General features: G+C 62.9%; 199 protein-coding genes, 1 tRNA gene, 1 other RNA gene, 3 pseudogenes and 1 riboswitch (1 of these 205 only partly in view). Of the genes and pseudogenes, 95 read left to right on the plus strand and 109 right to left on the minus strand.

Features of this window, described 5'->3' with window-relative positions; translation table 11 throughout:
• Positions 1 to 2,236, plus strand: a 2,236-nt coding sequence (locus tag ASC48_RS00005; protein ID WP_208975471.1) for a putative Ig domain-containing protein, incomplete at its 5' end; no start/stop codon positions are given.
• A 76-nt stretch (positions 2,237 to 2,312) separates the two neighbouring features.
• On the opposite strand, the gene ASC48_RS00010 is transcribed toward ASC48_RS00005, so the two are convergent.
• Entirely contained in the window at positions 2,313 to 3,557 is a 1,245-nt protein-coding gene (locus ASC48_RS00010; protein WP_055454271.1) for an NAD(P)/FAD-dependent oxidoreductase, read from the minus strand.
• Between the two features lie 97 nt (positions 3,558 to 3,654).
• On the opposite strand from ASC48_RS00010, the gene ASC48_RS00015 reads away from it, so the two are divergent.
• From ASC48_RS00015 to ASC48_RS00025, 3 genes are all read left to right on the plus strand, one after another.
• On the plus strand, positions 3,655 to 4,620 hold the full coding sequence (locus ASC48_RS00015; RefSeq protein ID WP_055453813.1) for a sodium:proton symporter: 966 nt from the start codon (positions 3,655 to 3,657) through the stop codon (positions 4,618 to 4,620).
• Positions 4,621 to 4,697: 77 nt separating this feature from the next.
• Entirely contained in the window at positions 4,698 to 6,026 is a 1,329-nt protein-coding gene (gene purB, locus ASC48_RS00020) for an adenylosuccinate lyase (RefSeq protein ID WP_055453814.1), read from the plus strand.
• Between the two features lie 3 nt (positions 6,027 to 6,029).
• Positions 6,030 to 6,584: an RBBP9/YdeN family alpha/beta hydrolase gene (locus tag ASC48_RS00025; RefSeq protein ID WP_055453815.1), complete on the plus strand. Its 555-nt coding sequence runs from the start codon at positions 6,030 to 6,032 to the stop codon at positions 6,582 to 6,584.
• A gap of 97 nt (positions 6,585 to 6,681) precedes the next feature.
• Here ASC48_RS00025 and ASC48_RS00030 read toward each other — a convergent pair whose 3' ends face one another.
• From ASC48_RS00030 to ASC48_RS00040, 3 genes and pseudogenes are all read right to left on the minus strand, one after another.
• Entirely contained in the window at positions 6,682 to 6,897 is a 216-nt protein-coding gene (locus ASC48_RS00030) for a hypothetical protein (protein WP_055453816.1), read from the minus strand.
• A gap of 148 nt (positions 6,898 to 7,045) precedes the next feature.
• Positions 7,046 to 7,812, minus strand: a pseudogene (locus ASC48_RS00035) (HpcH/HpaI aldolase family protein).
• A 154-nt stretch (positions 7,813 to 7,966) separates the two neighbouring features.
• Complete coding sequence (locus ASC48_RS00040) at positions 7,967 to 8,290, minus strand: DUF1476 domain-containing protein (RefSeq protein WP_055453817.1); 324 nt, start codon at positions 8,288 to 8,290, stop codon at positions 7,967 to 7,969.
• Positions 8,291 to 8,582: 292 nt separating this feature from the next.
• On the opposite strand from ASC48_RS00040, the gene purC reads away from it, so the two are divergent.
• The 6 genes from purC to speB all read left to right on the plus strand — a co-directional run bounded on the left by purC (position 8,583) and on the right by speB (position 11,977).
• Complete coding sequence (gene purC, locus ASC48_RS00045) at positions 8,583 to 9,380, plus strand: phosphoribosylaminoimidazolesuccinocarboxamide synthase (protein WP_019964626.1); 798 nt, start codon at positions 8,583 to 8,585, stop codon at positions 9,378 to 9,380.
• Between the two features lie 185 nt (positions 9,381 to 9,565).
• Entirely contained in the window at positions 9,566 to 9,805 is a 240-nt protein-coding gene (gene purS / locus ASC48_RS00050; RefSeq protein ID WP_055453818.1) for a phosphoribosylformylglycinamidine synthase subunit PurS, read from the plus strand.
• Between the two features lie 20 nt (positions 9,806 to 9,825).
• Entirely contained in the window at positions 9,826 to 9,933 is a 108-nt protein-coding gene (locus ASC48_RS19860; protein WP_244269967.1) for a phosphoribosylformylglycinamidine synthase-associated small membrane protein, read from the plus strand.
• Positions 9,934 to 10,003: 70 nt separating this feature from the next.
• Positions 10,004 to 10,675, plus strand: coding sequence for a phosphoribosylformylglycinamidine synthase subunit PurQ (gene purQ / locus ASC48_RS00055; RefSeq protein WP_055453819.1), 672 nt, complete (start codon positions 10,004 to 10,006; stop codon positions 10,673 to 10,675).
• A 22-nt stretch (positions 10,676 to 10,697) separates the two neighbouring features.
• Positions 10,698 to 10,946, plus strand: a complete 249-nt coding sequence (locus tag ASC48_RS00060) for a DUF2164 domain-containing protein (RefSeq protein ID WP_055453820.1) — start codon at positions 10,698 to 10,700, stop codon at positions 10,944 to 10,946.
• Positions 10,947 to 11,008: 62 nt separating this feature from the next.
• Entirely contained in the window at positions 11,009 to 11,977 is a 969-nt protein-coding gene (gene speB / locus ASC48_RS00065; protein ID WP_055453821.1) for an agmatinase, read from the plus strand.
• 25 nt (positions 11,978 to 12,002) lie between these two features.
• Here the strand turns inward: speB and ASC48_RS00070 are convergent, their stop codons facing one another.
• Positions 12,003 to 12,251, minus strand: coding sequence for a DUF1127 domain-containing protein (locus ASC48_RS00070; RefSeq protein WP_082439922.1), 249 nt, complete (start codon positions 12,249 to 12,251; stop codon positions 12,003 to 12,005).
• A gap of 101 nt (positions 12,252 to 12,352) precedes the next feature.
• Between ASC48_RS00070 and ASC48_RS00075 the strand changes: the two genes are divergently transcribed.
• Complete coding sequence (locus ASC48_RS00075; protein WP_055453822.1) at positions 12,353 to 13,867, plus strand: aminotransferase-like domain-containing protein; 1,515 nt, start codon at positions 12,353 to 12,355, stop codon at positions 13,865 to 13,867.
• 55 nt (positions 13,868 to 13,922) lie between these two features.
• On the opposite strand, the gene ASC48_RS00080 is transcribed toward ASC48_RS00075, so the two are convergent.
• On the minus strand, positions 13,923 to 15,287 hold the full coding sequence (locus ASC48_RS00080; RefSeq protein ID WP_167345100.1) for a methyl-accepting chemotaxis protein: 1,365 nt from the start codon (positions 15,285 to 15,287) through the stop codon (positions 13,923 to 13,925).
• Positions 15,288 to 15,618: 331 nt separating this feature from the next.
• Here ASC48_RS00080 and purL point away from each other — a divergent pair, with 331 nt between their 5' ends.
• The 4 genes from purL (at position 15,619) to ASC48_RS00100 (ending at position 19,245) form a co-directional block, all read left to right on the plus strand.
• Entirely contained in the window at positions 15,619 to 17,817 is a 2,199-nt protein-coding gene (gene purL, locus ASC48_RS00085) for a phosphoribosylformylglycinamidine synthase subunit PurL (protein WP_055453824.1), read from the plus strand.
• A 57-nt stretch (positions 17,818 to 17,874) separates the two neighbouring features.
• Positions 17,875 to 18,108 carry a BolA family protein gene (locus ASC48_RS00090; protein ID WP_055453825.1) on the plus strand — a complete coding sequence of 78 codons (234 nt, stop codon included), beginning with the start codon at positions 17,875 to 17,877 and terminating at the stop codon, positions 18,106 to 18,108.
• A 131-nt stretch (positions 18,109 to 18,239) separates the two neighbouring features.
• Positions 18,240 to 18,569 (plus strand): Grx4 family monothiol glutaredoxin, encoded by a 330-nt coding sequence (gene grxD, locus ASC48_RS00095; RefSeq protein WP_019964614.1) that lies wholly within the window; start codon positions 18,240 to 18,242, stop codon positions 18,567 to 18,569.
• A 259-nt stretch (positions 18,570 to 18,828) separates the two neighbouring features.
• On the plus strand, positions 18,829 to 19,245 hold the full coding sequence (locus ASC48_RS00100) for a hypothetical protein (protein ID WP_055453826.1): 417 nt from the start codon (positions 18,829 to 18,831) through the stop codon (positions 19,243 to 19,245).
• A 39-nt stretch (positions 19,246 to 19,284) separates the two neighbouring features.
• On the opposite strand, the gene ttcA is transcribed toward ASC48_RS00100, so the two are convergent.
• Positions 19,285 to 20,214, minus strand: coding sequence for a tRNA 2-thiocytidine(32) synthetase TtcA (gene ttcA / locus ASC48_RS00105; RefSeq protein WP_141658854.1), 930 nt, complete (start codon positions 20,212 to 20,214; stop codon positions 19,285 to 19,287).
• Between the two features lie 297 nt (positions 20,215 to 20,511).
• On the opposite strand from ttcA, the gene ASC48_RS00110 reads away from it, so the two are divergent.
• A complete protein-coding gene (locus ASC48_RS00110) occupies positions 20,512 to 21,237 on the plus strand; it encodes a proteasome-type protease (protein WP_055453828.1) in 726 nt (241 codons plus the stop codon).
• A 173-nt stretch (positions 21,238 to 21,410) separates the two neighbouring features.
• On the opposite strand, the gene rpsD is transcribed toward ASC48_RS00110, so the two are convergent.
• The 3 genes from rpsD to ASC48_RS00125 form a co-directional block, all read right to left on the minus strand.
• Positions 21,411 to 22,028 (minus strand): 30S ribosomal protein S4, encoded by a 618-nt coding sequence (gene rpsD, locus ASC48_RS00115; RefSeq protein WP_055453829.1) that lies wholly within the window; start codon positions 22,026 to 22,028, stop codon positions 21,411 to 21,413.
• Between the two features lie 240 nt (positions 22,029 to 22,268).
• On the minus strand, positions 22,269 to 23,057 hold the full coding sequence (murI, locus tag ASC48_RS00120) for a glutamate racemase (RefSeq protein WP_055453830.1): 789 nt from the start codon (positions 23,055 to 23,057) through the stop codon (positions 22,269 to 22,271).
• Positions 23,054 to 23,914 carry an RNA methyltransferase gene (locus tag ASC48_RS00125; RefSeq protein ID WP_055453831.1) on the minus strand — a complete coding sequence of 287 codons (861 nt, stop codon included), beginning with the start codon at positions 23,912 to 23,914 and terminating at the stop codon, positions 23,054 to 23,056. Before ASC48_RS00125 ends, murI begins: the two co-directional genes overlap by 4 nt.
• A 215-nt stretch (positions 23,915 to 24,129) precedes the next feature.
• On the opposite strand from ASC48_RS00125, the gene pobA reads away from it, so the two are divergent.
• Complete coding sequence (gene pobA, locus ASC48_RS00130) at positions 24,130 to 25,299, plus strand: 4-hydroxybenzoate 3-monooxygenase (RefSeq protein ID WP_055453832.1); 1,170 nt, start codon at positions 24,130 to 24,132, stop codon at positions 25,297 to 25,299.
• Here pobA and ASC48_RS00135 read toward each other — a convergent pair.
• From ASC48_RS00135 to ASC48_RS00150, 3 genes are all read right to left on the minus strand, one after another.
• Complete coding sequence (locus ASC48_RS00135; RefSeq protein ID WP_208975472.1) at positions 25,293 to 26,213, minus strand: helix-turn-helix domain-containing protein; 921 nt, start codon at positions 26,211 to 26,213, stop codon at positions 25,293 to 25,295. The genes pobA and ASC48_RS00135 overlap by 7 nt on opposite strands.
• A 309-nt stretch (positions 26,214 to 26,522) precedes the next feature.
• Positions 26,523 to 27,434, minus strand: coding sequence for an allantoinase PuuE (gene puuE / locus ASC48_RS00145; protein ID WP_055453834.1), 912 nt, complete (start codon positions 27,432 to 27,434; stop codon positions 26,523 to 26,525).
• 108 nt (positions 27,435 to 27,542) lie between these two features.
• Entirely contained in the window at positions 27,543 to 27,938 is a 396-nt protein-coding gene (locus tag ASC48_RS00150; RefSeq protein ID WP_072242479.1) for a hypothetical protein, read from the minus strand.
• Positions 27,939 to 28,159: 221 nt separating this feature from the next.
• On the opposite strand from ASC48_RS00150, the gene ASC48_RS00155 reads away from it, so the two are divergent.
• Genes ASC48_RS00155 through ASC48_RS19865 form a run of 3 tightly spaced genes read left to right on the plus strand, consistent with a single transcriptional unit; the run spans position 28,160 to position 33,352 of the window.
• Entirely contained in the window at positions 28,160 to 28,747 is a 588-nt protein-coding gene (locus tag ASC48_RS00155) for a PadR family transcriptional regulator (RefSeq protein ID WP_055453835.1), read from the plus strand.
• 28 nt (positions 28,748 to 28,775) lie between these two features.
• Positions 28,776 to 29,876, plus strand: coding sequence for an efflux RND transporter periplasmic adaptor subunit (locus tag ASC48_RS00160; RefSeq protein ID WP_055453836.1), 1,101 nt, complete (start codon positions 28,776 to 28,778; stop codon positions 29,874 to 29,876).
• Positions 29,873 to 33,352, plus strand: coding sequence for an efflux RND transporter permease subunit (locus ASC48_RS19865; protein ID WP_055453837.1), 3,480 nt, complete (start codon positions 29,873 to 29,875; stop codon positions 33,350 to 33,352). The genes ASC48_RS00160 and ASC48_RS19865 overlap by 4 nt, the downstream gene beginning before the upstream one ends.
• Positions 33,353 to 33,427: 75 nt before the next feature.
• On the opposite strand, the gene ASC48_RS00170 is transcribed toward ASC48_RS19865, so the two are convergent.
• The 3 genes from ASC48_RS00170 to ASC48_RS00180 form a co-directional block, all read right to left on the minus strand.
• Positions 33,428 to 34,333 carry a CDP-alcohol phosphatidyltransferase family protein gene (locus ASC48_RS00170; RefSeq protein ID WP_055453838.1) on the minus strand — a complete coding sequence of 302 codons (906 nt, stop codon included), beginning with the start codon at positions 34,331 to 34,333 and terminating at the stop codon, positions 33,428 to 33,430.
• Between the two features lie 11 nt (positions 34,334 to 34,344).
• Complete coding sequence (locus ASC48_RS00175; protein ID WP_279626029.1) at positions 34,345 to 35,106, minus strand: phosphatidylserine decarboxylase; 762 nt, start codon at positions 35,104 to 35,106, stop codon at positions 34,345 to 34,347.
• Positions 35,107 to 35,235: 129 nt separating this feature from the next.
• Positions 35,236 to 35,676 carry an Lrp/AsnC family transcriptional regulator gene (locus ASC48_RS00180; protein ID WP_409843017.1) on the minus strand — a complete coding sequence of 147 codons (441 nt, stop codon included), beginning with the start codon at positions 35,674 to 35,676 and terminating at the stop codon, positions 35,236 to 35,238.
• 121 nt (positions 35,677 to 35,797) lie between these two features.
• On the opposite strand from ASC48_RS00180, the gene ASC48_RS00185 reads away from it, so the two are divergent.
• Positions 35,798 to 36,898: a saccharopine dehydrogenase family protein gene (locus tag ASC48_RS00185; RefSeq protein WP_055453839.1), complete on the plus strand. Its 1,101-nt coding sequence runs from the start codon at positions 35,798 to 35,800 to the stop codon at positions 36,896 to 36,898.
• Between the two features lie 162 nt (positions 36,899 to 37,060).
• Here the strand turns inward: ASC48_RS00185 and ASC48_RS00190 are convergent, their stop codons facing one another.
• Together ASC48_RS00190 and ASC48_RS00195 are read right to left on the minus strand one after the other, a co-directional pair.
• A complete protein-coding gene (locus tag ASC48_RS00190; protein ID WP_055453840.1) occupies positions 37,061 to 38,980 on the minus strand; it encodes an ABCB family ABC transporter ATP-binding protein/permease in 1,920 nt (639 codons plus the stop codon).
• Positions 38,977 to 39,405, minus strand: coding sequence for an ArsR/SmtB family transcription factor (locus ASC48_RS00195; RefSeq protein WP_055453841.1), 429 nt, complete (start codon positions 39,403 to 39,405; stop codon positions 38,977 to 38,979). Before ASC48_RS00195 ends, ASC48_RS00190 begins: the two co-directional genes overlap by 4 nt.
• A gap of 345 nt (positions 39,406 to 39,750) precedes the next feature.
• Between ASC48_RS00195 and ASC48_RS00200 the strand changes: the two genes are divergently transcribed.
• Positions 39,751 to 41,982, plus strand: coding sequence for an NADP-dependent isocitrate dehydrogenase (locus tag ASC48_RS00200; RefSeq protein WP_055453842.1), 2,232 nt, complete (start codon positions 39,751 to 39,753; stop codon positions 41,980 to 41,982).
• A gap of 221 nt (positions 41,983 to 42,203) precedes the next feature.
• Here ASC48_RS00200 and ASC48_RS00205 read toward each other — a convergent pair whose 3' ends face one another.
• From ASC48_RS00205 to cutA, 4 genes are all read right to left on the minus strand, one after another.
• Positions 42,204 to 43,076, minus strand: a complete 873-nt coding sequence (locus tag ASC48_RS00205) for a bifunctional helix-turn-helix transcriptional regulator/GNAT family N-acetyltransferase (protein ID WP_055453843.1) — start codon at positions 43,074 to 43,076, stop codon at positions 42,204 to 42,206.
• A gap of 125 nt (positions 43,077 to 43,201) precedes the next feature.
• Positions 43,202 to 43,471, minus strand: a complete 270-nt coding sequence (locus tag ASC48_RS00210; protein WP_019964589.1) for a Txe/YoeB family addiction module toxin — start codon at positions 43,469 to 43,471, stop codon at positions 43,202 to 43,204.
• Entirely contained in the window at positions 43,468 to 43,719 is a 252-nt protein-coding gene (locus ASC48_RS00215) for a type II toxin-antitoxin system Phd/YefM family antitoxin (protein ID WP_050472621.1), read from the minus strand. Before ASC48_RS00215 ends, ASC48_RS00210 begins: the two co-directional genes overlap by 4 nt.
• Positions 43,720 to 43,778: 59 nt before the next feature.
• Positions 43,779 to 44,096, minus strand: a complete 318-nt coding sequence (gene cutA / locus ASC48_RS00220) for a divalent-cation tolerance protein CutA (RefSeq protein ID WP_055453844.1) — start codon at positions 44,094 to 44,096, stop codon at positions 43,779 to 43,781.
• 133 nt (positions 44,097 to 44,229) lie between these two features.
• Between cutA and ASC48_RS00225 the strand changes: the two genes are divergently transcribed.
• From ASC48_RS00225 to ASC48_RS00235, 4 genes and pseudogenes are all read left to right on the plus strand, one after another.
• Positions 44,230 to 45,444, plus strand: a complete 1,215-nt coding sequence (locus tag ASC48_RS00225; protein ID WP_055453845.1) for an NADP-dependent isocitrate dehydrogenase — start codon at positions 44,230 to 44,232, stop codon at positions 45,442 to 45,444.
• 188 nt (positions 45,445 to 45,632) lie between these two features.
• Entirely contained in the window at positions 45,633 to 46,133 is a 501-nt protein-coding gene (locus tag ASC48_RS00230; protein ID WP_055453846.1) for a hypothetical protein, read from the plus strand.
• 393 nt (positions 46,134 to 46,526) lie between these two features.
• A pseudogene (locus ASC48_RS20220) lies at positions 46,527 to 46,796 on the plus strand (PAS domain-containing protein); the annotation flags it as partial.
• 36 nt (positions 46,797 to 46,832) lie between these two features.
• A complete protein-coding gene (locus tag ASC48_RS00235; protein WP_244269969.1) occupies positions 46,833 to 48,611 on the plus strand; it encodes a putative bifunctional diguanylate cyclase/phosphodiesterase in 1,779 nt (592 codons plus the stop codon).
• A 183-nt stretch (positions 48,612 to 48,794) separates the two neighbouring features.
• Here the strand turns inward: ASC48_RS00235 and ASC48_RS20065 are convergent.
• The 3 genes and pseudogenes from ASC48_RS20065 to recA all read right to left on the minus strand — a co-directional run.
• A pseudogene (locus ASC48_RS20065) lies at positions 48,795 to 49,618 on the minus strand (GGDEF domain-containing protein); the annotation flags it as partial.
• 517 nt (positions 49,619 to 50,135) lie between these two features.
• Complete coding sequence (gene alaS / locus ASC48_RS00250; protein ID WP_055453850.1) at positions 50,136 to 52,793, minus strand: alanine--tRNA ligase; 2,658 nt, start codon at positions 52,791 to 52,793, stop codon at positions 50,136 to 50,138.
• Positions 52,794 to 53,084: 291 nt separating this feature from the next.
• Positions 53,085 to 54,155 (minus strand): recombinase RecA, encoded by a 1,071-nt coding sequence (recA, locus tag ASC48_RS00255; protein ID WP_055453851.1) that lies wholly within the window; start codon positions 54,153 to 54,155, stop codon positions 53,085 to 53,087.
• 318 nt (positions 54,156 to 54,473) lie between these two features.
• Between recA and ASC48_RS00260 the strand changes: the two genes are divergently transcribed.
• From ASC48_RS00260 to ASC48_RS00285, 6 genes are all read left to right on the plus strand, one after another.
• Entirely contained in the window at positions 54,474 to 55,412 is a 939-nt protein-coding gene (locus ASC48_RS00260; RefSeq protein ID WP_072242481.1) for a PfkB family carbohydrate kinase, read from the plus strand.
• Positions 55,413 to 55,550: 138 nt separating this feature from the next.
• Positions 55,551 to 56,489 (plus strand): pseudouridine-5'-phosphate glycosidase, encoded by a 939-nt coding sequence (locus ASC48_RS00265; protein ID WP_055453852.1) that lies wholly within the window; start codon positions 55,551 to 55,553, stop codon positions 56,487 to 56,489.
• Positions 56,490 to 56,659: 170 nt separating this feature from the next.
• Positions 56,660 to 57,832, plus strand: a complete 1,173-nt coding sequence (locus ASC48_RS00270) for a hypothetical protein (protein WP_055453853.1) — start codon at positions 56,660 to 56,662, stop codon at positions 57,830 to 57,832.
• A gap of 76 nt (positions 57,833 to 57,908) precedes the next feature.
• Positions 57,909 to 58,847 (plus strand): DUF6384 family protein, encoded by a 939-nt coding sequence (locus ASC48_RS00275; protein ID WP_055453854.1) that lies wholly within the window; start codon positions 57,909 to 57,911, stop codon positions 58,845 to 58,847.
• A gap of 22 nt (positions 58,848 to 58,869) precedes the next feature.
• On the plus strand, positions 58,870 to 60,309 hold the full coding sequence (locus ASC48_RS00280) for a coiled-coil domain-containing protein (RefSeq protein WP_055453855.1): 1,440 nt from the start codon (positions 58,870 to 58,872) through the stop codon (positions 60,307 to 60,309).
• A 270-nt stretch (positions 60,310 to 60,579) separates the two neighbouring features.
• Positions 60,580 to 61,110: a hypothetical protein gene (locus ASC48_RS00285; RefSeq protein ID WP_208975473.1), complete on the plus strand. Its 531-nt coding sequence runs from the start codon at positions 60,580 to 60,582 to the stop codon at positions 61,108 to 61,110.
• Between the two features lie 153 nt (positions 61,111 to 61,263).
• On the opposite strand, the gene cckA is transcribed toward ASC48_RS00285, so the two are convergent.
• From cckA to flgB, 7 genes are all read right to left on the minus strand, one after another.
• Positions 61,264 to 63,813 carry a cell cycle histidine kinase CckA gene (gene cckA, locus ASC48_RS00290; protein ID WP_055453857.1) on the minus strand — a complete coding sequence of 850 codons (2,550 nt, stop codon included), beginning with the start codon at positions 63,811 to 63,813 and terminating at the stop codon, positions 61,264 to 61,266.
• A gap of 85 nt (positions 63,814 to 63,898) precedes the next feature.
• Complete coding sequence (gene flhB / locus ASC48_RS00295) at positions 63,899 to 64,978, minus strand: flagellar biosynthesis protein FlhB (RefSeq protein ID WP_055453858.1); 1,080 nt, start codon at positions 64,976 to 64,978, stop codon at positions 63,899 to 63,901.
• 110 nt (positions 64,979 to 65,088) lie between these two features.
• A complete protein-coding gene (gene fliR / locus ASC48_RS00300; protein WP_055453859.1) occupies positions 65,089 to 65,862 on the minus strand; it encodes a flagellar biosynthetic protein FliR in 774 nt (257 codons plus the stop codon).
• A 13-nt stretch (positions 65,863 to 65,875) separates the two neighbouring features.
• A complete protein-coding gene (fliQ, locus tag ASC48_RS00305) occupies positions 65,876 to 66,148 on the minus strand; it encodes a flagellar biosynthesis protein FliQ (RefSeq protein WP_055453860.1) in 273 nt (90 codons plus the stop codon).
• Positions 66,149 to 66,184: 36 nt separating this feature from the next.
• Positions 66,185 to 66,511, minus strand: coding sequence for a flagellar hook-basal body complex protein FliE (gene fliE / locus ASC48_RS00310; RefSeq protein ID WP_055453861.1), 327 nt, complete (start codon positions 66,509 to 66,511; stop codon positions 66,185 to 66,187).
• A 46-nt stretch (positions 66,512 to 66,557) separates the two neighbouring features.
• Positions 66,558 to 66,968 carry a flagellar basal body rod protein FlgC gene (gene flgC, locus ASC48_RS00315; RefSeq protein ID WP_055453862.1) on the minus strand — a complete coding sequence of 137 codons (411 nt, stop codon included), beginning with the start codon at positions 66,966 to 66,968 and terminating at the stop codon, positions 66,558 to 66,560.
• A gap of 33 nt (positions 66,969 to 67,001) precedes the next feature.
• Complete coding sequence (gene flgB / locus ASC48_RS00320; RefSeq protein ID WP_072242482.1) at positions 67,002 to 67,406, minus strand: flagellar basal body rod protein FlgB; 405 nt, start codon at positions 67,404 to 67,406, stop codon at positions 67,002 to 67,004.
• Between the two features lie 645 nt (positions 67,407 to 68,051).
• On the opposite strand from flgB, the gene ASC48_RS00330 reads away from it, so the two are divergent.
• On the plus strand, positions 68,052 to 70,151 hold the full coding sequence (locus ASC48_RS00330) for a flagellar biosynthetic protein FliO (RefSeq protein WP_055453864.1): 2,100 nt from the start codon (positions 68,052 to 68,054) through the stop codon (positions 70,149 to 70,151).
• Positions 70,148 to 70,924 (plus strand): flagellar type III secretion system pore protein FliP, encoded by a 777-nt coding sequence (gene fliP / locus ASC48_RS00335; protein WP_141658834.1) that lies wholly within the window; start codon positions 70,148 to 70,150, stop codon positions 70,922 to 70,924. The genes ASC48_RS00330 and fliP overlap by 4 nt, the downstream gene beginning before the upstream one ends.
• A 172-nt stretch (positions 70,925 to 71,096) precedes the next feature.
• Here fliP and ASC48_RS00340 read toward each other — a convergent pair whose 3' ends face one another.
• The 5 genes from ASC48_RS00340 to ASC48_RS00360 form a co-directional block, all read right to left on the minus strand.
• Positions 71,097 to 75,176, minus strand: coding sequence for a tetratricopeptide repeat protein (locus ASC48_RS00340; protein ID WP_208975474.1), 4,080 nt, complete (start codon positions 75,174 to 75,176; stop codon positions 71,097 to 71,099).
• 149 nt (positions 75,177 to 75,325) lie between these two features.
• Complete coding sequence (locus ASC48_RS00345) at positions 75,326 to 76,024, minus strand: MotE family protein (protein WP_055453865.1); 699 nt, start codon at positions 76,022 to 76,024, stop codon at positions 75,326 to 75,328.
• Positions 76,021 to 76,698: a DUF6468 domain-containing protein gene (locus tag ASC48_RS19875; protein WP_055453866.1), complete on the minus strand. Its 678-nt coding sequence runs from the start codon at positions 76,696 to 76,698 to the stop codon at positions 76,021 to 76,023. Before ASC48_RS19875 ends, ASC48_RS00345 begins: the two co-directional genes overlap by 4 nt.
• Positions 76,695 to 77,921 carry a flagellar motor switch protein FliM gene (gene fliM / locus ASC48_RS00355; RefSeq protein WP_055453867.1) on the minus strand — a complete coding sequence of 409 codons (1,227 nt, stop codon included), beginning with the start codon at positions 77,919 to 77,921 and terminating at the stop codon, positions 76,695 to 76,697. Before fliM ends, ASC48_RS19875 begins: the two co-directional genes overlap by 4 nt.
• A gap of 9 nt (positions 77,922 to 77,930) precedes the next feature.
• Positions 77,931 to 78,428 (minus strand): flagellar basal body-associated FliL family protein, encoded by a 498-nt coding sequence (locus ASC48_RS00360; protein WP_055453868.1) that lies wholly within the window; start codon positions 78,426 to 78,428, stop codon positions 77,931 to 77,933.
• Positions 78,429 to 78,705: 277 nt separating this feature from the next.
• Here ASC48_RS00360 and flgF point away from each other — a divergent pair, with 277 nt between their 5' ends.
• The 4 genes from flgF to flgH are packed head-to-tail and all read left to right on the plus strand — an operon-like array spanning position 78,706 to position 82,034.
• Positions 78,706 to 79,446 carry a flagellar basal-body rod protein FlgF gene (flgF, locus tag ASC48_RS00365; RefSeq protein ID WP_055453869.1) on the plus strand — a complete coding sequence of 247 codons (741 nt, stop codon included), beginning with the start codon at positions 78,706 to 78,708 and terminating at the stop codon, positions 79,444 to 79,446.
• A 20-nt stretch (positions 79,447 to 79,466) separates the two neighbouring features.
• Positions 79,467 to 80,246: a flagellar basal-body rod protein FlgG gene (gene flgG, locus ASC48_RS00370; RefSeq protein ID WP_055453870.1), complete on the plus strand. Its 780-nt coding sequence runs from the start codon at positions 79,467 to 79,469 to the stop codon at positions 80,244 to 80,246.
• A gap of 13 nt (positions 80,247 to 80,259) precedes the next feature.
• Positions 80,260 to 81,291, plus strand: coding sequence for a flagellar basal body P-ring formation chaperone FlgA (flgA, locus tag ASC48_RS00375; protein ID WP_208975475.1), 1,032 nt, complete (start codon positions 80,260 to 80,262; stop codon positions 81,289 to 81,291).
• Positions 81,288 to 82,034: a flagellar basal body L-ring protein FlgH gene (gene flgH / locus ASC48_RS00380; RefSeq protein WP_055453871.1), complete on the plus strand. Its 747-nt coding sequence runs from the start codon at positions 81,288 to 81,290 to the stop codon at positions 82,032 to 82,034. Before flgA ends, flgH begins: the two co-directional genes overlap by 4 nt.
• 315 nt (positions 82,035 to 82,349) lie before the next feature.
• Here the strand turns inward: flgH and dksA are convergent, their stop codons facing one another.
• Complete coding sequence (dksA, locus tag ASC48_RS00385; protein WP_026355707.1) at positions 82,350 to 82,766, minus strand: RNA polymerase-binding protein DksA; 417 nt, start codon at positions 82,764 to 82,766, stop codon at positions 82,350 to 82,352.
• A 160-nt stretch (positions 82,767 to 82,926) separates the two neighbouring features.
• Positions 82,927 to 83,343 carry a flagellar assembly protein FliX gene (locus ASC48_RS00390; RefSeq protein WP_055453872.1) on the minus strand — a complete coding sequence of 139 codons (417 nt, stop codon included), beginning with the start codon at positions 83,341 to 83,343 and terminating at the stop codon, positions 82,927 to 82,929.
• Positions 83,344 to 83,651: 308 nt separating this feature from the next.
• Between ASC48_RS00390 and ASC48_RS00395 the strand changes: the two genes are divergently transcribed.
• The 9 genes from ASC48_RS00395 to flaF all read left to right on the plus strand — a co-directional run bounded on the left by ASC48_RS00395 (position 83,652) and on the right by flaF (position 91,934).
• The gene (locus tag ASC48_RS00395; RefSeq protein ID WP_409843052.1) at positions 83,652 to 84,776 is read left to right on the plus strand and encodes a flagellar basal body P-ring protein FlgI; all 1,125 of its coding nucleotides are present in this window, start codon (positions 83,652 to 83,654) and stop codon (positions 84,774 to 84,776) included.
• A 3-nt stretch (positions 84,777 to 84,779) separates the two neighbouring features.
• Entirely contained in the window at positions 84,780 to 85,088 is a 309-nt protein-coding gene (locus ASC48_RS00400; RefSeq protein WP_050472589.1) for a rod-binding protein, read from the plus strand.
• Positions 85,085 to 85,576 (plus strand): hypothetical protein, encoded by a 492-nt coding sequence (locus tag ASC48_RS00405; RefSeq protein WP_208975477.1) that lies wholly within the window; start codon positions 85,085 to 85,087, stop codon positions 85,574 to 85,576. Before ASC48_RS00400 ends, ASC48_RS00405 begins: the two co-directional genes overlap by 4 nt.
• Positions 85,577 to 85,916: 340 nt before the next feature.
• A complete protein-coding gene (locus ASC48_RS00410; RefSeq protein WP_055453873.1) occupies positions 85,917 to 86,099 on the plus strand; it encodes a hypothetical protein in 183 nt (60 codons plus the stop codon).
• Positions 86,100 to 86,421: 322 nt separating this feature from the next.
• On the plus strand, positions 86,422 to 87,585 hold the full coding sequence (locus ASC48_RS00415) for a flagellin N-terminal helical domain-containing protein (RefSeq protein WP_055453874.1): 1,164 nt from the start codon (positions 86,422 to 86,424) through the stop codon (positions 87,583 to 87,585).
• A 225-nt stretch (positions 87,586 to 87,810) separates the two neighbouring features.
• Positions 87,811 to 89,328 carry a flagellin N-terminal helical domain-containing protein gene (locus ASC48_RS00420; RefSeq protein ID WP_055453875.1) on the plus strand — a complete coding sequence of 506 codons (1,518 nt, stop codon included), beginning with the start codon at positions 87,811 to 87,813 and terminating at the stop codon, positions 89,326 to 89,328.
• A 265-nt stretch (positions 89,329 to 89,593) separates the two neighbouring features.
• The gene (locus tag ASC48_RS00425) at positions 89,594 to 91,099 is read left to right on the plus strand and encodes a flagellin N-terminal helical domain-containing protein (protein WP_055453876.1); all 1,506 of its coding nucleotides are present in this window, start codon (positions 89,594 to 89,596) and stop codon (positions 91,097 to 91,099) included.
• Positions 91,100 to 91,183: 84 nt separating this feature from the next.
• Positions 91,184 to 91,618, plus strand: coding sequence for a flagellar biosynthesis repressor FlbT (flbT, locus tag ASC48_RS00430; protein WP_055453877.1), 435 nt, complete (start codon positions 91,184 to 91,186; stop codon positions 91,616 to 91,618).
• Positions 91,560 to 91,934: a flagellar biosynthesis regulator FlaF gene (gene flaF / locus ASC48_RS00435; protein ID WP_050472582.1), complete on the plus strand. Its 375-nt coding sequence runs from the start codon at positions 91,560 to 91,562 to the stop codon at positions 91,932 to 91,934. The genes flbT and flaF overlap by 59 nt, the downstream gene beginning before the upstream one ends.
• 280 nt (positions 91,935 to 92,214) lie before the next feature.
• Here the strand turns inward: flaF and ASC48_RS00440 are convergent, their stop codons facing one another.
• The 3 genes from ASC48_RS00440 to ASC48_RS00450 form a co-directional block, all read right to left on the minus strand.
• A complete protein-coding gene (locus ASC48_RS00440; protein WP_055453878.1) occupies positions 92,215 to 93,753 on the minus strand; it encodes a hypothetical protein in 1,539 nt (512 codons plus the stop codon).
• A gap of 10 nt (positions 93,754 to 93,763) precedes the next feature.
• Positions 93,764 to 95,617: a flagellar hook-associated protein FlgK gene (flgK, locus tag ASC48_RS00445; RefSeq protein WP_055453879.1), complete on the minus strand. Its 1,854-nt coding sequence runs from the start codon at positions 95,615 to 95,617 to the stop codon at positions 93,764 to 93,766.
• A gap of 73 nt (positions 95,618 to 95,690) precedes the next feature.
• The gene (locus ASC48_RS00450) at positions 95,691 to 97,076 is read right to left on the minus strand and encodes a flagellar hook protein FlgE (protein ID WP_055453880.1); all 1,386 of its coding nucleotides are present in this window, start codon (positions 97,074 to 97,076) and stop codon (positions 95,691 to 95,693) included.
• A gap of 270 nt (positions 97,077 to 97,346) precedes the next feature.
• Here ASC48_RS00450 and ASC48_RS00455 point away from each other — a divergent pair, with 270 nt between their 5' ends.
• The 7 genes from ASC48_RS00455 to ASC48_RS00485 all read left to right on the plus strand — a co-directional run bounded on the left by ASC48_RS00455 (position 97,347) and on the right by ASC48_RS00485 (position 104,508).
• On the plus strand, positions 97,347 to 98,192 hold the full coding sequence (locus ASC48_RS00455; protein WP_055453881.1) for an AAA family ATPase: 846 nt from the start codon (positions 97,347 to 97,349) through the stop codon (positions 98,190 to 98,192).
• A 37-nt stretch (positions 98,193 to 98,229) separates the two neighbouring features.
• On the plus strand, positions 98,230 to 98,769 hold the full coding sequence (locus tag ASC48_RS00460) for a hypothetical protein (RefSeq protein WP_167345101.1): 540 nt from the start codon (positions 98,230 to 98,232) through the stop codon (positions 98,767 to 98,769).
• Positions 98,770 to 98,857: 88 nt separating this feature from the next.
• Complete coding sequence (locus tag ASC48_RS00465) at positions 98,858 to 99,376, plus strand: SixA phosphatase family protein (RefSeq protein ID WP_055453883.1); 519 nt, start codon at positions 98,858 to 98,860, stop codon at positions 99,374 to 99,376.
• Positions 99,377 to 99,445: 69 nt separating this feature from the next.
• Positions 99,446 to 100,969: a YcjX family GTP-binding protein gene (locus ASC48_RS00470; protein WP_055453884.1), complete on the plus strand. Its 1,524-nt coding sequence runs from the start codon at positions 99,446 to 99,448 to the stop codon at positions 100,967 to 100,969.
• Entirely contained in the window at positions 100,966 to 102,003 is a 1,038-nt protein-coding gene (locus ASC48_RS00475) for a YcjF family protein (RefSeq protein WP_055453885.1), read from the plus strand. The genes ASC48_RS00470 and ASC48_RS00475 overlap by 4 nt, the downstream gene beginning before the upstream one ends.
• Positions 102,004 to 102,118: 115 nt before the next feature.
• The gene (gene ppk2 / locus ASC48_RS00480) at positions 102,119 to 103,222 is read left to right on the plus strand and encodes a polyphosphate kinase 2 (protein ID WP_055453886.1); all 1,104 of its coding nucleotides are present in this window, start codon (positions 102,119 to 102,121) and stop codon (positions 103,220 to 103,222) included.
• 110 nt (positions 103,223 to 103,332) lie between these two features.
• Positions 103,333 to 104,508 carry a vWA domain-containing protein gene (locus tag ASC48_RS00485; protein ID WP_055453887.1) on the plus strand — a complete coding sequence of 392 codons (1,176 nt, stop codon included), beginning with the start codon at positions 103,333 to 103,335 and terminating at the stop codon, positions 104,506 to 104,508.
• 47 nt (positions 104,509 to 104,555) lie between these two features.
• Here ASC48_RS00485 and ASC48_RS00490 read toward each other — a convergent pair whose 3' ends face one another.
• On the minus strand, positions 104,556 to 104,987 hold the full coding sequence (locus ASC48_RS00490; RefSeq protein WP_019964534.1) for a universal stress protein: 432 nt from the start codon (positions 104,985 to 104,987) through the stop codon (positions 104,556 to 104,558).
• Between the two features lie 302 nt (positions 104,988 to 105,289).
• Between ASC48_RS00490 and ASC48_RS00495 the strand changes: the two genes are divergently transcribed.
• On the plus strand, positions 105,290 to 106,486 hold the full coding sequence (locus ASC48_RS00495) for an MFS transporter (protein WP_055454282.1): 1,197 nt from the start codon (positions 105,290 to 105,292) through the stop codon (positions 106,484 to 106,486).
• A gap of 237 nt (positions 106,487 to 106,723) precedes the next feature.
• On the opposite strand, the gene ASC48_RS00500 is transcribed toward ASC48_RS00495, so the two are convergent.
• Both ASC48_RS00500 and ASC48_RS00505 read right to left on the minus strand, forming a co-directional pair.
• Positions 106,724 to 107,044 (minus strand): 2Fe-2S iron-sulfur cluster-binding protein, encoded by a 321-nt coding sequence (locus ASC48_RS00500; RefSeq protein WP_026355705.1) that lies wholly within the window; start codon positions 107,042 to 107,044, stop codon positions 106,724 to 106,726.
• A gap of 96 nt (positions 107,045 to 107,140) precedes the next feature.
• Positions 107,141 to 107,512, minus strand: a complete 372-nt coding sequence (locus tag ASC48_RS00505) for an Hpt domain-containing protein (protein ID WP_055453888.1) — start codon at positions 107,510 to 107,512, stop codon at positions 107,141 to 107,143.
• A gap of 850 nt (positions 107,513 to 108,362) precedes the next feature.
• On the opposite strand from ASC48_RS00505, the gene ASC48_RS00515 reads away from it, so the two are divergent.
• Positions 108,363 to 114,062, plus strand: coding sequence for an apolipoprotein A-IV repeat region-like domain-containing protein (locus ASC48_RS00515; RefSeq protein WP_055453890.1), 5,700 nt, complete (start codon positions 108,363 to 108,365; stop codon positions 114,060 to 114,062).
• Positions 114,063 to 114,421: 359 nt separating this feature from the next.
• Here ASC48_RS00515 and ASC48_RS00520 read toward each other — a convergent pair whose 3' ends face one another.
• The 4 genes from ASC48_RS00520 to ASC48_RS00535 all read right to left on the minus strand — a co-directional run bounded on the left by ASC48_RS00520 (position 114,422) and on the right by ASC48_RS00535 (position 118,712).
• Positions 114,422 to 115,036 (minus strand): ABC-type transport auxiliary lipoprotein family protein, encoded by a 615-nt coding sequence (locus ASC48_RS00520; RefSeq protein ID WP_055453891.1) that lies wholly within the window; start codon positions 115,034 to 115,036, stop codon positions 114,422 to 114,424.
• Between the two features lie 115 nt (positions 115,037 to 115,151).
• On the minus strand, positions 115,152 to 116,804 hold the full coding sequence (locus ASC48_RS00525) for an MlaD family protein (RefSeq protein ID WP_055453892.1): 1,653 nt from the start codon (positions 116,802 to 116,804) through the stop codon (positions 115,152 to 115,154).
• A 10-nt stretch (positions 116,805 to 116,814) separates the two neighbouring features.
• Complete coding sequence (locus tag ASC48_RS00530) at positions 116,815 to 117,615, minus strand: ABC transporter ATP-binding protein (protein ID WP_208975478.1); 801 nt, start codon at positions 117,613 to 117,615, stop codon at positions 116,815 to 116,817.
• Positions 117,616 to 117,623: 8 nt separating this feature from the next.
• A complete protein-coding gene (locus ASC48_RS00535; RefSeq protein ID WP_141658835.1) occupies positions 117,624 to 118,712 on the minus strand; it encodes an ABC transporter permease in 1,089 nt (362 codons plus the stop codon).
• A gap of 170 nt (positions 118,713 to 118,882) precedes the next feature.
• Here ASC48_RS00535 and dgcN point away from each other — a divergent pair, with 170 nt between their 5' ends.
• The gene (dgcN, locus tag ASC48_RS00540; RefSeq protein ID WP_055453895.1) at positions 118,883 to 119,896 is read left to right on the plus strand and encodes an N-acetyltransferase DgcN; all 1,014 of its coding nucleotides are present in this window, start codon (positions 118,883 to 118,885) and stop codon (positions 119,894 to 119,896) included.
• 3 nt (positions 119,897 to 119,899) lie between these two features.
• Entirely contained in the window at positions 119,900 to 120,889 is a 990-nt protein-coding gene (gene dgcA / locus ASC48_RS00545; RefSeq protein ID WP_055453896.1) for an N-acetyl-D-Glu racemase DgcA, read from the plus strand.
• Between the two features lie 19 nt (positions 120,890 to 120,908).
• Here the strand turns inward: dgcA and ASC48_RS00550 are convergent, their stop codons facing one another.
• Complete coding sequence (locus tag ASC48_RS00550; protein WP_072242484.1) at positions 120,909 to 122,096, minus strand: MFS transporter; 1,188 nt, start codon at positions 122,094 to 122,096, stop codon at positions 120,909 to 120,911.
• Positions 122,097 to 122,217: 121 nt separating this feature from the next.
• On the opposite strand from ASC48_RS00550, the gene ASC48_RS00555 reads away from it, so the two are divergent.
• Entirely contained in the window at positions 122,218 to 123,345 is a 1,128-nt protein-coding gene (locus tag ASC48_RS00555) for a protein phosphatase CheZ (protein ID WP_055453898.1), read from the plus strand.
• 79 nt (positions 123,346 to 123,424) lie between these two features.
• Here the strand turns inward: ASC48_RS00555 and ASC48_RS00560 are convergent, their stop codons facing one another.
• The 7 genes from ASC48_RS00560 to thiM all read right to left on the minus strand — a co-directional run bounded on the left by ASC48_RS00560 (position 123,425) and on the right by thiM (position 131,108).
• Positions 123,425 to 124,402 (minus strand): threonine ammonia-lyase, encoded by a 978-nt coding sequence (locus tag ASC48_RS00560; protein ID WP_055453899.1) that lies wholly within the window; start codon positions 124,400 to 124,402, stop codon positions 123,425 to 123,427.
• A 99-nt stretch (positions 124,403 to 124,501) separates the two neighbouring features.
• Positions 124,502 to 125,542 carry a glycosyltransferase family 4 protein gene (locus ASC48_RS00565; RefSeq protein ID WP_055453900.1) on the minus strand — a complete coding sequence of 347 codons (1,041 nt, stop codon included), beginning with the start codon at positions 125,540 to 125,542 and terminating at the stop codon, positions 124,502 to 124,504.
• A complete protein-coding gene (locus ASC48_RS00570; RefSeq protein ID WP_055453901.1) occupies positions 125,539 to 126,342 on the minus strand; it encodes a UDP-2,3-diacylglucosamine diphosphatase in 804 nt (267 codons plus the stop codon). The genes ASC48_RS00565 and ASC48_RS00570 overlap by 4 nt, the downstream gene beginning before the upstream one ends.
• Positions 126,343 to 126,579: 237 nt before the next feature.
• Entirely contained in the window at positions 126,580 to 127,824 is a 1,245-nt protein-coding gene (locus tag ASC48_RS00575; protein ID WP_055453902.1) for an OmpP1/FadL family transporter, read from the minus strand.
• 532 nt (positions 127,825 to 128,356) lie between these two features.
• Entirely contained in the window at positions 128,357 to 129,466 is a 1,110-nt protein-coding gene (locus ASC48_RS00580) for a TRAP transporter substrate-binding protein (protein ID WP_055453903.1), read from the minus strand.
• On the minus strand, positions 129,456 to 130,274 hold the full coding sequence (gene thiD / locus ASC48_RS00585) for a bifunctional hydroxymethylpyrimidine kinase/phosphomethylpyrimidine kinase (RefSeq protein ID WP_055453904.1): 819 nt from the start codon (positions 130,272 to 130,274) through the stop codon (positions 129,456 to 129,458). Before thiD ends, ASC48_RS00580 begins: the two co-directional genes overlap by 11 nt.
• A 30-nt stretch (positions 130,275 to 130,304) precedes the next feature.
• On the minus strand, positions 130,305 to 131,108 hold the full coding sequence (gene thiM, locus ASC48_RS00590) for a hydroxyethylthiazole kinase (RefSeq protein ID WP_082439952.1): 804 nt from the start codon (positions 131,106 to 131,108) through the stop codon (positions 130,305 to 130,307).
• Positions 131,100 to 131,209: riboswitch (TPP riboswitch) on the minus strand. (Overlaps the previous gene by 9 nt.)
• A 124-nt stretch (positions 131,210 to 131,333) precedes the next feature.
• Here thiM and ASC48_RS00595 point away from each other — a divergent pair.
• Positions 131,334 to 131,570 (plus strand): Lrp/AsnC ligand binding domain-containing protein, encoded by a 237-nt coding sequence (locus ASC48_RS00595; RefSeq protein ID WP_055453906.1) that lies wholly within the window; start codon positions 131,334 to 131,336, stop codon positions 131,568 to 131,570.
• Positions 131,571 to 131,621: 51 nt separating this feature from the next.
• On the opposite strand, the gene ASC48_RS00600 is transcribed toward ASC48_RS00595, so the two are convergent.
• From ASC48_RS00600 to ASC48_RS00610, 3 genes are all read right to left on the minus strand, one after another.
• Positions 131,622 to 132,662 carry a DMT family transporter gene (locus ASC48_RS00600; protein ID WP_208975479.1) on the minus strand — a complete coding sequence of 347 codons (1,041 nt, stop codon included), beginning with the start codon at positions 132,660 to 132,662 and terminating at the stop codon, positions 131,622 to 131,624.
• A gap of 276 nt (positions 132,663 to 132,938) precedes the next feature.
• A complete protein-coding gene (locus ASC48_RS00605; RefSeq protein ID WP_055453908.1) occupies positions 132,939 to 135,242 on the minus strand; it encodes a xanthine dehydrogenase family protein molybdopterin-binding subunit in 2,304 nt (767 codons plus the stop codon).
• Positions 135,243 to 135,465: 223 nt separating this feature from the next.
• Positions 135,466 to 137,139 carry a long-chain-fatty-acid--CoA ligase gene (locus ASC48_RS00610; RefSeq protein ID WP_055454283.1) on the minus strand — a complete coding sequence of 558 codons (1,674 nt, stop codon included), beginning with the start codon at positions 137,137 to 137,139 and terminating at the stop codon, positions 135,466 to 135,468.
• Between the two features lie 485 nt (positions 137,140 to 137,624).
• Here ASC48_RS00610 and ASC48_RS00615 point away from each other — a divergent pair, with 485 nt between their 5' ends.
• The 8 genes from ASC48_RS00615 (at position 137,625) to ASC48_RS00650 (ending at position 147,415) form a co-directional block, all read left to right on the plus strand.
• Complete coding sequence (locus tag ASC48_RS00615) at positions 137,625 to 138,896, plus strand: ROK family transcriptional regulator (protein ID WP_055453909.1); 1,272 nt, start codon at positions 137,625 to 137,627, stop codon at positions 138,894 to 138,896.
• Positions 138,897 to 138,969: 73 nt separating this feature from the next.
• A complete protein-coding gene (locus tag ASC48_RS00620) occupies positions 138,970 to 139,989 on the plus strand; it encodes a sugar ABC transporter substrate-binding protein (protein ID WP_055453910.1) in 1,020 nt (339 codons plus the stop codon).
• Between the two features lie 132 nt (positions 139,990 to 140,121).
• Entirely contained in the window at positions 140,122 to 141,192 is a 1,071-nt protein-coding gene (locus ASC48_RS00625) for an ABC transporter permease (protein WP_055454284.1), read from the plus strand.
• On the plus strand, positions 141,189 to 141,965 hold the full coding sequence (locus ASC48_RS00630; RefSeq protein WP_055453911.1) for an ATP-binding cassette domain-containing protein: 777 nt from the start codon (positions 141,189 to 141,191) through the stop codon (positions 141,963 to 141,965). The genes ASC48_RS00625 and ASC48_RS00630 overlap by 4 nt, the downstream gene beginning before the upstream one ends.
• 163 nt (positions 141,966 to 142,128) lie before the next feature.
• Positions 142,129 to 143,601 carry a glucose-6-phosphate dehydrogenase gene (gene zwf, locus ASC48_RS00635; RefSeq protein WP_055453912.1) on the plus strand — a complete coding sequence of 491 codons (1,473 nt, stop codon included), beginning with the start codon at positions 142,129 to 142,131 and terminating at the stop codon, positions 143,599 to 143,601.
• 191 nt (positions 143,602 to 143,792) lie between these two features.
• Entirely contained in the window at positions 143,793 to 145,613 is a 1,821-nt protein-coding gene (gene edd / locus ASC48_RS00640; protein ID WP_055453913.1) for a phosphogluconate dehydratase, read from the plus strand.
• A gap of 27 nt (positions 145,614 to 145,640) precedes the next feature.
• On the plus strand, positions 145,641 to 146,279 hold the full coding sequence (locus tag ASC48_RS00645; RefSeq protein ID WP_055453914.1) for a 2-dehydro-3-deoxy-phosphogluconate aldolase: 639 nt from the start codon (positions 145,641 to 145,643) through the stop codon (positions 146,277 to 146,279).
• A 188-nt stretch (positions 146,280 to 146,467) separates the two neighbouring features.
• Complete coding sequence (locus ASC48_RS00650; RefSeq protein WP_055453915.1) at positions 146,468 to 147,415, plus strand: calcium/sodium antiporter; 948 nt, start codon at positions 146,468 to 146,470, stop codon at positions 147,413 to 147,415.
• Positions 147,416 to 147,448: 33 nt separating this feature from the next.
• Here the strand turns inward: ASC48_RS00650 and ASC48_RS00655 are convergent, their stop codons facing one another.
• Complete coding sequence (locus ASC48_RS00655) at positions 147,449 to 147,856, minus strand: rhodanese-like domain-containing protein (RefSeq protein WP_055454285.1); 408 nt, start codon at positions 147,854 to 147,856, stop codon at positions 147,449 to 147,451.
• A gap of 206 nt (positions 147,857 to 148,062) precedes the next feature.
• Between ASC48_RS00655 and pgi the strand changes: the two genes are divergently transcribed.
• The 3 genes from pgi (at position 148,063) to ASC48_RS00670 (ending at position 150,491) form a co-directional block, all read left to right on the plus strand.
• Positions 148,063 to 149,688, plus strand: coding sequence for a glucose-6-phosphate isomerase (pgi, locus tag ASC48_RS00660; RefSeq protein ID WP_141658836.1), 1,626 nt, complete (start codon positions 148,063 to 148,065; stop codon positions 149,686 to 149,688).
• Positions 149,689 to 149,860: 172 nt separating this feature from the next.
• Positions 149,861 to 150,130 carry a glycine zipper domain-containing protein gene (locus ASC48_RS00665; RefSeq protein ID WP_019964496.1) on the plus strand — a complete coding sequence of 90 codons (270 nt, stop codon included), beginning with the start codon at positions 149,861 to 149,863 and terminating at the stop codon, positions 150,128 to 150,130.
• Positions 150,131 to 150,206: 76 nt separating this feature from the next.
• Positions 150,207 to 150,491 carry a hypothetical protein gene (locus ASC48_RS00670; RefSeq protein WP_055453916.1) on the plus strand — a complete coding sequence of 95 codons (285 nt, stop codon included), beginning with the start codon at positions 150,207 to 150,209 and terminating at the stop codon, positions 150,489 to 150,491.
• Between the two features lie 66 nt (positions 150,492 to 150,557).
• On the opposite strand, the gene ald is transcribed toward ASC48_RS00670, so the two are convergent.
• Positions 150,558 to 151,676: an alanine dehydrogenase gene (gene ald / locus ASC48_RS00675; RefSeq protein WP_055453917.1), complete on the minus strand. Its 1,119-nt coding sequence runs from the start codon at positions 151,674 to 151,676 to the stop codon at positions 150,558 to 150,560.
• A 144-nt stretch (positions 151,677 to 151,820) separates the two neighbouring features.
• On the opposite strand from ald, the gene ASC48_RS00680 reads away from it, so the two are divergent.
• Positions 151,821 to 152,303 carry an Lrp/AsnC family transcriptional regulator gene (locus ASC48_RS00680; protein ID WP_055453918.1) on the plus strand — a complete coding sequence of 161 codons (483 nt, stop codon included), beginning with the start codon at positions 151,821 to 151,823 and terminating at the stop codon, positions 152,301 to 152,303.
• Positions 152,304 to 152,381: 78 nt separating this feature from the next.
• Complete coding sequence (locus ASC48_RS00685) at positions 152,382 to 153,263, plus strand: SMP-30/gluconolactonase/LRE family protein (RefSeq protein WP_055454287.1); 882 nt, start codon at positions 152,382 to 152,384, stop codon at positions 153,261 to 153,263.
• Between the two features lie 3 nt (positions 153,264 to 153,266).
• Here the strand turns inward: ASC48_RS00685 and trhO are convergent, their stop codons facing one another.
• From trhO to ASC48_RS00745, 12 genes are all read right to left on the minus strand, one after another.
• Positions 153,267 to 154,055 carry an oxygen-dependent tRNA uridine(34) hydroxylase TrhO gene (gene trhO / locus ASC48_RS00690; RefSeq protein ID WP_055453919.1) on the minus strand — a complete coding sequence of 263 codons (789 nt, stop codon included), beginning with the start codon at positions 154,053 to 154,055 and terminating at the stop codon, positions 153,267 to 153,269.
• Positions 154,056 to 154,215: 160 nt separating this feature from the next.
• Positions 154,216 to 154,545 (minus strand): RebB family R body protein, encoded by a 330-nt coding sequence (locus ASC48_RS00695; protein ID WP_050474185.1) that lies wholly within the window; start codon positions 154,543 to 154,545, stop codon positions 154,216 to 154,218.
• A 96-nt stretch (positions 154,546 to 154,641) separates the two neighbouring features.
• Entirely contained in the window at positions 154,642 to 155,019 is a 378-nt protein-coding gene (locus ASC48_RS00700) for a hypothetical protein (protein ID WP_055453920.1), read from the minus strand.
• Positions 155,020 to 155,185: 166 nt separating this feature from the next.
• Positions 155,186 to 155,518 (minus strand): RebB family R body protein, encoded by a 333-nt coding sequence (locus ASC48_RS00705; protein ID WP_055453921.1) that lies wholly within the window; start codon positions 155,516 to 155,518, stop codon positions 155,186 to 155,188.
• A gap of 173 nt (positions 155,519 to 155,691) precedes the next feature.
• Positions 155,692 to 156,012, minus strand: coding sequence for a RebB family R body protein (locus ASC48_RS00710; protein ID WP_050474281.1), 321 nt, complete (start codon positions 156,010 to 156,012; stop codon positions 155,692 to 155,694).
• Between the two features lie 180 nt (positions 156,013 to 156,192).
• Positions 156,193 to 157,101: a hypothetical protein gene (locus ASC48_RS00715; RefSeq protein WP_055453922.1), complete on the minus strand. Its 909-nt coding sequence runs from the start codon at positions 157,099 to 157,101 to the stop codon at positions 156,193 to 156,195.
• Positions 157,070 to 157,498: a hypothetical protein gene (locus tag ASC48_RS00720; RefSeq protein ID WP_055453923.1), complete on the minus strand. Its 429-nt coding sequence runs from the start codon at positions 157,496 to 157,498 to the stop codon at positions 157,070 to 157,072. The genes ASC48_RS00715 and ASC48_RS00720 overlap by 32 nt, the downstream gene beginning before the upstream one ends.
• 89 nt (positions 157,499 to 157,587) lie before the next feature.
• The gene (locus ASC48_RS00725; RefSeq protein ID WP_055453924.1) at positions 157,588 to 157,992 is read right to left on the minus strand and encodes a hypothetical protein; all 405 of its coding nucleotides are present in this window, start codon (positions 157,990 to 157,992) and stop codon (positions 157,588 to 157,590) included.
• A 644-nt stretch (positions 157,993 to 158,636) separates the two neighbouring features.
• Positions 158,637 to 158,864, minus strand: a complete 228-nt coding sequence (locus ASC48_RS00730) for a RebB family R body protein (protein ID WP_019964483.1) — start codon at positions 158,862 to 158,864, stop codon at positions 158,637 to 158,639.
• Between the two features lie 48 nt (positions 158,865 to 158,912).
• Positions 158,913 to 159,524 carry an RNA polymerase sigma factor gene (locus ASC48_RS00735; protein ID WP_208975481.1) on the minus strand — a complete coding sequence of 204 codons (612 nt, stop codon included), beginning with the start codon at positions 159,522 to 159,524 and terminating at the stop codon, positions 158,913 to 158,915.
• A gap of 445 nt (positions 159,525 to 159,969) precedes the next feature.
• Positions 159,970 to 160,953, minus strand: a complete 984-nt coding sequence (locus tag ASC48_RS00740; RefSeq protein WP_055453925.1) for a hypothetical protein — start codon at positions 160,951 to 160,953, stop codon at positions 159,970 to 159,972.
• A gap of 189 nt (positions 160,954 to 161,142) precedes the next feature.
• Positions 161,143 to 161,218 (minus strand) — tRNA-Lys (locus ASC48_RS00745).
• A gap of 558 nt (positions 161,219 to 161,776) precedes the next feature.
• On the opposite strand from ASC48_RS00745, the gene ASC48_RS00750 reads away from it, so the two are divergent.
• The 4 genes from ASC48_RS00750 (at position 161,777) to ASC48_RS00765 (ending at position 166,480) form a co-directional block, all read left to right on the plus strand.
• Positions 161,777 to 163,552 (plus strand): acetolactate synthase 3 large subunit, encoded by a 1,776-nt coding sequence (locus tag ASC48_RS00750; RefSeq protein WP_055453926.1) that lies wholly within the window; start codon positions 161,777 to 161,779, stop codon positions 163,550 to 163,552.
• A gap of 14 nt (positions 163,553 to 163,566) precedes the next feature.
• Positions 163,567 to 164,139: an acetolactate synthase small subunit gene (gene ilvN / locus ASC48_RS00755; protein WP_055453927.1), complete on the plus strand. Its 573-nt coding sequence runs from the start codon at positions 163,567 to 163,569 to the stop codon at positions 164,137 to 164,139.
• Between the two features lie 157 nt (positions 164,140 to 164,296).
• Positions 164,297 to 165,541: a phosphoglycerate dehydrogenase gene (gene serA / locus ASC48_RS00760; RefSeq protein WP_055453928.1), complete on the plus strand. Its 1,245-nt coding sequence runs from the start codon at positions 164,297 to 164,299 to the stop codon at positions 165,539 to 165,541.
• A gap of 192 nt (positions 165,542 to 165,733) precedes the next feature.
• Positions 165,734 to 166,480, plus strand: coding sequence for a pyridoxine 5'-phosphate synthase (locus ASC48_RS00765; protein ID WP_055453929.1), 747 nt, complete (start codon positions 165,734 to 165,736; stop codon positions 166,478 to 166,480).
• Positions 166,481 to 166,538: 58 nt separating this feature from the next.
• On the opposite strand, the gene ASC48_RS00770 is transcribed toward ASC48_RS00765, so the two are convergent.
• From ASC48_RS00770 to ASC48_RS00780, 3 genes are all read right to left on the minus strand, one after another.
• Complete coding sequence (locus ASC48_RS00770) at positions 166,539 to 167,279, minus strand: carbonic anhydrase (protein WP_055453930.1); 741 nt, start codon at positions 167,277 to 167,279, stop codon at positions 166,539 to 166,541.
• A gap of 195 nt (positions 167,280 to 167,474) precedes the next feature.
• On the minus strand, positions 167,475 to 167,855 hold the full coding sequence (locus ASC48_RS00775; protein WP_055453931.1) for a DUF4087 domain-containing protein: 381 nt from the start codon (positions 167,853 to 167,855) through the stop codon (positions 167,475 to 167,477).
• A gap of 22 nt (positions 167,856 to 167,877) precedes the next feature.
• Entirely contained in the window at positions 167,878 to 168,327 is a 450-nt protein-coding gene (locus tag ASC48_RS00780) for a hypothetical protein (RefSeq protein ID WP_072242503.1), read from the minus strand.
• Positions 168,328 to 168,528: 201 nt separating this feature from the next.
• Here ASC48_RS00780 and ASC48_RS00785 point away from each other — a divergent pair, with 201 nt between their 5' ends.
• From ASC48_RS00785 to ilvC, 3 genes are all read left to right on the plus strand, one after another.
• Positions 168,529 to 170,448: a potassium transporter Kup gene (locus tag ASC48_RS00785; protein ID WP_055453933.1), complete on the plus strand. Its 1,920-nt coding sequence runs from the start codon at positions 168,529 to 168,531 to the stop codon at positions 170,446 to 170,448.
• Positions 170,449 to 170,585: 137 nt separating this feature from the next.
• Positions 170,586 to 171,227, plus strand: coding sequence for a TetR/AcrR family transcriptional regulator (locus ASC48_RS00790; protein WP_082439926.1), 642 nt, complete (start codon positions 170,586 to 170,588; stop codon positions 171,225 to 171,227).
• A gap of 77 nt (positions 171,228 to 171,304) precedes the next feature.
• Positions 171,305 to 172,324 (plus strand): ketol-acid reductoisomerase, encoded by a 1,020-nt coding sequence (ilvC, locus tag ASC48_RS00795; RefSeq protein WP_055453934.1) that lies wholly within the window; start codon positions 171,305 to 171,307, stop codon positions 172,322 to 172,324.
• Positions 172,325 to 172,599: 275 nt separating this feature from the next.
• On the opposite strand, the gene ASC48_RS00800 is transcribed toward ilvC, so the two are convergent.
• The 3 genes from ASC48_RS00800 to ASC48_RS00810 are packed head-to-tail and all read right to left on the minus strand — an operon-like array spanning position 172,600 to position 175,271.
• Positions 172,600 to 173,556, minus strand: a complete 957-nt coding sequence (locus ASC48_RS00800; protein WP_244269970.1) for a D-alanyl-D-alanine carboxypeptidase family protein — start codon at positions 173,554 to 173,556, stop codon at positions 172,600 to 172,602.
• A gap of 30 nt (positions 173,557 to 173,586) precedes the next feature.
• Entirely contained in the window at positions 173,587 to 174,348 is a 762-nt protein-coding gene (locus ASC48_RS00805) for an ABC transporter permease (RefSeq protein WP_055453935.1), read from the minus strand.
• The gene (locus tag ASC48_RS00810) at positions 174,345 to 175,271 is read right to left on the minus strand and encodes an ABC transporter ATP-binding protein (RefSeq protein WP_055453936.1); all 927 of its coding nucleotides are present in this window, start codon (positions 175,269 to 175,271) and stop codon (positions 174,345 to 174,347) included. Before ASC48_RS00810 ends, ASC48_RS00805 begins: the two co-directional genes overlap by 4 nt.
• 218 nt (positions 175,272 to 175,489) lie before the next feature.
• Here ASC48_RS00810 and ASC48_RS00815 point away from each other — a divergent pair, with 218 nt between their 5' ends.
• The 5 genes from ASC48_RS00815 (at position 175,490) to ASC48_RS00835 (ending at position 181,136) form a co-directional block, all read left to right on the plus strand.
• Positions 175,490 to 176,395 carry a pirin family protein gene (locus ASC48_RS00815; RefSeq protein WP_055453937.1) on the plus strand — a complete coding sequence of 302 codons (906 nt, stop codon included), beginning with the start codon at positions 175,490 to 175,492 and terminating at the stop codon, positions 176,393 to 176,395.
• Between the two features lie 127 nt (positions 176,396 to 176,522).
• Positions 176,523 to 177,686 (plus strand): GNAT family N-acetyltransferase, encoded by a 1,164-nt coding sequence (locus ASC48_RS00820; protein ID WP_055453938.1) that lies wholly within the window; start codon positions 176,523 to 176,525, stop codon positions 177,684 to 177,686.
• A gap of 120 nt (positions 177,687 to 177,806) precedes the next feature.
• Entirely contained in the window at positions 177,807 to 178,718 is a 912-nt protein-coding gene (locus tag ASC48_RS00825) for a PhzF family phenazine biosynthesis protein (protein WP_055453939.1), read from the plus strand.
• Between the two features lie 350 nt (positions 178,719 to 179,068).
• The gene (locus ASC48_RS00830; RefSeq protein WP_055453940.1) at positions 179,069 to 180,625 is read left to right on the plus strand and encodes a 2-isopropylmalate synthase; all 1,557 of its coding nucleotides are present in this window, start codon (positions 179,069 to 179,071) and stop codon (positions 180,623 to 180,625) included.
• Positions 180,626 to 180,791: 166 nt separating this feature from the next.
• The gene (locus tag ASC48_RS00835; protein WP_055453941.1) at positions 180,792 to 181,136 is read left to right on the plus strand and encodes an antibiotic biosynthesis monooxygenase family protein; all 345 of its coding nucleotides are present in this window, start codon (positions 180,792 to 180,794) and stop codon (positions 181,134 to 181,136) included.
• Positions 181,137 to 181,242: 106 nt separating this feature from the next.
• Here the strand turns inward: ASC48_RS00835 and ASC48_RS00840 are convergent, their stop codons facing one another.
• Both ASC48_RS00840 and miaA read right to left on the minus strand, forming a co-directional pair.
• Positions 181,243 to 181,791: a GNAT family N-acetyltransferase gene (locus tag ASC48_RS00840; RefSeq protein ID WP_050474209.1), complete on the minus strand. Its 549-nt coding sequence runs from the start codon at positions 181,789 to 181,791 to the stop codon at positions 181,243 to 181,245.
• A gap of 123 nt (positions 181,792 to 181,914) precedes the next feature.
• Entirely contained in the window at positions 181,915 to 182,844 is a 930-nt protein-coding gene (gene miaA, locus ASC48_RS00845; RefSeq protein WP_055453942.1) for a tRNA (adenosine(37)-N6)-dimethylallyltransferase MiaA, read from the minus strand.
• Between the two features lie 37 nt (positions 182,845 to 182,881).
• On the opposite strand from miaA, the gene serB reads away from it, so the two are divergent.
• A complete protein-coding gene (gene serB / locus ASC48_RS00850) occupies positions 182,882 to 183,775 on the plus strand; it encodes a phosphoserine phosphatase SerB (RefSeq protein WP_055453943.1) in 894 nt (297 codons plus the stop codon).
• A 27-nt stretch (positions 183,776 to 183,802) separates the two neighbouring features.
• On the opposite strand, the gene ASC48_RS00855 is transcribed toward serB, so the two are convergent.
• The 9 genes from ASC48_RS00855 to ASC48_RS00895 form a co-directional block, all read right to left on the minus strand.
• The gene (locus ASC48_RS00855) at positions 183,803 to 186,694 is read right to left on the minus strand and encodes an EAL domain-containing protein (RefSeq protein ID WP_167345102.1); all 2,892 of its coding nucleotides are present in this window, start codon (positions 186,692 to 186,694) and stop codon (positions 183,803 to 183,805) included.
• 437 nt (positions 186,695 to 187,131) lie between these two features.
• Entirely contained in the window at positions 187,132 to 188,634 is a 1,503-nt protein-coding gene (locus ASC48_RS00860; RefSeq protein WP_055453945.1) for a Do family serine endopeptidase, read from the minus strand.
• A gap of 135 nt (positions 188,635 to 188,769) precedes the next feature.
• Positions 188,770 to 188,955 (minus strand): DUF2065 domain-containing protein, encoded by a 186-nt coding sequence (locus ASC48_RS00865; RefSeq protein WP_055453946.1) that lies wholly within the window; start codon positions 188,953 to 188,955, stop codon positions 188,770 to 188,772.
• Positions 188,952 to 189,893, minus strand: coding sequence for a protease modulator HflC (gene hflC / locus ASC48_RS00870; protein ID WP_055453947.1), 942 nt, complete (start codon positions 189,891 to 189,893; stop codon positions 188,952 to 188,954). Before hflC ends, ASC48_RS00865 begins: the two co-directional genes overlap by 4 nt.
• Positions 189,893 to 191,089: an FtsH protease activity modulator HflK gene (gene hflK, locus ASC48_RS00875; RefSeq protein WP_055453948.1), complete on the minus strand. Its 1,197-nt coding sequence runs from the start codon at positions 191,087 to 191,089 to the stop codon at positions 189,893 to 189,895. Before hflK ends, hflC begins: the two co-directional genes overlap by 1 nt.
• A 201-nt stretch (positions 191,090 to 191,290) precedes the next feature.
• Positions 191,291 to 191,779, minus strand: coding sequence for a GNAT family N-acetyltransferase (locus tag ASC48_RS00880; RefSeq protein WP_082439928.1), 489 nt, complete (start codon positions 191,777 to 191,779; stop codon positions 191,291 to 191,293).
• Positions 191,776 to 192,312, minus strand: coding sequence for a dihydrofolate reductase (locus ASC48_RS00885; RefSeq protein ID WP_141658838.1), 537 nt, complete (start codon positions 192,310 to 192,312; stop codon positions 191,776 to 191,778). Before ASC48_RS00885 ends, ASC48_RS00880 begins: the two co-directional genes overlap by 4 nt.
• Before the next feature lie 4 nt (positions 192,313 to 192,316).
• Positions 192,317 to 193,327, minus strand: a complete 1,011-nt coding sequence (gene glpQ, locus ASC48_RS00890) for a glycerophosphodiester phosphodiesterase (RefSeq protein WP_055453949.1) — start codon at positions 193,325 to 193,327, stop codon at positions 192,317 to 192,319.
• Positions 193,328 to 193,376: 49 nt separating this feature from the next.
• A complete protein-coding gene (locus tag ASC48_RS00895) occupies positions 193,377 to 194,171 on the minus strand; it encodes a thymidylate synthase (protein ID WP_055453950.1) in 795 nt (264 codons plus the stop codon).
• 123 nt (positions 194,172 to 194,294) lie between these two features.
• Here ASC48_RS00895 and ssrA point away from each other — a divergent pair.
• The 4 genes from ssrA to ASC48_RS00910 all read left to right on the plus strand — a co-directional run bounded on the left by ssrA (position 194,295) and on the right by ASC48_RS00910 (position 196,063).
• Positions 194,295 to 194,651, plus strand: a transfer-messenger RNA (tmRNA) gene (gene ssrA, locus ASC48_RS19230).
• 277 nt (positions 194,652 to 194,928) lie between these two features.
• Positions 194,929 to 195,537, plus strand: a complete 609-nt coding sequence (locus ASC48_RS00900) for an SspB family protein (protein WP_055453951.1) — start codon at positions 194,929 to 194,931, stop codon at positions 195,535 to 195,537.
• Positions 195,538 to 195,614: 77 nt separating this feature from the next.
• Positions 195,615 to 195,842, plus strand: a complete 228-nt coding sequence (locus tag ASC48_RS00905; protein WP_055453952.1) for a DUF4169 family protein — start codon at positions 195,615 to 195,617, stop codon at positions 195,840 to 195,842.
• Positions 195,839 to 196,063, plus strand: a complete 225-nt coding sequence (locus tag ASC48_RS00910) for a ribbon-helix-helix domain-containing protein (RefSeq protein ID WP_055453953.1) — start codon at positions 195,839 to 195,841, stop codon at positions 196,061 to 196,063. The genes ASC48_RS00905 and ASC48_RS00910 overlap by 4 nt, the downstream gene beginning before the upstream one ends.
• Before the next feature lie 233 nt (positions 196,064 to 196,296).
• Here the strand turns inward: ASC48_RS00910 and ASC48_RS00915 are convergent, their stop codons facing one another.
• A complete protein-coding gene (locus ASC48_RS00915; RefSeq protein ID WP_055453954.1) occupies positions 196,297 to 200,265 on the minus strand; it encodes an AsmA family protein in 3,969 nt (1,322 codons plus the stop codon).
• 40 nt (positions 200,266 to 200,305) lie between these two features.
• Positions 200,306 to 201,718, minus strand: a complete 1,413-nt coding sequence (locus ASC48_RS00920) for an FAD-binding oxidoreductase (protein WP_055453955.1) — start codon at positions 201,716 to 201,718, stop codon at positions 200,306 to 200,308.
• 248 nt (positions 201,719 to 201,966) lie between these two features.
• On the opposite strand from ASC48_RS00920, the gene ASC48_RS00925 reads away from it, so the two are divergent.
• Positions 201,967 to 203,631 carry a chloride channel protein gene (locus ASC48_RS00925; protein WP_055453956.1) on the plus strand — a complete coding sequence of 555 codons (1,665 nt, stop codon included), beginning with the start codon at positions 201,967 to 201,969 and terminating at the stop codon, positions 203,629 to 203,631.
• Positions 203,632 to 203,927: 296 nt separating this feature from the next.
• On the opposite strand, the gene ASC48_RS00930 is transcribed toward ASC48_RS00925, so the two are convergent.
• Positions 203,928 to 205,742 (minus strand): aminopeptidase P family protein, encoded by a 1,815-nt coding sequence (locus ASC48_RS00930; RefSeq protein WP_055453957.1) that lies wholly within the window; start codon positions 205,740 to 205,742, stop codon positions 203,928 to 203,930.
• A gap of 234 nt (positions 205,743 to 205,976) precedes the next feature.
• Here ASC48_RS00930 and ASC48_RS00935 point away from each other — a divergent pair, with 234 nt between their 5' ends.
• Positions 205,977 to 206,198, plus strand: a complete 222-nt coding sequence (locus ASC48_RS00935) for a hypothetical protein (protein WP_244269971.1) — start codon at positions 205,977 to 205,979, stop codon at positions 206,196 to 206,198.
• Positions 206,199 to 206,659: 461 nt separating this feature from the next.
• Here the strand turns inward: ASC48_RS00935 and ASC48_RS00940 are convergent, their stop codons facing one another.
• The 3 genes from ASC48_RS00940 to ASC48_RS00950 form a co-directional block, all read right to left on the minus strand.
• Positions 206,660 to 207,544, minus strand: a complete 885-nt coding sequence (locus tag ASC48_RS00940; protein ID WP_055453958.1) for a 50S ribosomal protein L11 methyltransferase — start codon at positions 207,542 to 207,544, stop codon at positions 206,660 to 206,662.
• Between the two features lie 63 nt (positions 207,545 to 207,607).
• Positions 207,608 to 208,849, minus strand: coding sequence for an ATP-binding protein (locus tag ASC48_RS00945; protein ID WP_167345103.1), 1,242 nt, complete (start codon positions 208,847 to 208,849; stop codon positions 207,608 to 207,610).
• Between the two features lie 152 nt (positions 208,850 to 209,001).
• Complete coding sequence (locus ASC48_RS00950) at positions 209,002 to 209,718, minus strand: response regulator (RefSeq protein WP_055453960.1); 717 nt, start codon at positions 209,716 to 209,718, stop codon at positions 209,002 to 209,004.
• Positions 209,719 to 209,896: 178 nt separating this feature from the next.
• On the opposite strand from ASC48_RS00950, the gene ASC48_RS00955 reads away from it, so the two are divergent.
• Positions 209,897 to 210,370: a hypothetical protein gene (locus ASC48_RS00955; protein WP_055453961.1), complete on the plus strand. Its 474-nt coding sequence runs from the start codon at positions 209,897 to 209,899 to the stop codon at positions 210,368 to 210,370.
• Positions 210,371 to 210,507: 137 nt separating this feature from the next.
• Here the strand turns inward: ASC48_RS00955 and ASC48_RS00960 are convergent, their stop codons facing one another.
• A complete protein-coding gene (locus ASC48_RS00960) occupies positions 210,508 to 212,988 on the minus strand; it encodes an ATP-dependent helicase (protein WP_055453962.1) in 2,481 nt (826 codons plus the stop codon).
• A 196-nt stretch (positions 212,989 to 213,184) separates the two neighbouring features.
• On the opposite strand from ASC48_RS00960, the gene ASC48_RS00965 reads away from it, so the two are divergent.
• Positions 213,185 to 213,472, plus strand: a complete 288-nt coding sequence (locus tag ASC48_RS00965) for a GIY-YIG nuclease family protein (RefSeq protein ID WP_055453963.1) — start codon at positions 213,185 to 213,187, stop codon at positions 213,470 to 213,472.
• Positions 213,473 to 213,727: 255 nt separating this feature from the next.
• Here the strand turns inward: ASC48_RS00965 and ligA are convergent, their stop codons facing one another.
• On the minus strand, positions 213,728 to 215,887 hold the full coding sequence (gene ligA, locus ASC48_RS00970; protein WP_055453964.1) for an NAD-dependent DNA ligase LigA: 2,160 nt from the start codon (positions 215,885 to 215,887) through the stop codon (positions 213,728 to 213,730).
• 193 nt (positions 215,888 to 216,080) lie between these two features.
• On the opposite strand from ligA, the gene ASC48_RS00975 reads away from it, so the two are divergent.
• Positions 216,081 to 216,257, plus strand: a complete 177-nt coding sequence (locus ASC48_RS00975; RefSeq protein ID WP_244269972.1) for a hypothetical protein — start codon at positions 216,081 to 216,083, stop codon at positions 216,255 to 216,257.
• A 93-nt stretch (positions 216,258 to 216,350) separates the two neighbouring features.
• On the opposite strand, the gene recN is transcribed toward ASC48_RS00975, so the two are convergent.
• From recN to murG, 10 genes are all read right to left on the minus strand, one after another.
• Positions 216,351 to 218,021, minus strand: coding sequence for a DNA repair protein RecN (gene recN / locus ASC48_RS00980; RefSeq protein WP_055453966.1), 1,671 nt, complete (start codon positions 218,019 to 218,021; stop codon positions 216,351 to 216,353).
• Positions 218,022 to 218,057: 36 nt separating this feature from the next.
• Positions 218,058 to 218,909, minus strand: a complete 852-nt coding sequence (locus tag ASC48_RS00985) for an outer membrane protein assembly factor BamD (RefSeq protein WP_055453967.1) — start codon at positions 218,907 to 218,909, stop codon at positions 218,058 to 218,060.
• A gap of 219 nt (positions 218,910 to 219,128) precedes the next feature.
• Positions 219,129 to 220,082, minus strand: a complete 954-nt coding sequence (gene lpxC, locus ASC48_RS00990) for a UDP-3-O-acyl-N-acetylglucosamine deacetylase (protein WP_055453968.1) — start codon at positions 220,080 to 220,082, stop codon at positions 219,129 to 219,131.
• Between the two features lie 260 nt (positions 220,083 to 220,342).
• Positions 220,343 to 222,142, minus strand: a complete 1,800-nt coding sequence (gene ftsZ, locus ASC48_RS00995; protein ID WP_055453969.1) for a cell division protein FtsZ — start codon at positions 222,140 to 222,142, stop codon at positions 220,343 to 220,345.
• Between the two features lie 103 nt (positions 222,143 to 222,245).
• The gene (gene ftsA / locus ASC48_RS01000; RefSeq protein WP_055453970.1) at positions 222,246 to 223,562 is read right to left on the minus strand and encodes a cell division protein FtsA; all 1,317 of its coding nucleotides are present in this window, start codon (positions 223,560 to 223,562) and stop codon (positions 222,246 to 222,248) included.
• Positions 223,559 to 224,446 carry a cell division protein FtsQ/DivIB gene (locus tag ASC48_RS01005; RefSeq protein WP_208975483.1) on the minus strand — a complete coding sequence of 296 codons (888 nt, stop codon included), beginning with the start codon at positions 224,444 to 224,446 and terminating at the stop codon, positions 223,559 to 223,561. Before ASC48_RS01005 ends, ftsA begins: the two co-directional genes overlap by 4 nt.
• Before the next feature lie 14 nt (positions 224,447 to 224,460).
• On the minus strand, positions 224,461 to 225,387 hold the full coding sequence (locus tag ASC48_RS01010) for a D-alanine--D-alanine ligase (protein WP_055453971.1): 927 nt from the start codon (positions 225,385 to 225,387) through the stop codon (positions 224,461 to 224,463).
• 183 nt (positions 225,388 to 225,570) lie between these two features.
• Positions 225,571 to 226,524, minus strand: a complete 954-nt coding sequence (gene murB / locus ASC48_RS01015; RefSeq protein ID WP_055453972.1) for a UDP-N-acetylmuramate dehydrogenase — start codon at positions 226,522 to 226,524, stop codon at positions 225,571 to 225,573.
• The gene (murC, locus tag ASC48_RS01020; protein WP_055453973.1) at positions 226,521 to 227,939 is read right to left on the minus strand and encodes a UDP-N-acetylmuramate--L-alanine ligase; all 1,419 of its coding nucleotides are present in this window, start codon (positions 227,937 to 227,939) and stop codon (positions 226,521 to 226,523) included. Before murC ends, murB begins: the two co-directional genes overlap by 4 nt.
• Positions 227,936 to 228,660: the 3' portion of an undecaprenyldiphospho-muramoylpentapeptide beta-N-acetylglucosaminyltransferase gene (murG, locus tag ASC48_RS01025; protein WP_055453974.1), read on the minus strand. The gene runs 394 nt beyond the window's last position; 725 of the gene's 1,119 nt are visible here — the last part of the coding sequence; its start codon lies beyond the right edge, outside the window; the stop codon is at positions 227,936 to 227,938. The genes murC and murG overlap by 4 nt, the downstream gene beginning before the upstream one ends.

Below are 228,660 nucleotides of genomic sequence, written 5' to 3' on the forward strand. Positions count from 1 at the left end.
CAGCAACATCATCACCGTGGTGGTCACCGCCGAAGACGGCACCACGACCGAGACCTACACGGTCACCGTCACCCGCGCTGGCGCAACCGATGCCAGCCTATCGGACCTCGTCCTGTCCGAAGGCACGCTGTGGCCAGCCTTCGCCAGCGACACACCCAGCTACACCGCTTCTGTCGGTAATGCCGTCACGTCGCTGACCGTCACGCCTACCGTCGCAGACGCAAATGCCACCGTCACCGTGAACGGCACATCCGTCACGTCCGGCAATGCCTCGGGCGCCATCAACCTCAACGTCGGCAGCAACATCATCACCGTGGTGGTCACGGCCCAGGATGGCACGACGACCATAACCTACAGTGTCACCGTCAACCGTGCAGCCCCGGTAACCATCACCCTGTCGCCCGCAGCAGGCAGCCTCACGGCCGGACAGGCCGGCACCGCATACAGCCAGTCCGTCTCCGCATCCGGCGGCACCGGGCCTTACACCTATGCCGTCACCAGCGGCGCCCTGCCTGCTGGCCTCACGCTCAACACCAACACCGGTGACATCAGCGGCACGCCCACGGCGGCAGGCACTGCGAACTTCACAATCACAGCAACGGACGCCAACACCGATACGGGCAGCGCCGCCTATTCCCTGCAGATCAACGCCGCCCCCGCATCAATCAACTTCTCGCCCGCAGGCGGCGCTCTGCCCGAAGCCATGGCCGGAGAGGATTACACCACCACCATCACGGTGAGTGGCGGCACAAGCCCCTATCTCTTCAGCGTCAGCGCCGGGGCACTGCCTCCCGGCATGGTTCTGAACGTTTCGACCGGTGTGCTGAGCGGTCCGCTCGATCCGGACACGGAAGGCAGCTACAGTTTCACCATCCAGGTGAGCGATGCCAACAACGCGACCGCTTCGGCCGCCTATACGCTGGAAGTCCAGACGCGCGCCGTGACCGTGACGGACAAGGTGGTGACCGTTCCTGCCGGAGAAACGCCCGGCAACGTCAATCTCGCCGCAGGTGCCACCGGCGGCCCCTTCATTGAAGCAAACATTGTGTCCGTTGAGCCCTCCAATGCAGGCACCGCACGCATTGTGAACAGCCAGTTCGCCCAGGCTGGCGGCGGTGGTTCGGCAGGCTTTTATCTGAAGTTCACGCCGGACCCGGCCTATTCCGGCCAGGTTATCGTGCGCTTCTCGCTGACCAGTTCTCTCGGCATTTCAAACACCGGCAGCGTGATCTACAACCTCGGATACAATCCGCAAAAGGTCGCTGCGGAAATCGACAGCCTTGTGCGGGGGTTCGTACGGACCCGGCAAGGCCTCATTGCGAACGCAGTAAAGGTGCCGGACCTGCGCGACAGGCGGCGGATGCAGACGGCAAACGAGATCGTCAGCATGCGGTTCACGCCTTCGGAGCGCGGCATGTCCCTTGGATTTGCCACCAGCCTGGAGCAGATGAATGCGGCCAGCAATGCCCTGACGCCGGATCTCAAGGCGGAGGCAATGGCCTTCAACGTCTGGATCCAGGGCTCGGCGACCGCCCATACACGCAAGCAGAATGACGGCCGCTGGGGCAGCTTTGCCATGCTCTCCGCCGGTGCGGATTATCTGCTGGCGGATTGGGCGCTTGTTGGTGTGTCGTTCCATTATGACCATATGAGCGATCCCACCCCGGGCGGCGCAAGACTGAGCGGCAATGGCTGGCTGGCAGGCCCCTACGCCTCGATCGAGGTCTACCGGAATGTCTTCTGGGATACGCGCCTCTTCCTTGGCGGATCGACCAACGGTATCGACACCCAGTTCTGGGACGGCGGTTTCGACACCACCCGCTGGATGGCCGATACGGCCCTGTCCGGCGAATGGCAGCTGGATTCGGCCACCACCCTCTCCCCCACCCTGCGGGCGGTCTATCTGTCGGAGAAGATCAAGGACTATGGCGTCCGCAATGGAGCCGGGGACGAAATCCTCATGGATGGCTTCATCGAGGAGCAGTTCCGGGTCAGCGGTGCCCTTGAACTGGCACGGCTGTTCATTCTGGACAATGGCATGCTGCTGACGCCCGCCCTTGAACTCACGGGCGGCTATGCCGGGCTTGGCGGCCGGGGTGCCTTTGGCGCAGCCGAGGGCAGCCTGACCCTGACCGATGGCTCCAGATGGCGGCTCAACGCCGGTGTCAAAGTCAATGTGGAGGGAGACGGCAGCACGTCCCTCACCGCAAAGGCTGGCGCGGGTATCCGCTTCTGATACCAAGGCGCTGAGGTCCTCAAGCGGCTGCGGATCTGACCCTTTCCCGGTGTCTCAAGACCACCGGGAAAGGGTGTTACAGAAACCGGAGGGGGGACAGAGGCGCGGGGTCGATGACCGGCGGCACGCCGGTGATGAGATCGGCCAGAATATGGCCGGTGACCGGCCCCAGCGTGAAACCGCAATGGCCATGGCCGAAGTTGAGCCAGAGGCCGCTTTCGCCGGGGGCAGCGCCCAGCACCGGCAGACTGTCCGGGAAACAGGGGCGTGAGCCCATCCAGGCGCCGGGTTCGGCAGGAACCGTCAGCGGAAAGATCTCGCGGGCCTTGCGGAAAGCCCGCTCCACCTGCACAGGCGTCGGCGCCGCATCCCGTTCGGCCAGTTCAATGCCCGTCGTCAGGCGGATGCCCTTTTCCATCGGCGCCAGCACATAGCCCATTTCCGCATCCACCACGGGCCGCGACAGCCCCGCCCCCGCCCTCGCCTTGTAGTGCTGGTGGTAACCGCGCTTGACGGCGAGCGGGAAGCGGTAACCGAAGCCTTTCAGGAAATCCATGGACCATGGCCCCAGACACAGGGCAACGGCGCGTCCGCGCACCGGTCCCTTGTCCGTGGTAATGGCCCAGCCCCCGTGCGAGCGCGTCAAACGCCTTGCATCCCCGGTCAGGATCTCGCCGCCCTTCTCCGCCAGCGACCGGGCAAAGGCCTTGGTTACGGCGCCGGGATTGGACACCGATTCGCTCTCGGGCCAGAAGATGCCGCGGCAGCCTTCCGCCGTGAGACAGGGCTCCAGTTCATTGAGGTCGAGTTCGTCCAGCTCGTGATAATCGACGCCGAAGATCCGGGCATAATGACGCTCGGCCGCCGTCGCCTCAATGCCGGTCTCCGTGCGGTAGACGTAAATGGTGCCCGTCTGCCGGTAATATTTCAGCGCCTCTGCGGCTTCCGCCAGCACCCTGTGCTCGCCGATGGCATAGGCCTCCAGCGCATTCATCGCATGGGCAAGGCGCTGCACGCCCGTGCGGCTGCCATGGCGGCGGAAAGCCATCAGCCAGGGCAGCAGACGCAGCACCGTGCCAAGCCTGTAATTGGCACCCGGCCAGCGCCCCAGCGCGATGTTGAGCAGGAATTTCGCATCTCCGGGAAAACCGGGCGGCAGGAATCCGTTGCGCTCTATGATCCCGGCATTACCATGGGACGTCTCTTCGCCGGGCTGTCGGCGGTCGACAAGGGCAACGTCAAGCCCCCGTCGCTGCAACTGCAGGGCGGTCGAGGTTCCGACCATGCCGGCGCCGAGCACGATGACGTCAACTGTGCGCACCTGCCACCCTTCCAGCCCTGCCTTCACCCGCCCGAGTTGCTTAACATTCTGACGCTTATAGCCTCTTTCGCCAACACCTAAAGGAGAGAATTACCGTATGGCCCTTTCCCTCACAGGCGCGCTCGGCTGGCTGGGCCGCCGGGGCACGGGGGCGGTGGCCCTGAGCGCCTTCGCCGGCATGGTGCTGCCGGGCCTCTCCTCCCTGGCGCGGCCCTTTGTGTCCGAAGCCATTTTCGCGCTGCTGGTGCTGGCCTTCCTGAAAGTGGACCAGACCGCCGTTCTGGCCCGGCTGCGCCGCCCCGGGCTGGTGCTGGCGGCCAGCCTCTGGATGATGCTTCTGCTGCCCACGGGCGCCGCCCTCCTCGCCGCAGCGGCGGGCTTGCGGGAGGTAGCACCCGATCTTGCCATGGCGCTGTTCATCGTCACGGCAGCCCCGGCCATCATGTCCTCGCCTGCCTTCATGTATTTCCTGAAACTCGACGGCGCGCTCAGCCTCACGGTTCTGGCCCTGTCGATGCTGCTGGTGCCGCTCACGGCCCCTTTCACCGCCTATCTCATTCTGGGCGAGACGCTGCCGCTCGACAGCCTGACACTGGGCCTCAAGCTCTCCGGCCTGCTGGCAGGATCGATGGCCGTGGCCGCGCTGCTGCGGCGTCTGGCAGGCGAGGCAAGGATCGCCGCCGCACAGGATGTGATCAGCGGCGGCAACGTGCTTTTGCTGTTCTTCTTCGCCATCGCCGTCATGGATGGTGTGGCCGCAAGCTTTGCCAGCCGTCCGATGGTGTCGCTCGGCATCGTGTCCCTCACCTATGCGGTGTCGCTGACACAGGCCGGCCTGACGCTGCTGGTCTTTGCCCCGGCCCTGCGCAGCGATGCCTTCGTCATCGCCTATTCGGCCGGAAACCGGAACATGGGGCTGATGGTGGCCGCCCTCGGCGGCACTCTGCCGGACCTTGCCTGGCTCTATTTCGGCCTGGGCCAGCTGCCGATCTACACCCTGCCCTACCTGCTGCGCCCGCTGGCCCGCAGGCTGACGGCGGCAACGGATGCAAAACAAACCTAGCAACGCCCATCCCCGCATTGAGATACGCGCCCGTCTCTGATAGACCCCAGCCAGTTTTCCCAGAATGAGGACCCGCGATGATCCCGCGCTATTCCCGCCCTGACATGGTTGCCATCTGGTCTCCCGAGACGAAGTTCCGCATCTGGTTCGAGATCGAGGCCCATGCCTGCGACGCGCTGGCAGATCTTGGTGTGATCCCGAAGGAAGCGGCGCAGACCATCTGGGAAAAGGGCGGCGCAGCCACCTTCGACATTGAGCGCATCGACGAAATCGAGCGCGAGACGAAGCATGACGTCATCGCCTTCCTCACCCATCTGGCCGAGATCGTCGGTCCGGATGCCCGCTTCGTCCATCAGGGCATGACCTCCTCGGACGTGCTGGACACCTGCTTCAACGTGCAGCTTGTGCGTGCCACCGATCTTCTGCTGAAGGACATGGATGCGCTGCTGGCCGCCATCAAGCGCCGCGCCTTCGAACACAAGGACACGGTCTGCATCGGCCGTTCGCATGGCATCCATGCCGAGCCAGTCACCTTCGGCCTGAAGATGGCCGAGGCCTATGCCGAGTTCGACCGCTGCCGCAAGCGCCTGATGAATGCGCGCGAGGAAATCGCCACCTGCGCCATTTCCGGCGCCGTCGGCACCTTCGCCAACATTGATCCGCGCGTGGAAGAGCATGTGGCGCAGGCCATGGGCCTGAAGGCAGAGCCTGTGTCCACGCAGGTCATCCCGCGTGACCGCCATGCCATGTATTTTGCCACCCTCGGTGTCATCGCCTCGTCCATCGAGCGCGTGGCCACGGAAATCCGCCACCTGCAGCGCACGGAAGTTCTGGAAGCGGAGGAGTATTTCTCCCCCGGTCAGAAGGGCTCTTCCGCCATGCCGCACAAGCGCAACCCGGTGCTGACCGAAAACCTGACGGGTCTTGCCCGCCTCGTGCGCGGCTTCTCCATTCCGGCGATGGAAAACGTCGCCCTGTGGCACGAGCGGGATATCTCCCACTCCTCCGTCGAGCGCATGATCGGCCCGGACGCCACCGTCACCCTCGACTTTGCGCTGGCCCGCCTCACCGGCGTCATCGACAAGCTGCTGGTCTATCCGGAGCGCATGATGGGCAACATGGACCGTCTCGGTGGCCTCGTGCATTCCCAGCGCATCCTGCTCGCCCTCACCCAGGCCGGTTCCTCGCGTGAAGATGCCTACCGTCTGGTGCAGCGCAACGCCATGAAGGTCTGGGAAAGCTATCAGGTCTCCGGCTCGGCCGGTGTGGACTTCCTGAGCGAACTGCTCAACGATGCAGACGTGCGCCAGTATCTGTCGGAAGACCAGATCCGCGACCGGTTCGACCTCGGCTATCACACCAAGAACGTGGACGTGATCTTCCAGCGCGTCTTTGGGGAAAGCTGACCCATGAAGATCGCCGACGCCGACATCCTGCTCATTCCCGGCTATGCCAGCAGTGCTCCCGGTCACTGGATGCGCCGCTGGGAAGAGAAGATGGCCAACGCGCGGGTGGTGGAACAGGACAACTGGTTCACGCCCTCGAAGAAGGTCTGGATGGAGACGCTGCTGGCCGCCATCGAGGTGGCGGAGCGTCCGGTGGTGCTGGTCGCCCATTCCCTCGGCTGCATTCTGGTCGCCCATGGCGCCCATGTGCTGCCGAAGGACAAGGTGAAGGGCGCCTTCCTCGTCGCCCCGTCCGACTGGGACCGGCCCGGCCTCGTGCCCGCCTTTGACGGCGGCGACTTCGTGCCAGTGCCACGCATGCCCCTGCCCTTCCGCACTCATGTGGTGGCAAGCCAGAATGACGCTTACTGCGACTTCGAGGTGGCCAAGGGTTTTGCCCACAGCTGGGGCGCCACGTTCCAGGATGCCGGCCATGTCGGCCACATCAACCTTGAAAGCGGCCACGGCCCCTGGCCAGAAGGCATGATGTCCTTCGCCCATTTCATGGCGCGGATGTAAGTGTAACCCTCTCTCTATGAGCCAGCCTCATCGAGAGAGGGTAAACCCTTTTGCGGCGGGAAAGCCTTCCAAATTCCCTAGACAGCCTTCAGCCCCCTCACGCAACGCGGTTGCTGGGCTGGATCATGTCGCGGATGTGCTTGCCGGCCAGGACGCTGGCCGGAATGGCGAGAAGCAGGCCGCAGGCCGCCGCCCCTGCCAGCATCAGCGGATTGAAGTGGTCGGGACCATAGACCGACAGCGGCACAAGAGCGCCGATGCCGGCCATTGTCGGTCCGATGACGATGAAGAGAATCGCGGAAAGCTTCCACATGACACAGGCTCCGGTTAAAGATGACCGGCGCGCAGAAGCACGCCGCAACATCCCGATCACCGCGCCTGCCGTCCGGGCGCCACTGCCCCATGCCGGCGATCTTCCCCGTCAAGTTGCGCTGGCCGGAGCGGATGGTCCTTGATCCGGATCAAGCAAGCCGTGCCAGAACGTCGCGGAAGGCGCCCTGAATGACCGGCAGATCCATGCCATGGGCGAGCAGACGGTAGCCCATGGCCTGAGCCGCCTTCACATCCTCCGGCGTCATGCAGAAATAGCCCGCAAAGCGCCCGGCGGCGCGGGTCTTGCGGATGATCCGTTCTGCGGCCTCCCGCACGGACTCGCTGTGGGGGTTGAGCGCTGCGCCTTTGACAGCGTCAGCGACAGATCGCCCGGCCCGACAAACACCCCGTCAATGCCCGGCACAGCCAGAATCTCATCCAGCGCTGCAATGGCTTCGGGCGTTTCGATCATGGCAAAGGCCAGAACCTCGCTGTTGGCGCCAGCGAGATAGTCCGGCATGGTCTGCCCGGCCAGCATCGATGCGCGCACGGGCCCCCAGCTGCGGCTGCCCAGCGGCGGATATTTCATTGCGGCGGCAAAGGCTCTGGCTTCTTCCGCAGAATTGATCATTGGCGCGATCACCGCCTCGGCCCCCGCATCGGCGGCACGGCTGGCCATGGCATTGCCGCCGACGGGAATGCGGACGATCCGGTGCGCTCCGCCCAGCGCCACAGCGGCCAGACAATCGCGGATGCTGCCCGCATCATGAATGCCGTGCTGCATGTCCAGCGTCACCGCGCCAAAGCCCGCCCGCGCCATGGCCTCAGCCACCACGGGCGCCGGCAGCACGGACCAGGCCGTCACCACCGTTTCATCCGCCTTGAACCGCGCTGCGAGTGTCTTCCTGTCTGCCATCTGGACCTCCCTGTTCTGGCCCCATCAGACAGGATGTCAGACAACCCGGCAAGGCAGAATCAGGCTGCATCCGTTCGCCGTCCCCATACCCGGCAAAAAACCTCCGCACCGGTGGCACGGAGATTTTTCGTCATGCGCCGTATCGGATGAAAGGTCAGATCCCCTTCCGGATCTGGTCGATCGCGGTGTGCATCAGCTCGTCCATGGTGCGGCGAATCTGGTGGTCGGACTGTTCCACATGACCCTTGTCGAAATCGGCGCGGATCTTGCGGAATACGTCTTCATCGCCAGCTTCCTCGAAGTCGGCGCGCACCACTTCCTTTGCATATTCATCTGCCGCTGCAGCGGAAAGCCCAAGCTTTTCCGCAGCCCACAGGCCCAGAAGCTTGTTGCGCCGGGCGTTCGCCTTGAAGCGCAGTTCCTCGTCATGAGCGAACTTGTTCTCGAAACTCTCCCCACGACCTTCAAACGTGCTCATGAAATGCCTCCTCTTGTGCCGGCAGCAAACCTTCAACCACCTGCGTGGCCCCATTCATATGGTATCTGTTCCGCGCTCTGCATATCCCCCGCAATGATGCAAATCAACGCACTAGCGCAGAGATTGCCGCCACGTAAGCCGCATCCGCAAATGATTACCCCGGCTCCATTGTACTTTTGCAAAGGATCGTTTAAGTTCCGCGCCGCTAATGCGGGGCTAATTGTCGATGTTGAAGGAAATGGCCAGCACTTGCGCCACTTCAAAATCGCACGCACAGGAGTTTCCCGCATCGATGGATTTTCTCAAGCAAACACGGTACGTGCCCATGAATCGCCGCCGGCGTATCTATGAAGGCAAGGGCAAGATCCTCTATGAGGGCCCTGAGCCAGGAACCTTGATCCAGCATTTCAAGGACGATGCAACCGCCTTCAACGCCAAAAAGCACGAGATCGTGGACGGCAAGGGCGTGCTTAACAACCGCATCTCCGAATACATCTTCAATCAGCTGAATGGCATGGGCATCCCGACCCATTTCATCCGCCGGATGAACATGCGAGAGCAGCTGATCCGCGAAGTCGAGATCATCCCGCTCGAAGTCGTGGTGCGCAATGTTGCAGCCGGTTCGCTCGCCACCCGCCTCGGCATCGAGGAAGGTGTGCAGCTGCCGCGCTCCATCATCGAGTTCTATTACAAGAACGACGCCCTCAACGACCCGATGGTCGCTGAAGAGCACATCACCGCCTTTGGCTGGGCCACCCCGCAGGAACTCGACGACATCATGGCGCTCGCCATCCGCGTCAACGACTTCCTGTCCGGCCTGTTCCTCGGCGTCGGCATCCGCCTTGTCGATTTCAAGATCGAATGCGGCCGCCTGTTCGAAGGCGACATGATGCGCATCGTCGTCGCGGACGAAATCTCGCCGGACAGCTGCCGTCTGTGGGATATCGCCACCAACGACAAGATGGACAAGGACCGCTTCCGCCGCGACATGGGCGGGATGCTGGAAGCCTATCAGGAAGTCGCGCGCCGTCTCGGCATCCTGAACGACAACGAGCGCCCCAACGGCTCCGGCCCGACGCTCGTCCAGTAAGGCTCAACACCCTCAAGGCCCCGTCCGGCTTGTGCCGGACGGGGCCTTTTGTGTTTGCGGGCGGCAATCTGCAACTTCCTGCAGGGACTGGGGCGAAGCCCCTTCCGTCACGGGGCTGGTTGGTGTAAGCAGCGCGGCAGAAAAGGGCCGCATTGGCCATGGCGATTAACGGAAAGACGAGAGCGATGAAGGCACGTGTCACCGTCACCCTGAAGAACGGCGTTCTGGACCCCCAGGGCAAGGCCATCGAAGGGGCGCTCGGCGCTCTCGGTTTTGACGGCATCAATGGCGTGCGCCAGGGCAAGGTCTTCGACGTGGAGCTGAGCGACCGCGATGCGGTCAAGGCCCGCGAAGATCTGACCGCCATGTGCGAGAAGCTGCTCGCCAACACCGTCATCGAGAACTACGCCATCGAAATCCTCTGAGGCAGACTGAGGCTGCGGCCATGGATCCGGATACACAAAAGGCGATCCGCTTTCTCCTGATCAAGGCCGCCATCTTCATCCTGCTGCCGGCAGGGCTCAGTCTTCTGGCTGTGCTCCTGCTGCTCTAGAGTTTGCAAGGGCCGCCGAGGCCCATCCGATCCGCCGCAGTCCGCCAGGACGACACACGGGAAGCCTGCCATGAAGTCCGCCGTCATCCTCTGCCCCGGCCTCAACCGCGACCGCGACATGCTCTACGCACTGGAGCAGATCACCGGCCAGAAGCCTGCCACGGTCTGGCACACGGATACGGACATTCCGGATGTGGACCTGATCGTCATCCCCGGCGGCTTCTCCTATGGCGATTATCTGCGCGCCGGTGCCATTGCCGCCCGCTCGCCAGTGCTGCAGGAGGTGATCGCCCGTGCGGCCAGGGGCGTGCATGTGCTGGGCGTGTGCAACGGCTTCCAGATCCTCACCGAGGCTGGCCTGCTGCCGGGCGCGCTGATGCGCAATGCCGGGCTGAAGTTCATCTGCAAGGAAATCGAGCTGGAAACGGTCAATGCCAAGACAGCCTTCTCCAATGCATTCCGGCAGGGTGAAGTCTGGCGCTGCCCGATCGCCCATCACGACGGCAACTACTTCGCCGATGCCGAAACGCTGAAGGCCATTGAGGGTAACGGCCAGGTGGTGTTCCGCTACGCCAACGGCTGCAACCCGAACGGCTCGATCAACGATATCGCCGGTGTGATGAACAAGGCCGGCAACGTGCTCGGCATGATGCCGCATCCGGAGAACCTGATCGAAGACCTGCAGGGCGGCACCGATGGCCGCAAGATCTTCGAAAGCCTGCTCGGCCAGCTGGTGGCCTGAAACGGGCAAGGCGGGGAAATCCATGAAGAAGCTGGAACTTCCCCGTGACCTGCAGACCCGGATTGCCAGCCGTGTTTCGGATTTCTGCCGGGACGAGCTGGACGTGGATCTGGGCAACATGGACGCGCTGCGGCTGCTGGATTTTCTGGCTGAGGAAGCCGGCAGCGCCTTCTACACCCTCGGCGTCCGCGATGCTGCCGCACAGGCGGCAAAGCGCTTCGAAGATCTTTCCGACGATCTGGCAGGCCTTGAGCGTCAGGACTGGCGCTGAAACCCTCTTGTCCTTCCCTGCCCCCACCGGGCATGCTGGGAAAAACGGGCAAGGGGCACAGCATGGACGACACATTCTTTCAGCCGGTATCCGGGTTCGAGCTGCCGCGCTTTGCCGGCATTCCCACCTTCATGCGCCTGCCGCATGTGAACATTGCCTCGCCGGAGGCGGAGCGCGTGGATATCGGCCTCATCGGCGTGCCCTGGGATGGCGGCACCACCAACCGGGCGGGCGCCCGCCACGGGCCGCGCCAGCTGCGCGATCTCTCCACCATGATCCGGCAAGTGCATCCGCACACGAGGGTCAATCCCTTCGGTCTCGCCAATTGCGCCGATCTGGGTGATGCACCGGTCAATCCGGCCGATGTGCAGGATGCGCTGGCGCGGATTACCGGCTTCTATGACCAGATCGTCGATCTCGGCATCACGCCGCTCACCGCAGGCGGTGACCATCTTGTCTCGCTGCCGGTCCTCAGGGCACTGGCCCGCAACGGGCCGCTGGGCATGATCCATTTCGATGCCCACACCGACCTCTTCGACAGCTATTTCGGCGGCTTCCGCTACACCCACGGCACACCCTTCCGCCGTGCCATCGAAGAGGAACTGCTGGACCCGGAGCGCGTCGTGCAGATCGGCATTCGCGGCACGATGTATGACGGGGAGGATATCGAGTGGGGCGAGGCGCAGGGCGTGCGCATCATCATGATCGAGGAACTGATGGAGCGCGGGATCGATCACGTGATGGCTGAGGCCCGCGAACGGGTGGGGAGAACACCGGCCTATGTCAGCTTCGATATCGACGTGATCGACCCCGCCTTTGCCCCCGGCACCGGCACACCGGAAATCGGAGGCATAACCTCGTTTCAGGCGCAGCGGCTGATCCGGCGGCTGGCGGGCGTCAATGTGGCGGGCGCCGATCTTGTGGAGGTCTCGCCCCCCTTCGATCCGTCCGGCGGCACCGCATGGCTCGGCTCCTCGCTGATGTTCGAACTGCTGTGCATCCTCGCAAATTCACGAGCGCAGCAGGACTGACCGCAAGCACCGCACGAAACAGGCATCAGTCGCGCGGCCGCTCCCGGTAGATCCAGAAAGGCCGCGCGGCTTCCCTCGCTGCCTGCTCCCGGGTGATGCCGATATCGGCCAGCTCATCATCCGTCAGTTCAGACAATTGCGCCCGTGTCCGGCCAACAGTCAGCCACATGGCCAGCGTCGAGATCACAGCCTTGAGCAGCCCGGAAAAGCGGTGCGCCGGACGCGCTTCACGCAAGACAATTTCCGGCTCTTCGCACTGATGAACGTGGGACATGTCACTCTCCAAGCGGCACAATTGATACAATATCGTTTCATTGACCTCGTAATTCTGTATGAATTGACTCACTTTACAGTGCAAGCTATAGAATTGTCACCATGACAAATTGGCTCCCTGACTTCCTCCCGGGCAAAGGCCCGCTCTATGTCCGCCTTGCCCAACGCATCGCTGATGACATTATCTCCGGCGCCCTGCCTGCAGGAGCAAAGCTGCCGCCGCAGCGGGACCTCGCCTATGATCTGGGCGTCACCGTCGGCACGGTGGGCCGTGCCTATGGCATCCTGCGCGAGCGCGGTCTGGTCAGTGGCGAGGTGGGCCGCGGCACCTATGTGCTCGCAGGCGGCGCAGCACCGCAAGCCGCCAGCCCGGTGAACGGGGCCGCCTCCCCTGCCTTGTCTCATCCCCTTGAAGAAAAGCCGGTTGTCACGCCTGTCAGCGCGCCCGCCTGGACGCATCTGGCGATGGCCAGTCCTGACGCCAGCTTCGGCGGCACCCGTCACGCCGTTGCCCCAGCCGGTGCCTTGCGGCTGGACAGCACCTCCGCGCCGGAAGTCGGGCAGGCACAGGCGATCGAGCGGGTCATATCCGGAATAGCCCGCGAAATGCCGCATGAGATCGCCAGCTACACCCGGCTGGTTCCGGACAGCTGGCGGCTGGCCGGCCAGCAGTGGCTTGCCCGCTGCGGCTGGACGCCCGCATCAGAAACCATTGTTCCCACCACGGGCGCGCGTGGCGGACTGATGGCCATCATCAGCGCCACCACGATGCCCGGCGACCGGGTGGTCTTCGAGGAACTGACCTACAGTTCCATCGCAAGAGGCGTCACCCTGACCGGCCGGCAGCCGGTGGCCGTGGCGCGCGATGACGAAGGCCCAATTCCGGAGGATCTGGCCCGCCTTTGCGCCCAGCAGCATCCGCGTGCCATCTTCCTGATGCCGACCGTACACAATCCGACGCTGGGCCAGATGAGCCCGGCACGTCAGGCAGAGATCATCGCCATCGCCCGCGAGCACAATCTCTGGATCATCGAGGATGAGGTCTACGGCTCCCTGCATGCAGGCGGCATCCCGCCCTTCGCAGAGCTCGCCCCGGAGCGGACTTTCCATGTGGGCTCCCTGTCCAAGTCCGTCTCAGCCGGCATTCGCGGCGGCTGGATCGCCTCTCCGCCCAGTCACGCACAGCGGCTGTTCACGGCTCACAACATGCTGACCGGAGGCCTGTGCTTCCTGATGGCGGAACTCGCCGCCCGGCTCGTGCTCTCCGGCACTGCGGATGACTTACGGCAGCGAATCTTGCAGGAACTGGCCGCCCGGCATGAGATCACCCAGGGCCTTCTTGCCGGACAGACCTTCAACGCGTCTCCGCAAACACCCTTCATCTGGCTGAAGCTGCCGGAGCCCTGGATGTCCGGAACCTTCAAGACCGCCGCCGCCGCGCAAGGGGTGCTCGTGGATGACGAGGATGAGTTCAAGACAGGGCGCAGCGCCCGCGTCTATCACCGGGTCCGGCTCGGCACCAGCAACACCCACACGCGGGAAGAGCTGATCAAGGGCCTCGGCATCATCCGCGATCTTCTGCGCAATGCCAGCACCGGTTACGACAGCTTCGAATAAAATGAAGGCCCTCCCCTGAACGGGAGGGCCTTCCACAGAAGATCAGAGCAAAAGATCAGCGCGTGGCCCGCAACAGTGCGTCGATGCGGGACAGGACTTCGTCGGAGGCCCGCTCCATGGCAGCGATTTCAGCTTCGGCGCCCTTCATATCCCCCTTCGCATGCAGATCCGCAGCCTTCTTGCCGTGGGTATGCACAGCCTCATGCACCGGCAGAAGTTCCCTAAAGGCGGGATTGGCGCGAAGCGCCTTGTCGGACACCGCGTCATACCACTTGCCGAGACGGCACTGGTGATGATCCGAAAGCTCCGCACTCTTCAGGCTGTTGAGGCCAACGAGCATTTCCGAAAGCCGCTTCTTCCACAGCAGATGATCCGATTTGGCCCGGTGCAGCACGTAGTTGCGCACATTGCGCCCTTCGAGGCTCGCAAACTGGGTGTTGATCAGGGCTTCGGAACTGCCAACCGCCTTGATGACATCATCAGCAAAACGGCTTGCTGCCTGTGAATGGCTGGCAACGGCATGAATGCCTTCGGCAATCTCCCGCACCGCTTCGCTCTGCGCCTGCAACAGACCGGAGATGGCGTTCATGCGGGAACTGTTGGAGCCGACATGCCCCAGCACCGAGCCGATCTTCTCGGCGGCTTCTTCAGCCTGTTCCACGCTGGAGCCCACAAGGTCCTGCACCACCGAAACAGTGTCCAGAACCTCCGAGACATGCACTTGCAGCCGCTCGATACGGGCACGGATATCATCCGTGGCCTTCTGCGTCTGGCCGGAAAGCTGCTTCACTTCGCTGGCCACCACGGCAAAGCCCTTGCCGGCTTCACCCGCCCGCGCGGCTTCAATGGTGGCGTTCAGTGCCAGAAGGTTCGTCTGCTGGGCAAGGCCGTCAATGGTCGAGACAAACATGCCGATCTGCTCGGCGGCAGCGGCAAGCTGGCGGGCACACTCGCTCATGCGGTCAAAGGAATCGCCAATACGGCGGGATGACACGGCGGCGCTACGGGTGGCGGCTGCCCCGCCATCCAGCACGGAATGAGCCTCCTCCATCGAATAAGCCGCTTCGCTTGCCGTTGCTGCGATCTGCTCGATGGAGGCCGTCAGCTCATCAACGCCGCCGGAGATTGCCCGGGCGCGATTTTCCGTCTTCCTGATTTCGCCGGTGATACGTGCCGTCGCCGCCATTGCGCGGCTTGCCTGCAAGGAATAATCGACCGTCTGCTGCAGCTGCGTTTCATTCTCCCGGTCGAGAGCCATCTTCAACGAAGCGAGGGCGGAGACAACTTCAGCCGGCAAACTGCCGGTTCCCTGAAGCTCGAGGTGCCCTTCAACGGCACGCAATGCGCCCACAAGGGCTGCTACATCAAATTCTGGCTGCTTCACCGCAATGGCGGGCGCTGCAGACTTCAAGCCGAACATCATGCCCCTCCGAGGATATCTTCCTCGTAAGTATTGGCAAATGACTGAAGCAATCGTTAAATTTTACAGCTACTTGCATGCGTAAAAACCCAAGCGCGGCAGTCCCTGCCCGCCCGTGACGACGGCCGTTGCAGCGAAGGCAGAAGGGAGCCTGAGGATGGCCGCACGGCACGCATCAGCCTGCCCTGGGCGGCAAACAGATGCGGTTTCACGCTTCGGCCAAAATAGCCCCTGGAAACCGCGCAACAGTCTCCCATTCCTGCCGATGATCTGTTAAACCGGCCCCGAACATCATCCCCGGCACGACCCTGCCAGACGACTGCGGACGCCCATGATCCCCAACGACATCAAAATCACGCCAGATCTCGTCGCGGCCCACGGCCTGAAGCCCGACGAATACCAGCGCATTCTGGATCTGATCGGCCGCGAGCCGACCTTCACCGAACTCGGCATCTTCTCGGCCATGTGGAACGAGCATTGCTCCTACAAGTCCTCGAAGAAGTGGCTGAAGACCCTGCCCGTCACCGGCGAGCGCGTGGTGCAGGGCCCGGGCGAGAATGCCGGCGTCGTGGACATTGGCGATGACGACGTGATCGTCTTCAAGATGGAAAGCCACAACCACCCCTCCTACATCGAGCCCTACCAGGGTGCGGCGACGGGCGTGGGCGGCATCCTGCGTGACGTCTTCACCATGGGCGCACGCCCGGTGGCGGCCATGAATGCCTTGCGCTTCGGCGCGCCGGATCATCCGCGTACCCGCCACCTCGTCTCCGGCGTCGTTGCCGGCGTCGGCGGCTATGGCAATTCCTTCGGCGTGCCGACGGTGGGCGGCGAGGTGGAATTCCACCCGCGCTACAACGGCAACTGCCTCGTCAACGCCTTTGCCGCCGGCCTTGCCAAGAAGGACGGCATTTTCCTGTCCAAGGCCGAAGGTGTTGGCCTGCCCGTCGTCTATCTGGGTGCCAAGACCGGCCGCGATGGCGTCGGCGGCGCGACCATGGCCTCGGCCGAATTCGACGACACCATCGAGGAAAAGCGCCCGACCGTGCAGGTGGGTGACCCCTTCACCGAAAAGTGCCTTCTGGAAGCCTGCCTTGAGCTGATGGCCACCGGTGCCGTCATCGCCATCCAGGACATGGGCGCGGCCGGCCTCACCTGTTCCGCCGTCGAGATGGGCGCCAAGGGCGATCTCGGCATCGAGCTGGACCTCGACAAGGTGCCAGTGCGCGAAGAGCGCATGACCGCCTATGAGATGATGCTGTCGGAAAGCCAGGAGCGCATGCTCATGGTTCTGCGCCCCGAGAAGGAGCAGGAAGCCGCCGCCATCTTCCGCAAGTGGGGTCTGGACTTTGCCATCGTCGGCAAGACCACCGACACGCTGCGCTTCATCGTCAAGCATCAGGGCGAGGTCGTGGCCGACCTGCCGATCAAGGAGCTGGGTGACGAAGCCCCCGAATATGACCGCCCCTGGGTGGAGCCGGTAAAGCGCCCGCTGCTGGATGCAGCCAGCATTCCCGCCCCTGCCGATTACGCCGCTGCCCTGCTGCAGCTGGTGGGCGGACCCAATGGCTCGTCCCGCCGTTGGGTTTACGAGCAGTATGACACGCTGATTCAGGGCAACACTGCAGCCCGTCCGGGCGGCGATGCCGGTGTCATCCGCGTCAATGCCGCTGGCAAGGGCCTTGCCTTCTCCGCCGACGTGACGCCGCGCTACTGCGAGGCAGATCCCTTCGAGGGCGGCAAGCAGGCGGTAGCCGAAGTCTGGCGCAACCTGACAGCGACCGGCGCCGAGCCGCTGGCCGTGACTGACAACCTGAACTTCGGCAACCCCGAGAAGCCGGAAGTCATGGGCCAGTTTGTCTTCTGCATCAAAGGCATCGGCGAGGCCTGCCGCGCGCTGGACTTCCCGATCGTCTCAGGCAACGTCTCGCTCTACAACGAGACCCATGGCCAGGCGATCCTGCCGACCCCGGCCATTGCAGGCGTCGGCCTGCTGCCGGATGTGAATGTGCGCGCCTCTGCCGCCTTTGCAGAGGACGGTGACGTGATCTTCCTCATCGGCGGCACCGGCACGCATCTGGGCGCCTCGCAGTATCTCTACGAGGTGCTGGGCCGCGAGGAAGGCGCACCGCCGCCGGTGGATCTTGCTGCCGAGCGCCGCAACGGCGATCTGGTGCGCGGCTGGATCCGCGAGACCCGCGTTTCCGCCGTGCATGACATCTCCTCCGGCGGCCTTGCCGTGGCTCTCGCTGAAATGGCCATGTCCGGCAAGCGGGGCGCAAGGGTGAAGGTGGATGGCCCGGCGCATGCCGCCCTCTTCGGCGAGGATCAGGCCCGCTACGTGGTCACCGTCAAGGCCGATGAGGCCGATGGCCTCGAGGAAGATGCGCTGGACGCAGGCGTTGCCGTGGAGCGCCTTGGTGTGGTGGGCGGCAGTGAATTGACTGTCGAGGGTATCCTCACCATATCCGTTGCAAAGCTCAAGGAAGCACACGAGAATTGGTTCCCCAGCTTCATGGCGGCCGGCTGACCGCTGCCAGGAACCGCGACACGCGGATGGAACTTCAGAGGGAAGAGGACTGACCACATGCCGATGGACGCAAACGAGATCATCACCCTGATCAAGGCCGCCCTGCCCGACGCAACCGTCGAGGTGCGCGATCTGGCGGGCGACGGCGATCACTACGCCGCCAGCGTGGTCTCGGAATCCTTCCGCGGCAAGAGCCGCGTCCAGCAGCATCAGATGGTCTATCAGGCGCTGAAGGGCAACATGGGCGGCACGCTGCATGCCCTCGCCCTTCAAACAAGCGCCCCCGAGTGAGGAATGGATTGAGACTGAACCGGCGCGGACCAGCCGGTGCCGCAAGGCGCAGGCCCGCAGCTGAATTGTAAAACGCACAGGCCGGCCCAAGCCCGGCCCATCAGGGACAAGACTCCCGGAAGGACATGGCAATGAGCATCCAGGACTGGATCAAGAACGAAGTCGAGACGAACGATGTCGTGCTGTTCATGAAGGGCACGCCGAACTTCCCGCAGTGCGGCTTCTCCGGCCAGGTCGTTCAGATCCTCGACTACATCGGCGTGCCCTACAAGGGCATCAACGTGTTGGAAGATGCTGACCTGCGCCAGGGCATCAAGGACTTCACCAACTGGCCGACGATCCCGCAGCTCTACGTCAAGGGCGAATTCCTCGGCGGCTGCGACATCGTGCGCGAGATGTTCCAGAACCAGGAACTCCAGGCCGTCTTCACCGAAAAAGGCATCCCCACGACAGCCGCCTGATGCAATTGGCGTGAGTGCTTGAAAAGGCCGGAAGCGGTGGCGCTTCCGGCCTTTTTTGTTTGCGCATGTTCCCCGCCCCTCTTCCCTGAACCGCAGATGAACGGCGGGTTCCGGTGCGGTACAGGGGGGTTGGGGCAGTCTTCGGAACATGAGGCTGGCGAAGGGCCGGCCGGAGTGGAACGGGAATGGTACCATGGGGATGAAAGCGCTGAGACTGGCAGCACGGCAGGCACGGAGACAGATCGGCAGGACCGCCCGGATGCTGGCAAAGACATTGCCCCTGCCGCAGGCAGGCAAGGCAGCAAGGGGCGGCAAGGCGGTACAGGCGCTGCGTGCGGCGGCCGTGGTGCTGCCGCTGACGTTTGCGGCCGCTCTGGCGGCTGTGGTGCTGATGGGCAGCGGTTCCGGGCAGAAGGATGTGGAACTGGCCCGCATTGATTGCGCCCGGCTGGTCATCTTTGCCCCCGCAGGCAGGATCGATGCCCAGCAGGCCTGCAAGGCCCATGGCGGGCTCGCCGTGCAGGCCGGGGAACAGCCGGATGCCGGGCTCACCATCCTCATCCGCAACCAGCCGGCTGGCGGCTTTGAAGGGCGCGATGCTGTGCCCGGCCCGGACAGGAGCGAGTTTTCAGGCGCAGGTCAGACCCGTGCAGAGCTGTCAGCTTTCCGGGCCTGAGGCATACTGCCGGGCTGCACGTCTTGCCGGGAACTGCGGCTACTCAGCCGCGAAGAGATTGCGCGTCATGGCAAGGCCGGCGCCGCAGGGCTCTTCCGCGTCACGCGCTTCACCGCCGTTGTTCTCGCCGGGGCGCAGGGAGGCAAAGTCGAAGAGACTGCGGTCGAGGAGATGCGAAGGCCGGGTGTGGGCCAGCGCCCGCGCCATGACGCCGAGGCGGCCCGGAGAGGCGCGCTCCCAGTCCATCAGCATGCGCTTCACTTCCTCGCGCTGCAACCCATCCTGCGAGCCGCAGAGATTGCAGGGGATGATCGGGAACTGCATGCCGGCAGCAAACTTCGCCACATCGCTTTCGGCGCAATAGGCAAGCGGGCGCAGCACCATCAGGTCGCCCTCGTCATTGACCAGCTTCGGCGGCATGGAGGCAAGGCGCCCGCCGTGGAAGAGGTTCATGAAGAATGTTTCCAGAATGTCCTCACGGTGGTGGCCCAGCACGATGGCTTCGCAGCCCTGCTCCCGCGCGATACGGTAGAGAATGCCGCGGCGCAGGCGCGAGCACAGCGAGCAATAGGTCTTGTGCGCCGGGATCTTCGCCGTGACAATGGAGAAGGTGTCCTCGCGCACGATGATGTTCTCGATGCCGTTCTTTTCAAAGAAGGCGGGCAGGATCTCTGGCGGAAAGCCTGGCTGGGCCTGATCGAGATTGCAGGCCAGAAGATCCACCGGCAGCAGCCCGCGCCACTTCAGATCCATCAGCACGGCCAGCAGCGTGTAGCTGTCCTTGCCGCCGGAGAGGCACACCAGCCACTTCGGCCGCTTCACGGTGGCATCCGCAGGCACCATGCCGTAATCGTCAATGGCCTGGCGCACTTCGCGCAAGAGGCGCTTGCGCAGCTTCTTGAACTCCACCGTCGAAGGCGCGTTGCGCAGCATCACCGGGCAGCCGCTGTCATCCTCCGGCAGGTCCATCAGGGCTGCGGATGCAGCCGCATCGGCGGAGAGGCCCGCCTCGGGGCCGCTGGTCAGGTCGGTGGCACTCATCGTGGTGGTCCGGATTGCGAAAACTGGGCAAAAACTCGCGGGCCCTTGCGCATGCGGAACGCCGCCGCGCGCCCGGCCCTTCCCCTTAGACGGCAGAGCCGCCGCTTGTAAAGGGCTGCAAGGCCACAGGGCCAGCGAAACCCGTCCAGAAGCCGCATTTGGGCATGGGGCGCAAATGGGTTAGACAGGGAAAATGACAATCACTCGCGCGAGTCGGCTCCCCGCATGACCTATTGCCTCGGCATCCTGCTTCGCACCGGCCTGATCCTTGCGTCAGACTCCCGCACCAATGCGGGCGTCGACCAGATCGCCACCGTCTCCAAGATGTCCACCTTCGAGACACCGGGCGAGCGCATCATCACCGTGCTGTCGGCAGGCAATCTCGCCACCACGCAGGCAGTGATCTCGCAGCTGAAGCAGAGCTATGGCAGCGGCGACTTCCACCGGGACATGACCCAGTCGCTGACTCTGTTCGATGCGGCTCGGAAGGTAGGCGACACCCTGCGCGAGGTGCTGAACCGGGATGCCTCCTTCGTGAAGCCCTATGGCGATCCGGCCGCCTCCTTCCTTGTCGGCGGCCAGATCCGCGGCGAGGAGCCGCGCCTGTTCCAGGTCTATTCCGCCGGCAACTTCATGGAAGCCTCCGAGCGCACGCCCTTCCTGCAGATCGGTGAGACCAAATACGGCAAGCCGATCCTCGACCGGCTGCTGACGCTGGAAACGGACCCGGCAGAGGCCGCGAAGCTGGCCCTGCTCTCTTTCGACGCCACCATCCGCTCCAACCTGTCCGTCGGCCCGCCGATCGACCTGATGGTCTATGGCAAGGACAGCCTGACGGCAGAGCACCTGCACACCTTTGACGAGGATGACGCCTATCTCCTCACCCTGCGCCAGGCCTATGCCCAGGGCCTGCGCGACCTCGTGCGCGGATTGCCCGTACCAGAGGTGTGAGGCAAGAACGCCGCCTCACTCCCGGCGTAATGCACAGCCCGGCATCAAGCACTGGGGCGGCCCGGAATGCGCGGTAGACCTTGCGTAACGCCAGCATCGTGAGCGGCTATACCCCCAAGAATGCAAAAAGGCCGCCCCGGAGGGCGGCCTTTTCTCCAGCTGGGCTGGAAACCTTAGCGCGAATAGAATTCGACGATGAGGTTCGGTTCCATCTGCACCGGGTACGGCACTTCCGAGAAGGACGGCACGCGGGTGAAGGTGACGGTCATCTTGCTGTGATCAGCGGCCAGGTATTCCGGCACGTCACGCTCGCTCGACTGGGAAGCCTCGAGAACCATGGCGAGCTGCTTAGAGCGGTCACGGACCTCGATGACGTCGCCCGGGCGGCAACGGTAGCTGGCGATGGTGACGCGCTTGCCGTTGACCTTAACGTGGCCGTGATTGACGAACTGACGGGCAGCGAACACGGTCGGGACGAACTTGGCGCGGTAGACGATGGCGTCCAGGCGGCGCTCCAGCAGGCCGATCAGGTTCTCGGAGCTGTCGCCCTTCATGCGCGAAGCTTCGGTGTAAACCTTCTGGAACTGCTTTTCGGAGATGTTGCCGTAGTAGCCCTTGAGCTTCTGCTTGGCGCGCAGCTGCACGCCGAAGTCGGAGAGCTTGCCCTTGCGGCGCTGGCCGTGCTGGCCGGGGCCGTATTCACGCTTGTTGACCGGGCTCTTGGAGCGGCCCCAGATGTTCTCGCCCATGCGGCGATCAATCTTGTACTTTACGCTGTGGCGCTTCGACATCGCTGTTTCCTTGTGTCGGTTGGCTCATTTTATAAGGAAACGCGCCCTCCTTTACCCCGTTCGCAAGGAACAGGATCGACAGGGGTCCAGCTGAACGGCGCCGGCCGGAAAACCCCACGGGTGCGTGGACCGGCGAGGCAAAGCCCCGCACGGATCGCGGGTGCATAGACGAGGCAGGGGCGAATGTCAAATGCAGGCAGGCCATCTCAGCCGTTTTTGCGCGCAATCCTGCAGTTTTTCTTAAACCAGCAAGGATAGGCCAAAGCCCTGCATCAGGCGGCGGGTGGCAAAATCCGGCGTGTCTGACGTGAAAACCACCCGGTCTGGCCGGGAATCGGCGCGCAGCGCGTCTATCGCCGGCACAATGCGCCGCGCCTGCCGGGCAATCGCCTCCGCCGGATCAATCCAGTCCACCGGCCAGGGGGCAAGGCGGCGGAAGACATTGGCAAGGAAGGGGTAATGAGTACAGGCCAGCACGACGATATCCGTCCGCGCGCCTTCTCTTTCATAGAAGCAATCACGGATCTCGGCCGTCAGCGCCTCGTCATCAACGCCCTCGCCCCGGATATAGGCCTCCGCCATACTGGCAAGATTGACCGAGCCGACCAGCCGCACATGGCATTGGCTGGCAAAGGACTGGATGAGATCGCGCGTGTAGGCACGCTTCACCGTGCCGGGCGTGGCCAGCACGGAAACAAGACCCGAGCGGGTGCGTTCCGCCGCCGGTTTGATGGCAGGCACCGTGCCAACGAATTTCATGTGCGGGAAGGCGGCGCGCAGATCCGCCCCGGCAAGGGTGAAAGCCGTGTTGCAGGCCACAACCGCCACTTCCGGGTCGAACCGGTGCAGGAGATCGCGGAACAGGGAGATGAGCCGTGCCTTGAGCGCCTCCTCCTCCCAGCCGCCATAGGGAAAGCCTGCATCATCGGCCACATAGACAAAGCTGCGCTCGGGCATCAATACCCGCGCCTCGCGCAGCACCGTGAGCCCGCCTATGCCAGAGTCAAAGACGAGCACCGGTTTTGTCATTCGTGGTCATCCTCTCGCGCAGCCTCTTCGCCCGCACCGTCCTCACTGACACGGCGGGCGCCATCCGGCTGGTCCTTGCGCGGCCGTGTGGGCCGGCCTTCCAATGCCGCGATGATGCCGCGAAGCGTCTTCACTTCCTGGTCGGTCAGCGTGGCCTTCTGGAAGATATTGCGGATATTGCGGACAATGTGTGGCCGCCGCTCGACGGGACGGAAAAAGGACACCCGGTCCAGCGCCCCTTCCAGATGCTCGAACAGGCGCAGGATATCGTCCTTGGCCGCAGGCGGGTTGGCTTCCACATCAAGCCCGAAGGGCAGCGCACCGGCAGTCGCCGTCTTGCGCCACTCATAGGCGCAGACCAGCACCGCCTGGGCGATGTTGAGCGAGGCAAAATTGGGATCGACCGGCAGCGTCAGGATTTCGTCTGCCAGCGCCACTTCCTCGTTGTTGAGGCCCCAGCGCTCGCGCCCGAAGAGATAGCCCGTGGCCATGCCCTTGGCGCCCAGCGGCACGACCCGGGCTGCCGCTTCATCCGGCCCGCGCACGGGCTTGGCGACTTCGCGCGAGCGGGCGGTGGTGGCGTAAACAAAGGTGAGATCGGCAATCGCCGCCTCCACGCTGTCGAACACCTGCACCGTGTCGATGACATGGTCAGCGCGGGAGGCCGCGGCGCGGGCCTTCTCGCTCGGCCAGCCGTCACGCGGGTTGACGATGCGCAGGTCGGTCAGGCCGAAGTTGGCCATGGCACGGGCAGCCGTGCCGATGTTCTCGCCAAGCTGCGGCTCACACAGGATGACGGCCGGCGGGCGCACGTCCACGCTCAGGGCTTCATCGCGGATATTTGCGTTTCTGGTCATGGGCCGGGGATTTAGCGGAAAGCAGCGGCAAATTCCAGCGCCAGCAGCAGCCTGGACGCCCCTTGCTGCCAAATTGTCCAACTGATTGCGGCGGATCGTCCATTCAAGCGGGAGGGCAGCGCAGCCATCATGGTCCCAAGAGGACGGGCAAGGCCGTTTCCCTCACCGGGGAAGCGCGGGAGATCCCGTCCGCATGAGAAATGAGGAGGAACTCCATGCGCACCCAGGTCGTCATCATTGGCGCGGGCCCATCCGGCCTGCTGCTGTCCCAGCTTCTGCATCTGTCCGGCATCGATTGCCTCGTGCTGGAGCGCAAGAGCCCCGATTACGTGCTCTCGCGCATCCGCGCCGGGGTGCTGGAACAGGGCATGGTTCACATGCTGGAAAAGGCAGGCGTGGCAGCGCGCATGCACAAGGAAGGCCTGCCGCATGACGGCTTCACGCTCTCGGTCGGCGAGACGCGCCTGCGCATGGACCTCAAGGGTCTGACCGGCACGCCGGTGATGGTCTATGGCCAGACGGAAGTGACCCGCGACCTGATGGAGGCCCATTCGGCCCGGGGCGCGCAGGTGATCTATGACGCCGAAGACGTGACGCCGCTCGACTTCGATACGGATCATCCCCGCGTCACCTGGAAGAAGGACGGGGTGACACACGAGATCGCCTGCGACTTCATCTGCGGCTGCGATGGCTATCATGGTGTGGCGCGGGCGAGCGTGCCGGAAAAATCCATCACAACATATGAAAAGATCTACCCCTTTGGCTGGCTTGGCATTCTCTCGCATGTACCGCCCTGCGACCATGAGCTGATCTATTCCAACCACCCGCGTGGTTTCGCCCTCGCCTCCATGCGTTCGCACACCCTCAGCCGCTACTATGTGCAGGTGCCGCTGGATGCGCCGCTGGAGGAATGGCCGGACACGCGGATCTGGGACGAGCTGAAGCTGCGCCTCGGCGAGGAAGCCGCCGCCAACATGAAAACCGGCCCCTCGATCGAGAAGAGCATTGCCCCGCTGCGCAGCTTCGTCGCCGAGCCGCTGCGCTTCGGCCGGCTGTTCCTGGCCGGTGACGCAGGACACATCGTGCCGCCGACCGGCGCCAAGGGGCTGAACCTTGCCGCTTCGGACATCCACTACCTGTCCTCCGGCCTCATCGAATATTACGGCGAGAAGTCCAGCGCAGGCATCGATGCCTATTCGGCCAAGGCGCTGGCACGCATCTGGAAGGCGGAACGCTTCTCCTGGTGGATGACCACCCTGCTGCACCAGTTCCCGGAACTGGGCGCCTTCAACGCCCGCATCCAGCAGGCCGACATGGATTATCTGGCCAGCTCCAAAGCCGCCCAGACCAGCCTTGCTGAAAACTACGTGGGACTGCCTTACTGAGACGGCTCCTGCCGGGCAGCATCGGAAAGGGGGCTGTCCGGCGCGCCGCTGCTCATGTGGCGGGCGCGGAAGTCGGCGGGGGCTTCGCCGGTTTCCTTGCGAAACACGCGGGAGAAATAAGCCGGGTCTTCAAAGCCGAGGTCATAGGCCACCTGCGAGACGGAAAGCCCCGAGAAGGCCAGAAGACGCTTTGCCTCCAGAATGAGCCGGTCACGCACATTCTGCGCCACGGTGCGGCCCGTAAACAGGCGGCAATAGCGGTTGAGCCGCTGCACCGTCAGCCCCATCTCCGCCGCATAGGCCTCCGCCCCCTGCCCGCTGCGGAACATGTCTTCCACCAGTTGCCGGAAACGGAACAGGGAGAAGCCGGGCGGCCTGCCGGTAGAGCCTGCCATCTCTCCGGGAAAGACGATCAGCAGGCTGAGCGCCACCAGCGGCCGGAAGAAGGCCCGACGCCGCGCGCCTTCGTCAAACTCCCGCGCCATCTCGCCGAAATAGAAGGATAGCCGCGTCTCATGCCCTTGCGGATGCAGCAAGGTGTTGCCAGCCGAGGTCAGCGCCGCCCGCTCCGCATCGCTGCGGCTTTCGCCACCCGCCACCAGATAGTCGGGCGTGAAGGAAACCACATAGCCTTCCGTTTCCGGTGAAAAGCTCCAGCCATGCAGCACGCCCGGCGGGGTGAAGGCAATGCCGCCCGCCCGGATCTCCCGCTCCCCGTCCGCCTCGATCAGCCGCCCGCCGCCCTTCGAGATATGGAGGATCTGCGCCAGATGCTGATGGGCATGCAGTTCCAGTTGCCAGCCCAGCGCCAGCGACCGCGCCCGGATCGTTTCAATGTGAAAGAAATCAAATTCGGAAGCCCCTTCCGTCTCACCATACAGGTGATAACGCGGCAGGGATGCAGCGGCGCTCATGGGGCGAGGCCTGCGCTGCAAATGACCGCAGCGCCCCTCTCCCCCTTGCAGGCAGTGTCTGCAACGGACTGCCAGTCAGGCTCCAGCCCCTCTCCCCCCTTGAGGGGGAGATGCCCCCTCAAGGGGGGAGAGGGGCGCTGCGGCAAAGCGAAGGCCCAATCCTTCTCCGTGCGTCCAAAGTGAACAGTGCCCCGCTGGAGGGGAGCTGAAGCGCCGTACCATGCGAACGAGCCAGCATTCTCCCAACAGGTCAATCCGCCGCTCATCCTGTCCTGCCCGCTCCCCATCACACCCCTCCCCGGCTGCCATTCAGCCTGCCGCGTGGTGGGCGTGCCAGTGCCATGCGATGTCGATACGCCGGGCGAGCCAGACCTTTTCATGTGATGCGACATAATCGAGGAAGCGCGCCAGAGCCGCAGCGCGTCCGGGCCGCCCAACGAGACGGCAGTGCAGACCGATGTTCATCATCTTCGGGCTGCCCGCCTCGCCTTCGGCATAGAGTGTGTCGAAACTGTCCTTCAGATAGGCAAAGAACTGATCGCCCGAGTTGAAGCCCTGAGGCGTCGCAAAGCGCATGTCGTTGGCGTCCAGAGTATAGGGGATCACCAGATGCGGGCCGGAGGGACCTTCCACCCAATAGGGCAGATCGTCCGCGTAACTGTCGCTGTCATAGAGGAAACCGCCCTCCTCCATCACCAGCTTGCGGGTGTTCATGGAACAGCGGCCGGTGTACCAGCCGAGCGGACGGGAGCCGGTGACCTCTTCATGCAGGCGGATGGCCTCCTGCATGTGCGCCCGCTCTTCCTCTTCGGCCATGTCGGCATATTCGATCCACTTGAGCCCGTGTGAGGCGATTTCCCAGTCGGCCTCCTTCATGGCCGCCACCACATCCGGATTGCGGGCGAGCGCGGTGGCAACACCATAGACGGTGACGGGGATGTTGCGGCTGGTGAACATGCGCCACAGGCGCCAGAAGCCGGCACGCGAGCCGTATTCGTAGATGGATTCCATGTTCCAGTGGCGCTGGCCGGGCCAGGCCTGCGCGCCGACGATTTCCGACAGGAAGGCTTCGGACGCGGCATCCCCGTGCAGGATGTTGTTCTCCCCGCCCTCCTCGTAATTGATCACGAACTGAACCGCCACATTGGCCTCGCCGGGCCATTGCGGATCGGGAATCTGGCGGCCATAGCCAACGAGATCACGCGGGTAGGATGCGTCCATGCGCCTTCAAATCCTTTTGCAAATCAACTCGCAAACAGGATCCATGGAAGCCGGAACAGGCCGCTTTGGCAAGCCGTGTTCTGACGGCAGGCACTGCAAAGAGATTAATCAGCCGCGCCGCACCGTCCGCTGCGGGGTGGAGTGCACCGGGACAGGGATCAGCACCGGCTCGCCCGGCAGTCCCCGGCAGGCCCGTTCGCGGCGGCCACGGCCGCTGTCATTCCCGCCATCGCGCGGCAGCATCATGACGGCCGTTCCCATCGCGGCTGAGCCCAGCGTGATGATAAAGCCGAAGGCGAGCAGGATCACCGGCACCGCCGGATCACTGGCATTGGCGACCAGATCATAGAGCCCGCCCGCGTTGGAGGCAAAAAGACCACCCACCACCACAAGCGCCACAACAGAGCCGGACAGAGCATTCACCGCCAGAAGCCGCAGCAGCGGATTTTCGGGCAGAAACCTGGCTCTGCGAAGATTGAGGCGCAGACGGGACAGAATGGGCATGAACGGAGCCTCCTCACGCGGCGAAGCAGTTTCGCCATATTGAAACAATGCCCCTCCCAGCCCTGGCAATCAATCCTCCAAAAGGCGGCAAAACGTCTCTTTGAATTTTACCTTTCCGCCCTCTTAAAGTTCGTTTCGTGAACTCTATATACTCAATCGATATATATCGGTATGATACATCGAAAGCCCGTCTCAGGGCCTGATGTCAGGGACCCATCCAGATGAGTGTACGCCGCCTCTGCCTTGCCATGCTCTCGGCGGGAGATGCCACTGGATACGAGATCCGCAAGGAATCGACCTCCGGCTGTTTCAGCTATTTTGAAGATGCAAGCTACGGGTCGATCTATCCGGCCCTGGCCAAGCTGGAAGCGGACGGTCTCGTCACCATGCGGGAGGAAAAGCTGCCCGGCAAACCAGCCCGCAAGGTCTACAGCATCACGCAGGCCGGGCGTGCCGCCTTGCTGGACATGCTGCAGGAGGAGCTGCCGCCCGACATTTTCCGCTCTCCGTTCCTTCTGGTGGCCATGTGCGCAAAGCAGGCCGGCGGAGCCGCCATACGCAGGGCACTGGACCAGCAGATCGAGCAGACACGCCTCAAGCTCAATCAGCTGAGCGAGCTGAGGTCCCGGGTGCCGGATACAGCCGCAAACAAGGGCATGCTCTGGAGCATCGGCTACGGCATCGACTGCATGACCCGGAAAATTGAATATCTGGAGGCCAACCGCACAGAGCTGGAGACCATCGCTGATGGCGAGGCCGTGCAGGAAACAAGCCCTCCAGTCATCCAGACACCGCTGGCTGCCGAATAAGCAGGCCCTGACCAACGGAGCGAATTTCATGCGTGTTAATTTCTCTGTGCTGCTGGCCGCAGGCATTGCCGGTGGCGTTGGCCTGTGGATGTGGAGCGGCACTCTGGTGGTCGGTGGACTGGGGGACGAGGCCCATGCCGCCCCGCCCATTGCCGAACGGCAGAACGCTGCGGATGTGAAGCCCTTCCGTGTCCAGGTTTCCCGGCTTGTGGCCGAACCGCGCTCGGCCATGCTGGAGGTGCGCGGCAGCACCGAAGCCTTCGCCAAGGTTTCCGTGCGCGCCGAAACGGCGGGGCGGATTGTTGAACGCCCGGCCCGCGAAGGCGGCACGGTGAGCGCTGGCGATGTGCTTTGCGTGATCGACAAGGGCACCCGCGAGGCCCGCGTGCTGGAGGCAAAGGCCGTCCTCGCACAGGCCCGCGCCGATTATGACGCCGCAACGCAACTCAGCTCGAAAGGCTTTGCCACGGAAAACCGCGTGGCTGCACTGAAGGCATCCCTCGATGCCGCCGATGCGCGCCTGCAGGAAGCCGAGCTGGAGCTGGACCGCACCGTCATCCGCTCGCCCATTGCCGGCGTGGTGGAAAGCCCGATGGCGCGTGTCGGCGATCATCTTTCCGTGGGCGCGGCCTGCGGCACGGTGGTGAATTCCGATCCGATGATCGCCGTTGGCCAGGTGTCCGAGTTGAATATTTCAGGTCTCAGCCTCAACATGCCGGCCAGTGTCGAGCTGGTCGGCGGCGTGAAGATGGAAGGCCATGTGCGCTACATCGCGCCGGCCGCCAATCCCGACACCCGGACGTTCCGCATCGAGGTGGAATTGCCCAACCCGGACGGCCTTGCCCGTGATGGCATGACCGCCGTTACCCGGATGGAACTGTCTCAAGGTCAGGCCCACCGCGTCAGCCCGGCAATCCTGACGCTGGATGATGACGGGCGCGTCGGCGTGCGCAGCGTCGATGCGGACAACCGCGTACGCTTCCTGCCCGTGGTGATTGCAGGCAGCGAGAATGACGGCATCTGGATCACCGGATTGCCGGACACAGTTGACGTCATCACCGTCGGACAGGATTTCGTCGGTGAGGGCCAGCTGGTCGAACCGGTTATGAGCGCGGAGGCAAAAGGATGATCAACGCCCTCGAAGCCATCCTGCGCCGCCCCAAGACGGTGCTCATGCTCCTGCTGGCGCTCGTCTTTGGCGGGACGCTCAGCTACATAACCATCCCCAAGGAAGAGAACCCGGATATCGACGTTCCGGTCTTCTACGTCTCCATCTCCCAGCAGGGCATCTCGCCGGAAGACGCAGAGCGCCTGCTGGTGCGGCCCATGGAAACGGAGCTGCGCGGCCTTGATGGCCTGAAGGAACTGACGGCCATCGCCTCGGAAGGCCATGCCGGCATCGTGCTGGAATTCGACATCTCCTTTGACAAGGACAAGGCGATGTCGGATGTGCGCGACAAGGTGGATCAGGCCAAGTCCAAGCTGCCCGCCGATGCGGACGAGCCCACCATTTCCGAAACCAACTTCGCGCTCGCCCCGACCCTGACCGTTGCCCTGTCGGGCAGTGTCCCCGAGCGCACGCTCTACACCTATGCCCGGCGCCTGAAGGACCAGATCGAGGCCGTGGACACAGTCCGCTCTGCTGATCTGGCGGGTCACCGGGAAGAGCTGCTGGAAGTGCTGATCAACAGCCGCAAGCTGGAATCCTATGCGATCACCCAGCAGGAGCTGATCACTTCCCTGACGCAGAACAACCAGCTGGTGCCCGCCGGTTTCCTCGACAGCGGATCGGGACGCTTCAACGTCAAGGTTCCCGGCCTTCTCGAAACGGCGGAAGATGTCTATTCCCTGCCGCTGAAACAGGCGGGCGAAGGCGTCGTCACACTGGGCAACGTGGCTGAAATCCGCCGCACCTTCAAGGATGCCACCTCCTTCATCCGCGTCAATGGCGAACCGGCGATTGCGCTGAATGTGACCAAGCGCATCGGCACCAATGTGATCGAGAACAATGCCGCGGTCCGTGCCGTCATTGCCGAGGCAACGAAGGACTGGCCGCAGACGATCCGCGTCAGCGTCATGCTGGACATGTCGGAGAACATTTTCGAGGTTCTCGGCTCGCTGCAGTCCTCGATCCTGACGGCCATCTTTCTCGTCATGGTGCTGATCGTCGGCTCGCTGGGCCTGCGCTCCGCGCTGCTTGTGGGCCTTGCAATTCCAACATCCTTCATGGTCGGCTTCCTGATCCTGGCCGGGCTTGGCTACACCGTGAACATCATGGTCATGTTCGGCCTCGTGCTGACCGTGGGCATGCTGGTGGATGGCGCCATCGTCATGGTGGAATATGCCGACCGCAAGATCGCCGAGGGCATGGAGGACCGGGAGGCCTATATCCGCGCGGCCAAGCTGATGTTCTGGCCGATCTTCTCCTCCACGGCGACGACCCTTGCCGCCTTCCTGCCCATGTTGATGTGGCCGGGTGTGGCAGGCGAGTTCATGAGCTATCTGCCCATCATGGTGATCATCGTGCTGGCCGCCTCGCTGCTGACGGCAACGGTCTTCATCCCGGTCACCGGTGGCCTCTTCGCCACCGGGTTCCACTGGATGGCACACCATGCAGCGGTGGTTCTGGCCCTGGTCTTTGCGGCCCTGGCCGCGACGACGGTTCTCACGGCTCCGGCCCTTGCCGCGCTGCCCGCACTTGCCGTGAATGGCCTTGCCATCGCAGCCTTCATCCTGGCCGGTTTTGTCAGTCACCGGCTGCTCGTCCCCGCCGTTGCCATCCTGAAGCGGCGCGCGGCGCTGCGCGCCGAAGAGGCACGGCAGGAGGCGGAGGTCCTCTCCGGCAACCATGCTTTCGAGGTGCGCGAGGTTACCGGCCTCACCGGCTTCTATGTGCGCGGGCTGAAACTGCTTGCCGGGAACCCCATCGGCAATCTCGTAGCCCTTGCCGCCATGGCCGGGCTCTGCGCCTTCATCACCATCGGCTTCATGACCCACAGCACGGGCGTCGAATTCTTCGTCGATGAAGAGCCGAAGCAGGCGGTGGTGCTGGTCTCGGCCCGAGGCAACCTGTCCGCAGCCGAGGCCCGCGACATCGTCATGGGCGTTGAACGGGAAGTGCTGCAGACTGCCGGCGTGATGAACGTGGTCACCTCCGCCTTCCCCCCCGGCGGCAGCGGCGGCGGCGGCCCGTCGCTCGATGGCCCGCGTGACAAGCCTGCCGACGTGATCGGCGAACTGCAGCTGGAATTCGAGGATTATTGCTGCCGCCGCAAGGCCGTGGAAATCTTTCAGGAAATCCGGGAGCGTACGGCCCCCCTGCCCGGCATCAAGGTGGAAACCCGCAAGATCGAGGGCGGCCCGCCGACCGGCAAGGACATCCAGCTTGAGGTGAAATCCACCGACTACAAGACACTGACCGAAACCATTGCCCGCATCCGCGAGCATGTGAACACCATGCCCGGCCTGATCGATCAGGAGGATGACCGCCCCCTGCCCGGCATCGAATGGCACATCACCATCGACCGGGCTCATGCCGGGCGCTATCAGGCCAGCATCGTGCCGGTGGGCAGCATGGTGCAGCTTGTCACCAACGGCGTGCTGATCGGCAAGTACCGCCCGGCAGACAGCGAGGACGAGGTGGACATCCGCGTGCGCCTGCCGCGCGATGAACGCACGCTCGACCGGTTTGACGAGCTGCGCCTGCAGACGCCGCTTGGTCTGGTGCCGCTTGCCAACTTCATCAAGCGCGAGGCGGCACCGAAGGTCTCATCCATCACCCGGCGTGACGGCCTTTATTCGATGATGGTGAAGGCCACCGTCGATCCGGCCTCCGGTTTCACACCGGACGACAAGGTGAAGGAGCTGGACAGCTGGCTGAAGACGCAGGACTGGCCCTCGAATGTCCTTCTGGCCTTCCGCGGCGCCGACAAGGACCAGAAGGAGTCCGGCGAGTTCCTGATGAAGGCGATGATTGCATCGCTCTTTCTGATGTTCCTGATCCTGCTGACCCAGTACAACTCGTTCTATCAGACCTTCCTTACCCTCACGACCGTGGTTCTGTCGGTCTTTGGCGTGCTGCTGGGCATGTGGGTGACGGGGCAGAAGTTCTCGATCATCATGACCGGCACGGGCATTGTCGCGCTGGCGGGTATCGTGGTGAACAACGCCATCATCCTGCTGGACACGTTCAACCGCTTCCGGGAAGACGGCCTGCCCACGCTGGACGCCATCCTGAAAACCTCGGCCCAGCGCCTCAGACCGATCATGCTGACCACGATCACCACGATTGCCGGGCTCATTCCGATGGCCGCCCAGATCAATCTGGACTTCCTCAACCGGGAAATCGCCCTCGGCGGCGTCACCTCCGGCTGGTGGGTGCAATTGTCCACGGCGGTGATCTTCGGCCTCGGCTTCTCCACCCTGCTGACGCTGGTGCTGATCCCGGTGATGATCGCCATGCCCGGTGTCTGGGCTGGTTCTGCCAGACGGCTCTGGCAGCGGGTGACGGGCAGACAACCGGGCTCCGGCCCGGGTTCGCACGGCAATGCAGGCCGGCAGGCCGCCAACAGCCCGGGCTCCCCGATGACCAGCGCTGCGGAATAGACCCAAGGCCCCAAAAGCAAAAGCCCCCGTCCGGTGGATGGGGGCTTTGTTCATTGAGAAGTCCTTACCAGGCCGTCACGGCGTATCACTGCCCGTCTTTTCGCCGGGATGATCAAGGCCCGGCCCGCTGTCATCCACCCCGCTGTCATCCCCCTTGTCACCGGCCTTTGCCTGCGTCTTGTCCGCGCGCACATGCGCCCGGTAGCTGCGCAGGGCAAAGGGGATCGACGAGAGATAGGCCAGCGTGCCCACGGTTAGCATCTGGAACGGATAGCTGACGGTCAGCGCCACCACCAGCACGGCCAGCACGAAGAGCGGCAGCACCAGATCGCGCCGGACGCGCATGCCCACCTTCTTGCCGGAATAGGTCGGCAGGCGGCTGATCATCAGGAAGCCGATTGTGACCGTGTAAAGCGCAACGGCCGGAGCAAATGCGGGCCAGTGCGGCAGCACACCCAGAAACTCCAGATAGATGGGCAAAAGCACCGTCAGTGCGCCTGCAGGGGCCGGAACGCCTGTGAAGAAATTCACCGCCCAGGCAGGCTTGTCAGGATCATCCAGCGCCGCATTGAACCGCGCCAGGCGCAGGGCCGCACAGATGGCAAAGGCGAGCGCGGCAATCCAGCCCAGAGATTTCACTTCCTGGAGCAGCCAGATGTAGAGCATCAGCGCCGGAGTGACGCCGAAATTGACGAAATCGGCCAGCGAATCCAGCTCTGCCCCGAACCGCGACGTGCCCTTGAGCATCCGCGCCACACGCCCGTCCACCGCATCCAGCACGGCTGCTATCAGCACTGCACCCACCGCAAAATCCCACCGCCCCTCGAAGGCCATGCGGATGCCGGTCAGGCCGGAGCAGAGCGCCAGAAGCGTAACGAGATTCGGCAGGATGAGACGCATGGGCACCTGGCGGAAACGCCCTGACCGGCGCGGCTTGCCGTCTTCGTGGCCGGGTTCATAGCTGGCAAAAGGCGTCTCCAAAAGGCTTCTCCTCAGCTGACGCGGGTGATGTGCTGGACCGCCTGCGGGCCTTCGCGCAGATCCGCCAGCACGGTTTCGCCGGCAATCATGATCTGGCCCATGGCAACTTTCGGCACGGTGCCCGCCGGCATGTAGATATCAAGGCGCGAACCGAAGCGGATCAGGCCGAAACGCTCGCCGGCACCAATGCTCTCCCCTTCGCGCACGAAACAGACGATGCGGCGGGCCACAAGACCTGCGATCTGAACGACGCCGATCTTCGTGCCGCCATTCTCGATGACGAGGCCATTGCGCTCGTTGAACTCGCTTGCCTTGTCCAGTTCCGCATTGAGGAACTTGCCCGGCTTGTAGGCCACCCGCGCAATGCGGCCACCGACAGGGGCGCGGTTCACGTGGCAGTTGAACACGTTCATGAACACGGAAATCCGCATCATCGGCTCGGTGCCAAGATCTGCCGCCAGTTCGGCAGGCGGCACGCAAAGGCCGAGCTGGTTGACGACGCCGTCAGCGGGCGAAATCACCAGCCCGTCGGTTACCGGCGTGACGCGGGCAGGATCTCGGAAGAAGTAGCAGACCCAGCCCGTGAGAAAGAGCCCGATATAGAACAGCGGGGTCAGGAACCAGCCAAGGATCAGCGTTGCCACGAAGGCGATGGCAATGAAAGGCCAGCCCTCCCGGTGAATAGGCACGAAGGTCTTGGTGATGGTATCGGCAAGCGACATGGGTTTTCCGGTCCGGGTCAGTGTCTGTTCAGAATTTTGGGCAGAGGCCATGGCCAAGCGGGCCGCCATTCTGCGTTCACCCTGACTTCTAGTGCCTTTGTGCCCGCAATTGAACCTCAAAACCGCAAGCCTTCACCGGGAATGACATCGGCTCCGGCTGTAATCGCGCATTATCGCCTTTCAACGGCTGATGCGCGTCGACAGGATGATGGACGAAAGCGTGCGGTCCACGCCATCAAGTTCGCCGATCCGGTCGATCAGATGGTCGAGTTCGGCAACGGAGGCAGCCTCGATGATGGCGATGAGATCGTGGCTGCCGCTGACCGAATGCAGCTGGCGCACCTCGCGGATGCCGGACAGTTCCGCGCTCACCCGCGCCAGCGCCTTGGGCACCAGCGTGATCAGCACATGCGCCTTCACCTGCGCCGCCTCATAGGCTTGCGACAGGCGCAGGCCATAGCCGGTGATCACTCCCGCCTGCTCCAGCCGCTCGATGCGGGCCTGAACCGTGGTGCGCGACAGCCCAAGACGGCGCGCCAGCTCGGCAACCGGCATGCGGGCGTTCTCAGACAGAAGGCCGATCAGGGCCCGGTCAGCTTCAGTGATGGTCAGAGTGTTCATCAGTTTCGTCATTTTGATCAAATCAGCACTTTATTCTGCTATATCTGCAGCTGTGAATCGACATGTCCTTCAGTCATTCTGAACCTCATAATGCCCGGAAAGGGCCCGAGGGGTTCGACACATGAAGACGATTGCCATCATTGGTGCCGGCAAGATCGGCGCCACCATCGCCCGCCTCCTCACCGGCTCCGGTGATTACCGCGTCACCGTGATTGACCGTTCGCCCGCAGAACTGGCGGCCCTTGCAGGCGAACCAGGCATCGAAACGCTGGCGCTGGACATCAGCGGCAGCGCAGCACTGACGGCAGCCCTTTCCGGTAAATATGCCGTGCTGAGCGCCGCGCCCTTCCACCTGACGATCGCCATCGCGGAAGCCGCTGCCAAGGCCGGCGTGCATTATCTTGATCTGACGGAAGATGTGGCCGCCACCCGCCGGGTGAAGGAGATCGCTGAGACGGCGCATACCGCCTTCATTCCCCAGTGCGGCCTTGCACCGGGCTTCATCTCCATCGCCGCCAATGATCTCGCCCGCCGCTTCGACAGCCTCGACACCTTGCGCATGCGCGTCGGCGCGCTGCCGCAGTACCCGTCCAACGCGCTCAACTACAATCTCACCTGGAGCACGGACGGGGTGATCAACGAATATATCGAGCCCTGCGAGGCCATTGTGGATGGCCACATGGCCGAGGTGCCCGCACTGGAAGAGCGCGAGGAATTCGCCCTTGATGGCGTCACCTACGAGGCCTTCAACACCTCCGGCGGGCTCGGCACCCTGTGCGAGACGCTGAAGGGCAAGGTGCGGACGCTCAACTACAAGACCATCCGCTATCCCGGCCATGCCGCCATCATGAAGGCACTGCTGAACGACCTTGGCCTGCGCCACCGGCGCGAGGTGCTGAAGGACATTCTGGAAAACGCCCTGCCCTCCACCCTTCAGGATGTGGTGATCATCTTCGTCACCGCCAGCGGACGCCAGAACGGCCGCCTCGTACAGGAGACCTATGCCAGCAAGGTCTATAGCGGCGTCATCGGCGGGCGGCTCTACAGCGCCATCCAGATCACCACCGCAAGCGCCATCGCCGCCGTGCTGGACATGCTCGCGGCCGGCCAGCTGCCGCAGCAGGGCTTCCTCCGCCAGGAAGACATACCCCTCCCCGCCTTCCTCGCCAACCGCTTCGGCCACGCCTATGCACAGGACGCAGGGCACCGTATGGCGGGGTGAGACGCGCAAACACATCCCTGACGGGTCCCGGGACGGAGGCCGGGACGGAGGCCGGGACGGCGTAGTGGGAAGGCTTTGGGCAAACCGAACAAGATCCACCTTCCGCGACGCCCCGGCCTTGTGCCGGGGCCTGTGAGGAGAGCAACGTCCCGTCAGACAAGCTTACACTCGCTCAGGCTCCCCCGCCTTCTGACCACGCACGATGACCCCGAGTTCATCGGCTTCCCTTGCAGCGCGCAGGCGTTCTTCGGCTTCGTCGGCCTCGCGCTGGCGGCTCCACATGGAGGCGTAGAGGCCGCCGTTGGCGAGCAGCTCCGCATGGGTGCCGCGTTCGGCGATGACACCGGCCTGCAGCACGAGGATCTGGTCCGCATTGACCACGGTGGACAGGCGGTGGGCGATGACCACGGTCGTCCGGTTGCGGGAAACCTGATCCAGCGCGGACTGGATTTCCCGCTCCGTATGGGTGTCGAGGGCCGAAGTTGCCTCGTCCAGAATGAGGATGGGCGGAGCCTTCAGGATGGTGCGGGCGATGGCGACGCGCTGCTTCTCGCCGCCGGAGAGCTTCAGTCCGCGCTCGCCCACCTCGCTGGCATAGCCCTTGGGCAGTGTCTCGATGAAACTGTCGATCTGTGCCATCCGGGCGGCAGCGCGCACATCCTCTTCGGAAGCATCCGGGCGGCCATAGCGGATGTTGTAGGCGATAGTGTCGTTGAACAGCACCGTATCCTGCGGCACCATGCCGATGGCTTGGCGCAGGCTTTCCTGCGTCACGTCACGCACATCCTGCCCGTCGATGGTCACCCGCCCGCCAGTCACGTCATAGAAGCGGAACAGCAGCCGGGAAATGGTGGACTTGCCCGCCCCCGAAGGCCCGACGATGGCGACCGTGTTTCCGGCCGGCACCTCGAAGCTGACGCCCTTGAGGATCGGCCGGTCCGGGTCGTAGTGGAACACCACATCCTCGAAGCGGATGGCGCCGGAGCCGATGACAAGCGCCGGGGCGCCCGGCTTGTCCTCGATTTCCGCCGGAACGGCGAGGACGGCGAACATCGCCTCGATATCGGCGAGCCCCTGCCGGATCTCGCGGTAAATGAAGCCGACGAAATTGAGCGGAATAGCGATCTGCAGCAGCAGCGCGTTGATCAGCACGAAATCACCAATGGTCTGCTCTCCCGCCATCACCGAGCGGGCGGAGAGGACCATGCAAGCTGCCGTGCCGATGCCCAGAATGAAGGACTGGCCGAAGTTGAGCCAGGCAAGCGAGGTCCAGGTGCGGGTCGCGGCGCGCTCATAAACCGCCATGGAGGCATCAAAACGGGCGGCCTCCATCTTCTCGTTGCCGAAATATTTCACCGTCTCGAAGTTGAGCAGGCTGTCGATGGCCTTGGAATTGGCTTCCGTATCGCTCTCGTTCATCTCGCGGCGGATGGAAATGCGCCAGTTGGACGTCTGCACCGTGAACCAGACATAGGCAGCGATCATCAGCGCCACGATGATCACATAGGCAAAGCCGAACTGGTACCAGATGATGCCCGCCATGATGGCGAATTCCAGCAAGGTCGGAATGCCGTTGAGAATGGTGAAGCGGACGATCGCCTCGATGCCCTTGACGCCGCGTTCGATCACCCGGCTGAGCCCGCCCGTGCGGCGGGACAGATGAAAGCGCAGCGACAGGCGGTGCAGATGCGAGAAGGTGATGAGGGCAAGCTGGCGCACCGCGTGCTGGCCAACGCGGGCAAACAGCGCATCGCGGAACTGGTTGAAAGCCACTGCCAGAACGCGGGCAGCGTTGTAGGCGATCACCAGCATCATCGGTGCCACCAGAAAGCCCGGCAGGCCCATGGTTTCGCCGGTCAGCGCGTCGGAAGCCCAGGCAAAGAAATAGGGCGAGACGACCGTGACCAGCTTGGCCACCACCAGCGCCAGTACCGCCCAGACCACGCGCAGCTTCAGATCCGCCCGCCCTTCCGGCCAGATATAGGGCCACAGGTTGGCCAGCGTGGTCATGGTCGAACCATCGTCGGCACTCACCTTTGCCGAAGCAGAACCGGGGCCATGGGGATTTGCACGTCTTGTCATTCTTGTCTCTCCCGCGCCCTTGAAGAGGTTTGAGCGGCAGCTGTGATGTCATTGAAAAAGCTGGCAGCATTCGCCAGAAGCCGCAGACCGGCAGCGTTTCCGCCTGCCAGAAAGGCCTCGTTGATCCGGTAGGAACAGGTGCGCCCGCGGATGTCGCAGGTCAGAAGCCCGGCCTCCTTCAGCACCTGCAGGTGCTGGGACACGGTGGATTGGGCCAGCGGCAGGCAGCCGACAATCTCGCCGCAGCAGGCCTCCTGACGCTGGATGATTTCCTTGAGAATGCCGATACGGACCGGATGGCCCAGCGCCCGGAACAGGTCAGCCAGTGCCGCAGCATCCGCGTTCCGGCAGACTTTCTCCTTCGGGGCACAACAAGCCCCTCCGCCGCTGCCGTGATCCGGCCGCTCAGCGCCATGACTGGACATGATCTCTCCCTCTGTCTGCCAGACTCACCGCTGCCCGCAGGTCAATTCATCGTCTAAATACGATGAATTGACCGCCCCGCCAAGCCCGGAAAGGAATTTTATGCTGGAGAAGTCCCCGTTACCGGCGCCTGTCTGCCCGGTATCCCGCATCATGGCAGCGTCAAGCTGCCCTCAGGGTTTTCGCTTGATTGCCTTTTCCCCCGCGTTTGTTAGAACTCCTTGCGGATTTCCGGCCGGGCAGGCGTCCGGAAATTGCGCACAACTGTATACGTGTCTATGGTGGCCCTCCCCGGAGCTGCCCCGGCACCTCCGCCTGACCGTTTCAAACTGTGGGAATGATTGAACATGGCCGACACCGGACGTCCCGACATCATCTACACCAAGGTCGACGAAGCGCCTGAACTGGCGAGCGCGTCCTTCCTGCCGATCATCAAGGCTTTTGCCAAACCGGCCGGGATCTCCATCGGCACCAAGGACATTTCGCTGGCAGGCCGCATCCTCGCCGCCTTCCCCCAGTATCTGACGGATGCGCAGAAGCAGTCCGACGATCTGGCCGAGCTTGGCCGTCTGGTGAACGAGCCGGACGCAAACGTCATCAAGCTGCCGAACATCTCCGCCTCGCAGCCGCAGCTCAATGCCGCAATCAAGGAACTGCAGGCACAGGGCTATGCCATCCCCTCCTACCCGGACAATCCGGAAACTGACGAGGACAAGGCCGTCAAGGCCACCTATGACGCGATCAAGGGATCGGCCGTGAACCCGGTTCTGCGTGAGGGCAATTCCGACCGCCGCGCCCCGAATGCGGTGAAGGAATACGCCAAGAAGAACCCGCATTCGATGGGCGCCTGGCTGCCGACCTCCAAGACCCATGTCGCCACCATGGGCAAGGACGACTTTGCCGCCAACGAAAAGTCCGTGACGGTTGCCGCAGCTTCCGCCGGCACGGCACGCATCGAATTCGTGGCCAAGGACGGTGCCGTCACCGTTCTGAAGAACAACCTTAAGCTCACCGAAGGCGATGTGCTGGACGCCACCTTCATGAGCGCCAAGGCCCTGACCGCCTTCCTTGAGAAGGAAATTCAGGACGCCAAGGACAAGGGCGTGCTCTTCTCCGTGCACCTCAAGGCAACGATGATGAAGGTCTCCGACCCGATCATCTTCGGCCATGTGGTCAAAACCTTCCTGAAGGACCTCTTCGCCAAGCACGCGGCCACCTTCGCTGAAATCGGCGTCAACCCGGACCTCGGCATCGGCGATCTGGAAGCCAAGGTTGCGGCGCTGCCCGCTGACAAGGCCGCAGAAATCAAGGCCGACCTGAAAGCTGCGCTCGACAATGGCCCGGCCATATACATGGTGAACTCGGACAAGGGCATCACCAACCTGCATGTCTCGTCCGATGTCATCATCGACGCTTCGATGCCCGCCCTCATCCGCGCTGGCGGCAAGGGCTGGGGCCCGGATGGCAAGGAACATGACGCCAAGTGCGTGATCCCGGACTCGTCCTATGCCGGCGTCTATGATGCGGTGATCGAGTTCTGCAAGAAGAACGGCGCCCTGGACCCGTCCAAGATGGGCACAGTGCCGAACGTCGGCCTGATGGCCCAGAAGGCCGAGGAATACGGCTCGCACCCGCAGACCTTCAAGGCGCAGGCCGATGGCTCCATCCGCATCGTTGATGCCGCTGGCACCACGCTGCTGGAGCATGAGGTTGAAGGCGGCGACATCTGGCGCGCCTGCCTCACCAAGGACGCCCCGATCCGCGACTGGGTGAAGCTCGGCGTCAGCCGCGCCCGCCTCTCCGGCATGCCGGGCGTGTTCTGGCTGGACAAGAACCGCGCCCACGATGCCGAGCTGATCAAGAAGGTGGAAGCCTATCTGCCGCTGCATGACACGTCAGGCCTCGACCTTCAGATCATGTCGCCGAGCGATGCAGCCCGCTATTCCACGGAGCGGATTGCCAAGGGCCTCGACACCATCTCCATCACCGGCAACGTGCTGCGCGACTATCTGACGGACCTCTATCCGATCCTGGAAGTCGGCACCTCGGCCAAGATGCTGTCCATCGTGCCGCTGATGAACGGCGGCGGCCTGTTTGAAACGGGCGCCGGCGGCTCTGCCCCCAAGCATGTGCAGCAGCTGGTGGAAGAGAACTACCTGCGCTGGGATTCGCTGGGCGAATTCTGCGCCCTCGGCGCCTCGCTGGAGCATCTGGCCCAGGTCAAGTCCAACGCCAAGGCTCAGGTTCTGGCCGATGCACTGGACAAGGCCATCGAAAAGCTGCTGGACAACGACAAATCCCCGCAGCGCAAGGTCGGCCAGCTCGACAATCGCGGCAGCCACTTCTACATCGCCCTCTACTGGGCACAGGGCCTTGCCGCACAGGACAAGGACGCGGAGCTGAAGGCGTATTTCGCCCCGGTCGCCGAAGCCCTGACCGCCAATGAAGCGAAGATCGTGGCGGAACTCAACGCCGTGCAGGGCAATCCTGTCGACCTCGGCGGCTACTACCACGCCCCGGCCGACAAGGTTGCCGCCGTCATGCGCCCGAGCGCCACGCTGAACGCCATCATCGGCTAAGGCTTTGTGAGCTTTGACATCAGAAGGGGCGGTCCACCGGGCCGCCCTTTTTGCTTTCAATTTACGGCCACTCGGGTCACCCCGGTTTGCCGCGCAGCGGCAAGACCAGGAACCGTAGCCCCGGCTAAGCAGATGGCAAGTACCGGGGGTACTGGATCCTCGCCTGCGCGAGGATGACAACGGAGAGGGTGACTACAGGATCAAGCGGGCGCTTGATCCTCTCAAAGCCGCTTCTCGAAGAAGAAATCCGGATAGGGATCATCGTTGAAGCGGTCAATTTCGGTCCAGCCTTCCTTGCGGTAGAAGTTGACCGCTTCGGGCAAAGCCTTGTTCGTATCAAGGCGCAGCAGGCTGATGCCGAGTTCCCTTGCCGCCTCTTCGGTCTTCGCCATCAGTTTGCGGGCAAGGCCGAGGCCACGGGCAGCGGGGGACACCCAGAGGCGCTTGATTTCCGCATAGCCCTTGTCCGTGCCCTTGAGCCCGGCGCAGCCCAAAGGCATGCCGTCCGAAAGGGTGACAAAGAACGCCCCCTTGGGCCGCATCATGCTTTGCGCATCCGGATCGGCAGACAGCGACACCTGAAAGCCCCCCTCGAAGCGCCGGTCCAGCTCGGCATAATATTGCTCAAGGCAGTGGCGCGCGGTTTCAGATCGCGGGTCCACTTCCTCGAAGCTCCAACGCTCGCGCCCCAGAGCCGAGGCAATCAGATCCATCGCCTCCAGCAGCGCCTGAGGGTGAGCATGGCTTTGCAGCAGCCGCTCTGCCCGCTCATCGGACAGGTTCTCGTAGATCTCGAATTCCTCCTGCCCTGCGGCGGTCAGCTGCGCCCGGCGCTTGCGGGCATCCTCCGGATCGGGGGCCAGCTCGATCATGCCCTCCTCCTCCAGAGACCGGAGAAGACGGCTCATCAGGCCGGAGTCGAGCCCGAGATAGGAGCGGATGGCCGCCACATCCGTGCGGCCATGCCCGATGGCGTTGAGAACACGGGCAGCCCCCAGCGGGCGGCCACGGCCAAGAAACGACGTATCCAGCGCACCCACCTCGGAAGTGACGGCACGGCTGAAACGGCGGAAACGGGAGATATCGTTCAACATGATTTACCTGACTTAAGTCAGGTAAAATTCTTTGTCAAAAGGATTTGGCTCAAGACGTACCCGGCCTGGAGCCTGGCCCGGCGATATCTGCAGCGGTCAACTGAGCCTGCACCACACGGTGGGACCTAATAGTGATAGCGCAGCTGCGCGATCTCGAGGCTCTGCGCCCCGGCTTTGCCGGACACACGGTAGACGAAGCGATGGTCATCGGCGATCCGGCGGGACCACCATCCCGTCAGGTCGCCCTTCAGTGGCTCAGGCTTGCCTATTCCGCCAAAGGGCTGCCGTCTGGCTTCCTTGATCAGTGAATTGACGCGCTCAAGCCCCTTTTCCCGGCCCGGCTGCTGCCACCAGAGATAATCTTCCCAGGCGTGATCCGAGAAGACGAGCTTCACAGATCGACCTCACGCTCCTCGCCTTCACCCGCCGTCAGCTGCGCAATCGAGGCCTGCAGCCGGCGGGCATTTTCCGGGCTCTTCTGCAGATGCAGCGTCTCCTGAATGGAGTTGAACTCTTCCAGAGACATGATCACGACGGCCTCCCGCTTCTTGCGGGTGACGATCACCTCGACCCGGTCATGGATCACCCGGTCCATCACGTCCTTCAGGGACGAACGTGCATCGGTGTAGGTCATGACATCCATGGAAAGGCTCCTTGTTCACGCACTACATATGCACAGAATCCTGTACAATTCAATGAGTGTCACTCCCGAACTGCCACCTGCCCCCGCGCCCACTCCAGATACGCCGCGCTGCCCTTCACCACCTCGAAGGCATAGACCGCAGGCAGGTCGTAGGAATGGAGGCGCTGAATGAGGGCTTCCAGTTCGGGATAGGCCTCCGCTGCCGTTTTCATCGTCAGGCGTACCTCCCCGCCCTCATTGACCTTGCCGTCCCACATGTAAAGGCTGGTGATCTCCTCCATGTGCACACAGGCCGCAAGCCCGGCCTCTACCGCGGCACGGGCGATCGTCCTCGCTTCCTCTTTCGTCTCTGTTGTCGTGCAAACAGCAAGAAGCATGGCTATGGTTCCTTCAGATATCCGCCGGCAAGTGGCAGGAACAGCGGGAAATCGCCGCTTGCCTGACCGGCGTCAAAATCGTACACACGCGAACACAATCCAGTTTCCGCAACCCAGACGAGGCCCAGAACCCATGGCAAAGATCAAGGTAGCGAACCCGGTCGTCGATATCGATGGCGACGAGATGACCCGCATCATCTGGCAGTTCATCAAGGACAAGCTCATCTTCCCCTATCTGGAGATCGATCTCGACTATTACGACCTGTCGATCCAGAAGCGCGATGAAACCGGTGACCAGATCACCATCGATGCGGCCAATGCCATCAAGAAGCACGGCGTTGGCGTCAAATGTGCGACGATCACTCCCGATGAAGCCCGCGTTGAGGAATTCGGCCTGAAGAAGATGTGGAAGTCGCCGAACGGCACCATCCGCAACATTCTGGGCGGCGTCATCTTCCGCGAACCGATCATCATCCGCAACGTGCCGCGTCTGGTGCCGGGCTGGACCCAGCCGATCATCGTCGGCCGTCACGCCTTCGGCGACCAGTACCGCGCCACCGACTTCCGCTTTCCCGGCAAGGGCAAGCTGACGATTACCTTCAAGGGCGAGGACGGCAGCGTTATCGAGCACGAGGTCTATGACGCCCCCTCCGCCGGTGTCGCCATGGCCATGTACAATCTCGATGAAAGCATCATCGATTTTGCCCGCGCCTCTTTCAACTATGCCCTGCAGCGCGGGGTGCCCTGCTATCTCTCCACCAAGAACACGATCCTGAAGGCCTATGACGGCCGCTTCAAGGACCTGTTTCAGGAGATTTTCGACAAGGAGTTCAAGGACGCCTATGCCGAAAAGAAGATCTGGTACGAACACCGCCTGATCGACGACATGGTGGCTTCGGCGCTGAAGTGGTCGGGCGGCTATGTCTGGGCCTGCAAGAACTACGATGGCGACGTGCAGTCGGACATCGTGGCGCAGGGCTTCGGCTCGCTGGGCCTGATGACCTCCGTGCTGATGACGCCGGATGGCAAGACGGTGGAGGCGGAAGCCGCCCACGGCACCGTCACCCGCCATTTCCGCCAGCACCAGCGCGGCGAGCAGACCTCGACCAATCCGATCGCCTCGATCTTCGCCTGGACCCGTGGCCTCGCTCACCGGGCCAAGCTGGACGGCAATGCGGATCTGGCCAGGTTTGCGCAGACGCTGGAGAAGGTCTGCATCGAGACGGTGGAAGCAGGCTTCATGACCAAGGACCTCGCCCTGCTGGTCGGTCCGGACCAGAACTGGCTGACCACCACCGGCTTCCTCGACAAGATCGAGAGCAACCTGCAGAAGGCCATGGCTGCCTGAACGCTTCCCTGTCAGGACAAGATGAGGAACGGCCCGGAGCTTGATCCGGGCCGTTTGCGTTTGAGCAGAAGCAAAGGCAACACGGGCCTGCACCGGGCACTGGAAATTTCCGTGCCGACCGGGCACGGATACTGCCGGCCCTGCCAGAGTGGCGGGGTCATGCACTCCTTTTGCAGAGAGTTTTTTCGATGCGATCCTTTCAGAGCCCCGGCGCGAAGCTGCGGCGTCTTCTGGCAGCCACCCTGTTTCGGGCTGTCCTGCCCCTTTGCCTCGCGTCCAGCGCCCTTCTCCCAGCCCTGATGACGGCACCCGCCATGGCCGAGAAGGCCTATGAGCCCGGCCGGGGCAGCGAGGAGCGCACGGCCATTCTGGACCCGGCCCGCCCGGTCATGGAGGTGCGCGTTGGCGCACCGGTCGAGTTTTCCGTCCGCCACATGCGCGTTGCCGATGGCTGGGCCTTCGCCATCCTCGACCCGCAGCGCCCCGGTGGCAAGCCGATTGATCTCAGCAAGACGCTGATTGCCGAGGAGATGGAATACCGCGACGGCCCCGGGCTTTTCGTCCTGCAGCGCGAGGTCGACGGCTACTGGTACGTGGTCGACTTTGCCATCGGCCCGACGGATGTCTTCTGGCTGGGTCAGCCGCTCTACGAGCAACTGCCGAAGGGCCTTCTGCCTGTCATCAATTGAGAGGCCGCGCGAAACGCCAAGATCTCTCTCAGACTGAGCCAATCAGGCTCCGGCTGAGAGAGCAAGATCAGCTGCATGCCTGATCTGATAAGATATTCCTGACCTCTGTAATTTTTCCCAATTGCAGCTTCAGATAGCCCCATCATCCAGACAGGAAAAACAAACATCAGTCAACACCCCTGAAACCGGCACATATGCCGGGAATATAGATCATAAATAAGCATAGCCGATCCGGATATAGTCCGGAAAATTATAGATAACAAAGGATAATTACTCAGTTTTTCTGACAATTCATGAAATAGTTATTCATTGCTTTAACGAAACGTTTTCAAAGCGGACGCATGCTGTTTCCGGCACCTCACCAAGGTGGCGCGAGAGCAAGACATGCATGTCATGGATTTCGATACGGCTGGTATAGACCTGTGTGAGCTTCTCGAGGCTTTGCCGTATGGTGCCTGGATCCTGAATGCTAAGGGCGTCTATGTCTTTCAGAACAGCGTAGATATTGCGGCCTTCGGCGATCTGGCCGGCAAAAGTGCCGTGGAAACGTGGGTGCCCGAAGACCAGGCTGCCGAGTGGCATCAGCATCACGAGCGCGCGCTCAAGGGAGAGCGTGTCCGCTACAGCCGCCACGTCACGACGCGTGATGGAAGCCAGTACATTGAGACTGTTCTCGTCCCGCTGATGAAAGAGGGACAGGTGAGCGGAGCCGTTGGACTGGCGGTCAACAACACCCCCTGGATGACGGCTCAGAACGAGGCCGATCAGGCACGGGCACTTCTTGATGACGTGCTGGAAGCGATTCCGGACGCGCTTGCCGCCTATAACAGCGAAGACCGGCTCATCCTCTTCAACGCCGCCTACAAGGATCTCTACAGCTATTCGGCTCCGGCCATCCGGCTTGGCGAGAAATTCGAGACCATCCTGCGCTACGGGCTGGAGGCCGGACAGTATCTGGATGCCGGTACGGCGCCGGAGGAGAAGGAAAAGTGGCTGCGCACACGCCTTGCCAACCACCGCAATCCGCCCGGCAAGGCCCTGATCCAGAAGCTGCCGAACGGGCGCTGGCTGCACGTGCGCGAGCGCAAGTCCGCCTCCGGCAATATTGTCGGTGTCAGGACCGACGTGACCGCCCTGAAGGCCGCAGAGGTGGCCGTGCGCCAGACCGCCGAGACGGATTCCCTCACCGGCATTGCCAACCGCAGTGTCCTCATCACCGCCCTGCAGCGCACACTCAAGGGCTCCCGGTCCTCGGACCGCATGGGCGCTCTCATCCTGCTGGATGTCGACCACTTCAAGTCCATCAACGACACCCTTGGCCATGATGCCGGAGATCTGGTGCTCAAGACGGTGGCCAAGCGCCTGCGCCAGACCCTGCGCGGCGAAGATACCCTTGCCCGGCTTGGCGGGGATGAATTCGCGGTGCTTGTCACCGGTTTCGAGCGCGAAGAGGCCTGTGAGGTGGTCGCCAACACGCTGCACAAGGCCCTGACGAAGGAAATCACGGCTGGAAACCGGATGCTCCGGCCGGGTATCTCTATGGGCATTGCCCTCTTCCCCCGCGATGGCACTACGGTGGACGAGCTGTTCAAGAACGCCGACAGTGCCCTCTACAAGACCAAGGAAAACGGCCGCAACGGCTGGACCCTGTTCGATGAGCAGCTCGGCCGCAGGCTGCACCGGGTGGCCGGGGTCAAGACCGCCCTTTCCGAAGCCATTCTGGCCGGCAGCATCACCGTGGCCCTGCAGCCCATCGTCAACATTTCAACCGGCCGGCACCACGGCTTTGAAAGCCTTGCCCGCTGGAACCGGCAAGGCGAAGACATGCCGCCCTTTGAATTTGTCGCCATAGCGGAAGATGCCGGAATGGGACTGGCACTCGGGCAGGAGCTTTTCGAAAAAAGCTGCCAGAGCTTTGCCGCTCTCGAACGCGCCGGTCTTGGCGCGGGCACGCTGTCGGTCAATCTGGGTCCTGCCCAACTGAAATGCGACAACCTGCCTGCGATGCTGCGCGAGAGCCTTGTCCGGCATGGCCTGACGCCGGACCGGCTGGTGCTCGAAATCACGGAAACCGTGCTGATCGACCGCTCTGCCTGTCAGATCGGCAGGACCCTTGAGCGCCTGCATGACCTGGGCTTCCAGCTGTCACTTGACGATTTCGGCACCGGCTTTGCCTCACTGACGCATCTGCGTCAGTTTCCGGTCACCGGTGTCAAGATCGACCGGTCATTCACAACGCGAGTCACAACCTCCCGCCAGGATGCGGTGATTGTGGAAACCATGATTCACCTGGCGAAGGGCCTCGGCATCAGCATTGTCGCGGAAGGGGTTGAGGATGAGCGGCAGCTGGCCTTCCTGAAAGACGCCGGCTGCACCTATGCGCAGGGTTACTTTCTGGCCCCGCCCTTGCGCGATGCCGCCAGCCAGCGCGTCTGGCTCGGAGCCAGACCGGCAAAAGTGAAAGCTGCACGGAATTGACCGGCGCCCCGGCCTGAACGTCCCGGCCCGAATTCAGGCAAGCTGGCGCTTTCCATCGCCCTTCTCTCCGCCCTCCTCCGCACCGGCCTCATGCACCAGGCGGATCTGCGGCAGGCGGCGGAAGCAGTTCCGGCCTGAGCGTTTGGCGAGATAGAGCGCCCGGTCCGCCTCAGCAAACAGCTGTTCGAAGGACGCGTTGGGGCCAGAGGTATCGGCCACACCCGTGCTGATCGTGACCGGAATGGCCTTGCCATCATGCTCCATCTGCAACACGGCGGCTGCGCGGCAAAGCTGGGCAGCCAGCAAATCCAGATGCGGGCCGGTCAGACCGGGCAGAAAAATGCCGAACTCCTCACCGCCAATGCGGGCCGCAAACAGCCGCCTCCGGCAAGCTGTTCCAGCATGGCCGCAAAACTCTTCAGCACCGCATCGCCGCACTGATGGCCATACCGGTCATTGATCTGCTTGAAATGATCGACGTCAGCGATCAGCAGCGTGCCGCCGCTCCCCGTTGCCAGCGACTGCTCCACTTGGCGCAGGAAGGCGCGCCGGTTCGGCAGGCCTGTCAGTTCATCCGTGTCCGCCAGATGACGCAAAGCTTTCGCCATGCGCTCGTTCGACAGGACAATGCCCAGAAACACCGCCGCAACAGTGTGCATCAGTGACAGGAAGATCAGCCCGAACAGCCAGTCGGAATTGGGGATGAGGCCGTCAAACCGGACCGGGAAGAGGAAAGGCAGCGGCAGTGCAGCCAGGTGAACGAAGGAAAAGCTGGTGTAGATCCCAGCGGCCGCCCGCGCCGAAGGCAGCCCCTCGTCGCGGATGCTGCACCGCAGTTCAGATGCCGTCAGCAGGAAGAAGAAACCTGCGGATGCAAAGGCATAGACAAGGCGCCAGAGCGCTGCAAGCTCCTGACTTTCATCAAGGAAATGGCTGAGCGGAACAACACCGAGGGCAGCCATGACGGGAAGAAGATAGGGCACATGCCGGCCGAAGAAGGACCGCATGCCAAGCCAGACAAAGCCCAGAGCCGTGATGAAGAGGCCAAAGCCAACGTTATCGCTCAGGGCAAGGGGCACTGTGCCCCGCAATGCGATGCTGGTACTGCCGGCCGATGCCAGCAGGAAGACAGCAAACCAGAGGCGCAGATATGTGGAGCCCGGATAGCGCACGACAGCTGCCGCCAGCGTCAGCGTGAACACCGCATAGACGCCGGAAAGACCGAGCAGTATCGCAGGCACAGAGAAAAGCAGCTCCAACGGCACCTCCAGAAACGCAACCCGGCACGTCCAGCACGCAATGAACACGGCCCAATGCGCGTTGACCAAGCCCGCGTGGCGCCTGAGCAAATTCAAGGCATGATGCGCAGGCACCGAAAGCCATGGGACAGAAGCAAGCCAAAGCTACAGGCAAAAAATCAATTATTTCAAAACAAACGCACACCGGCAGTGCGGCTGGGGCCCCTGAAGAGGCACTTTGCCGCACTGCCGGGCTTCAATTCACTCCGGCGGAACGGACCGCCGGTCAGCCTGCGATGGCCGCTTCGATGGCCGCCAGGGCTTCCGCAGCCTTGCTCCCGTCCGGGCCACCGGCCTGCGCCATGTCCGGACGGCCGCCGCCGCCCTTGCCGCCAAGGGCCTCGGAGGCGACGCGCACCAGATCAACTGCGCTGAACCGGGAGGTCAGGTCTTCGCTGACGCCAACCACGGCACTGCCCTTGCCGTCTTCGGAAACCGAGATCAGCACAACGATGCCGGAGCCGAGCGCGGTGCGGCTTTCATCCACCATGCCCTTCAGGTCCTTGGCCGGAATGCCATCCAGCGCGCGGCCGAGGAACTTGACACCGTTGATTTCACGCGGCTGATCTGCACCACCGGAAGCGCCCCCGCCCATGGCGAGCTTCTTGCGTGCTTCAGAGAGTTCCTTCTCCATGCGCTTGCGCTCGTCCAGCAGCTGGGCAACGCGGGCCGTGATCTCGCCCGCGCCAACTTTCAGGATGGACGCGATCTCGCGGACGCGGGTGTCCTGCTCGTCGAGATAGGCACGGGCCGCTTCGCCGGTCAGCGCTTCCAGACGGCGCACGCCGGCAGCCACTGCACCTTCCGAGACAACGCGCACAAGGCCGATGTCACCGGTGCGCTTCACATGCGTGCCACCGCAAAGCTCGACCGAATAGGCCTTGCCCGCCTTCGGCCCATGCAGCGCCGTGCCCATGGACACCACACGCACTTCTTCGCCGTATTTTTCGCCGAAGAGCGCCATGGCGCCGCTTTCGATTGCCTCGTCCAGCGCCATCAGGCGTGTGTCGACCGGGGCGTTCTGCAGGATGATCTCGTTGGCAAGCGCCTCGACCTGCTTCAGCTCCGCATCGTCAATCGGCTTGGGATGGGAGAAGTCGAAGCGCAGGCGGTCCGGCGTGACCAGCGAGCCCTTCTGTGCCACATGCGAGCCCAGCACTTCGCGAAGGGCCTCGTGCAGCAGGTGGGTGGCCGAGTGATTGGCGCGGATGTGGCTGCGGCGGACATGGTCCACCACCAGCTCGACACCAAGGCCAACCGTCACCGTGCCCTCTTCCACCGTCACTGCATGGATGAAAAGGCCATCGGCCTTCTTCTGTGTTTCGGTGACCTTGAGACGCACGCCAGCGGCCTTCATGACGCCGGTGTCGCCAACCTGACCACCGGATTCGCCATAGAAGGGCGTCTGGTTGAGGATGACGAAGCCCGTCTGTCCGGCCGTCAGCTTGTCCGTTTCCTTGCCGCCGGCGACCAGCGCCAGAACGGCGCCTTCCGCCTGCTCCGTCTCGTAACCCAGGAACTCGGTCGCGCCGCACTTTTCCTTGAGAGCAAACCACACCGTGTCCGTGGCGCTTTCTCCGGAACCGGCCCAGGCTGCACGGGCCTCGGCCTTCTGCCGCTCCATGGCGGTTGCAAAACCCTCCGTGTCCACAGTGATGCCGCGGGCGCGCAGGGCGTCCTGTGTCAGGTCCAGCGGGAAGCCGTAGGTGTCGTAGAGCTTGAAGGCCGTCTCGCCATCGAGCTCACCCCCCTTGGAGAGATCGGCGGTTGCCGTGTCGAGGAGGACAAGGCCGCGCTCCAGCGTCTTGCGGAAGCGGGTTTCTTCGAGGCGCAGCGTCTCTGTGATCAGAGACTCGGCACGCACCAGCTCCGGATAGGCGCGGCCCATCTCGCGGATGAGCGCGGGCACCAGCTTCCACATCAGCGGCTCGCGCGCGCCAAGCAGATGCGCATGGCGCATACCACGGCGCATGATGCGGCGCAGAACATAGCCACGGCCTTCATTCGACGGCAGCACGCCATCGGCAATCAGGAAGCAGGAGGAGCGCAGGTGGTCGGCAATGACGCGGTGGCTCGACCGGGCAGCCCCATCCGCTTCAACGCCGGTCGCATTGACCGAGGCCGAAATCAGGGCGCGGAACAGGTCGATGTCGTAGTTGTCATGGACGCCCTGCAGCACGGCGGCCACGCGCTCCAGTCCCATGCCGGTGTCGATCGACGGACGCGGCAGATTGAAGCGGCCTTCCGGCGTCTGCTCATACTGCATGAACACCAGATTCCAGATCTCGATGAAGCGGTCGCCATCTTCCTCGGCCGAACCCGGAGGGCCGCCCCAGATATGGTCGCCATGATCGTAGAAGATTTCCGAGCACGGGCCGCAGGGGCCGGTGTCGCCCATGGTCCAGAAGTTGTCCGAGGTCGGGATGCGGATGATCTTGCTGTCGGAAAGACCGGCCACCTTCTTCCACAGGGCATGCGCCTCGTCGTCTTCCGAATAGACGGTGACGATCAGGCGCTCCTTCGGCAGGCCGTATTCCTTGGTGATCAGGTTCCAGGCCAGCTCGATGGCCCGCTCCTTGAAATAGTCACCGAAGGAGAAGTTGCCCAGCATCTCGAAGAAAGTGTGATGGCGGGCCGTGTAGCCCACATTGTCGAGATCGTTGTGCTTGCCGCCGGCACGCACCACCTTCTGCGCGGTCACAGCGCGGTCGTAGTCGCGCTTTTCCAGGCCGGTGAACACGTTCTTGAACTGGTTCATGCCCGCATTGGTGAACATGAGCGTCGGGTCGTTGCGCGGCACCAGGGGGCTCGATTCCACGACCTGATGGCCATTCTTGGCAAAGTATTCCAGAAACGCTGATCTGATCTCGTTTACGCCGCTCATCTAGGTCTCGCTCTCGATCCATCGGCAGCGCGGGATATCTCCGGCGGGGACACTCTCCTGCCCCCTGCCCCGGCCTTTCCCGCGCAAGCAGTTCAAAGCCTTTTATCTTTCACCCTTCGGCCTGTCCAGAAGCGAGGCAGCTGCCGCATCTGCATTTGACGCTTGCCGCAAGGGGCAGAAGTCCGGCCCGGAGGGTAATCGTGCCCCAGACAGCAGAAGACCCGCGAAACGCGGGTCCCAAATGATCTGGCGTAAGGGATATGTCACCGTCAGCCTGTACCGGCAGGGATATCAATCGTCAGCGTCTTCGCTGTCGCTGTCACCGGTGGTGATGGCTTCGGCCAGAAGACCGGCGTTCTGGCGGATGGCCAGCTCGATCTCATCGGCAATGGCCGGATTGTCGCGCAGGAACTGCTTGGCGTTCTCACGGCCCTGACCGAGGCGCTGGCTGTTGTAGGAGAACCAGGCACCGGACTTCTCGACGATATTCGCCTTGACGCCCAGATCGACCAGCTCACCCGACTTGGACACGCCTTCACCGTAGATGATGTCGAATTCGACCTGACGGAACGGAGGTGCCAGCTTGTTTTTCACCACCTTGACGCGGGTCTGGTTGCCGACAACCTCTTCCCTGTCCTTGATGGAGCCGATGCGGCGGATGTCGAGGCGGACGGAGGCATAGAACTTCAGCGCGTTGCCGCCCGTCGTGGTTTCGGGCGAACCGAACATGACGCCGATCTTCATGCGGATCTGGTTGATGAAGATCACCATGCAGTTCGACTTGGAGATGGAGGCCGTGAGCTTGCGCAGCGCCTGGCTCATCAGGCGGGCCTGCATGCCCGGCAGGCTGTCGCCCATCTCGCCTTCCAGTTCGGCCTTTGGCGTCAGGGCGGCCACCGAGTCCACCACCAGAACGTCGATGGCGCCGGAGCGCACCAGCGTGTCGGCGATTTCCAGCGCCTGCTCGCCGGCATCGGGCTGGGAGATCAGCAGATCGTCCAGATTGACGCCCAGTTTGCGTGCATAGATCGGATCGAGCGCGTGCTCAGCATCCACGAAGGCGCAGATGCCGCCGGACTTCTGAGCCTCGGCGATGGTGTGCAGGGCCAGCGTCGTCTTGCCCGAGGATTCCGGGCCGTAAATCTCGATGATACGGCCCTTCGGCAATCCGCCGATACCCAGCGCGATATCGAGGCCGAGGGAGCCGGTGGAGACCGTCTGGACCTCAACCACCTGCCCCTGGCCCATGCGCATGATGGAGCCCTTACCGAAGGCCCGTTCGATCTGCGAGAGCGCTGCATCCAGCGCTTTGGTCTTGTCCATCTGGCTGCTCTCTACAAGGCGAAGTGAACTCTGAGACATGTGCGAGGCTCCTTATTCCACGATGGACCCGCCGTTTCAAACCCAGCTTTTGTACCCTCTTTGTTCCAATTTGCCAAGATCTTTTACAAGATTGTTTTTTATCGTTTTTCATCAATAAGTTCCGTTTATGTTCACGCCTGCGCGCTCTTCCGCAGGCCCGGTCTTTTCACGTAGCTTCGCAAGCAGGCTGGCAGGTTTGCAGAATCGCTGGCATATGGTTCGCGCCCTGCACAGCCGCAGCGGCGCCCCTTTGAGGCGGCCGGCAGACGCGCGCCTTCCCTCATTCCACCGGAACGGGCCTGGCAAGGAGACACGGCAATGAACGGAACAGTCCAGACGGCGGCCCCGGCAGCCTGCTTCGGTGCCATTCATCTCGACCTGATCGCCCATGCGAAGGCGCCCATCCACCGCGAAACCTCCACCCCGTCCACCATGCGGGGCATGCCCGGCGGCGTTGCCACCAATGTGGCGCGGGGGCTGGCGAAGCTCGGCGTGCCGGTGGCCCTCAGCGGAGCGCTGGGAGATGACGGCGACGGCGCCGCATTGCGCAGCTTTCTGGGGCGCGAACAGCTGAACCTTCATGGCGTGCGCACCCTGGCGATGCCCACAGGCCGTTACGTGGCCCTGCATGACCCGGATGGCTCACTAGCCGCTGCCGTGGTCGATACGGAAATAACAGAGAGCCTTGATACGTCGCTCGCACGTGATCTGTCGCCGGCAGCACGTGCGGCCGGCCTCTGGTTCATCGAGGCAAACCTGTCCCAGACCGTGCTCGAAGCGCTGGCACAGGCCTCCGGCAGCAGGCTGCTGGCGGCCGATGCGGTGTCGAATGCCAAGGCGGCGCGCCTTCGCCCCATCCTGCCGCGGCTTGATATCCTCTTCGTCAACCGGGGCGAGGCCGCACACCTTGCCGGGCTCAGCTCCGATGCCCCGCAGGAAGAACTCGGCGCCGCCCTGCGGGCCCTTGGCCTGGGGGCCGTGGTGATAACTGCAGGCGCAAAGCCGCTCTTCTGGTCCAAAGGTGAGGCGCATGGCTTCCTGCCCCCGCCTCCCGCCATGGTCCATGACGTGACCGGTGCGGGCGATGCGCTGATGGCCGGAACGCTTGCAGGCATCGCCCGCAACCTGCCCCTCTCCGAGAGCCTCGAAAAAGGCCTTGCCGCAGCCGCCATGACGCTTGCCGTCAGCGGCGCAGTCGCGGCGGGCCTGAGCTGGGAGGCGCTTGAGGCACTGCCTTCAGCCTCTGCCTCACGTTGAACCTCCGGCATCCGCAGGTCTATAAGAACAGCAACCGGCCGGCACGCCCTTAAGGCGTGGCCCAAGCCATCCCACCCTTTCAGCGCCGTGCCGCCCTCCAATAGTCCGGCACCGGCCGCAAGCCTTGAGGAAAGAACCATGTCCACCTCCCTGCCCGCAAGCCTTGCGGATCTTCTCGTCTATTCGGCCGAGGTTCAGGCCGCCCGCGCTGCCGGCAAACCCATTGTGGCGCTGGAATCGACCATCATCACCCACGGCATGCCCTTCCCGCAGAATGTGGAGACGGCACGCCAGGTGGAAGCGGACATCCGCGCGGCGGGTGCCGTGCCGGCCACCATCGCCGTGCTCGACGGGCGCATCCGCATCGGGCTTGCTTCTGCTGACCTTGACCGGCTGGGGCAGGAAAAGAACGTGATGAAGTGCTCACGCGCCGATCTTGCCATTGCTGTGGCGGCGGGACGGCCGGGCTCCACCACAGTGGCGGCAACCATGATGGCGGCGGAAGCTGCCGGAATCAGCGTCTTTGCCACGGGCGGCATCGGCGGCGTGCACAAGGGGGCTGAGACGAGCTTCGACATCTCCGCCGATCTGGACGAACTCTCCCGCACGCCGGTCTGCGTTGTCTGCGCCGGGGCCAAGGCGCTGCTCGATATTCCGAAGACGCTGGAAGTGCTGGAAACGCGCGGCGTTCCGGTGATCGCTTATGGCACGGACGAAGTGCCCGCCTTCTGGTCGCGCGAGAGCGGCCTGCCCGCCCCGTACCGCATGGACAGCGCCGGGGAGATCGCCCGCCTGATCGAAGCGCGCAAGCTGTTCGGCGGCCATGGCGGCGTGCTGATCGCCAATCCGGTTCCGGCAGAGAGCGAGATCAGCCGCGGCGAGATGGGCCAGTATATTGACGCGGCCATTGCCGAGGCTGCCCGGCGCGACGTCAGGGGCAAGGCCGTCACGCCCTTCGTGCTGGGCCACATCTTCGAGCTGACGAAGGGCCGCAGCCTCGTCACCAACATCGCGCTGGTGCGCAACAATGCCCGCCTTGCAGCCGCCATCGCCGTGGCTCTGGCGGCGGCGAAGTAACGATGCGTCACATGCCCCCGCCCTGTCGCCTTCATGTGACAGGGCGGGCGGATTATCATGGCCCCGCAGGTCTTTGCGTTGACTTGCTGTCATCAGCCTGACCTATTTGGTTGCAACATGCGGAAGGCCTGCCGGATCCTCCGGCGGGGCGCAGATGCAGGAGGAAGACGATGACCGAGGCACAGAGCAAGAGCCCGCTGCAGTATCTCGACCGGGCCGTCGGCGCTCTCAGGGATCTGGGCCTCATGCCCGAAACGCAAGCCGATGCGCCGATCAACGCGCTTCTGGAGCAGATTTCCGATCTGTCGCCGGACAAGATTGCCGTCATCACCCGCACGCTGGGTCAGGCCTCCACCTTCAACGAGATCGTCCGCACCCAGATCGCCGCCATGACCATCGGCGAGCGCTACGAGGCGATCACGGATGCCTTCAACTCGATCCGCGACGACGCCAAGGCCATGGTCGACCAGCTGGCCGACGGCAAGATTTCCTTCATGGAAGGCCTGTCCAACCGCTGGCGTGACATGCGCCGCGGCACCATTTCCGACCGCTTCGACGATATCCGCAAGACCTATCTGGAGGTCGCAAAGGACACGAAGGAGCAGATCCAGCGTGAGCAGACCATCCTCAACGCCTACCGTGACTATCGCGGCGCGCTGAAACAGGCCGAGGTTCTGGCGCTGGAAGTGCTGAACACCGCCACCGCCAAGCTGAACGCCGCCAAGGCGTCGCTGGAAGCTGCAACTGCCGAAGTCACGGCCTTCAGCGGTGAGGATCTTGCGGCCAAGGCAAGGCTCGAACTCACCCGCGACGAGCGCATGCGCGAGATGCAGGACGAGGAAAAGCGCTATCAGGTCGCCAAGGATCTCTCCGACAACCTGACCATCGGCTACAACACGTCTGAAGTGATCATGGCGCGCCTGATGCAGACGACCAACGCCAAGGAGCGGGTCTATGCCCAGTCGGTCAGCTTCTTCTCCACCAATGAATCGGTGCTGACGGCGCTCAACGCTTCCTTCACCGGCCTGCAGGGCCTGCATGAATCCACCGCGACGCTGAATGCCATGAAGGACGGCGTCAACAAGAGCCTCGAGACACTGGCCGAAATCGGCGATGCCGTGCAGGAGGCCGCGCTGAAAGCCGGTTATGGTCCCACCGTGCAGGCGGCGTCGGTCAAGAAGCTGGTGGACAGCGTGGTCAATTTCCAGGTCAATTCGCGCAATATCATCAACGAAATGCGCGAGATGTCGACGAAAAACTCCGAAGAGATCCGCCTTGCCGTCGAAGATGGCAAGCGCCGTCTGGCAAAGCTTGCTGCCGGTGAGGCCCTGATCAAGGGCTGAGCCCATCCGGCCGGCTTGACAGGCCGGCCGGCGCACACGACTTGATGAACCAGCCCCAGCGGGCCGGAGGATTGGAATGGCCGCAACACAGAAGGCCGCAGGACAGCCGCTCGACGAGCTGATGATGGCGATGGATGTGGTCGACACATTGCGCCATGATGAGGCCCTTGTTCAGCGTGAGCTGAGCGGAACTGACCGTGATGCGCAGCTGATCGCCCGCCTGCGGGACATCTATGCCTCACAGGGCATTGACGTGCCCGATCACATCCTGCAGCAGGGTGTTGCCAGCCTCAAGGAAGACCGTTTCGTCTATGCCCCGCCCAAAGCAGGGCTGCAACGGTTTCTGGCCCTGCTTTACATCCGGCGCATGCGCTATGCCCGCGTGGCGGCGATCGCGCTGGCGGCACTCGTGATTTCCTTGTCCGCCTGGCATTTCCTCGTCACGGCCCCGCGTGAAAGGGCTGCGGAGGCTCTCCAGGCCGAGATCAGCCAGACTTTGCCTCAGGACATTGCGCGGCTGACCGCAGCCATTAATGCGGCCGCTCTGGACGATGCGGTCAAGGTGCAGGCCGCAGGGCTTGCGGCTGACGGCGAACGGGCTCTGGCGCGCGGTGATGCGGCCGATGCACGGCGGGTGCGCGACCAGCTGGCCGCACTCGACAACGAGCTGGCCACCACCTTCACCGTTCGCATTGTCTCCCGCCCGGATGTGCCCACGGGGGTGACACGCATTCCCGATGTGAACCAGTCGGCCGAGAACTTTTATCTGGTGGTGGAGGCGATCGGTGCCGATGGCAAGCCTCTGCCACGGCGGATCGTTTCGGAGGAAGACGGCAGGGAAAAGACCGTGACCATCTGGGCGCAGCGGGTACCGGTCAGCGTTTTCAATGCGGTACGCGACGACAAGGCGCAGGATGGCATCGTCCAGGATGCCGAACTGGGCGTGAAGCTGCGCGGCAAGCTCGGCATCGAGTGGAGCAAGCCGGTGGAACAGGGAGCCATTACCGAATGGTGACACCGGAACGGGGGCTTGAGCCATGCTGAGCGGACGTCAGACACTCTCGGCCATCGAACAGGCCCTTGCGGATCTGCGCCGCGAGGAGACCGAGCTTGCCCACCGTATCGAACGGGCAACGCGGGCGATTTCGGCCCTATCGGAGAAGATGAGCGAAGGCTTCCGGGACCTTGCAAAATTCCGCATGGAGACAGAGGAAGCCGAGCATCTTGGCGCCGATCTGGAAGGCGCGGCACGGACAGCGCGCCAGCTGCTGGAGCGGCGCAATGCCGATCTGGCACGCCTTGCCGAAGAGGTCCGCCTCAAGGAAAGCCAGCGGGCAGAGCATATGCGCGAGCGGGACAGGCTTTCCGCCGCCCGGTCCGCCATTCTTGAGCAGATCGAGGCACTGGAAGGGCCTCTTGTCCAGGCCCTTGCCGCAGATGAGACCCACAAGGGGCTGAAAGCTGCGGCAGAACAGGCCGCCCGCACCGCCACCGCCGCTTCGGAAAAGGCCCTCCAGGCAGAAGCGGACCGGGAGGAAAAGGGCAAGGCCTACGAAAACGATCCGCTGTTCATGTATCTGTGGCAGCGCGGCTTCGGCACCACGGGCTACAGCCACTCAGGCCTGGTGCGTTCGCTCGACCGCTGGGTCGCCGGTCTGATCCGGTTTGATGCGGCCCGGCCGAACTATGCCATGCTGACCGAGATCCCTCCGCGCCTCACGGCCCATGCGGCCCGCTGCAATGCGCTGGCCAGTGAGGCGGCGGATGCGGTTGCAGCGTCCGAACGCCAGGTGCTGACACGGCTTGCCGGGCGGGACCTTGAGGGAGAGGCCATCGGGCTGCAGGACGCCCTCCTGCAATTGGACAGCCAGCTTGAGGCGCAGGAGGCGGAGCTTTCCGCCCTGCAGGCCCGGCTCCAGACCTTCACCGATGGTGAGGACGAAGGCTATCAGGCCGCAGCCGCGGAGCTCGCCAAGGCCCTGCAGCGGGAGGATCTGCACACGCTTCTGCGCAAGGCCATCGACACCCCCTCGCGCGAGGATGATGCCATCGTGCGTGAACTGCAGAATGTCGAGGCACAGATCGAGGATCTGACCCGCGAGATCCGCCAGGACAAGGAATTGCAGCGCGACATTTCCCGCCGCCGCGAGGAACTGACCAAGGTAACCCAGCAGTTCCGGCAGAACGGCTATGACGATTACGGTTCCTCGTTCAAGGACGACAACCTGACCACCATCCTGCTGGGCGAGCTCGTCAAGGGCGCCATCAGCGGCGCGGACTACTGGGCCCGCGCCCGCAAGGCGCATGTGCGCCAGAACACCAGCAGCCGCGGCACCAGCCGCAGCTCGTTTGGCGGCGGCTTTTCGGGTCAGGGGCTTGGCGGCGGCAGCTCGCGCGGAAGCGGTGGCTTCAGAACCGGCTCTTCCGGAAGCACCATGGGCAAGGGCGGCGGCTTCCGCACGGGAAAGACATTCTGATGCCAGCGCATCCGGGGTGCGGAAGGCATCACGCCATGAAAGGCGCAAGCGACGCGGGGGCATGACCTGCACCCGGCGGGCCGGGCTCATCGCGAACTGGCATGAGAAAAGATATAGGAGAAAAGATATAGGGAAGCGGCAAATTTCCGCGTGGATTGTGACGTAGCCAGCTTTCAAAGCCTCCTTCCCGATCTATGAGTAACGGAACCAGATGTGTTCTAAGTTTGTTAACCGGACTGGTGGCCTGTTTAGGCTTGCCGGAGCCTGAACATGATTACCTTGAGGATCGCAGCCATGCGCCAGATGATCATCGTCCCTGCCCTCGCCGCGGCACTTGCGGCCTGCCAGTCGAGCGCCCCCCAGCGGCCGGTGCAGACCACAGTTGCCCCGCAGCCGCAGCTGACGGTGCCGCAGGGTGCGCAATCCCTGTCAATCGCCGGCAGCCCGGAGCAGGTGCGCATGGCCCTGATCGCCAGCGCCACCGAGCGGGGCACGCCCGTTGTGCAGGATGAAGCCAACATGGTCGTGATCGAGCGCAAGATGACGGAAGCCAACCCGGCGCTCGACGCCGAATTCGGCCCCTCCGACAACGGCGACCGCCTGATCCGCGTGCGTGTGCGCTTCACCGGCGAAGCCTGCCGCACGCTGGCGGTTCAGGACGTCGCCATCGTCAACAATGCCCGCACCGCCCTTGCCCAGAGTTTCGTGCTGCCGGGCAACCCGAACACCATGCAGAGCCTGCGGGGGCTGAAGACCCGCGTTGAGCGGACCTCCGGCTGCCCGGCCCTGCCTGTCAGCTGACGGCCAGGATAGCACATTCCTTTGCCTGCCGAGGCATGAAAGAAAAAAGCGCGCTGCTTCCACACCGCGCTTATTTTCATTTGCCTTGCATTCGCAGCCAGCCAGACGGGACCATGATGTGCGGCGTCTCCGCCAGATCATGCCCCCGCCGCCTCAGCTCGACAGCACGTCCTTCACGGTTGTCGCCAGCTGCTTGAGGGTGAAGGGCTTGGGCAGGAAGAAGAAGGTTTCGCCTTCCGGCAGGTTCTCCTCGAAGGCGTCTTCCGCATAGCCCGAAACGAAGATGATCTTGAGATCGGGCCGTGTCTTGCGCAATTCGCGCAAGAGCGAGGGGCCGTCCATTTCCGGCATGACCACATCCGACACCACCAGATCGATGCTGCCGCCGGTTTCCTCCATCACCTCCAGCGCTTCCGTGCCGGACCCTGCCTCGTGGACGGTGTAACCGCGTGAGGCAAGCGCACGGGCGGCAAAGGCGCGCACGGCCTCCTCGTCTTCCACCAAGAGGATCGAGGCCGAGCCGGTGAGGTCCTTCACCTTGTCGTTGTCCTCGATGATCTTCTTCTCGATGACCGGCTGCTCCTTGGGAATGTACCGCGGGAAGAAGATGCGGAAGACCGTTCCCACGCCCACCTCGGACGAGCAGAAGATGTAGCCGCCGGTCTGCTTGACGATGCCATAGACGGTGGAGAGGCCAAGACCGGTGCCTTTGCCCACTTCCTTGGTGGAGAAGAAAGGCTCGAAGATCTTTTCCATGATCTCCGGCGTCATGCCGTGCCCGGTGTCTTCCACCTCGATCAGCGTATATTCGCCGGGCGGCATGCCGCGCGTGTTGTCGAAGCGGATCGAGTCCTCTTCCGTCACGTTTGAGGTGCGGATGGTCAGGCGGCCGCCGTCGGACATGGCGTCGCCCGCATTGACCGCGAGATTGACGATCACCTGCTCCAGCTGGTTCACGTCCGCCATCACCGGCCACAGGTCGCGGCCATGCACCACCTTCAGCTCCACCTTTTCGCCCAGCAGGCGGTCCAGCAGGTTGGCGAGATCGGCCAGCACATCATTGAGCGCCAGCTGCTGCGGGCGCAGGGTCTGGCGGCGCGAGAAGGCCAGCAGCTGGCGGACAAGGCCCGCCGCGCGGTTGGCATTCTGCTTGATGTTCATGATGTCCTGGAAGGACGGATCGGTCGGCCTGTGGCTCGCCAGCAAAAGATCGGAGAAGCCGATGATGGCGGTCAGCACGTTGTTGAAGTCATGCGCCACGCCACCCGCCAGCTGGCCGATGGCCTGCATCTTCTGGCTCTGGGCGAACTGGGCTTCCAGCGCCCGCTGCTGTGTCGTCTCCAGCGCGTAGACGATGGCCATCTCGCCATCCCCTTCCCCGTCCTGCACCGCAGAGACATAGAAGGTGGCAGAGCGCCCGTCAGAGGCATTGGCCAGCGGCAGGTCAACCGGCGCGATCTCGCCGATCCCCTTTGCGGCGGCAGAGAGCGCCCGCGACAGTTCCTCCCGGCCATGCTCAGCGACGAAATCCTGCATGCGGGTGCCGGAGCCGGAAATATCGACCGGTCCAAACAGACGCAGGAACGGCGCATTGGTGCGCAGGACCCGGCCCTCCGCGTCCAGCGAGGCGATGGCAATCGGCGTGTTGTTGAAGAAGCGCGCAAAGCGCACTTCGGCCGCCCGCAGCGCCTCGGCCACCTCTTCCCCGCGCGAGCGGTTGAGCACCAGCGTGCGGCTGTCGCCGGGAACGCCTTCGGCGCCAAAGGGAACCCGGTGCAGCAGACGCACCGGCAGGCCCCGGCCATTGCGGGTGACGAGATCAAGATCGAAGGTTTCGCTCTTCACCTCACCGGCAGAGCCGCGCACAGACCGCACCAGCTCAGCGCCATCCCCCCGGATGATGTCAGCCAGCAGCACTTCACCAGCCTGGAACTGGGCCAGATCATAGCCCAGCCAGTCGGCCAGCGTGGCGTTGAGATAGACGATCCGTCCACGCGCATCGCAGGAGAAGAAGCCTGCGGGGGCATGATCAAGGAAATTGATGACGCGCTGCAGCTCCTGGAAGGAGCTTTCCTGATCGCTGCGGTCGCGGGTGATGTCGGCAAGCTGCCAGACCATCAGCGGCCGGCCGGAACCGCCTTCCTTGCGCGGGATCTGCAAGGGCCGCACGGACACCCTGTACCAGCGGGCGCCGCTGTCATCGCCGTCCAGCGCCGCGGGAAGCCGCACTTCCTCCTGCGCCTTGCGCCCGTCGCGCATGGCCTGGGACAGGCGGAACATCACATCGGCCGCATCCGGATCGCTGGAGAATACCCGTTCGATGGTGCGCACCTCAGCGGGAGTTTCAGCGCCCGTCAGCATGGCATAGGCCTGGTTCGCGTAGATCAGACGGCCTTCAGCGTCGGTGACAACCGCCCCCTCCTCCAATGTGTCCAGAAAGGCTCCGCCGAGCGGACTGGCACGGCCGCGCGTGGAAAAGCGCAACAGGCCGATGGCTGCCGCGAACAGTGAAAAAACACCGACCACAGCCAGAATGCCAAGCAGGGCAAGGACATAGGGCTCTGCAGCCTCGCGGCCCATGACCGCAAAGGCCGCGGCCGCGCCCAGAAGGGCCAAGGCCAGAAGCAGCAGCGCGGCAATGCTTCCCTGCCGCTCTGCACGGTCTACAACCGGCTCTGCCATGTGTGAGTCCCTGTCGCTCATTACCACTCTTCTCCCTCCCGCCCGGCGGGATTCGGTCTTTCATGCAGCATTCTGCCCCGCGCAGCTAAATTCAACCGATCTGGTGTCAATTATCGCGCCAGCTCCGGGTTTTCCGCATTCTGTAGACAAAGCCGATGACCTCGGCCGCTGCCTTGAAGTGTTCTTCGGGAATGAACTGATCGATTTCCGTCGCCGCGTAGAGCGCACGGGCCAGCGGCGGGTTCTCGACGATAGGCACCTTGTTCTCTTTCGCAATTTCCCGAATGCGCAAGGCGACTGCGTCGACACCCTTGGCGACCACCTGAGGCGCCCCCATTCCATCCTCATATTTGAGTGCAACAGAGTAGTGCGTCGGGTTGGTGACAACCACCGTCGCCTGGGGCACGGCGCTCATCATGCGGCGGCGGCTGCGCTCCATGCGCAATTGGCGGATCTTGCCCTTTACCGCCGGATCACCTTCCGTCTGCTTGTATTCTTCCTTGATTTCCCGGAGGCTCATCTTCTGCTTTTTGAACCATTTCGTCTTCTGCCAAAGGAAATCCAGGGCAGCAACGATGGTCATGACGGCAAGAATGGCACCGATAAGCTTCAGCGCAAGAATACGGGTCTCCTCCATCACCATCAGCTCGTCCATGAACATGACGGCTTCCGCCATGTCCCGCTCCGGCCAGAGCACGGCGACCATCAGCGTGGAAACGATGACGATCTTGACGAGTCCCTTGAGAAAATTCATCAGGCTGTCGGCCGAGAACAGCCGCTTGAAGCCCGACATTGGCGAGACTTTGGAGAGTTTCGGCTTCAGCGATTCCGCCGAGAAGACCAGTTCATGCTGCACCATGTTGCCGATGACAGCCATGATCATCATGGTCAGCATGGGCAGAGCGACGGCGGCAGCCACCACCAGCCCGGTGTTGCTCCATAGCGCAACAAGCCCGCCGCCATCTGCGGGAATAGCATCGGCGTGTTCCACGTACCACTTCAGCTTGCCACCAAGGCTGGAAAACACTCTGGGCGCCAGAAATGCAATGATCATCGCGGTTCCGGCGAGCGTGAACCACGTGCTGACTTCCTGAGATTTTGCGACATCCCCTCGCTCCAACGCTTCCTTCAAGCGTTTTTGCGTGGGGTCCTCGGTTTTCTCCGAATCGTCGGTCTGGTCAGACATTGTTTCCCCTGAAGCCACCGTCCGCAGAAGCGCGAACGGAATGCCCGGACGTGTTGAATGGGATCAGCCAGCCGCCGCCCCCACCTGCAGGCGGGACCCGGCAGGCCGGCCTATCCCCCTGTGAACTTGCCGATCGCCTCGGTGAAATACGCCAGGTACTTGTTCATGATGGCGATCAGAAGCGCGTAAAGAAGCAGGATGCCGATGGCAATGCCAACAGGTGCCGAGATGAAGAAGATCTGCATCTGTGGCATCAGCTTGTTGAGAAGGCCAAGGCCGAAATAGAAGACAAGCCCCACCACGATGAAGGGGGCGCTGATACGCATGGCGATGGAAAACACCCCGGAGACCGTCTCCTGCGCCATCCGGGCAAAGTCTCCCACCGGCAGCACCACGCCCGGTGGAAACAGGCTGAAGCTGTCATGCAGCGCCGCGATCATCAGATAATGGGTATCCGTGGTAAAGATCAGCGTGACAGCAAGAATGGACAGGTAGTTGCCGATCAATGCGCCTTGCTGGCCGGCATTGGTCACATCCGACCCAAGCGCGAAGGACAGGCCCGTCTGGTTGGCGATGATGACGCCCGCGGTCGTCAGGGCCGCGGTGATCATGCGCCCGCACAGGCCAACGGCAAATCCGATGATGAACTCCCCCGCCAGCATCACCCCGAAACGGTTGAGGTTTCCGGTCAGGCCCGCCGGATAGAGCCGGGACGCCATAGGATAAAGCAACAGGGTCAGTGCCAGAGCCAGTGTCAGGCGCAGCCGCATGGGAATAGACCGCTCGCTGAAGGACGGCAGCAGCATCATAAGCGTGCCAAGCCGGGCAAACATCAGCATGAAGACAGCCGCCATTTCCGGCAGGAAAGAGAGCTGGATGGTCACATCCCCCTCCCCTCTAGCCTGGACCGGTCGTCAGGATCATCTCGGAAATACGCATCATGAAAGCGTTGAGCATGCTGCCCATGAAGGGAAAGGTGATGATCATCGTCACGAAAATCGCCAGGATCTTCGGAACGAACACCAGTGTCATTTCCTGAATCTGGGTCAGAGCCTGAAACAGGGCAACAATCACGCCGACGACAAGGCCAACAACCATCACCGGAGCCGCGACCAGCACCAGGGTCCAGATGCCCTCGCGGGCAATATCCATGACCTCAGGTCCGGTCATCTGGTCTTCAGCCTTTCGTCCCGCTGCGATCTGCCATCAGATCGACATGCGCATGATTTCCTCGTAAGCCGCAATCACGCGGTCACGCACGGAGACCATCGTTTCCAGCGCAACTTCCGTTTCTGCGATGGCCGTCACCACATCAACCACGTCTGCCTTGCCCTGGACAAGGCCAAGGGCCAATCCCTCGGACTTGTGCCCTGCATCAGAGACGGAACTGAGAGCGTCGCGCACCATGCCGCCGAAATCCGGGGTCTGGGTAAGGGCACCGGCAGCCCCTTCGCCGGCGGCAGGCCCCTGCCCCTGTTGTCCGAGGCGGGCCATCGTCTGATAGGCATTCGCGGCAACGGATGGAATAGCCATGATGGATTATCCTCTGGGTTCAGGTTCAGATGCGCCAGCCGAAGGATCAGCCGCGCAGGATGTCGATGGTCCGCTGCAGCATGCTGCGGGTCGTCTCGATGACGTTCAGGTTCGCTTCATAAGAGCGCTGCGCCTCGCGCATGTCGACGCTTTCCACCAGCGAATTCACGTTGGGCATGCGCACATTGCCTTCCGCATCGGCGGCCGGATGGCCGGGCTCGTAGCGGGTGGGAAACTGCGACTGGTCTTCCTGGATCCGGCCCAAGGCGACGACTTCCGCATTCAGCTCCTTCTCGAAACGGTTCGTGAAGGTCGGAATCTTGCGGCGGTAAGGATCTTCCTGCGGCGTGCGGCCCGTGGAATCCGCATTGGCAATGTTTTCCGCGATCACGCGGATGCGGCCCGTCTGCGCCTTAAGCCCGGAAGCCGAAACGAACAGCGTCTTGGTCAGATCCATGGCACTCTCCTTTGCAAGTGTTCAAAGCCCGCCTCAGGCAGACTTGCCGATGGCAGTCTTGAGGAGCTTCATGCTGCGGCTGTAGAGCGTCGCCGCCGCCTGGAACTCCATCTGGTTCTGCGTGACCTTCATCATCTGCTCTTCGAGAACCACATTGTTGCCATCCGGCGTTGTCTCGAAGGTGCTGGGCGAAATCTGACCGCCGCCGGAGGACGCACGCATCACGCCCGACAGATGCCCCGCCTGGGTGCGCACCGTCTCAAGCCCCGGATTGGCGAATTTCAGATCCTCGTCCACCTTGAAGGCCTTGAGCTCCCTCGCCCGGTATCCCGGCGTATCCGCATTGGCAACATTCTCGGCCAGCACGCCCTGCCGGGCCTGATGCCACTGCATTTTGGACTTGATCGCCCGGAACATCGGCAGGTCGGTCAGAGACATGCGAGTCACCATTCGTTAACAATCCGGCAAACACTGCCGCTCAAAGGGTTAACGGAAAGTTAATGGCGCGTTAATGATTTTCGCAACAAGGCCGCAGTTTTCCGTGGAAACTCGTAAACAACCCGCTCAAGCACGGCCGCAAACAACAAAACCACCCGGCATTTTTTGCCTGCCCCTGTTAATATTTAGGGGCTCAGCCGATTCGATAGACTGGCGAGACAAGCTGGTCACATTTGTCCAGTCAGAATCATGCGGGGGGCAACCGGGCGGCGCAAGCTTCCGCCGCTACATTCCCCCACCATGGATGAGGGAATGGAGTGCCAGCACGGCGCAGGAGCACCGGCCCAAGAAGTTGGCCAGCAACTGGGCCAGCAACCGGGCCAGCAACCGGGCAGAGCCGGAGGCAGACGCGGCGATGGTTGCGCATTGCGCCGGCTTGCAAGTCTGGAAAGGCGCAAGTGAAGCGCTGCAACAGGCTGACGGGTAACTGGGAGGTATACCTCGGCGCCCGCAGATGCTATTTGCAGCTCTGATCTATCACGCAGGCGGGGCAGAAGTCTGCCCTGCGGCTGAATGCAAGGGAGATCTGGCGCCTGACCCGGCAAGGAGGCGGCCGCCAGTCCGGCGCAGAGTAATGAGGTTGGTATGTACGAGTGGATCGCGGATACTTTCGGCGTCGGAGACGGCATCGCACGGGCGATGTCTTTCATTATTGCGCTGGCCATCGTCTTCGCATTGATCGGCCTGATGGTCTATTTTCTGCGGCAATTCACCGGCAACCGCATCAACGCAGGCCGCAACCGCCAGCCGCGCATCGCGGTGATGGATGCCATGAACATTGATGCCCGCCGCCGCCTGCTGCTGGTGCGCCGCGATAATGTGGAGCATCTCATTCTCGTCGGCGGACCGACAGATGTGGTAGTTGAACAGACGATCATTCGCGGCACTCCGGTCGCCGCAAACTACCAGCGCCAGCTGGCGGGCTATGGTGCGCCGGACTATGACACCGGCGACAGCCCCGTCCCTGCCCCTGCTGCGGCTCCCGTAGCGGTCATGACGGCTCCGTCTGCCCCCTCGCCCGCTGCGGCCGCCCCGTCCTCAGCTCCTGCGCCTTCTGCCCCACCGCCGTTGCGTGCCCACCCCTCCGCAGCTGAAAAGCCGCAGAGCGCCGCCTCCGGTCCGCAGCGCCTTGCCGCAAATCTTGCCGCCCGTGCAGCAGCGGCAGCCGGCAGTCTCGCCGCCAGCGCCCGTGCGCGCGGACAAAACGAGCCGCAGCTCGATGCCGCACCGGCACCTCAGGCAACAGCTCCTTCCGCCCCGCGCCCGCATGCTCCGGCAGCTGAAGCGCCTGCAGCCAAGGCCCAGGCACCCCAGACGCCTCAGGCACCCCAGACCTCCATGCCTCACGCCGCCCAGGCGCCCTCCGTCCAGATAGCTGGCGGCGCAGGTCCGGAACTCAAGCCGGTGACATCGCCGCTCGACACGATCAAGACCCTGCGCGCCCGCGCAGCGCAAGCCATGTCAGCCGGGACATCCGCAGCCCCGTCAGTACCGGCACCTGCCGCTTCGGCCAGCCCTGCCCTGCGGGCGTCCGACCCGGCCATGCGCGCGCCGGAAGTTTCCGCTCCGGCCATCAGAAGCGCTGTCCAGTCTGATCCCCTGCCCGCCCCGAGGGAGCCCGCCGCTGGCGGCACAGTCCAGTCGGCAACCTCTGCTCTCACCCAGAAGGCGGGTGCCTCGGTCGCTGCGGCAGGCGCTGCCGTTGCGGGGCTCGCACGCACCTTCTCCCGGTCAGCCTCATCCGACGTTCAGGCTCCGGCCCCCGAGCCCGAGCCGCGCCGTCAGGTCACGCCTCCCTCTTCGGGTCCCGCGGCCCGCGCACGCACCGTTTTCCAGAATCCGCTTGCTGCCGGCCAGAGCCCTGTGCCGGGCGAGGCTACGGCGGCAGACACCGCCCGGACCCAGCCTGCTGCCGCTCAGAATGCCACGGAATCTGCAGGCGCCTCACCTTCCGCCACAGCAGCAGAAGTTCGCAGCCCCGCAGAACGCAGCGGCGAAGGCCTGGGCTCTCTGGCCACCAACCCGTATCTGCGGCTGGACCCGGCCCGCGCGGCGAGCTATCGCGGCGGCGCAGGTGCTCCCGGCGGCACACAGGCGGGCACCCCGGCGAACACGGCAGGCGCGGCAGTGGCCGCAGCCCCCGCCGGCACCGCAGCCGCCGGTGAAGCACGCAGCGAAGCTGCGGCGGAGGTTCCGCCGGCTCCGGTGAAGACCGAAAGCGCCGCAGCTCCGCAGGTGGACAACACACCGGCGGCCCAGCAGGCCGGAAGCCCGGCAAGCTCAGCCCAGCCCGAAGGAAAAAGCGCCGCCACCCCGGATGCTGCAGCAGACGAAGAAGACCTGTTCGCGCCTCTTGCCCCGGCACGCCCCTCCGCAGAACCGGCAAGCGCAGCGCAGGGCGGTATGGCAGACGATCTGCTGGCCGATGCCCTGGCTGATGTTCTCGATGGCCATCTGCAGGGCAAGTCCTCGGCATCCGCACCGGCTGCAGCCCGGGCAACAGAGGCCGAAGCCCCCAAAGCCGCTGCACCGGAGCCTGACGCATCACAGGACAGCGAGGCAGAGCAACCGGGTGCGGCTCCGGAGATCAAGGTTCAGACCGCCCGTGACAATCCCGGCGTGACCGCCATTGAAGAAGAGATGGCACGCCTCCTGTCCGAAATCGGCACGCAAGAGCGCAAATGAACGTTCGCAAGGGCGCAACCAGATCTGCCAGATATGTGCGCCTGACGGCATTTGCTCTGGCCGGTACAGCAGCGGTGCTGCTCGCCGCCCCGGCACTGGCGCAGGACATTTCCATCGGCTTTGGCGAAGGCACGGGCGTGACGCAGCGCGCCTTGCAGCTCGTGGCCCTGCTGACAATTCTCAGCCTGGCTCCGTCGATCCTTGTGATGGTGACGAGCTTCACCCGCATTGTCGTGGTTCTGTCGCTGCTGCGTTCCGCCATCGGCCTGCAGACGGCCCCGCCCAATACGGTGATGGTGTCACTGGCCCTCTTCCTGACAGCCTTCATCATGGCCCCCACGCTGCAGACGGCGTATAACGAGGGCATCCAGCCGCTGGTGGAAGGAACCATCGAATTCGATCAGGCCTTTGAGCGGGCTTCCGAGCCTTTTCATGCCTTCATGCTGACCCAGGTGCGGGAGAAGGATCTTGGCCTGTTTCAGGAGCTCTCAGGTCAGGCCCCGCCGGAAACACCACAGGACCTGAGCTTTCAGGTCCTGATCCCGGCCTTCATGATCAGCGAGCTGCGCCGCGCCTTCGAGATCGGCTTCCTGCTCTATTTGCCGTTCCTGATCATCGATCTGGTGATTGCCTCCATCCTCATGTCCATGGGCATGATGATGCTGCCGCCAGTGGTCATCTCCCTGCCCTTCAAGCTGATTTTCTTCGTGCTTGTTGATGGCTGGTATCTCGTGGCCGGAAGTTTGGTGAGAAGCTTCGGCGCCGCCGGATAGCGCCCCCGCAAAAAACATATAAATCAAATGATTAAAGCGAATTCCGGAATCAATTCCCGCAGCTCTTGAATCAATCTCTTTAAGAGCTGAATCAGTTTCTCCGGAAGCTTCAGCAGAGGATCAGGCCGCTGCGGTCCGTATGCGGCAGGAACCCCGGGCGCCGGATATGGTGTCAGCCATTGGCCGGCATGGCATTGGCCAGTGAGCTGCTGCCACTGTCCGCGGAAGGCGACATGTACTGGCGCCGGTATTCCTGCAGGAAGGTGTCGAGCGTATCCGTTGCGGCAATGCCTCTGACCACCTCCAGGAACTCGACTCCCTGTGCCGCGATGGGCCGGGTGACCACCTCGAACGACGCAGCATGGGGACTGTCCGACATCTTCTTCGCATATTTGGTGCGCAAGCGGTCCAGGCTGAGCTGGTCGCCGGCCAGCGAATAGCTGATCGCGGCCTTCAGGATGTCGTCCCGTTCGATCTGCTCCAGCGGAATATTGTCCGACCAGCGTGAGCCATACATGGCCTCCAGCTGCTCCCCCGCCTCACGCCAGCTCTGCGCTTTCCAGAACGTATCGGCGCGCAACCGGTCCACATCGGCCCCGCGCATGTTGCGCACCAGTTCCAGCGCCAGATCCGGACGGCCGCTCTCCGTCATGGCACGCGCCTCGATGATATTCCGCTGCCGCTCCAGGGACGAAGGCAGGTTTGCCTGACGGGTGCGGTTGAGCACCGCCAGGGCCCGCTCCGGCTTGCGGTCCATCAGATAGATGGCACCAAGGTCGGCCGCGATCTGTGCGCGGGCAGCCCCCTTCAGGCGGTTGTCCACCTGATGCTGCAACAGACCGGCAGCCTGATCGAGAAGATCCACTTCAACCAGCCGCTTGGCGAGCTTGCGCACCATCTCGTCCCCCTGACGCCCCACCGGCATCAGTTCGCGGAAATCATAGAACAGCGCAAGAGACTTCACGGCAGGCATTTCGTCCGCTTTGCCATGCAGGAAGAGGCTGGAAAAAAGTGCGGACATCTCCTCCTGCAGCAGGCGGGTGGTCTCCGCGTCCGGCTGAGCCTGAAGCGCAGACTTCATCGCCTCGAACGCCTCGCGGTAATTGCCCTTTTCCGCCTGCAGCTGGGCGAGCAGCCGCAGCGTCTTCAGTTCCGTCTCGTCACCGCGCCAGGAGGCCGCAAGGCCGCCAAGCTCGTTGATCGCAGTGTCGATGTTGATCTCTCCGTCCCGGTAACGGATACGCAGCGCACGGTACTGGGCTTCGGCCGCGCGCGGACGGTCAAAACTGCGGGCAACAAGATCAAAGGCGGTGAGCGCCTCCAGCGAACGGCCCGACGCATCGGCCACGCGGCCGCGCAGAAGGTCATAGCGGGTGGCCTGCTGCGGGGTGATGAGCGCCGGCTCGATCTCCGCAAGAATGGCATTGGCCATGCCGAAGTCATTCAGTTCCACCATGGCCTGTGCGGCAGCCAGATTGAACTCGGCCTGAATATTGACGGGGTAGTTGCCAATGACGGAACGGCCGCGCGCCAGTGCTGCGCGGGCCGGGGCCCACTGGCCAAGCGCGACTTCAACGATGGTCTGCCAGACGGCTGCGTCCGGATTGTTCTTGAGATCATGACGGCTCAGATGCGGCAGTGCCTCACGCGGCCGTCCGGCAAGCGTTTGGGCCGCGCCCATCATGAGATTGAACATCGGATCCTGCGCCAGGGCCGGCTCTTCCTCCAGAGCCAGTTTCATCAGGCCGAGCGATTCATGAGGAAACACATGCGCCAGATAGAACCGGGCCAGATCAAGCCTGGGACCCTGCCGGCGCCCTTCGGGCGCCGCCGCCATGGCCGCTTCCAGCTCACTGCGGCGGCGGATGAAATCCTCCGGCGCCGAGGTCGTCAGGTTGGAGAATTCGATGGAGGCAACACTGTCCGCAGCAACGAGCGAGGTGAAGGAACCGGACCCCTGCCGCAGGTGGCTGCTGGACAGGATCAGGCCATCGGTCTTCTCCAGGATGACGTCATCCCCCACCAGTTGCACGCGCACTCCATCCGACTTTGGCACGACCGCAACACCATGCGCGGAAGACAGCGCATCCAGATCGACAAAGCTCTGCGGCTTGAGCAGGCCCCGCGCAGGGCCAAAGCCGGTCACCGCATGAATTTCGTCCCCCACATCCGGATCGGTAAACCTGCGGACATAACGCGGGTTCTGGAATGACACCCGCAGTACCGATCCCCCGTCGATCCGCACCGTGCGCTCCAGCAGCAGCGGGCGCGAGGGTTCGACGATCATGTCGCCGATGACGAGATTCCAGGCGTTACCGTCGGCACCGAGGGTCGCCAGCGTGGCAGAACTGACGTTCACCCGGAGCACCGAGAAGTCACCGTAGCTCTGGATATCGACCTCGCTGGCGATATCTCCGAGAGCAGAACGCATGCCGCGCACGTCGATCGCCGAGCTGGTATCGAACACCATCCAGACACTGTTGTTGCGCCGGAACAGCGCCGTGGAGACCTGTTCCCGGAAAGGAAACACGACACGCACCGAGTTGCCGATCCGCCGGGCTTCGGCAGCAACGAAATTAAGGGTTGCTTCCGCCGCATCGGGCGGCAGGCTTTCTGGCGAGCGGGCCGGTCCGCCAAAGATGCTCGGCGGCATGCTCTGCGCCTGCGTGCCCGCAGCATCGTTGCCGCCAGTTGCCCGCCAGGCTTCATTGCTTTGCGGCTGCGACACCCCCGTCACATCAATGACAGGCGGCAAATCCGCCGGCACAGGCTCCTGAACAGCAGGCGCGGCAGAGCGGCGTGCCGGCACGGGCACCGGATCAAGAGGCGCCACATCAATCAGCCGGTCACCAGCCTGCAGAGCAGGCCCCTCCGCAACAGGAGTGGCTTGCGGAGCCTCGCCTTCAGGCTGTGCAGTCGCCGGTGCCGGTTCCTGGACCGGTGGAACGAACGCAACCGAAGCCACCGTCTCCGGCTCGCCGGCGAGGGGGGGAATGACCACAGGCGGATTCATCTGCGCAACATCCGTCACGGGGCCTTGCAAAGCCAGTTCCGTTGCGGAGACCGGCTTGGCCCGGGGCAGCGGAAAAGACGCTTCTCCGCTGCCGGGCTCAGCCAGAGCCACATCAACGGGAGCCTCAGCGGCTTCAAGGCCGGTTGCCGGGCTGCTCTGCGCAACCGGCGTTTCAGGCACCACCCGCGGGCCGATGGCCCCCGGTCTCGGACGGCTCACGCCACCGCCCTCAACCCCGTCGAACACCGGGTCCCGGCCCGGCTGCGGCATGCCGGAGGCAGGGGCTCCATCAGGCGTGCGGGGGGTATAGTCGCGGTTCCCCGGCGCAATGATCATGCCGGATGCTCCGGAAGGCACTCCGGCCCCCATTGCGTCATTTATGGCAGCATTGGCCGGATCCACCGGCACCCTTGCTTCCGGCGGACTGATGTCGACCACATAGGTCTGCTCTTCGCGGAAAGCCCGGATGTCGACACCCGGCTCAAGACGCATCAGAAACTTGAGCTTGCCCTCATCAATGAAGGCTGTCGCATCAACGACACCACGCGGCAGGCGGGCGCGCAGGTCGCCAACATCCAGCTGAGCGGGATGATTGAAGGTGATGCGGACGATGTCGTCTTCCCGCACAAAGGCCGTATCAAACTGGATGGACCAGTCAAAGACCAGACGCGTGAAGGTCGGGTGATCCCCGACATGGAGCGTGACCTTCGGCCCCTCCTGCGCCTTCAGACGCGCCTGTTCGAGGGCCCGGACCTGCCGCATGGCCTCCTCGGCGCGCCGCGCCAGTTCACGCACCACCTCATCCGGCAGGCCGGGCGGCAGGCCTTGCCAGTTGGAAGGCAGAATATCGATGAACAGCTTCTCGCCCGCTTCAAGCGTGTTGATGCGGAATCTGTCTTTCAGGGCAAAGCGGATGGCGCTGCCATCCGGGTCACGGCGGGCGATGGCCACGTAGTTCCCCAGTTGCAGCGGGACATCATCCACGTTGATCTGAATCGGCGCCTCAAAGGCAACACGCAGCACATTGTTTGTGACGGCGGCATCATAATGCGGCAGCAGTGTCCTGTCCTTGAAGGTCAGGATCATCCGGCCGTAGCCCTCTTCGGCCCGCGCTTCCATGTCCACGGGCTCAGCCGTCTGGGCATGGGCCGGGGTCAAAGGCATCAGCGGCAAGGACACGGCAAACAGAACAGCAAGGCTGCGGCACGAAACAGCCGCTCCCGGAATATACCGGAACACTGCGTGGACCCTGGCCGAGGCCCACTGGCGTGCATGCCTCACAACATTCAACAAGGTCAGGGTTATCCTCTGGAACAAGCTCCGAAGTGACTCTAGGGGACCGGCCTTAACACCCTGTTACGCCGCACCGCAAAACTCGGCGCTTTCCGTCAGTTTGAGCCGATTTTCGGAAGTGCAGCCGGGGCCTGGATGGAAGCCCCCTGAAGCTGGTTCGCATCGCCGCTGGCGATCGCCACGGTCAGCTTTTCAGCCGCCTCGGGCGACATGCGCGCCAGAATGTCAGCCATCTTGCGCGGCTTCATCTGGCGCACGACCTTCAGCAGGATATCAAGTTCAAGCCGGTCGAAGATGCGGGCTGCGTCCTTGGGCTTCATGTTTTCATACATGATCACCAGCGCTGCAATCTCGCCCTCTTCCTGCCGCTTCTTCTCTTCGACACCCTGCTGGATCTGCTGCTCGAGCGACTTGAGTTCGTCAACCCGCTGCTGCAGCCGCTCTTCGGTCGCCTGCAGCAGTTTCTCCCGCAGATCAAGCTGCCCTTCCTGATCCTGCAAGGCCCTGCGCCGCTCGCCAAGGCTCTCCAGAACGGCACGTTCCGCACTTGACCCTCCAAGCTCCAGGGTGTCAGGCACGGCAGGAACCTCCGGAAGCGTCTCACCAGTCGCAGGCGTTCCGGCAGACGGCGCTTCCTGCGGCTGCGCAGCCTGCTGCGGCGCGGGCTGGGCCTGCGCTCTTGCTTCCATGACCGGGCCCACGGCCGTGTGCCCACCGAGCACAAGGCCGAGCAGCTTCAGCGCCAGAAGGGCGCTGGCAGCTATGCCGACAACTGGAAGCAGGCGAAGGTTCAAGCAGCGGCCTCCCCTGACTTCTTGCGGAAGCGTTCAAGACGGGCGGTTGCTTCGGCCGCCGCAGCACGGATGTCCCGCGCGCTCACTGAAGGAGACGGAGCCGGTGCGGCAGGCGCGGGAGCGGACGGACGGTAGGCGCCGGCATAGGGCGCTGCCGGAGGTGCCGGGCGCGGTGCTGGCTGCGGCGCGACATAGCCCTGAGGCGCCTGCTGGTAGGCAGGGGCAGCCGTCTGCTGGGCAGCTGCAAGGCGGCGGGCATCGGCTTCAGCCTGGGCCTGAGCTTGCGCGCGCTGACGGGCCTCTTCCTCGGCAGCGCGGCGGGCATCCTCCGCCATATGCGCGGTGCGGGCGGCTTCGGCAATCTGGCTGATGCGCGTCAGGACTGCTTCACCCTCACCCAGCTGTCCGGCCAGAACCTTGGACAGATGCTCGGCCTGCGTCAAGCGGGTTCCAAGTGTCTTGTCCGCGTCATTTGCCGTGGCTTTCAGGCCCAGAATGGCACGCTCGGCAATTTCGGTGGCGGTGATCAGCTCCGAGATCGTCGCGCGCAGCGTCTCTTCATCGGCACGCAGACGCTGCAGCCGGCGGTTCAGGACCCAGCAATAGCCGATGGTGACCAGCAGAAGGACAGCCACCAGAGCCTCGATCAACATTCCAAGCGGCAGGGACGTCATGACGTTTCCATTTCCTTCTGCATGGCCCGTTCAAATGCGGCCAGAGTCATCTTCGGCTTGCGCAATCCGCGGGTGACACGAATCGCGATCGAATCCTCGACCTTGCCGAGTGTACCCTCACTGAGCTCCACGTTGCCGCACTTGATTGTCACCGGATCATCAGGTTCCACGTCAAAAATCAGTGTCTGGCCCACGTCGAGGCTCAGGACGCGGCTGAGCGGCAGGAAGGTTTCGTAAAGGACCGCATCCACTTCCACCATGGCAGCGTAAATCTCGCTCGCAAGATGCCCTTCCCAGATCGGATCACGGCCGAATTTTTCGCCCATGAACATCTGCAGCAGCAGGTCACGGATGGGCTCCAGCGTGGCATAGGGCATCATGATCTCGATGGTGCCGCCACGGTCCTCCATGTCGATGCGCAACTCGACAAGGATGGCCGCGTTGGCCGGGCGCGAGATCGCCGCAAAACGCGGGTTGGTCTCCATGCGCTCCAGGCTGAAATGCACCGGGGAAAGCGGCGCAAAAGCCTGCTCCGCATCCGCCAGGATGATTTCCAGCATGCGCCGGACAAGGTTGGTCTCGATGGTGGTATAGGGCCGGCCTTCGACGCGGATACCCGTCGTGCCGCGCCCGCCGCCCAAGAGCACATCGATGATCGAGTAGATCAGGCTCGATTCCACCGTGACAAGTCCGAAACCGTCCCATTCCTCGGCCTTGAACACGCCCAGAATGGCGGGCAGGGGAATGGAGTTCAGGTAGTCACCGAAGCGAACGGAGCTGATCGAATCCAGGGACACTTCCACGTTGTCGGACGTGAAATTGCGCAAGGATGTCGTGGTCAGGCGGACAAGCCGGTCGAACACGATTTCCAGCATCGGCAGGCGTTCATAGGACACCATGGCCGAGTTGATCAGCGCACGGATACCGCTCTGATCGCGCGAGATCGTGTCCTCGATATTGAAACCGAGAAGGTTGTCGATTTCTTCCTGGTTCAGAACGCGGTCTGCGCCGCGCGAGGCATTCTCAAGCTCCGGCTCGCTGTCATCGATCATCGCCGCCCATTGGGCCGCCATGTCGTCCGCGTTGCCGACGCCCTGCTCTTCCAGCGCCGCTCCCCAAGCAGCGGCCAGATCATCGTCGTCGTCGCCGGCCCCCTGCTCGGCGAGCGCGGCCCCCCAGGCATCAGCCAGGTCGGCATCACTCAGATCGTCGTCGTCAGCCATGTATCACCGTCACTGAATCAGGATTTCCTTGAACAGCACTCCATCAACCCTTGCAGGATGAACCGCCAGATTGATGCGCCGGAGCAGCTCTTCCTTGAGCCTGAACAAACCGGCTGACCCTTCGAGGTCAGCGGGACGCAACTCACGCAGGTAAATCTGGAACGCATCCAGAATACGCGGCAGATAGGGAGTGATCCGGTCCACCATTGCCTGATCTGACACCTCGAGCGCAATGCGCACCCTGAGGTAGGTCGCCCGCCCTTCGGTGGACAGATTCACGGTCATTTCCGGCAGGTCGTAAAAGACAACCGGCTTCTGCTGCACGACGGGCGGAGCCGTTGGGTCTACCGGTTCTCCGCCCCCTGACAGGAACAGGAACCAGACCACCCCGCCAATGACGAGCAGTGCAGCAAGCCCGGCCGCTCCGAAGATGATCAGCTTCTTCTTGCCGCCCTTTTTCGCACCGCCTTCTTCGCCGTTTTCGGCGTCGGTATCCGTATCGGCCATTGCCGCCCCGCCAGCTTGCCGCACATGCCTGCGCGTGAATAGTTTCTAAAGGGTTAATCGTTAACGAGTGGTTACCAACTCCTTAACCCATCACCCGGCAACTGTTGCCCACTGGTTCATTTTTTCCTCACCTATTTGCACCCTGCCCCGCGACGGAAAGAAAAATAACCAATTATTTCAACAAGATAAAAACTGGCACGGTCCCTGCTACAAGGGTGGTGGCACGCTGACCTGGGGAGGCTGGCGTGCCCTCGGGGAGCAAAAAGGAATCGTTAACATGGAGAATGCGCAGCTCATTAACCTGTCCCGGCAGGTTGCCTTGCGCAGGCAGCTGGATGTGACCGCCAACAATCTGGCGAACATGACCACGTCTGGCTACAAGGCCAAGCACATGAAATTCGAGGAATATCTGATGCCGGTGGCGCAGGCGACGGCCTTCAACCGCGGCGACAGAACCCTCTCCTACGTGCAGGACGCCAGGACCTTCACGGATTTTCAGGCCGGTGGAATCATCATGACCGGCAATCCGCTCGATCTGGCCGTCGATGGCGACGGCTGGTTTGCGGTACAGATGGAAGACGGCAGCGAAGCCTACACGCGCAACGGATCGTTTCATCTCGACAGCACCGGCCAGCTGGTCACGCCGGATGGCCGCCCGGTCCTGACAGAAGGCGGCCCGATCACCTTCACCACGCAGGACGGGCAGATCGACATTGCCGCTGACGGGACGATTTCCTCGGAGCTCGGCGTGCGCGGGCGCATCCGTCTTGTCGCCTTCCAGGAACCGCGTGACGCCGTTTCCATCGGCAACAACCTGATGACCTACACGAATCCGCAGCCCGTCGCCCGCACACGGGTGATCCAGGGCGCCGTCGAGCAATCGAACGTCCATGGCATCACGGCAGTGACAGAGCTGATCGAAATCACCCGCAAGTACGAGAGCGTGACCAAGCTGATGAAGGACACCTATGACCTGTCCCGCTCAGCGGTTGAGCGCCTCGGCAAGTCGCAGGCCTGAGACGGACAGGAGAGACCACCATGAAAGCACTCCATATCGCCGCCACGGGCATGAAGGCGCAGGAACTCAACGTTGAAGTCATTTCGAACAACGTTGCCAACATGCGCACAACCGGCTTCAAGCGCCAGCGGGCCGATTTTCAGGATCTGCTCTATCAGAACCTGCGCCGCATGGGCACGGACACATCGAACGCGGGCACCATCGTGCCGACAGGCGTGCAGATCGGTTCGGGTGTGAAGACCGCATCCACCACACGCATCATGAGCCAGGGCAATCTGGAACAGACCAACAAGGAAACCGACGTTGCCATCCGCGGTGAAGGTTTCTTCCAGATCCAGATGCCCGATGGCACCACGGCCTATTCGCGGGATGGCTCCTTTGAGCGCGATGCCAACGGCACGCTGGTCACCGTCGACGGTTATACCATCGAGCCCGGCATCGTCATCCCGGAAAATGGCCGCGACCTGACGATCTCGTCCGACGGCACGGTGCAGGTGACCGTCGATGGTGCCAGCGTCAACCTCGGCCAGATCCAGCTCGCCCGCTTTGTCAACAAGGCGGGGCTCGAAGCCATTGGCGACAACCTCTTCCTCCAGACCGATGCCAGCGGCGCCGCACAGGTCGGCATTCCCGGCGAGAACAGCTTCGGCAACTTGCAGCAGAACTTCCTCGAAATGGCGAATGTCGATGCCGTGACGGAGATTGCGGATCTCATTTCCGCCCAGCGTGCCTACGAGATGAATTCCCGCATCATCAAGGCCGCTGACGACATGTACTCGACCACGACCAACCTGCGGTAAAAGGAGGCTGGTGATGAGACCCCTGTTCCTTGCGCTTCTTGGAGCCGCCCTCGCAGGCCTGATGCCCGGCGCCGCAAGTCTTGCGGCAGGCAGCAGCCAGCCGGTCTGGCAGCGCGGCAGCGAAGCTCCCGTTCTGCGGCCGGAGGTCGTAACTTCTTCGGACATTGTCACCATCGGTGATTTCTATCTCAACGCAGGCGCTGCCGGCTTTGAACCTCTGTTCCGCTCGCCTGATCTGGGCACATCGGGCAATGTGAGCGCGGCACTTGTTGCCGAGCGCGCCCGTGCGGCAGGCCTCAAGTCTGCAGGCACCGATGGACTTGCAGAAGTCATTGTCCGCCGTGACTCGATTTCCTTCGATGCACAGCGCCTCTCCGGCATCATCGCCGAGCGGCTTGCACGGCAGGAGGGCCAGATTTCCGCAGATGACCTTGAAATCGTCTTCTCCCGCACACCGCAGATCATTCACGCCGATCCGCGCTCTGCCGATCCCCTGCGGATCGAACAGGCCCTCTGGTCACGCGCGGACGGCCGGTTCGACATAGTGATGTCCTACGCAAGTGAAAACGGCTACCGCCGTGTCAGCCTCACCGGCGTTGCAAGGGAAATGACGGCCGTCGTCGCACTCGCAAGCCCGCTGGACAAGGGGGCGATTGTCCGGGAGCAGGACCTGATAACCATGCGTCTGCCGCGTGAGCGGGTGCAGGGACGGGCCGTGACAGATCCGCAGGAGATCATTGGACTGGCCGCGCGCATCCAGCAGCGCCCGGGCCGCCAGCTCAGCAAGGCGGACTTCGAACGCCCGATGCTGATCCAGCGCGGCGACAAGGTCACGCTGATCTATGAAATCTCGGGAATGAAACTGACTACGCAAGGCCAGGCCGCAACTGCAGGCGCACATGGAGACATGATCGACGTGATCAATCTGCAGTCCCGCCGCACCGTCAGGGGTACCGTGAGCGCCCGCGGAGAAGTCCGCCTCGGCGGCACTCCCCGCATACTTGCCGCCAACACCAGCCTGCCTGCCCAGGAGAGCGCACAATGATCCGTCCGATTCACAAGGCTGTCGCCCTGACACTTCTGGCTTTGCCGCTCGCCGCATGCGGCTCTGCGGACCGCCTTGCCCAGGTCGGCAAGGCGCCGGCCCTCAATGCCATTCAGGACCCGACCACCATGCCAGGTTACCGTCCTGTGCAGATGCCAATGCCGACGCCCCAGCCCGCGCATTACAACGCCAACTCACTGTGGAAGTCCGGAAACCGCGCGTTCTTCGAGGATCAGCGTGCAAAACAAGTCGGCGATCTGCTCACCGTTCTGGTGACGATTTCCGACAAGGCTCAGTTCGACAACGAAACCAAGCGCTCCCGCACTGGATCGGATTCCTCCGGCGTGAGCGGGGCTCTCGGTACGGCCATCGAAAAGTTTGTGCTGCCGGGCAATGCCAGCGCTGACGCTCTTGCAACCGTCAACGCCAATTCCTCCTTCAAGGGATCTGGATCGGTTGACCGCAAGGAAACACTGAAGACATCCGTAGCGGCGGTGGTGACCCAGGTTCTGCCCAACGGCAATCTGGTGATCGAAGGTCGGCAGGAAGTCCGCGTCAACTTCGAGGTACGCGAGTTGATCGTCGCCGGTGTCGTCCGCCCTCAGGATATCAAGTCTGACAATACGATCGTCAGCGAGAAGATCGCAGAGGCCCGTATCGGCTATGGCGGACGCGGCCAGATCACCGACGTCCAGCAGCCGCGCTATGGCCAGCAGGTGCTGGATATCGTTCTGCCCTTCTGATCCAGCCTGACAGAGGCTGACCGGCTGCACTCCCCAGCCGCCTGTCAGTCCGATCCCTCCGAGCCCTTTGCCGGGCAAAACCTTATGCATCCCGAATTGATCCCCCTGCCAGTCCGGTGTTCCGGACGCCGGACTGGCTGAATGACGGGCACGGCGTCTCGCTCCCCGAGCGCCGTGCCCGTTTTTCCTCAGCCCCCTGCCTCCCCATAAAGACAGGGCTGATCGCAAGCCGGCCGAAAACAGGCAGCCCGGACAAACAAAAGCCCCCGGCAGCACGGCTGACGGGGGCTGAAATTTTACCGAGGAGCCGGGATCTCAGTCGTCCCTGTACACCTTTTCGCGGCGCTCATGCGCTTCCTGAGCCTCGATGGACAGGGTCGCAATCGGGCGGGCCTCCAGGCGCTTGACGGAGATCGGTTCACCGGTCTCTTCGCAATAGCCGTAACTGCCGTCTTCAATCCGCTCCAGCGCCGCATCAATCTTTGAGATCAGCTTGCGCTGCCGGTCACGTGCACGCAGTTCAATGGAACGGTCCGTTTCCGACGAGGCTCTGTCAGCGAAGTCAGGGTGATTGGTGCTTTCTTCCTGCAGGTTCGCCAGCGTCTCGCGGCTTTCACGCAGGATGTCCTCTTTCCAGGCGAGCAGCTTGTTGCGGAAGTACTCGCGCTGCCGTTCATTCATGAACGGCTCGTCCTCGGAAGGTCGATAGTCAGACTCAAGTTCAACCGTCATCGGAAACTCCGGTTACCGTTAGGACGGGGGGAATATATAGTCACTGGAGGTCAGCGACAACGGGCAAACTCGAAAAAAATGTTGAACTTTATTCCTTTCATTTCAATTGGTTATCCATTGCGCCCGAAGTTTGCGCAGCCGCGCAGCCAGCCAGCATGCATCAACTTGTAAACCGGCCCTGCTTAGCCAGCTCAACCTTCACGCGCAATTCGATCTCGTCGATGACCGATTCCAGCCCCGGATCGCTGCTGACGGGGCGGTCCGCCAGAGCGCTCATCATTTCCTCCAGCCGGATGGGTTCAATCACCCCGGCCAGAAGGTCTGCCTTCAGCGCATCCAGTAAATCCAGCATGGAATGCCCGCGCGCAGTGGCAGCATCGCGGTCATCCGGCTGGACCTGCATCTCCTGCAGGGAAAGCAGGGCGTCGATGCTCGAGAGTGACGACGAGGAGGACGTCGACACGGCAGCATGTGCCTCGCCATCGCCCCCGATCAGGAAACTACCGCCGCCACCGGCTTTTTTCTTGCTGCCCTTGCCCTGAACAGAGGAAACGGGCGTGTTGTTGGTGATGCGCATTGTGGCCTCGCTTCCCGTGTCTCATGAGCCGGTCCTGCACCGGCCGGTCCTGCACCGTAACAGCCTGTCTGACCCTACGGGGCTCCCGGTCAGACTCTTCCATCCCCGAAGGTAGGGAAATCCGGTCCTCCCGGCAAGAATTGCCCGGCAGAGTCCCGGCAGAATATGATCAAAACACCGGGAACACGGCAAAGTCCGGGATTTATATATTTATTTTCAATATCTTATATCAAAGCTAGGAAGCGTGGATAATCTGGCATGGACTTCGCATAGGCAGGTGCAAACCACTCATGCGCCGGGTCCCTCCCATGCCATTTGCACGTCTGTACCGTTCCAGTCTCCTCTTCGCTGCCATGGCTGTCCTCCTGACGGCTCTTGCGCCTGCGGCGGTAGCCGCCTCGCGGATCAAGGATATCTCGGACTTCGAGGGCATCCGCGAGAACCAGCTGATCGGATATGGCCTTGTCGTCGGCCTGAAAGGCACAGGCGACGGCCTGCGCAATTCGCCCTTCACCCGGCAAAGTCTGCAGGCCATGCTGGAGCGCTTGGGCGTCAACACGACAGCCGCGGACCTCAACACCAACAATGTGGCGGCAGTCATGGTGACGGCCAACCTGCCTCCCTTCGCCACACAGGGCACGCGCATCGATGTCTCCGTCAGCGCTCTGGGCAATGCGGAAAGCCTTCAGGGCGGGACGCTGCTGGTCACGCCGCTGATGGGCGCAGATGGCGAGACCTATGCCATTGCACAGGGCGCAGTAGCCATCTCCGGATTTGCAGCACAAGGCGATGCAGCCTCGGTGATACGCGGCGTGCCGACCTCCGGCCGCATTGCAAATGGTGCTCTGGTCGAGCGGGAAGTCGGCTTCAAGCTGGCCAGCATGACCACCGTGCGCATCGCCTTGCGCAACCCGGATCTGACCACCTCGCGCCGCGTTGCCCTCGCCATCAATGAACTGATCGGCTTCCCCACCGCCGAGCCTCTGGATCCCGGCACAGTGCAGCTCACCGTGCCGCGTGATTACAACGGCAATGTGGTGGACCTGCTCACCGACATCGAGCAGCTGATCATCGAACCGGATCAGCCGGCCCGCGTCGTGATCGATGAAAGCGCCGGCATCATCGTGATGGGCCAGAACGTGAGGGTCTCGACCGTGGCGGTCGCCCAGGGGAACCTCACTGTCACCATCGCGGAAAATCCGCAGGTGAACCAGCCCCTCCCGTTTGCAAACGGTCAGACGGCAGTCACCCCGCAGACCGATGTGACGGTCAGTGAAAGCGGAAACAAGCTGGCGATCGTCAGCGAGAGCGTAACCCTGCAGCAGCTGGTTGACGGGCTGAACACGCTCGGCATCGGCCCGCGCGACATGATTTCCATCCTTCAGGCCATCAAGGCAGCAGGTGCGCTGCAGGCCGAAATCGAGGTCCTTTAAGCCATGACGCCGTCAGATCTCACCCTCACCAGCGCCGCTGCCCTGCCCCGTCTGGGAGGCGGCCGCATCATCGCTCCCGACTCAATCCGCAAGCAGGCCGAGAACTTCGAGGCCGTTTTCCTCAACACCATGATGCAGTCGATGTTCACCGGCCTTGAGGAAGGCGGAGCCTGGGGCGGCGGACAGGGCTCCGACACCTGGCAGAAAATGCTGATCGACGAAATGTCCAAAACCATCGCTTCGGCCGGAGGAATCGGCCTGGCCAACACAATCGAGCGCGAATTGCTCGCCCTTCAGGAGGCAAACCAGTGAACGCCCACACCCCGGAAACAGCCGCCCTGCCCTTTTCCACCGCAAGGCCAACCAGCAGATCCGAGGCAGAGAGCTTTTGCCTTGCCGTCTGCCACACCATGGAAAAGCTTCTCGAACTGATCGAGAAGGAAACAGATATGGTGCGGGAAGGCCAGTTGCGTGCTGCAGGCGAGCTGCAGCCGGAAAAGGCCGTGCTGGTACACCACTACACCCAAGGCGTTCTCTTCGCCAAGGAGCACTCTGTGGCTCTGGGCAATCTGGCTCCGGCTGCGGTACAATCCTTGCGGCGGCAGCATGCGGAATTCCAACCTGTCCTGCGCATCAATCTGGCGGTTCTGTCTACGGCGCGGGAAGTGGCATCGACCGTGGTGACGACGGTCGCACAGGCCGTTGGCGCCCGGCAGAGGACCACGACCTACGGCCCGGGCGGCGCTTCACCGCAGGCGCCCCGGATCGCGGAAGGGATCGCTATCAACAGGTCGCTTTGACGCAGAGACGCGAATCACTTGCCAGCACCCGCGAAAAGTCTAACCTTTCCGTTAACGGAGGATTCATATCCCCGTTGTATTTTGCGGGTGATACCATCGGGTCAAGGAGTGTTACCCGAAGGAGGCAGGCATGGATACAGGAGCAATCCGGCCGTCACTGACCGCCTATGCGGCAGTAACCCCGGCTACGCGGGCTCCGGAACAGAACGAGCCCGCAGCTAAAACTGAATTGCCGGGTTCCCAGACGGTGAGACCGTCAGGGAACTCTGAAAGACAGCGCCAGCTCGCTGAGAACGGCAATCAGCAGAGCGTACCAACGCCACTTGTCTCGCGAGAGATCGTGCGCAAGAATACACTCGATCCGGAAAGCCAGTCATTCATCTATGTCGCCATGGACCGGGAAACCGGCGAGGTGGTACAGCAGATCCCGAGCGAAACATTGCGCAAACTGCGGGCCTACGCCAAGGCAGGCGATGAGCCGGCAGATCCCCAGTCCTCCTCCACAGTTCAGCGCACCGCCTGAAAAAGCAGGATCCGGCGCACCAGTGCAGCCCCATGACCTAGGTCATGGGGCTTTTTCCTTTTGCCCGCCAGCAAGAACGTGCAGCCGGGCCACCTCCCGCCCTCACCCGCAATATCTGCCCAAGCCCCACGCCAGGCACATCGCAAACCTTTGATCTGGAATTAAAATCGAATTAACCATAAAGTACAGTTCATCATACGTTAAGGTTAAAATCCGATAACCATATAACTTAACTTGTCATTACGCTTTAGAGCTGACTTTGTTGCTTGCGGGATCCAGAACGGATCCATGTATTGTGTTTTCCCAGGAAGGAAAAACCGTAATGTCCAGCAACGTTAGTCTGTCCAGCGCCGTTCGCGCTAACCTCAACGCCCTTCAGTCTACAGCTCAGATGATGAGCTCGGTTCAGGAGAAGCTCTCCACTGGCAAGAAGGTCAACTCGGCTCTCGACAATCCGAATTCGTTCTTCACCGCCAAGGGCCTTGAGAACCGCGCAAGCGATCTGGGCGCCCTGCTCGATGACATGGGCCAGTCGGTCCAGACCCTGAAGGCAGCCGACAAGGGCATCACCTCGATCTCCGGCCTCGTCGATGCCGCCAAGGCCAAGGTGAACCAGGCCGCACAGACCACCAATCAGGTCGAGCGCACCAAATACGTCAAGGAGTACAATGAACTCCTGACGCAGATCCAGGACATCGCCAAGGACTCCGGCTACAAGGGCAAGAACCTGCTCGGCGGCCAGGGTAACGACCTGAAGGTGACCTTCAACGAGAACGGCAAGTCTTCCCTGTCGATCTCGGCAGTTGATTATACGGATGTCTCCAGCTCGACCGGCCTCAACCTGTCGCGCCTCGCCACCGGTACCAGCGGCACGGCAACGATTACCCTGACCAACGGCACGGCTTCGGCAGCCCTGACCGCAGGCAGCCTGCTTTCCGCAGACGACGAGTTCAATGTCGGCGACGTCATTACCCTGACCGACACCAATGGCTCCGAACTCGGCAAGCTGGAAATCAAGGCCAATACAACAGTCGGAGACCTGCAGAAATTCCTCGGGGATGTCGACGGCGTGTCAACGAATCTCACCGGCGACACACTGACAGTCACCTCCGACTTCAAGCTGAACCTGTCGTCCAGCAGTGATGCTTCCGGCTCCTTCGCCGACCGCTCGACAAACAACTCGGCAGAGTCAGGCTTTGCCTCGGACAGCGGCATTGACGACGTTCTGAACTCTCTGAAGAAGGCGCAGGACACGCTGCGGTCGCAGGCATCGACCTTCGGTACCAACCTGTCGATCGTGCAGAACCGCCAGGACTTCACCAAGTCCATGATCAACACTCTGCAGGAAGGCGCCGGCAAGCTGACCCTGGCCGACACCAACCAGGAAGGTGCCAACCTTCTGGCCCTGCAGACCCAGCAGTCCCTCGCCTCCACTGCCCTCTCGCTGGCAGCACAGGCGGACCAGAACGTGCTGCGTCTGTTCTAAGTCAAGAATACCCCCGCGAAACAAGGCGGCAGGCTCAGGCCTGCCGCCTTTTTTTACGCTTTCAACTGTGAAGCCTGCGCCCTGCCGGAGCACTCGCACAGGCAAGAAACCATTAACCTTAAAATGCCGCCGAGTTAACCAAGAATTAGGGTTACCAAATCATGATCAGGCTATCCCGCTCAGGAAGAGCGGTAAAAATGCTGGACCCAGGAAAGGGACACATAGATGGCTGATATTACTCTGTCCGCCGCCGTACGGCAGAACCTGCTCACCCTGCAGCAGACTGCCGATTTCATGTCGGGCGTGCAGAACAAGCTCGCAACCGGCAAGAAGGTCAATTCGGCGCTCGACAATCCGAACTCCTTCTTCACCGCTTCGGGCCTCAACAACCGCGCCAAGGATCTGAGCAATCTGCTCGACGACATGGGCCAGGTTGTGCAGACGATGAAGGCTGCCGATCAGGGCATCACCAACATCACCAAGCTGACGGAAACGGCAAAGGCCAAGGCCAACCAGGCCCTGCAGACCCAGAGCCAGTACGAGCGCGCCCAATACGCCAAGCAGTACAACGATCTGCTCAAGCAGATCGAGGACATGGCCAAGGACAGCTCCTACAAGGGCAAGAACCTGCTGGCCGGCGAAGGCAACAACCTGACCGCCATCTTCAACGAGGACAACACCTCGAAGCTGACTGTCACGGCTGTTGACTACACCGACACCACCCTGTCCACAGGCCTCAACCTGCAGGACCTTGCCCTTGCCAAGGGCGGCGCCGCCTCGCTGCAGATTGAGGGCGGCAAGGCCTCTGCAACCTTCCTGAATGCGACAGGCGATGCCCTGTCTTCCGGTTCACTCCTGCAGGATGCCACGGGCCTTGCCGTGGGCGACGTGCTGCAGCTGCGCACCGCAGCAAGCGGCGGCGGCGCGGGCGTGACCGGTTTCACCAACATCACCATCGGTGCCAACACCACGGTGCAGAACCTGGTGGACCAGATCAATGGTGTCGCCGGCGTTCGGGCCGAGTTCGACGAAAAGACCGGCTCCCTGTCGATCATCTCGAACGACAACGTCTACCTCCACAACACCAATGCCAGCGCTGCCACACCGGCTCCATCCGACCTGATCAGCGTCAGTGCCGCAAACTTCACGTCAGGGTCGCAGCTGCTGAAGAATTCCGGCTCGTTCAACGTCGAGGACATCCTGACGCTGACCGATGGCAACGGCTATGAGCTGGGCTCGCTTGAAGTCACCGACAAGACCTCCGTCAAGGATCTGACCGACTTCATCAAGCGCTTCAACGGCGTCAACGCTTCATTCAACACCTCGACGGGCAAGCTGACCATCGAAAGTGACGTGTCTCTCAACCTGAAGAGCACAAACGCAGACTTTGCCGCCACGAGCTTTACCGCAGACACCGATGGGGTCAACGTGGTCGCCGCGGTCGAATCCGGCTTCGCGACGGATGAAGCGATCAACCAGACCATCGACAAGCTGAACAATGCCCTGTCGCTGCTGCGCTCGCAGGCCTCGGAGTTCGGCACCAACCTGTCGACCGTGCAGATCCGTCAGGACTACACCAAGTCCATGATCAATACGCTGCAGGAAGGCGCCGGCAAGCTGACCCTGGCCGACACCAACGAGGAAGGCGCAAACCTTCTCGCCCTGCAGACCCGCCAGCAGCTTGCGTCAACCTCGCTGTCCTTCGCATCTCAGGCGGACCAGACCGTGCTGTCCCTGTTCTAAGAATCAGTTCACGCACGACTCACAACCTGACAACCAGAGAAAGGCCGGGCCAATCGCCCGGCCTTTTGCCCTTTCATCGTCTCCGGGCGCTCGAAGACATCAGTTTTCCCGTTTCAATTCAAGCGGTTAAAAGAAACCACTTGGTAACTTGCGTAACCAAAATCTTAACAGGTGCAAATCGTATTTACTTTTCGTTAATGATTGGAGTCAGATCATGTGAGCGGGGTGTTAAGTCGCACCCCATGTAGAGACCGGTGAGCAAGCCATGAGCGACATTGTCCTTTCCAGCCCCGTCAGGGATAACCTGCTCTCGCTCAAGAACACTGCGGACCTCATGTCCAGGACGCAGAACCGTCTGGCGACAGGCCTGAAGGTTAACTCGGCCCTGGACAATCCCAACTCATATTTTACCGCCGCCGGCCTGAATGACCGGGCGAAGGATCTGAACAACCTGCTCGACAACATGGGGCAGGCCGTTCAGACGCTGAAGGCGGCAGATACCGGTATCACATCGATCACAAAGCTGGTCGAGTCGGCAAAGGCCATTGCCAATCAGGCCCTTCAGACCCAGAGCGAATACGAGCGCAAGGTCTACGCAGAGCGCTACAACGGTGTCCTGCGTCAGATTGAGGATATGGCGCGTGACGCCAGCTACAAGGGCAAGAACCTGCTCGCTGGCGAGGGTAACGAGCTCTCGATCCTCTTCAACGAGGACAGCACGTCCAAGATGAAGATCCTGCCGGTCGACTTCACGAATGCTTCTCTGGAAGACGGGCTGGCGCTGGGTGATCTGGCAACAGGCTCGGGTGCGACCGCTTCCTTCGCCTTGTCCGGCGGCACCACAACACTGACTTTGACCGGACTCCAGGCCTCGTCAGAACTGACGGATCTGGCCCAGTGGTCAGCGGGCGATGTGGTCTCCGTGTCGGATGGCGTCACCACCAGAACCTTCACCGTCGGCAGCGGGCCCGGACAGATCCGGACCGTGCAGGATTATGTCAACGCCCTCAATGACCTCGGGGGCATCAAGGCCAGCTTCGATGAAGTGACCGACCAGATCACCGTCACCTCCGGCCTCGGCGTGGGGCTCAACCTGACGATCTCCAAGGACGCCGCCGGTGGCGGCACCGCCACGAACGGCGGCATCGGAACGGGCACGACCACTTTGACTGCCGCGTCAATGACGGCCGATTCAAAGCTTGTGTCGTCGGGCAGTTACAAGGTGGGCGATGTTCTCAAGGTCGTGGACGGCAATGGCTATGAAGCCGCCTCACTCGAAGTCACCGCCAATACGACTGCTGACGATCTCGTCAAGCTGCTCAACAGCGTCAAGGGTTTGAAGGCGGGCTTCTCGGCCGGCCAGATCAGCCTGGTTGGCGATATTTCCTTCGACATCAAGAGCTCCAACAACGACTTCAATGTCACGGCGCTGGCGACGACAGATGGCACCGTGAAACTGCAGGCCACAGATTCCGATTTCAAGGATGATACGGATATCGAGCGCACGCTGCAGGCTATCAACAGCGCTCTGGCGACCCTGCGCTCAACCGCTTCGTCCTTCGGCACCAGCCTCTCGACCGTGGAAGTGCGGCAGAAGTTCACGACACAGCTCGTCAACACCCTCGAAGTAGGTGCAGGCGCGCTGACCATTGCCAACATGAACGAGGAAGGCGCGAACATGCTGGCTCTGCAGACCCGGCAGCAGCTCTCGTCCACGGCGCTGTCACTGGCAAACCAGGCCGACCAGAGCGTCCTCAGCCTTTTTGGCTAAGGCTGAGGCGAATTAAGGTTTTGTCAGCAATCGTTAACTCTTTGGTGAGTGTTTCTGAACGATGCTGTGTTTCGGAGAAAGCGCATGGCTCTCAAGGTTGAGCTGAAGCCGGGTGAACGGATTATTGTTGGCGACAGCATCATCACCAACGACAATCAGCGCACACGTCTCTTCATCGAGGGCCAGGCGCCTATCCTCCGCGAAAAGGACATTTTAACGCCAGCCACGGCAGATTCCCCCGCCAAGCGAATTTATCTGGCTGTGCAGCTCATGTACCTTTCCAAGGACATCGAAAAGATCGAGGATAACTATTTCAGCTTGGTGAATGACATAATACTGGCGGCACCAAGTACGATACCTTATATTACTAAGATCAGTAACTCGATATTGGCTGGTGCCTTCTATAAGGCTCTGAAAGAAGCAAAGAAGCTCATCGAGTACGAGAGGACGCTCATCGGTCATGTACAAGCAGGCAGCTCAAGCGTACCAGAAGACGAGCCAGGTAGCCGTCTCCCCTAGGGAGCTCGAGGCAACCTTGCTGATGAAAGCTGCGGCCCGTCTGCAACTCATCAAGGATGAGTGGGAGAGCTCATCGCTCGCTGAAATCGATGATGCCCTCACTTACAATCGGAAGCTTTGGACCATTCTGGTTACATCTGTGACCAATCCGGAGAACCCTTTGCCCGATCAGATCAAGAACAACATCGCCTCGCTCGGTGTGTTCATTTTCAAGCACACGATGGCGCTTCTTGCGGATCCGCATCCGGACAAGCTGAACACGCTGATTTCAATCAACAGAAGCATCGCGGAAGGCCTGCGCGCCCGGCCGGAATGAAGGCCCGGAGCAAGAGCCCTACCCTTGTCACCTCGTCATGTGACCGCGCATGTTCAAGCCGCCGCCAAGGCGGCTTTTTCGTATCTTGCACGAAGACAACGCCTCTCACGCGGCGCACAAAAAGAAAGCCGCCGCCGGTTGCCCCGGTCTGCGGCCTTGTTCGATCACAACGATGCGCCGTCATACCAAGTCTTCCGGTGCTGACGCATCGCGCCTTGAAATTGCTCAGACGCCGCACGGCCTTACCCCACTCAATGAGTTAGGCTCATTGTGTAGGATATCAGATATAATCAGCCAGTGACAGCTTCAGAACAATGGACGAGGCGCGGTAGGACGCCTCGATATTGGTTTGCAGTTGCAGGATCTCCACGGCCAGAAGCTCCTTGTCGACCCCCTCAATCTGGTCCACTGCCGACAAATAGCCCGACTTCTGGATCTGATGGCGCTCGGCCGTAAACTCGATCGACTTGAAAGCCACGGCGATTTCGGTCGTGATATCAACGATACCTGACCGGTCCGTCCTTACAGGCTGAAGAATGTTCTTCATGCTGGCGGCCAGTTCGGAATAGTATTTTTCATCCAACGGCGTACCACCTGAAAAATCTGCAGCAATGAACGTAGCAAGCGTCTTGACTACATCCGTCAGGCCCTGCTCGTTTGCCCGCACCCCGTAGCCCAGGCGCAGATTGTCATCAACGGCTGCAATCTTGTCCTGACGCGGATCGTCCGTCGGCAGGTTCTCTCCGACATACCAGATCGTCGTGGTCCCGGCTCCGGAAACCAGTCCCGTCGCGGTGTCAAACGGCGGCCCGTCGACACGGTTCGGTATCTTACCGCCAAAGGTGTCGAAAAACTCGCTGGACGCCCAGGTGTCCGAGGCAGCACGCAGGGAAGTTGCTGTCTGTTCCTTGATAGCGTCCTGAATCGCCGTACGCAGATTGTCTGCTGTTTCAGCAAGATCAGCGCCGATGATGAACTCACCCGTCTTGGCGTTTGAAAGCGTCGCTTTAAGTTCGATCTTGACCGACTTGCCACCGTCAGGCGGAAGTGCCAGCTCGATCGAGATCGTCTCCCCCGGTTGCGGCTGCCCGGTGAACTCGACCGCGAAGCTGTCCGGGTCAACGCCCGTGGGTGCCGTGAGGGTCATGTTCGAGAGATTCGAGGTGACGGCAGAAATGTCGAAACCGAAGTTATGGGCTCCGTCTTCCGAAATCGAAAAGTCAGCACTGACCGGAACGCCGGCCGACAGAACCGTGTTCAGCGGAGACACTGTCAGGCGCCCCTCGCTGCCGGCGGGCCCCTGGTTGGCCAGCCAATACTCGTTCATCACCTGTTTCAGGCCAGCCTTGCCGTCGGCGCCGTTAAGGATCTGCGACATTTCGAGGACGGGATTGGTGTTCGCATCGCTGCCGCCAAACAGATAATGCCCGGCGACCTCGGCATTCAGCAGGCCGATCGTTTCGGCCAGCAGGATTTCAGCCGTTGCCTGCGTGCTTGTCTGGCCATCCGCCTGAAGCTGAAAGTTGTTCAGATCCATCGTCGCCTTGCTCTCGATCCGCAGCGCTTCCAGCCGCTGAAGATTGAGATTGAGCGTCTTGATGTGAAGCCGGCTCATGGTGATCGTTTCCTCATAGGCTTCGATCCGTTGTGCCTTCTGCTTCAACTCCATGCTCAAGAGGCGTTGACTGCCGACGCCGCCATAGGTGGTGGACACCTTTCCGGACGCAAGCTGGGATGTCTTTTCCGTCAGCGCTGAACTCAGGCTGTTAAGCTGCTGTGTCAGGTAGCCTCTGGATGTGGTGATCGTACTGATACCCATTGCCTGCCCCTTAGACCGAGTTCAACAGCGTTTCAAACATCTCCCGGGCCGCCTTGAGCACCCGGGCGTTCGACGTGTAGGCATTCTGCAGCTGGATCAGGAAGCCAAGCTCTGCATCGACATTGACCGAATATTCTTCCTCATGCCGGATCGCCAGGTTCTGGGTCAGAGCCGTGTGGGATGCGGCGGCCTGCTTGCTGGTCTGGGCCTGCTCACCCTGATAGGCGACAACCTGATTGACGAAATCGGAGACCGACCCGCGGAATGGCGATCCCTCGGTGCCCAGTCCGGTCGACGAGGAAAAGAAGAAGTTCGTCTTGCTGATCGCATCGGCCAGAAACTGCGGACGGCTGCTGTCCTTTTCGGAGTTGCTGACCGGCGTGGTCTCATAGATCACCAGCTTGGAAGCATCCTTGGGCAGTTCCGAATTGAGCATGATCGACCGGGCATAGCCGGTCTTTTGCCCGCCGGACTCCAGGGCACCGGTGTAAAGCGCCTCGCCTGCCCTGCCATCTGTAAAGAGTGCAAGGCCCAGTCCCTGATTGGAACTGCCGGTGACAGTCACATTCGCCTTCAGCGACGTTACAGAGGTGTTGGTTCCCGTGTCGCCCAGAATGCGCAGCTGGTCCGAGCCATTGTTGGCGACATCCAGATCCGTCGCGCCGAGCGCTGCAATCATCTGGGTAATGTAGTTGGCAGGATCACCACTCGAAATGTCGATGCCGAAAACCGTGTCGGAAGGATCGGCCGTGACGTTGGGATCCAGCGGCAGCAGTGCCGGATCCTGAACGGCAACGAAGGTCACATTGCGCTGAACACCACCAGAGTCGCGGTAGCTGAGAGACACCGTGTTGCCAGGCTGAAGGCCCGAAACATCAAGCGTGAAACCGCTTTCGGGGGCGACCGTGGTTGCAGTGCCGGCCACATCCACGTTGGAAAATGCAAGTGACAGCTGCGATGCAATCTCATCCAGCTGTGCCTGTGCCTCGACAAGCGTGTTGTCGCGCAGATCGACGAGCGCCATCAGCGAACCGGAGCTGGACGTTCTGGACAGGTCCTGCGTAAGGCCGCCGGGAGCTCTCAAGGTGATCTGATTGCCGGACTGTCCGGGCAGAAGAGTGCTGGCCGGCGTGAAGCTCAATGTCGAGGCCTTGCCATCCTGAAACAGCGCCTCGCCGTTGTTCGTGGTGATGTTGACCGTGTTGTTGTCGCCCTTGCTGATCCGGATATCCAGGTAGCCACTGAGCTGTTCGAGATACCGGTCGCGCTCGTCCAGCAGGGAAACCTCGGAAACCCCTGCACTCTGGGACTTGTATATTTTGGCTTCTATGTCCTGGAGCTGCTTCAGCAGCTGATTGACCTCGCCCACTTGCGAGGCAATGGTCCGGTCCGCCTCCTTGCGCATGTCCTCAAAGACCCTGTAGGTCGAGTTCAGCTCCTTGGCCATAAGGTTGGCGGTGCTGAGAACCTCCTGCCGGGCGGCATAGCTGTCGGGAGACGTCACAAGCGAAGCCAGAGACGTGTTGAGCCTGGACATCAATGACGGCAACGACCCTGCATCCGCAAGGGTGCCAAGAGTGGCGTCCATCCGCTCCGTATAGCTGGCCTTGGTGGTGGAATAGGCCGTGTCTGCACGGCTGTTCCAATAGGCCATCTGGATGGATTCATTGACCTGGCGCTTGATGTCACTCGACAGGATGCCGGAGACATTGCCCCCATTGTCGAAATAGACATTGGCCGTGATCCGCTTGGCCGTGTAGCCTTCGGTCTTGGCATTGGCCACATTGGCAGCAGTCAGGTCGATCTGCTTCTGGTTGTAGTTCAGACCGAACAATGCCGTATTCAGCGCCGAAATCAGACCCATATCACGCCTCCGAAGTCCTTTGGAAGCGGCGGCGCACCTTCCTGGGCGCCGCCTGCACGATCAGTCAGCCTGATCAGCGGATCATGTTGAGAGCATCCGTCAGCATCTTGTCCGAGGAGGTGATGACCTTGGAGTTGGCCGAATAGGCCTGCTGGGTGATGATCAGCTTGGAGAACTCGGTCGCGATGTCCGAGTTCGAAGATTCGAGGTTGTTGGCGAGAACTGCACCGCCTTCGCCGAATTTCGGCTCACCGGACGTCGGCGTGGCAGCGAAGGCTGCTCCATCGACACGGCGCAGATTCTGCTCGGCCTGGAAGGTCGCAATTGGAATCTCGTAGACCGCGCGCTGCTGATTGTTCGAGTAGGACGCGGTGATCCGGCCGGCCTCATCGATCGACAGGCTGACAACCTGACCGGCCGGATAGCCGTTCTGCTGGATATCAAGGCTGCTGACGATACCGGCGTCATCGTTGAACTGGGTCAGCGAGCCATTGTCGAAGGACAGTTCCACGTTCCCCGCATTCACGCCGCCAACAGTAAGGTTGGCGATGGTGAAGCTCGTCGCCGATGCCGTGTTCGGGGCAGAAGGCGTCAAGGTGTTCATGACACCCGATGCGGTGAAGTCAACTTCGCCAACGAGGCTCCACGCGGTCGCCGTCGCAGGGGCGGTTTCGCCGGTGTTGTAGTAAAGGTTCCAGGTGTTCGCCGAAGTCTGCGCCCAGCGGAGCGACACACTCACCGGGGCACCGTTTGCATCATAGATGGTCTTGGAGCCGCCAGAGATGGAGGAGTCCACGAAGGCCTGCTGATCCGCCACGGTAATGTCGGACGTGGTCGTGATCGACGTGGAGCCGCCTGTCTGGAGGTACTGGCTGCCCGGGGTATTACCGGCTGCGACCGCACGGTTTGTCTTGGGGAAGGTCGGCAGGTTGGCCTGATAGGTCATCTCCGTCGTTGCCTTCGACGGCATCGGCTTGTCATCAATCTGGATCACCGAAGGCGCATCACCGATGGCGTTGCCCGTCAGCGGATCCAGCGGGAAGCCCTTCAGGTAGTAACCCGAGCTGTTGACGAGGTAGCCATATTGATCCCGCTCGAAGTCACCGGCGCGGGTGTAGTACTGGGTGTCGGCAAAGGTGGTCTTGCCGTCCACCACATCGGAAGCCTGAGTCACCACGAAATAGCCGGGGCCGTTGATCGCCATATAGGTATCGACCTGAGCCTGCACGATCGGGCCAGCCACCGTGTTGGTGGCACGCGAGGTCGCTGCGGTGGTGCCGCTCTGCTGCTTGGCCTGGGTACCGCCACCACTGCCGGCAACCATTTCCGAGAAGGTTGTGTCGAGGCGCTTGAAGCCAACGGTCTGAGAGTTGGCGACATTGCCGGAGATGTTCTCAAGCGCCCTTGACTGCGCCGTCAAACCGGAGATTGCCGCGTTGATAGCCCCGTAAATACCCATGATGAATCCTCGTCAGCACTGGAACCCGAAGGTTTTTCCTGCTCTGACTTGGCAAAGGCCGTGCCATTTCCAACCAGGATCATAAGCAACTGTTTTTGTTTCATATTTTTTCTGATCACTATTTCCGGAATAGAAAGTCACCGGAACTTTCCTGCCGGTGAGGGAAGAAACTGCCGGGCGCAACCGGCAATTCCGTCCCTGCCCGGCAAGGCTTGCATGGGGACGGGCGCCCCCCTACTCTGCCCGCAAGAGTCAGTTTGCGAGGCACGCATGCGCTTTGAGGGAACACGGGATTACATCGCCACGGACGACCTGCGGGTCGCGGTCAATGCGGCGGTGGCGCTGGAGCGGCCGCTGCTGGTGAAGGGGGAACCGGGTACGGGCAAGACCGTTCTCGCCCATGAAGTCGCCAGAGCTCTTGGTGCGCCGCTGCTGGAATGGCACGTCAAGTCCACCACCAAGGCGCAGCAAGGCCTTTATGAGTATGACGCCGTCTCCCGCCTGCGCGACAGCCAGCTGGGCGATGAGCGGGTGCGCGACATCCGCAATTACATCCGCAAGGGTAAGCTCTGGGAAGCCTTCGAAAGCCCGGTGAAGCCGGTGCTGCTGATCGACGAGATCGACAAGGCCGACATCGAGTTCCCCAATGATCTCCTGCAGGAGCTCGACCGGATGGAGTTCTTCGTCTACGAGACCGGCGAATTGGTAAAGGCCCGCCAGCGGCCCGTGGTGATCATCACCTCCAACAACGAGAAGGATCTGCCGGACGCCTTCCTGCGCCGCTGCTTCTTCCACTACATCCGCTTCCCGGACCGGGAGACCATGGCGGAAATCGTTGCCGTGCATTTCCCTGGCCTCAAGGACAAGCTGCTGCGCGAGGCGCTGAACCTCTTCTATGACATCCGCGACGTGGCGGGCTTGAAGAAGAAGCCCTCGACCTCCGAGCTGATCGACTGGATCAAGCTGCTGCTCAACGAGGATATCGATGCTGACGCTCTGCGCGAGCGCGACCCGCGCAAGCTTGTCCCGCCGCTGCATGGCGCCCTGCTCAAGAACGAGCAGGACGTGCATCTGTTCGAGCGGCTGGCCTTCATGGCCCGGCGGGAGCAGCGCTGAGATGACCTTCAGGGCGGCTCTGACGAGATGGCACCGCGTGGCGGCAATTTCTGCCGCGCTGGCTTTTGGCTGCACCGCCGCCCTGCCTGCCTCTGCCCAGACCGCGGCACCATCCGTGCAGAACGAATACGAAGCCGGGTGGATCAACGACGCTCAGGGCATGCGCCACTTCACCGGTTTCCGGTGCCCCAACGAAGTGGGCGGGCTGACCCGTTCCAAGGTGATGCCCACCGTGAACAGCCGCGTCGCCAGCTGCATTTATGTGGACGAAACGGGTGGCATTCAAGTTGTGGTCAGCGCCTTTCAGCAAGGCACGGCACGGCGCGAGGCAGGCAAGTTCAAAACCGGGTATCAGGCGGCTGGCTACAAGGAGCTTGCGCTCTCCGGCATTGCCGCCAGCGGCATCACCTTCACCACGGGCGGCAACCAGAACCGCATGCTGTGTGAAACCCTGTGGCCCATGTCCGGCAAAAATGCCGACTACACCGTCTGGATCCATTACTCCCTGCCCTTCCACGAGCAAGCCGTCGAGCCCGCCTTCAATGCGGTGGTGGAGATGCTGAAGGCGCAGAACTGATTTCCTGCGTGCAACCACAGGGCTGCCTTGCCAGAGGGCGCCGCACCCCTCAGGATGGCTGCGGCAAATGCCAACCGGAGACACGCCCTTGCCGCGACTGCTGCTTCTGCGCCATGCCAAATCTGACTGGAGCACATCGGGGCTTCATGATCATGACCGCCCGCTCAATGCGCGGGGCGAGGATGCCGCACGGCGGATGGCGCGCTGGATTGCGGAGGAAGGCCTCAAGCCGGATCTCATTCTCTGCTCCACCGCCCTGCGCACCCGCATGACGCTGGCCGCATTGCTGCCCGTACTAGGCCACGAGATGGAAATCCGCCTGACGCGGCGCATCTATGAGGCCAGCGAGAGCGATTACATCAGCTTCCTGCGGGATGAGGGCGGCGAGGCGGAAACCCTGATGCTGATCGCCCACAATCCGGCCACCCATGACACGGTCCGCGAGCTGGCCATTCCCGGCTCCGGCGTTGGCTGGACGGCACTGGAAACCAAGTTCCCGACCGGCGCCCTCGCGGTGCTGGAAAGCCCTTCCCCCTCCTGGTCCGGGCTGCTGCCGCTGAGCTGCACGCTGCAGCATTTCATCCAGCCGCGCCTTCTGCCGGAGTGATCCGCTCTCCGGCGCATTTGCGCAAGGGATCCGGCCTTCCCATATGAAAGCCGGAGACACAGGACAGACATGAAACTCTCTTCCCTTGCCGATGAGGCGCTGCTGGCGCTGGAGAACCTGGCCGAAAGCGCATCCGGTCTTGGCGTGCCCACCTTGCGGCTGGGCGTCACCGGCCTTGCGCGGGCCGGCAAGACCGTGTTCATCACCGCCCTCGTCCATAATCTGCTGCATGGCGGGCGCCTGCCGCTGTTCGATGCCGCTGCCGGGCGGCGCATCACGCGCGTGTCGCTGCAGCCGCAGCCGGACGATGCCGTGCCGCGCTTCGACTACGAGGCGCATGTGGACGCACTGGTGAAGGAGCGGATCTGGCCCCAGTCCACCCGGCAGGTGTCGGAACTGCGGCTCACCATCGAATATGAATCGGCCTCCCTCCTCACCCGCAAGCTCGGGCGCGGCAAGCTGCATCTCGACATCATCGACTATCCCGGAGAATGGCTGCTGGACCTGCCGCTGCTCACAAAGGACTACCGCCAGTTCAGTGCCGAAGCGATGACGCTGGCCCGCTCGCCCGCGCGTGCGTCCTTGGCCTTGCCTTATCTCTCGGAGCTGGCACGGCACGACCCGGCAGCCCCTGAAAGCGAAGCGGATGCGCGGGCGCTGGCCAGGGCCTTTACCGCCTATCTCGCCGGTTGCCGGGCAGAAGAACACGCCCTCTCCATGCTGCCGCCGGGCCGCTTCCTGATGCCGGGCGATCTTGACGGCTCACCCGCCCTCACCTTCGCCCCGCTGGCCCTGCCGGAGAGCGGCACAGCACCCGCAGGCTCGCTGTGGGCCATGATGGAACGCCGCTACGAGGCCTACCGCAAGCATGTGGTGCGGCCCTTCTTCCGCGAGCACTTCGCCCGGCTCGACCGGCAGATCGTGCTGGTGGATGCGCTGCAGGCACTGAACGCCGGACCTGACGCCCTGCGCGATCTGGAGACGGCACTGGGGCAGGTGCTCACCTCTTTCCGTCCTGGCAAGGCAAGCTGGCTGGCCTCGATCCTCACCCGCCGGATCGACCGCATCCTCTTTGCCGCCACCAAGGCCGACCACCTGCACCGGGACGATCACGACCGGCTGGAAGCCATCCTGAAACGGCTGGTGACGCGGGGCATCAAGCATGCCGAATTCAGTGGCGCCGAGGTGGATGTGCTGGCACTCGCCGCCGTCCGTGCGACCCGCGAAGCCACCGTGCGCCATGCAGGCGAAGAGCTTCCGGCCATCCTTGGCACGCCGCTTCCGGGCGAGCACGTCAACGGCGACAGCTTCGATGGAAAAACCGAAATCGCCATGTTTCCCGGTGACTTACCATCAGATCCGGAATCACTTTTCCAATCGCTTGAATCAAATTCTGCGAGAGTTCAGAGCCTTGAATCTGAATCAGAACGTGAAGCACATGCACGCCTTGATTCTTCACACGAAGACGGCCTGCGCTTCGTGCGCTTCCGCCCGCCGCATCTGGAGCGGACCGCCGAAGGGCTGACGCTGTCCCTGCCCCACATCCGGCTGGACCGGGCGCTCAACTTCCTGATCGGAGACCGCATCGCATGAGCGAGGAGACCCGCAAGCCCCGCCGCCCCACGGCCTTCCGCCTTGATGACGAGCGGGTGCGCTTTGACGACGGTTCGCTCGGCGCGCCCTTGCGCAACGAAGCGCGCATCGTGCCCAGCGGTGAGCCGGAGGAAGATGCCCTTCTGCCCGCCGAACCACGCTCCGCCCCCTTGCGCTTTGGCCGCTGGCTGGCGGGTGGCCTTCTCGGCCTTGCCATGCTGGCCCTCGGCCTCTCGGTGGATGCGCTGATCCGTGACCTCTTCGCGCGCACGGACTGGCTGGGCTGGATGGGCCTTGCCCTCACCGTGCTGGCTTTTCTCGGTTTCCTCGGACTGGCGGTACGGGAGGTCTTCGGCCTGATGCGCCTGTCCCGCATCACCCACCTGCGGCAGGCGCTGGCGGACGCAGCAGAGGCAGATGACGCCAAGGCTGCCCGCGCCGCGCTGACGGATCTGATCGAACTCTACAAGGATAGGCCGGAGACAGCCCGTGGCCGCGCCGCCCTGAAGGCGCATATGGCCGAAGTCATTGACGGGCGCGACCTGGTGGTGCTGGCCGAACGCGAGATCCTGGCCCCGCTGGATGCCGCTGCACGACGCATCGTCAGCGACAGCGCCAAGCGCGTCTCCGTCATCACCGCCGTCAGCCCGCGGGCCGCGCTTGATCTGGTGGTCGTGCTGTCGGAAAACATCCGCATCATCCGCCGTCTCTCGGCGCTTTATGGCGGGCGTCCGGGCACGGCCGGTTTCCTGCGCCTTGCCCGGCAGGTGGGTGCACATCTGGCCGTCACCGGCGGCATGGCGGCGGGCGACAGCCTCGTCTCGCAGGTGCTCGGACATGGCCTTGCCGCCAAGCTCTCGGCACGGCTGGGCGAAGGCGTCATCAACGGCCTGCTGACCGCCCGCATCGGCGTTGCGGCAACGGATGTTTGCCGCCCCGCCCCCTTCATCGGCCAGCGCGGCCCGCGCATTTCCGATTTCCTGTCCGAACTGACCCGCAGCAGCGCGGACCTGAAGGACGGCAAGGCGGAATGACCGGTTTCGCAACCTGCCTCTGAACGGCCTTGCGCTTTTCCCTTGATCCCGGTCAAGGCAGCACTTGATGTTTCTGTTAGCCTGCATCGGTTGAAATGGCTGAGGAGGCAAGCCCATGGACGATCGCACTGTAACCCGCAAGCCGCGCGGCACCCGCCCGGCACCTGCCGCGGATGCAGTTCTCCCGGTGACTGCAGACAGTGCTGAGGCCGAGGCAACGCCTTCCGGCGTTGCAGAGACACCGGCAGAAGCGGTGACGGCACCGCAGCCGGGCACCGAGCCTGTGGCAGCACCCGAAGCTGCCCTTGAACCGGCCATCGCCCCCGTTGCCGCAGCCCCGCGCAAGACGCTCGCCGAAATGCGCCATGATCCTGCGGCCATTCATGAGCTGTTTGAAAGTGGCAAATACCCCTACGCCACACCGATGCGCCGCGCCCCTTACGAGCAGCGCAAGGCAAAGCTTCAGGCCGAACTGCTGAAGGCGCAGCGCTGGATCAAGGAAACCGGCCAGCGTGTCGTCATCCTGTTCGAGGGCCGCGACGCTGCCGGCAAGGGCGGCACGATCAAGCGCTTCATGGAACACTTGAACCCGCGCGGCGCCACCGTCGTTGCCCTGCAGAAGCCGACCGAGCAGGAGGCCTCGCAATGGTATTTCCAGCGCTACATCAATCACTTGCCCTCCGGCGGTGAAATGGTTCTGTTCGACCGCTCCTGGTACAACCGTGCGGGCGTTGAACGCGTCATGGGCTTTTGCAGCGCCAGCCAGTATCTGGAATTCATGCGCCAGTGCCCGGAGATCGAGCGCATGATGGTGCGCGACGGCATCCGCCTGTTCAAATACTGGTTCTCCGTCAGCCGCGAAGAACAGCGCCGCCGCTTCATGGAGCGCCAGACCGATCCGCTGAAACAGTGGAAGCTCTCCCCCATCGACATTGCCTCGCTCGACAAGTGGGACGACTACACCGAGGCCAAGGAGGCGATGTTCTTCTACACCGACACCGCCGATGCGCCTTGGACCATCGTCAAGTCAGACGACAAGAAACGCGCCCGGCTGAATTGCATGGAGCATTTCCTCCACTCCCTACCCTATCCGGACAAGGACATCCACCTCGTTGGCGTGCCTGACCCGCTGATCGTCGGCGCCGCCCATCACGTCATCAGCCATGACACACACATTCTCGGCAAGGCATTGCACCCGGAGATGAAGCCGGCCGGATAATGCCAAGGCTTTCGATGCTGACACATCGTGCCTGGAAATTGCTCAAGCGCCGCACGGGCTATGCCAAAAGCAATCTCGACAGGCGTGATGGAGGGGCCTAACCTCCCGCCATGTTCATCACGTTCTTCTCTGAGCTGAAATGCGCCGGGGTGCCGGTTTCCTTGCGGGAATATCTCGACCTGATGCGCGCGCTGGAGCTGGATCTGGCCGGGCGGCGGGTGGAGGATTTCTATTATCTCGCCCGCGCTGCGCTGGTGAAGGACGAGAGCAATCTCGACCGCTTCGACCGGATCTTCTCCCAGGTCTTCAAGGGCCTCGACCTCCTCTCCGATGCACCGCAGGCGGAGATTCCCGAGGAATGGCTGCGCAAGCTCGCCGAAAAGCACCTCACCGAAGAGGAAAAGGCGCTGATCGAAAGCCTTGGCGGCTTCGACAAGCTGATGGAAACGCTGAAGCAGCGGCTGGAAGAGCAGAAGGAGCGCCATCAGGGCGGCAACAAGTGGATCGGCACGGCCGGCACCTCCCCCTTCGGCGCCTATGGCTACAATCCGGAAGGCATCCGCATCGGCCAGGCCGAGAGCCGCCACCGGCGCGCCGTCAAGGTCTGGGACAAGCGCGAGTTCAAGGACCTCGACGATACGGTTGAACTGGGCACCCGCAACATCAAGGTGGCGCTGAAACGCCTGCGCCGCTTCGCCCGCACGGGCGCGGCCGACGAGCTGGATCTCGACGGCACCATCCGCGCCACCGCCCACAAGGGCCTGCTCGACGTGAAGATGCGGCCCGAACGGCGCAACGCGGTGAAGGTGCTGCTGTTCTTCGACATCGGAGGCTCGATGGACGACCACATCCGCGTCTGCGAGGAACTGTTTTCCGCTGCCCGGTCAGAATTCAAGGTGATGGAGCATTTCTACTTCCACAATTGCCTCTATGAGCATGTGTGGAAGGAAAACCGCCGCCGCCATTCCGAACGTATGTCCACCATGGACGTGCTGCACAAGTACCCGGCAGACTACAAGGTGATCTTCGTCGGCGATGCCTCGATGAGCCCCTATGAAATCGCCTATCCGGGCGGGTCGGTGGAGCACTGGAACGAAGAGGCCGGCGCCGTCTGGATGCAGCGGATCACCAGCCTCTACAGCCGCGCCGCATGGCTCAACCCGGTGCCGGAAGCCCACTGGGACTACACCCATTCCATCCGCATGATGCGCGAACTGATGGGCGGGCGCATGTATCCCATGACCCTCGAAGGCCTGACGGATGCCACGCGCGATCTGGCGCGGTAGGGACGCCTTCCGGCAGATCCGGAAAACGCCCCATCACGGCTGAAACCTCACTTCTCCGGACGCAGCACCAGCACCGAGCAGGGAGCGTGGCGAACCACATGAGCGGCGTTGGAGCCGATGAGATAGGTGGCAAGGCCCGGGCGGTGGGATTCCATCACGATGAGGCCCGCCTTGATGAAGCGCGCTTCCTCGATGATCTCGTGGTAGACGCTGCCGCTGCGCACGACGCCCGAGACGCGCCCGTCCGCCAGCCCCATGCCCTTGGCCAGATCCTCCAGCATGGCACGGGTTTCGCCCATGGCCTTGCTTTCGAAATCTTCCGGCAGATAGCTGGCAATGAACCCCTGCGTCTGCGCCAGAACCGCGACGAGACGGACCTTGCTGCCATAGTCATTGGCAAAGCGTGCCGCAGCCTCCAGGGCCGGGGCGGAAAACTTCGGTTCAGCCGGATCCACCGGGACCAGAATGGTGTCGAACATGGCACGTCTCCTCTTCGCGTATCGTTGAGCCAAGAGAAGCTTGCCTCCCGGCCCGGCTTCCTGCGTTGAGAAAGATCAAGAATTTTTACGGCTTTTCGATGAAATGCTGCCCGCAGACGGCCAAACCGGGCAAGCCAGCTTATTTTGCTGAATACATGGTTCCAGCCTTTGCTGACCTTGCGCAGAAGCGCCGGATCTGTGCCTTGTAAGAGCCACTGTCGCGCCGTTGAAGACGGGCGCAAGATATCCTTCCCCTTCTGGCATGGCCGATCATGAGCTTCTTCGCGAAAACCGCAGACCCGATGACAGCAACAACTGGCTGGCGCTCGCCGCTGATGCTGCTGATGCTCATGGCCGGGGCGATGCAGCTGTCCTTTGCCGGATGGTGGAACCTCGTCAACAACTTCGCCGTGCACGAGCTGGAGTTCACCGGCCGCGAGATCGGCATCCAGCAGTCGATCCGCGAGATTCCCGGCTTTCTCGCCTTCACCGCCGTCTATCTGCTGCTGGTGATGCGCGAGCAGACGCTGGCCTATGTCTCCCTCGCCTTGCTCGGGCTCGGCGTCGCGGCCACCGGCTACTTCCCCTCAGCCATGGGCTTCTACCTGACAACCTTCATCATGTCGGTGGGCTTTCATTATTATGAGACCATGGCCCAGTCCCTGTCGCTGCAATGGCTGCCCAAGGCGACGGCGGCAGCGGGCATGGGCAAGATCCTGGCCGTGGGTGCTTCCGCCCAGTTGATCGCCTATTCGCTGATCCTCGCCGGCTGGAAGGCGTTTGATCTCAGCTTCACCACCGTCTTTCTCATCTCCGGTCTCACCACCTTCGTGGCTCTGGCTGCACTGCTCATCATCTTCCCGCGGTTCCGGGAAGGTGTGCCCCAGCACAAGAAGCTGGTGCTGCGCAAGCGCTACTGGCTCTATTACGCCCTCACCTTCATGGCCGGCGCGCGGCGGCAGATCTTCACGGTCTTTGCCGGTTTCCTGATGGTCGAGCGCTTCGGCTATGATGTGCATGAGGTGGCCGGTCTTTTCCTGATCAACGGCCTCATCAACATGCTGATTGCCCCGAAGATCGGATCGATGATCGTGCGCATTGGCGAGCGCCGGTCGCTGGCCATCGAATATTCCGGCCTCTTCTGCGTCTTCGTGGGATATGCCTTCGTCACCAACGCCCATGCGGCGGCGGCGCTATATGTGATCGACCACATGTTCTTCGCCATCGCCATCGCCATGCGCACCTATTTCCAGAAGATCGCTGACCCGGCCGACATCGCTCCCACCGCAGGCGTTGCCTTTACCATCAACCACATCGCCGCGGTTTTCATTCCGGCGGTGTTCGGCCTGCTCTGGCTGGTATCTCCGGCGGCGGTGTTTCTGGCGGGCGCCGCCATGGCGCTCACCAGCCTCGCCCTCTCCCGCCTCATTCCGCTCAACCCGGATGCTGGCAACGAAGTGGACCTCCCCTGGCGGCGCACGCTGCGCCCGGCGGAGTGAGGGCTGCTTGAGGCTTGGAGCTGGTCAGGCAGCAAAACCGCTCCCCCTCCATCGTCATCCCGGATCGCGCGGAGCGCGTCCGGATGACGATGAAAAGGCTGAAGGACATAAACAAAACGGCAGGCCTCAGGCCTGCCGCAGCATCCCTGTTTCCGGGCAGGCCTCAGGCCTGCCGCAGCATCCCTGTTTCCGGGCAGGCCTCAGGCCTGCCGCAGCATCCCTGTTTCCGGGCAAGCCTCAGGCCTGCCGCTCCGGCACATGCACCACGATGCCGTCCAGCTCATCGCTCATCTTGATCTGGCAGGACAGGCGCGAGTTGGGCTTCACGTCATACGCGAAATCCAGCATGTCCTCTTCCATCGGGTCCGGGGAACCGGCGCGGGCGGACCACTCCTCGTCCACATAGACATGGCACGTGGCGCAGGCGCAGGCGCCGCCGCATTCGGCTTCAATGCCGGGGACCATGTGCTTGATGGCGCTTTCCATGACGGTGGCGCCGCTTGAGGCCTCCACATCATGGCGGGCACCGTCAGCGGTGATGAATGTGATTTTCGGCATGATGATCGCGTCCATCCTGCGGGGGGAAGATTGATCCACACGACATATAGGTTCGGACGCAAAGGTCAAGAACCGCATACGCGGCAGAAGGGCAGATCAGCCCTCGATCAGTTCGCGGATGAAATCATTCGTCTCGCCCACGAGGCTGACGAGCGTCAGGAAGGCAGGGGAACTCCCCTCCCGCAGCTCCTCTTCCACCGTGTCGCAGACATCGGCAAGGCGCAGCGCCCCAATGCCGCGCGCCGACCCCTTGAGACTGTGCACCAGATCGGCCTGGTGCTGGCGGTCATCGGCGGCGGAGAGTTCGCTGACAAGCGTCTTCGAGCGGGCAAGGAAAAGCTTGAGAACCTCCTGCTGGAGTTCCCGGTTGCCAAGGGTGTTCGTTGCAAGCTGCGCAAGATCGATCGGGGCATGCCCCCCGTGACGGACAAAGCGGTCCGTGCTGCCCTTGCTGGCCATATTCGCCATCCCAGCCACCCCGTTACTCATGAACACAGGCCGGGGCCCGGCCCGGCTTTCTCAGGTTCTGTTACCCGAATGAATGCCCGCCTGTCCGCAAAGGTGAGGTTAAGATCCCCAGCTCAAACCGTTGCCAATCCGCCTCTCCGAGCAACAAAGTGAATCTTTGGTTAACGCACATAAAGGAATTTTAGATATTGGTGCAGGCAAGCCTCCTCCAGCCCGCCCTCCGGACGCGCAGCTGCCGTGAAATGGCAGGCGCTGCCGCCCTGCAGGGGCTATTTCCCGGAAGCGGCGAGAACGGCCTTGCGTCCTGCCTCCGTCAGACGGCAGACGAGCCAGTCCGGCTTGATTGGGTTGGAAAACCAAGGCTCTGCCCAGCCTGCAGCCATGCAGGCGCGGATCGTGGCAGGGGGAATGGTGCGCCCCTCATCGTCAAAAAGCGGAAGTTTTCCACCGGCCTGCGTCAAGCCTCTGGCAAGCCACTTGAGCTGTGCGGCAGAGGGCTTTTTCGCACCTGCTGCCTCAGGTCCGGCGCTATCTGCCGGCCCGACTGAGGACGACCTTACGTTGCGTTGTCTCATGGTTTCACCACCTCTGGCAGGCTGACTCACAATGGCGTTTCTTGTTCCTTAACGCAGATTGTGCCATTACGTTGTGTGATGCGGCAAGATGGGGAAAAGGCCGCCTGACTCAGCGTCAGGCAGCCGATGCGGCGGCACCCTGTCCTGCCATGTCCAAGCGGCGGACGGTTTCTGCGTCAGAATCGAGGCGGAGGCAGACCCGGAACGGCGCGGGAAAAAGTGCTCGGTGGCTCAGGCCTCCGATTTGTAATGAGTTCGGATGTGAGGCGATCCAGATGGCAAATCCCCCGAAGGTGAAAGACCCGGCGGAAGCGGCACTGTCGGCAGTGGAAGAGGCGCTGAAGCTCGACTTCGGCGGCCCCGCAACGGCAGCAGGCAGCGAAGACGGGGCCCGTGCGGCCCTTGGCGAAGCGGCACGCGCGGAAAGACCGGGCGGCGGATCTGCTGATGCAGCAGACAGCACGGCGTCCAGCGAAGGGCGCCGGGGCCGGGGACGCGGCGGACGCCCGCCTGCGGCCAATGACGACCGCCGCACCATCGGCAACCTGATCTTCGCCCTGCAGCGCCGGCCGTCGGCTGCCCCCTTCTGGGTGGCGCTGGTGCTGAGCGTGGTCTGGGGCGTCATCGGGTCGATCCTCACCATCTCCAGCTTCGGCACGCAGATCGAAGCCCTGTCCAGCGGCGCGGGCCTTTCCGCAGCCCCCGGACTGGTGCTTGCCGGCGTTGCCATCGCCGTACCGGTCCTGTTCTTCTGGGTCATGGCCATGATGATCTGGCGTGCGCAGGAAATGCGCATCGTCGCCCGTGGCATGACGGAAGTGGCCCTGCGCCTCGCAGAGCCGGAAGACATGGCCAAGGAATCGGTTCTGTCGGTCGGTCAGGCCATCCGCCGCGAAGTCGCTGCGATGGGCGACGGCATTGAGCGGGCCATTGCCCGCGCCAGCGAGCTGGAAGTCCTCGTCCATAACGAAGTCTCCTCGCTCGAGCGCTCCTACAACGACAATGAGCTGAAGATCCGCGCCCTCATCGAGGAACTGGTCAGCCAGCGCGAGGCCATCCTCGCCAATGCCGACCGGGTGCGCGATTCCATTTCCGGCGCTCACGAGAGCTTTGCCGGCCAGCTGTCCGCCACATCGGAAGAAATCGCCCGCACGGTCGAGACGGCCACCTCCCGTCTGGTGAGCGCCGTGGAAGACCGCATCAACGAGCTGACCAGCTCCGTCGACAGCCGCATCGACGCGCTCAGCTCCTCGCTCAATGCCTCCGGTTCCGAACTGGTCGACGCCCTCACCGACCGCGCCGGGGACTATGTGGCCCGCCTCACCTCTTCGGGCAGCGAACTGGTCGACAACCTGTCGCGCACCGGCAACGACATGTGGGAGACGCTGACCACCCGCGGCAAGGAGGTCAACGACCGCTTTGCCGAGACGGCCAGAAACTTCGTCGAGACGCTGGATGTGCGCGGCGGCGAAATCACCACCACCCTCACCCTGCGCACGCAGGAATTCACCGAGGCGCTGGAGCGCACCGGTAATTCCGTCGGCGAGACCATTGCCCTGCGTGGTGACGAGATCAACGCAACCCTGTCCCTCACCTCGGGCCGCCTGATCGACACCATCTCCGCCCGCACCGAGGAGCTGATCACCACCGTCGACACCCGCGTATCGCAGCTGGATGCTTCGCTGAGCGACACCGGCGAGCGTGTGGTCAGCAGCATCACCGAGCGTGGCCAGGCCGTTACCGACGCCATCTCCATCAAGGGCGCCGAGATCGTCGAAACCCTCGCAGAGCGCAGCTCCGAGGTCGCCGAGATCCTGCGCGGCACCGGCGAGTCCATCGTTGTGGACCTGTCCCTGCGCGGCGGCGAAATCGCCTCCAAGCTCGATGCAACCTCCTCCAGCCTCGCCGAGACCATCACCGGCCGCGGCGGCGATCTGGCGGACCGCCTTGGCTCCATCAGCGAGCGCATCGAGACGGCCATCACCGTGCATGGCGCCGAACTCGACACCCGTCTTGGCGCACGCGGCACCGAAATGGCCCTGCTCATCGAGAGCCAGACCATCGGCTTCCGCGAGACGCTGCAGGCAGCTTCCTCGGAAATCTCCAGCTCGCTCGGCCAGCGCACAACGGAACTTGCCCAGAAGCTGGCCGAAACCGGCACCGAACTCGCACGCCTCATCGGCACCCGCGGCGAGCGCGTCAGCGCCGACATCAGCTCCGTCGGCGACCGCATCGCCGAGACCATGGAACTGCGCGGCCAGGCCCTGCAGGAAGGTCTTGCAGCCCACCTCACCGAGCTGGAAAAGATCGTCACCGAGCGCGGTTCGCAGCTGGTCGAAAGCTTCGACAGCCGTTCCACCGTGTTGGCGCAGACGCTCGACAGCCGTCTGGAAACCCTCGACCAGACCTTCGAGCACCGCGTTGGCGGGCTCGATCTGGCACTCGACAGCCGCATCAGCCGCATCGACCAGACCTTCGACGCACGCATCGGCAGGCTGGAGACGACCCTCAGCGACAACATCAACCGCTTTGACCAGACCTTCGAAGCCCGGGCCAGCAGCCTTGACGCTGCCCTCGACAGCCGCCTTGGCCGTCTGGACCAGACCTTCGACAGCCGCATCACCACGCTGGACACGGCGCTGGGTGACAGCATCACCCGTCTGGACCAGACCTTCGAAATCCGCGCCAGCGGCCTTGATGCCTCGCTCGACAGCCGCATCAACAGCCTGGATCTAACGCTGGAGCAGCGCACGGCTGCCTTCGAGGCAGCGCTGGAAACCCGCACGGTCATGCTGTCCGACGCGATCAGCACCCGCACGGAACTGCTCAGCGAAACGCTGGAACAGAAGTCGCGCACCATTGCCGACGTTCTGGCCGACCGCTCCGATGCGATCACCTTCGAGCTGGCACGGCGCGTGGAAACGGCTGGCGAATCCCTCGCCGACAAGGCCGACACCGTGGGCCGCCTCATCGGCGAGCGCGTGGACCAGGCCGCCGAAGCCATCTCCGAGAAGGCCGATCATCTCGCCCAGAGCATGATTGCCGGCACCGAGCGGATCGACCAGACCCTCGACAGCCGCGCCCGCCAGATCAGCGAAACCCTGATTGCCCGCACCCGCGAAATCGCCAAGGCCTTCGTCGATGGCCAGACCGAGATGGCGCAGGCACTCGACAGCCGCCTGGACGAGGCAGGCTCCGTCCTGGCCCGCCAGAGCGCGGAACTGACCGAGTCCCTCTCCGAGCGGATTGCGGAAATCAACGTGTCGCTGGGCGCCAAGGTGTTCGAAGTGGCAGAAACCCTCGACAGCCGCGCCAGCCAGCTGGAATCGGTGCTCACCGACCGCCTGTCCTCCATCACCGGCACCCTGTCGTCGGAGACCGAGCGCGCCCGTCTGGTTCTGACCGAAGCCATGCAGGATGCCACCTCGACGCTAAGCGGCGAGAGCACCCGTGTCCGCGAGATGGTGCTCGACGCCGTCACGCAGGCCGCTTCCGCTCTCTCCGAAGAGCGCAGCCGCACCGTCGAGACGGTCAGCACGACCTTCTCCGACGTCACCGGCAAGCTTTCGGGTGAAGGCGACCGCCTGCGCCAGCTGGTGCTGGGCGCCGTGGGCGAGGCACGCGGCGTGCTGGTGGGCGAAAGCCAGAAGGCAGCCGAAACCGTTACCAGCGCAATGGCACTGGCCACCGGTTCTCTGTCGGGCGAAGGCGAACGCATCCGTGACATGGTTCTGACCGCAGTGGGCGAAGTGCGCGGTGTGCTGGAAGGCGAAAGCCAGAAGGCAGCCGAGAGCGTCACCGGCGCAATGACCGCTGCCACTGGCGCTCTCTCCGGCGAAGGCGAGCGCATCCGCAACATGGTGCTCAGCGCCGTTGCAGAAGCGGCCCGTTCCATGGCCGTGGAAAGCGAGAAGGCCCGCACGCTCTACGTCAGCACACTGGCCGAATTCTCCGGTTCGCTCACCGGCGAAAGCGACAAGGTGCGCGGCGATCTCGCCCGCACGATTGCGGAAATCTCCGGCAACCTCAACGCCGAGAGCGAGCATGCCCGCGTCACCCTCACCCGCACCGTGGAAGAGATGCGCAATCTCATCTCCGGCGAGGCGGATTCGGTGCGCAGCCGCGTCAGCGGCGCCGTGCAGCAGGCCGCCGAGCTGCTGTCGCAGCGCGGCCATGCCGTTGCACAGGAAATGCTCGAAAAGGCTGCGGCCCTCAACGAGGCCTTCTCCTCGCAGAGCGCCGAGTTCAGCAAGCTCGTGGGTGAGGACGGCAACCATCTGGTCGCCGCGATCGAAACCCGCGCCAATGAACTCACCAGCCGAGTGTCCGAGATCCACCGCGCCATCCTCGACGCCATCTCCGTCAAGGGCCGCGATGTCACCGAGAGCTTCGCACAGCGCGGCCTCGAGGCGACCCGTTCGCTGGTGGAAGCAGGCGACCGCATCCTCAACGGCCTCGACGAGCGCAGCAACCGTGCCGTCCACGTGCTGGAAGAGACCAAGCTGCGCCTGGAAGCCGACGTTTCGGCCATCCTGGACCGCCTCGACCAGTCGAACAGCATGCTGCATCAGGTGATGGCCGATGCCGGGCAGAACCTGTCGGACGTGGAAACGAACCTGGCCCGCCGCGCCAGCGAGTTCCGCTCCGCCGTGGACCGTGCCGTCGCAGAGACCAGCTCCTCCACCAGCCTCATCGATGGTCAGGTCGGCGCGCTGCGGGATATCTCGGCCACGGTTCTGGCCGACATCAAGGCCCTGTCGACCCGCTTCGACCAGCAAAGCCAGGATCTCATCAGCGCAGCCCGTCACCTCGAGGAGACGAACCGTCTGGTCGAGGGCCGTGTGGCCGAGCGCAAGACCGCCATTGAACAGGTGGCCGACACGCTGCTGGCCAAGACCGAAACGGTCGACACGCTGATGCGCACCTTCACGAGCACGCTGACGGAAACGCTGGACTCGGCCGATGACCGGGCCCGCGAAGCCGCCGCCATGCTCTCGGCCGCTGCCGAAGCCGCCTCGCGTCAGGTGGCCGAGCAGTTCGAATCCATGCGCCTGACCGCAGGCATGGAAGGTCAGCGCGCCCGCGATGCCATCCGCGCCGTGCAGGACGAGATCATGAAGGAAATGAGCCGCACCGTAACGGAAGCGCAGGAGCGGTTCGGTGAAGCGGCAAACCGCATGCGTGACGTTGCCCGCGAGGTCCATCGCGAGCTGGAAGCAACCCGTCAGGAGCTGAAGCAGGGCGTTCTCAACCTGCCGGAAGAGGCGGAGGAATCTTCTGCCGCCCTGCGCAAGGTCGTCAACGAGCAGATCCGCGCACTCAGCGAGCTTTCAGACATCGTTGCCCGCCAGTCCAACGCGCTGGATATCTCCCGCCCGCAAGAGCGTGCCGTTGCAGCCAGCGCAGCCCCGGCTGCCAGCTACAGCGCCTCGAGCCGTCCGGCCGCTCCTGCCCCGCGCAGCGAGCCCGAACCGCGGCCCGAGCAGCGCATCGCCGCAACCCGGCGCCCGGCAGCAGCCCCTGCTCCCGAGCAGACGCCGGAAGCCGGAAGCGGCAAGGGCTGGGTAAGCGATCTGCTGCGCCGCGCCTCGCGTGACGAGGATGGCGGCAAGGCTACCCGCACGCCGCTGCACATGGTCGAAAGCCTGAACTCGCTGTCCATGGACATCGCCCGGGCCATCGACCATGAGACCTTCATCGACCTGTGGGACCGCTACAAGCGCGGTGAACGGCATGTCTTCACGCGCCGTCTCTACACTCTGCAGGGTCAGCAGACCTTTGATGAGATCCGCCAGAAATACGGCCGCGATCCGGAATTCCGCACGGCGGTTGACCGGTACATCGCCGATTTCGAACAGCTCCTCACCCAGGTCTCGCGCAATGACCGTGACAACATGCTGGGTCAGACCTATCTGACCTCGGACACGGGCAAGGTCTACACAATGCTGGCCCACGCCAGCGGCCGTCTGGACTGAACCAGTCTGACCTGATCAAGAAAAGCCCGCCAGAGCGATCTGGCGGGCTTTTTGTTCAGGGCCTATGAGCACCAAGACACAGCAGAACGGTGAGGTTGAGGTCCGGCGCAAAGGCTTGCTGCGGCCAGGGGCCTGCCGCCGGGCAACAGACAATTTCATCTTCTCTGCAAACGAGTAGGCCCCGGCCCGCGCTGCGCTTGGCCGGGGTCACTTCAGACCAAGGCTCTGAGATGCTTACGCATCACGCCTTGAAAATGCTCAAACTCCGCACAGGCTTGAGCAACTCCCGATGAGCCAAGCTCATCGGGAGTTGGTATCAGTGCCGGTTACCAGTGCCCTGCCTCAGGCCCCGGCGCAGGTCAGACCTTGGAAATGACCCAGGCCGCCAGTTCGGTGAAGACCTGCCCTGCGGCGGTGTTCATGGCGCGCACGGCCTGATCGGCAGACTGGCCGCCGGAGGCCACCTCGGCGCGGAAGACCGTGCTGTCCACAGTCCGGCCGTTGCGGTCGTTCACGAGCCGGGCTGCAATCTCAACGACACCGCGCGCATTGCCGGCGATATTCAGTTCAAAGGAGCGGATCTCGGTCTGGAGCTGATAATCGATCAGCAGGCCATCCCCCGGCATGCCGACTCCGCGCAGGCGGCGGGTGTTCTCCAGCGTCCGGACGATTCCGGTCTGCACCACATTGCCAAGCTGATCGGCCCAGGCGGCCTGCGGGAAATAGGTGTAGACCGGCCCCTGCTGCACCACCGCAATGTTGCTGCTGTCGAGCGCCTGCAGCGCCTTCGGCACGGCGACCAGCACCTGCACGGGCTTGCGTGCCCCTTCTGCAGTGGCAGCCGCCGGAGCCTCAATGCCATAGAGCGCATTGGGAGCTGTGGAGGCACAGGCAGACAGGCCGACCGCCAGGGTTCCAAGCGCCAGAATCGTCAATGTGCGGCGGCGGTTGATCAGCGTTACAGCGTCGGTCATGCCCTTCGTCTTCCCGGCCTGTGCCGTTCCTTGCCAGGCCGCAGCGCCTCAACGCCATGGCCCTGTTTCGTCAGTGCTTCATCGGTCAAACTGCCCGGAAAGGCAGAAGCCGGTCTCAGCGCCGCTGCCCGCCATTGAACCGCGGCACATCGTCCCCGCCAAAGATCACCCGGTTCGGCGCACGGTCGAAGTTCTCGATCGCCCGCTGCAGGGTAATGAAGGTGCGGTTGACCTGCCCCAGCGTCGCGGCCAGATCAGCCGATCCCTGTGAAGCGAACCTCGACAGGCCGTCGGCGATACCGCCCGCACGGCTTTCAAAGGCCTCCGCCACCTTGCGGATGGCCGTCATCGCCTTCGTCGCCTCGGTGATCAGGCCTTCGCCGTCGCCATCTACCATGGTGTTCACCTTGTCCATCAACACGTCCAGTTTCTGAGACGAGGTGTTGAGGTTGGCGGCAACCGTCTTTGCGTCCGTGATGATCTGGTTCACATCGTCTGTGCGAGCGGAAAGGTCAGCCGACATGCGCTCCACATTGGTGGCTGCGTTGCGCGCCGAGTCGATCGTCTCGGCAATGGCGTTGCCCTGCCCGGCAATGGCGCTGACCGTCCGGTCCACCGCATCGACAATCGAGGATATGCGCGCCGGATCGATCGCGGCGACCACCTCACCGGTGTCATCTACCGTCTTGATCAGGCCGGTGAGCAGCCTTTGCGCATCCCCGATCAGCGTGACAATATCGTCCTCGCGGCTGCGGATCGTCTGGGCCAGCTGATCCACGTGCGCCATCGTGCTGGTCGTGCTGCGGATCAGGCCGTCAATGTCGGACGAGCGGTTGGAAAGCACATCGCCAAGGCTCGCAGCGCCTGCCACCACGCGCTGCACCTCTTCCGGCTTCACCGCATTGACCACCGCCTCGACCTGCGTGAGCGAGGAGTTCATGCGCTCGGTAAACTGCTGCACATTGGCCACGGCGGAGCTGGCATCGCCCATGATCTGGCGGATTTCGGGCCCTGCGGCCTTCAGGGAATCCGAGAACTCGGTGATATTGACCACAAGTTCCTCAACCTTGTCATCCGGCACGGCAGCCAGGATACGTTCCCCCTGCATCACCAGCCCTTCCAGCTTGCCGGACAGCGAACTGAAGGCAACCGTGGCCTCGCCGAGGGAGGCCATGAAGTCCTTCACGCCATCGGAGTTCTGGGCGAGCGCAGCAGAGAATGTCTCGACATTGCGCATGGTGGAGGCGATGACCGGCTGGTTTTCGCGCAGCACATCGTTGATGGCTTCCAGCGTGGTATCCGCCTTGCGCAACACATCGCGGCCATTCTCCAGCACGTCATCGAAGAAGGAGCGGTCGGCATAGATCACCGGTTCCTTGCCTTCGTTCAGCGCATCCAGAAGAAGGCCGGTACCGGTCGTGCCCCCCTTCAGATCCACATAGGCAACGCCGGTGAGGCCCTGGAAGCCGAGCGTGGCCCGCACGTCCTTGCGCAAGGGGGCGTTGGGAGAGACACGGATTGTGGCAATGACGATGCGCGGATCGCGCGGATCAAAGTCGAGTGCCGAAACATCGCCGACCTTGATGCCGTTGAACAGCACCTGCCCGCCGACGGGCAAGCCGGTCACGGCGCCCGGGAAGACAACCTTCACATTGATGCTCTTGCCGGAATCGGCAGCAGCCGCCAGCCAATAGATGAACAGGAATGCCGCGACGAGAATGCCGAGAACGAAGCCGCCGATCATCACGTAATTTGCACGGGTTTCCATCAGTTGCCTTTCAAACCCTGCGCAGGGCGCGTTCGCCCCGGAAGTAGGATTTCACCCAAGGGTGCTCGCTCTTCATCATTTCATCCACTGTGCCGGCCAGCAGAACCCGCTTCTCGCCCAGAACCGCAATACGGTCGCAGATCGAGTGCAGGCTATCAAGGTCATGTGTCACCATATAAACGGTCAGACCCAGGGTTTCACGCAACTTGGCGATCAAACCGTCGAAGGCCGCAGCGCCAATCGGATCAAGGCCCGAGGTCGGCTCGTCGAGAAACACCAGATCGGGATCCAGTGACAGCGCACGGGCAAGGCTGGCACGCTTGACCATGCCGCCGGAGAGCTCGGATGGATATTTATCCGCCGCATCGCGCGGGAGGCCCACCAGCTCCAGCTTCAGAAAGGCGAATTCATCCATCAGACGCTGCGAAAGCCCGAGATATTCGCGCATCGGCACCTGGATGTTCTGCTTGACCGTCAGCGAGGAGAACAGCGCGCCCTGCTGGAACAGGACGCCCCAGCGCCGCTCGATCCAGTTGCGCTCGTCCGGAGTGGCGCTGTCGAGGTCCTGGCCGAACACGGAAATTCGGCCAGCGCGCCGCGGGGTAAGGCCGAGAATGGCCCGCATCAGCACCGACTTGCCGGTCCCCGACCCGCCGACGAACCCCAGCACCTCACCCCGGTAGACATCAAGATCCAGCTTGTCGAGGATGATCTTCTTGCCGAAGCCGACCGTAACGCCGCGCGCAGACAAGAGAACCTCCCGCTCCCGCGCAGGCTGAACCGTCTCATCCAGGGCGTCAGCAGTGCTCATCATGGCCCTTATACGTTGATGGCTGCAAAGAAGATGGCAAAAAGACCATCAACGACGATGACAAGGAAGATTGCCTTCACGACAGACATCGTGGTGTGGCGGCCAAGGGAGTCGGCCGAACCGCCAACCTTCAGACCTTCCACGCAGGCAATGAGGCCGATGATCAAAGCCATGAACGGAGCCTTGACCATGCCAACGATGAAGGTCTGAACGGTGATCGCCTCTTCCAGACGGCTCAGGTAGGCCGCTGGCGGAATCTCCAGATACCACCAGGTCACGAGCCCGGAGCCAGTCAGTGCAGCCAGATCGGAGACGAAGGTCAGCACGGGCATGGCCGCCATCAGCGCCAGAAGACGCGGGAGGATGAGCACCTCCGTCACATTGAGGCCAATGACGTGGAGAGCGTCGATTTCCTCCTGCATTTTCATGGATCCGAGTTCTGCCGTAAAGGCGGAGCCCGAACGGCCGGCCACCATGATGGCAGTCAGCAGAACGCCGATCTCGCGCAGGACCAGCACACCAGCCAGATCGACGACAAAGAGGTCTGCGCCAAATTGCCGCAAATAGAACCCGCCCTGCTGGGCGATGATGACACCGATCAGGAAGCTCATCAGCGCAACAATCGGCACGGCCCCGATGCAGGACTTTTCGAATTGCACCGCAATGGCAATGCCGCGCAGGCGCTTGGGCTGAAACAGAACCGTGGCGACAACCGTGCTGAGCGAGCCCAGGATGTGCAGCATGGCTATGAAATCCTGCCATGCCTCAACCACCGACTTGCCGGTCGCTTCCATCAGATTGATCAGCATGCCCTGCCGCGGCTCATGGCTGGGCGGTGGCGGATGGTGGGCATCCACCTCGTTCAAGAGGATCTGCTGCTCCGGCCGCAGCCCTTCGACGCGCACACGCGTGCCTGAAAACTCGATACGCCCGCGCAGCCTGTGAATCAGCCAGGCGCCCGCCGTGTCCAGAGCGCGCAGGCCGGACAAATCCAGCACGATCTCGACCTGCCCCTGCTCGCTGACAAGACCTTCCACGATCGCCTCGGCTTCCATGGCCGTGCGGATCACCCAGTCACCGGACAGGGCAACGGTCACGGCCTGTCCGTCATGGGTGGCCGTGCATCTGGGAGCGAGCAGTTGAACCTGTAATGTCATGCGTGCTGACGCAACCCCTTGCCGCTTCGAAGGACTAACCCCTATACCTGAGAGTAAGGCAGGCCGTCCAGACGCGCGGCCGGTGACAATCAATAGAGGCGGATCACATAATGGATATTGCAAACCCCTATCTGATGTTCCTGGGCGACGTTCCGGATGCGCTGGCGGCAAAGACGGCGCTCGGTGTGGTCGACTGGCGCCGGGACTGGTGCATCGGGCAGAATCGCCTGCCGGGCTGCCAGGCGGATGCCGGCCTGCCGGATATGACGATCCCGGCCGCGGCGAAAGCCGGCGCCAGGACCATGATCGTCGGCGCCGTGAATGCAGGCGGGCGCCTGCCGGATCACTGGGTTGCCTCCATCGTGGAAGCGCTTGACGCGGGGCTGGATGTGGCCAGCGGGCTGCATGTGCGCCTCGGGTCGATTCCGGCGATCAAGGAAGCGGCAGAGCGCAATGGCCGCCAGTTGTTCGACGTGCGCCACTCCGACATGACCTTTGCCACCGGCAAGGGCTCCAAGCGCAGCGGCAAGCGCATCCTCACCGTCGGCACCGATTGCTCGGTCGGCAAGAAGTACACCGCCCTCGCCATGGAGCGGGACATGCGCGCCCGCGGCTATGACTGCGACTTCCGCGCCACCGGCCAGACCGGTGTGTTCATTTCGGGCCGTGGTGTTGCCATCGACGCAGTGGTGGCCGACTTCATCTCCGGCGCCGTGGAATGGATCTCTCCGGCAGCGGACGAAAACCACTGGGATGTGATCGAGGGCCAGGGCTCCCTGTTCCATCCATCCTTCTCCGGCGTGACGCTCGGCCTGCTGCACGGCGCACAGCCCGACGCCTTCATCGTCTGCCATGAGCCGACCCGCCGCACCATGCGCGGTGTGCAGACGCCCCTGCCCTCCATTCAGGAGGTCATCGACCTGACGATCCAATGCGGCAAGCTGACGAACCCGGATATCCGCTGCATCGGCATTGCGGTGAATACGGCTGCCCTTGGCGACGCGGAAGCACAGGCCTATCTGGCGGAGCTTTCCGCAAAGTACGGCCTGCCCGCGACCGACCCCGTGCGCTATGGCATGGCCAAGGTGGTGGACAAGGTGGCAGAAATCTACGGCGAAGCCTGAGCCATGGCATCGCCCCTCACCATCACGGCTGCGCATGAGCGCTTTGCCATCGAAGGCGGCTTCGCGATTTCGCGGGGCAGCCGCACCCATGCAGATGTGGTCACCGTCAGCATCAGCCGCGGCGGCCTCACCGGCCGCGGCGAATGCGTGCCCTACGCCCGCTATGGCGAGAGCATCGCCAGCGTGATGCAACAGATCGAGGAGGCGGCAGCGCGCTTCGGTCAGGACATCAGCCGGACGCTGCTTCAGGCGGATATGGAGGCAGGCGCGGCGCGCAACGCGCTCGACTGCGCCCTGTGGGACCTTGAGGCCAAGACGGCCGGAACCAGCGCCGCGGCGCTCGCCGGCCTTGCGGCCCTGAAACCGCTCATCACCGCCTACACGCTCAGCGTCGGCACGCCGGAGAGCATGGGCGCGGCAGCTGCCAAGGCGGCCTCCCGTCCGCTGCTGAAGGTGAAGCTGGCCGGAGCGGGAGACGATGAACGCATCGCCGCCGTCCGCGCTGCTGCGCCGGAGGCAAGGCTGATCGTGGATGCGAACGAGGCCTGGGACGAAAGCTGCTTCGCGGTCAACATGGCGGCTTGCGTTGCCGCAGGCGTCGAACTGATCGAACAGCCTCTGCCTGCCGGCCATGACGGACTGCTGGCAAGCGCAGAGCGGCCGATTGCCGTCTGTGCGGACGAAAGCCTGCACACCCGGCATGAGCTGGCGAGCCTGCGCCAGCTCTATGATGCGGTCAACATCAAGCTCGACAAGGCCGGTGGCCTGACCGAAGCGCTGGCGCTGGCAGCAGACGCCAGAGCCCTTGGCTACAAGATCATGACCGGTTGCATGCTGGGCACGTCTCTCGGCATGGCCCCTGCCCTGCTCGTGGCCCAGACGGCCGATTTTGTCGATCTGGACGGCCCGCTGCTGCTGACCGCAGACCGGGACGGTGGCCTCACTTACGAGGGAAGCCTCGTCTACCCGCCCCAATCAAGCCTCTGGGGCTGACACTGCCGGGCACAGACTTTCAGCCCGCCGTCCGGGCCCTGAAACCGGGATGGCGGGCCAGCAGCAGAAGGCAGACAAAAGCGAGCGCCGCCATCACCGACATGGCGTAGAAGGCAAAAGCAGGCGCTGCCGCATAAAGCGGCCCGCTGAACCATGTGGCCGTCGCCGTCAGAAACCCGGTGGACGTTGCCATCAGGCTCTGCCCTGTCGCAGACCAGCGCATGGGCACGGCCTGCGCAATCAGCGCAACTCCCCCCAGATGCACGGCCCCAAAGGAGAGACCGTGCAAGGTCTGCACGAGCACGATGAAGGCAGGGTCCTGCACATGGGTAAACAGCGCCCAGCGAAGCACCGAGCCTGCAGTCCCGATGATGATCAGGCGCATGGGCGTCAGCCAGGCCGGAAGCCTTGCCGCAAACAGGAAGAGCAGGATCTCCGCCATCACGCCGACGGACCACAGCGGCCCCATCAGATGCTCCGGCACGCCCGTCTTGGTCCAGTAAATCGTTGAAAACGCATAATAGGCCGAATGCGCCGCCTGCGAGAGACCGATGAGCGTGACCAGCGCCAGAAACCAGGGCTGGCGGAAAACGGCGGGCTTTTTGTCTGCCGCATGGGCAGCCTCGGATGCCTCACGGGCTTCACGCTCAGGATTGCGCATGGGAGGCAGCGTCCCGGCGACCAGCACGGTTGCCACCATCGAGCCGAGGATACCGGCAAGATAGGGCATTTCCGTGTGCGGCATCATCAGCCATCCGGCAAGAACAGTGCCCCCCACGAAAGCCGCAGACCCCCAAAGGCGCATGCGGCCATAAGGGGCGCCGGTCTGACGCACGACATCCAGCGCATATCCATCGGCCAGCGGCACAATCGGCGCCCAGCAGACCATCAGCCCCATCACCGCAACCACCGCCAGAACATAACTTGACGTAAAGGCAAAGAGCGCAAGAAAAGCCATACCCATCAAAGAGTAAAAGCAGATCGAAAGACGGCGTAGGCCAGTCTTGTCGGAGAGTGCCGTCAGAAATGGAGATGCCGTAATCTTTGCATAGGTGCCAATTGCGAGAGCAAATGAGACTTCCGTAACTGAATATGACCTATTTGCAAGAATGACCGGGAAAAATGGGAGGAATAATCCCGTACCGACAAAATTGACACCATAGAGAGCACTCACCCGGGGGGCGAGCCCAACTTGGAACATCTTCATGAAGGATCGAACCTTGACGGCCTAAAGGGATGTTAACTTCTTGGGCCTACTATACCGCATGAGTTGGAGGAACATTCGAATCGAATGTCCGCTGCATCGAATAGGACGCCGAGACGATACGATGGCAGAAACCGAACCGCCAGTCCTGATACCGGAGCACGAGTATCTCACACTGGAACAGACCCTTTCGGAATCGGATCGCGGCCGCCGCTTTCTGACCGAATATCTGCGCCGCCACCGCAGCTCCGAAACAAATTCCATTCTTGATGCCATCGCCCGGCTTGAGAAAATAATGCGCCGGGAACGCAGCGTTCCAGATCTCAACCGCATCCGCCTCGACATTGCCGACATGCATGAGGCGATCGAACGCACCAAGCGTGAGATTTCCAACATCAAGAAGGAAGACGAGGAGAGCAACCGTTTCACGGATGCCTCGCACGAACTGGATGCGATCATCACACAAACGGAAGGCGCGACGCAGGACATCCTGAACGCTGCGGAAAAAATTCAGGAATATGCCTGGACCCTGCGCGAGAACGGTGCCGACGAAGCGGTCTGCGACGATATCGATGCCAAGGCCACCGAAATCTTCATGGCCTGCTCCTTCCAGGATCTCACCGGCCAGCGCACCCAGAAGGTGGTGCATGTTCTGCGCTACCTCGAGAGCCGCATCAACCTCATGATCGGGATCTGGGGTATCGAGGATGTGAATGCCGACGATACCGCCGGCCCGGTCGATACCCGCCCGGATGCGCATCTTCTGAATGGCCCCCAGCTTGCCGGCAAGGGCGTCAGCCAGTCTTTCGTTGATGAGGTGATGGACGGAGAAGCAGAAGACCAGAGCAGCGGTTTCTTCAGCGTCGAATTCGGCAATGAGCCAGCCGCTCCGGCTCCTGCCCCGGCGGCCAAGGCTGCAGCGGCCCCGGCTGCAAAGCCCGCCGCCAAGGCAGTTCCTGCCCCCGCGAAGATCGAAGAAGACCAGCATGTCGATCAGCTGGATGCAGCCACGATCGACGCCATTTTCGAGCAGACAGACGAAGCCTTTGCTGGCGAAGCCGGATTCGATGACCCGGAACAGGAAATGGGCGAGGACGACATCGCCAAGCTGTTCGACATGGGCGGCGGTGATGAGACCCCGGCGGAAGAAACCCAGGCAGATGCCGAATGGGAAGCAGCCGAGGAATTTTCCGAGGAGGAAGACCCGCTGGCCATGCTGACCGAGAGCGAGCGTCAGGCCCTGTTCAGCTGACCGTTCCGGAAACAGCACAATCCAAGGAAAACCCCGGCCACACCGGGGTTTTCGCATGTTTGAGACCTGATGGACCTGCTCAGACAGCCAGCGCCCTTGCAAGCGTTTCCGGATCGATGTTGCCGCCGGACAGGATCGCCACCACTTGGCCGTTTCCGGCGGGCATCTTGCCGAAGAGCACCGAGGCAAGCGCCACCGCCCCGCCCGGCTCCACCACCAGCTTCAGTTCACGGAAGGCAAAGGCAACAGCGGCCAGAGCTTCGTCATCGCTCACCACCAGTCCGCGCGCCTTGCGGCGGGTCAGGACCTCGAAAGAGAGTTCGCCCGGGCTTTCGGTGAGGATTGCATCGCAGACCGAGCCGGAGCCACTGGCATTCACCTCGCGCCGCCCGCTGGCGAGCGAGCGGGCATAGTCGTCAAAGCCTGCCGGTTCGCAGGTATAGACCACGGCACCGGCCAGCCCCTCTTCCAGCCCCAGCGCCACACCGCTGGTGAGCCCGCCGCCGCCCGTGCAGGCTGCGACGGCTTCGATATCAAGACCGAGCGCTGCGGACTGGCGGACAATTTCAAGGCCAATCGTGCCCTGCCCGGCAATGACGCCCCGGTCATCATAGGGATGCACGAAGGTCGCGCCGTTTTCCTCACAGATGGTCTTGGCGATGGCGATGCGGTCTTCAATGCCGCGCTTGTAGGTGACGACCCGCGCGCCCATTTCCGCCGTGCGCTTCAGCTTGATGGCCGGGGCATCCTCCGGCATGACGATGACAGCAGGCATCCCGAGAATGCGCGCCGCCTCAGCCACACCTTGCGCATGGTTGCCGGAAGAACAGGCCACAACGCCGGCCTTCCGCTCCCCTTCCGGGATCTGCGACAATCGGTTGAAGGCACCGCGGAACTTGAAGGAGCCGGTGCGCTGCAGGTTTTCAGGCTTCAGCCAGACCTTGCGGCCAGCTGCATCATCCAGCACCTTGAAGGACAGGAGCGGGGTTTCAAAAGCTTGCCCTTGCAGCCGTGCGGCTGCGGCCTTCACATCATCAAGCGAGAGGGTGCCATGCATGGCCAGTCTCCGGAAATATGCGATTTCCGAGACCTAGCAACGCCTTGCTTGCCCGGCAACAAAAGGCTTGTCACCGTGGCAATTCACGCTGGGACAAGCTCAGGCAGCCTGCGGCTGCGGCTCTGCAGGCATCCCATAGGCGGCGATGGCATTGTCGAGGAACTGCCTGGAACTGGCCTCCCAGCTGAAGCCAAGCGCCACCTGGCGGCAATAGCTGCGGGGAATATCAAGAGCGGCAAGGGCTGCCGCCTGCAGGTCCGTATCGAGAACCCCTGCGCCGCTGTCGCCGATGACATCCAGCGGCCCCATGACCGGATAGGCCGCCACCGGCACGCCGCAGGCCAGCGCCTCCAGCAGAACGTTGCCGAACGTATCCGTCAGCGAAGGAAACACGAACACATCCGCCGAAGCATAGGTCCGCGCCAGATCCTCACCCGTTTTCGGGCCCGTAAAGAGCACATCGGGATAGGCCTTACGCATGGATTCGAGCTGCGGACCAGTGCCGACGACCACCTTGCTGCCGGGCAGATCCAGATTGAGGAAAGCCTCGATGTTCTTTTCCACCGCCACCCGGCCCACATTCATGAAGATGGGGCGCGGCAGATCCGGCGGCAGGACAGAGCCCTCATAGGGACGGAACAGCTCCGCATCCACCCCGCGCGACCAGCGCATCAAATGGGTGAAGCCACGCCCGGCCAGATCCTTCTCCAGGCTGCCGGTTGCCACCATGCAGCCTTGCCCCGCATTATGGAAGCGCCGCAGCCACCTGTAGGTCACCGACACCGGCACCGGCAGGCGGGCCGCCAGATATTCCGGAAAGCGCGTGTGATAGCTCGTCGTGAAGACCTTGCCCTGCTTCAACGCGACAGAGCGGGCCATGAGACCCAGCGGGCCTTCGGTGGCAATATGAAGGTGGTCACAGGCAAACTGGTCCATGATCGCCGCCACGCGCGTCCGCGTTGTCAGGGACAGACGGATTTCCGGATAGGTCGGGCACGGCAGGGTGCGGAAGAGCTGCGGCGTCAGAAACTCAACGCGCAGCCCCATGCGCAGCAACTGGTTCGCGGTCAATTCCAGAGAACGGACCACACCATTGATCTGCGGATGCCAGGCGTCTGTGACGATGAGAATGGATGTCATGCCGCGACGGAGCGCTCCCCCATCCCCTGTTCCGCCTGCTGTTCGGCCGGACGCTGCACCCATCTGATAACCTCGAACGTTCCGTCGTGATGCTCGGCAACCGCCGTGCAGCTTTCGACCCAGTCACCGGTGTTGATGTAGTGGATGCCGTCGATATCATGACTGGCGGCATGGTGAATGTGGCCGCAGATGACCCCGTGAACGCCCTTCCGGCGGGCTTCATCGGACAGGGCGTCCTCGAAGCGGCCGATGAAGTTCACGGCGTTTTTCACCTTCAGCTTTGCCCAGGCAGAGAGCGACCAGTACGTCAGGCCCAGACGGCGGCGCATGAGGTTGAAGCCGGTATTCAGAGCCAGAGCGGTCACATAAGCCTTGTCACCGAAGAAGGCGAGCCACTTGGCATGACGGATGACCACGTCGAACTGGTCACCGTGGATGACCAGATACTCGCGCCCGTCTGCGGCCGTATGCACGACACTGTCCGCCACCTCGACGCCGCCGAAATGGGTCCCGAGGAAGTCCCGCAGGAATTCGTCATGATTGCCAGGAATATAGAAGATGCGCGCCCCCTTGCGGGCCTTGCGCAGGATCTTCTGGATCACGTCATTATGCGCCTGCGGCCAGTACCAGCTGCGCTTCAGCCGCCAGCCGTCGACAATATCGCCGACCAGATACACGGTCTCGGCATCATTGTACTTCAGGAAGTCGAGCAGAAGATCTGCCTGGCATCCGCGTGTCCCAAGATGAACATCCGAAATGAACAGGGCCCGGTAATGCTGGCCCTCCTGCAGAGCTGTCATGTCTGGCGCTCCCGATTACCTTTGCCACCCTTAGACGCGATTCAGGTATCAGGATTATGACAGCAAAGTTTTTCACAAGCAGACACCCAGTTTTCTGGCGAAATTTATTATTGAACAAAAGACATTTACGGAAAAATGCGACAGTTCAATGAATGACCGGAACGGACGTTTGTCCCGGAAATGTAAACGGCCGGCACCCGCAGGTACCGGCCGTCTTTGATACCGCTGGATAGGCGGTCAGAAGCGGTAGCGCATCGAAGCGCTGACGATATTGACCGATGAGTCGACATCGCCGGAGAGAACCACACCAGCGTAATCCTGATGCCCCGGGACAATGGCAAGCTTTGTGTCCCGGCCAATGATGTGCGTGTAGCCGAGATCGAAGGCAAGATTGTCCAGAACCTTGTAGCTCGCACCGGCGCTCAGCCAGATCCGGTCATTGTCCGGCAGACGGGCGGAACGGATCTTGTCGTCGATCGGCGACCACTCGTAGGCCGCACCGGCACGCAACGTCAGGTGCTCGTTGACATCATATTCCGCACCCAGAGCCGCGAACCAGCCGTCGTTGTAGTTGAACTTCAGCGTGGTCAGCGTGGCGCCATTGGCCTGAAGCGTGACCTTGGGCGACTTCAACCGGCTCCAGTTGGCCCACTCCACGGTGCCAAGCACGCGGAAGCTGTCGGTGATGCGCTGCTTGGCAGACAAGGTGACGGTTTCGGGCGTGATCAGCGAGGCATAGATCGGAACTGCAGCGGCCGACGTGATCGTCCCGTCAAGATCGTGAGCCACACCCGACCGGTAGCCGAGACCGAACTCGGTACCAGCAAAGGGCTTGTAGATCACGCCTGCGGTAACACCCACGCCGATGTTGTCGCCTTCAAGCGTCGTAACGGGCGGCGTGGTGGAAGCATTCGTACCTGTTCTCAGCCGCACACTGAAGTACTGAACCTGCACACCCGCGCCGAAAGCAAGCTGATCGTTGACCTTGTAGCCTACCATCGGGTTGGCGTTGATCGAGAACACCTTGGAACCGGCGTTATAGGTCTGACCCGCCCAAGGTAAGCCACCATCCGGCTTGGTAGAAAGGCCGAACGGCGCATTCACGGCAAGTCCGAAATAGACCTTGTCGTTGAGATTATATGCCGTGTAGCTGGAGCCGATCCAGGCGTCAGAAGCAATGTCACCGCCGTTGCCATAGGCGCGCAAAGTGGAGGTCGAATCCAGATTGATCTCGGCCTTCGGCGCAATCAGCGCGTGATGGGACTCGGTGGTGATGCCCAAGCCTGCACCAGTGATCGCCGCCGGGTTCCAGAATATCGACGAGATCGACGGACCGGTCGTCGCGTTACCGGCGAAGGACATACCTTGATAATAAGCGCTCTGCTCACGCAGCGCAAAACCGCCTGCATAAGCCTGCCCCGCAACAGAGATCATCCCGATGGCGGTGGTGCACAGAGCCAGCGTCTTGCTGATACGAATCATGTTGCTCAAACCCTCCCAAGCATTTCTCAAAGCCCTGCCAGCTTCGCTCCTCAGGAAAGACGATCTTTGAATTTCGTAGATCTTTCAATCCGGAAACACGCCGCGATGAAATGCCACCCATCCATGCTGCAGCGCATCAAATATACTATCCGCCCCACATTCCCCTAGGGAATGCGGGGCATGACCGTCGAAAATATGTCATATTCCGGCCAGATTGACACAGGGCGGAAACAGCCGGAGAGGTATGCTTAAAAAATAGGCACCTATCACGCGATTTCACGCTGGCGAGTTTTCAAGACCTGCGTTGCAGGAAAGTCACACCTCTCTCCGCCCAGCCGGGCAGAAAATGGCTCAATCCACCCGATTCGAGCCATGTCCTGCGCACAATGGGTTCTTTTGCGCGCCGGATCCAGAATGAGGAAGGTGCCCTCATACCAATGCTCGATGAGCTTCACTCATCGAGCATTGGTTAAGCCCGCGCGATGCTGGAGCGTTTTCGAGGCATGATGCGTCAGCGCCGACAGCCTTGGTATCAGGCCTTACCGGCATCGCGCGCGGCAAGGAACCGCTGTACGGAGACCCGGCTCCAGGGCGCCAGCCGCGCCAGCGCCTTGCTGTAGCTGGCGTGGATGCGGGCTGTAAGCTCGTCCTGGGCCGCAAGCTCTCCCAGCACCACCGCTGTTTCGCGGCGCAGCGCATCCAGAACGTCTTCGGGGTAGAAGCGCAGCAGCACCCCCTCGTCCTTCTGCAGGCTCTCAAGGCTGCCCGCATTCATCCATTCGCTTTCGGCCAGAGAGCGCCCGTTCTCGGCCTTGCAGGCCTCCAGAACGATCGTTCTGAGATCTTCCGGCAGCCCTTCCAGCGCAGTCCTGTTGAACAGCGCCTCGCCGGTGCCGTTCGGCTCGTGGAAGCCGGGGGCGTAGTAGAACTTGGCCACCTTCTGGAAGCCCATGGCCTGATCGCTCCACGGCCCCAGAAATTCGGTTGCGTCGATGAGGCCGGATTGCAGCGCCGGGAATATTTCCCCCGGCGGCAGAGCGACCGGCGTTGCTCCCAGACGGCGCATGACCTCGCCGCCCAAACCGGGCATGCGGATCTTCAGGCCGGCTAGATCATCGAGCGTATTGATTTCCTTGCGGAACCAGCCGCCCATCTGCACGCCGGTATTGCCCGCCATCACCGGCTTGATGCCGAAGGGGGCGTAAAGCTCGTCCCACAGCGCCTGCCCGCCGCCCTGCTCGATCCAGGTGATGTGCTCGAGCGGCAGAAGACCGAAGGGAATCGCCGTAAACCAGACGGCGGCCGGCATCTTGCCCTGCCAGAAGAAGGAGGCCGTGTGCGCCACCTGTGCCGTACCGGCTGACACGGCATCGAACACACCGAGCGGTGGCACCAGTTCGCCGGCCGCAAAGAGCCGCACCCGCATGCGCCCGCCCGACATTTTCTCGATCCGGTCGCAGATCGTCTGGGCGGTCGTGCCCGGCCCTGGCAGGTTTTTCTGCCAGGAAGTCACCATCTTCCACTCGATCACGGCCTCGCCGGTATTGGCGAGCGCGGGCGCTGCCAGCAGCGAAGCGGCACTGGCCGCGCCGAGCTTGAGGGCCTGACGGCGCGAGGCGGACGGCTTGGTCTCAGTTGACATGACTTGTCTCCCAGAACGCGTGGAAATGATGCACGGGCCCATGGCCCTCGCCGATCTTGAGGTCATCGGCCGCGCGGATGGCATGGGTCACATAGAGCTTCGCTCCGGCAACCGCATCCGGCAGCGAAAGCCCTTTGGCAAGGCCCGCAGCAATGGCGGAGGACAGCGTGCAGCCGGTGCCGTGGCTGTTGCGCGTGACGTGGCGGGGCGCGGTGAACCACTGCTCCCGCCCGTCGCGGTTCAGCAGCAGGTCCTCGCTCTCCGGCCCCTCCCCGTGGCCACCCTTCAGCAGCACGGCCCTGGCGCCCAGATCCAGCAGCGCCTGCGCCTGAGCGCGCATGGCCTCCCGGCCCTGTGCGATCTCCGTATTGAGCATGCGGGCAGCTTCCGGCAGGTTCGGCGTGATCAGCTGCGCGCGCGGCAGCAGTTCCGCAATCAGCACGGAGACCGCTTCCGGCACCAGCAGCGGGTCGCCGGAGGCTGCGACCATCACCGGATCCAGCACCACATTGGAGGCTTCATGCGCATCCAGACCTTCGGCCACGGCGCGGATTACATCCGGACGCGACAGCATGCCGATCTTGATGGCATTGACCCTGAGATCGGACAGCACGGCATCCATCTGCGCCCGCACGAAGGCCGGGGGAATGTCATGAATGGCGCTGACGCCGAGCGTATTCTGCGCCGTCAGTGCGCTCAGCACGCTGGCACCATAGACGCCGAGCGCCGAGAAGGTCTTGAGATCAGCCTGAATACCGGCTCCGCCGCCGGAATCCGAGCCTGCGATGGTCAGGGCAATGGCAGTCATGGTTCCTCCTGAAATCAGGCTGGCAGCAGCTCAGGCGAGCCGCAGGTGCGCGCCAATCTGCGGCGCATCAAGCCCGTAAAGGGCATCAAGGAATGCCGGAACGAAACTGCCCGGCCCGGCGGCTGTCACGGCAGCCCTTTCTCCGGCAATCGCCATGATGGACAGCGCCGCAGCCGCAGCCACCACCGGGTCCCGCTCCACGGCAAGTGCAGCCGCAGCCACCGCTCCGGCAGCACATCCGGTCGCCGTCACCTTGCCCATCAGCGGATGGCCATTGGCAAGGCGCAGGCCTTGCGTGCCGCTGCTGATGTCATCCACAGCACCCGTCACTGCAACGGGAAGCCCCAGCTGGCGGGAAAGTTCCAGAACGGACGCCCCGCCGCCAAGAGCTGCAAGCTCCCCGGCGTTGATCTTCAGCAAGGACGGCTTCAGCGCCAGCAGGCGCCGGGCCTCGGTCAGGCGCGGCGGCGAACGGTCGGCAAAGACGGGATCCAGCACCCAGGGCTTGCCCTCGCCAGCTGCAATGCTGATGGCGCGGTTTGCGGCTTCCTTGCGCGCTTCGTCCAGCGTGCCGAGGTTGACGAGCAGCGCCTGCGCAGAAGCCGTGAAGAAGGGCACTTCTTCCGGCGAAATCGTCATGGACGGAATGGCGCCCAGCGCCAGCAGCACATTGGCGGTGAAGGCCTGCGCCACCGCATTGGTGAGGCAATGCACACGGGGCACGGACGCGCGGATCTTCTCCAGCACCTCCGCCGTGCGCAAGGCCAGCTGATCTGCAGTGATGTGAGACCTGTCAGCAGCATCCGCTGCGCCGCGTGCCGTTTGACCGCTCATCATCCCAAATCCCTCCGCCGGTACAAGCCGGATCAGGTTCAAGGAGTTGGCACCATCGCCTCTCAGCCCGGCGCATCCGGCGGGCACCCCCATGAGACGGCAAAGAGCTACCAAGCCCGGCCCGGCTTGGCAAGCATGCTCTGCCGGCGGCAAGAGAGCGCAGCGATTGACTGGCGGCGGCGGATCGGCCATGTCCTTTGACAGGACAGCCCTCAGGAGCACGCCATGAAGCCCTTCTTCATCATGATCAAATGCCAGCTCGGCGAGACCTACAAGGTCGCCAATGCCATTGCGGATGCCGAAATCGCTTCGGAAATCTATTCCACGAGCGGCGACTATGACCTGCTGGTGAAGGTCTATATCGAGGATGGCGAAGACATCGGCCACTTCGTCAACGAGAAGCTGCATTGCCTCGAAGGCATCCGCGACACCCGCACCATCATCACCTTCAAGGCATTCTGAGACACTATTCAGCCTGCGCCGGGCGATGAAAGCCGGGGCGCAGGCTTTGGGTCAGGGCCGCAGCGGCGAGGAGGCTTTGCGCGCCCGGCTGTCGTCCTTGCCCAGCGCCCTCTCGCGGTAGATGACGAAGAGGCCCGCCGCCACCACGATCAGCGCACCGGCCACCACCTGCCATACCGGAATGTCGCCAAAGATCGCCCAGCTGAGCAGCACCGCCCACAGCAGGTTGGCATAGTCGAAGGGCGCGATGGTGGAGGCATCCGCATAGCGGTAGCTCTCGGTCATGACGATCTGGCCCACACCGCCCGCAAGCCCGACGAAGACGAGCAAGGCTGCCGTTCTTCCATCCGGAATGACCCAGGCATAATCGGTAAAGATCCAGCCGAACGGAATGGTTGCCAGCGAGATCAGCGAGGCACAACCGGAAAACCATATGACAATAGTGCTGGTGCGCTCGGTCTCGCAGAGCTTGCGCACGAAGATCATCGCCATGGCCGTGCAGAAGGCGCCTGCCGCCGCAGCTCCTGCCCCGAACCAGGCGTCGCCGCTCATTTCCGTGCCGCCCATATGCGGGGACAGGATGACCACAATGCCGAGGAAGCCGACGACAACAGCCGTCCAGCGGTAGACACGCACCGTCTCGCCAAGGAAGAAGAAGGCCAGAACCACCGTGAACAGCGGCGCGGCAAAGCCGATGGCAGTCGAGTCGGCGATGGGCAGATATTTCAGCGAGGTAAAGGCAAACAGCATGGCCGCAATGCCCGCCATGGCACGCCCCACATGGCCAAGCGGCTGGCGGGTATGAAGAGAGCCGGTCAGCTCACCGCGCAGCGCCACGAGCAGCAGGACCGGAAACATGCCAAAGAAATTTCGGGCAAAGACGATCTCGCCGATCGGCACGCTTTCCGTGGTGATCTTCAGAGCTACCGCCATGCTGGCGAAGGTGAAGGTGGAGCACAGCTTCAAAGCGATGCCCAGCACGGGTTTCTGTGACGTGAGAACGGCGGCTTGCGGCGGGACCTGCGCGCCCTCTCCGGAGGCCAATGCACGGTTCTCCGCCTCATCCTCATCAGGGGCGTTCGTCTCCCTCATGGCCATTTGATCGTCCAAAGATCCGGCGCCGGGGCGGGCATGAAGAGACGGGGCGCCGGTCCCAAGCCTCAACTCAAATCTGCGGGTGCCGCGGCAACTTCGCCGTGCGCACCATGCATGCTACTGTATACAAGGGTAGCAAACCGGTCTCGAAATTCCAGACCATATTGCCGCAGCTTACAGAATTTTACGCTGCCGGGCGGAAGAGGCACCCGGCGATGGTCCAAATGAGTGGACAGCGCAGTCACCTGCGCTGTCCGGTTTCGCATTGTGTTGTCAGGCGCGGGCGGCCTGAATGGCCTGCCAGACCCGGTGCGGGGTGGCGGGCATGTCGATATGCTCCACCCCTGCCCCATCGCGCAGCGCCATTTGCAGGGCATTCATCACAGCCGCGCAGCCGCCGATGGTGCCCGCCTCGCCAGCGCCCTTGATGCCCAGCGCGTTGGTGGTGGACGGCACGTTCTTCGTCTCGAAGTGAATGTCCGGCAGGTCCGATGCCCGGATCAGGCGGTAGTCGAGCAGCGAGGCCGTCAGCAGCTGGCCATCCGCATCGAACACCGTTTCCTCGCACAGGGCCTGACTGATCGCCTGCACCGTGCCGCCGATGACCTGACCGGCAAGCAGAACCGGGTTCACCGTGACGCCGAAGTCATCAACGATCGTGTAGTTCAGCAGCTCCACATCGCCCGTCTCTGGGTCCACCTCCAGCTCGCACACATGCGTGCCGTTCGGATAGGTCGCTTCGGCCTGCTTCACCTCTTCCCGACCGGCTAGCTTTTCACCCGCTGCAGCGGCAACCGCAGCCAGCGAAACGGAACGGTCGGTGCCGACGACACGGACCTCTCCATCCACCAGCTCCAGATCATCAATGCCGGTTTCCAGCTGATCGGCGGCCTTTTCCTTGATCTTGCGGACAAGGCTCTTCGAGGCTTCCAGCACCGACGGCAGGCCGAGCGGAATGGAGCGGGAGCCGCCCGTGCCACCGCCCTGACGCACCCGGTCGGTATCGCCCTGGATCACCTCGATCTGGCCGATATCAAGCCCCAGCTGTTCGGCGATCACCTGCGAATAGGCGGTGGCATGGCCCTGACCGTTGGTCTGGGTGCCGATCAGCAGCGTCACCGTGCCATTGCCGTTCAGTTCCACCGTCGCCTCTTCCCCGCCAGGGAAGGCGCAGGCCTCAATGTAGCTGCAAAGACCGATGCCACGGTACTTGCCGCGCGCAGCACTTTCCGCCTGGCGGGCGGCAAAACCGTTCCAGTCCGACACCTCAAGCGCCTTGTCCATGTGCCCCGCGAAGTCGCCAGTGTCATACATGCGGCCCGTCGCCGTGGTATAGGGCAGCGCGCTGGAAGGCACGAAGTTGCGGCGCCGGATTTCCGCCGTGCCAAGGCCGGTCTCAAGTCCTGCCTTCTCGATCAGACGCTCGATCAGATAGGCCGCTTCCGGGCGCCCCGCGCCACGATAGGCGTCAGTGGGCACCGTGTGGGTATAGACGCCCGTCGCCGTCACGAAGAGCGCCGGCACATCATAGAGACCTGTGGACATGGATGTGCCGACGAAGGGGATGAAGGGGCCATACTGGTGCAGATAGGCCCCCATGGCAGCCAGAACATTGATGCGCAGGCCGAGAATGCGGCCATCGGCATCCAGCGCCAGATCTGCGGTGGTGATGTTGTCGCGGCCATGCGCGTCGGTGACGAAGTGGTCCATGCGGTCGCCAGTCCATTTCACCGGACGGCGCAGCTTCTCCGCCGCAAACAGGCAGAGCGGATATTCCCGGTAGACGAACATCTTGGTGCCGAAACCGCCGCCCACTTCCGGGGTGATGATGCGCAGCCGCGCCGGATCGATGCCGAGGATATCCTTGGCGATGATGTCCCGCTGGCCATGGCCGCCCTGCGTGCCCGCCGTCAGCGTATAGCGGCCGCTGTCTGCATCATATTCGGCAAGACAGGCGCGCGGCTCCATGTAGTTGGCCACGAGCCGGTTGTTGACGAGACGGATGGAGGTGACATGCGAGGCCTTGCGGAAGGCTTCTTCCGTCTTTGCCTCGTCGCCATGGCCGATACGGAACGCCTTGTTGGTGCCATGCTCCGGCCAGACGAGCGTTGCCCCGTCCTGAACCGCCTCCTCGATATCGACGATCACATCAAGCGGCTCATAATCCACTTCGATCAGTTCTGCCGCCGACTTGGCCGTATTGACGCTGTCAGCGACGACGAAGGCAATGGCATCGCCCACGTGGCGGACGGTATCGGTGCAGAGCACGGGCCGCACGGGGCACCAGTGCATGGTGCCGTCCAGCTGCTTCATCACCGCCTTCACAGGCATCGGCTTCATGCCGTCTAGGTCAGCCCCGGTCAGCACCATCGCCACGCCCGGATGGGCGCGGGCCTCATCGAGACCGGAGACGGAAATCCGGGCATGCGCCATGGCGGAGCGCAGCACATAGGCATGCAGCGTGCCCTCGGGGGCAAAGTCATCCGTGTAGCGGCCTTTGCCGGTGATCAGGGCAGGATCTTCCTTGCGGCGGACCGGGGCACCGATCCCGAATTTCTTCGGCGTCATCTGGTTCATCTGGAAACGGCCTCGATTGTTATGGGCTGATGCAGCCATGCGGCGCGTGGGGATTGGCCTGAAGGGGCTGCGAAGCTTGTCTTGTCAGACAAGAATGTTGTGCCGGACCGTGAAACGTCAACCCTGAATTAGAGGCAAGACACCCGATCCGCATATCCGCAGGAATGACAAGGGGCCCGCCGTTGATATCCGGCGGGCCCCTTGTCGGGATCAGTGTCAGGCGTCAGGCGGCCGGCTGATTGGCAGCAGCCGCAGCCCGCCTGGCAGCTTCTTCCTCGACCAGTTCCTTCTTGGACAGCTTGCCCACCATGGTCTTGGGCAGCGCATCGCGGAACTCGATCTCGCGCGGCAGCTCAATGGCAGAGAGGTGATCCTTGAGGAAGGCGCGCATTTCCTCCTGCGTCACCGTGGCACCGGCCCGCAGCTTGACGAAGGCCTTGGGCGCCTGTCCCCGGTACTCATCAGGAACCGCAATCACGATGGCCTCCTCAACATCTGCGTGCTGATAAAGGGCTTCCTCGATCACGCGCGGATAGACGTTGTAGCCCGAACAGAGGATGAGGTCCTTGATCCGGTCCACCAGATAGATGAAGCCGTCCTTGTCGGCATAGCCCACGTCGCCTGTGTGCAGGAAGCCGTTCTCGATGGTGCGGGCGGTTTCCTCGGGCCGCTTCCAGTAGCCCTTCATCACCTGCGGCCCCTTGACCACCAGTTCCCCCTTCTCGCCCTGCGGCACAGTGCTGGAGAGATCGTCCAGCGCCCGGAATTCCGCCAGCGTGCCGGGGACCAACTGGCCGATGGAACCGGCCCGGCGGCGCTCGTCCAGAGGATTGCACGAGACAACCGGCGAGGTTTCCGTCAGGCCGTAGCCTTCCACGAGGATACAGCCGGTAATCGTCTCGAACTTCTCCTTCACCTCCACCGGCAGCGGCGCGCCGCCGGAGATGCACAGCTTCACGCTGGTCAGGTCATAGGAGACGGTGAGCGGTGAATTGTTGATTGCCGTGTAGATCGTCGGGACGCCCGGGAACAGCGTCGGACGGGTGCGCTTGATGGTATCCAGAAGCAGCTTCATGTCGAAGCGCGGCATCAAAACCATCTGCGCGGCCAGCACGACGGCAAGGTTCTGCGCCACAGTCATGGCAAAGACGTGGAAGAAGGGAATGACACAGAGCATCCGCTCCTTGCCCTTCTCCGCTGCATGGAAAATGTCTTTCATCTGCTCGATGTTGGCGGACAGATTCGCATGCGTCAGCATCGCACCCTTCGGCACGCCTGTGGTGCCTCCGGTATATTGCAGCACCGCAACGTCCTCGGCCGGATCGATGGCGACCGGCACCGGATTGGCGCCCCGGTTCAGCAGGGCCGCATAGGGCACGTGGCCGCTGTCCGCCTTCCAGGCGGCCCGGTCCTTGCCCTTGAACAGGGTGAACAGCGCCCGCTTCACCGCAGGCAGGATATCGGCCATCGGACAGACGATGAGCCTGTCCAGGATGCCATCCTTGCGCACCGCCTCGACCTTGTCATAGATGACCTTGAGGTCGAGCGTGACCATTATGCGCACTTCCGCATCCCGCGCCTGAAAGGCGATCTCGCGCTCCACATAAAGCGGGTTGAAATTAACGACCGTTGCCCCGGCCTTCATCAGCGCGAAGTAGAAGATGGTGTAATAGGGTGTATTCGGCAGGCAAAGGCCAACCTTGGTGCCCTTCTTGACCCCCAGCGCCTGCAACCCCGCAGCCACCCGGTTGACCAGTGCACCAAGCTCGCCATAGGTCCAGGTCTTGCCGAGGAAATCTGCGGCCACGGTCTTGCCGTAGGCCGCAACGGTCTCATCCAGATATTCATGCAGCGGGCGGGGCCTGAAAGCCGCGACCCATTCCTCCACACTCGCCATGGCGGTCTCCAATCGAGATTCTGCGCCACCTGGAAAACCCCGGCCCGGGAGCCCAGCTCCCGGCTTGCGCTCACCAGCGCAACCTCCCTGCCTGCGGCATTCCAGGTTGATACCCCTGCCTGGGGCGTCCCCAACAGATTTGACGTTCCTTCCGTTTACGTCAACCTGCGACGTAACGGCACCTGCGACTTTTTTTCTGAAATGTCTGGAGAGGCGGCCTTCAGCCGTACCTGAACGCAAATTCGGATTTCACATTTCGGATGGCATTTCTAGCAGCCGGGGAAGATTGCTTCAGCACATTACCCCTAGTTGAAATTGCCATCTCCCCAAAACATCTAAGGGAATCTAGTATCTTAAAAGCTGCGGTTTGACGCAGTGCAGCAACGAAAATAGTTGACTGCACGCCTTAAGCATCAAATAATTAAATCAACAAAAATTATTCGGTGCTGGCGGCGGCTTCTATCAGCCACCAGGGAGGACGCTGAATGGCAGGAAACGTCACAAGCGGGAGAGGCAGCAATTCGGCGCAACTGCGCCGCTACAACGAGCGTATCGTGCTGCAGATCCTGCGCCGCGCCGGGGAAGCCTCCAAAGCAGAGCTCGCCCGTGCAGCCAACCTGACCAATGCGGCGATTGGCGCCATCATCCAGGAACTGGCCCAGGACGGCCTGATAGAGGAAGTCGGCAAGCGGCACGATGGCGGCCGCGGCCAGCCGGCCACGATCCTGCGCCTGGCCACACGCGGCGCCTTCGGCTTCGGCGTCCGCCTCGGCCGCGCCGGGATCGAGACCGTGCTGGTTGATTTCGCCGGCCGCATCATTGGGCGCAGCTACCACGACATGATCCTGCCGCTTCCCTCCGTAGCGGTGGACATGATCCGGCAGGACATCGAGAGGCTGCAGGACCTTCTGTCCCCGGCCGAGCGCCGCCGCCTGACCGGTATCGGCCTTGCCCAGCCGTTCAATCTGGGCGCATGGCTGCAGCAGCTTGGTCTTCCTGCAGAGAACTTCAAGCCGTGGGACGAGGTGGACTTCGCTGCAAGCCTGGAGGCGGCCACCGGTCTTCCGGTTTTCGCCGAGAATGACGGCACGGCAGCGGCAGTCGCCGAGCTGTTCTACGGGCTTGGCCGCCAGGAGGACAATTTCCTCTACCTGTTCATCGGTCCGGCCATCGGCGGCGGGCTGATCATGAATGGAGATGTGGTGCGCGGCGTAACGGGCAATGCGGCGGACGTCGCCGTGATGCCGGTAACGCCAAGCAAGCTGGCCGGCGCCCCGCGCCCGAAAGGCAGCTGGGACATCCTGCTGACCCGCGCCTCCCTCGGCGCGCTGGCACGGCACCTGACGCAAGGCTCCGGACTGCGCCCGTCACGCGCTGAACTGGAACAGGCGGTCATCGCCGGGCGGCCCGAAGTGGAAGAATGGCTGGAGGATTGCGTGGATGCGCTATTGCCTTCAGTCCGCGCGAGCCACGCCCTGCTCGACATTCCCCTGATCGTGATCGACTGCGACATCGACAGCGGCATGCTGAGCCGTCTGATCGGGAAACTGCACCGGTCGCTCGTTGAAGAGGCGCCTGAAGCGCGCGATGCGCCGCGTGTGGAGCATGGCAGCTTCGGTCAGGATGCGGGCGCCCTCGGCGCCGCCAGCCTGCCCATGTTCTTCAATTTCTCGCCCCGGGCAGAAATCCTGACCGGCGGCCTGAAGGGATCGGCGGGGGTGGGAGCCCTCCGTCTGGAAGCCCCCTCGACAGCTTGAGGGGCAGCCGTTCTGGCCTGAACCGGCCGGGGCCAGAACGGGAGGAGACAAACGGCCAGGGAGGATGACGACAATGATCCGCAAGATGCTTCTCGCAGGTTCCGTACTCGCCGCCATGGGCGCCCTTGCCCCGGCACAGGCCGACACGGTCAGCGCCTGCCTCATCACCAAGACGGACACCAACCCCTTCTTCGTGAAGATGCGCGAGGGTGCTGCCGCAAAAGCCAAGGAACTGGGCATTCAGCTGAACTCCTATGCCGGCAAGGTGGACGGCGACAACGACACCCAGGTCGCAGCCATCGAAACCTGCATCGCCAACGGCGCCAAGGGCATCCTGCTGACGGCCTCCGACACATCCGCCATCGTTCCGGCCGTGAAGCAGGCCCGCGATGCCGGCATTCTCGTCATCGCACTGGACACCCCGCTCAACCCGATCGATTCCGCCGACATGACCTTCGCCACCGACAACTTCCTGGCCGGTGAGCTGATCGGCCAGTGGGCCGTCAAGACCCTGGGCGACAAGGCGGCAGACGCGAAGATCGCCATGCTCGACCTTGATGTGTCCCAGCCGACCGTGGACGTGCTGCGCAACCAGGGCTTCCTCAAGGGCTTTGGCATTGATCTGGGCGACCCGAACAAGTGGGGCGATGAAACCGATCCGCGCATCGTCGGCAATGACGTGACCCAGGGCAACGAGGAAGGTGGCCGCAAGGCCATGGAAAGCCTGCTCGCCAAGGATCCCTTGGTCAATGTGGTCTACACCATCAACGAGCCGGCAGCCGCTGGCGCCTATGAGGCCCTGAAATCCATCGGCCGTGAAAAGGACGTGCTGATCGTTTCCGTCGATGGCGGCTGCCCGGGCGTTGCCAATGTGGAAGCCGGTGTCATCGGCGCCACCTCCCAGCAGTATCCGCTGCTGATGGCCGCCAAGGGCATCGAGGCTATCGCCGCCTGGGCCAAAGACGGCACCAAGCCGCAGGCCTCCGATGGCAAGGACTTCTTCGACACGGGCGTGTCGCTCGTCACCGGCAAGCCGGTGGATGGCGTTGAGTCCATCTCCATCGAAGAAGGCAAGAAGCTCTGCTGGGGCTGAGACCCCGCGCATGCGGATCGGGCGGCTCGCCCGCCTGATCCCTGACGTTACAAGAACCAGAAAACATGCCGGAGAAGATCCGGGCGCCCCAAGGCGCCCGGCGTCTCTCTCACCGCCGGAGGAGGCTTGGCCGTGAGCAAGACCGACAACTTCGAGGATGCGGTAAAAACGCGCCGGGAAGAGAATTTCGCCGAGTTTCAGGATCATAAGAAAGGCGTCCTGCAGCAGTTCCACCATGCGCTGCACACGAACACGGCGCTCGTGCCGCTGCTCGTTCTCCTCGCAGCCATCCTGCTGTTCGGTGCCTATCTCGGAGAAAGGTTCTTTTCGCCCTTCGCCATGACGCTGATCCTGCAGCAGGTGCAGATCGTCGGCGTACTGGCGGCGGCCCAGAGCCTGATCATTCTCACCGCCGGCATCGACCTCAGCGTCGGCGCCGTCGCGGTACTGACGTCCGTCATTATGGGCCAGTTCACTTTCCGCTATGGCATTCCGCCCGCCATTTCGGTGATGTTCGGCCTTGCCTGCGGCACGATGATCGGCGCCGTCAACGGCTGGCTGGTCTCGCGCGTCAAGCTGCCGCCCTTCATCGTCACGCTCGGCATGTGGCAGATCGTTCTGGCCGCCAATTATCTTTACTCTGCCAATGAAACCATCCGCGCGCAGGACATCGAAACACAGGCGCCCTTCCTGCAGTTCCTCGGCACAACGGTAAAATTCGGCGGCGCCAGTTTCACTTATGGCGTCTTCCTGATGATCCTCGTGGTGGCAGTGCTTGCCTATGCGCTGCGAAGCACCGCCTGGGGACGGCATGTCTATGCGGTCGGCGATGATCCGGAGGCGGCGAAGCTTGCGGGCGTTAACGTGCACCGCACGCTCATGTCGGTCTACATGCTCGTCGGCTTCATCTGCGGTCTGGCCGCCTGGGTCATGATCGGCCGCTTCGGCTCCGTCTCGCCCTCGGCCACCACCGGCGTCATCGGCAACATCCAGGCAATTACGGCAGTGGTGATCGGCGGCATCTCGCTCTTCGGCGGGCGCGGCTCCATCGTCGGTGCCTTCTTCGGCGCGCTGATCGTCGGTGTGTTCGAACTGGGCCTGCGCATGTCCGGCGCCGATCCGCAGTGGACCTATCTTCTCATCGGCGTGCTGATCATCGCCGCCGTCACCATCGACCAGTGGATCAGAAAGGTAACGGCATGACCGAAGCAATTCTGAAGGCCCGTGGCCTCGTCAAACGCTATGGCCGCGTCACCGCCATGGATCATTGCGACTTCGACCTGATGCCGGGCGAGATCCTCGCCGTCATCGGCGACAATGGCGCGGGCAAGTCCACCCTCATCAAGGCACTGTCCGGCGCCGTGACGCCGGACAGCGGCAGCATCTATCTCGATGGGGAGGAAATCCGCTTCACCTCCCCCAATGATGCGCGCATGGCCGGGATCGAGACCGTCTACCAGACACTCGCCATGTCCCCTGCCCTGTCCATCACCGACAACATGTTCATGGGCCGGGAGATCCGCAAACCCGGCCTCATGGGCAAGCTGTTCCGCACCCTCGACCGCAAGGCCATGGAAGACTTCGCCCGCAAGAAGCTGGCGGAACTCGGCCTGATGACCATCCAGAACATCAACCAGGCGGTGGAGACGCTTTCGGGCGGCCAGCGCCAGGGTGTCGCGGTGGCCCGTGCCGCGGCCTTCGGTTCCAAGGTGATCATCATGGACGAGCCGACAGCCGCCCTCGGCGTGAAGGAAAGCCGACGTGTGCTGGATCTCATCAAGGACGTGAACTCGCGCGGACTGCCGATCATTCTGATCAGCCACAACATGCCGCATGTGTTTGAAGTGGCAGACCGGATCCATATCCACCGGCTCGGAAAACGCGCTGCGATCATCAAGCCCGCTGATTTTTCCATGTCGGATGCTGTGGCGATCATGACCGGTGCCATGGAACCTCCGGTAAGCCTAGCCGCCTGATTTGAAAAGGCTTTCGTCTCCGCCCCACAAAAAGACCGAAACGGGCGGAGACGTCCCGGAGAATGCGTGTTAGCATTGCGGCCCAACCCATTTTCCTTTATTTAACTCATCGAAATAAATCAGACGGCCGTTGCGGCCGCACTCCAAAAGGGAGACGAGGAGCATGGCCGTTCGCGTGATCGCAGTGGATGATTTCGATCTGGTCGTATTCGGCGGCACCGGTGACCTCGCGCACCGCAAGCTGCTCCCGGCCCTCTATTTCCGCGATCTCGACGGCCAGATTCCAGATGCGGCCCGCATTCTGGTCACATCGCGGCGCGAATTTTCCTCCGGTGAATACCGCACCTGGGCGGAAGAAGCTCTGCGTGAGCACATCAAGGATCTCGACGATGCCGCTCTCACCCGCTTCCTTGGCCGCCTGACTTACGTCACCATCGATGTGGCCGCCGATGCCGGCTGGGCGGAACTGGGCAAGATCCTGAACGAGCGCCCGGATGTGGTCCGCGCCTTCTATCTCGCGGTGTCGCCGGATATCTTCGGCACCATCTGCGCCGGGATCGGCAAGGCTGGCCTCGTCAATGCCAACACCCGCGTCGTCATCGAAAAGCCGATCGGCAAGGACGGCGAGTCGGCCAAGGCGCTGAACGAGACCATCGGCAAGGTGTTCCAGGAACACCAGATCTTCCGTATCGACCATTATCTCGGCAAGGAGACGGTGCAGAACCTGATGGCGCTGCGCTTTGCCAACGCCCTGTTCGAGCCGCTGTGGAACGCCGCGCATATCGATCATGTGCAGATCACCGTGGCCGAGTCGCTTGGCGTTGGCGGGCGCGCCGGTTACTACGACACGGCCGGTGCCCTGCGCGACATGGTGCAGAACCACATTCTCCAGCTGCTGTGCCTCGTCGCCATGGAGCCGCCCGCCTCGATGGATGCGGACAGCGTGCGCGATGAAAAGCTGAAAGTGCTGAAGGCGCTGGCGCCCTTTACGCCCGAACTGGTGGAAAAGCACATCGTGCGCGGCCAGTACAAGGCCGGCGCTTCCTCCGGCGGTGCCGTGCCGGGCTATCTGGAAGAGCTGGGCCGGGACGACAGCCTCACGGAAACCTTCGTCGCCATCAAGGCAGAGATTGCCAACTGGCGCTGGTCCGGCGTGCCCTTCTACCTGCGCACCGGCAAGCGCCTTGCCACCCGCGTGTCGGAAATCGTCGTGCAGTTCCGTCCGATTCCCCACTCCATCTTCGGCTCAGAAGCTGGTGTCATCACCGACAACCGCCTCGTCATCCGCCTGCAGCCGGATGAGGGCGTGAAGATGGAAATCATGATCAAGGATCCAGGCCCCGGCGGCATGCGCCTGCGCAAGGTACCGCTGGACATGAGCTTTGCCGACGCCTTCAAGGTCCGCAATCCGGATGCCTATGAGCGGCTCATCATGGACGTGATCCGCGGCAACCAGACCCTGTTCATGCGCCGCGATGAAGTGGACGCGGCCTGGCAGTGGATCGATCCGATCCTCGAATCCTGGTCGGCCACCAAGGACCAGCCCAAGGGCTATACCGCCGGCACATGGGGCCCTTCCGCGTCGATCGCCCTGATCGAGCGCGATGGCCGGACCTGGTCGGAAGAAAACGCCTGATCCACGGCGAGCTTGGTCAACCGTGCCGCCCGCCCCTGCTGGCGGCACGCTGACCGGGATCGCAAATGACATGCCGGAAGCAGTTGCTGCTTCGGCTTAAATCGATTAAATCCGCAGGGCGGCGGGATTGCGATCTGCTCTGGACGCCTGATGCGCCCCTCCCGCCCCGGAACTGAGGGAGAGAAAGTTCCATGACCGTGCATGCACGCATCGCAGAGGTGACCGAGCGCATCGTCAAGCGCAGCCACGACAACCGTTCCCGCTATCTGGACCGCATCCGTGCCGATGGCGAGAAGGGGCCGCGCCGCTCCACCCTGGCCTGCGGCAACCTCGCCCACGGCTTTGCCGCCTGCACCGTTTCCGACAAGGCCGCCCTTGCAGGCGATGTGGTGCCGAACCTCGGCATCATCACCGCCTATAACGACATGCTGTCGGCCCATCAGCCCTACGAGACCTATCCGGAGTTGATCCGGCAGGCCGCGCGGGATGCCGGTGCCGTTGCCCAGGTGGCAGGCGGCGTTCCGGCCATGTGCGATGGCGTGACGCAGGGCCAGTCGGGCATGGAACTGTCGCTGTTCTCCCGCGACATCATCGCCATGTCCACGGCCATCGGCCTCTCCCACGCCATGTTCGATGCCGCCGTCTATCTCGGCATCTGCGACAAGATCGTTCCGGGCCTCGTCATCGGCGCCCTCTCCTTCGGCCATCTGCCTGCGGTCTTCATCCCGGCCGGACCGATGACTTCCGGCATCACCAATGAAGAGAAGGCCAAGACACGCCAGCTCTATGCCGAAGGCAAGGTGGGCCGGGCGGAACTGCTGGAGTCGGAATCGAAGTCCTATCATGGTCCCGGCACCTGCACCTTTTACGGCACCGCCAATTCCAACCAGATGCTGATGGAGATCATGGGCCTGCATATGCCGGGCGCCTCCTTCATCAATCCGGGCACGCCGCTGCGTGAAGCGCTGACCCGCGAAGCGGCCAAGCGCGCGCTGGCGATCACCGCCCTCGGCAACGAATACACCCCCATCGGCGAAGTGCTGGACGAGCGCGCAATCGTCAACGGCGTCGTCGGCCTGCATGCCACCGGCGGCTCCACCAACCACACCATGCATCTTGTCGCCATGGCCAACGCGGCGGGCATCAAGCTGACCTGGGATGACATTTCCGACCTGTCGGACGTGGTGCCGCTGCTCGCCCGCGTCTATCCGAACGGCAAGGCAGATGTGAACCACTTCCAGGCTGCCGGTGGCATGGGCTTTCTCATCCGTGAGCTTCTGTCCGCCGGACTGCTGCACAAGGATGTGCGCACTGTCAACGGCACCGGCCTTGACGGCTACACCGTCGAAGCCAAGCTGAACGATGATGGCACCGTCCGCCGTGATGCCGCGCCTGCCGTGTCGGGCGATGAAAAAGTGCTGGCGCCGATGCCCAAGGCCTTCCAGGCCAACGGCGGGCTGAAAGTGCTGGACGGCAACATAGGCCGCGCCGTCATCAAGATTTCTGCTGTGGCCGCGGAGCGTCACATCATCGAGGCCCCTGCCCGCGTCTTCAATTCGCAGGACGACCTTCAGTCGGCCTTCAAGCGCGGCGAGCTGACCGGCGATGTGGTGGCCGTGGTGCGCTTTCAGGGCCCCAAAGCCTGCGGCATGCCGGAACTGCACAAGCTGACACCCGCCCTTGGCATTCTTCAGGACAAGGGCCTGAAGGTGGCGCTGGTCACGGATGGACGCATGTCCGGCGCCTCCGGCAAGGTGCCGGCCGCCATTCACGTCACGCCAGAGGCTTGCGACGGCGGCCCCATCGCCCGTATTCAGGATGGTGACGTGATCCGCGTCGATGCCATCAAGGGTACGCTCGAAGTGCTGGTGGATGCGGCGGAGTTCAACGCCCGCCCGCTCGCCACCTATGATCTCTCGGCCAACCAGACCGGTACGGGCCGTGATCTCTTTGCCCCCTTCCGTGCCCTCGTCGGCACGGCAGACACGGGCGCTCATGTTTTCGGCAGATGATGCTGCCACGACCGGAAGGACCAAGGAATGCCGCAGGATACCGCCCGCATTGAAGCTGTCATGACCGCTGCGCCGGTCATCCCCGTTCTCATCGTCGAGGACCCTGCGGCAGCCGTTCCCATGGCTCAGGCCCTGGTGCGCGGCGGCCTTCCGGCCATCGAGATCACCCTGCGCACCCCGCGCGCGCTGGAGGCCATCAAGGCCGTTGCCGGCAATGTGGAAGGCGCCATTCCGGGTGCAGGCACCGTGCTGGATGCCGCCCAGTACGAAGCCGCCGTCAAGGCGGGCGCCAAGTTCATCGTCTCCCCCGGCGCCACGCCGAAGCTGCTGGATGCGGCGGAAAACTTCGACGTGCCGCTGCTGCCGGGCGCTGCCACCTCATCGGAAGTGATGGCCCTGATAGAGCGCGGCTATCTGCGCCTCAAGTTCTTCCCCGCAGAGCAGGCAGGCGGTGCTTCCTATCTGAAGTCCCTGTCCTCGCCTCTGGCACAGGTGAAGTTCTGCCCGACCGGCGGCATCACCCTGGAGAAGGCCCCGGGCTACCTTTCCCTGCCGAACGTGCTGTGCGTCGGCGGCTCCTGGATTGCCGATGCCAAGGCCATTGCCTCGGGCGACTGGGCCGGAATCGAGGCCCGCGCCCGCGAGGCGGCCGCCATCAAAGGCTGATACACACAAATATTCCGTATTTCGGGACCTAATGAACCGGCGGACTTGAAAAACCGCCGGTTCTTCTTAAGTGCTCTGGGATTTTCCGGACTGTTTTCCAGACAGTTGTGATTTTTGGTTCCGCTCGTCTCTCACGGCAGAGCGAACACGGCCGGCCGATCCGGCACCTGACAGAAGGAAGTGGTTTTATGGCATTGGATCTGACGTATCTTGCAGCCGGTCTCATCCTTCTGTTTTTGGGCGGTGAAGCGCTCGTGAGAGGCGCAGTCTCCATCGCAGCGCGATTTGGCATGCCGCCTCTGATCATCGGCCTGACGATTGTCGGCTTCGGCACCTCCATGCCGGAACTGCTTGTGTCGCTGAAGGCGGCCTTGGACGGCGCGCCCGACATTGCCGTCGGCAATGTGGTCGGCTCCAACACAGCCAATATCCTGCTCATCCTCGGCGTTGCTGCCGTGATCTGCCCGATCCCGACCGCTATTCCCGGCATCCGCCGGGACCTCGCCATGGTCACCCTCACCGCCGCCTTCACGCTGGTGCTCGGCTACCTCGGCCATGTCTCCCGCCTGATGGGCGCGGCGATGTTCGTCACCCTCTGCGCCTATCTTTTCTATGCCGCCGTCTACGGCAAGAAGGAGGAAGCAGAGGAGGACGGCGAGCACGCGCCCGTGCCGATGCCGCTCTGGATGCAGCTTGCCTATATCGCCGGCGGCCTTGCGGGCCTTGTCATCGGAGCAGATCTGCTGGTGCGCGGCGCCACATCCATCGCCCGCGGCTATGGCATCTCCGAAGCGGTGATCGGCCTCACCATTGTTGCGGTCGGCACCAGCCTGCCGGAACTTGCCACCTCCGCCATCGCCGCCTTCCGCCGCCATTCGGAAATCGCCATCGGCAACGTGCTCGGCTCCAACCTCTTCAACATCATCGGCATTCTGGGCGCGACCGCTGTGTTCCATCCGGTCGCAATCGCCCCCAGCATTGCCAGCCTCGACATTCCGCTGATGCTGGGTGTCACCGTGCTGCTGGCGCTGATGCTGCTGGGGCTGAAATCGATCAACCGGCTGGCTGGCGCCGCCTTCCTGGTGCTTTACACAGGCTACTGCGGCTATCTCTTCACCCAGATGCCGGGCGTCTGAGGTTCGGGCACATCGCAGCAGGACGCGCCGGGTTCAGGCGCGTCTTGCCATTTGCTCGACGGCACCGCCTGCCGTGGCCCAGGCCGCAAACCCGCCCTCCAGGTGAATGACCGTTTCCAGACCCATCTCGATGGCCGTCCGCGCCGCAAGCGCAGAGCGCCAGCCTGCCGCGCAGAAGAACACAAAGGTCGCATCACTGGCGAAAACCGGCTTGTGATAGGGGCTCGCCGGATCGATCCAGAATTCCAGCATGCCGCGCGGGCAGGAAAAGGCGCCGGGAATGGCCCCTTCCCTCTGGATCTCGCGCACATCGCGCAAGTCAACGAAGACATAGCCATCACGGCCAAGCAGCAGCTTCGCCTCTTCGGCGGAAATCACGCTGACCAGCTCTGCCGCCTCTGCCAGAAGCACATCGATCCCGCGCGATATTCTGTGAGCCATGCCAAAGCCTCCCGAGAAAGCGGACCGGCCGATCATGCCACTGTCCGCCGCAGAAGGCGACACATCAATGGCACAAGAAGATTTCACGCCTTCATTGCGCTGCCCGGAAACTGAGGCATGGCACTGTCATGCCCGCGTGCTATACCATTGCCATGATTTGCAGTATGCCTGCGCAGTCAGGATGTTAAATCGATTAAGGAGCTTTCATGTTCACTCCGGACCACTGGCAGTCGCTGAAGTCTCACGCCAATGACCTGAAGGCCACCAGCCTGCGCAACCTGTTCGCGGCAGACCCCAAGCGGTTCGACAAGCTGAGTGTGCGCGACGGTGACCTGCTGATCGATTTCTCCAAATCGCAGCTCACGGCGGAGACCATCAGCCTGCTCTGCCGCTTTGCCCGCGAGGCAGGGCTTGAGACGCAGCGTGCCGCCATGTTTGCGGGCGAAAAGATCAACGGCACGGAAAAGCGCGCCGTGCTGCACACCGCCCTGCGCAACCAGTCGGACGAGCCCGTGCTGGTCGATGGCGTGGATGTGATGCCCGATGTGCGCGAAGTTCTCGCAGACATGGGCGAGTTTGCCGAAGGCATCCGCTCGGGCGACATCGCCAGTGCCTCCGGCGCGCCTTTCACCGATGTGATCAACATCGGCATCGGCGGCTCGGACCTTGGCCCGGTGATGACGACGCTGGCGCTTGCTCCCTATCACGACGGCCCGCGCCTGCACTTCGTGTCCAACGTGGACGGCGCCCATATCGCCGACACGCTGAAGGATCTGGACCCGGCCACGACGCTGGTGATCGTTGCCTCCAAGACCTTCACCACCATCGAGACCATGACCAACGCCCGCACGGCCCGCGCATGGATCGCCGAAGCGCTGGGTGAGGCTGCCGTTGGCGCGCATTTCTGCGCCGTCTCCACCGCGCTGGACAAGGTGGCAGCCTTCGGCATAGGCGAAGACCGTGTGTTCGGCTTCTGGGACTGGGTTGGCGGCCGCTATTCGGTCTGGTCCGCCATCGGCCTGCCGCTGATGATCGCCATCGGCCCGGATGCCTTCGCCGAATTCCTCGAAGGCGCTCATGCCATGGACGAGCATTTCCGCACTGCACCGCTTGAGCAGAACCTGCCGGTGCTGCTGGGCCTCACCGGCGTGTGGAACCGCAATGCCATGGGCTACGCCGCCCGCGCCGTGCTGCCCTACGACCAGCGCCTGTCGCGCCTGCCTGCCTATCTGCAGCAGCTCGACATGGAATCAAACGGCAAGCGCGTGACACTGGATGGCACCACGGTGGAAACCGAGACCGGTCCGCTTGTCTGGGGCGAACCCGGCACCAATGGCCAGCACGCCTTCTATCAGCTGCTGCATCAGGGCACGACGGTGATCCCGTGCGAGTTCATCGTCGCCGCCAAGGGCCATGAACCGGAGCTGGCCCATCACCACGAAATGCTGGTGGCCAACTGTCTCGCTCAGTCCGAAGCCCTGATGCTGGGTAAAACGCTGGATGAAGCCAAGGCGCAGCTGAAAGCCGCTGGCATGGCGGCAGACGAAGTGGAGCGGCTGGCTCCGCACAAGGTGTTCCCCGGCAACCGGCCGTCCATCACCATTGTCCATGACCAGCTGACGCCCTTTGCGCTCGGCCGCCTGATCGCACTCTACGAGCACAGGGTGTTTGTCGAAGGTGTCATCTGGGGCATCAACTCCTTCGACCAGTGGGGCGTGGAGCTTGGCAAGGAGCTGGCAACGGCTCTGCTGCCGATGGTCAAGGGCGAAGCTCCGGCCGATGGCAAGGACGCGTCCACACGCGGTTTGCTGGCCGCATTACGTAGCGCTTGACGGAACTTGGCTGCGAAGTCACGTTGTCAGGCGGACGGTGCGATTTATTGGAACCAAATCAGTGCTGATGGGTTACAAAAGTGACATGGATCACCGCAATCCCGTCACTTTGGACTAATATCAGTGGCGGTCTTGGTTGCGGAATCATATCCGCAATTTCGGGAGAAATCAGATGAAGAGATTCGTTGTTCTTGCTGCGGCCGGTCTGCTGCTCGCAGCCTGCCAGTCCGACAGCCAGCGTGACCGCGCCCTGGTCGGCGGTGGCCTTGGTGCCGCAACCGGCGCCGTGATTGGTGCTGCGGCGACGGGCGACGTCGGCGGTGCCCTCGTGGGCGGCGTCATCGGCGGAGCTGGTGGTGCGATCGTCGGTTCGGCCACCACGCCGAAAAACTGCGTGGCCTATGACCGTTACGGCCGTCCGTACCGGGTTGTCTGCCCGTAAGCTTCAGGCTTGACTTGACAGGCAAGGCCTTCCCCATCCATCGGTGGGGGAGGCCTTCTTGTTTTGTGAGAGATCCGTGCCACAGTTCCCCTTCCCCGCCGCAGCGCTGCTGCTTGCATCCGGGCTTGCACTTGCCGCCTGCAATTCGGCAAGCCAGACCGAGCGGGCCATTGCGGGGGCAGCTGTTGGCGGGGCGGCAGGCACAGGCGCAGGCTGGCTGCTGGGCGGCAATGCGGGCGCAGCAGTTGCCGGCGGCATGGTGGGCGCGGCGGGCGGCGGCCTGATTGGCGCCCTCACTCCCGGCAAATGCGTCAAGCGCGGACCGGACGGCATCTATTACCGCCTCCCCTGCCCCGAATGACAAGACCCATGACAAGACCCCGGCGCCTTGCGGCACCGGGGTCTTGTCATTCAGTCCGTGAAAGCCTTAGGCCTTCAGGGCTGCTTCCGGTGCGACATAATCGTAGCCCAGAGCCTCGGCCACAGCCTGACAGGTCACCTTGCCCTTGTAGACATTGAGACCCGGCAGGAAGGCCGGATTGGCCAGCAGCGCCGCCTTGGCGCCCTGATCGGCCAGCGCCAGCGTGTAGGGCAGTGTCACATTGTTAAGGGCGAAAGTCGAGGTGCGCGGCACGGCACCGGGCATGTTGGCGACGCAATAATGCACCACACCGTCAACGATATAGGTCGGCTCCGCATGGGTGGTTGCGCGGGAGGTCTCGAAGCAGCCACCCTGGTCGATGGCAACGTCGACGACCACGGAGCCATTCTTCATGCGGCGGATCATGTCGGCGGTGACCAGCTTCGGCGCGGCAGCACCGGCCACCAGAACGGCACCCACGACGATATCCGCATCCAGCACGTACTGCTCAAGCGCAGCCTTGGTGGAATAGACAGTGCGCAGGCCTGATCCGAAGGTGCGCGACAGCCCGGCCAGCACATCGACGTTGCGGTCCAGCACGGTTACATCGGCGCCGAGGCCCAGCGCCATGGTGATGGCATGGGCACCGACGACACCGCCGCCGATCACAACGACCTTGGCAGGTGCCACGCCCGGCACGCCGCCGACGAGGATGCCGGAACCGCCAGCAGCCTTCTGCAGCGCATTGGCGCCAGCGGTGATGGACAGACGGCCGGCAACCTGGGACATCGGCGCCAGCAGCGGCAGGCCGCCACGGCCATCGGTCACGGTTTCATAGGCAATGCAGGTCGCACCGGACTTGACGAGGTCCGCGGTCTGCTCCGGATCCGGAGCCAGGTGCAGATAGGTGAAAAGCGTGTGATCGGGGCGCAGCATGGCCCGTTCAACCGCCTGCGGCTCCTTCACCTTGACAATCATTTCGGCAATGTCGAAGACTTCCTTCGCCGTTACACAGATCTTGGCACCGGCCGCCACGTAGGCTGCATCTTCAGCGCCAATGCCGGTGCCTGCATTCGTCTCGACATAAACTTCATGGCCATGAGCCACAACTTCCATGACGCTATCCGGCGTCAGACCAACACGGTATTCATGGTCCTTTATTTCTTTTGGCACACCGATGCGCATCGTTTATTCCTCTCTGGTAAGGATTTATGCGATGACACTAGAGGAGATGTGATCGAATAGGCTTGCGTTCTTTGCAGCGTAAGCGGCATTTTTGCATTATAATGCGAATTTGAGCGGTATAATCCGCATATTCTGCGAGGCGCGATGAAATTAGACCGGATCGACAAGCGTATTCTCACCCTGCTCCAGCAGGACGGGAGGATGCCAAACGCCGATCTGGCACAAAAAGTCGGCCTCTCACAATCTGCCTGCCTGCGCCGCGTGCGGGCGCTTGAGGAGTGCGGCATCATCAGCCGCTATGCCGCCCTGCTTGATCAGCGCAAGCTCGGACGGCGCATGGATGTCTTCGTCGAGATCTCCCTCACGGGCCAGTCCAACGAGGTGCTCCTGGCCTTTGAACAGGCGGTCAGTCAATCGCCCGAGATCATGGAATGCTATCTCATGGCGGGTGATGCAGACTATCTGCTCCGGCTTGCGGCGGAGGACCCCAACGACTTCGAGCGGCTGCACCGCGAAACCCTGGCACGGCTGCCCGGCGTTTCGCGGATGAAATCCTCCTTCGCCATCCGGCCCATCGTCCGCAAGACCGCCTTTCCACTGGACAGTACCCACCGAAGCACCGGCTGACCACAGCAAGGTCGACGCCTGTAGCTCCTTCCGCCTATAGTGCGTGCAAACGACGCATCCACGGATCTGGAGCCTTTCTTGACTGCCGCAATTACCTGCCTGCTCGATGGCCGCTTCGCGCTGGCCGAATGTCCCACGTGGGATGAGCGCCGCCAGAAGCTTTTCTTCACCAATATAAAGGGCAAGACCGTTCACGCTCTCGACTGGCAGAGCCGTGAGCTGGAAACCTGGACCTTCACCAATGAAGTCGGCTCCTTCGCCTTGTGCGAGGATGGGCGGCTGATCGTGGCCGTCTGGGATCAGGTGATCCTGTTCGATCCGCAAACCGGCGCGCAGCAAACCATCGCCAGCATTGAGGCTGACAATCCGCATACGCGCCTCAACGACGGCAAGGCCGGGCCGGATGGCGCCTTCTGGGTCGGCACCATGGACAACCGTTCGCCGCGCCAGCCGGTTGCGGGGCTCTACAGGGTGGCTCCCGGCGGCAAGGTGACGCAGATCCTCGACGGAGTGCATGTCTCCAACGGCCTCGCCTGGTCGCCGGACGGCACGGCCATGTATCACGCCGACAGTTCCCCCGGCTGGGTGGACCGCTGGCGCTTTGATCCAGCGACCGGCGCCGTGTCGGAGCGCACCCGCTTTGCCCAGCTCACCAACGAGTCGGGCCGCCCGGATGGTGCCACGGTCGATTCTTCGGGGAATTACTGGAGTGCAGGCGTTTCGGCCGGCGTGCTGAACTGCTTCTCGCCGGCTGGCGCTCTTCTGGCGAAATTCACCCTGCCCGTACCGCGCCCAACCATGCCCTGCTTCTGCGGGCCGGAGCTGGCAGACCTCGTCATCACCAGCCTGCGCCCGGATGATGCGGCCAGCATCGAAGCCGCGCCCCAGTCCGGCAGCCTCTTCCACCTGCGCCCCGGCCTGACGGGCCTGCCCGCTTACAGGTTTGGGGCGAAGGGCTGAAACTCAGCCCTTCGCAGACAGATCCCCCGCGTCCGGCTTGCGGACGAAGTCCTTGGCCGCCTCGGGGATGTTGCGGCCCCAGGTGGCCTTGAGGCTGTGGTCAACGGCGATGCGCTCGTCAAAGACGAAGCATTCGCCGGACCACAGGCTGTTCTCTTCCGGCATCTTTTCCAGATAGTTGAGGATGCCGCCATCGAGGTGGAAGACGTCCTCGAAGCCCATGTCCAGCAGCAGTGAGGTCGCCTTTTCGCAGCGGATGCCGCCGGTGCAGAACATGGCGACCTTCGGCTTGCCTTCCAGCGCCTGCTGTGCCTTCAGCCACTGCGGAAACTCGCGGAAGGAACGGGTCTTGGGGTTGATTGCGCCCTCGAAGGTGCCGAAGGCGAATTCGTAATCATTGCGGGTGTCGATCACCAGCACGTCCGGGCTGGAAATGAGGCCGTTCCAGTCCTCCGGCGCCACATAGGAGCCGACCCGCTTGCGCGGATCGACGGTCTCGATCCCCAGAGTGACGATCTCCTTCTTCAGCCGCACCTTCATGCGCCGGAAGGGTTTGCGCTCGGCCCAGGATTCCTTGTGGGTCAGATCGGCAAGGCGCGGGTCCTGACGGATGACACGGAGCACATGGCGCAGGTTTTCCTCCGCTCCGGCAATTGTGCCGTTGATCCCTTCGGCCGCCAGCAGCAGGCTGCCGCAGATCTCATTTTTTTCGCACAGCTCCAGCAGCTGGCCGCGCAGATCGCGGAAATCTTCCAGAGGAACAAACTTGTAAAGAGCGGCGACGAGATACATGCGGTTAACCTGAGTGATCCGGCGCGCATCTGCCGCCGTGCTGTCTTCTGATCCGCCTTATAAACCCGCCCGGCGCCAAAACGCAAAAGGGAGCGCAGCCCTTCCCGCAAGAGAAGGACAGCGCTCCAGTGATCCCGGCTCCTCAGGTCCGGGAAAGGGCTCAGCGGCCGCCGCTGAAAGCGTTCAGAACGGTCAGCAGGCTGGTCAGGTTGTCGGCAACACCGGTCTGGGCCACCTTCTCGGTCGCACCGGCCGCTGCGGTCGTGTCCAGCGTGTAGATCTGCATGATGCCCTGGTTCGCGGCAGCCTGCGCCAGCGAGTTCTGCTGCTGCTGGGCGGCGACGGCGTTCTCGAACAGGATTCCGGTCGAATGCACCATCGACTGGTAGAGGGTGCTGATGGCGACAGCCGGAGCTTCGCCGACAACCTTCACGTTCGACTGCGTGACGGCATCGGTGATCATCGGATTCACGGTGGTAGGATCAGCCATGTAATTCACTCCTTCAAGCAGGCCTTCGAAGCTTCAGGCCCGTTACACCCCTTAGGACGCCATCCCGCCGCCGGTGTGAGGCAGACCGGGTTCTTTTCAATCAGAGACTGTGGATGCCGTGAGCATTTTCTCCCGGCGCCGCTCTAAAGATCCGCCTTTGAAGCTTTGGAGCACTGTCAGCAGGTTGAGCTGCGGGTCCGGCACGCCGCTCTGCGGCGCGATCAGGACGGGGCTGAAGCCGATCGGCACCTGATAGAGGCTTCCGGAAGCATCTCCTCCCGATCTGGCAGCCCGTTCCAGAGCCCTCAAGTTCTCTTGCGCGCTGCGGGCGTTCTCAAAAAGCAAGCCAGTCGAGTGATGGGTGGATACATGGAGCAGATTGCGCAGGGATCCAGGATGCCCGGGCAGGGGCTGGGCGGTGTTGCCTGCCTCCCAGGCGGAAATATCAGGCCCATCCGCTTCAGCACCCTCCATCTGCCTCTCCCCGATAACCTCACGGCCAACAGAGGTTCAGAGTATCCCCGCTCCACCGCGTTTCAAGCGACGGCTGCGTGCAGCCGGGATGCAAAGCAAGGGCCGGCATGAAGCCGGCCGGAGTTTTGGCAGACGCCGGCAACAGCGCCAGCGGGAGGCTGCCCGATCAGCGGCCGGTCCCGCCCAGCGCGCCGAGAATGGTCAAGAGGCTGGTGAGATTGTCGGATACGCCCGTCTGCGCCACCTTTTCCGTAGCCCCCGCCGCAGCCGTGGAATTGACGGAATAGATCTGCATGATGCCCTGGTTGGCTGCCGCCTGGGACAGGGTGTACTGCTGCTGCTGGGCGGCAACCGCATTCTCGAACAGGATGCCGAGCGAATGGGCCTGCGACTGGTACAGCGTGCTGAGCGCCACGGCAGGTGCATCGCCAACGACCTGCACGTTGGACTGGGTTACCGCATCGGTGATCATCGGGCTCACGGTGGTGGGATCGGCCATCTCTTTTTACTCCTTGAGGCGGGCCAGCACCGCATGCGGCCCTTCACATCTCATAGGACGTCAATCCCAGACTCCCGTGAGGGAGCGTGCCGGCATTTCGCAGGTCCGCACATGACAAAAGGGCCGGCATGAAGCCGGCCCCAATCTGGTCTGTGCGTCCCTGCGGTCTGCGGTCAGCTGAAGGACTGCAGCACCGTCAGAAGGCTGGTCAGATTGTCGGACACGCCCGTCTGGGCCACCTTCTCGGAAGCACCGGCAGCGGCCGTCGTGTCGACGGAATAGATCTGCATGATGCCCTGGTTGGTCGCGGCCTGGGCCAGCGAGTTCTGCTGCTGCTGGGCGGCGACCGCATTCTGGAACATGATGCCGGTCGAGTGGGACATGGACTGATAGAGCGTGCTCAGCGCGATCGCCGGCGACTCGGCAACAACCTTGACGTTGGACTGGGTCACGGCATCAGTGATCATCGGGCTCACGGTAGTGGGTGCGGCCATATTCATCTCCTTTATCTGCGGCGTGGCCGGTATCAGCCAATCACCTGCACAAGAAAAGACGCCAACCGCCACCCCGCGTGACAGATTTCATTAAATTAAAGAACACACGTGAAATATAAAGCGCAAAGCCTCCGCGTTTTCATCGCGAAGGCGTAAGTTTTTCATGATGCTCAGCTTCAATCAGCGCGATGAGCCGGTGAGATGCTTCTTCATCTGTTCGATCTGATACTGAAGCCCCTGCCGCACGATCGGGTTCGACAGTCCGGCCTTCTGGGCCGCCAGATTGTGGCCGATCTGCTCCATGACGCTCAGGGCCTTCACCGCATCCTGCGGCAGCTTCACCAGTTCCTCGTTGTTGGCGAGCAGCTTGGCCAGCGTCTCCTGCTCCCCCTGGATCGAACTGGAAAGGTTTTTCGCCGCGTCACGGGCACTGCTCAGCACCTTGACCGCAACTGCCAGCCCCTCTTCATAAGCCTGATCTGCGGCTTTCTTGCGCTGTCCGGCCTCAATACCGGCCGCCAGCACTTTCGGCAGGGCCTGGGTCACCTGGGCGTAGCCCGACTGCAGGGCTGCGACCTTCAGATGCTCGATGAGCAGCTGGCGCAGCAGCTGCGCCCCTGTGGCGGCCCCTCCGGCGCCGGCGTCCTTGCCACCTCCACCGCTGCCGGCAAGATCGCGGAAGAACTCGCCGGTGGCGGCAGCGGAAGACTGATCCGCCGCACCGGCACCGGCACCGGCACCGGCCTCATCCTCTCCGCGCCCCGCACCACGGCCTTCGCCCCGCCCGGCGTCACGCCCTCCCCCCCGGACACTTCCGGCGCTGGCAGCGGCGGTAGAAGAGGGTTGAGCCGCCGGTGCCGTCATCACCGGAACCGCGATTTCAGGTACGGGAACTTCGGGCACTGGCATTTCGGGCACCGGCACTTCGGGCACCGGCACTTCGGGCACTGGTACCTTCGGCACATCAACCTGCAGCGCCGGAACAGCCGGAATCTCTCCAGCACTCTGCGCCGGGGGCTGGGCAGCGGCCTGCGCGGACGCCGTTTCAGCCTTGGGCTCAACTCCGGTACCGGTCTCTACGTCCGTCATTTTCGCTCTCCTTAAGGGTCTTGGCCGAACGGCTGGTGCTGCGCATGGACTGGCTGATTAAGGCAAGCGCATCGCGCATCAGGCTGTCGGAACTGCTGTCCGGGACCGGAGGACAGCATGAAGCTGCCCCTGCCCCATCCGCTTCGAACACGGCCGCCATCTCGCAGGTGGTGACGGCTGTCACCTCTCCGCTGCTGGACAGCTGCAACAACTCACCCGCCTGCCCCAGCGCGGTGCGTGCCCAGGACAGCTGCGTGATGACCTGAGGATAGACGTTGAAGAGCCTGCTCTCTCCCGGCGCACCGCAGGTCTGGCCGATTTCCTCGGCCCAGTTTTCAAGAAAGCACTGGATCAGAACATCCAGATCGCGGCACAAGCCATCCGTACTCAGTTCCATGACACACCTTCCCAACGGCCGGAGCCGATCCAGCCTCTGCGGCACGCTTGCCGTGCCTGTTCTTCAGGATTTCATCAGCCCGCGGCCCCTCAGGACACGGCCGTCTTCAGATCACCGATCACCGTGGAGGCCGAGGTTCCGGCGGTGGTGCTGACACTGCCATAGACAGCGACGGCGGCCTGCACCATGGCCTGGATTTCTGCCATCAGCGGCACGGCGATCAACTCGCCCGCAGGCCCCTGCGCCGCCTTCTTGATGGCCACCGCCTGCCCGGCCACCGCAATCTGCATGATGGCGTTCATGTAGCTCTCGGCATCCTGCACCGCGATGGCGGTCGTCTGGCCGACGCTCATCTCCGGCGGCGTGATGACCATGGCGGGCGCATTCGCCAGATTCTGATAGTTGGTGAAGTTCACCGCCTGCACGATCTGCTTGTTCAGCGCCGAAGTGTCAGGCGGTGTCGCGCCCACCGGGGCAGTCGGATCTCCAGGCATTCTCTTCTCCTTTGACAGGTCTTTCTCAAGCTGCGGGGCAAAGGCCGCCTCAAGGTTTACCGGCCTGCCGTTGACGGGGCGCCCGTTCACCGGACGCAAGGTCTGGGACGAGGGCGGGGTCGAAGTCTGGGGCGTAACACCCGCCCGCCACGACGGGCTCGTGTTAACGTTAACGAAGCCCGGCGAACCTTCACCGGCATTTCTGGCCGCCCGCCCCCCTGCCGGAGCAGGCCGCGAAACACCCGGAGCCCCCGGCTCAGGCGCCGTCTCAGACGTCCTTGCGGACAGGCGGGAAGCCGGTTTCGCCGTGGCCGGAGCTGTGGCTGGCGCATGTCCGGTCACCGAAGGCTTTGCCTCAACGGGCACCGCTCTGCCTTGCAGGCTGATCTCCGGCGTATCCGGCTGCCCCTTCCCGCCTGCCACCGGCTTTCCGCCGTGGATCCAGTCGGACAGCCAGCCATCCCGCCAGGCTCTTTGCTTGCCCCTCCCCTCCGCTCCGCTCACGGCGGCGGAGACAGACTGGCGCAGGCGGTGCAGAAACGTTTTCGTGGCCATGGCACAGCTCCCTCATCGCGCCCCGGCCGGACCGGAGCACCTGTGAGCACCTAGGGACGGACTGGAGAGAAGCTCCCGCTGCCCTTGCGCTACTGGCCCACTTCCATGATCAGCTGCACCGCCTTGGAGACGACCGCCGTCATGACCTGGTTGAGCGCCTGCTGGCTGTGAACCGCATTCTGGATCGACAGGCCCGTCGCATGGCTGCTGACCTGATAGAGGCTCGCGATGGCCTGGGACGGCGCTTCGGCCACCACCTTCACATTGGTCTGGGTGACCGCATCGGTGATCTGGGAATTTACAAGCTGATCGGCCATTTCCTGTTCCTGTTCGGTTTGCGATGACCCGACATAAATCTGGACGCGTCAGGCTTTCGTCCGTGAGGGCCGCGAGGGGGCGGTTTTTGTGGCCCGCTCTTGCGGCTGGTTCCAGTGCTCCTGCCCGGTTTCGCCAAGGGCCGCCCTCAGCGTCTGGCGCAGGGTCTGCACGCGCTTGCGCGCCAGCGCCTCGGAAATGCCCAGCACATCGGCGATGTCCCGGTAGCTCTGCTCCTCGCAGAAGCGCAGCTCGAAGATCCGCCGGTGCTCTGCGGACAGGGAATTCATGACCGCCATCACCCGGCGCAGGATTTCCTGCTGCCAGAGCAGGTGCTCCTGCGAGGGGCGCACATCCGCAAAACCCGTGTCGTTGTCCTCATAGATGTCAGCCGAGAAATCCCGCACCTGACGTTCCGAGTTCTTGCGGCGCAACCTGCTGATGTACTCGTTCTTGAGCGCAAAGAGCAGGAAGGCACGCGGTTCACGGATATGCGTCTCTGCACGCTCCACGTGTGAAATCGCCTTGATCAGGGTGGAGGACAGCAGATCCTCCGCCTCCTCCCTGTCCCCTTTCGTCAGGCGCAACGCCCGGCGCCGCAGCACAGGCGCGTCATCGATCCAGCTGGTCCATAATCCGTTTGCAGGCAAAACACTCGTCATTGCGCGATTCCCGGTTTCAACCATGAAAGTCTTCGACGCAGACCCTCTCACCCCATGGGCTTGTCTGGATAGACGCAGAAGAAATTCCTTCGTGACAACCTTAGCTGGATTTTTTATAGCCACAAAATAATAATTTAATACTTAATTAACCACGATATTTTTGCATATTAAGGATTTAATATTGAACTCAGAAAGACGTCTTCGGGCAGACCGGAAAACGGAATCAGTCTGAACGCCTTGCACGCATAAGATGAAGTGACAGAGCACACCGCGCATGCAACCTTGAATACGCAAAGCTGCGGAGGGCATGGGCACCCTCCGCATGCGCCAGATCTTTGCAACCAGATACAACCGAGGATTTAATTCACAGCTGTGGGCAAAAATTATGCCCGGACAGGCGGGCCTGACCGGGCGCAAGAAATGTCATTGATCACACTGCGCAGGCTTACCAGCGGCTCTCGCAGACACAGGAAGGCACGTCATCATGGCGCACGGTGATCTTCACACCCTCCATATACGACAGCAGGGCCTCAAGGGTCACTGGCCCCAGCGTGGCCAGAGGCGCGAAATCCAGCGTCGAAATCCCCTTCGCCGAGCTGACATTCACATGCATCAGACCGGCGGGATGGGGAACGGACGCAATGATGGACGCCAATGCCTTGCGGCTTTCCTGATCCACCAGTTGATCCGGCAGTTCCTCAGCCTGTCTGGTCAGCATCTGCTTTGCGGTCTCCACCGCACTCTCGGGCGTATCACCGTAGGCGGGATAAAGGAATGCGATCCAGACCGCCGACATGGATTCAAAGAAGCCGCCGTTCTCGATCTTGACGTCCAGCTCATGCAGCCGGATCTGCGCCACCCTGTCCATCTGCGCCGGCTCGGCCAGCAGCGCCGGAAGATCAAACGCCTCAAGCCGCGCCGCCGTTCGCATCCGGGTGCCGCCGCCCATGTCGATTTCCAGCCGGTTCAGCGCCAGCTGCTTGCGCTCCGGGTCCAGCTCGTAGTCGAGATGAAGGCTGCCGGGGTTCCTCTCCCCCATCAGCCGCATCTGATAGATCGACTCAGGCATGCCCTCGAACATCGGGATGTTGCGCGCGCCGGTCATCTCCAGCACGAGTTTCTGCGGCGCGATCTCCCGGCCGCCCTCCCCCCATTGCGCGGTCCAGACCACCTCATCCGCCTCGATCGTGTAGCTGACCATCCCTTCGGTCAAAGGCAGGGAGACATCCCGCAGAATGCAGCGGCCATTCTCCTCCACCGGCGTCATCGCCGAAAGCGCTGCACCGGCGCGCTCAGTCGCGGCCTTTCCGAGAACGGAAGCGGCATAGGCCACATCGGCAGCGCAGTCAGTTTCCGCAGCCTGCGCAGTGCCGGCAGCAGAAACGCAGCCCGCAAGGATCAGGGCGCCAGTGGCGAACAGCGATTTCATGGGAGCTCCACGTGCGTGTCATCAGAACCAGAATGCCGGAAAGCTCCAGCCTGTCCTGACAATGCACATCCCCGCCCTGCAGATCCGTGATCTGAATCGCATTTTTACGGATGGTATAGCGGAGACAAAAACAGCAAGAGACATGCCGCAGGGCGGTTTCGCTACTGCCTGATTTTCAACGGAAGGAGATGGTGGGTGCACAAGGATTCGAACCTTGGACCGTCTGATTAAGAGTCAGATGCTCTACCAACTGAGCTATACACCCATCTCGTCGCGGCGGCGTCAGCGCCTGTCCGCTTCGGATGAGCGGCTTATACCCAGCACCTCCCGGACATGCAAGAGGGTTTGATGAAGTTTTTGTGGCGCCTGTGTAAAACTTTTCAGAGGCCGTAAAAATCCGCAGAAATCAGCCACTCCGGGAAGCCATCCGGCCCCTTCCGCAACTTTCGGCAACGCAAACGGGCTTTTGCGAAATAATCAGAATTTCCGCTTGACCAACCCTCGGCACCAATACTAGTGTGCAGCGCAACTGCAGCAGCTGCCGAAGGTGGCCTGCGGGATTTGAACTTGTCATGACCGGCCTTTACAGCAAGACCGGCAGTCAGGAAGCGGGACGCCCGATGGCGAAGCAGATTTTCGCAGCTTCTCAGCTGCTTCTGGTAGTAGGAACGCGCGCGGCCTGAACGGTAGATCCGTTCGGAACAGGCTGGCGCGCAGCAAGGGCTCCTCGGGAGCCCTTTTTCGTTCCAGCCCTCCGGACACACTTCAAACACGGCAAGATCAAGAGATTTCGGATCAAGAAGCCAAGGCAAGGAAGCAGACGATGACACGGGAGATGACCGGAGCCGGCATGGTGCTCCAGGCGCTTAAAGACCAGGGTGTGAAACATATCTTCGGCTATCCCGGCGGCGCGGTACTGCCGATCTATGACGAGATCATCCAGCAGGACGACATCGAGCACATCCTTGTGCGCCACGAGCAGGGCGCGGGTCATGCGGCGGAAGGCTATGCCCGTTCCACCGGCCGTCCCGGCGTCGTTCTGGTCACCTCCGGCCCCGGCGCGACCAACATGGTCACCGCGCTGACCGATGCGATGCTCGATTCCATTCCCCTTGTCTGCATCACCGGCCAGGTTCCGACCCATCTCATCGGCACGGACGCCTTCCAGGAATGCGACACGGTCGGCATCACCCGCAACTGCACCAAGCACAACTGGCTGGTCCGCGATGTCAACGACCTGCCGCGCATCATCCATGAGGCCTTCTATGTCGCCACCTCCGGCCGCCCCGGCCCGGTCGTGATCGACATTCCGAAAGACGTGCAGTTCGCCACCGGCATCTATCAGGGCCCGACGGCCAACCCGGCAGCAGCGCACAAGAGCTACCGCCCGCAGGTCAAGGGCGACCTCAATGCCGTGCGCCAGGCCATCGAGCTGATGGCCGACGCGAAGAAGCCGGTCTTCTATACGGGCGGCGGCGTCATCAACTCCGGCCCGCACGCCAGCCAGCTCCTGCGCGAACTGGTCCAGCTCACCGGCTTCCCGATCACCTCCACGCTCATGGGACTTGGCGCCTATCCGGCGTCCGGCGCGAACTGGCTCGGCATGCTGGGCATGCACGGCACCTATGAAGCCAACATGACGATGCATGACTGCGACGTCATGATCTGCATCGGCGCGCGCTTCGATGACCGCATCACCGGCCGCATCGACGCCTTCGCCCCCAACGCCCGCAAGATCCACATCGACATCGACCCCTCCTCGATCAACAAGGTGGTCAAGGTGGATGTTCCGGTCATCGGCGATGTCGGCCACGTTCTGGAAGACATGGTCCGCCTGTGGCGTTCGTCCGGGGCCAAGGCCGATCCGGCCGCGCTCAAGGCCTGGTGGGCCCAGATCAGCCAGTGGCGCGCGCGCAACTGCCTTGCCTACACGCCCAACAGCGACATCATCATGCCGCAGTATGCGCTGCAGCGCCTTGCCGAGCTGACCAGGGGCCGCGAGACCTATGTCTCCACCGAAGTCGGCCAGCACCAGATGTGGGCGGCGCAGTACATCGGCTTTGAATCGCCCAACCACTGGCTCACCTCCGGCGGCCTCGGCACGATGGGCTATGGCCTGCCGGCCTGTATCGGCGCGCAGGTTGCCCACCGCGATGCACTCAGCATCTGTGTGGCGGGCGATGCCTCCGTGCTGATGAACATGCAGGAAATGTCCACGGCGGTGCAGTTCAACCTGCCGGTCAAGATCTTCATCCTCAACAACCAGTACATGGGCATGGTGCGCCAGTGGCAGCAGCTGCTGCATGGCAACCGCATGTCCCATTCCTATATGGAAAGCCTGCCGGACTTCGTGAAGCTGGCCGAGGCCTATGGCGGCGTCGGTTTCCGCGTCGAGAAGCCGGGCGAGCTGGATGATGCCATCCGCGAGATGATCGCCGTCGACAGGCCGGTGCTGTTCGACTGCCGCGTGGCGAACCTCGCCAACTGCTTCCCGATGATTCCCTCGGGCAAGGCCCACAACGAAATGCTGCTTCCCGATGAAGCCAATGACGAAGCGGTGGCCAATGCCATCGGTTCGGCAGGCAAGGCACTGGTCTGAGGCAAGGAACTCTCATGAACGCACAGAACGTCAACGCCCCTTCCGCCTATTTCATGGCCGAAGTCAGCGACAAGATCGAGTCCCACACCCTATCGATCCTGGTGGACAACGAGCCCGGTGTGCTGGCCCGTGTCATCGGCCTGTTCTCGGGCCGTGGCTACAACATCGACAGCCTCACCGTTTCGGAAACCGAGCATGAGGCACATCTGTCGCGCATCACCATCGTCACCACCGGCACGCCGATGGTGATCGAGCAGATCCGCCACCAGCTGGACCGGCTGGTGCCGGTGCACCGGGTCACCGACCTCACCGTGCAGGCGCGCCTTGGCAGCAATGACAAGCCGCTGGAACGGGAACTGGCGCTGGTGAAGGTGGCAGGCCATGGCGAGAAGCGTCTGGAGGCTCTGCGCCTTGCCGATGCCTTCCGCGCCACGGTGATTGATGCCACGACGGATCACTTCGTTTTCGAGATCACCGGCCGCACGTCCAAGATCGAACAGTTCATCACCATCATGAAGCCGCTCGGCCTCGTCGAAGTCTCCCGCACCGGCGTCGCTGCCGTCCAGCGCGGCCCCGAAGGGCTGTAAGCATCCCCGAAAGGCCCTGTCAGACCCTGCAAGGCCATAGACGCACGCGCCGCAACGCAATATACGGTCACCGGCTCCGGCCGGTGACCGTTTTCCGTTCCGGCCCGCCCTATCGGATTGCTGACCGCAAGGTCTCACAAGGAAGGCTTAGAAGCCCATGAGCAACGGTTTGTCCCGGCCGAAGAATCAGATCCGCTGGCTGCTGCTGGAGGGCATTTCCCCCACGGCGAAGGCTGTGCTGGACGCCAGCGGCTATCACAATGTCGAAATGCTGCCGAAGGCGCTTGACAAGGAGGCGCTGATCGAGGCGCTCAAGGGTGTGCATGTGGTGGGCATCCGCTCGCGCACGCAGCTGACCCGTGAGGTGATCGAGGCGGCCGGAACGCTGGTCGCCATCGGCTGCTTCTCGGTGGGCACCAACCAGGTGGATCTGGCCGCTGCCCGCGAGCGCGGCATCCCGGTGTTCAACGCCCCCTTCTCCAACACACGCTCCGTCGCCGAGCTGACCATTGCCGAAATCGTCATGCTGATGCGCGGCGTTTTCGAGAAATCCACCGCAGCCCACGCCGGGCGCTGGATGAAGACGGCCGCCGGTTCACGCGAAGTGCGCGGCAAGACGCTGGGCATCGTCGGCTACGGCAACATCGGCACGCAGCTGGCCACGCTGGCGGAGGCCATGGGCCTCACCGTCATCTATTATGACAAGGTGGACAAGCTGCGCCACGGCAACGTGATGCCGGTGGACACGCTGGACGAATTGCTGTCGCGCTCCGACATCGTGTCGCTGCATGTGCCGGACACGGCCGAGACGCGGAACATGATCCGCGCCGAAGAGCTGGCGAAGATGAAGCCCGGCAGCTTCCTCATCAACAACGCCCGCGGCAAGGTGGTGGACATCGACGCCCTCGCCGCCGCGCTGAGGAGCGGCCACATCGCCGGTGCAGCCATCGACGTATTCCCCTCCGAGCCCAAGTCGAACAACGACGAGTTCGTCAGCCCGCTGCGCGGCTTCCCAAATGTGATCCTGACCCCGCATGTGGGCGGTTCCACGGAAGAGGCGCAGGAGCGCATCGGCGAGGAAGTGTCCCGCCGCCTCGTTGAATATTCGGACGTTGGCTCCACCGTGGGTGCGGTCAACTTCCCGCAGGTGCAGCTGCCGCGCGGCACGGATGCCACCCGCTTCATCCAGGTTCACCGCAACGTGCCGGGCGCCATGCGCACGCTGAACGACCTGTTCGCCCGCAACAATCTCAACATCCACGCCCAGTTCATGCAGACGGTGGAAGAAACCGGCTATGTGGTGCTGGATGTGGACGGCAAGGTGGAGAACGCGGTCGACATCCTCGAGGAAATCCGCGCCCTGCCCGGCACCATCCGCGCCCGCCTGCTGAACCGGGTGTGATGGTTCAAGCCTGATGAGACGCAAACGGCGCGGGGCATGGCTCCGCGCCGTTCGTTTTTGGTATCCGCCCTGACGGTGGCGCGAATAAATTCTTGTCACCGCAGCAATATCCGGTTTGACAGGACCGCCGTTCCGGCCGATTTTCGGCACTCTGCGGCACCAGCCGCCTCATTCCATTGCCGGACGCCTGCCATGACTGCCTCCCGCCTTTCCGTGAATGTCAACGCCGTCGCCATGCTGCGCAACCGGCGCGATCTGCCCTGGCCGAGCGTCACCGGCATGGCGGCGATCGCTATGGAGGCAGGCGCCAAGGGTATCACCGTGCACCCGCGCCCGGACGAGCGGCACATCCGCAAGAGCGACGTGTTCGATCTGGCGGAACTGATCGAAGACCGGTTCCCCAACAAGGAACTGTGCCTTGAGGGTTATCCCACGCCGGAGTTTCTGGATCTGGTGGAAAAGGCGCGGCCCGATCAGGTGCTGTTCGTGCCCGACGCGCCGGAACAGAACACCTCGGACCACGGCTGGCAGTTCGGCGCGGACAAGGCGCTGCTGAAGGAAGCCATTACGGCGGCGCGCGAATGGGCGGTCACCGTGTCCCTGTTCCTTGATCCGGACCCGGCGCTGGCACCTGAGGCTGCCGCCATCGGGGCGGAGCGGATCGAGATCTACACCGGCCCCTATGGCGCCTGCTACGACAGTCCGGAGCGGGCGAAGCTGGAGCTTGACAAGGTGGTAGCCACCGCAGAAGCGGCCCGTGCCGCAGGCCTCGGTGTCAATGCGGGGCATGACCTGACGGTGGAAAACATCCCGGCACTGATTAGCCGCGCCCCCTTCATCCGCGAAATGTCCATCGGCCACGGCTTCACCGCCGACGCCCTGATTCACGGCTTCGCCGCCAGCGTTCAGCGCTTCCGCAAGGCGATGGGGGAAGTATAACCATCCCCCTGACGCCTGAACCGGCCTCAAACAGCCGGTCCAGGCGCGGATCACCGGATCACTTTTCCAGAATGAACCTGCGGCCGATCGGCTGCAGCGGGCGGGCGTTGGCGGCGTAGATGGCTTCGAATTCCTTGATCGAAGCTTCAGACACCTTGATCGGCTCCTTCATTACCGTCCAGACCACGGTTTCCGAACAGGGCGGCGTCGTGAGGGAGCCTTCGTATCGGAAGAAGTGCCGCGTGCCGGGCAGCATCTTTGCCGCATCCGCCGCGCCAACCTTCACTTCTTCACCGGCTTTGGCAGGCGCCTTGTCCATCACGGCCTTGAACAGCTCATTCTCCCCGCCCGGCTCGATCATGGCGCCGACGACCGCCAGCGTGCCATCTTCGGCCTGATGCACGAAATGGGCTTCCATCGGCGCCTTCTTGCCATCGATGGCGTGTTCGGACGGCGTGTGGAAGTGGAACTGGCGCAGCACGTAGGACTTGCCATCCAGATCAATGGTGCCGCCATCATCGGTGTTGGCCTGAATGGTGTGGCCATTGTTGACCACGGTCCAATGGGCATCCTTGTTCCAGTGGAACATGATATCCGCAGGCTCGGCCTTGACCGCATGGGTCAGATCGACGGGGGACTGCTCGTGCCCCGCTTCGCAAACCTCGAAAGTCTTTGCGAGTTCCGCCCAGTGGGCAGGCCCTTCGGCGCCCTCGTAGGACCAGTGCGGCGTACCTGCCGCGAGTGCTGAGGTTGAAATGATAGAAATGGCAGCAACTGCAATCAGAAAACGGCTTTTCATCCTGGTCTCCTTGACCACCTCTCAGTCAGCGCTGAGGTGACACTGGAGTAAACCCGAAGAAGAGCCGCGCAAAGTTACAGATAGGTCATGACAAAGATGTAATCCGCCGCCAATCAGAGCGCGCAGAGAGAGAGGCAAATGCTCCGCATGAGGCTTGCCGAACAGCCTGCAAAGCAAGCCCATCGGGTGCTGGTTTCACTCCACCTTTGGCAGGGATTTGTCCTTGTCGCATTGGGCCAGTTTGAGCTGGCGGAAGGAATAGACGGCCGTGATGAACTGCGTTCCGTCTTCCTTTCCGATTTCCACCTTCATGCAGCCGCAGGCATAGCCATAGTTGCCGTTCACAGCGCGGTAATCGCCGGCAGAGATATCGCCGATATTCTCCATGCCCAGCGCTTCCCGGTCCGAGCCCTGCGTGGCCAGAATCCAGTCGCCGTCCCGGTCGGTCAGCCACCAGTTGCCCGGTGTCGGATTGACGATCCAGCCGCAGCGGTTTTCAGGCGCGGCAGAGGCGGAAGCCGCAAGCAGAGAGGCTGCAACGGCGCAAACAAGCGCAAGAAGAGGGGCAGAGCGCATTTCCTGTCTCCTGAACCGGGAATCAATTGTTGATCGAGACAATGGCCCAGTAGCTCTTCGCGCAGGCATTGTCCTCGCACACCGGGCTGAGCCAGACGGCCCCATCGCCGATGGCGACGCCCTCATCGGTCACCAGAAGATCCTCATAGGCGGCTTCCGCAACGATGGCCTTTGTCTCGCCGCTCACCAGCCGGGGGTACGCAGCGATGAATTCCTCTGCCGTTTCAACCGAGTGGAACGTGCCATTGTTGTTGACCGGCAGGGGGAAGGCCGCAAGTGCGGCCACATCTTCTCCCGTGCCCGTCACCAGGGCACGGCGCACATTTTCCAGAAACGGATCAAGCCCCTTGGCATCGCCGAGGATGGTCTCGACCCGCTCATAGACATCTTCCGCGCTCGCCGCCGCTGCGGGCATGGCGGTCAGAAGAGCAAGACACAGAGTAAGACACGGGGCAAGGACAGGCGTCTTCATCGGCAACTCCAGGGAACAACCGGGCTGAAGAATACCCGCTTCCGCATCTGTGCGCCTGACAAACTTTGGGCTAAATAATGGCCCTGACCGGAACCGGAAACGCTTCCCCGCGTTTCCGGTTCCGCAAAGTCCGCTCTGCCGCTCATCCCGACGGCACGACACCAGCCGGTGCCGGAAAAAACAGCAGGGGTAGTGTCAGCAATGACCCCAAGCGACGGCCCTCTAGAGGGCGAGGCAAGTCTTCCTCAACATCATCTCCCCAGATCCGGCCACGGCATGCTCATGCTGGGCGCCGCCGGTGTGGTCTATGGCGACATCGGCACCAGCCCGATCTATGCCCTGCGCGAGACGCTGCGGGCAGCGACGAATGGCGGCACCGCGCCCCCCACAAGCACCGAGATCACCGGCTCCCTGTCGATCATCGTCTGGGCGCTGACGGTGATCGTCACCCTCAAATATGCGCTCATCGTGCTGCGTGCAGGCAACAAGGGCGAAGGCGGCACCCTGTCACTCGCCATTCTCGCCCAGTCCGCCGCCGGGCGGATGCGCCTTGCCGTCGTCTCCCTCGGCGTCATCGGCGCGGCGCTGTTCTTCGGCGATGCGGTGATCACGCCCGCCATCTCGGTTCTGTCCGCCGTCGAAGGTTTTAAACTCACCGTCCCTGCGGTCGGGGACTACATCATTCCGATCACCGCCGGCATTCTCATCGCGCTCTTCGCGGCCCAGCGTTACGGCACCGGGCGAGTGTCGGCCGTCTTTGGTCCGGTCATGCTGATCTGGTTCGCCTGCCTCGCTGCCGCTGGCGCGGGGCATGTCATGGATGATCCGGCCATCCTGCGCGCCCTCAACCCGCTGGAGGCCGTCGCCTTCGCACAGGCCCATACCGGCGTTGCCCTGGCGGTGGCCGGTGCTGCCTTTCTGGCCGTGACGGGCGCCGAAGCGCTCTATGTTGATCTGGGCCACTTTGGCCGCAAGCCGATCATCCACACCTGGTTCGTGCTGGTGTTCCCCGCCCTTGTGATCAACTATCTGGGTCAGGGTGCCTATCTGCTCAGAACCGGCGGCTCCATCAGCCAGCCGCTGTTTGAGATGATGCCCGCCTGGGGCCAGACACCGCTTGTGGTGCTGGCGACCGTGGCAACGGTCATCGCCAGTCAGGCGGTGATCTCCGGTGCCTTTTCGATGGCACGGCAGGCCGCGCAACTGCATCTGCTGCCGCGCCTGACGGTGATCCACACCTCGGAAACCCAATCGGGCCAGATCTACCTGCCGCAGGTCAACTGGCTGCTGCTGGCCGGCGTGCTGGCGCTGGTGCTGGGCTTCGGATCGTCGGACGCGATCGCCGCGGCCTATGGCATTGCCATATCAGGCCAGATGCTGGCGACGACGCTGCTGCTGGCGCTGGTGATGCGCGGCGTCTGGGGCTGGCCGCTGCCGGCGGTGCTGCTGGTCACACTGATCTTTGCCGCCATCGACGCCACGTTCCTCACCGCCAACATGCTGAAATTCATGGATGGCGGCTGGGTATCGATCTTCATGGCGGCGGTGCTTCTCGCCGTAATGACCATCTGGACACGCGGCAGCCGGAAGCTCTTCGAAAAGACCCGCCGGATGGAAATCCCGCTGGCAGACCTTGCCGCCTCGCTGGAGAAAAGCCCGCCGCACCGGGTGCCGGGCACCGCCATCTTCATGACGGGGGACCAGGAAAGCGCGCCAACCTCGCTGCTGCACAGCCTCAAGCACTACAAGGTGCTGCATCAGCAGAACCTGATCATGACGGTGAAGACGCAGCCGGTGCCGCATGTGGAGGAAAACGACCGGGTTGAGATCAGACCGCTGAACGGCGACTTCAAGCTGCTCACGGTCAACTTCGGCTACATGGAAGACCCCAACATTCCCAAGGCCCTCAAGGCCTGCCGGAAGCAGGGCATCAAGTTCGACATCATGTCGACCTCCTTCTTCCTGTCGCGGCGCACGCTCATTCCCGCCCCCGCCCCGCCCCTCACCAGCCTGACAAAGCGGGTCTTCATCCAGCTGGCCCGAAACGCTGCCGACACCACCAGCTTCTTCCGCCTGCCCACGGGCCGCGTCGTGGAGATCGGCACGCAGGTGGTGATCTGACCCTGGAGACGGGGCGGGCCGGAAAGGGCCCGCCCCGGTTTCCGCTCCCCTCCCCGTCTTCCCCTCTTGACGGCGCCTGCCCGCTCGCCTAGAACCATGAACCGTACGGTACGGTACAGAAATTCCGGAGTGGTTCCTTGGCCAGTGCAGACCTTCACGACAGCTTGCCGGATGAGGCAGCCGCCTTTTCCCCGCGCCAGCAGGCTGTGCTGGAATGCGCGCTGAAGCTGCTTGTCGAGGGCGGCGAAAAGGCCCTGACGACGGCAGGCCTTGCCCGCAGCGCCAATTGCTCCAAGGAAAGCCTCTACAAGTGGTTCGGCGACCGGGATGGCCTGCTTGCAGCCGTCGTCGCCTATCAGGCCAGCAAGGTTCATTTTGCTTCCGAGGCCGCCGCCACCGACGCCACGACCTTCAAGGCCCATCTCACTGGTTTCGTGCGCGAGCTGCTGGAGGTTCTCTCCGGCGAAACATCGCTGGCACTGAACCGGCTGGCCATCGGCCAGTCCAACCGGGACGATTCCCGGCTGGGACGCCTGTTGCTGCTGAAGGGCAAATACACCATTTCTGCCCGGGCCCGCAGCCTGCTGGAAGCAGGCCGGTTCCGCGGCTTCGTCAAGTTCGATGATGCCGAGGAGGCCTATCAGGTGCTCTACGGCCTTGCGCTGCGCGACCAGCATATCCGTCAGATGCTGGGTGATACGCCGCGCCCGCGCGAGAAGGACATCGAGGCACAGGCCGCTCTGGCCGTGGACAGGTTCTACCGGCTGTTCGGCGCCTGACGCTGAAAGCCGGAGAAAGCAAAACGCCGCAGCGGCTTACCGCCTGCGGCAGGGATAAACGGGAGAAAGGAAGACCCATGCGTGTTTATTACGATCGCGATGCCGATCTGAACCTCATCAAGTCCAAGAAGGTCGCCATCATCGGTTACGGCTCGCAGGGCCGCGCCCATGCGCTGAACCTGAAGGACAGCGGCTGCAAGGACATCGTCGTTGCCCTGCGCCCCGGCTCCACCACCGCCAAGAAGGTCGAGGCCGACGGCCTCAAGGTCATGAGCGTGGCAGAAGCTGCCGCCTGGGCCGACCTGATGATGATGGCGACCCCGGACGAGCTGCAGGCCGACATCTACAAGGACCACATCGAAGCCAACATCCGTGACGGTGCCGCCATTGCCTTCGCTCACGGCCTCAACGTCCACTTCGGCCTGATCGAGCCGAAGTCCACCGTTGACGTGCTCATGGTCGCTCCGAAGGGGCCGGGCCACACCGTGCGCGGCGAATACGAGAAGGGCGGCGGCGTGCCGTGCCTCGTGGCCGTTCACCAGAACGCTTCGGGCAATGCCCTTGACCTCGGCCTGTCCTACGCCTGCGGCGTTGGCGGCGGCCGTTCGGGCATCATCGAAACCACCTTCAAGGAAGAGTGCGAGACCGACCTGTTCGGCGAGCAGGCCGTTCTGTGCGGCGGCCTCGTCGAGCTGATCCGCGCGGGTTTCGAGACCCTGGTGGAAGCCGGCTACGCTCCTGAAATGGCCTATTTCGAGTGCCTGCACGAAGTGAAGCTGATCGTCGACCTCATCTATGAGGGCGGCATTGCCAACATGAACTACTCCATCTCCAACACCGCCGAGTGGGGCGAGTATGTCACCGGCCCGCGCATCGTGACGGCCGAGACCAAGGAAGAGATGAAGCGCGTCCTCAAGGACATCCAGACCGGCAAGTTCACCTCCGACTGGATGCAGGAGTACCGTGCTGGCGCCGCCAAGTTCAAGGCAACCCGCCGCCTGAACGACGCTCACCAGATCGAGGAAGTCGGCGCCAAGCTGCGCGGCATGATGCCGTGGATCAAGAAGGGCGCGCTGGTCGACAAGACCCGCAACTGATCCTGAAGTCAGGCCGTAGCGAACAAAATGATGGGCCCGTCACTGACGGGCCCATCAGACTGCTGCCCCCCTCGACCGTCATACCGGACGTAGCGGAGCGGAGATCCGGTACCGGTGGGTCAAGGCCTGCCGGCTCTACGAACTCATTGAAACAACCTGCAGCCCGGCTCACCGGTCCCGGCTCGCGCTACGCTTGGCGGGGATGACGCGGAGAGGCCGTGTGATTGTCATCAAACTCATGGGCCCGGTGCTCGCGTGAAGTCCGGCAGCTGAGATCAGTTCATCAGGCTCGCAGTGCCAGAGGCGAAATACCGCTCGAACAGCGCGGTCACTTCCTGGTCACGGGCTGCTTCCGTTGCCCCGCCGATGACCACGACCATCAGCTGGCGGCCGTTACGGCGGCCGGTTGCGACAAGATTGTAACCGGCCATGTCAATGTGCCCGGTCTTCAGGCCATCCACGCCCGGAACCTTGCCCAGCAGCTTGTTGGTCGCCTCGATGGTGCGGCCGCGGAACTGGAAGGACTGGGCGCTGAAATAGTGCATGTGCTGCGGGAAACGGCGGCGCAGGGCCAGCCCCAGCGTAGCCATGTCGCGCGCCGTGGTCACCTGCCGGGTGTCGGGCAGGCCGGAAGCGTTGACGAAACGGGTGCGGCTCATACCGAGCTGCAAGGCCTTGCGGGTCATTTCGGCAGCAAAGGCGTCCTCACTGCCGGCAAGCTGTTCGGCCACCGCCACTGCAATGTCATTGGCCGAGCGGATCGCCAGCGCCTGCACCGCCTCTTCAACCCTCAGCGAGCCGCCCTCACCGACGCCCAGCTTGGCAGGCGGGCGGGAGGCAGCACGGGCGGAGACCCGAAGCTGGCTGTCAAGAGAGATTTCTCCCCGGTCGATCGCTTCGAAAAGCAGATAGAGTGTCATCATCTTCGTCAGCGAGGCCGGATAACGCGGTGCGTCGGCGTTGAAACTGTCCAGCTCCTGCCCCGTTGCCATATCCACCACCAGCACCGACTTGCCGCGCACTTCGGCCTTGGCAGGCGCCAGTGACACCGCCAGCGGCGCAGGAGCTGCCGTGGCCTGCACTGCGGGCGCAGCGGCAACAGCGGCCATGGCGGGCGGGCGCGAGGCCTGCTGCGCGCTCTGGCAGGCGGCCAATGCAAGAATGGCTAGACCGGCGAGCCCGGCGCGCAGAATGCGCAGGGCCGCCGTGGAATGGGAAACAGATGCAGTCACGCCGGGTACTCTCTCACCTTGTCAGCCGGATCATGACTTGAGGCGATAGCCGGTCCTGAAGATCCACGCAATCACCCCAAGGCAAAGCACCAGGAACAAAAGCGTCATCGCCAGCGATAGCTCCACCCCAACGTCCGCCTGACCGTAGAAGCTCCAGCGGAAACCGGAGATGAGATAGACGACTGGATTGAACAGGGTCACAGTCTGCCAGAACTCCGGCAGCATGCGGATCGAATAGAAGCTGCCGCCGAGGAAGGCGAGCGGCGTGACGATCAGCAGCGGCACGAACTGCAACTGCTCGAAATTGCGGGCCCAGATGCCGATGATGAAGCCGAGCAGCGCGAAAGTGACGGATGTCAGCACGAAGAACAGCACCATCCAGACCGGATGCTGGATGTGCAGATCGACGAAAAGACTGGCCGTGATGAGGATGATCGCCCCCACAAGCATGGCCTTGGTCGCCGCCGCCCCCACATAGCCGATAACGATTTCCAGATAGGATACCGGTGCCGACAGCACCTCGAACACCGTGCCAGTGAAGCGCGGGAAGAAGATGCCGAAGGAAGCGTTGGAAATGCTCTGTGTCAGCAGCGACAGCATCGTCAACCCCGGCACGATGAAGGCGCCGTAGCTGATGCCGTCCACCTCCTGAATGCGCGAGCCGATCGCGGCACCAAAGACGATGAAATAGAGCGAGGTGGAAATCACCGGCGAGACAATGCTCTGGAAGAGTGTCCGCAGGGTGCGGGCCATCTCGAATGTATAGATGGCCTGAATGGCACGAAAGTTCATTGGGACTGCCTCACCAGATTGACGAAGATTTTTTCAAGCGAATCCTGCCGGGTCTGCAGGTCGCGGAAGGCGATGCCGGCCTCCCGCAGGTCACTCATCAGGCTGGTGATGCCGGTCCGCTCGCCCTGGGTATCATAGGTATAGACCAGTTCCCTGCCATCATCTTCCAGCGCCAGATCATGGGCACAGAGGCTTTCCGGGATCGCTGCCAGCGGCTCGTTCAGCTGCAGGCTCAGCTGCTTCTTGCCGAGCTTGCTCATCAGGGCGTTCTTTTCTTCCACGAGAACGATCTCGCCCTTGTTGATCACGCCCACCCGGTCGGCCATTTCCTCGGCCTCCTCGATGTAATGGGTGGTGAGAATGATGGTGACGCCGGACTCCTTCAGCCGCCGCACCACCTGCCACATGTCGCGGCGCAGTTCCACGTCGACGCCTGCCGTTGGCTCGTCGAGGAACAGCACCTGCGGCTCATGCGCCAGAGCCTTGGCAATCAGCACACGCCGCTTCATGCCGCCCGAAAGCGTCATGATACGGGCATCCTTCTTGTCCCACAGGGACAGGTCTTTCAGGATCTTTTCGATATGGGCCGGGTCCTTCGGCAGGCCAAAAAGTCCGCGGCTGAAGCTCACTGTCGCCCAGACCGTCTCGAAGGACTCGGTCGTCAGTTCCTGCGGCACCAGACCAATCATGCGCCGGGCAGCGCGGTAATCACTGACCGTATCGTGCCCGTTGACCAGCACACGCCCGGAAGAGGCACGCACGAGCCCGCAGATGATGGAAATCAGCGTGGTCTTGCCTGCGCCATTGGGCCCAAGCAGGGCAAAAAGCTCCCCCTTTCCGATGGACAGATCGACGGACTTCAGCGCCTGAAAGCCGCTGTCATAAATCTTGGAAAGGGCTTCGATGGAAATAGCCGGTTGCATGGCGGGGTCCGTGCAGGAGGGAGGAACGCGAAGGCAGGATAGGGCTGGATAATAGTGTTCCTGCGTCAGCTTTAAACCCCTCTGCCGCATTTTGCAGCAATGCATCGTTCACCGCGCCGTTCACTAACATTGAACACTGTGTCCGGTCCAGCGCCCTTGGCCACCGGCCCGGCCCGGCCTATTTTTGGCTCAACTTCACAAGACAACCGGAGGCTGCCATGTCCATCCGTCCCGTCCGCCAGATCTCTGGCACCACCCCTGCGCTGGAAGGCGCTGGCGTCCATCTGCACCGAGTGTTCGGTTTTCAGGACCCGGAGCTGACCGATCCGTTCCTGATGATGGACGACTTCCGAAATGAAAACCCGCGCGATTACCTCGCAGGTTTCCCCTGGCATCCGCATCGCGGCATCGAAACCATCACCTATGTGCTGGCCGGAACCGTTGACCATGGCGACAGCCTCGGCAACACCGGCACGCTTGGGGCTGGCGATGTGCAGTGGATGACCGCCGGGCGCGGCATCATGCATCAGGAAATGCCGAAAGGTGACGCCAAGGGCCGCATGCACGGCTTCCAGCTCTGGGCCAACCTGCCTTCGAACCTGAAGATGACTGCGCCGCGCTATCAGGATGTGGAATCCAAGGACATCCCCGTCATTCAGGACGATGACGGCACGATCGTGCGCGTTGTCTGCGGCGAGTTCTGGGGCCGCCGCGGGCCGGTGGACGGCATTGCCGCCGACCCGCAGTATCTCGACATCACCATTCCGCCGGGCCGCGCCAAGCGCCTGCCGGTCGACACCCGCCGTCAGGCCTTCGCCTATATCTTTGAAGGCGCAGGCCGCTTCGCCGATGCTTCCAAGCCCTTCGGCGTGCTGACGGAGAAGGAACTCGACAACGAGGAAATCTACATCCGCGACGAAACCGGCAACCGCACGCTGGTGATCTTCGGGGCGGGTGACGAGGTGGTGGTGCAGGCCGGCGAGGAAGGCATGCGCTTCCTGCTCGTCTCCGGCGCTCCGATCCGCGAGCCGATCGCCTGGCACGGTCCCATCGTGATGAACACCCGTGAGGAGCTGATCCAGGCGGTGACGGAACTGCGCAATGGCACGTTTATCAAACCTTAAGAGCGGGCATCAAGCTGTAATGGCAGGCCGCCACTGACGGAAGAAACAGATCCCGCCCTTGCGGGACACAAAAGGGCACGCTAGCCATAGTGTGCCCTTTTATTCTTTTCATACGTGGATTTCTCCAGTGTTTCCGAGCCTCAGCCTGCGCCGTGCCCGTTTGTCCGATGCTCCGGAACTGACGCAGATCCTGCACCGTGCCAAAGCCTCCTGGGGCTATCCGGCAGCAGTCATGGATGCCTTCCGCGCCGGGCAGCGCATCTCTCCGGCCACCATCACCTCGCAGCTTCTGATCGTTGCGGAGCGCGAGGGGCGCATGGCGGCCTTTGCGGGCGGAGAAATGCGGCAGGACCATTTCTATCTTGGCTTCCTTTTCGTTGCGCCGGAGCATCAGGGCCAGGGCCTTGGCCGCCTGCTGCTGTCGGCAATCGAGGATCTGGCGCGCGATCAGGAAATCTACCGCATCCTGCTGGAGAGCGACCCGCATGCGGCGTCCTTCTACCATCATCTGGGCTACCGGACGTTGAGCGAGCGCCCCTCCATCATGGTCCCGGATCTGCATATTCCGATGATGGAGCGCAGCTTCGAGCCGCAGTACCTGCCGTTAAACGGCATTGCCATGCATCTGTCGCGTGCGCAGGGCTGGTCCTTCGAAGCGAACGAAGCCAAAGCCATCGCCGCCCACTGGCAGAGCCTCACCAGCGCCAATCCGAACCTGTGGAACGGGCGTAAACTGCATACGCTGCAGGTGCAGCATGACAGGGGCACCCTCACCGCCCGCTGCGCTGAGGTGAATTACTCCTCCTTTCTGGCCTGGCGTGACTGGGGTGCACCGGACCGGGAAGCCTACAACCTGTTCGGTGCGGCCATCGTGCGCAGCAGCGACGGTGCGCTTCTTTATGGCGTCATGGGGCCGAAGACCGCCAATCACGGGTCCTGCTATCCGCCAGCCGGCAACCTCGATCTGAATGACCTCAGGCCTGACAGCAGCGTCGATGTGGAAGGCTCCATCGCCCGCGAACTGCTGGAGGAGACGGGCCTGGATATCAACACGGCCCGGAAAGGCGCCCTCTTTGCCCTGTTCGACGGTCAGCGCATCTGCATCGGGCAGGAACTGACATTTTCTGCTACCGCGCAGGAACTGCGTGCACGGATGCTCGCCCATGCAGCCACAGACCCGGAGGAGGAGCTGGCCGATATCGTCATCCTGAGGAAGACGGGGGATCTCAAGGGGCTGAAAGTGCCCGGTTATGCCCGCGTCATTGCACGCCGCCTGTTGCCCCAATCTTAAATTTTCCATTCACCAAAGATGAAAAAGCCGGGCTGGCGAAGCTGCGGAAACCATGCAAAAGTCCGGCCTCACCTTGAACCGGCCTCTGCGCGCCAGGGGAGCTTGCAGGAGACATTGCTGATGGGACGCCGTTACGCTGTGCTTGATGTGTTCACGAACAAGGCGCTGGCCGGAAATCCGCTGGCCGTGGTTCTGGACTCCGAAGGCCTCGAAACCGCGCAGATGCAGGTGATTGCCCGCGAGTTCAACCTGTCCGAAACCGTCTTCGTCTTCCCGCCGGAAAATCCCGGCCAGTCCGCCTCCATCCGCATCTTCACGCCTGAATCCGAACTGCCCTTTGCCGGGCATCCCACTGTCGGCACGGCTGTCCTTCTCGCCATCGAACGCTTCGGCGAGGTGAAGGGCGAGCAGGATGCGGTGGTGGTGCTGAAGGAAAAGATCGGCACCGTGCGCTGCGCCGTCATCCTGCGCGAAAATGCAGCCGCCTTTGCCGAATTCGACGTGCCGAAGCTGCCCGAACCGGCGGGTCCCACCGTCAATCCGGAGCTGATCGCCGCCGCCCTTTCGCTGGACGTATCCGAGATCGGCTTCGAGAATCACACGCCCAGCCGCTTCAAGGTGGGTCCCGCCTTCACCTATGTGCCGGTGCGGGATCTGGAAGCGCTCGCCCGTTCCAAGCCGGACCAGAGCCGCTGGGCCGCCGCCTTCGGCCATGACGACCACAACAACGCCTATGTCTATTGCCGCGAGACCCGCTCCACCGAAAGCGCCTTCCACGCCCGCATGTTTGCCCCGGGCATGGGTGTTCCGGAAGATCCGGCAACGGGCTCGGCGGCGGCTGCCTTTGCCGGTGTCGTGCAGTTCTACGACGCGCTTCCCAACGGCACCCACTTCATCCGCATCGAGCAGGGTTTCTTCATGGGCCGCCCGTCGCTGATCGATCTGGAGATCGACATTGCCGCGCGCAAGCTTCATGCCGTGCGCATCGGCGGGCAGGCCGTTCTGGTTGCAAGGGGCGAGCTTTTCGTTTGAGGGGAACTCCCCTCTTGCGTGAGGCGGCCCCATCCGCTACACAATTTTGCAATTAACGCATGTCCGGCGCCCTGCCGGCACGGGAAAGGCCCTGAATTTCATGATCGCCGCTTGCGACATGACTGGCTCCAAGACCACCGCGCTTCTGCGTAGCGGCCTTTCCGCGCGCGCCCTTCTGCTTGGCAAGCTGCTTCTGCTTAGATGCCCCTGAGCGTCGGCTGCCCCATGCGCGGGCGGGCTCTCAGGGGATAGCGAACTCACCCGATTACGTCTGATCGCTCCCGTCCGAGACCCCGCTACCAAGGGTATGACATCAGGGCTGGCGGGAGACACCAAGGGAAGGAACACCCATGACCACCACCGGCTCCAAGGACCAGGTCCTCATCTTCGATACCACCTTGCGCGATGGCGAACAGTCGCCGGGCGCATCCATGACGCTGGAAGAAAAGCTCCAGGTGGCAGAGCTGCTCGACGACATGGGCGTCGACATCATAGAAGCCGGTTTCCCGATTGCCTCCAACGGTGACTTCGAGTCCGTGCGCGAGATTGCCAAGCGCTCCAAGCGTTCGGTCATCGCCGGTCTCGCCCGCGCCATCCATGCCGATATCGACCGCTGCGGCGAAGCTGTGCGCTTTGCCGGGCGCGGCCGCATCCACACCTTCGTCTCCACCTCGCCGATCCATCTGAAATACCAGATGAACAAGACCGAGGACGAGGTGCTGGCCATCATCAGCGACACGGTGGCCCGTGCCCGCAACCTCATCGACGATGTGGAATGGTCGGCCATGGACGCCACCCGCACGCCGATCGACTATCTCTGCCGCACGGTGGAAGCTGCCATCAAGGCCGGTGCCACCACTATCAACCTGCCCGATACGGTGGGTTACGCAACGCCGGACGAATACCGCGACATGTTCGCCCAGATCCGCAACCGCGTGCCGAATGCAGACAAGGCCATTTTCTCGGTGCATTGCCACAATGACCTTGGCCTCGCTGTTGCCAACTCGCTGGCCGGTGTGGCTGGCGGCGCGCGCCAGATCGAGTGCACCATCAACGGCCTCGGCGAGCGTGCCGGCAATGCGGCACTGGAAGAGATCGTCATGGCGATCCGCACCCGCTCCGACATCTATCCCTATGGCTGCAACGTCGAGCCGAAGTTCCTCACCCGCGCCTCGAAGCTGGTGTCGGCTGTGTCGAACTTCCCTGTGCAGTACAACAAGGCCATTGTCGGCAAGAATGCCTTTGCGCATGAGAGCGGCATTCACCAGGACGGGATGCTCAAGAACGCCGAAACCTACGAAATCATGCGCCCTGAGGACGTCGGCGTGAAGGCCACCTCGCTCGTCATGGGCAAGCATTCCGGCCGCCATGCCTTCAAGGACAAGCTTAAGGAACTCGGCTACGAGCTCGGTGACAACGCCCTGCAGGAGGCTTTCCGCCGCTTCAAGGACCTCGCAGACCGCAAGAAGAACGTCTATGACGAGGACATCGAGGCGCTGGTCGAGGATGAAATCTCCACCTCCGGCGAAGGCGCCAAGGTGATTGCGCTGACCGTGATTGCCGGCACCGGTGGTCCGCAGAAGGCCATTCTCACCATGGACATCAACGGCCGCCACGAAACGAAGGAAGCCACGGGCGACGGCCCGGTGGACGCAACCTTCAAGGCCATCCGCGCCATCTGCCCGCACAACGCCACCCTGTCGCTCTATCAGGTGCATGCGGTGACCGAGGGCACGGATGCGCAGGCGGAAGTCTCCGTCCGCCTCGAAGCCAATGGCCGCATTGCCACCGGCAAGGGCGCCGACACCGACACGCTGGTGGCCTCTGCCCGCGCCTATGTGGCGGCGATGAACCGCCTCAACCTGCGCCAGCAGTCCAGCAACCCGGGCGCGCTCAAGGCCAGCTGATCTGTAGCCAAGCCTGACTTTCTGAAAGCCCGGCGCCGCAGCTGCGGTGCCGGGTTTTCCGTTTCATGCTCTCCCATAGGGAAAAACTGCTGTGCCCGCTCCAGCCTTGATCCGGCCGCAAACCGTGTCATGCTCGCAAGCCAGAGCCAGCCCGGAGGAGCCAGCCATGATCGCCGTGATCTTTGAAGTCGAACCGCATGCGGGTCATGTCTCCGCCTATTTCGATCTTGCGGGCGCACTGAAAAGCGAGTTGTCAAAGATCGACGGCTTCATCTCGGTGGAGCGCTTTGAAAGCGTGACGACACCGGGCAAGTTCGTCTCCCTGTCCTTCTGGCGCGATGAGGAGGCCCTTGCCGAATGGCGCAGCCTTGCCAGCCACCGGGACGCGCAAACCGCCGGGCGGACCCGCATGTTCGCGGGCTACCGCCTGCGCGTTGCCACCGTCATCCGCGATTATGGCCTCGAAGACCGCACGCAAGCCCCCGAGGACAGCCGCGCCCTGCACGGGTGATGCCGCATGCCAAGGCTTTCGATGCTGACGCATCGGCCTTGAAATTGCTCAGGCGCCGCACAGGCTTAACCAACTCTCGATGAGGCGGGCTCATCGCGAGTTGGTATCATCCGTTCGCCACCAGCCGCCGCAGCGACGGGTTGAGAATCTGGTAGACGTCACAGGGCAGACCGCAGGACCAGCGGGTTTCCCGCCAGTTGAGCCCCGCCCGGTGCAACACCTTGCGCGCCGCCGCATTGCCGCGGGCGACGAGGCAGATCAGGTGGCTGTAATAGGTGTTGAGGAAGAACCAGTTCACCAGCGCCGGAGACAGCTCGCTGGCAAGACCCTGCCCCCAGTGCGGACGGCCGATGACGATCTCCATGCTGATTTCGGAGGTCGGTTCATGCGGCTCGAAGCCGGCCCGGCCGATGAAGGTGCCGTCTTTCGCCAGAACCTTCCACATGCCGAAACCCTGCAACGCATGGCTGGTGACGTAATCAACCAGACGGCTCGCCAGCCAGATATCGTCCGGCACACGCCGGGAAAAGCGGCGGCTGATGTCGAGATGAGCGTTCACTTCCGGATCTGCATGAAGCGTTTTCAGCTCATCCAGATCGTCCGGCGTGAAGGGTACGAGGCGTAAACGGCGTGTCGCCAGTACGGTATCCTGCATTGCGCATTCTCCCTTCGTCCTCATCGTTATTTTTGACGGGATGAGGAGATAGAGAGCGATTGTGCGCTTTAAAGGGCTGTTTGACGACAATCCGGCGACAGTTCCCTGACAGTTTGACAACCATCAGAAATCATTGAGGATTTCACGCGCCAGCAAAGCCAGGTCCTGCGCCTGCGGATCCTTGCGCGGCCAATCGGCCAGTTGCCCGCGGAAAAAGGTCTCCTGCCGTTTGGCATACTGGCGGGTGGCCACCGTCAGGGCGAAATGCGCCTCTTCCCGGCCGCATTCCCCGCGCAGCAGCGCGCCGATTTCGGCAATGCCGATGGCCCGCATGGCCGGCAGCGTATCCGGCAGTCCCTGCGCCAGCAGCGCCTCCACCTCAGCAAGGCCTTCGGGGGCCAGCATCATCTGTGCGCGCAGCGCAATACGCGCATGCAGCCAGGGGCGCGGCGGGGCGAGAACCACCTTCACCAGCCCTTCTGGCCCCAGCAGCGGCGTCCCGTGCGCCTTTGCCTGCCAGTCTGCCAGTGTCCGGCCGGTGCCCAGCGCCACCTCCAGCGCCCTTGTCAGGCGCTGCAGGTCCATCAGCCGCTCCGCAGCTTCTGCATCCAGCGGGGCAAGCTCTGAGCGAACGGCTGAAATGCCGCCCTCCGTGGCAAGCCGCCGGCACTGCTCCCGAATGGCGGCAGGAATCGGCGGCACTTCGGCAAACCCCTGTGTCAGCGCCCGGAAATAGAGCCCCGTGCCACCCACCAGCACCGGCAGCTTGCCCTCAGCCCGGACGGCTTCAATCTCACCGCGCACCAGATCGAGATAGGCACCGGTCGAAAAGGCCTCGCTGGCATTCAGGCACCCATAAAGCCGGTGCGGCACCAGTGCTTCGTCTTCGGCGGAAGGACGCGCCGTCACCAGCCGCAATTCACGGTAGAGCTGCATGGAATCGGCATTGATCACAACGCCATTGGCGGCTTGCGCCAGTTCAATGGCCAATGCCGACTTGCCGCTGGCCGTCGGCCCGGCTATCAGGATCGCGGTTTTTGCTGTTCCGGCCATGTTGCTCCGGCCTTCTGCCCTTTCAAGAGGTTCCCCGATGCCGTCTCTGGTTGCCACGCTCGTTTCCAATCCGGCTTTCCCGGCCCTTGATGATACGTTTCTGGCCGAAGCCGCCCGCCTGCTGAACAGCGCAGACGCCCCTGCCCTTCTCTCTCCCGGCGTTGCCGCCGATCTCTCCGTGGGGCTGGAGCTGCCCGCCCGTGACGTGGAAGCCCGCCTGCGCGCGCTTGCCGGCACCCGCCCGGTTGACGTCTTTGTGCAGCCTGCCGAGGGCCGGCGCAAGCGGCTGCTGATCGCCGACATGGATTCCACCATGATCGGGCAGGAGTGCATCGACGAACTGGCCGCAGAACTCGGTCTGAAGGATCATATCGCCGCCATCACCGAGCGCGCCATGCGCGGCGAAATCGAGTTCGAGCCCGCCCTGCGCGAGCGTGTTGGCCTGCTCAAGGGCCTGCCGGTTGCCGCCGTCGCCGATGTTCTGGACAAGCGCATCACCCTGATGCCCGGTGCTGTTGCGCTGGTGCGCACGATGAAGGCCAATGGCGCCTATTGCGCACTGGTCTCAGGCGGCTTCACCCTGTTTACCGGCCCCGTGGCCGAGCGCATCGGCTTTGACGAGAACCGCGCCAACATTCTGGAGCATGCGGACGGCCAGCTGTCCGGCACGGTGCGCGAGCCGATTCTTGGCCGCGAAGCCAAGCGCGAGCGGCTTGAACAGCTGGTGGCGGAGAAGGGGCTTGCCTTCGGCGAGACCATGGCTGTGGGTGACGGAGCCAACGACCTTGCCATGATCGCCCGTGCAGGTGTGGGCGTTGCCTATCACGCCAAGCCGAAGGTGGCGGCGGAAGCGGACATGCGCGTCGATCACGGCGACCTGACGGCGCTGCTCTTCATTCAGGGATACCGCTTGCAGGACTTCGCCGCCTGAGGCGTATCTTGCTCAGGCGGGCCTTGTTCAGGCCGGGATACGCACCGGCATGCCGCTGGCCTGCTTTTGCGGCGTGTCGCTCGCCTTGAGGAGTTGCAGGACATCAGCCGCAGGCATGGGGCGGCCAATGAAGAAGCCCTGTGCCTGCGAACAGCCTTCCCGGCGCAAGGCCTCCATCTGGGCTGCCGTCTCCACCCCTTCTGCAGTCGTTTCAATTCCGAGACTGGCGCAGAGGCTGGTAACGGCGCGCACCACGGCCCGCTTGTCTTCCCCCTCATGAATATCCTGAACAAAGGCCCGGTCGATCTTCACCTTGTCAAAGCGGAACTTCTGCAAATAGCTGAGGCTCGAGTAGCCGGTACCGAAATCATTCATGACGATACGCACGCCAAGGCTCCTCAACTCTTCAAGGGTCGTAAGCGTCGCTTCGGTATCCTGCAGCAGCACACCTTCAGTGACTTCGATTTCCAGGCCGCTCGCCGCAAGGCCCGATGCGCCAAGCGCCGAAAGGACATCGAGGACCAATGTGCGCGTGCGGAACTGAACCGGAGAGATATTGACGGCCACCCGCACGTCCGAAGGCCAGGAGGATGCCTCACGGCAGGCCTGTTTCAGGACCCAGGAGCCAATAGCGCTGATCAGCCCGGTTTCCTCGGCGATGGGAATGAACTCACAGGGCGGAATGTTGCCGCGTTCAGGGTGCGGCCAGCGGATCAAAGCTTCGAAACACGCAATCTGACCATGGTTGAGGTCATAAAGCGGCTGATAATGCAGCTGGAACTGGTCCTCCGCGAGCGCCGAGCGCAGGTCGAGCTCCAGTTCCCGGCGCTGCTGGATCTGGGCATCCATCGACATCTCGAAGAAACGGTGGATGTTGCGCCCGTCCTGCTTGGCCCGGTACAGCGCCATATCCGCATGCATGAGAAGCGTGTCCGCGTCTTCCCCATCCTGCGGAGAGATGGCAATGCCGATGGAGACGCCGACAAAGATGCACTGTCCGCTGATATCGAAAGGCTGGCCGATGGCATCGATGATCCGGTCCGCTATTTCCGCAGCCTGCGCAGGGCTGCGCCGGCCATGCAGCACGATGGCGAACTCATCGCCGCCCAAGCGGGCAATCAGATCTTCTTCGCCGATCGCCTGCCTCAAACGCGCAGCAACCTCGACCAGAAGCCTGTCCCCCACCGGATGCCCAAGCGTGTCGTTGACCGTCTTGAACTGGTCCAGATCAAGATAAAGCAGTGCCGTCGGATGGCCTGTCGCAAGGCTGCGGGCAACATATTCCTCGGCCTTCTCGCGGAACAGGATGCGATTGGCAAGGCCGGTCAAGGAGTCATGATGGGCAAGATGGGCAATGCGCTTCTCCTGCCGCTGGCGCTCCGTCACATCTTCATAGACCGCGACTGACCCGCCTTCTTCCGTCCTGGCAATGGTGACCACGATGGTGCGTTCGTCCCGCACCTGAACGATACGCTTGCGCGTCACCTGCAGCCCGGCCGCCAGCCTCTGATCCTGCGGGCCTTCGTCGGCAATCACCTGCGCCCCCTGCCCGATGCAGGCTGAAACGACCCCGGCCCGGGTGGTGCCGGGCTGAACCGCCGCCTCGGACAGATCAAACAATGCACGGAAGTTGCCATTGGCAAGGATCACCCGGTCATCCGGCCCGCACATCAGGATCCCTTGCGGAATGCTCTCCACCGCCGAGGACAACCGGTCGAACTGCTGCTTCACCTCCTGACGGGACGAGGCCAGCAGATCCTGCCGTGCAGCCTCCAGTGACTGCATCAGGCTGTCAAACGCCGCGCCCAGCTCTCCGATCTCGTCCGGGCGCCTGATCAGATCCTCCGGCACCGGATGGATGGCATCGCCCGCATCCCGCAGGGCTCTGGCATGGCGCGTAAGCCGTTCGACCGGCCGCGCCACGGCAGCACCAAAGGCAAGCACGGCTCCGATACAGGCAAGGCAGGCAAAGGCTGCCACCGCGAGAATCGTGAACATCCCGGCATCGATGCGCCGGGTGATCATCGCCGTGGTATCCTCATTCTGCTTACGCGCCCAGATGGCAAGTTTTTGCACCGCCTTCGTCAGCCGGTATTCAGAAAGCCGCAGCAGGCGCATCACATCCGTCCGGGCCCGGTCGATGGTAATTGCCTGTTGCAGAACGGTCTCCAGCGGACCGCCGGCCTCCACCTCGCTGGATACGGCGCGGATTGCATCGCGCAGCGGCCGTGTCCGGGGAAAAGAAGACTGAGCCTCCAGCCAGGGCATCAGCTGGCGGGAAATCGCTCCAATGCCCTGTGCTGCGAGATTCTGGTTCTGGATCGTCTCGCCAAGATTGCGTGTGCCTGCCGCATACCTGTCCCCCAGCAGACTGGCATCGAACCGCTCCACTTCCTTGCGCAGGTCATAGGCAAGACGAATAACCGGCCAGTTCTCCACCATGGCTGAACCGAGCCGCGCCCTCTCAGCCTCAAGACCATCAGCTTTGCCGATCATCTCGCGCATGCTGCGCTCGTCAAGCGCAACTGCGCCATCCACCTGTTCCAGCAGCCTGTCCAGCGTCGCATTCATGCGCTTGAAGTTGAAGCGGATACGCTCCTCGACGCGCCTGCGCTCCTGAGAGTTCAGAATATGCTGGTCGCAGACGGCCAGAACCTCGCCCTGAATTCTCTTGAAATCATCCCGCGCCCGGATCGCATCCTGGCCCAGCGTCTCGAGATTGCGCTGCCGGATCGACATATCAAGTGCATCAAGCTCGGAATAATCGACTGACCGCAGATTGAAGGCTGCAAGCGCCGGATCTCCGCCCGTGCGGAAGAAACACTCATCAATCAATGTCCGCGACAGGCCGGCAATCTGCTGGACGCTGGCCGTTGCGCGAAGGGCGTCCACATAGAGCGGACCTGTCGCCTGGCTCATCAGATGCATGCCGCCGGACACCGCCTGCATCTGCCGGATGCTGACAAGACCGAGGCTCAGGATAAGGAGAACAAGGACGCCGCCGAAGCCGGCAACAGCAATGCGCAGGCGCTGAAATCGCAGGAGCAAAGGTAATGAAAACCAAAAGCGCATCCAGAACCTACCCCATCTGGAGTTCCTGCCTCAGGCAAACAACACTCAAAACACCACCTGCGCCGCCCAATTCATGGCAGCGGATAAAGCGAGCCCCTGACCAGGATAACACTCGTATAAATTGCTATACGTTTCGTAAAAAACATACGTCAAACAAGAAAATAACGTAGCGTCATTAAAGGCGCCCCCTCCGGGACATGGGCACTCAGAGGTTGCATATCAAAAGCAAGGGGCGCGGAACATGTCCGCGCCCCGATCAGGCAAGATAAGACAAGAGCCTGATTTTACTTCTGTTCCTCAATCCGCACCGGAATGAAGCGCAACTCTCCGTTCGGATTGGCCAGCAGCAGCAACGCCGACTTCCGGCCGCCCTTTTTCAGCTTCTCGACCTGGGCAGCAGCTTCTTCGGGCGTCTTGACCGGCTCCTGGGCGACTTCCTTGATGGTATCACCTGCCTGGATCCGCTTCTCTTCTGCGGAACTGCCAGCGATCACCTCGGTCACGACAACGCCCTCAACCTCAGCATTGATCTGGAATTTTTCGCGCAGGGCATCGTCGAGAACCGCCAGCTTCATGCCCAGCACTTCGCTGGTCTTCTGCTCTTCCTCTGCCGGCTTTTTCTCTTCCTCAGCCGCACCGGCTGCATCTGCCTCTTCAAGGCGGCCAAGCGTCACCTTCAGCGTCATCCGCTCGCCCTTGCGCAGCACGACAACATCCACTTCCTTGCCGATGGCCGTGTCGGCCACCATACGAGGCAGGTCGCGCATCGCCGGAACAGGCCTGCCGTCGAACTCGACGACCACATCCCCCGGCAGGATCTTGGCAGCAGCAGCCGGGCCGTCATCGGACACACCGGCAACCAGCGCACCCATGGCCTTGTCCATTCCCAGGCTTTCCGCGATTTCGTCAGTCACTTCCTGAATGCGCACGCCCAGCCAGCCGCGGCGGGTCTCGCCGAACTCACGCAGCTGCGCAATGACGGCGGTGGCCGTGTTCGAGGGAATGGCAAAGCCGATGCCGATCGAGCCGCCCGACGGGGAGATGATGGCCGTGTTGATGCCGATGACCTTGCCATTCATGTCGAACAGAGGGCCGCCCGAGTTGCCCCGGTTGATGGCAGCGTCCGTCTGGATGAAGTTGTCATAGGGGCCGGCATTGATATCGCGCTTTCGGGCGGAGACGATGCCGACGGTGACCGTGCCGCCGAGGCCGAAGGGATTGCCGATGGCCATCACCCAGTCGCCGACGCGGATCACCTCGCTGTCGCCGAATTCAACGGCTTTCAGCGGCTTTACCGGGGTCACCTTCAGCACGGCAATATCGGTCTTTTCGTCAACGCCGATGACCTCTGCCTTCAGCTTTGAGCCATCATTGAAATTGGCGGTAATCTCGTCCGCATCCTCGATCACGTGATTGTTCGTGATGATGATGCCTTCGGTGCCGTCAATGACAAAGCCGGAGCCCAGCGACTGAACCCGGCGCGGAGATCTGCCGCCCTCACCGCCTTCATCGTTGTTCTGGCGGTTGAAGAATTCATCGAAGAACTCCTGGAAGGGAGAGCCCTCCGGCAGCTTCGGCATGGGGATCGACCGGCGGGCCTGAACGGTCTGCTCGGTCGAGATGTTCACCACCGCATCGGCAAGACCTTCCGCCAGATCGGCGACGGAAGCTGGCCCCTGCGCAAGCGCGACATGGGCCGGCGACACTGCAACAAAGGCCGCCAGCATCGCTGCGGCTGCCGTCCGGGCTCCGCGGGAGAAGGTTTGAGCTTTGAAAATACGGGCCATCGGCCGCTTTCCTCCATACCATCGGGCGGGCAAATGCCCGGGTCACGAAATCACTCTAACGATATATGCAAACATGGCGCCAGTTCGACAGCAATCGGACTGGCGCCATGACATTTCCGGGAGGCAAAAAATCCGTCAGCCACGAACCAGCCAGATGATGAAGACACCGGCAGCCAATGCGGCAAGACCAACGCCGCGCAACACACTGTCATCCATATCGAGCACGCTGCGCAGCATCGCTTTCATGCGCCCTGGCGCCAGCGCATAGATGGTTCCTTCCAGCGCCAGCGCCAAGGCTATGGCTGTTATCAGATCGCTCATTGCCCCGCAGGTGCAGCACCGGCGGCCGGTGCCTGGAGCGGCATCTGCACAGGTGCAGCCGTTGCTGCTGCAGCCCCGGCCGGATCATTGAAATACCGGAAGAAGCTGGAGTCGGGCGACAGAACGAAGCTCGTCTGACCGGTCTTCAGGCCTGCTTCATACGCCTGCATGGAGCGGTAGAAGGCGAAGAAGGACGGATCCTCGCTGAAGGCCTCAGCAAAAATACGGCCGCGCTCCGCGTCACCATCACCGCGCAGGATTTCTGCATCGCGGCGTGCCTCGGCGATCAGGACCGTTGCATCTCGGTCGGCACGCGAACGGATGCGGCGGCCCTGCTCTTCACCCTGAGCACGGATCTCAGTCGCCTCGCGCTCACGCTCGGTCTGCATGCGCGAGAACACGGCCTGGCTGTTGGCTTCCGGAAGATCAGCACGGCGGATCTTCACATCCACCACCTCAAGGCCAAGATCAGCCGTTGCAGCCGACACGAGCGTGCGGATGCGGGTCATGATCTGCGAGCGGTTGTCACGCACCACGGCCGTGAAGGTCGAACGGCCGAGTTCGTCGCGCAGCGCGCCCTGCAGCAGCGTCGAAAGGCGCTGGTTGGCGGCGTTGATGTTGTTGACGCGCTGATAGAACCGGACCGGATCGGAAATGCGGTAACGGGCAAACGCATCCACTACCAGACGCTTCTTGTCCGAGGCAATGGCTTCCAGCGGCGGCATGTTGAAGTCCAGGATGCGCCGGTCGATGTAGACCACGTTCTGGACCAGCGGGATCTTGAAATGCAGGCCCGGCTGCTGGGTGGCGGACACCACCTTGCCGAACTGAAGAACAAGCGCCTGCTGCGCCGGGTTGACGATGTAGATGGAGAGATAGAGGACAGTCAGCGCGAGTGCGATGATGACCCCGAGAAAACCGAGAACACCGTTCTTCATTACTGCTGTCCCCCGCCATTACGCGCTGCCGGCTGCTGCGGCTGGCTGGTTCCGCGGCCCAAGAGATCGTTGAGCGGCAGGTAAGGTACCATGCCCTCGCCCGCCTTCTGGTCGATGACGATCTTGGCATTGCTGCCAAGCACCCGCTCCATCGTTTCCAGATAGAGGCGTTCACGCGTCACATCCGGCGCCTTGCGGTACTCTTCATAGATCTTGGTGAAACGCTGGGCCTGACCGGTCGCCTCGGCGATGACCTGATCGCGGTAAGCGTTCGCTGCTTCAATGACACGGGCCGCTTCACCGCGCGCTTCCGGCACGATGCGGTTGGCATAGGTCTGTGCTTCGTTCTGGATGCGCTCCTGGTCAGCACGGGCGGCCTGAACATCGCGGAAGGCATCGATGACCTGCTGCGGCGGGTCAACCTTCTGCATCTGGACGCTGACGATGTCGATACCCGCCTGATAGTTATCAAGCGTCGTCTGCATCAGGTTCTGAACGGCAACCTGAATCGGGGCGCGGTTCTCCGTGAGGATGGCGTCGATGTCCGAGGCGCCAACCACTTCACGCATGGCGCTTTCGGCAACCGCCTTTACGGTGCCTTCGGGATCCTGGATGTTGAACAGATAGTTGGCCACACCCTCGGTCGTCGTCTTGATGCGCCACTGCACCTTGAAGTCGGCATCGACGATGTTTTCATCGCCGGTCAGCATCAGGCTTTCTTCCGGCACGTCCACCGTGCGCACCGTGCCGCCGGAGATGCGTTCCTGCATGCCGATCGTCATTTCCTGCAGGCGCAGGACTTCCGGCTTGTAGACCTCACCGACCGGATAGGGCCAGTTGTAGTTGAGGCCCGGCTGGGTCTGGCCCGAGACCTTGCCCAGCACCAGTTCCACGCCCACCTGATCCGGCGCCACGCTGTAGAAGCCCGTCAGCATCCAGCCGCCGATGAGCACAACGCCTGCCAGCAGGATGCCCTTGACGCCGAAGTTGCCGCCGCCGCCCGGCAGAACCGTCTTCATCCGGTCCTGCGTCCGGCGCAGCAGTTCTTCAAGATCTGGGGGATTGCCGCCACCACTGCGATTGGGGCCGCCCCCCCACGGTCCGCCGTTATTGCCGCCACCGCCGCCCCAGGGACCGCCGTTTCCGCCGCCCCCCTTCCAGCCGCCACCGCCACCGCTCTGGTTGCTCCAAGGCATCAAGACATCCTTCTTCGGGGGGCAGGTTTCCTGTCCCCTGGTTGAACTTGTTGTATCTGACCTGCTGGGGGTTATAGGAAGGTTAGCGGCCGCTGACAACGCGCAGCCTCCGGGGCCTCCCAAACTCAGCCGGATTCAGGGTTTATCATCTGGGACATGGGTTCCATGACCCGGATTTTCAAGGCTTTGCGACGCCCAAGGTTACGCCGCGGGCGCGGCAGGGCGGCGCATATCCACATGCGGGATTCCATCTTCCAGATAGATTTCGCCGGTGGGCTCAAACCCGTGACTGCCATAGAAGCGCTGCAGATGCGCCTGGGCAGAAAGTTCCACGTCCGCTTGCGGATACAGATCCCAGGCCCAGGCAAGCCCTGCCTGCATCAGATGATCGCCCAGCCGCAGCCCCCTGGCATGCGGGGCCACGACAATCCGCCCCAGGCGTACAAAGGGCTCTTCCGCAGAAGGCGCAAAGGCGCGCAGATAAGCGGCAAGACGTCCCTCACCGTCCTTCAAAAGATAGTGAAGTGCCTCGGGGTCGCGGCCGTCGATCTCCCGATAGGGGCAGTTCTGCTCCACCACGAACACGTCAACGCGCAGCTTCAGCACCTCGTAGAGCGCCGCGAGCGGCAATTCGTCGAACGGAAACCAGCGGCAGGACCAGCCCGCCGGCACCTCCCGTGCCGCCGTCATGCTGCGGTCCTCCTGCGGTACGTCTGGAAGGTAACATTCGCGCTGTCCTTTTCACTGCGCTCTGCGGCCCGCTCTGCCACCAGCTCCCACTGGCCGGAGCTGAATGCCGGGAACACCGTATCCCCCTCCGGCGTGGCGTGAACGCGGGTCAGCTCCAGCCGGTCCGCATGGGCCATCGCCTGCGCATAGATCTGGCCGCCGCCGATGATCATCACGTCTTCCGCCCCGCTCTCTGCCGCCAGCTTGCCGGCAAGTTCCAGCGCCGCTTCAAGGCTCTGCACCAGATGCACGCCTTCCGGCAGGTCGACCGCCTGCCGGGAAATCACCACATGCGGGCGTCCCGGCAGCGGCTTCCCAAGGCTTTCAAACGTCTTGCGGCCCATCACCACCGGCTTGCCCAGCGTCAGCGCCTTGAAGTGCTTCAGATCAGACGGCAGACGCCAGGGCATGGCATTGTCCGCGCCGATCACTCCGTTCTCGGCCACCGCCGAGACAATCACCGTTTCCAGCATTTTTCCGCCTGCTTTGATCATGAGTTCACCGCCCCAGCGCCTTGAGGCCGAGATCCGGCTGATCGGTGAAGAACCCATCCGCCCCGGCCTCCGTCACCGTCAGGCGCACCAGCTCGTCAAAGCTCGCCGCAAAGGGCGGCAGGCGGTCGGCGCGCAGGGTATAGGGATGAACCGCAAGGCCAAAGGCCTTGGCATCGCGTACCAGCGGCGTCACCTCGGCCACGCCGTCCTTGTTTTCATCCGTCAGAACCTGCGTCAGCGATGGCCCGATCCCGTCCGCCACTTCGGCAATGGCTGCCAGCCCTTCCGGCGTCTTCAGCCAGTCGTAATCCGTGCCCGGCACCATGTTCCAGCTGTTCTCCCCCAGCAGTTGCACCAGCTTGCCCTTGTAGCCAAGCTCCTGCCGGACTCGGCGGATCTCATTGAAATCAAAGGACTGGAGATAGACCTTGGCATCGGCCCCGGCGAGATCATGCGCCTCCAGCACGGCAATCACCGCCTTGGCGAGATCCTGGCCTTCGCCCCGGTGGAAGGCAGGAGACTTCAGCTCCGGATAAATGCCGAACTCCCGGCCGCTTGTCTGCGAAAGGCCCTTCAGGAAAACGATCTCTTCTTCCAGGGTTGGCACCGTCAGGCCCATTTTCACCCGGGGAAAACGGCCGGGAAAGGCGAGGCCGCCGGTGCGCCCGGCCCGTTCCAGCACCTGCAGCTGGCGGATTTCCTCAAGGGTGAAGTCGATGACATAATGCAGGCCATCAGCCCGCGCCCGGCCCGCAAACACCTCCGCTACATCCGTCGTAGCATCCAGCGTGATGTCATGCAGCACGATGGGCACGCCATCCTTCGTCAGCACCACATCCTGTTCGATGTAATCCGCCCCCATGCCCACGGCCAGCGCCTTGGCGGCCAGCGTATGTTCCGGCAGATAGCCGGAGGCGCCGCGATGGGCGATAACAAGCGGTTCTGCCATGGCAGTGCCCGCCATCAGGACGAGGCCGAGCAGGGAGGCAGGCAGAAACTGGCAAGGACGGCCCATGGCGTCTCCTTTTGGGTGTCAGGCGAAACGTGGTCGAACCGCCGTCCGGTCAAACGGCAATCGGTGCCTTGATCGCGGGATGCGGATCATAGCCCGACAGCTGGAAATCCTCATAGCGGAAGGCAAAAAGATCGGTCACGTCCGGGTTGAGCACCATTACCGGCAAAGGACGGAACTCGCGGCCCAGCTGCTCACGCGCCTGATCGAAGTGATTGGCGTAAAGATGCGCATCCCCCAGCGTGTGGACAAAATCGCCCGGCTTCAGTCCGCAGACCTGCGCCACCATCATGGTCAGCAGCGCATAGGAGGCGATGTTGAACGGTACGCCGAGGAACACATCCGCCGAACGCTGGTACAGCTGGCAGGACAGCCGTCCGTCCGCCACATAGAACTGGAACATGGTGTGGCACGGCGGCAGGGCCATCTCGTCCACCAGCGCCGGGTTCCAGGCAGAGACGATCAGGCGGCGCGATTCCGGGTTCTTGCGGATCATCGCCAGCACATTGGCAATCTGATCGATGGACCGGCCATCGGGCGCAGGCCAGGAGCGCCACTGCGCCCCATAGACAGGCCCCAGGTCGCCATTTTCATCAGCCCACTCATCCCAGATGCTGACGCCATTGGCCTTCAGATAGCCGATGTTGGTGTCACCGGCGAGGAACCACAGAAGCTCGTGGATGATCGACTTCAGATGCAGTTTCTTCGTCGTGACGAGCGGGAAGCCCTCTTCCAGATTGAAGCGCATCTGGTGGCCGAAAACCGAGCGCGTCCCGGTGCCCGTCCGGTCGCCCCGGTCGATGCCCTCATCCAGAATGCGCTGCATCAGATCGTGATATTGCTGCACGTGGTTGCCCGTCCGCTGTCCTGTTCCGGCTGTCTGCCTGTTCTGGCCCGCTGTGGGCTTGGGCGCAAGGATTCATTGCCGGCGCGCGGCTCCTGACAGCCACTCCATCCACAGGCGCCCTGCCCCCTTTCAATCGGCAAGCGAAATGCCTATATTCCACCTGCCGGTTCACCGGCTATGGCGATAAATTGACTGTGTAATAAGCCTATCGGACCCGGGGGCGGTACCCGGCGCCTCCACCCAAGCCCACCCCAGAGGTGGGTTTCGGCGGGGGCGAAATAGGATCGACGAGGGTGTAAAGACTGCTCTTTCGCTCGGCATGGTACCGCCGATATCGGACCAAATCTGTAGTTGCAAACGACAACTATGCTCAGGACGTCGCTCTCGCCGCGTAATGCGGTGCGGGTTGTCCACCTAAAGCCCTGACGGGTAGCACTGTCAGGCGGGGTTCGGAGGCACCTGGCAACAGAAGCCTCCACTTGAACTCCCAAAGCAATCCAGAGATTTCCGCTGTTTTTCAGCTCCTCCAAGGCATTGCCCCTGCGTCATGCTCTTGCCACAGCGCCGCAGCATGCCCATTATTCCCCGCATGCGCCCTTTCCGGCATCCGGAGCGGAAGCGGCGTGGAGGACGGGTCTGCGAAAAGCCGGGATTACGAGCCTTTCAACAGGGCGGTATGTGACGCGAGGGGCTTTTCTTTTGACCGGCAAAGGGTCAAGGTGCCCGAAATTGATTTGATTCCGGCGGACAATAAAGAATGGCAGAAGACCTGCTCCGTTATGACATCATCGTGCAGGACGCCCTGCGGGCGGCGGTGAAGAAGATCCTTGCCGAAGTTGCCCGGACGGGCCTTCCCGGCGAGCACCATTTCTACATCGCCTTCGACACCAATGCTCCCGGCGTGCGGATTTCCTCGCGCCTGAAGGAGCGGTATCCGACCGAGATGACCATCGTTCTCCAGCATCAGTTCTGGGATCTGGCCATCGGCGAACACGCCTTTGAAGTGGGCCTGTCCTTCGGCGGAATTCCGGAGAAGCTGCTGATCCCCTTCAGCGCCATCAAGGGCTTCTTTGACCCCTCTGTCCAGTTCGCGCTGGAGTTCGAGCCGGGCAAGACCGCAGAACCCATTCCGGACGATCTGGTGGAAGCCGTCGGCGAACTTGCCAATCTGGAAGCTGCCGCTGCCAAGTCCCTTGAGGACAAGAACGTCAAGCCGGCCACACGCAAGACGGCGGCAAGCGCCAGCAAAGCCGAGAAGCCTGAAAAGGCCGCCAAGACGGACGCAGCGGAAGAGGGCTCCAAGGACGAAAAGCCGGCCGAAGGCGGTGAAGTCGTCTCGCTGGATGCCTTCCGCAAGAAGCCGTAAGATTCAGATCTGCGGAGGATCCGGTCACAGGGTCCGGGCCTCCCTGTTGGATCAGGTATCAGGGGGGAGGCTGAGGCATGGGCGCCGACATCATCAACCTGCGGCGGGCGCGCAAGGCCCGCGACCGGAAGGCACGGGAGAGCGAGGCCGAAACCAACCGCCGCCTCCACGGCCGCACCAAGGCGGAGCGCAAGCTCAAGGACGCGCTCGACAGCAAGGCGCAGCAGACGCTGGACGCCCATCAGCTGGAGCGCAAGGCCTCTTTTGATAAAACCGAAGATCCGGACCGGGATGGTCAGGCGTGACCTTCGTCAAGCGCTCCCTCAGCCTCAAGGGGCACCGCACCAGCCTGGCGCTTGAGCCCGATTTCTGGGCCGAACTCGACCGGATCGCCGCAGACCGCTCCCTCTCCCTCGCCGCGCTCATTGGCATGATCGATGCCGGGCGCGCACCAGATCAGCCCCTGTCCTCTGCCGCCAGAGTGTTCGTGCTGAGAGCCCTCAGGGCTGTGCCGGAGCAAGGGTGACGGAACGCCGCAAGCCTGGGTGCCGATTGAGAAACCCTTCTTGCGCCGTCATTCCTCCGCCCTGCCATGACTGATCATGACATCCATGCCGTTCCAGCGCACATCCGCAGCGGGAGTTCCGGCAATTTGCATCTGTTTCCGCAACGACCGCCACGGAATGGATGCCATGGCCGAGCCATGGCATAACGAATGGGTTGGGGTCTCTCAAGATGCAGCGCTCTTACCCGGAGGTGTCAGTTGCCGGGTGCCGGATAGGTGACAACGAGACCGCTGGGCATGGTGACCAGCACCGGTTGTGCCGGCTTGTTGGCCGGGATGCTGTCAGCCGGCCCTCCGGCGCCTGCATCGGAGCGCTGACCCTGCACACGCGGGGCAGCGGGAATTTCCTTCGCGGGCTCCAGCGGCGGCAAGGGGGCGACGCTTCCGGCCGCCTCCGGATCACGGCCTGCGGCACCGCTGCGTCCGGCGTTTCCAATGGCAGACTGGATCTTTTCTTCGAAGGTCAGCAGGTCGCCGATAGCATCCCCATTGGCGGGCTTCGGCCCCGTCTGGGCGCGCTCACTGCGCGAGGGCGCTGTACTCTGTGCATTTCCGCGCTGATCGGGAGCAGGAACGGATTCAGGGGCCTTTTCAGGTTGGCGTTCTGATGCGTTCCCGGCCGCGGCTTTTTCCGCAGCCGCCTTTTCCGCGGCCGCTTTTTCTGCAGCCGCCTTCTCGGCTGCGGCCTTTTCGGCCGTCCGATGCTGCTCTTCCGCCTCGCGGAAATATTTCATCTCGCGGGCCAGCCGGTCACGGTCGAGGATATCGGCCTGCAGGCGCTCCACCCGCTCTACTTCCTTCTCGAAGGCGCGCAAGGTGAGAAAGGCCATCAGCGGACCAGTGTCGATCCGCCGTTCCGGGTTGCCCAGAGGGCCGGAAAAGATCACGGCTGCCTGCGGTTCGGCCCCGGCAACCGCATCCTCGCCCGCATCGGCTTTCAGCGAAAGGTCGGCCTGCACCGTCCAGTCATTGAGATTGATCTGGCCGGAGCCAAGCAGAGCCGCCGCGGTTCCTTCAGCTCTGAGATTGCGCAGGCTGACCCGGCCGGCCGCCATCGACAGGGAGCCTTCGAGAGACGCGAAAGGCAGCGTGCCCGCATCCAGCTGGCTGATAAACAGGCTGCGGACCTTGTCTTCTTCCAGCTGCAGGCCGGAGTCGGCTGCGCGGATGATGAGGCTGAAAGCTTCCGGGTTCAGCGCCCGCAGCTCACCATCCTTCAGAGCCACCGTACCACCGCCGCTGAGCCCGGCGGCCAGGGCAGCAATGGACCGGCCGCTCGTTTCAAACTGCGCATTCACATCCAGCGTGCCGGTTGCCACGGCCCGGCCAGAGCGCTGCCAGACAAGGTTTTCGGCCTGCGCGCCGGTCAGTTGCAGCGTTCCGGAGAAGCCCGCCTCGCCCGCATTGCGGGTCAGGGCCACCTGCCCGCTCAAGCTGCCGCCGCCATAGCGGGCCTCAAGCCCCTCCAGCCGCAGGCTGTCCGGCACGATCCGCAGCTTCGCGGAAACCGTCTCAATGGCCGTTAGGTCATCCAGCCACAGTTTTCCGGCCTTGAGATCGAGACCAAGATCCATGTGCCCGGCAAAGGGCGTTCCAAGCGCCTGCCCCGGCCAGACGCCGTTCCCCTCGGCAAGCGCCCATTGATCGGCGCCCAGCATGACTTCCGACAACAGGCGGGCGTCGAGGGCCGAAAGGTCCAGCGCTCCGGAAATCCGGTAAAGGCCCGATCCTGCGGCTGGTGTCAGATCCCCCGTCAGGCGTCCGGCCACGGTCACACCGGCCATGACGCCCTTGATGTCGCTCAAGGTGAGCTTGCCGCCTTCACCCAGCAGATCAAACCGCAGGTCCGCCGTCAGATCCCCCGCCAGAGCTGGCAGCACCTGACCGGTCATCAGCACCGCAGGAGAAAGATCCTGCGACTTCAGCGTCACCCCGGCGGTGTAGCGCAGCGGCACGCCATCGCGCGGCAGTTCCATGTCGCCGACGGCTTCCAGACGGCTCGTTCCCGCCTTCGCATCAAGGCTGACGGCAAGGCTGTCGCCCGGCTGCCCGTTCAGTTTCAGCGCCAGTTCCGCCGCGCCAAGCCCCTCTTCCGAAGCCACATCGAAGCCGAGCTGGCGCAGCAGAAGCGCGCCTTCCGGCCCGGACATGTTCAGCGTCAAGGCCGCATCGCCATCGCGCCAGGCGTCCATCCGCCCGGCGAAGCGGCTGTCGAGGCCAATCTTGTTGCCGTTAACCTCGCCGGACAGCACCAGCCGCATCTCGCTGCCTTGGCCGGAAGGCTTGGCCTCAATACGCCCGTCCAGCTTGGCCGGCACCAGATAGTCACCGCCGATCTGCAAGCGCCGGGTCAGTTCACTATCCGGAGCCGCATTCTCGATGAGGGCATAAAGCCCGGCCAGCGAGCTTGCCTCCAGCGTTGCGTTGAGCGAGCCCGAGGGAACGGTCGTCAGATCCCGGATGGTGCCTAAGGCATCGATGCGCGCACCGGCCAGATCATTGGCGGAAAGTTTCGAGATCTTCAGCTGCTCGCCGTCATATCCGGCTTCCACCGTCAGGGCCTTGCCCTTGATGCCCCGGATCGACACTTCGCGGGCGTGAAGCTTCACGTCAATCTCTGCCCCGGCGAGCATCCCGCCCAGCGCATCAGCGCCAAAGGCCGGAGCCAGACCGGACACAAGATCCAGATCCAGCTTTTCTGCCTCAAGGCCGAGCGAGAACACGGATTTGCCATTGCGTTCATGAGTGTAGGCGATGGACCCGGCAGCCTTCGCCCCGTCAATATCGAGGCGCGAGACGGCAAAGCTCACGCCGCCGCTGCCCGCATCCAGCTTGCCTTCAAGCGCAACCGGCAGGCCGGTGAAGACAAGCCCGTTGTGCCCCTGCAGCCAGCCCGTCAGCAGGCCCGGCTGGGCAGAATTGAGCACCAGCGTTCCGCTGTAGGACGGCGCGCCTTGCAGGGACAGGTCCCCTTGCGTGGTCACCTGCGTGCGGCCCGGCAGGCGGCTTGAAAGCCGCAGCACTTTCCAGCCGCCCGCTGCCGTTTCAAGGTCCAGACGCGTGCCCTGAATGATCTCGCCGCCAGCCACAATGGCCGGAAGGTCAAGCGAGACCTCGCCCTTGAGCGTGTCCGGCGCCAGCGCTGCAAGACCGGAAAGAAGGCTTTGCCCTGCCGTGCGGATGGCCACAGGCTGCTGTGGGCCCTGCCCCAGCATCCGGTCCAGATCCAGCTGCCGCGCACCGGCCTTGATGAGGAACCGGCGCGAAGCCGCCAGATCAAGATTGCCCTCGCCCGTCAGCGTTACATGCCGCTCGTCCGGGCCATAGCGAAGTTCAAAGGAAGGCACCGTGATTGCAGCCGGGCCGGCCTTCACGTCACCCTGAACCCGCCACTCCTGCATGGAGGGATCATCGGAGGCAACGGAGGCGAGCGTAAACCGGCCGTCAAGCTCCGGCGCACCGGCCTTGTCGCTCAAAAGCGCATCAACGCTCAGCTGGGCGGGCGTCAGCGCCGGGGTCAGGTCTGCCTTGACACGGATGCCGCCGCCGGGCTGGCGTTCACCGGTGGCAAGGCGCAGGGACATGGGCTCGCCATTGCTGGAGAGACTTCCGTCCACCTTGAACGGGCCGTTGAGCGAGCGGGCGCTCACCACCACATTCACGTTCTCGATCTTGCGCGAGCCGCCGTCACGGGCATCGGACAGCGTCACACTGCCGTTGTTCACCTCGATCTGGTCGAAGGCGACGTTCTTCGGGTCCACCCGGGCAAGGCCGGCCTCGCTGCGCTCCATCAGCCAGTCAAGGCGGCCATACTCATCGAGCGCAAGGTTCGCCTGCGGCCGGTCCAGCCGCATTTCCACGACGCGGATTTCGCCCTTCAGCAGAGACGGCAGTTCGACGCGCATCTGAAAACGGGAGACGGACAGCAGTGGGTTTTCCGCATCTCCCACCCGCACATCGGTGAAGGTAAGCGCCGGGGCGGGCAGAAGGCTCATGTCGGCCTTGCCCAGCACCGTCACCTTGTGGCCCAGCGCCTCGCCGGCATAACGCTCGAAGGTCGAACGGTACGCTGTCCAGTCGACAAAGAGGGGCCCGACCAGCGCCGCCAGCAGCGCCAGGATGATAGCCACACCCGCCGTGATATAGACCGAATTCAGCGTCATTCTCCTGTTCTCGGGCGCCTGTTGCGTGCGGCCCCTGCCGTTACACGAGCACGATCTTGCCCGGATTCATGATGTTATCCGGATCAAGGGCAATTTTAAGGGTACGCATCACATCCAGTGCGTCTCCATGCTCTTTTTTCAGATATTTCATCTTGCCCTGCCCCACGCCATGCTCGCCGGTGCAGGTGCCCCCCATCTCGATGGCGCGCCAGTTCATCTGCTCGATGAAAGCCTCGCTCTCCGCCAGTTCCTTCGGATCGTTGACATCCACGAGCACCAGCGTGTGGAAATTGCCGTCGCCCACATGGCCGACGATCGGTGCCAGCAGTCCGCGCCGCTCGATATCGGCCACGGTTTCGGCCACGCATTCGGCAAGGCGGGAAATCGGCACGCAGACATCCGTTGACACAGCCTTGGAGCCGGGGCGCAGGCCCTGCGCTGCAAAATAGGCGTTGTGGCGCGCCGTCCAGAGCTTTGTGCGCTCCTCCGCCTGCGCCGACCAGCGGAAAGTGCCGCCTCCGCAATCCGCCGCAATCGCCTCGAACAGTTCCGCCTGTTCCTTCACGCCCGAAGCCGTGCCGTGAAATTCGAGGAACAGCGTCGGCGTCTCCTCAAGATCCAGCTTGGAATAGGCGTTGCAGGCGCGCACCTGCATCTTGTCCAGAAGCTCGATCCGCGCAACCGGAATGCCGGACTGGATGGTCATGATCACGGCGTTGCAGGCCGATTCCACATCCGGGAAGGGACAGACGCCGCCGGAAATGGCTTCCGGCTGACCGAAAAGCCGCAGGGTGATTTCCGTGATCACGCCCAGCGTGCCTTCCGAACCGACGAACAGCCGGGTCAGGTCATAACCGGCAGAGGATTTGCGCGCCCGGCCGCCCGTGCGGATGATGCGGCCATCCGCCGTTACCACGGTCAGCCCCAGCACCACATCCTTCATGGTGCCATAGCGCACCGCATTGGTGCCCGAAGCGCGGGTTGCCGTCATGCCGCCGATGCTGGCATCCGCGCCCGGATCAATGGGGAAGAACAGGCCCGTGTCACGGATATAGGCATTCAGCTGCGAGCGCGTCACGCCGGCCTGCACCACGCAGTCGAGATCTTCCGCGTTCACTTCCAGAATGCTGTTCATACGGCTGAGATCGATGGAGACGCCGCCGCCGGGCGCATTCACGTGGCCTTCCAGCGAGGAACCGGTGCCAAAGGGGATGACCGGCACCTTGTGCTGGGCACAGAGCCGGACAATCTCCGCCACCTCTTCCGTCGTCTGCGCAAACACCACAACATCCGGCGCCTGATTCGGCAGCCATGTGGTGGTGTGGCCATGCTGCTCGCAAACGGCTGCGGAGGTGAGGCACCGCTCGCCAAAACCGGCAGCAAGCGCAGCCTTCACGGCGGCGATGCCGTCCTCGTTGCGTTTCACCTGAACCTGCATGGCCGCCAGAGACATGGCGCATCTCCTCATCCTGTCATGAGGGCCTTGGTTTTCAGCCCTCTTGTGCTGGCGCACACTATCAAAGATGCCCCGCCACCCAAAGCTGTCTTGTGGGGCAAATCCCGGTTCTGTTGTCTCACCTGTTTCCTCCCGGCAAAAAGCCGTTGAAACGGATCCAGTTCTGACCGGGATTGCGGTAAGAAGGAACACGCGTGGCCAGCGGCCGCAGCATTTGCGTTTCCGGATGTGGAGAGCATCACGCCATGGCCAAAGGCCCCTCCCCGCTGTTTCCCCTCAAGATTCCCGTCAAGGCCGGAGCCGCGGCCATCGCCGCCGAGTTACGGCTGAACGTCCGGCATTTCCGTCATAGCAAGGCACCGCTCATCTGGGTGCTGGCCCTGTTCATCGGCGCCATCGTCTCCTGGGCGGCCATTTTCTTCCGCGAGCTGATCGGCCTCGTCCAGATGCTCTGGCTCGGCACCTCCAGCGAGGCGGTGGTGACGGCCGTTGCACAGGTGCCCTGGTATGTGGTGATGCTGGCCCCCGCAGCCGGCGGGCTGGTGGTGGGGCTGCTCCTGCATTTCGTCCAGCCCATGCAGCGGGCCTCCGGCGTGGCCGATGTGATCGAGGCCCGTGCCAGCGCCGGGCGCAGCCTGCACTTTTGGCCGGGCATGTCCTCCGCACTGATTGCCGCCCTGTCGCTCGGCTCGGGTGCCAGCGCCGGGCGCGAGGGACCGATGGTGCATCTGGGCGCGACCATCGCCACCAGCCTGGGCCGCCTGTTCAGCCTGCCGGATTCATCGCGCCGCATGCTGCTGGCCTGCGGTGTCGCCAGCGCGGTTTCCGCCTCGTTCAATGCTCCCATCGCGGGCGTGCTCTTTGCCCATGAAGTGATCCTCGGGCATTACGCCCTCTCGGCCCTGCCCCCAGTCGCCATCGCCGCCGTCACCGGCACCGTCTTCTCCCGGCTGTGGTTCGGTGATGTGGCAGCCTTCAACATTCCCGCCTATCAGATCACTTCCTACTGGGAGTTTCCCGCCTTCGCGCTTCTGGGGCTTGCCTGCGCCATCGTCTCCATCCTGTTCCAGTTTGCCTTGACCGGGACGGACTGGGTGGCACGCAACATTCCCCTGCCGCTGTGGCTGCGCCCGGTCACGGGCGGGCTGGCGGTCGGGGCCATAGCACTGATGTTCCCCCATGTGCTGGGCGTTGGCTACGAGGCGACCGATGAAGCGCTGAAGAACCAGCTGCCCCTGACGCTCCTGCTGGCCCTGCTGGTGGCCAAGACGGCGGCAACCGCAATAACCCTCGCCTCCCGCTTTGGCGGCGGCGTGTTCTCGCCTGCGCTCTATCTGGGCGCCATGACGGGCGGGGCCTTCGGCATCATCGCCGCCGCCGCCGTGCCGGACATGGCCTCCAGCGGCGGGCTCTATGCCATTCTCGGCATGGGCGCGGTCGCCGCTTCCGTCCTGGGCGCGCCCGTCTCGACGACCATGATCGTCTTTGAGCTGACCGGCGGCTACGGCCTGTCCATGGCGCTGCTGCTCTGCGTTTCCATCGCCACCGGCATCACCCAGGCGGTGCATGGACGCTCCTTCTTCCAGTGGCAGCTGGAAATGCGCGGCGTGCCGCTCAAGGACGGACTGCACCGCATGCTGGTGCGGGAAGTGCGGGTGGATGACTTCATGACGCCTCTGGCGCCCAGAGACACCGGAGACACCGGCCCGCTGACGCCGGACATGCCCGTGCTCTTCACGGACGAAACCCTCGACAAGGCCTTGAGACGATTCGATGAAACCGGCCAGACGCGGCTTCCCGTGGTACGCCGCTCAGCCCCGCTGGTGCCCGTCGCCACGGCGTTCCACGTGCATGCACTGGCACATTACAATGCCGTTCTGATTAAAGCGGCAGAAGAAGAACACCGGTAAAGGCCATATTTCTCAGTGCATTAACCGGAAAGCCGGAATCAAGCCACCAGGCAGGGACAGCACCGTCTCAGCGGCTTGAATCAATGTGTGAGGAACCGCCTCATCCGCAGACCCGGTCTCTCCTTCGTCATCCGGACGAGAGCGAAGCGAAGATCCGGGACCGGTGAGCCCCGGCCTGCCGGCTCTATTGACCCGTTGAACCAACCTGCGGCCCCGGCTCACTGGTCCCGGCTCGTGCTCTGCTTGGCCGGACGACGAGGGAGGGGCGGCAGGCCCGTAAAAGCCCCAAAGCCGGCTCAAACCGGCTCCGTCGCCTTTTCAAGCCAGATGCGGGTCTTGCCGTCGAGGTGCGGACCAACTTCGTGGCGGACGCGGGCGTGGTAGGTGTTGAGCCAGTTGCGCTCGGCCACCGTCAGCAGATCCGCATCCACCAGCCGCCGGTCGATGGGCGCCAGTGTCAGCGGCTCGAAGCCCAGCATGGGCCGCTCGCCACCGGGAATGTCCCGCGCCTCTGTCACCAGTTCCAGATTCTCGATGCGGATGCCGTATTCCCCGGCCGGATAATAACCCGGCTCGTTGGAGAGGATCATCCCTGGCTTCAGCGGCTGGCTGCCCGTCTTGGCAATGCGCTGCGGCCCTTCGTGGACGGAGAGATACGCCCCCACCCCGTGGCCGGTGCCGTGGTCATAATCAAGGCCCGCCTGCCACAGGGCGATGCGCGCCAGCGTATCAAGCTGTGCCCCCGTCGTGCCCTCCGGGAAACGGGCCGTGGCGATGGCAATATGCCCCTTCAGCACCAGCGTGAAGTGGCGCTTCATCTCCGCCGTCATCTCCCCCACCGCGATGGTGCGGGTGATATCGGTGGTGCCGTCCTCATACTGGGCGCCGGAATCGATCAGGAACGGGCGGTTCAGCGGGATCGGCAGATTGCTCTCCCGGTTCACCCGGTAATGGCAGATCGCCCCGTTCGGCCCGGCGCCCGAAATGGTGTCGAAGGAGATATCCTTCAGCACGCCCGTTTCAGCACGGAAGGCCTCCAGCTTTTCCGCCGCGCCAATCTCATCCAGCGTGCCCTTGGGCGCTTCCTCGTCAAGCCAGCACAGGAACCGGCAATAGGCCGCCGCATCGCGCAGATGCGCCGCTTTGGCCCCTGCGATCTCCGCTGCATTCTTGATGGCCTTGGGCAGCAGGACCGGATCGGCGGCCTCCACCAGCTTGCCGCCGGCCTCCGTGATCTTCGTGGCGATGGCTTCACCGGCAAGGTCCGGATCCACCATCACTGTCAGCCCCTCCTTGCCGAGGCTTTCCAGCGCGGGCAGGAACTGATGCGGCTCGGCAATATCGGCATAGGCCGAAAGCTCGCTGCGGACCTCGTTGGAGAGCTTGCGCCCGTCGATGAAGAGCACGGATCGCTGCGCCGCCTTGAGCACGGCAAAGGACAGCGGCAGCGGCGTGTGGGACACATCAGACCCACGGATGTTGAAAAGCCAGGCAATCGAATCGGGCTGGGTGATCACCACCGCATCGGCGCCGCGCTCCACGACAGAGGCCATGATGCGTGCGGTTTTGTCCGCAACGGCCTCTCCTGCCAGTTCCAACGGATAGAGAGAAACCGCGCCCAGCGGCGCCTCGGGACGGTCTTCCCAGACCGCATCAACCGGGTTCGTTTCGACTGCCACCAGTTCAGCCCCTGCCTTGGCGCAGACTTCGCGCAGGCGGCGGGTTGCGTTGAGCGTATGCAGCATTGGGTCAAAGCCCAGCTTCATGCCCTTGGAAAGATTCGCCTCGATCCACTTCAGCGGCGGCTCGTTGATGAGATGCAGCGGGGTAAAAACCTCGCAATCCACCTGCTCGCGCACCTGCAGCGTATAGCGGCCGTCCACGAAGATCGCCGCCTTGCCGCCCAGCACGGCGGCCACGCCCGCCGAGCCGCCGAAGCCGGTCAGCCATTGCAGGCGGCAATCGCAAGGCGGGACATATTCGCCCTGGTGCGCGTCGGCGCGGGGGATGAGGAAACCGTCGAGGCCACGGCGGGCAAGCTCTGCCAGAAGGGCCTGAAGCCGCGGACGGCCAACGGAAGGATCGGTGGGGGTATCAAAAGTCTGGAACATGAAGCGGAGCCTAAACCCGCCGCCCCGGCCATACAATCTCAAAGGCAGCGCCCGTCCACATGCAGCAAGGTTAAAAAGCCGTTTCCTTTCGCACTGCGGCATAGTCTTTTCGCACATGCAATAAACGCAAGGCAGTCATGCGGTTCCATGTCTTTTCGAAATGGCCGGATGAGGCCATATTCAGCCCGTGACGAGGGAGGAACCTAGCCACACCGAATTTATGGAGAAATCCAAATGGCACTTTCGACTGTTACCTCCACGATGATCGCCGCTGATCGCCGTTCGTCCCGCAGCATCATCCGCCGCGCTTTCGATCATATGATCGCTGCGCGTGAGAAGCAGGCCCTGCGTTATGTCAACGGCTACCTGCTGTCGCTGGACGATGCCACGCTGGCAGCTTACGGCTATGATCGCGAAGAACTGCGCCGCCAGGGCTCGCTCACCAGCGCGATCTGAGACGGAAACCATATCGCAGCCGCGGCGGAGTAATCCGCCGCCCGGACTGCGGGATGACAAGGCTCCTTCGAGGGCCTTTTTTTTCCGTTTTGGGGCAATGATTTATGGCGCGTGACGGAAACAGGCGGCCAGCGGGTTGAACGCGCCATACGTCAAGACGGTCAGCTGTGGATGGCCGCATGGCCTTGCCGTTCTCTGACGCGGTCCCCCCGGGCCGAACACAGTGAGGACCCGGGGACCACTCGCTTGCAGAGAGTTGCAAATGTCCTGAAGCTTCGCGGCAAGTTCCTGTCCGAAATCTGATGCGCCACTGTAGCCAAGTCTTACCGTTCTGGAAGCGGGTAGCCCCCGGGTCTGCGCTTCGCTCCGCCCGGGGTGACCGCCCTGGGAGCGCCTCGCTTTGACACCACCCCATGCAAAAGGCGGGCACAGGGCCCGCCTCATCCTCGTCCAAGCTGCCGTCAGCCGCGCCCGCGCGTCAGGGTAAGCGTGATCCAGCCGTTCTTTTCAAAGCGCCGCACAAGGCGGAAGCCCTGCGTGCCATAGGCGAAGAGGATGCGCGGGCCGTCCTCGATCCGCAGGCCCGAGAGCACCAGCGTCGCGTCTGCCGTCATACGGGCCGAGATGCTCTTAGCCATCTGCATCAGCGGACGGGCCAGAATATTGGCAATCACCAGATCAAACGGACCGTATTCGGCAAAGCGCCGGTCTTCCACGCCTGCGGCGGTGAAAGTGCGCACGAAATTGCCCACACCGTTCAGCACAGCGTTTTCCGCTGCCGTCTGCGTTGCCACCGGATCAATGTCGCTGGCAATTACCTGCCGGCGGGATAGTTTGGCCGCCGCAATAGCAAGGACTCCGGTGCCGGTGCCAATGTCGAGAATCTTGTCGAAACGCCAGTGGCTGAGCAGACGGCTGATCTCACGCAGGCAGCCTTCCGTGGTGGCATGGTGCCCGGTGCCGAAGGCAAGCGCGGCTTCAATCTCGATGCCGATGCTGCCCGCAGGCACCGTGCCCCGGTCATGGCTGCCGTGGATGAGGAAACGCCCGGCCGGCACGGGAGCCAGCCCTTCGAGGCTCTTCTCCACCCAGTTCAGGTCTTCAAGCACCTCGGCTTCCACCGGCGCGGCAAAGGCATCAGCGCCCAAGCGGTCCTTCAGCTCATCGGCAGCCTCGTCCGGCTCCATGCCGAACATGAGGATTTCGACCGCCCAGACCGAGCCGTCCGGCACGAATTCATAGACCGTGACCGGATTGCCATCGTCCTCATAGGCCTGTTCCACGATCCCGTAGATACGCTTGGCTTCCAGTTCGGCGGCACAGATCCGCACTCTCACAGTCTGCATGAAATCCTCGGCAGCTTGGCAATGACGTGGCCGATATAACGCCAGCGGCCCCAAACAGCCAGCCTATTCGGGCGCCGCTGGAGCGAGCGGCAGCGTTATGCGGGCCGTGAGCCCACCACCGGGCGTATCAAGCAGCTCAAGCTGCCCGCCATGGGCTTCCACGATGGAGAGCGTGGTCGACAACCCGAGGCCAAATCCGGTCCCCGCCTCCGAACCGATGGACCGGGCACTGTCCCCTCTCACGAAGGGCAGGAGCATGCGCTCCTTCTCGGAAGAGGAAATGCCAGGTCCATGATCGATGACGTCGATGACGGCCCTGCCATCCCTGGAAGTGAGTACCACCGTCACTTCGCCCTGCCCGTCAGCCGCATAGCGCAAGGCATTGCCGGCCAGATTCTCGACCGCCCTGACAAGCTCACTGGGCCGGGCCAGAACCTTGATATCACCCTCTGCCTCAAGCGCGATCACATGGCCTGAATCCTCATATTCATCCCGAATGCCTTGCAGCAAGCTGGGAACATCAATGCAGACGGAGGCTTCACCGGTGCGGCCCTGCCGCAGAAACGTCAGCGCTCCATCGATCTGGGCTTCCATCACCTTGAGATCTGCAAGGCTGCGGCGGCGCTGGTCTTCATTTTCGATCAGTTCGAGCCGGAGGCGCAGGCGGGTCAAAGGCGTGCGCAGGTCATGGCTGATGGCGGCCAGCATCTGGGTGCGGCGCTCGATCAGGTCGTGGATCCGCTGCTGCATCCGGTTGAAGGCAAGTGCCGCATCCCGCACTTCCTGCGGCCCGCGCGCGGCGAGCGGCGCTAGGATTGTGGTGTTCTCGCCAAAGCTGGTCACCGCCTTTGACAGGTCGGACAAGGGCCGCACCAGAGTGCGCAGGGCCCAGATCAGCAGCATGGAAACACTGATGATCAGGAAGATGAGCAACTGGAAAAGGGGATCACCCAGGATCGGTGGCCTGTCCCTCGGCAGCATGTCACTTTCGACCAGCGTGCCGTCGGACAAGCGGAAAACCAGTTGCGGAACCCGGCTGTCATTGGCCTGATCATCCGGTCTCCCGCCGGATCCGTCCGCCCCGTCCCCATGCAGCAGGACACCGAGAAATTCGACCCCCTTTGTCACAGCTCCAGGTGCGAGCGGCCAGAAAGGCGGCAGCCGCTCCCTCATCTGATCAATCTCTGCCGGCGCCGAGATCGTCAGCTCCAGCTCCGGATAGTCACCCCTGACGTCCTCCAGAATAGCCTGCCGGACAGCCGGATCAGCCTCATCAAGACGGACGGCCGCAGCCGCAGCGCGCATGGCATGCAGTGACAGTTTCGCATTCGGCCCCTGAGGCCGGCTCAGAGTGATCGCAGCGACTGCAAATATAACAAGAACCGCAAGAGATGAGATCATCACCAGCAGCATCTGCGGGGCAATGCGCTTCGGCCATAACCATGCCAGGGCCCGTATCAAACTGGCTTCACCTCTCCAACGAACTCGTAGCCGCCGGCACGGACAGTGCGGATGAACTGCATCCGCGCGCCCGCCGCATCCATCTTGCTGCGCAGGCGGCTCACCAGAATGTCAATGTTGCGGCCCGTCATGCTGACGTTGATGCCCTGGGTGAGTTCCACCAGCTGCTCGCGGCTCAGGACACGGCCATGGCGTTCGCACAGCACCTGTAACAGATCAAACTCGGCCGGCGTCAGGCTGACCAGCGCGCCCTTGGGGTTGAACAGATGGCGCGTCTCGCAGTCAAGCACCCAGCCATCAAAGCCCAGCTTCTTGCCGGAGACAGCCGGGGTCGCCGCCCCCATTTCAACGCGGCGGAACATCGCCCGGATACGGGCAATCAATTCGCGCGGGTTGAACGGCTTTGGCAGATAGTCATCCGCCCCGACTTCCAGACCGATTACACGGTCAAAGTCATCGGCCTTGGCCGATACGATGATGATCGGAATACTGCTGGTGCCTCTCAGGCGGCGGCAGATGCTCAGGCCATCCTCGCCCGGCAGCATGAGGTCCAGCACGACGAGATCGATCCGCGCGCTGTGCAGCACACGCTCCATCTCGCCTGCATGGCGCGCGAGGCTCACCTTCCAGCCCTGCCCCGTCAGATGCTGCTCAATCAGTTCGCCGATTTCGGGGTCGTCCTCGACAACGAGGATATGTTCAGTCTGTTTCATGAGCCGCAATATGACTCAACTGCGCCGCATTTCAATTATTTTTCGCCGATTATTTCTTCTGATTTCCGTAGTTTCTTTAGAAAAATAAAGAAAAGAACGAGAAATAATTCATTAATTTCGCATTAACCTTTGCCATTCACTGTTCATTATATTGCAAGCAAAAGGAAAGGCTGCAACCATGATGTCCATTGGGCCATCGGGCATTCAGTCTCCCCAGCAGTATTTTCAGTCCAAGCTGACGGAGCAGGTAAGTTCCGGAGAAATCACGTCCAGCGACATGGACGCAATGCTTTCCGCGCTGGAAGCAATTGATAGCGAAATGGGGCCCGGCGGCTCCGCGCCATCAGCTCCGCCCAGCCGGGAAGAAATGCAGACAAAACTTGAGAGCCTGCTGTCTGAACAGGTTGAGGCCGGCACGCTGACACAGGACCAGGCGGACGAACTGGCCTCCCTGTTCGAAAGCGGTGAAATGGCCCCTCCCCCGCCTCCGGGCGGCGGCGGCGGCATGCCGCCCATGACCGAAGATGATGACACCACTGAGGACATTCTGGCGCAACTGCTGGAAGAACTTCAGACAAAGACCGGCTATTCAGCGTCCGGAACAAACACGGTAGCGTCTTCCACATCCCTTATCGTCGACTATACCGCCTGAAACTCAGCATGCGGCGTCAATAACAGGGGCAGGGTTAGGCCAGCGCATGACAGGGCGCTGGCCTTTTCTCTGCTGATCCGGCGTGCGGCGCCCGAGCCATGACAAGGCGCGGTTCGCCGGCATCGGAAAACTTGGTGTCAATGCCGCTCGACAAAGCTGTCGATCACCCGCTTCTCGCCGGCCTTCTCGAAGTCGATGGTCAGCTTGTTGCCCTCAATCGCCCGGATCGCGCCATAGCCGAACTTGATGTGGAACACCCGTTCACCGATCTCGAACTGCGAGGGCTTGTCCGCCACGGAGCGGGCCACCAGCTCGCCCTCGATGGTCAGCGGCCCTTGCGCCCGGCTGCGGGCAGAGCGCATGTCGCCGCGCCGCCCGTAGTCCTCGCCGCCCGCCCGCGCCTTCTGCGCCCGCTGCCAGCCAGGTGTCGCGTAAGTGTTCTGGAAGGCATCGCGGCTGTCGAAGCGTGACACGCCGTAGCTGTTGCCCCCGCCATAGCCGCCGCCGCTGTAGCCGCCATAGCGGCTGGAGCTTTCGACCACTTCCACATGATCCTCCGGCAGCTCATCGAGAAACCGCGAGGGAATGCTCGACTGCCAGGAGCCATGGATGCGCCGGTTGGAAGCAAACCAGATCTTGGCCCGCTGCCGTGCCCGGGTGATTCCCACATAGGCAAGCCGCCGCTCCTCCTCCAGCCCGGCCCTGCCGCCGTCGTCCAGTGCCCGCTGATGCGGGAAGAGCCCCTCTTCCCAGCCCGGCAGGAACACCGTGTCGAACTCCAGCCCCTTGGCCGAATGCAGCGTCATGATCGACACCGCATCGGCCGCGTCGGCCGAATCCCGGTCCATGACGAGGGCGATATGCTCCAGGAACCCCGGCAGGGATTCGAACTCTTCCATGGAGCGGATGAGTTCCTTGAGGTTGTCGAGCCGCCCCGGCGCCTCGGCGGACTTGTCCTGCCGCCACATCGCCGTATAGCCGCTTTCGTCCAGAATGATTTCCGCCAGTTCCGAATGCTTGATGCAGGTGAGCTGCGCCCGCCAGCGGTCGAGATCCGCCAGCAGATCCATGAGCGCCTTGCGCGCCTTGGGCTTGATCTCTTCCGTACGGCACAGCTGCATTGCCGCCTCGATCAGCGGAATGCGCTGCGCCCGGGCCAGTTCATGCACGATCTTCAGCGTCGCCTCGCCAAGACCGCGCTTGGGCGTATTGACGATGCGCTCGAACGCCAGATCATCGGCCGGCTGCACCACACAGCGGAAATAGGCCATGGCATCGCGGATTTCGAGCCGCTCATAGAAGCGCGGGCCGCCGATGACGCGGTAGTTCAGCCCCAGCGTGATGAAACGGTCTTCAAATTCGCGCATCTGGAAGGACGCGCGCACCAGAATGGCGATCTGGTTGAGCGGATGCCCCTTGCCCTGCAGCGCCTCGATTTCATCGCCGATGGAGCGGGCTTCTTCCTCCGAATCCCAGGCGGAGGCCACCGTCACCGGTTCGGCCTCCGGATCCTTGTCATCTGTGAACAACGTCTTGCCCAGCCGCCCCTCGTTATGGGCGATCAGATGTGAGGCCGCGCCGAGAATATGAGCCGTGGAGCGGTAATTCCGCTCCAGCCGGATGACGAGCGCGCCGGGGAAATCGTGTTCGAAGCGCAAGATGTTGTCCACCTCCGCGCCGCGCCAGCCGTAGATCGACTGGTCGTCGTCACCCACGCAGCAGATATTGGCATTCCCCTGCGCCAGCAGCCGCAGCCACAGATACTGGGCGACGTTGGTGTCCTGATACTCATCCACCAGCATGTAGCGGAAGCGGCGCTGATAGTCTTTCAGTACGTCCGGCTGGGTCTTGAACAGGGTGATGCAGTGGAGCAGCAGGTCGCCAAAATCCGCCGCATTCAGCACGGACAGCCGGTCCTGATACTCCTCGTAAAGCTTGCGCCCCTTGCCATTGCCGAAGGAGCGTGCCTCGCCTTCCGGAATGTCCTTCGGCGTCAGGCCACGGTTCTTCCAGCTGTCTACCTGTGCGGCAAACATGCGCGCCGTCCAGCGCTTCTCATCCAGCCCCTCGGCCTGGATCACCTGTTTCATCAGGCGCAGCTGATCGTCGGTGTCGAGGATGGTGAAGCTGCTCTTGAGGCCCACCAGCTCCGCATGGCGGCGCAGGATCTTCACGCAGATGGAGTGGAACGTGCCGAGCCACGCCATGCCCTCCACGCCCTCGCCCACGTAACGGGCGATGCGCTCCTTCATCTCGCGCGCCGCCTTGTTGGTGAAGGTCACCGCAAGGATCTGCGAGGGATAGGCCCGGCCGCTCGCCAGAATATGCGCGATGCGGGTGGTCAGAACCCGCGTCTTGCCGGTGCCAGCCCCTGCCAGCACCAGAACCGGCCCGTCGGCACTTTCCACTGCCAGCCGCTGTTCCGGGTTGAGGCCTTCGAAATACTCCGGCGCCCTGCCCTGCTGGCCAGCCCCCTGCCGCGCCGCCAGGGCCCGCGCCGCAATGCCGCCGCCCTGCGGCCAGTGGGCGGCAACAGGCGCAGGTCCCGGCCCAAACCCGGCATCATACTCGGCGTCAATATCGCTCCAGTCGTCGGAAAAACCGGGAGGCACAGTCATTCATCCAGCCAGGGTTCGGGTGCATTTCATGGAGAACAATATAGCAACAATCACGGCAAGAGCGAGGCTTTGAGGGGAATATAATGGGGGAAAGGATGGGAGGGGACTAACGCACTGGATCATCCTATCCGGAAGATCGATTGTATTTACCTCTACCTCCCTTCATGATTGCTAGCACATGCAGGATGGATGAAACGTGCCGTTCCATGTCTACACCACAGTCAGCGGGATGAATGGCACCTTGTACACCAGGGTAACGAATGATCTTGCCCGCCGCATTCACGAGCACCGGACATGCATCGGCTCAGCATTCTGCAAGAAACACAGTGCAGTTCTGCTGGTCTATTACGAAACATTTGAGGATCCAGAGACGGCCATCAGCGCAGATAAGCGCATCAAACTCTGGCAGCGCAGCTGGAAGATCCAGCTGATCGAGCGCTTCAATCCCGGCTGGAAGGACCTTTATCTGACACTCAACAAGTGACAGCACTGGAGTACTCGCCACGTGCATCACTTCAACAGGAAGCACAGCCCCACCCCACACACCGTGCCGCCCCGGGCGGAGCGGAGCGCAGACCCGGGGTCCACTCACTCCCAGAGTGGTGAGGCTGCGGCAGAACGGACAGGCTTGCACAAAATCCCGTTGCCGCAGCACTCGGGAATACGGCATCTCTCTGCAAGCGAGTGGGCCCCGGCTCGCGCTGCGCTTGGCCGGGGGTGACTCTGTGCCAGCCTCCCCTCACCCGCCAACCAGATCGAACCAGCCGTCTTCCGTGATCACCTCGATGCCCAGATCCCGGGCCGTCTTGAGTTTGGAGCCAGCGCCGGGGCCGGCAACCACGAGGTCGGTTTTCTTGGAAACCGAGCCGGCCACCTTGGCGCCCAGCCGTTCGGCCATGGCTTTTGCCTCGTCGCGGGTCATGCGCTCCAAGGAGCCGGTAAAGACGACGGTCTTGCCCGCAACCGGCGAGCCTTCGGCACTGATCTTTTCGGCGTCCTGCGGTGTCACTTCGGCCAGAAGCGCGGCAAGGGCCTCCCGGTTGTGGTCTTCCCCGAAGAACTGCACCACCGCCTCGGCTACGGTTTCTCCAATGCCGTCGATGGCGTTGAGTTCGGCCCAGGCCTCGCTGCTGCGGTCCTGCGCAGCTTCCATGGCCGCTGAAAAAGCTGAGAAAGAACCATAGGCACGGGCAAGAAGCTTGGCGTTCCCCTCGCCCACGTGGCGGATGCCGAGCGCAAAGATGAAGCGGTGAAGATCGATGCGGCGGCGGGCGTTGATCGCCTCGAACAGGTTCTTCGCTGAAACGGCGCCCCAGCCTTCCCGGTTGCGCAGCTTGGTCAGCGCCAGTTTGTCACGGGCCTCCAGCGTGAAAATCTCCGCCGGACTACGGACCAGCCCTTCGGCAAAGAAGGCATCAATCTGCTTGTCGCCAAGCCCCTCGATATCAAAGGCATTGCGGGAGACGAAATGCTTCAGTTTCTCGGAAGCCTGCGCCGGGCAGATAAGGCCACCGGTGCAGCGGCGCACGGCATCCGGGCGGCCCGTCTTGCTGTTGATTTCCCGCACCGCATGGCTGCCGCAGGCAGGGCATACGTCCGGGAAGACAAAGGGCACGGCATCCGCTGGGCGGCGCTCCAGATCCACTGCAATCACCTGCGGGATCACGTCGCCCGCGCGCTGGATCTGCACCGTGTCACCGATGCGCAGGTCCACCCCGCCCCGGATCGGCTCGCCATCGGTGCCGATGCCCTTGATGTAATCCTCGTTATGCAGCGTTGCGTTGGAGACAACGACACCGCCCACCGTCACCGGCTCAAGCTTGGCAACCGGCGTCAGGGCGCCGGTGCGGCCGACCTGGATCTCGATATCCCGCAGGATCGTATAGGCCTTCTCCGCCGGGAACTTATGCGCAATCGCCCAGCGGGGCGAGCGGGAGACAAAGCCGAGCCGCTGCTGCAGGTCCAGCCGGTCCACCTTGTAGACGACGCCATCAATGTCATAGCCAAGGCTGGCGCGGTCTTCCTCGATGCCGTGATAGACGGCCAGAAGCTCCTCGACGCTGGTGCAGCGGACCATGCGCGGGTTGATGGCAAAGCCCCAGTCGCCGAAACGGCGCACCATGTCAAACTGAGTGTCACAGGGCACCTCGCTCATCTGCCCCCAGGCATAGGCAAAGAAGCGCAAGGGGCGTGAGGCGGTGATCTCCGGGTTGAGCTGGCGCAGCGAACCGGCCGCCGCATTGCGCGGATTGGCGAAGACCTTGCCGCCGTTGCCGGCCATGCGCGCGTTCAGCGCCGCAAAATCGGCATGGGACATGTAGACTTCGCCGCGCACCTCCACCACCTCCGGCACACCGGCTGGCAGTTCATGCGGGATATCGGCGATGGTGCGGGCATTGGCGGTCACGTTCTCACCCACCGAGCCATCACCACGGGTGGCGGCGCTTACGAGGACACCCTTCTCGTAGCGCAGCGACAGGGACAGCCCGTCAATCTTCGGCTCGGCCGTGACGGCAAGCTCGCCCATCAGCGGATCGAACTTCAGGAAGCGGCGGACGCGGCCCACGAAGTCGCGCACATCCTCATCACTGAATGCATTGTCGAGGGAGAGCATCGGCACCGCATGGGTGACCTTGCCAAACCCATCAGCGGGCGCGGCGCCGACCCGTTCCGACGGGCTGTCCGCCCGCACCAACTCTGGAAAGCGCGCCTCGATGGCGGCATTGCGCTGGCGCAGGGCATCATAATCCGCATCGGAAATGACTGGCGCATCCTCGCCGTGATAGCGCGCATCGTGGAAGGCGATCTCGCTGGCGAGCCGCTGCAATTCGGCTGCGGCCTGCTCAAGCGTCAGGGCCTCGACGGCGGTGTTGGCGTTGGAGCTGTCAGTCCCGGTCATGGCTGTCTTCCACAAGGCATCAGCAGGCGGGCAAAGGCCCGGCGGCCAAAAAGTTCATATACCGATGGAACCGGAAGCAGGGCTGCCGGGTTCTGTCTGCGAACAGAGCTTTTAAAGCCAGAAAAAGGAGAGGCCAATGCCCGCGAACAATAATTCAGCAAAGCTTCGTCCCGGTAGCAATGCAGGTTGGTTTGTGGCAGGCGCCCTCGCCGTGGCTCTGGTCGGCGTCGCGCTTTATGCGGCGGAAGGCGGTTTCGCCAAACAGGACAAGGCCGTGATCGAGCTGAATATCCCGAATGTGGGTGATGGCAAGATCGAACTGCCCAAGCCTCAGGAAGGCCCGATGACAACGCCGACGACGCGGGAGTAATCCCCGTACAAGGCAGAGGCAAGACACTCCAAGTCAGGTGAAATCCCCCCGCACCTGACCTTCATGGCCCACGCTCCACGCAAGCCCCCCAACTCAGCCCGGAGCGTGGGCCATGAGCTTTTCAGCCGCCGCACGGGCTTCATCGGTGATGACGCTGCCCGCCAGCATCCGGGCGATTTCCTCGCGCCGGTGCGCATCATCAATCGGGGTGATGCGGGTGGCCACCCGGTCCTCGGCGACCGCTTCCTTCGAAATCAGCAAATGACCATTGGCACGGGCCGCCACTTGCGGCGCATGCGTCACCGTCAGCACCTGCACGGAGCGGGCAAGCCGCGCCAGACGCAGGCCGATCGCCTCCGCCACGGCACCGCCCACGCCCGTGTCAATCTCGTCGAACACCAGCACCGGAACGGAACCGCTGTCCGCCAGGGACACCTTGAGCGCCAGCAGAAAGCGGGACAGTTCGCCGCCGGAGGCAACCTTCATCATCGGGCCGGGGCGCGTGCCGGGGTTGGTCTGCACCCAGAATTCCACCGTATCAACACCGCTCGCCGACCTGTTCTCCGGATCACTGGTCATCTCGACGATGAAGCGCGCCCGCTCCAGCTTCAGGGCCGGAAGCTCGGCGGCAACAGCTGCCTCCAGCGCACGGGCCGCCGTGGCACGGCGGGCGGAAAGATTTGCCGCGAGGCCATCAAAGATCCTGCGGGCAGCTTCAGCTTCTGCGGCCAGCGCATCCAGCTTTTCCTCGCCCGCATCCAGATCATTAAGGTCAGCCGCCATTTTCTGGCGCAGGGCCGGCAGCTCATCCACCTGAACGGAGAACTTGCGGGCCGCAGCGCGCAATGCAAACAGCCGCTCCTCGGCAGATTCCAGTTCGCGCGGATCGAAATCCGTCTCGCGGATGGCAGCTTCAAGACCCGAACGGGCTTCCTCGAGGTTGTCGAGCGCCGTTGCCAGCGCCGCCACCGGGCCGGAGAGCAGCTTTGGCACCTGATCGGCCTTGCGCTCCAGACGGCGCAGCAGACTGGACAGTTCCGGGACCGGTGACGCGCCGCCGTTCAGCGTTTCATAGGCCTCGTTGAGGTCGGTGGCGATCTTCTCCACCTGCATCATCTCGGCCCGGCGCAGCGCCAGCGCCTCTTCCTCACCCTGCTTCGGGTCGAGGGTCTTCAACTCATCCACGGCCGAGCGCAGAAAATCGGCTTCGCGGCGGGCGGCCTCAATGCGGGACTTGTGATCGCGCAGCGCCTTTTCCGCCTTGCGATAAGCGGAATAGGCCGCTTCAACCGCCGTCAGATCGCCCTGCAGCACCCCAAAGGCGTCCAGCAGCAGGCGGTGGCTTTCAGGATCTACGAGCGCCCGCTCGTCGTGCTGGCCATGCACCTCGACCAGCATCTGCCCCGCCTGCCGGAGAAGGCCGACGCTGACGGGCTGGTCGTTGATGAAGGCCCGGCTGCGGCCATCGGCCGTCTGGATGCGGCGCAGGATGACATCGCCATCGTTGGGCACGTCGTTTTCGCGCAGCAGAGCGCGAACGGGATGGGCATCCGCAACATCGAAGACGGCGGCCACCTGCCCCTGCGCCTCACCGTGGCGCACAAGCCCAGCATCGCCCCGCCCGCCAAGGGCAAGTGTCAGCGCATCGAGAAGGATGGACTTGCCTGCACCGGTTTCACCGGTCAGCACAGTCATGCCGCCGGAAAACTCGATGTCGAGCCGGTCGATGAGGACGATATCGCGAATGGACAGCGTCGCCAGCATGTGAAATTGCCCCGCCCTGATGACCCGGTATCCGGATCAGAACACATTCACCCCCTGGAAGGCGCGGCTGATCCAGCTCGACTTGTTCTCGGAGGGCTCATATCCGCCCTTCTTCAACAGCGAGAAAGCGTCCTTGTACCACTGGCTGTCAGGATAATTGTGACCAAGGATGGCCGCAGCGGTCTGCGCCTCGTTCACCACACCCAGCGCGTAATAGCCTTCGGTCAGACGGAACAGGGCTTCCTCGACGTGGCGGGTGGTCTGATAATTGATCACAACCGTCTTGAAGCGGTTGATCGCCGCGATGTAGTTGCGCCGCTCCAGATAGTAGCGGCCAACCTGCATTTCCTTGCCCGCCAGCTGATCTTCCGCCATCAGCAGCTTGGCCTTGGCGTCCGCCGTGTATTCGCTGTTGGGATAGCGCTGGATCAGTTCGCTGAAGGTCTGAGCGGCCTGCTCGGTGATCTTCTGGTCGCGGGTGATGTCCGGAATCTGGCGCTGATAGGACTGGCCCTTCAGATACAGCGCATAGGCCGCATCTTCACTGCCCGGATAAAGCGTGATGAAGCGGTCGGCTGCATTGATCGTCTCGGCGTAGCGGCCCAGCGAGAAATTGATGTAGGCAAGGTTGATCAGCGACTTCCGGGCGTACTCGGAATAAGGGTAGGTCTTGTCGACCTCGGAGAATTTCTTGCCGGCATCGCTCAGGCGGCCTGCATTGCGCAGCGCCAGGCCCTCGTTGAACAGCACTTCGGCCGGTGTATCGTCCAGCGCCAGGTCGTCATCGTCCTTGGATGCGCAAGCCGACAGGGTCAGTGCACATACCAGCATGATCGAGCCAAGAAGGGCAGTCTTTCTGCCGGAACGCTTGCCAGCCTCTGTTGCCATGTTTCGCAGCACGCCTCACCACTCCTTGCCCGAGTTATGCATGAGCCCCCTGCCCAGGGGCCACAGTCCGGTTACCAAACACGTTCCACACTAAGGCTTTTAGCGGAACCGGACGGCATTCGTCACGCCGTGTCTCGTCTTTTTTGAGCTTTTTTGTGACCGTAGACAAAGAGCGGGCGCCTCCCGGGCGCCCTCACTCGAATGACTTGTGCAAAAAACTCAGGAAACCTCAGGGCCAAAGGCCGCAGCCGCCAGGCCGGACCGCTCGACATTGCCATGTTCGCGCCATGCCGGAGCCTCGACAATTTCGAACACACCCTGCCCGGTCTTGCTGAACAGCTCCGCCAGAATGGCCACATTCATGCGGTGTCCGGCCTTGTAGGAGCGGTAGAGGCCGAGAATCGGCAGTCCGGCCAGTGCCAGATCACCAACCGCATCCAGCGTCTTGTGACGGACGAATTCGTCAGCCCAGCGGGTGCCTTCCGGGTTGAGCACCCGGTCGTCGGCCACGGCGACGGAATTCTCCAGCGACGAGCCACGGGCAAAGCCCATCGCCCACAGCTTCTCGACTTCCTTGACCTGCCCGAAGGTGCGGGCCCTCGACACTTCCTTGCGGAACACATCCGGGGTCATGTCGCTGGCAAAGGTCTGACGGCCGATCAGCGGAGTCTCGAATTCGATGGTCACCTCGAAACGGGTGCCGGAATAGGGCAGAAGCTCGCACCAGGCGCCATTCTGCTCAAAGCGGACCGGCTTCTTGATTCGCAGATAGCGGCGGCCGCGGTCGAGGCGCTTCAGGCCCACCTGGTCAATGGCTTCCACGAAGGCAGCCGCGCTGCCGTCCATGATCGGCATTTCCGGACCGTCCATTTCGACGATGACATTGTCAACGCCGAGGCCGCGCAGGGCTGCCATCAGATGCTCGACCGTGGACACGCCGTTGCGGGCCGGATCAGCCATCACGGTGCAAAGCGCCGTCGCGGTCACGTGATCCCAGCGGCCGGGAATGTCCGTCTGCAGATCATCGCTTACGTCCGTGCGGTGGAAGACGATGCCCGTTCCAGCATCTGCGGGCAGCAGGGTCACCGAGGCCGGCGCGCCCGAATGGACGCCAATGCCTGTCAGTGTCACCTGATCCGCCACAGTGGTCTGGAAATCAAGACGGTTGGTCATTCGGGTCTGCCTATGCCGGTGCCACGGTCCGAGTGTCATTCCGAAAACTGAAATGACTTTAGCTACCGCGTGTTAACGCTTCTGGAACTGGCAGCACAATAGCCCCGGAGAGGCCGAGTCCGAAATAAAGCTTTATTACGGTTTGTAACGCGAATTACGGCATCAACATATTGAATTCGCTACGGAACCTTCCAGACACAAGGAAACGGCCTGACACATTCCGTGTCAGGCCGTCCAAGGGAAGAAGGGTCAGGGGAGACTCAGTTCGACTGACGGCGCAGGAACGCCGGAATCTCGAGCTGGTCTTCCTCGCTGTGCACCTGCGGACGCGCCGGAGCGCGGCCCTGCATGTCGAGCTGACCGGCAGCAACGGCCGGGCGGCCCTGCTGGGCGGGAGCCATCTGCGGCATGCGCGGAGCCGGACGCATCTGCGGCTGGGGAGCGGCAGCCGGAGCACGGGGGGTCATGACGGGAGCAGCCTCATGCGCGGCATGCTCTTCATGATCTTCACGGCGGGACAGACCGCTGGCCAGACGGCGCAGCAGACCCATCGGGCGGCGGTCATCGCCATGCTCTTCCATGTCGGGTGCGGGCGCTGCCATCGGCTGCGGCGCGGGAGCATGAGCCGCCGGAGCAACAGCTTCGGGGCGCTGCGGCTGGCGGGCCATCAGCTCACGCTGGGCGATCGGCGGAAAGTCTTCCACGCGCGGCATGCGCGGGGCAGCCATCGGCTGTTCGGCAGCCGGGGTCTCGAAGGGAACCGCGGCCTGGACGGGCTGCTGAACCATCGGCTGCAGCGGAGCTGCCGGAATTTCGGCCTGGACCGGAGCGGGGATTACGGCTTCGGCTGCGGGACGAAAGGATTTGGCGTCCACAGCCTCGCTCACCTGAGCGGCCGGAGCCGGCTCGTTGATCGACAGTTCACGCTCGAGGCTGGCCAGAGCGCGGGAAGCTGCATCCTGCTGGAAGCTGGTCACGGCCGGACGCTCAACGGGACGCTCGGGCTGACGCGGAGCGGTGTTGATGACCGGACGGGCGGCAGGCTCGGTCTTCGGTGCCGGAATGGCATCGAATTCACCGTTTCCCATCAGCAGTTCCTTGTCGATGCCGGTGGCGACGACGGAAACGCGGATGATGCCGTCCATGCTTTCATCGAAGGTTGCGCCCAGGATGATGTTGGCGTCGGCGTCCACTTCCTCGCGGATGCGGGTGGCTGCTTCATCGACTTCGAACAGGGTCAGATCGTTACCGCCCGTGATCGAGATGAGCAGGCCCTTTGCGCCCTTCATCGAGGTCTCGTCGAGCAGCGGATTGGCAATGGCCGCTTCGGCTGCCTGCTGGGCGCGTTTCTCGCCCGATGCCTCTCCGGTGCCCATCATCGCCTTGCCCATGCCGCGCATGATCGAGCGCACGTCGGCAAAGTCGAGGTTGATGAGACCTTCCTTGACCATCAGGTCGGTGATGCAGGCCACGCCCGAATAGAGCACCTGGTCAGCCATCGCGAAAGCGTCGGCGAAGGTGGTCTGGGCATTGGCGATGCGGAACAGGTTCTGGTTCGGAATGACGATCAGAGTATCGACATTGCGCTGCAGTTCCTGAATGCCGGCTTCGGCGATGCGCATGCGGCGCGCACCTTCGAACTGGAACGGTTTGGTCACCACACCTACCGTCAGTATACCCTGGGCGCGCGCCGCCCGGGCGATGACGGGGGCAGCGCCCGTACCGGTGCCACCGCCCATGCCGGCGGTGATGAACACCATGTGCGAGCCAGACAGGTGGTCATTGATTTCGTCGATGACCTCTTCGGCAGCAGCGCTGCCGACTTCCGGCTGGGAGCCGGCACCGAGGCCTTCGGTCACAGCCACGCCCATCTGGATCAGGCGTTCTGCGTGGTTCATGGCAAGGGCCTGCGCATCCGTGTTAGCTACGACAAAGTCGCAACCCTGCAGGCCGGCCGTGATCATGTTGTTGACGGCGTTTCCGCCCGCGCCGCCGACGCCGAAAACCGTGATCCGCGGCTTCAGCTCCTGAATGTCGGGCATCTTCAGGTTGATGGTCATTCTATCCTCGCGACCCTAAAGGAGCACCCGGTTCTCGGGGGCTCCGCATTCTTCCCTTTGAAGTTCGCCGTTTCCGGCAGTTTCCCCTGACGCGGATGCCGCGTCAGAAGCTGTCCCTGATCCACTGGCCGACACGGGCCAGGTAACCCGTGCTGCCGCCCCATCCAGACCGCCTGTGTTTCGGTTGAAACTGTTCGATCTGGGAGACCTGCGGATAAATCAGCAGCCCGACCGAGGCGGCGAATGCCGGCCCCTTGGCTGCATCCGGCAGTCCGGCCACCCCGAGTGGCCGTCCGAGCCGGACATTGCGGCCGATCACCCGGCGCGCAACTTCACTCAATCCCGTCAACTGGCTCGCCCCGCCCGTGAGGACGATCTGCTTGCCGACGCGCCCGGCAAAGCCGGAGGCCGTCAGCCGGTCACGGACCAGCTCCAGGATTTCCTCTACCCGCGGACGCACGACCCGGATAAGGGCCGAGCGCGGGATCTGGTTCGGAAGGTCACCGTCCACTGGCGGGATCGTGAGCATCTCACGGTCATCCACGCTGGTCGGCAGGGCCGAACCATGAAGGGTCTTCAGACGTTCGGCGTCCGAAAGGCGCATGGCAAAGGCCCGCGCAATGTCAGTCGTCACGTGCTGGCCGCCAACGGCAATGGCATCCAGATGCACCATCTGCCCCTCGACGAAGACGGACAGTGTCGTGGTGCCGCCGCCCATGTCGACGCAGGCAACGCCCAGTTCGGCCTCGTCATCCACGATGGTGGAGAGGCCGCTGGCATAAGGCGTCGCCACCAGCGTCTCCACATGCAGGTGGCCGCGGTTGATGCAAAGCTCGAGATTGCGGACCGGCGGCACTTCGGTGGTGACGACCTGCATGTCGACGCCCAGCTTCATGCCCAGCATGCCGCGCGGATCACGGATGCCGCGGTTGCCATCCAGCGAATAGGAGATCGGCAGCGCGTGATTGACCGCCCGGCCTTCCATCACCGTATGTGACGACCCGGCCACCAGAACGCGCTGGATATCGGCTTCGCTCACCGCATCACCGGCCAGCGGCACGGTGGCGCTGAAGATCTCGCTCTGCAGACGGCCGCAGCTGACATTGGCGATGACGGATTCCACCGTCACGCCGGCCATGCGCTCGGCTGCATCCACGGCCAGGCGGATCGCCTGCTCGGCTGCGTCCATATCTACGACCACGCCGGACTTGATCCCGCGCGAGCGCTGGTAGCCATAGCCCAGAACCTCGATGGCATGGGACCGGCCGGCCAGAACGGACCCTTCGGCACGCGGGGTCAGCTTGGCGATGAGGCAGCAGATCTTGGTGGAGCCCACATCCAGCACGGACATGACAACGGCGCGGCGCCCCGGAAGGGGGCGCATGCGCGGCAGATAGAGGGTGGAACCGGTGCGGCTCATGTGTTGGCACCCCCTCTTGCAACTTTCTTGTTTCCATCCAGCGCGTCGCGGCGGCGCTGTGCGGCTTCATCCGTCAGGCGCACCACCACGCGGTCGGGCAGGCGCAGATCGATGGCGGCAATGTCACGGGCCAGAATGGCGCTTTCCCTGTCCATCTTCACAAGGGCAGCCAGCGCCGTGGCCGGATCTTCTTCCGGCAGGCGGATGGTGATGCCATTCTCGAGCATGAGATCCCAGCGGCGCTGACCGATGAGATAAGCGGCGCGCACACGCGGGCGCAGCTCCGGCTCGCTCTCAAGGGCCTTGAGGATTTCACCTGCGCGGGTCTGGGCCCCGTAGTTCACCACGAGCAGCAGATTGGCATAGCGCCCATCCACATCGTCGGTGATCACTTCACCCTGCTCGGTGACGATCGACACCGTATTGCCGCGCTGCCAAAGAGCGTAGGGCACCCACTCGTCAATCGTGACCTTTACCGTGTTCGGGTAAAGCTTCATGACCGAGGCGGACTTGACCCAGGGGTTCTGCTTCAGGCGCTCGCGCGCAGCATCCGCATCGAAGAGCACCAGCGAATCACCCTCTTCGAGCCCGAGAGCATCGAGGATCTGATATTCGGCCACTTCACGCTGCCCGGACAGCTTCACCGTCTCGACACCCAGACCGGCCGCGCTGATGAGCGACTGCGCCACCATGCGCCCATGACCGCCCAGAATGACACCATACGTGATGGTGGCAGCCAGGAAGGCCACGGCAGATACGGTGCCGGTCCAGCGGGGAAGATCGGCAAGCCAGCCCGCCTGCCGCCAGACAGGGCGCCGCCGCAGCCGCGGCACACCACGCCCGCGCGGCGCCAGCTCCGCTTCCAGCGGATAAGCACTGACCATCCCGGCTTTGCGCCTCAGCGAGAGCAACTTGCGTCCTCCACCATCCAGGTGACGAGATCCCCGAAATCACGGCCAGTGTAGGCGGCAAGTTCCGGAACCAGCGAGGTTGGGGTCATTCCAGGTTGAGTGTTAACTTCCAGGCAAATCAGGGTACCCGACCCATCCGGACGCTCATCGAAGCGGAAATCCGCCCGCGAAACACCCCGGCAGCCGAGCGCACGATGCGCTGTTAAGGTAAGTTTCTGTACTTCTTGGTAAATAAAGGGTGAAATTTTCGCAGGAAGGATGTGAACGGAGCCACCTTCCGCATATTTCGCCTCAAAATCATAGAAACCGTGCCCTTTTGGCACAATGTCGATAACTCCAAGCGCCTCATCTCCCATCACCGCGCAGGTCAGCTCGCGGCCAGGAATATAGGTCTCGCACATCAATGTGTCGGGATATGGCCAGTCATCGCGCGTCAGCTCCTGCGGCGGATGCAACTGATCTTCCTTAACGATCAGCACGCCGAAGCTGGAGCCTTCGTTAATCGGCTTGATCACATAGGGCGGGCGCATCGGGTGCTCATGCCCCACATCCCGCCGGTTGATGATCAGATGCTCCGTGACAGGCACCCCATGCGCCGCCATCACGGCCTTGGCCTTCACCTTGTTCATGGCAAGGGCTGAGGCCATCACGCCGGAATGCGTGTAGGGGATGTTCAGGATCTCGAGCAGGCCCTGGATGCAGCCATCCTCGCCGAAGGGGCCATGCAGAGCATTGAAGGCCACATCCGGCTTCAGTTCAGCCAGACGGGCTGCGATGGAACGGTCAACATCGACGCGCGACACCCTGAAGCCGCGCGCTTCCAGCGCATCGGCGCAGGCATTGCCGGACGAAAGGCTCACCGGCCTCTCGTGCGCCCACCCGCCCATCAGTACCGCGACATGCTTACCCGCCATTTCCACCGACTCACTCAAACAAATATTAGCCTCTAAGATGCTGCCCAAATTGGTAAGGAAACGTTAACCAAGCCGTTAAGGAATGCATTAACACCTTGTTGCCTGCACAGTGTGATTCAAAAGCAACAGCGGCGGGGTCCGAGGCTGTGGAATTCCGGGGTGGGGCTGAAGGGGCCCCTCCCCTCAATCCAGGAACGGAGTGACTTCCTCGCCGGGGAGGAAATGACCCAGGCGCTTGATTTCCCACTCAAGTTCCACGCCCGAATGCTCGCGCACGCGGCGGCGGACGGTCTCGCCCAGAAGCTCCAGATCATGGCCAGTCGCAGTACCGGTGTTGATCATGAAGTTGCAGTGCATTTCCGACATCTGCGCCCCGCCCACGGTCAGCCCGCGGCATCCGGCAGCGTCGATCACCTTCCAGGCAGAGTTGCCCGGAGGGTTCTTGAAGGTGGAGCCGCCGGTCTTCTCCCGGATCGGCTGGGCGCGTTCGCGGTGAGCCACGACCTCGGCCATCTCCGCCCGGATCTTCGCCTCATCCTCCAGCGGGCCTTCAAAGACCGCGCTTGTGAAGATCAAGCCGGGAGCAGCTGAACTGTGGCGGTAGCTGTAGCCCATGTCTGCATTGGTCAGCACATGACGCGCGCCCTTGCGGTCGATGGCGGTGACTTCCACCAGACGGTTGCAGGTTTCCGTGCCATGGGCGCCCGCATTCATGCGCAGCGCGCCGCCAATGCCGCCGGGAATGCCGGTGTAGAAGGCAAAGCCACCGATACCGGCTTCTGCTGCCGCTTCCGCCAGCCGCTTGTCCGGCACCGCAGCGCCCGCACGGATGCGCCCCTCCCCCAGCACCTCGACAGCGCCGAAGCCGCGCGCGCCGAGACGGATCACCACGCCTTCAATGCCCCCGTCCCGCACCAGCAGGTTGGAGCCGAGGCCGATGGTCAGAACCGGGATTTCTTCCGGCAGAACGGACAGGAACTGCGCCAGATCCTCTTCGTCTGCGGGCTGGAACAGAAGCTGCGCCGGGCCGCCTGCCCGCAGCCATGTGACGGCGGACAGCGGCTGATTGGCCGTCAGCTTGCCGCGCAAACCCTCGAACCGGGAGCCGAGGCTTGCCAGAAGATCGGGAAAGCTCACGCCCCCTCTCCCTTACCAAGGGCTTCAAGCTGGCCCGGCAGCGCATGCGCCCATTGGGTGATGTTGCCAGCACCGAGGCAGACAACGTAGTCGCCCGGCTTGGCAAGACCCGCGATGACGCCCGCAAGCGCCTCCGGCCCTTCCAGCGCGATGGCCGAGCGGTGGCCATGGGTCTTGAGGTTCGAGACGAGGCTGTCACGGTCAATGCCTTCAATCGGCTGTTCGCCGGCGGCATAAACCGGAGCCACGATCACCGTGTCCGCATCGTTGAAGCAGGTGGAGAAATCCTCGAACAGGCTGGCGAGGCGGGTGTAGCGGTGCGGCTGCACCACGGCGATCACCCTGCCTTTCGCCGATTCCCGCGCGGCCTTCAGCACGGCGCGGATCTCCACCGGATGGTGGCCATAGTCATCGAAGAACTCGGCGCCGTTCCAGGTTCCCGTGTGGGTGAAGCGGCGCTTGACGCCACCGAACCCGGCCAGCCCCTTGCGGATGGCATCGGCAGAAATGCCAAGACGGTTCGCCACCGCAATGGCAGCCGTTGCATTGGAGACATTGTGCAGCCCCGGCATGGGCAGCACCAGATTGTCCATGACCTCGCTCGTGCCGGATCTCCGGTTCTGCAGGATCACGCGGAAGCTCGACTTGCCGCCGGCCATCGACACATCGGCAAAGCGCACATCCGCCTGCGGATTGGCGCCATAGGTGACGATGCGCTTGTCCTCGATCTGACCGACGAGCGTCTGCACTTCCGGGTGGTCGAGGCACATCACCGCAAAGCCATAGAAGGGCACGTTCTCGACGAAGTGGCGGAAGGCCGCGCGCACTCCGGCAAAGTCGCCGTAATGGTCGAGATGCTCCGGGTCGATGTTCGTGACGATGGCGATATCGGCGGGCAGCTTGACGAAGGTGCCGTCGCTTTCATCCGCCTCGACAACCATCCACTCACCGTCACCCATGCGGGCGTTGGTGCCATAGGCGTTGATGATGCCGCCGTTGATCACGGTCGGGTCCATGCCCCCCGCCTCCAGCAGCGCCGCCACCAGCGAGGTGGTCGTCGTCTTGCCGTGGGTGCCGCCGATGGCAATGGCCTGCTTGAAGCGCATCAGTTCGGCCAGCATCTCGGCACGGCGGACCACCGGGATCAGCTTTTCGCGGGCGGCGATCAGCTCCGGATTGTCGCGCTTGATGGCGGAGGAAACGACCAGAACTTCAGCACCGCCAAGGTTTTCCGCCTTGTGGCCAATGAAGACCGGAATGCCCTTCTCGCGCAGGCGCAGCACATTCGCGCTCTCGGACATGTCCGAGCCCTGAACGGTGTAGCCGAGCGTGTGCAGCACTTCGGCAATGCCGCTCATCCCGATGCCCCCGATGCCGACGAAATGCACCGGCCCCAATTCACGCGGCATCTTCATGCGCGGTCTCCTTTGTCTGTTGTGTTTGCGCCAGCGGTCTCTTCCACCAGATCGGCAAGGCGGGCAACCGCATCGGGCTTGCCCTGCCCGCGCGCGGCGGCGGCGGCGGCTTCAAGGGTGGATGGCTCATCCATGAGCCGGGTGAGCTCTGCGGCAAGGCGCTGCGGCGTCAGGTCCTTCTGCGCCACCGGCCAGGCTCCGCCCACGGCTTCCAGCACGCGGGCATTGTTGCTCTGGTCCTGATCCAGCGCATTGGGTAGCGGCACCAGGATCGACGGGCGGCCGATGACGGACAACTCGCTGACGGACGAAGCACCGGAGCGGCAGATGACGAGATGGGAAGCGGCAATTCTCGCCGGCATGTCGCGGAAGAAAGGCGCCAGCTCGGCAGACAGCCCAAGCGCCTCAAAGGCGCTCTTCACCCGCTCCATGTCTTCCGGGCGGCACTGCTGCACCAGCTTCAGCCGGGCGCGGTGTTCCGGGGATAGAAGCTTCACCGCTTCCGGCATCACGTCCGAGAAGAAGCGTGCGCCTTGCGAGCCGCCGAACACCAGCAGGTGAAACGTGCCGCCTGCCTGTGGCACCGCATAGGGCACGCTGGCGGCTTCCACCACCGGCGGGCGCACCGGATTACCGGTCTCGCGGATCTTCGGGGCGAGCGCTGCATTCGGATTGACCAGCGTCAGGCTGGTGGCGACACGGGTGACGCCCTTGGCCAGCA

It is taken from the genome of Pannonibacter indicus (assembly GCF_001418225.1).
Lineage (GTDB): Bacteria > Pseudomonadota > Alphaproteobacteria > Rhizobiales > Stappiaceae > Pannonibacter > Pannonibacter indicus.

What these genes read in the sequence shown, in the direction of transcription:
- ASC48_RS00735 (WP_208975481.1), bottom strand. Translation starts at nt 159,524, where the DNA reads ATGACGAGTGTTTTGCCTGCAAACGGATTATGGACCAGCTGGATCGAT.
- ASC48_RS00455 (WP_055453881.1), top strand. Translation starts at nt 97,347, where the DNA reads ATGCGCTTTGAGGGAACACGGGATTACATCGCCACGGACGACCTGCGG.
- glpQ (WP_055453949.1), bottom strand. Translation starts at nt 193,327, where the DNA reads ATGGGCCGTCCTTGCCAGTTTCTGCCTGCCTCCCTGCTCGGCCTCGTC.
- ASC48_RS00260 (WP_072242481.1), top strand. Translation starts at nt 54,474, where the DNA reads ATGAACGGAACAGTCCAGACGGCGGCCCCGGCAGCCTGCTTCGGTGCC.
- ASC48_RS00100 (WP_055453826.1), top strand. Translation starts at nt 18,829, where the DNA reads ATGCTGGCAAAGACATTGCCCCTGCCGCAGGCAGGCAAGGCAGCAAGG.
- ASC48_RS00200 (WP_055453842.1), top strand. Translation starts at nt 39,751, where the DNA reads ATGGCCGACACCGGACGTCCCGACATCATCTACACCAAGGTCGACGAA.
- purL (WP_055453824.1), top strand. Translation starts at nt 15,619, where the DNA reads ATGATCCCCAACGACATCAAAATCACGCCAGATCTCGTCGCGGCCCAC.
- ASC48_RS00680 (WP_055453918.1), top strand. Translation starts at nt 151,821, where the DNA reads ATGAAATTAGACCGGATCGACAAGCGTATTCTCACCCTGCTCCAGCAG.
- ASC48_RS00500 (WP_026355705.1), bottom strand. Translation starts at nt 107,044, where the DNA reads ATGCCGAAAATCACATTCATCACCGCTGACGGTGCCCGCCATGATGTG.
- alaS (WP_055453850.1), bottom strand. Translation starts at nt 52,793, where the DNA reads ATGAGCGGCGTAAACGAGATCAGATCAGCGTTTCTGGAATACTTTGCC.
- ASC48_RS00740 (WP_055453925.1), bottom strand. Translation starts at nt 160,953, where the DNA reads ATGAAATCGCTGTTCGCCACTGGCGCCCTGATCCTTGCGGGCTGCGTT.
- ASC48_RS00655 (WP_055454285.1), bottom strand. Translation starts at nt 147,856, where the DNA reads ATGGCTCACAGAATATCGCGCGGGATCGATGTGCTTCTGGCAGAGGCG.
- ASC48_RS00920 (WP_055453955.1), bottom strand. Translation starts at nt 201,718, where the DNA reads ATGTCTCTGGCGGCCATGCAGGTTCAGGTGAAACGCAACGAGGACGGC.
- ASC48_RS00915 (WP_055453954.1), bottom strand. Translation starts at nt 200,265, where the DNA reads ATGACGCTGAATTCGGTCTATATCACGGCGGGTGTGGCTATCATCCTG.
- ligA (WP_055453964.1), bottom strand. Translation starts at nt 215,887, where the DNA reads ATGACCGGGACTGACAGCTCCAACGCCAACACCGCCGTCGAGGCCCTG.
- ASC48_RS00580 (WP_055453903.1), bottom strand. Translation starts at nt 129,466, where the DNA reads ATGTCAACTGAGACCAAGCCGTCCGCCTCGCGCCGTCAGGCCCTCAAG.
- flgB (WP_072242482.1), bottom strand. Translation starts at nt 67,406, where the DNA reads ATGTCTCTGACCGACCTGCCGATGTTCCGGGCGATCAAGTCCAAAATG.
- ASC48_RS00155 (WP_055453835.1), top strand. Translation starts at nt 28,160, where the DNA reads ATGAGTGTACGCCGCCTCTGCCTTGCCATGCTCTCGGCGGGAGATGCC.
- ftsA (WP_055453970.1), bottom strand. Translation starts at nt 223,562, where the DNA reads ATGAGCCGCACCGGTTCCACCCTCTATCTGCCGCGCATGCGCCCCCTT.
- ASC48_RS00070 (WP_082439922.1), bottom strand. Translation starts at nt 12,251, where the DNA reads ATGTCCCACGTTCATCAGTGCGAAGAGCCGGAAATTGTCTTGCGTGAA.
- ASC48_RS00900 (WP_055453951.1), top strand. Translation starts at nt 194,929, where the DNA reads ATGGCAGAAGACCTGCTCCGTTATGACATCATCGTGCAGGACGCCCTG.
- dgcN (WP_055453895.1), top strand. Translation starts at nt 118,883, where the DNA reads ATGGATATTGCAAACCCCTATCTGATGTTCCTGGGCGACGTTCCGGAT.
- ASC48_RS00855 (WP_167345102.1), bottom strand. Translation starts at nt 186,694, where the DNA reads ATGAGCCAGGCGACAGGTCCGCTCTATGTGGACGCCCTTCGCGCAACG.
- ASC48_RS00835 (WP_055453941.1), top strand. Translation starts at nt 180,792, where the DNA reads ATGATCGCCGTGATCTTTGAAGTCGAACCGCATGCGGGTCATGTCTCC.
- purB (WP_055453814.1), top strand. Translation starts at nt 4,698, where the DNA reads ATGATCCCGCGCTATTCCCGCCCTGACATGGTTGCCATCTGGTCTCCC.
- ASC48_RS00195 (WP_055453841.1), bottom strand. Translation starts at nt 39,405, where the DNA reads ATGTCCAGTCATGGCGCTGAGCGGCCGGATCACGGCAGCGGCGGAGGG.
- ASC48_RS00215 (WP_050472621.1), bottom strand. Translation starts at nt 43,719, where the DNA reads ATGGATGTCATGACCTACACCGATGCACGTTCGTCCCTGAAGGACGTG.
- ASC48_RS00570 (WP_055453901.1), bottom strand. Translation starts at nt 126,342, where the DNA reads ATGACAGCTCTGCAGGAGGGCCAGCATTACCGGGCCCTGTTCATTTCG.
- ASC48_RS00985 (WP_055453967.1), bottom strand. Translation starts at nt 218,909, where the DNA reads ATGGCAACAGAGGCTGGCAAGCGTTCCGGCAGAAAGACTGCCCTTCTT.
- ASC48_RS00185 (WP_055453839.1), top strand. Translation starts at nt 35,798, where the DNA reads ATGAAGACGATTGCCATCATTGGTGCCGGCAAGATCGGCGCCACCATC.
- ASC48_RS00425 (WP_055453876.1), top strand. Translation starts at nt 89,594, where the DNA reads ATGAGCGACATTGTCCTTTCCAGCCCCGTCAGGGATAACCTGCTCTCG.
- ASC48_RS00810 (WP_055453936.1), bottom strand. Translation starts at nt 175,271, where the DNA reads ATGCAACCGGCTATTTCCATCGAAGCCCTTTCCAAGATTTATGACAGC.
- ASC48_RS00705 (WP_055453921.1), bottom strand. Translation starts at nt 155,518, where the DNA reads ATGGCCGATCCCACCACCGTGAGCCCGATGATCACCGATGCGGTAACC.
- ASC48_RS00565 (WP_055453900.1), bottom strand. Translation starts at nt 125,542, where the DNA reads ATGACATCCATTCTCATCGTCACAGACGCCTGGCATCCGCAGATCAAT.
- ASC48_RS00730 (WP_019964483.1), bottom strand. Translation starts at nt 158,864, where the DNA reads ATGGCCGATCAGCTTGTAAATTCCCAGATCACCGATGCGGTCACCCAG.
- ASC48_RS00665 (WP_019964496.1), top strand. Translation starts at nt 149,861, where the DNA reads ATGAAGAGATTCGTTGTTCTTGCTGCGGCCGGTCTGCTGCTCGCAGCC.
- ASC48_RS00470 (WP_055453884.1), top strand. Translation starts at nt 99,446, where the DNA reads ATGAAACTCTCTTCCCTTGCCGATGAGGCGCTGCTGGCGCTGGAGAAC.
- ASC48_RS00515 (WP_055453890.1), top strand. Translation starts at nt 108,363, where the DNA reads ATGGCAAATCCCCCGAAGGTGAAAGACCCGGCGGAAGCGGCACTGTCG.
- ASC48_RS00880 (WP_082439928.1), bottom strand. Translation starts at nt 191,779, where the DNA reads ATGACGGCGGCACGGGAGGTGCCGGCGGGCTGGTCCTGCCGCTGGTTT.
- ASC48_RS00645 (WP_055453914.1), top strand. Translation starts at nt 145,641, where the DNA reads ATGCCGCAGGATACCGCCCGCATTGAAGCTGTCATGACCGCTGCGCCG.
- ASC48_RS00750 (WP_055453926.1), top strand. Translation starts at nt 161,777, where the DNA reads ATGACACGGGAGATGACCGGAGCCGGCATGGTGCTCCAGGCGCTTAAA.
- purC (WP_019964626.1), top strand. Translation starts at nt 8,583, where the DNA reads ATGGATTTTCTCAAGCAAACACGGTACGTGCCCATGAATCGCCGCCGG.
- ASC48_RS00930 (WP_055453957.1), bottom strand. Translation starts at nt 205,742, where the DNA reads ATGTTCCAGACTTTTGATACCCCCACCGATCCTTCCGTTGGCCGTCCG.
- ASC48_RS00630 (WP_055453911.1), top strand. Translation starts at nt 141,189, where the DNA reads ATGACCGAAGCAATTCTGAAGGCCCGTGGCCTCGTCAAACGCTATGGC.
- ASC48_RS00960 (WP_055453962.1), bottom strand. Translation starts at nt 212,988, where the DNA reads ATGACTGTGCCTCCCGGTTTTTCCGACGACTGGAGCGATATTGACGCC.
- pgi (WP_141658836.1), top strand. Translation starts at nt 148,063, where the DNA reads ATGTTCACTCCGGACCACTGGCAGTCGCTGAAGTCTCACGCCAATGAC.
- ASC48_RS00925 (WP_055453956.1), top strand. Translation starts at nt 201,967, where the DNA reads ATGGCCAAAGGCCCCTCCCCGCTGTTTCCCCTCAAGATTCCCGTCAAG.
- ttcA (WP_141658854.1), bottom strand. Translation starts at nt 20,214, where the DNA reads ATGGACCTGCCGGAGGATGACAGCGGCTGCCCGGTGATGCTGCGCAAC.
- ASC48_RS00265 (WP_055453852.1), top strand. Translation starts at nt 55,551, where the DNA reads ATGTCCACCTCCCTGCCCGCAAGCCTTGCGGATCTTCTCGTCTATTCG.
- ASC48_RS00555 (WP_055453898.1), top strand. Translation starts at nt 122,218, where the DNA reads ATGGCAGAAACCGAACCGCCAGTCCTGATACCGGAGCACGAGTATCTC.
- pobA (WP_055453832.1), top strand. Translation starts at nt 24,130, where the DNA reads ATGCGCACCCAGGTCGTCATCATTGGCGCGGGCCCATCCGGCCTGCTG.
- ilvN (WP_055453927.1), top strand. Translation starts at nt 163,567, where the DNA reads ATGAACGCACAGAACGTCAACGCCCCTTCCGCCTATTTCATGGCCGAA.
- serB (WP_055453943.1), top strand. Translation starts at nt 182,882, where the DNA reads ATGCCGTCTCTGGTTGCCACGCTCGTTTCCAATCCGGCTTTCCCGGCC.
- ppk2 (WP_055453886.1), top strand. Translation starts at nt 102,119, where the DNA reads ATGGACGATCGCACTGTAACCCGCAAGCCGCGCGGCACCCGCCCGGCA.
- murI (WP_055453830.1), bottom strand. Translation starts at nt 23,057, where the DNA reads ATGACAAAACCGGTGCTCGTCTTTGACTCTGGCATAGGCGGGCTCACG.
- fliQ (WP_055453860.1), bottom strand. Translation starts at nt 66,148, where the DNA reads ATGACCGGACCTGAGGTCATGGATATTGCCCGCGAGGGCATCTGGACC.
- recA (WP_055453851.1), bottom strand. Translation starts at nt 54,155, where the DNA reads ATGTCTCAGAGTTCACTTCGCCTTGTAGAGAGCAGCCAGATGGACAAG.
- ASC48_RS00825 (WP_055453939.1), top strand. Translation starts at nt 177,807, where the DNA reads ATGGGACGCCGTTACGCTGTGCTTGATGTGTTCACGAACAAGGCGCTG.
- ASC48_RS00180 (WP_409843017.1), bottom strand. Translation starts at nt 35,676, where the DNA reads ATGAACACTCTGACCATCACTGAAGCTGACCGGGCCCTGATCGGCCTT.
- ASC48_RS00725 (WP_055453924.1), bottom strand. Translation starts at nt 157,992, where the DNA reads ATGCCTGGAGATCCGACTGCCCCGGTGGGCGCGACACCGCCTGACACT.
- ftsZ (WP_055453969.1), bottom strand. Translation starts at nt 222,142, where the DNA reads ATGACCATCAACCTGAAGATGCCCGACATTCAGGAGCTGAAGCCGCGG.
- ASC48_RS00695 (WP_050474185.1), bottom strand. Translation starts at nt 154,545, where the DNA reads ATGGCTGATCCTACCACCGTGAATCCGATGATCACCGATGCCGTCACG.
- ASC48_RS00805 (WP_055453935.1), bottom strand. Translation starts at nt 174,348, where the DNA reads ATGAACTTTCGTGCCATTCAGGCCATCTATACATTCGAGATGGCCCGC.
- ASC48_RS00075 (WP_055453822.1), top strand. Translation starts at nt 12,353, where the DNA reads ATGACAAATTGGCTCCCTGACTTCCTCCCGGGCAAAGGCCCGCTCTAT.
- thiD (WP_055453904.1), bottom strand. Translation starts at nt 130,274, where the DNA reads ATGACTGCCATTGCCCTGACCATCGCAGGCTCGGATTCCGGCGGCGGA.
- ASC48_RS00780 (WP_072242503.1), bottom strand. Translation starts at nt 168,327, where the DNA reads ATGAAGACGCCTGTCCTTGCCCCGTGTCTTACTCTGTGTCTTGCTCTT.
- ASC48_RS00605 (WP_055453908.1), bottom strand. Translation starts at nt 135,242, where the DNA reads ATGAACCAGATGACGCCGAAGAAATTCGGGATCGGTGCCCCGGTCCGC.
- ASC48_RS00390 (WP_055453872.1), bottom strand. Translation starts at nt 83,343, where the DNA reads ATGCGCATCACCAACAACACGCCCGTTTCCTCTGTTCAGGGCAAGGGC.
- ASC48_RS00030 (WP_055453816.1), bottom strand. Translation starts at nt 6,897, where the DNA reads ATGTGGAAGCTTTCCGCGATTCTCTTCATCGTCATCGGACCGACAATG.
- hflC (WP_055453947.1), bottom strand. Translation starts at nt 189,893, where the DNA reads ATGAAGAACGGTGTTCTCGGTTTTCTCGGGGTCATCATCGCACTCGCG.
- ASC48_RS00270 (WP_055453853.1), top strand. Translation starts at nt 56,660, where the DNA reads ATGACCGAGGCACAGAGCAAGAGCCCGCTGCAGTATCTCGACCGGGCC.
- ASC48_RS19860 (WP_244269967.1), top strand. Translation starts at nt 9,826, where the DNA reads ATGGATCCGGATACACAAAAGGCGATCCGCTTTCTCCTGATCAAGGCC.
- ASC48_RS00090 (WP_055453825.1), top strand. Translation starts at nt 17,875, where the DNA reads ATGCCGATGGACGCAAACGAGATCATCACCCTGATCAAGGCCGCCCTG.
- ASC48_RS00395 (WP_409843052.1), top strand. Translation starts at nt 83,652, where the DNA reads ATGCCATTTGCACGTCTGTACCGTTCCAGTCTCCTCTTCGCTGCCATG.
- fliP (WP_141658834.1), top strand. Translation starts at nt 70,148, where the DNA reads ATGAACGTTCGCAAGGGCGCAACCAGATCTGCCAGATATGTGCGCCTG.
- ASC48_RS00815 (WP_055453937.1), top strand. Translation starts at nt 175,490, where the DNA reads ATGTCCATCCGTCCCGTCCGCCAGATCTCTGGCACCACCCCTGCGCTG.
- ASC48_RS00860 (WP_055453945.1), bottom strand. Translation starts at nt 188,634, where the DNA reads ATGGCCCGTATTTTCAAAGCTCAAACCTTCTCCCGCGGAGCCCGGACG.
- ASC48_RS00485 (WP_055453887.1), top strand. Translation starts at nt 103,333, where the DNA reads ATGTTCATCACGTTCTTCTCTGAGCTGAAATGCGCCGGGGTGCCGGTT.
- ASC48_RS19875 (WP_055453866.1), bottom strand. Translation starts at nt 76,698, where the DNA reads ATGACGTCCCTGCCGCTTGGAATGTTGATCGAGGCTCTGGTGGCTGTC.
- flgH (WP_055453871.1), top strand. Translation starts at nt 81,288, where the DNA reads ATGATCCGTCCGATTCACAAGGCTGTCGCCCTGACACTTCTGGCTTTG.
- flgA (WP_208975475.1), top strand. Translation starts at nt 80,260, where the DNA reads ATGAGACCCCTGTTCCTTGCGCTTCTTGGAGCCGCCCTCGCAGGCCTG.
- ASC48_RS00230 (WP_055453846.1), top strand. Translation starts at nt 45,633, where the DNA reads ATGCGATCCTTTCAGAGCCCCGGCGCGAAGCTGCGGCGTCTTCTGGCA.
- puuE (WP_055453834.1), bottom strand. Translation starts at nt 27,434, where the DNA reads ATGGACGCATCCTACCCGCGTGATCTCGTTGGCTATGGCCGCCAGATT.
- cutA (WP_055453844.1), bottom strand. Translation starts at nt 44,096, where the DNA reads ATGCTTCTTGCTGTTTGCACGACAACAGAGACGAAAGAGGAAGCGAGG.
- flaF (WP_050472582.1), top strand. Translation starts at nt 91,560, where the DNA reads ATGTACAAGCAGGCAGCTCAAGCGTACCAGAAGACGAGCCAGGTAGCC.
- speB (WP_055453821.1), top strand. Translation starts at nt 11,009, where the DNA reads ATGGACGACACATTCTTTCAGCCGGTATCCGGGTTCGAGCTGCCGCGC.
- ald (WP_055453917.1), bottom strand. Translation starts at nt 151,676, where the DNA reads ATGCGCATCGGTGTGCCAAAAGAAATAAAGGACCATGAATACCGTGTT.
- ASC48_RS00885 (WP_141658838.1), bottom strand. Translation starts at nt 192,312, where the DNA reads ATGATCAAAGCAGGCGGAAAAATGCTGGAAACGGTGATTGTCTCGGCG.
- ASC48_RS00520 (WP_055453891.1), bottom strand. Translation starts at nt 115,036, where the DNA reads ATGACCGACGCTGTAACGCTGATCAACCGCCGCCGCACATTGACGATT.
- flbT (WP_055453877.1), top strand. Translation starts at nt 91,184, where the DNA reads ATGGCTCTCAAGGTTGAGCTGAAGCCGGGTGAACGGATTATTGTTGGC.
- ASC48_RS00950 (WP_055453960.1), bottom strand. Translation starts at nt 209,718, where the DNA reads ATGAAACAGACTGAACATATCCTCGTTGTCGAGGACGACCCCGAAATC.
- flgG (WP_055453870.1), top strand. Translation starts at nt 79,467, where the DNA reads ATGAAAGCACTCCATATCGCCGCCACGGGCATGAAGGCGCAGGAACTC.
- ASC48_RS00905 (WP_055453952.1), top strand. Translation starts at nt 195,615, where the DNA reads ATGGGCGCCGACATCATCAACCTGCGGCGGGCGCGCAAGGCCCGCGAC.
- fliM (WP_055453867.1), bottom strand. Translation starts at nt 77,921, where the DNA reads ATGGCTGACGACGACGATCTGAGTGATGCCGACCTGGCTGATGCCTGG.
- ASC48_RS00330 (WP_055453864.1), top strand. Translation starts at nt 68,052, where the DNA reads ATGTACGAGTGGATCGCGGATACTTTCGGCGTCGGAGACGGCATCGCA.
- ASC48_RS00785 (WP_055453933.1), top strand. Translation starts at nt 168,529, where the DNA reads ATGACCCCAAGCGACGGCCCTCTAGAGGGCGAGGCAAGTCTTCCTCAA.
- ASC48_RS00225 (WP_055453845.1), top strand. Translation starts at nt 44,230, where the DNA reads ATGGCAAAGATCAAGGTAGCGAACCCGGTCGTCGATATCGATGGCGAC.
- ASC48_RS00440 (WP_055453878.1), bottom strand. Translation starts at nt 93,753, where the DNA reads ATGGGTATCAGTACGATCACCACATCCAGAGGCTACCTGACACAGCAG.
- ASC48_RS00550 (WP_072242484.1), bottom strand. Translation starts at nt 122,096, where the DNA reads ATGAAGATGTTCCAAGTTGGGCTCGCCCCCCGGGTGAGTGCTCTCTAT.
- ASC48_RS00560 (WP_055453899.1), bottom strand. Translation starts at nt 124,402, where the DNA reads ATGCATGGCACCCTCTCGCTTGATGATGTGAAGGCCGCAGCCGCACGG.
- miaA (WP_055453942.1), bottom strand. Translation starts at nt 182,844, where the DNA reads ATGGCCGGAACAGCAAAAACCGCGATCCTGATAGCCGGGCCGACGGCC.
- ilvC (WP_055453934.1), top strand. Translation starts at nt 171,305, where the DNA reads ATGCGTGTTTATTACGATCGCGATGCCGATCTGAACCTCATCAAGTCC.
- hflK (WP_055453948.1), bottom strand. Translation starts at nt 191,089, where the DNA reads ATGCCTTGGAGCAACCAGAGCGGTGGCGGTGGCGGCTGGAAGGGGGGC.
- edd (WP_055453913.1), top strand. Translation starts at nt 143,793, where the DNA reads ATGACCGTGCATGCACGCATCGCAGAGGTGACCGAGCGCATCGTCAAG.
- ASC48_RS00945 (WP_167345103.1), bottom strand. Translation starts at nt 208,849, where the DNA reads ATGCGCGCTGCGGCTGCGGCCGTCCGTCTTGATGAGGCTGATCCGGCT.
- thiM (WP_082439952.1), bottom strand. Translation starts at nt 131,108, where the DNA reads ATGAGCGGTCAAACGGCACGCGGCGCAGCGGATGCTGCTGACAGGTCT.
- ASC48_RS00610 (WP_055454283.1), bottom strand. Translation starts at nt 137,139, where the DNA reads ATGGCGAGTGTGGAGGAATGGGTCGCGGCTTTCAGGCCCCGCCCGCTG.
- ASC48_RS00710 (WP_050474281.1), bottom strand. Translation starts at nt 156,012, where the DNA reads ATGGCCGCACCCACTACCGTGAGCCCGATGATCACTGATGCCGTGACC.
- zwf (WP_055453912.1), top strand. Translation starts at nt 142,129, where the DNA reads ATGGCCGTTCGCGTGATCGCAGTGGATGATTTCGATCTGGTCGTATTC.
- ASC48_RS00830 (WP_055453940.1), top strand. Translation starts at nt 179,069, where the DNA reads ATGACCACCACCGGCTCCAAGGACCAGGTCCTCATCTTCGATACCACC.
- ASC48_RS00400 (WP_050472589.1), top strand. Translation starts at nt 84,780, where the DNA reads ATGACGCCGTCAGATCTCACCCTCACCAGCGCCGCTGCCCTGCCCCGT.
- ASC48_RS00620 (WP_055453910.1), top strand. Translation starts at nt 138,970, where the DNA reads ATGATCCGCAAGATGCTTCTCGCAGGTTCCGTACTCGCCGCCATGGGC.
- ASC48_RS00955 (WP_055453961.1), top strand. Translation starts at nt 209,897, where the DNA reads ATGATGTCCATTGGGCCATCGGGCATTCAGTCTCCCCAGCAGTATTTT.
- ASC48_RS01005 (WP_208975483.1), bottom strand. Translation starts at nt 224,446, where the DNA reads ATGGTCAGTGCTTATCCGCTGGAAGCGGAGCTGGCGCCGCGCGGGCGT.
- trhO (WP_055453919.1), bottom strand. Translation starts at nt 154,055, where the DNA reads ATGTATCTCGTCGCCGCTCTTTACAAGTTTGTTCCTCTGGAAGATTTC.
- ASC48_RS00530 (WP_208975478.1), bottom strand. Translation starts at nt 117,615, where the DNA reads ATGAGCACTGCTGACGCCCTGGATGAGACGGTTCAGCCTGCGCGGGAG.
- dgcA (WP_055453896.1), top strand. Translation starts at nt 119,900, where the DNA reads ATGGCATCGCCCCTCACCATCACGGCTGCGCATGAGCGCTTTGCCATC.
- ASC48_RS00080 (WP_167345100.1), bottom strand. Translation starts at nt 15,287, where the DNA reads ATGTTCGGCTTGAAGTCTGCAGCGCCCGCCATTGCGGTGAAGCAGCCA.
- ASC48_RS00285 (WP_208975473.1), top strand. Translation starts at nt 60,580, where the DNA reads ATGATTACCTTGAGGATCGCAGCCATGCGCCAGATGATCATCGTCCCT.
- ASC48_RS00935 (WP_244269971.1), top strand. Translation starts at nt 205,977, where the DNA reads ATGGCACTTTCGACTGTTACCTCCACGATGATCGCCGCTGATCGCCGT.
- ASC48_RS00595 (WP_055453906.1), top strand. Translation starts at nt 131,334, where the DNA reads ATGAAGCCCTTCTTCATCATGATCAAATGCCAGCTCGGCGAGACCTAC.
- ASC48_RS00150 (WP_072242479.1), bottom strand. Translation starts at nt 27,938, where the DNA reads ATGCCCATTCTGTCCCGTCTGCGCCTCAATCTTCGCAGAGCCAGGTTT.
- ASC48_RS00615 (WP_055453909.1), top strand. Translation starts at nt 137,625, where the DNA reads ATGGCAGGAAACGTCACAAGCGGGAGAGGCAGCAATTCGGCGCAACTG.
- recN (WP_055453966.1), bottom strand. Translation starts at nt 218,021, where the DNA reads ATGCTGGCGACGCTGTCCATTCGCGATATCGTCCTCATCGACCGGCTC.
- ASC48_RS00190 (WP_055453840.1), bottom strand. Translation starts at nt 38,980, where the DNA reads ATGACAAGACGTGCAAATCCCCATGGCCCCGGTTCTGCTTCGGCAAAG.
- ASC48_RS00125 (WP_055453831.1), bottom strand. Translation starts at nt 23,914, where the DNA reads ATGACCAGAAACGCAAATATCCGCGATGAAGCCCTGAGCGTGGACGTG.
- serA (WP_055453928.1), top strand. Translation starts at nt 164,297, where the DNA reads ATGAGCAACGGTTTGTCCCGGCCGAAGAATCAGATCCGCTGGCTGCTG.
- ASC48_RS00025 (WP_055453815.1), top strand. Translation starts at nt 6,030, where the DNA reads ATGAAGATCGCCGACGCCGACATCCTGCTCATTCCCGGCTATGCCAGC.
- ASC48_RS00160 (WP_055453836.1), top strand. Translation starts at nt 28,776, where the DNA reads ATGCGTGTTAATTTCTCTGTGCTGCTGGCCGCAGGCATTGCCGGTGGC.
- flhB (WP_055453858.1), bottom strand. Translation starts at nt 64,978, where the DNA reads ATGTCTGACCAGACCGACGATTCGGAGAAAACCGAGGACCCCACGCAA.
- ASC48_RS00015 (WP_055453813.1), top strand. Translation starts at nt 3,655, where the DNA reads ATGGCCCTTTCCCTCACAGGCGCGCTCGGCTGGCTGGGCCGCCGGGGC.
- ASC48_RS00280 (WP_055453855.1), top strand. Translation starts at nt 58,870, where the DNA reads ATGCTGAGCGGACGTCAGACACTCTCGGCCATCGAACAGGCCCTTGCG.
- ASC48_RS00700 (WP_055453920.1), bottom strand. Translation starts at nt 155,019, where the DNA reads ATGGAGGGTGCTGAAGCGGATGGGCCTGATATTTCCGCCTGGGAGGCA.
- ASC48_RS00525 (WP_055453892.1), bottom strand. Translation starts at nt 116,804, where the DNA reads ATGGAAACCCGTGCAAATTACGTGATGATCGGCGGCTTCGTTCTCGGC.
- ASC48_RS00275 (WP_055453854.1), top strand. Translation starts at nt 57,909, where the DNA reads ATGGCCGCAACACAGAAGGCCGCAGGACAGCCGCTCGACGAGCTGATG.
- ASC48_RS00135 (WP_208975472.1), bottom strand. Translation starts at nt 26,213, where the DNA reads ATGAGCGCCGCTGCATCCCTGCCGCGTTATCACCTGTATGGTGAGACG.
- lpxC (WP_055453968.1), bottom strand. Translation starts at nt 220,082, where the DNA reads ATGACCAACCGTCTTGATTTCCAGACCACTGTGGCGGATCAGGTGACA.
- ASC48_RS00060 (WP_055453820.1), top strand. Translation starts at nt 10,698, where the DNA reads ATGAAGAAGCTGGAACTTCCCCGTGACCTGCAGACCCGGATTGCCAGC.
- flgF (WP_055453869.1), top strand. Translation starts at nt 78,706, where the DNA reads ATGGAGAATGCGCAGCTCATTAACCTGTCCCGGCAGGTTGCCTTGCGC.
- ASC48_RS00415 (WP_055453874.1), top strand. Translation starts at nt 86,422, where the DNA reads ATGTCCAGCAACGTTAGTCTGTCCAGCGCCGTTCGCGCTAACCTCAAC.
- flgC (WP_055453862.1), bottom strand. Translation starts at nt 66,968, where the DNA reads ATGGATCTGACCAAGACGCTGTTCGTTTCGGCTTCCGGGCTTAAGGCG.
- ASC48_RS00420 (WP_055453875.1), top strand. Translation starts at nt 87,811, where the DNA reads ATGGCTGATATTACTCTGTCCGCCGCCGTACGGCAGAACCTGCTCACC.
- ASC48_RS00575 (WP_055453902.1), bottom strand. Translation starts at nt 127,824, where the DNA reads ATGATTCGTATCAGCAAGACGCTGGCTCTGTGCACCACCGCCATCGGG.
- ASC48_RS00475 (WP_055453885.1), top strand. Translation starts at nt 100,966, where the DNA reads ATGAGCGAGGAGACCCGCAAGCCCCGCCGCCCCACGGCCTTCCGCCTT.
- ASC48_RS00715 (WP_055453922.1), bottom strand. Translation starts at nt 157,101, where the DNA reads ATGACGGACGTAGAGACCGGTACCGGAGTTGAGCCCAAGGCTGAAACG.
- ASC48_RS00770 (WP_055453930.1), bottom strand. Translation starts at nt 167,279, where the DNA reads ATGAAAAGCCGTTTTCTGATTGCAGTTGCTGCCATTTCTATCATTTCA.
- cckA (WP_055453857.1), bottom strand. Translation starts at nt 63,813, where the DNA reads ATGAGCGACAGGGACTCACACATGGCAGAGCCGGTTGTAGACCGTGCA.
- ASC48_RS00840 (WP_050474209.1), bottom strand. Translation starts at nt 181,791, where the DNA reads ATGCAGGATACCGTACTGGCGACACGCCGTTTACGCCTCGTACCCTTC.
- ASC48_RS00865 (WP_055453946.1), bottom strand. Translation starts at nt 188,955, where the DNA reads ATGAGCGATCTGATAACAGCCATAGCCTTGGCGCTGGCGCTGGAAGGA.
- fliE (WP_055453861.1), bottom strand. Translation starts at nt 66,511, where the DNA reads ATGGCTATTCCATCCGTTGCCGCGAATGCCTATCAGACGATGGCCCGC.
- ASC48_RS00450 (WP_055453880.1), bottom strand. Translation starts at nt 97,076, where the DNA reads ATGGGTATTTACGGGGCTATCAACGCGGCAATCTCCGGTTTGACGGCG.
- ASC48_RS00720 (WP_055453923.1), bottom strand. Translation starts at nt 157,498, where the DNA reads ATGGAACTGAGTACGGATGGCTTGTGCCGCGATCTGGATGTTCTGATC.
- purS (WP_055453818.1), top strand. Translation starts at nt 9,566, where the DNA reads ATGAAGGCACGTGTCACCGTCACCCTGAAGAACGGCGTTCTGGACCCC.
- ASC48_RS00360 (WP_055453868.1), bottom strand. Translation starts at nt 78,428, where the DNA reads ATGGCCGATACGGATACCGACGCCGAAAACGGCGAAGAAGGCGGTGCG.
- ASC48_RS19865 (WP_055453837.1), top strand. Translation starts at nt 29,873, where the DNA reads ATGATCAACGCCCTCGAAGCCATCCTGCGCCGCCCCAAGACGGTGCTC.
- ASC48_RS00490 (WP_019964534.1), bottom strand. Translation starts at nt 104,987, where the DNA reads ATGTTCGACACCATTCTGGTCCCGGTGGATCCGGCTGAACCGAAGTTT.
- ASC48_RS00600 (WP_208975479.1), bottom strand. Translation starts at nt 132,662, where the DNA reads ATGAGGGAGACGAACGCCCCTGATGAGGATGAGGCGGAGAACCGTGCA.
- purQ (WP_055453819.1), top strand. Translation starts at nt 10,004, where the DNA reads ATGAAGTCCGCCGTCATCCTCTGCCCCGGCCTCAACCGCGACCGCGAC.
- murC (WP_055453973.1), bottom strand. Translation starts at nt 227,939, where the DNA reads ATGAAGATGCCGCGTGAATTGGGGCCGGTGCATTTCGTCGGCATCGGG.
- ASC48_RS00940 (WP_055453958.1), bottom strand. Translation starts at nt 207,544, where the DNA reads ATGCAGACTGTGAGAGTGCGGATCTGTGCCGCCGAACTGGAAGCCAAG.
- ASC48_RS00205 (WP_055453843.1), bottom strand. Translation starts at nt 43,076, where the DNA reads ATGTTGAACGATATCTCCCGTTTCCGCCGTTTCAGCCGTGCCGTCACT.
- ASC48_RS00495 (WP_055454282.1), top strand. Translation starts at nt 105,290, where the DNA reads ATGACAGCAACAACTGGCTGGCGCTCGCCGCTGATGCTGCTGATGCTC.
- dksA (WP_026355707.1), bottom strand. Translation starts at nt 82,766, where the DNA reads ATGACGGTTGAACTTGAGTCTGACTATCGACCTTCCGAGGACGAGCCG.
- grxD (WP_019964614.1), top strand. Translation starts at nt 18,240, where the DNA reads ATGAGCATCCAGGACTGGATCAAGAACGAAGTCGAGACGAACGATGTC.
- ASC48_RS00505 (WP_055453888.1), bottom strand. Translation starts at nt 107,512, where the DNA reads ATGGCGAATATGGCCAGCAAGGGCAGCACGGACCGCTTTGTCCGTCAC.
- ASC48_RS00110 (WP_055453828.1), top strand. Translation starts at nt 20,512, where the DNA reads ATGACCTATTGCCTCGGCATCCTGCTTCGCACCGGCCTGATCCTTGCG.
- flgK (WP_055453879.1), bottom strand. Translation starts at nt 95,617, where the DNA reads ATGGGTCTGATTTCGGCGCTGAATACGGCATTGTTCGGTCTGAACTAC.
- ASC48_RS00040 (WP_055453817.1), bottom strand. Translation starts at nt 8,290, where the DNA reads ATGAGCACGTTTGAAGGTCGTGGGGAGAGTTTCGAGAACAAGTTCGCT.
- ASC48_RS00175 (WP_279626029.1), bottom strand. Translation starts at nt 35,106, where the DNA reads ATGGCCTCTGCCCAAAATTCTGAACAGACACTGACCCGGACCGGAAAA.
- ASC48_RS00765 (WP_055453929.1), top strand. Translation starts at nt 165,734, where the DNA reads ATGACTGCCTCCCGCCTTTCCGTGAATGTCAACGCCGTCGCCATGCTG.
- ASC48_RS01010 (WP_055453971.1), bottom strand. Translation starts at nt 225,387, where the DNA reads ATGGCGGGTAAGCATGTCGCGGTACTGATGGGCGGGTGGGCGCACGAG.
- rpsD (WP_055453829.1), bottom strand. Translation starts at nt 22,028, where the DNA reads ATGTCGAAGCGCCACAGCGTAAAGTACAAGATTGATCGCCGCATGGGC.
- ASC48_RS00775 (WP_055453931.1), bottom strand. Translation starts at nt 167,855, where the DNA reads ATGCGCTCTGCCCCTCTTCTTGCGCTTGTTTGCGCCGTTGCAGCCTCT.
- ASC48_RS00650 (WP_055453915.1), top strand. Translation starts at nt 146,468, where the DNA reads ATGGCATTGGATCTGACGTATCTTGCAGCCGGTCTCATCCTTCTGTTT.